Source organism: Geomonas oryzae (genome assembly GCF_004117875.1).
Taxonomy (GTDB): domain Bacteria; phylum Desulfobacterota; class Desulfuromonadia; order Geobacterales; family Geobacteraceae; genus Geomonas; species Geomonas oryzae.
The window spans coordinates 341,533-518,906 of record NZ_RAHW01000004.1 but is presented as its reverse complement, the minus strand read 5'-3'; the positions used below and the strand labels follow the sequence as shown (position 1 = coordinate 518,906).

Here is a 177,374-nt window from a genome sequence, read left to right as displayed (position 1 = left end):
TAAGATCGGGTTGCGACAACGGCGGCCTCCTGAGTATTTGTTGGTTGGGGAACCTCAAAATAACCCAGTGCTGTCGTTGTCGCATTTATTTTTTGTGCCCCGTTCCCGGAATTTCCTGAAGAACCTTTGCGAAGGGGGAGCCTGCCCCCCGTAGCCTTGGCGAAGGGGGGACAGGGGGGATTTGCCTTTTATCTATCCCAGTCTCAATCGGGCAGCTCAAAAGTTCCCTTCTCATCGATGATGACTCGTTTGACATCCTCCCAATCCCTGTTTATATTGCCGGGCGTCAAGAAGTAAAAAGGTGGAGGGAATCCAAGCGATGGCGGCAGCAGGCGAGAAGATCGACCAGCTCCTAGAGCAGGTCAAACAGCAGCAGATGTTCCTGGAGATGTTGGTGCGTTCCTGGGTCGACGACTACCGCGCGGGCGGCGGCTCGATTCACTGCGGCAAGGGATGCCGCAACTGCTGCAGCCTCGCCGTCCATACCGGGTTCGCCGAGGCGCTTGCCGTAGCGCGCCGCCTGGACGAGGCGCAGGCCGAGAAAGTGGAGAACTACGCGGTGCGATTGCGGGATCTCGTGAAAAACGTCCGCGAACTACCTCAATACCTGCGCCTGCACCGCCAGATGGGATTTTGCCCCCTGCTCGATGACGAAGGAACCTGCAGCGTCTACCCGGTACGTCCCCTCACCTGCCGTGCCCTCATCTCCACGCGCGAAAGCGTCTGGTGCGGCGCCGACTTCTCCACGCTTGCGCCGGAAGAACGCGAGGCGTTTCTGGCCGGGCTCGACCGCAAGGTCGTCGCCTTTCCCAGCCACTACGTCGCGACCCTGCAGGAAAGCGGCAAGGAACTCGAGGAAGCCGCGGCGCAGCACATGCGCCTTCACTTCGGCTTCGCCCTCTACGGCAACTTAGGCGTCCTAGTGCACCTGATCCGCAAAGGCCTTGCCGAGGCCTGCCAGGAAGGGCCCGATGCAGCCGCACGTTTCGTAGCCGAGGCGGGCTTCGACAATCCGCTTCTACTTACCGGCGTCCCCGGATAGCCGTCCCCTCTCCCCTGCGCAGCGTCCCTGATCCCGTTCCCGCTTGCAGAGTTCGCATCCGCCGGACTCCGAACAGGGGCGGCGCACCACGTTGTACAAGACGAAAAGAACCGTCCCCATGAAAACCGCGGCGATGAGGTTCATCCCCCCCAGCACGTCTTCCGCCTGAAGCTGCCATCCCGCCAGCGCCACCCCGCGCACGTCCGAAGCCGCGGCGGCGAGCTTTTGCAGCCCGAAGTAGAGACTCGTCCCGAGGGCGATCGCGGCTACCGCGTTGGTGGCTTTCGTCGCCATGTAGTGGCAGGAGAAGACGCGGCTTTCAGCAAGGCAGATGATCGCGCCGGTAACGACACTGAAGGCGATGCTCGGCAGGAGCATGTAGCAGACCAGTTCAATGGTCGCCTGGTTCAGTAACGCAAGCTCGATTTTCTTGGAGGAAATGTTGTAGATATGCAGCAGGTACAAAAGAGAGGCGCCGCTTGCGGCGACAACTGCGGAGGAAAGCATGTGGGCCTGTTTGAGGGCCCCTTGCATCGCGTCGTACATCGGTAGAGAGCGCATCATGGCATCCTGAATGCCGTCAACCCCACTGCAGTCGGCGGCCGCTGAACCGCAGGCCCGTACGGGCCGATGAAATAACATCGCTTCCTTGCGGGGGAACGGCCATCGGGCGGATCAGCAGGAGCACTTCCCTCACGCTATGCCGATTGCGTATACACTATTTCGATTAATAAGTAAACGAATAAGATCCACTCACCCTCGCTCCGATAGATCATGACCTTCGCCTAACTCCCACATCCCCTCTCCCTCCGGGAGAGGGACAGGGTGAGGGCGTCGGCAGCTGCAAAAAAAGGCTCCATTTCGCACCTGGATGAGAAACGGAGCCTTTCATCCTCACATCCCCCATCTCCTATTTCAGCGGCAGATAAACATCCGTCACCAACTCATGCGCGGCGACGTCCGGCATCAGGTTCAGGTAATTGAAGAAGAGCGGGAAATCCCTAAGCTCCTCGCCGCTTTTGGGGAGCCATTCCCGGTACAGCGGATAGACGGTGTTGCCGATATCATCATGCGAGCCCAGGTGGCGCACCACGGCGCAGCGGCCGCCGGGGATGACCCCGTTCACCACCCCCTGCGGGTTCTCCGGCACGGTTTGCGTCACCTCGCCGCAGATGTCGAAGCGGAAACGCTCCGGCTCGGTGACCTCCGGGTCGTCGTAAGCGACGCCGAAGGTAAGCGACTGTTTCACCGGCGACAGCCCGCTTTGCTTGCGCCACTCGATGAACCTGAGCGCAGACTCGTCCAGCTTTTCCGGTGCCCCACGGTGGGCCAGTACCGCGACCCGCGTCTCGGGGAACTCCACGATTTTCACATCCATCTCATTTCTCCTTTCGTTTTGCGGCAGCCGGAAGCGCTCCTTCCAGGGCCGCCACTTGGGTGATTTTCTGAATTGAGAAGGAGACTGTCCGAACATCTGTCTGAAGGCACGGGCAAAGGCCTCGGGGCTCTCGAATCCGGCGTCCAGCGCGATGTCGATGACCCGCTCCTCCCGGCGGTACAAGAGCCGGTAGGAAGCGTGTTTCAACCGCAGGAGCCGGATGTAGGCGAAGACCCCGATTCCCGCGTAGAGCGAGAACTGCCTGTGGAAGTGGAATTTTGAGAAGTGCGCCACCCCGCTCAACCTCTCCACCGTCAACGGTTCATCCAGGTGCCGCTCGATGTAGCGGAAGACCCTTTCGAAACGCTGCTCGTATGTCCGTGCCTTATCCATCCGTTCACCGTCCCGTCTCAATTCGAAAGCCATCCTATCCGGGAGCGAGAGATAAATCCTGACCGAAATTGCTCAATCGAAGCCTCGACAGCAACCCCGACCACTTTGACATCTTCAAAATAACGGGGTACCTTTGGCCCGTCAATCTGATATCTAAAAGGACTCGAGTAATGAGAACCATAAACACCATACGTGCGAATGACGATTGGACACTAGACGTAAGTTTCGCCAACGGTGAGGAACGCAGGTACGATGTGAGGCCTCTGCTGCAAAAGGAAGCGTTCAGGGACCTCGAGGATCTGACCATCTTCAAAACTGCTCGTAACGGAGGCTACTTCGTCGAGTGGGACAACGAGGCGGATCTCAGCGCTGACACCCTTTATCTAGAGGGTAGTCCAATCACAAAAGGGTAGTCACCCGCCACCGGCCTACGGAAAGAGCGCGACAAGTTTCGTCCTGTTTTTCCCCCTGTCCTTTTGACGGCTAATCTGGTAGGATGACTCGCTATGGGTGAGAAGCTGATTTGCAACAACAAGAAGGCGTTCCATGATTACTTCATCGAAGAGCGTTATGAGGCCGGCATGGTGTTGCAGGGGACCGAGGTAAAGTCTCTGCGCAACGGCAAAGCCAACCTGAACGACTCCTTTGCGATGGTGAAGAACGGCGAAGCCTTCCTGCACAACTTCCACATCAACCCGTACGATTTCGGCAACCGTGAGAACCACGATCCGGACCGTATGAGGAAGCTTTTGCTGCACAAGAAAGAGATAGTGAAGCTCTTTTCCAAGATCAGGGAGCAAGGCTACACGCTGATCCCGCTCAGGGTTTATTTCAAGGACGGCAAGGTGAAGACCGAACTTGGACTGGCCAAGGGCAAGAAGAACTACGACAAGCGAGAAGTCATGAAGCAAAAAGACATGAAGCGAGACGTCGTAATAGCCCTGAAAGAAAGGAACCGCGGGGCAAGAGACAGAGACTAGAGACAGGTTCTACGTTCTACGTTCTATGTTCTACGTTGTGAACGGAGGACGTAGCATAAGTCACAAAGATTGCAGCAGCTCTTGCAGTTCGGTAAGGTCAGAGGACCAAGTTTTTTACGTAGAACGTAGAACATAGAACGTAGAACATTTTTCAAGGTTTTAAGGGGGTGTAAAGGTTTCGACGGGGGTAAGAAGCTAAGGTTGCATGCCGAGGTCCGGGTGGCTCGTTAAACAATCCGGGACGCATTTAAGCGCCGACAATTACGATTACGCTTTAGCAGCTTAATAACCTGCTAACGTTCTACCTACCATCTCCCACGTGGAAGGATAGAACGTCATTCAGTGGGATAGTTTCAGGGAGCGTCCGTGGCCCTGCGGCGAAATCAAGCGGAATCGCGACTCAAGTATCCCGCCCTGTGGAGACTTGAAGGGCTAAACTCAAAAACAGGTACAAGCATGTAGACGCCTTATGTGTACGATTCTCGGACGCGGGTTCGATTCCCGCCACCTCCACCATTAGAGGATCTTAAAAGATCCTAACAAGCAAAAAGCCCTGAGAAATCAGGGCTTTTTCTTTTTCATGCGTCCAGTGTAGTATGGTGGTAACCATTGACAGCGGGGGTATTTGGGGGTACAAAATCCGGACGATACCCCCAAAACAAATCCGATACCCCCATGGAGGTTACCGTGGCACTAACGGACGTAAAGATACGGAATACAAAGCCGGGAGACAAGCCGATCAAGATTTCCGACAGCGAGGGCATGTACCTGCTGATCAATCCCGGCGGCGGGAAATGCTGGCGACTCAAATACCGCTTCGAAGGCAAGGAAAAGGTGCTGGCTCTCGGGACCTACCCGCAGGTATCGCTCGCCGAGGCGCGCGACCTGATGCGGGCGGCGCGCAAGGAGTTGAGAAATGGCGTTGATCCCGGAGCGGCCCGCCGGGCGCAGAAACTTGCCCGTGTACTGCGGGCGGCGAACAGCTTCGAGATCGTGGCCCGGGAGTGGTGGGAACGCTTCAAGCCGACCTGGACCGAGGGGCACGCGCAGACCATCCTGGCCCGACTGGAACAGAACGTATTCCCCTGGCTGGGTGGAACCCCCATCGGGGACATCGAGGCACCGGAACTCCTGGCGGTGCTGCGCCGGATCGAGGCGCGGGGTGCCCTGGAAACGACGCACAGAGTCAAGACGATCTGCGGTCAGGTGTTCAGGTACGCCATAGCCACGGGGAGGGCGAAGCGCGATGTCGCCGCCGACCTCAAAGGGGCGATCCCCCCGGCCAAGGGGCGCAACCACGCCGCGATCACCGAGCCCAAGGAAGTGGCACCATTGCTGCGCGATATCGATGCCTACCAGGGCGGTTTCGTGGTGAGGTGCGCCCTGCGACTCGCGCCGCTCGTCTTCGTGCGCCCCGGGGAACTGAGGCAGGCGGAATGGTCCGAGATCGACTTCGAAGCCGAACAGTGGAACATCCCCGCCCAGCGCATGAAGACGAAGGCCCCTCACATCGTCCCGCTCTCGACCCAGGCGCTGGACATCCTGAAGGAACTGCAGCCTTATACCGGCACCAGCCGCTATCTGTTCCCTTCCGGGAGATCCTTCGACCGCTGCATGTCCGAAAACGCCGTCAACGCGGCCCTGAGGAGAATGGGGTACGACGGTGACGTGATGACCGGCCACGGCTTCAGGGCCATGGCCCGGACAATCCTGGACGAGGTGCTGCAGATCCGGCCGGACTACATCGAGCAGCAACTGGCCCACGCGCTGCGCGACCCGAACGGCCGTGCCTACAACCGCACGGCCCACCTGGCCGAGCGGCGCAAAATGATGCAGACCTGGGCGGATTACCTGGACGGGCTCAAGGCCGGAGCCAAGGTCCTCCCCTTCAGGAGAGATGGCGCTCCTGCCTAACGGCACCGAAACCGGAAACGCGGGCACTCCGCAGTCTCTCCGTTTCCGGCGCATATCCCTCTTCTGTACAAATATACTTGCTACTTTTGCCATTGTTGTGTAGTTTTATTTGCACATTATTCGCCTGCGCACCTCGCGGGGCGAACTGAGGGGGAAGTCGTGGCCAAACAATCTAGGGCTGTCGCGGCGCTCGGGATAGACGCCCAGATCGAGCTTGAACGGCTCGGCAGGCGAATCCGTGAGGCAAGAAAAAGCAGAAAAATCTCCCTGCGGTCCATGGCGGAACGGATGATGGTGTCCACGCCAACCGTGGTGGAACTGGAGCGGGGCAACCCGGGAACGAGCATCGGGGTTCTGCTGAGAGCCCTTGCGATACTTGGCGGCAACTGGAAGCTCGCTTCGCTGGTGGAAGAAGCCCCAGGGCGAGTTCAGGAGCGGGTGACCGCAGTCCAGCTGACCGATCTCGATTTTTAGAACATGAAATGAGGTGTCTTGGTGGCAATCAGGAAAGAAGCCATTGTCTTTGTCTATTTCGGAGTCAAGCCGGTCCCTGCGGGCAGGCTCATCACCACCATCGATGGCAGGGACATCAGGAGCGAATTCGCCTACGGCACGAAGTATCTCGAACGGGAAGACGCCATCCCGGTAGACCCGGTGATGCTTCCGCTTCCGGTCCGGGGCGGGCGTAACGTCTTCACGACTCCTCCTGACTTCGGGGTGTTTAACGGCATCAGGGACGCCGGCCCGGATCGATGGGGCCGCTTCCTGATGGACAAGCGGTTCCCAGCGGTGACGCTGGACGACTTCGACTACATCATGGCTGCGGGAGCCGACCGGTCGGGAGGCCTGGGGTTCGGTTCGTCTCCGGAATCCGGCCCGGGCGTCTGGGACTTGCGGGAATTCCGGTCACACCCGGAGCGGATCCTCGACCTGGACGAAGTGATCCGGGGCATCGAGGCGCAAGAGGACAGCACCGACCCGAACTTCCTCGCCCTTTTGGAGTACGGCTCTTCCATGGGCGGTGCCCGGCCCAAGGGAACCGTCACCTGGGGAGAGGAGATCTGCCTGGCCAAGTTCACCGTGAAGGGCGACGCTTACGACATCGCCCGGGTGGAATACGCCACCATGCTCATGGCCCGCGACTGCGGCATCGATATCCCGGAAGTGGACGTTGCGGACGTAGGGGGAAAGAGCGTCTACCTCATCCGCAGGTTCGACCGGAAACGGACCCCCGACGGGGTGGAACGTTACCATTTCTGTTCGGCGCTGACCGCAACGGGGATGCATGAGGCAGACTACGGCTCCTATTCCTACGACGAAATCGCCATGGCCATCGCCCGTTTTTCCGACGAACCGGATCGCGACCGGGAGGAGCTTTTCCGGCGCCTGGCCTTCAACGTTTTCGTCACCAACTCCGACGACCATATGCGCAACCACGGCTTTCTTTATACCGGAAAAGGACGCTGGAGGCTTTCCCCCGCCTACGACATCGTACCCGTTCCCCAGACCGGGGAGACGTACAGCCAGGCATTGAAGTTCGGCCGGTTCGGCAAAGAATCCAGCCTAGCGAACCTGGAGGAAGCGGCTAGGATGTTCGGCGTCCGCAAGGGTACTTCCTCGGAGATTCTGGACCGGGTGCGCGAGGTTGTGCGGGAGTGGCAGAGCCGTTTTTCTGCAGCCGGCGTGAGCGACAGCGACATCGCTAAGCTGTCCGGGTGCTTCAGGGACGAGCTGCTCCGGCGCTAGCACCGGAGCGCTCGCCTTCACGGCCGGTCGTCTTCCCGCGGGTGCCGGTCGAGCAATGCCCTTATGGACCCGACAGTCCAGGCAGAAATCCGATACGAGAGTTTGACCGGCGGCGGATAAATCCCCTTCTTGATCCCCGCGTACCAAGCCGCCCGGCTCACTGGAATAAGCGGCGTAATGGCAGGCCTCGGCGTCTTTAGTCCCCTGCCGGATTTCCTGTTCGCCGCCGCCTGTTCGCTGGTAACTTCCTTTTGCCCGATGATCTGGGGCAGCCTCACGTACCCGTCGCCGGGCAGCACGTTCGTGTCGTTCATGTGCAACCTCCCTGTCGCTTTTCTGTACGTTAGGTCCTACCGGTCAACCCATGTTGGTGCCGCTCGGCCACTCTGCGCAGCGCGAGATTTCCACCCCATCACCGTGGGGCGGTCGGCCTTGGCAAGCCGCTCCCCTCAGTCGAAAATGTGCGGGCCATGGATGCGTCGAAGGCGCGCAGCTTCGGCTTCGTCATGTGCCACCAACTGCTTTTCCAGGATCTGAAAATAGCTCCTGATCTTGTCGATGCTAGGCATCTTTTCGTGAAGAAGTTCCAGATTTTCCGTCACCAGGGCGAGTTCTTCATCGAGGTTATCGGTACGTTCCAGCGCATCCAGCGCGACCGAAATGAGGTCGGGTATCTCCATGTAGCGGGAGGCTGCCACCCTTTCCAGCCGGTCCAAAAGAGCCGGCTCCAGTCGCACTGTCAGATGCGTTTTTTTCTGCACACCCTCCTCCTTTTCACGTGGTACCGCTGGTACCACAATGATATCGGTAAGTTACGACTGAGTTACCGGGCCTGTGGTACCATGCAAAGCCCTGTTAAAACGGACTTTTTCCTGAAGCGGCCCGCAAGGGCTGCGTCAGGTGTGAAAGGAAAATCAGCCGAGCGAAGCGAGGCCCGCCTGACCACTGCCAGCCCGAAGGGAAAGTGCGCCGCAACCGCACCTGAACGTTCCACCGCTCAGTCCCTAAAGCCCATGCCAGGAAGCTTCGGGAGGGTGAGCTCCAGCTGCCGGTCCACCACCTTCTGCACGGCCCGGACCTGCAGCGCCTGCTCCGGAATTCTCAGCCCCGGAGCACGGAGCAGCGGGACCACATGTTCGAGCGAGGGAGCCCTGCGCACCCCGTCCCCACGCTTCAGCATTGCCCGCTCCAATTCTCCGATGCTCCTTTGCAGATCGTGCGGCGCCTCGGTGATGTCCCTTTGCTGCGTGCGCGTGATCTCCCGCACCGGTTCCCTCGCTATGTCGAGCGTCGAACTCTTGCCGTCGACGAACTGCACCGACCGCTCGAGATCCTCGATGGAGTTGGTGAAGACGCGGGTCGTGAAGCGGGCACGGGTGACGGCGACGTTCAACGCGTTGTAGCTCATCCGCCCGTAGGATTCTCCGAGCTCCTTTCCCGGTTCCAGCTCCACCCCTTGTCTTGGTCGCACCGGCGCGTAGAGGATGGAGTGCTCCACGGTCGCCCCCTGGCTCTTGTGGATGGTGAGGGCGTAGGCGTGATCGAGGTGCCGGTACTTCTTGATATCGAGCGTCACCTCGCGCCCCTCCAGGTCGACCCGCATCCGCCCCGCGTCGTCGATCTCACGCACCACCCCGAGCGAGCCGTTTTGCACCCCGAGCCCCCGGTCGTTTTTCAATGTGACGATTCGGTCGCCAACGGAAAAGCTCCGCTCCTCCTCCCGTAACAGCGTGGTCCGTCCCGGCAGCTCGGCAGCGGGGAAATCCTTGGTCACCTCCCGGACCACCTTGCGCCGTTGCCGGTCCAGGGTCTCGAACGATAAATCGACCCGCACCTGGTTACGCTCCCGGTCGAGCCCGACCACCGTTCCCTCGGCGTGCAGCCGCGCTCCCCAGGCGACCGTCCGGCCGTCCTCGGTTCGCTCGCCGGAAAAGTGCAGCGTGTCCCCGAGCTGGTACCCCTCGACGGTGATCCCCTGGCGCACCGGGGCGAGCACCGGAAAGCTCCTCCCTGCCTCGATCTCGCGACCCGTAACGCGTGCCCGGCGAATCTCGCGGTTCAGCCCCCTGGCGATCTCCAGGAGCCCGGGGTCGCGCTGCCTGAGGATCTCGGTAAGGTGCGCGTAGTCGACCTCCTCTTTGAGACCGAGCTCCCGCACCTGCCGCAAGAGGTCCCCCGCCTGGATCCCCTGCATCTGCTTCGAGTCCCCAAGGAGGTGCAGCTTCACCCGGAGGCCACTTTGCCGCAGCTCATCGGCCACGTCGAGAAGGCGCTCCGCCTGCCTCGCTCCAAGAAAACCCGCCTCGTCCACCCGGAGCACCACCTGCGTCTCCCGCCCCTTCGGGATGAGGATTTTTTCACCCGCGACCACTAGCATGGGCGGCTCGCCGTTCGCCCTCTGTAGGGCAAATTTGGAAGCCGGATTCCCGTTTTCGAAACTGTCGAGGGTAAGGGCGGGCCTCCCGGTGGCAAGGGACAACTCCCGGGCCGCCTTCCCGGTATAGGAGAGGTTGACGGAGAGGTGCTCTCTCCCCTCGGGGCGCAATACCTCCTCGTTGAACCTCTCGACGATCTCCAGGGTGGAGGTCTTGGCGGTCCCCGGGTCCCCGATGGTGAGGGCGACGCCCCGGCTCCCGGTCAGTTCCAGAAGGACCTCGGCTTTCTGTCCGGCTGTCAGCCGGACGCCCTCTCTCTCCTGCCAAAGCTCCAGGTAGGCCTCGACCTCGGGGACGCGCGCGACACTCTCGAAGGGAGGAAATTCCCTGATCCTCTCCAGGTTCCGGGACTCCAGCTCCAGCATCTCCCGCGTGGTGTAGAACTCCCGTCCCCTGGCGTCACGCCCGAGGCGCCGCAGGTCGAGAGTCCCGCCGTCGATGGCGAGGTTCAGCGCGGCAACGGAATGCTCCCCCCCTGAGACGAGCACCGCCTGGTCCAGAAGACGCGCCCGGTCCAGCACGGCCTCGCGCTCGGTGAGATCCCGAGCAGCCAACTCCACCACACGTGAGGCATCGGGAATGGTGTGGGAGATCGAGAGTTCTCGGCCCCGTTCCACCTCACGCTTCACTTGGGCGAAGGAGGTGCCGCACTCCTCGAAGCCGCGCTCGAAGATGCGGGTCACCTCCTCGTTGGTGATGCTCCGCTTCGGGTCCCGGCCCTCCAGCGCCGCCATCTCGTAGAGTCGGGCGTGGGGCACCTCGGCAAACCTCCCCTCGTCCCTCCCCTCGTCCCTCCAGAGTTCCACCTGCTCCTCGATGGCTTGACGCCTGGAGGAGAAGTGCCCGATGAGAAGCGGGTCGATCCCCTTCAACTCGATGAACATCTGCGAGCGGTCCCGAACCTCCACCTCGAAGCCACGCTCCGAAAGTTCTCGCGCGAGCGCCTGCCGGTACAACAGCCCCAGGGACTTCTGGTCCTGGAAAATGGCCCTGGGTTCGTTTGCCCTCCAGCTTCCGTCCCCGGTGTGCACCGCGTTCACCACGAAGACATGGGAGTGCAACTGCGGATCGACGTTGCGGGAGGTGGCGCGGTCGAACTTGGCCGCCACCATGCCGCCGCACCTGATACCCTCGGGGCTGCGGTAATGGCAGTAATGCTCCTCCATGTGCGAGATGACCGAGGTCACCGCCGCGTCGTGCGCCTCTCGGATCTGGTCCACCCCTGCGGCGTAGGCGATGGAGACCGACTTGGGGGCTGAGAAGGTGCAGTCGTTCCCGGCACGGTGCGTCTCGGTAAGCCCACCGCTCTCCCGGTCCCGTGTCAGCTTGGGTGCGACGATCCGGTTCCTCTCCGGGTTCTCCCCCCGGCACAACGCGCGGAACTCCTCCTCCGCAACCGGGCCGTCGAGCCCCAACGCCTTTGCTCCACGGCCGTACCAGTGGCTGCTCCCTTCCTCGAGCCCGCCTAGGTAGTAGTCTTCCCTGGAGAAGTACCCGCCAGCCTGCCCTGCGGCCATCCCCGGTGATACCGACATCATCGCTAGATCTCCAGCCCTCACTCCAAAAGAAGATAGCATCTGCTCCAAAGCCTTATGCGGAATTGGCAAACTTTAACAAAGATCGAGCGCTTTCCAATGGGCACCACAGGAGCAGATTCCTATTGTTCTTCATTAACCTTGCATGCTATCCTGCGCCCACCAAGGGGAAGGTATAAAGGCGCGCCTGAACCTCAAGCCTGGCCAGAAAAGGGAAGAGCAACAGTTAGCTTTGTTGCACTCAGCTGTTGGTACTGAAAGGAGATAGCATGAATTTGAAGGAGTTTGTTGCGGAGTCTCTTGTTGAAATTGTGAAGGGGGTCTCAGATGCTCAATCACGCCTAGTTGAATCTGGAGCGCAGATTAGCCCTAAGGTTCGAAGCTTGTTCACAAACAGCCAAACCGGAGGCACTAATATGGCGCTTGGTTGGGACTATAATGGAGGGGTTATACAATCTGTTGATTTTGATGTTGCAGTCACAGCTATCGAAGGTGCCGATGCAAAAGGCGGTATCAACGTCGTTTCTGGAATATACAGCTCGGGTGCTCATGGCAAATCTAGCGAGCTGAACCAGTCTATTTCGCGAATAAAATTCAAAGTTCCCATCTCTTTGCCGAAGCATTCTTCTTCTGATAAAGGCCGCGAGGACTTAAATGGCTAAAGATCTTAAAAGTCAGGCATGTAATACCGTACAAAGACAGCGTGATGCCCTTCTTAACATCAAGGATCAGTTAGATGCTAGACTGCCACAATGGAGGGACCGTACACTTCGATTTCTGAGCGATACAATTGTTGACGATGAACTAAGAATACTATCAAGTATAAACTCAAAAACATGGGAGCAAGAAAAACAGGAATACCTAGTTTTTTTAAATGATCTTGAACAAGGGATAAATGATCTACCACGTCAATTTCTCCGTATTGACCCGCTCCCACTTAATTCTAAAATCAGTAATGATTCCACATCTAGCGAAAATGCTGACAAAACTAATCGAGTATTTGTAGTACATGGACATGACAGCCTTGCTAAAACTGATGTTGCAAGGACTTTGGAGAAGGTAGGACTCGAGGCTATAATTCTCCATGAGCAACCAAATGAAGGTAAAACAATAATTGAAAAGTTTGAGCGAGATGCAAAACAAGTTAGTTTTGCGGTCGTGCTCTTAACACCGGATGATATTGGGTATCCGATAAACAAACCAGATGTACAAAAGCCACGTGCTCGACAAAACGTCGTACTCGAATTGGGCTATTTTTCAGGTGTCCTAGGAAGATCTAACGTATGCGTGCTGTATAAAGGTGAGGTTGAAATTCCGACCGACTACCTTGGCGTAGTTTACATAAATATGGACGAAGGGGGGGCGTGGCGGTTCAATCTGGCAAAGGAACTAAGACAAGCAGGCCTTAAAGCAGATCTGAACAGACTTGTTTAAGGGGCATGCTGGAGGCGGGCGTGGCGGGGGGCGGTACGTCCAGTCGATCCACTAGTTACGTTGCAGTACAGGAGGCAAAATGCGCCAAATAAGCCCGATTGCCGGAAATGTTAAAAACCATGAAAACCTGTTCCTTTCTGTGCTGTTTCGAGCACTGCTAATAAACGACTATAGAGAAGCATTTTGATTATTACAAAACTTTCTATCTAATCTAAGAGAAACTAAAACGAAAAATTCACGGAATTAAAAGTGAGGCCATCTTAGATGGAGTAGCTAGTTTGCCCGGAGGTGAATTTGAAACTTGAGAAACTAAAAATAGTCAACTTTAAGAGGATCGAGCGAGTTGAATTTGAACTTGCTGATATTAACATTCTTGTTGGCACAAATGGTTGCGGTAAGTCGTCCATTATTCAAGCTATCCATTTAGGTTGCTGTGTGTTACGACAAGCCGACCGAGTAGAGAGAGGGTCAACCAGTACGGTTGGAATTGAAGAGCTTGACTACCTTCCTACAGATAGTTATAAAAGACTAGGACATAACACTGAGTGGGGTAATAAAGTAGGAACACCATCTTCTTCAATAGAACTAGGATTCAAAAGAACTGCGGATAATGTGAATTTTTCCGCTTTATGCGAACTTAGGTCGGCTCGAAACGCAGGAATTTCAATCACTGGCAGTGTCCCACTTGAATTAGTAGACATCCTCAGAAGAAAGAGGAAATTCTTTTCAGCATATATTCCTGGTATATCAGGTATACCAAACAAAGAAGAAAAAAAAGCAAAGAAAGTTATTCTGAAGGCATGTTCTTATGGTGATTCCAATATCATTCTTAGGAATGTCTTGTTGTTATTAAAAGATAGGTTAGATTTATTGGAAAGATGGATAAGTAATATAATAGGCCCAATAAGAATCATAGTGGAGTATGACGAAGAACGTCACCTTATTGTAGCCTGTAAAATTGAGATAAATGGGTCTGCTAGGCCGATTGAATTAATAGGCACAGGTTATCTGCAGCTTATACAGATATTCTCATATATCTTGTTGTTTGATCCAGGTATTTTATTAATTGACGAACCAGATATTCATCTTCATCCGACGATGCAAGAAAAGTTGGTTCAGGTGTTGGCAGTAGTTGCTAGTGAAAGAAACACCAAAATTCTTCTCACCACTCATTCGCCTTTTATAGTAAGAGGAGCCCCAGTAGATTCTAAGGTGTATTGGGTCAAAGATGGCAGAATTGAGTCAGATAACAGAACCGAAGTAGAACTTGCACTTGGTTGGGGCTGTTTTGGCAAAAAAATCTTAATCATTTCTGAGGACACCAAACTAGGTCTACTTAAGAAGATCATCTCACAATGGCCAGAGATTGATAAGTTCGTAACCTTTTATCCCGGTACGGGGTACAAACATATAGCGACTCCTACTCAAGCTGCCGAGATATCAGCTGCACTAGGCAACAAATTCAAAGTAGTTGTTCATAGGGACCGTGATTCATTGACCGACGTAGAAGTTGATAATTTGTCAGTTTCCTATAACGAGAAGGGAGTGACCCTCTGGTTTCCAGACCTGTCGGATGTTGAAAGTTATTTCTGCCAGGCTGAGTTCATACAGTCGTTTTTAGGTTGTTCTGCGGCTGATGCTAATGAGAAGATAACCAATATACTTACACGGCATGCTCAACCTATTCGTGAACAATTCAACAAGCAGAGAAGTGCTCATAATGAAGAACTTTACAAGGCTGGCGGAAGCCCGACTAACGAAGATGTTTGGGAAACTTTTCAGAACCGTCACTTGAAAGGAGCAAAAGGAAAGTATGTTTTCAACCAACTCAAGAACGAAATCCCAGGCAATGTATTCAAAGAAGACGCCATACTCAGAAGCACGTTAGATGGAAATATTGCTGTAGGACTGAAGGCTAAACTTGAGCACTTACTGAATTAAAGCATCTAATTGAGAATTGAGCACATGTATTCAAGCTGGTCAGCCTCGTCCCAATTGCCACGCAATGCCCGGTCGTCGCGATAATCCGCGCCGCCGGAAGCGCAGCAGACAGCGGACGGCTATTCTGCAGCCGCTGCGCTCCCAGCGTTAATGGAGCTGAAGCACCTTAGCCGCCCCCTCCTTCATGAGCCTTTCGAGTTCGCTGGCGATCGTCTGGAGCGGCTTGCGCAGATCCTCAACGTCCGTCGCATCGTAATGTCGCCCAGAAATCGTGCTGTCCACGTGGTTGGTAAGCCGGTCGGCGTCCTCGAAGATCTTTCAACCGCCGCGCCGTGGTAATGAAGGTCCGGCGCAGGTCGTGCACGGTGATGTCCAATCCCTCTTTTCTTTTAAATTCGCACCAGCGGTAAACTACAATATATGGCCCATGAGAGCGAGTAAAATGGAAATATATACTTTCGATGCACGAAATATTATTGTTTGGAACGTAATAAAAAGTTCATTTGAAATGAATCCTGTCGAAATGCATAAAGAAATAATCGATGCCTTCGAACAAACCAAAGAACAGCTAAAAAAAACTGGCGTTTCATACGACAAATTCAAAAATGTATTAGTGCCAAATAAAGATAAACACGAAGCTTGTTTTATTTTTGATTCACAAAGGACTGTCAATTCTGTGAGTTATGGCACGGAGATTTTTAATCATATCCTCCCTGAGATAATGAAAATACAAAATGCGGCGGTATTTTACGGGGACATACTTTGTGGGCATTCACGTGATGTCCAAATTCGTATGTGCACTGAATTTTATAATAAAATTAATCGTACTGACAGGATTAATTTTCAACATTCTAGACAATACTTCGCGGTTTACGTCAATAACCTTTCAGCACGAAATATACAGATCATCGACAAAAGCCTTGAGAACTGCGTTTCCTATGTCGGGTTTGCTGACCTCACCTTTAGTTGCTTCTTGAAGGATGTGGTAGCAAGCTGCATTGGGCAAGGTTTCATCAAAATCGGAAACAAAATTTTTGTTTCAACTCCGTTCGATGACATTGATAATGGACACGGTTACATACCTTTCGATTGTGATCAATATCCAGTAGATATATTCGGTGTTGAGGATATTTACTTTGGAAGTTTTCTTTCATATAAAATACAACGTCGCTATGTTGATTCTGACAATGAAGATCAGTTTTGGGGATTGAATGCAGTCACTACAACGCCAACCATATTAGCTGGATATGATATTGAAATAGAAGATAATAAATACGATTATTTAATGCAGAAAAAAGGAGGTTCACTTAGCATTACCGGTCTCAATGCAATGACAAAGAATGAATTAATAAAGGTGCTTAAAAGCCAAATCAATACAAATTATATCTTTAATATAAGCTTTTCCAAGGAATTCGATTGCTTAAAGTTTGCAACTTTGGTTGAGATCTATTGCGGAAAAATTCGCAGAAAATACTTAGCAGCTTTTCAAGTCAAAAAGGAAAAAAAGACTCTTCGGTTGATTTCTATGTACTAGTAAAGTTATGAGGGGGAACGTAGTTTAGTTTGCCAAGTTATTAAGGTGAACTGGACTTCGAAGGCCGCGGGGTTGGGTATTGATAAATGGATAACTCGAAGAGGTGGTCAACTAGCCGGTTAGGCGCCGCCGAAGGCGGGTCAACGGGGCGCCTCGTTCACTGAAGTCGTAATATCTTTGCTCTCATTCCTTCCACCATCAACCGTTCCAACTCGTTCGCTATGGTCTGGAGCGGTTGACGCAGGTCCTCCACGTCCGTCGCATCGTAGTGCCTTCCCGAAATGGTACTGTCCACATGGTTGGTGAGCCTGTCAGCATCCTCGAAGATCTTCAGCCGCCGCGCCGTCGTTATGAACGTTCGGCGCAAGCCGTGCACCGTAATATTTAGCCCGGTGTTGAGCTTAAGCGCTGCAGCCATGAGCCTTACGTGCCCGGTCTTGTTGGTGCTGTAGCGAACCGTCTTCACCGCCGGGAATACCCAGAGTGGACCATCTCTGATCCGTCCCTTTGGTCGGAAGGCACCATTGTGCCAACCCGAGTGGCAACGCTCGTTTCCGAGTACCTTCATTGGGTGGAATCTCTTCGACCGCCGAACCTGGCGTGAAAAAAAGTGGGAATATGACCTCCGGATCAGAATGGGGTTCCCAGATTCCAGCGGATTGCAGCGACGAAAATTGGGGGTATCTGGGGGTATAAATTTTGGCATTTTTTTGCGTTTTACTGAATGATTTCAACTTAATCATGTATAGTGAGATTCCCGCCACCTCCACCAACCTCCGCCAAGGGTCCGGTTGGCTCTTCGAGCCATCCGGACCCTTTGTTTTTGGCGGAGGTTGCCCCCCGTAGTTGCCTGGCTGCGCCAGGCGTTTAACGAAGGGGGGCCTAAGCTAGTTTGAAGATGTCTTACCCAAAAAAAAGACCGGGCGTGTCGTTACGCCCGGTGCCTTGGTTTGTAGATGTCCCCCCGTAGTTGCCTGGCAACGCCAGGCGTTTAACGAAGGGGGGCCTCAAGCTAGTTTGAAGGTGTCTTACCCCCCAAAAAACAAACCGGGCGTGGTTTTACGCCCGAGTCTAACTTTTGCTAACATCAACCATCGGGGCGTGCCTTTACGCCCCAGCCGCTGTTTCCTGACTCACCGCCCTACGCCCTTGCGGGCGTGACTTTACGCCCGCCCCCTTGCCCCTTGCGCAAAACAAAGTAAACTCCCCACAAACCGCGCCAAGGAGCCCCCCATGAAATACGTCTACTACCTCCAAAGCATCCCCCACCCCGACCAACACTACATCGGCCTCACCTCCGACGTAGCCAAACGACTCGCCTCCCACAACTCCGGCCAATCCCCGCACACCGCAAAGCACCGCCCCTGGAAGATCCTCACCTACCATGCCTTCGCCGACGAAGCAAAAGCCGCCGCCTTCGAGAAATACCTGAAAACCTGCTCCGGCCACGCCTTCAGGAAGAAGCATTTCTAGCACAAGTCCCGCCCCCTCCCCTCCTCGCCCCGCAGTTACCCCGAGAACGCCTACCCACATAGCAAATCAACATCCCCCGTTTAAGACCCAAAACACAGCCAGTTAGCATATTTCCTACAAAAATTACTTGAACAGAAGATTCCTTTAATTTAAATTGCCAAAGCATCCCCAGTAAATGACTCAGCAGGGCTAGGGAAATTAGTCGAAGAAAGTTGAAAACCCACCGGCTGCGGCACAAGGTATTCCCTGAGCTCGCCGTTGTGCCTTGAGACGGAAAGATATGATCATAAAAAGGAAAGAGTCTTTCACAAAAGACTTCAAGAAAAGGCATTCCCTGCGATTTCACATGAGTGCAATCCTTGTTGCCACAGCCCTATCAGGAGTCTTGGCCTCAAAGCTCTTCCTCTTTCTTAAAGTCGACAACCTGGTAATCAGGTACCCCCTAGCAGTCCTTTTCGCTTACCTAATCTTCTTCCTCTGCATCAAATTGTGGCTCTGGTACGTTACTCCCAGAAAAGAGACAAGGTCCAACTGCACCGACTGGCTCGACATTCCGACCCCATCATCGAGCGGTTCCGGAGGTGGAGATGTCCCGTCATTTGAAGGTGGCGGCGGTGAGTTCTCAGGAGCAGGAGCCTCAGCATCATTTGACGCCCACACCACCATCCTTTCAGAAACCCCGATAGCCACTATTTCAGAAGGATCCTCAGGGATTGCAGACGGAGTGGGCGACGCTGTCGGAGAGGCGGCAGGGGCACTGGGAGAAGAAGGCGGCCTAATAGGCATCGTCGTCCTAGCAGTCCTTGCAGCCGTTGTAGCCACTATCCTGGGCAGTGCCATCTACGTGGTTTCAGAAGCTCCGCTTATCCTTTCCGAAGCTGCATTTGAAGGTCTACTGGCCGCATCACTTGTCAAGAAAGCCAGAGTAATTGATGACGAGGACTGGATCGGCAGCATTTTCAAAACGACGTGGAAGCCTTTTGCGACGACATTGACAGTGGCCCTCATCGCCGCGTTCATTTTGCATGTGTATTTTCCTGAAGCTAAAAAGCTTTCCGAGATCCTATCCCTTTAGTGGGACAGGGGGCACAGGTTGACCGTGAGGTCGATCGCATGGATATCACCGACATGGAGGCAACGCTCAGTGCGGTGCCCCCTGACGCGCCGAGCACTATGGAAGGAGTTCCGACATGACGCACGAACGCCAGTTTCGAGCAAGAAGCTTCACAAAAACTTCGCTGCTGGGCACGGCATTGCTGATGCTGCTCTTGTCGCCGATGCTTAGCGGCTGCAGCAAGCGCACCGTCTATAATTCCATCATCGAGCACGAGCGCAGCAATGCAAAGCTCGTCGCCAAGACGGAAATCCTGAGCTACGGAAAAGTAAGCTACCTCACGAACACGACCACCGGGAACCGAACGCCGATCGTCATGCTGCACGGTTTCGGCGGCGAAAAGGACAATTGGGACAGATTCTCCAAGAAGTTGACCGATGACTACCGGCTCATCATCCCCGATCTTCCCGGGCACGGCGACAGCTTGCAGGACATGTCGCTGAATTACGGAGTCGAGGAGCAGGCAAAGCGGTTGAAACAACTCCTCGATGCGCTGGGAGTGAGGAAGGCGCACCTGGTCGGGAACTCCATGGGGGGCGCCATCGCGCTTCGCTTCACATCACTTTATCCGCAATCGGTTCTCTCGCTCTCCCTGATGGACAGTGCGGGTGCCGTGAAGACGCCGAGTGATTTCGACGCCCTCGTGAAGGCCACGGGCAAGAACCCCTTCATGGACGTACGGACTTCTCAGGATTACGAGAGCATGATGAAATATCTGTTTGTGAAACCGCCCTACCTGCCTGGGTTCATCGTGGACGTCCTCGTGGAGGAAAAGGTGAAACGGAAGGCCCTGGAACAGAAGATGTTTCGCGACATCATGGCCGATATGGACCAAACCGCGATGCTGTCGTCCGTGCATGTGCCTACACTCGTCATCTGGGGCGCCCAAGACAGGGTCACCCACGTGGACGACGCCGAATTTCTCCGCCAGAAGATATCCGGTAGCCGAAAGGAAGTGCTCGAAGGCGTCGGCCACTGTCCGATGATCGAGAAGCCGGATGTCACCTCGGAACTTTATCGTCAGTTCCTGCAGCAAAGCCGCAGCTTATGAAACACTGGCAAGCAGAACGGAGCGAACAGGCAGAGGAGATGCAGGTAAGATAGGAGGGACAGGGGACGTTGTCGTAGAAGAAGGAGTGGATGGAGAGTATCTACACATACCGGAGGTTGTTTAATGGACCAATATAGTGAAGAAGTCGCTAGGGCTTACAAAATCGCGGGGGGCAGCGGGGGACGTTGTTGAGATTTTGACTTTCCGTACATTACTGTGTGGTCCCTACTGACCAAATCTCAAAATCTCAACAACGTCCCCTCATAACACAAGCGCTCCGCTACCACTAGCGCTTGTAGCGTGCAAGCCTTGCACTGAATTATCAAATGTGGACTCCACTCGACTCTTAACCAACAGACTTATCAAGCAGCTACCTCAGCCTTGCTGCCAGTGTCCAGTCCATTTAGTTCCTTCTAAAAACCAGCAGTGTCAGAAGCTCTGCAAACCAGCCACTAGGACGCCAGCACTTGTCGACATGATGGTCGAATTAATCGAAAGAACTTACCAAACAGCACACTAGGGCACCGCCTCAATGAAATTCTGCCGCTGGGTCTTACCATTGGCTCGAGTCTCGAGCGGAACTAAAGCAGATTCCTTTCTGCCCGCTGAAGAAAAGTGTACGCCCCCTCACCAAAGCCTCGGCCCACATCCCCTATTCAATCCCCACAGGCACAGGTTACCTGCATGTGTCCTGTAGCATAGATTCCTCAAGATTCTGCTGCTCAAACCGATAAACAACTAAATGCAAAGATCCGCACAGGGGGGCGAGGCTCCGGCACTAGCAAGGCATCGCTCCCCCTCTCCCGTAAGGACATTCTTCAGGCCACCGGGCAAAGCAAATCATGCTAGCCGGCAGCCAAAGAGAGAGCGCCAGCATCATAGTCGACTTTGCCCCCCAACCGGGACCGGCATAGCCATCGGACAATTACCATGCGCATAGCGCGTGGGTTTCTACGTCACACTAAATTGTGAGGAGTGCACTGATGAACCAAAAACATTCACTACGCATCAACCACCGCATCCTTGTATGGGCAGTTGCTCTAACTGTTGTTCCAGCCACGTCATTTGCAGCTCATGTCAAATTTGACCTCCCCGCAACGCCGCCAGCGTGTTCTGCATCAACGGTAAATCAACTCAGCGGGGCCGCTAGGCTGATGGCGGTTGTTGATAAGGGGTTCTGGAACAGATATGGACTATTTTATGATATTGAACACAAATGCACAGTGAAAATATATGTGGTTCCCGGGACCCAGTTTAAAGGTGAGTACCATACGCCTTTTGTTCAACGGCAAAAAGAGTTCCTCGTTAGAAGTGATCAGCCCGGTGCCATCTACAAGGTGGCTTCAAGGCAAATCCAAGGACAGCAGTGCTTCACAGACCTGGAGCAGCTGATTTCAAAAGAATCAAAATATGAAGACTACATTAAAGTCGTCGCCGCACGAGCCGAAGAAGCAAGACTCAACACCATTAAAATCATAAATCCAAAGTACGAAAAGGAAGACACCGTTCTCCGGTTGTCATATGACGGGATAGGTTTAAAGATAACCAACAAGAGCGGTGAGTTCGTAACCGTTTCGTCTGTATCGACCTACTACCAGGATAAAATCAACACACTTAGTAATCTAAATCTCGAGCTCCCGCCAGAAAGCACAGACACAAGTACAGTAACCTATTTTAAAATGTTTACTGATGAAATGCGGCGCTTAAGCTCTGTAAAAGTGAGAGATATTCCCACAACTAGTGGCACGTTAAGATTCGGCTTTGCCGTCAAATACCTTATTAATGGCACGCTTAAGAATTTTTACTCTGTGCAGGAGTACGACAAACAAGACCTTCTCGCAGGTATGAAATGACCCTTTAAGTTTACCTTCGGCAATCAGTACAGTGCTTTGAATGAAATCATAGTCGCCCATGAAGCAACTTTTCATGGGCGGACCTCAACAGCAGAAACGCGATCTGCGAGCAGCAGCAGTTGGAGACTTTAACTCTTCTCGATGACCAGCACCTTACTCTCGAAGATGTCAGCTGAGAGACAGGGGGGACGTTGTTGATATTTTGACGTTCCTTATGTTGCTGTGTGGTACTTGCTAGTTAAATATCAAATTCTCAACAACGTCCCCTCATGGCCAGGCGCCTCCCCCACAAAAGTCAAACTTCATCGTCCCGAGACGGCCCTAAAATGAAGTTGAGTAGCGACAGGACGCCGGGGCAAATCTCTGCCCTCTTACAATTAACTTTCCAACACTGCAAGCCTGACCCCAGCAATCCACAAGCCTGCCCCCAGCAATCCCTAAACAACAGCCGCACTCGATGATTCGGGCGCGGCTGTTGTCGTTATGCAGCGGCAAGCATAATAATCTAGAAATTATATCTAACGCATGATAATAACCTTGGCGGTGGTGCAAAAGAGGGAGGAAAGATGAAATCATTGACCGTTGCTGTCGTAATGTTGGCTTTGACTGGATGTGCTATGCCTTATGCGGTTGATGATCGAATAAGTCACAAGACAGCCTCTATCGTCAGAAACGATATAGGAGTACAAAAAAGGGTGCAACTAGCTGTGGATGATAGTCTTAGAAAGTTTATTTTAGTACAACGCCCTAGCAGTTTTACAGGAGGCGGGGTAGATACTATTATAAATGTAGGAGAGACATTGAGTGCCTATATCGACCAACTTTACGATAAGGTCTATGTCTTAGATCCGCCACAGGACATCAGAATCCTGATCAAGATGAAGGAAAGCAAGGCTGACTTCAAAGGAAGCGGCTACGCCTCATTTGCCTTCAAAGGGTACATGCTGGATTACTTCTTACTTGACACAGCCATTGACGTTGACTATCAAACTAGCAATAAAAAATTCACTAGGTCTTATAAATATAAGTCGGATAGGGAGCTGTCAACGCTGGAAATTGATACATTGAGCAAAGATGCCGCCATCAAGATAGTCCTAGAAGACATCGCACGGCAATTGGTCAAGGACATTGCGCAGGAGACAAAGTCACTGCAATAAAGGAGATCGGCACGAAACAGGCACGTGCAAAATTATCAGCATTTTGATAGAGAGAGGGACGCACACGAAATCATGCGTTACTTGTTGCTATAGACTCGGAAGGAGCGCATAAAACCATGGGCGTCCCCCTTTTCCTCAGACTCCCTCTGACAATTATTGGAGACAGCAGTGAGCATCTATAATCGAGAGGGGGCTTGGGGGTCAGGTCTTTACTCTTGCTCAAAAAGGCCGATTAAAAAGAGGATCTTACAAAAATATTGACGAAAGCTGTCCGGTCGCACCTGAATACTCAATGCACATGGGCGCACCAATGCCATCCACCTAGGGGTAGGGCGGGACGTTGGTAAGTTATGTAAGTTTTTAGGCGTGGAGGAGATGCCGAGACAGCAGAGTCCGACGTGAGTTTTATTTATCTGCTCACGAAAGGGCAGGAGCCACACTAGCTGTTTTGGCCAAGATAACCGACCGTTCTCACGTTGCCGTGATGCTCGCGATTGAAGAGGCAAAGAAGAACAGGCACGGGCGAGAATAAAATAACTTGCATAACTTACATAACTTACCAACGTCCCCCGGTGCTTTAGGACGCTGGCTGTATCTTGTTCAGAATCGGACTGGATACCTGACATTGGCTGTGCGCCACAAAGTGATCAGTGGGCCTACGAGACTTCGAGCAGGGTGGACTTGGCTGTGATGAAGTTATGAAACCCACAATGGCAAAAGGGGTGCCAATACCAGGGTAAGATTAAGGTGAATATGGAGATGGAATTTAATACTGCAAATCTTATTATCACAGGCCTTGTCGGTGTACTTGGTTGGCTGGTCGGTGCACGAAATGCTAGAACTGTTGAACATCAGTACCGATTGGATGCTACAACTTTCGCAGCTGACTGGCTGCGCGACTTGCGTTCATGGGCTACACAATCTATTGATGTTCTCAGTGAAGCAGTATATTGCATGCCATCAACTGTGGACACCCCACCCGATTCCGAAAAATTCCTTGTCTGTCGTTATAAACTTTCAGCGTTAATTGATAGCGGCCGTCTTCTCCTTCCAAACACTCAACATGAAGAGCATGGTGTCACTAAGCCAGTGGCATACAGGGGGGTGCGCCACATTGCACTTGATTGCCTCGTGGCTGCGGAGAATGTACTTGGTGGCGATCTGGACCCAAAAGATTTTGGGCTTAAATCCGCGAAAGATGCTTTGGTCGGTATCAAACGTGAATTTGTATCAATAATCCAAGAAATTCTTGACCCGCGTGAACAAAACCGTATCGTCGCTGATTTACTGGAGATTGCTAAAGGGCGTCACGCAAAATTAGAGTCTAGCTTGGGGCGAATGCTTACAACATTAAGCCCATCAAGGGATATAAAGTAGCATATACCAGATTGGGCTTGGGGGGCAGGTCTTTACTCTTGCTCAAGAGGATCTTACAAAGATATTGACGAAAGCTGTTCGGTCGCACCTGAACAGTGGGGCACAGAAATGTCAAGTAGTAAGCCCCGCCACCAGGCGCCCAGGCGCGAGCATGCCCGTCGAATCCGAACATTCGTAGGAGGTTAGATGAATAGGATATTGAAAGAGATGTCGCGCCACCTGGTTGTTTGTTTGATGATCACAGTTGTACCGATGGCCGCACATGCAAACGAAGTGGAGGTGAAGGTCAAGAACTTTCCGGATACGCAGCGTATCAAAGGAAGCGTCTCCATAGAAGGAACAGTGCGTCATGCGAAGAGTTTCAAAGTCGAAGGTGTGCTGGTCTCGCCGTCAAGGCGGAACGAAATCACCGAACTGATACCTGCCGGCATAGTTGAAACAGACGGGTTTACGTCGATATCCATTTCGCTGCAAGGTGAAATCAAAAGCAGCAATTTCATTCCAGGAGCCATTGGAGTGCTTCTCATTCCAGATGAGGAACCGATACTGCGCGCTCTTCGGGAGGCAAAACAGGTCCAATTCCCGATCGAGACCGTTTGCAACATCAAAAGCGGAGACTCGGAGTACTTCAGTTCCCCCCAAAGCAGTAATCGTGTAGCCTTCCCGAGGTACCGAGTTTACCTCTACGATACCCTGAACAGACCAGCAGAGGCGAATGTGTACCTTTACCTGACGAATTAGGAAGGCTAGGACTGGAGGGGACGGGGCTGGGGAAAGTTGGAGTCAGGCCTGCAATATTGTAAACTCGGTAGGAATGAGGTTTGACATTGCAACATCACAAGGCTGACACCATATCCGCAAATCTTACCCAGAATACAACAGTGCAGCCCCTTTGAGGTGGCAATGACCGGAGTGAACGAAAGACTGGGGAGTGCGGCTAAGGCGGTGACGTCGCGCTGGCCTTCGCTGTTCGCGCTGCTTGCGCTTGGCGGCCTTTATGCGGCATTGCCGTCCTCCTTGCTTCTTGGCGGTCCGCGCTGGCTTCTCCTCGCCATCGTCTCCGTGCTCGCCGTGCCGCTTGTCGTCACGCATTACAAAGGCGCTCACGAGTCCAACCAAGTGATCGGTTTCATCCTGAACGGCGTGGTGACGACAACCATGATCATCTCGCTTGCCTTGCTGATAAGAGCCCTCCCCCTCCACCTCGAAAAACCGCGGGAACTGCTGCAGTCCGCCGCGGCGCTTTGGGTATCCAACATCCTCGTTTTCGCCTCCTGGTACTGGAGGCTTGACGCCGGCGGCCCGCACAAACGGGCGAAGCGCCCCGATCACTCCAAGGGGGCGTTTCTCTTTCCGCAAATGACATTGCCTCCCGAGAGAAAACACGCTGCCGGGCTCAGCGAGTGGATGCCCAATTTTGTGGATTACCTCTTCCTCGCCTTCAACACCTCCACTGCCTTCTCTCCAACCGATGTTCCGGTCCTGTCACGTTGGGCAAAGGTCCTGATGATGCTGCAGTCGATGATCTCCCTGCTGGTGATCGCCCTACTTGCGGCGCGAGCCGTCAACATCCTCTGATCCCGGACGTATCCCTTCTGAATGCAGCGATGTGATATGCTGGACAGGAACGTGAGAACCACGTGGTGGCGCTGGAGGGAGGACACCATGAAAATAGAAACCGTTCCGGTTACCGGCAGGGAAAACAAGGAAGAGATTTCACCGATGCTGCGGGCGCTATCCCGGTTTTACGAGGCCCTAAACAGCAGGAACATGGTAATGATGGCGGAGAATTGGGCGCAAAACGACGAAGCCGCCATGGACAACCCGCTCGGCGGGATCAAGCGAGGGTGGGAGGAGATCAGGTCCGTCTACGAGCGGCTCTTCGGGAGCGCTTCCGAATATCACTTCGAGTTTTACGATTACACGCTCCACGCTTCGGGCGAGTTCTTTTACGTAGTCGGCAGAGAGCGCGGGGAATTGAAGACGGCCGACACTGTCCTCGAAATGCGGATCAGGACCAGCAGAATCTTCAGGCTGATCGACGGGCAGTGGCGACAGGTGCACCACCACGGTTCCATCGACGACCCCGAACTACTGGCCCGCTACCAGCAGGCTGTGCTCAGCGGGCCGCGGTGAATTAAGTTCCGACGAGCCAGGTACACGCGTCCCCTGGCGAACCCAGGCAACTAGGCACCCTTCACCCCTCCTCCCGCAATTTCGCCTTCCCAAAACCAGACGCTCCGTAACCTCAACTGACTGAAGTGACATGCGAAAAAGACGGAGATCCTTTCGTGATTTGACAGCTTCGCGGATCGTGCTATTCCTTATTGGCGGTTACTAATAATTCAGGAGAGGAGGTCGCCATGCCCGAACGGTACGATGTAGTGGAAACGAATTTCCGCAAGCTGAATTACCCCGAGTACTATATGGTCGTAAACGGTTTCGCCGATGCCCTTGATGCGCTCGAGCTGTATAACCTCAACCGGCCGGACCACATCGTTGCAGGCCAACGCTACAGAGAACACATCGTCACCATGAAGCAGCTGAGCATCGGCGCGGACCGGGGAGATTCCCTCTTACAGGTGCAGCGTCAGGAGGCAAGGGACCTCACCGATCTCGACATGTACTCCTCCATCAGCTACGTAAAGACGATCGCCATACACAAGAAGGACCCGACCATAATGCACCAGCTGAACCTGCCGCTCAAGGAAACGCACCACAAGATTCTTCGCAAACTCACCCCTAATAAGGCAGCGGAGATCCTGGTCGAGTTGCGACACCTGAGGAACGAGTCAGGGGCCATCGTCATCCTGGGAACCCACGTAAGGGGCGGCGGGCCGTACCTGATCAATATCTGCAAAGGGGAACCGGTCTCCGAGGAGAGCTGGTACAACCCGGGCGGCCATCACAAGACCTGCACCAAGATCATCCTCAGGAATCTTGACCCGGCGAACAGGTATTACGTCCGGCTGAGGACCGACGGTCCCGAAGGTCCGGGCAAGTGGTCGCAGCCGGTATCGATCATCGTCCTTTAACCCCCTCCCCTATCCCCACGCTTGGGCCTGCCGGCGAACCGGCAGGTCCAAGCCGCACATCCCTCCTCATCTCAGCGACCAGCAACTTCATCAATGCCCCCGCTCCGCCGTGAACACCGCAGTTCCAGCCGCTTATGAAGGAAAAGATCGCCGGTACGCGTTGAAACGCCCGGCCACAAAAACGAAGCCGCACAACTGCGCGACAAACACCGAAAGCGCGTGTTTAAATTCCGAAAAACAATTTCAAACACAGCGAAGAGGAGTTCAAACGACGGAAGAGACGTTTGAATTTCAAAAACAAAAATTGAACCGCAGAGAAATGAAAACAAACGCGCCGACCGGAGTTTAAATTTCGGGAAGGCGCGTTTAAATCACACTAAGATGAATTCAAAACGCGGAAGGGCGATTTGAAATTCGAAAAGAAAAAATCTCGCGCGACAAAATGAAATCAAACGCGGGAAGTCGCGCGAAATTTTCGCAAAGACGATTTCAAATCACGCGTAGGCGATTTGAAACTCGTGAAGCGACGTTTGAAATCCAAAAAGAAAATTTGAACCGCGGGAAGATGAAAACAAACGCACCGACCCGCGTTTGAAATTCGAAAATCAAATTTCAACTCGTGCAAGACAGGTTTCAAAACTCGGAAGCGCCGATTGAAATCCAGAAACGGAAAATTAACCGACGCCGCCTGACGAAAACAAAGCCTGCCCGCACCGCACGGGCGACACATGACCTGGATGCCCCAAGGTCTTCAAGCCGCCGCCGATGGTCGTGGCGTCGGGTTAGTGGTTGCTCGCGGATTAGCAATCTGATAGTTTTGAGCAAGGAGCGCCACAATGACGAGCATATATGACATACCGGTGCTGACATCCGGCGGAGAGACCAAGACTCTGGTCGAATACGAAGGAGAGGTCATGCTCATCGTCAACACGGCCAGCAAATGCGGCTTTACGCCCCAGTACAAGGGGCTTGAGGCTCTGTACCGGAAATACGCCTCACAAGGGTTCGTCGTGCTCGGGTTCCCCTGCAACCAATTCGGCGCACAGGAGCCGGGCGATGCTACGGAGATACAAAACTTCTGCTCGCTGACCTATGACGTCACCTTCCCCCTTTTCGCCAAGATCGATGTCAACGGCCCTGACGCTGCTCCGCTTTTTCAGTACCTGAAGACAGCTGCAAAAGGGGTGCTCGGGAGCGAGGGCATAAAGTGGAATTTCACCAAGTTCCTTGTCGACCGACAAGGCAGGGTTTTGGAGCGCTACGCACCCACGACCACACCGGAAAGCCTGGAAAAGGACGTCGAAGCAGCCTTGCAGCTGTAGAGCGTCTTCCTTTTGCGATGACGGAGAGACGCTATAGATGAAAGCCTCACATACTTTCTGGAACGACGCGAGCGTGCCGATCGTCGAGGTGAGGTACACCAGCCGGAGCGCGGAAAGCTACAAGGCGCACTGTCACCGCGAGTTCTGCGTAGGCGCCGTCACGGAGGGAAAGGCCGTGATGACGGTGAGGAACTCGACCTGCGTCTTGTCCCCCGGCCTTCTGGCGGTCATCCCTCCCGAAACGGTGCACAGTTGCAACCCTTCGGAAGGAAGCGCCCGTTCCTACCTCATGGCCTTTTTCGATGCGACGTGGTGCCGCTCGATCCAGGAGGCGCTCTTCGGCAGGCAGGAGCACTTCATCCCACCCGCCGATTTTCTCGTTGACAGCCGCACCCTCTACGACTCCTTCCTCGAACTCACGGAAATCCTGGCAGGCGACGCCCTACCCTTGGAAAAGACGGAGAGTGCTGCGCAATTTGCGAGCGAACTCTTTGCCGGCACCTGCGACCTGAAACTCCCGGCTCAGGTTAAGGTGCGGGACGGGATCGTTCGTGAGGTAAAGGAGTACCTGGAGCAGCGGGCGGATCTGAATATCACGCTGCAGGAGCTTGCGGTCGTCTTTCGCTGCAACCCGTATCACCTGCTGCGCACCTTCAAACAGGCGGTCGGACTCCCGCCTCATGCCTTCATGCTGAACGCCCGCATCGAAAGGGCGAAGCGGCTGCTGCTCGAGGGGATGGCGCCCGCCGGCGTCGCGGCGGAGACGGGATTCGCCGATCAAAGCCACTTCCACAAGACCTTCCGGCGCATCGTCGCCGCTACACCCCGCCAATACCGGCTCAGATCCGGCAAATAAGTCAATTTCGCACAATATTTCTCCGCCCGAAACGCGCTAACCTCCCCTGAAAAGCTCGGGAGGCCGCATGTCCAAATACCTTGTCGAATTCGCAGCGCTCGCTACGGCGCACTTCCTGGCCCTGATCAGTCCGGGGCCCGACTTCTTCCTCATCGTGGGAACTTCCGTCCGGGAGGGGGCTTCGCGGGCTGCGGGGCTTTGTGCCGGGATAGCAGCGGCAAACGGCGCCTACATCCTCCTTGCCCTTACCGGGTTCGCGTTCATCAAAGAAACCCCGCTGCTCTTCACGGCCATAAGAACGGCCGGAGCCCTGTATCTGGTTTATCTTGGAGTGATGCTGCTGAAGGCGCCGCGGCGCCCGGTCCGCTCACCGCTTGAAGCTGAGGCGGAATCGCGCGGCACCTGCGGGCGCAGGCAATTCGCAGCCGGCTTTCTCTCGGCCATCCTCAACCCGAAAAATGCCGTCTTCTATCTCAGCCTCTTCACCGTGATCGTAAGCCGCGACACGCCGCAGCCGATCCAGGCCTGCTACGGCTTATGGATGGTTCTCGCCGTCTTCTTTTGGGATCTGTCGATAGCACGACTGGCGGGAAGCGAAAAGGTGAGATGTCGTCTCGACCGACATACGCACTGGATCGAGAAGTGCTCGGGAGGGGCGCTGCTTCTTCTGGGGGCGGTTCTGCTGTTGCGGTAGTTAACGCTGACTGCAGACCAGCCGTACTGATGCCCGGCGTTACAGTCATCCTGTCATAATTACTTGACGGATTTGAATTAGGGCAATATAACCCACATCGGTATCCAACAAAAGTTTTTTGTTTGTTGTTAATGTTGAGGTCAGTCGATCGGCTGACTCGATGCTCCACCTTATCCTTTTTGCCAAAGAGCAGCATAAGGATACAATCAATGGAGTCGGGGGACGTTCCTTAGATTTGAGACCATGCGGCGGAGGTGATCTATGGGCGACGGCATGCTTCGAAAGAGTATCGGAGCCATGTTTTTGGCGATCTTCCTTTTCACCTGCACTGGTTGTTCCGCTCTGATGAAATGGGGGTACCTCGCTCCGAGTGATGGGGACAAATGGACAAAGAGCAACAGCAGCGCTTCCCGAAACACACCTCCCGCTTATGCCTACAAATGCGAGGCAGTAACCGTCGAAGCCTTGTCCGAAATCATTTATGACTACACCTATTCCGTCGGACCGCTTTTCCTGCCCATCTTCCCCATTTTCAACCTCGGCGGCAACGACAAGCTGCACGAAGGGTTTTCCATTTGGCTGTGGCTTTACCCTAAAGAAACGGCAAAAGCAAAGGTTCTCGGTGCAAAGGACATAAGCCTCAACATCAGGACGAATACCGGCACCTTCAAACCGATAGATGTCACGACTGATGAGAAGGGCTCCAAATATCTCTTTGTAAGAGCCAGGTTCAGGTTCGACCTGAATAACATCGACGGTTTTACCCTCAATTTCGACAGCCTTTTGGACGGATGCAGGATTGCGCCGCTGCAATACCGAAAGATATTCAAGACGACCTGGGAAGCATTCCCATGATCGATGTAAAAGGTGAACGTATGAACGACCTACCCTATCGTTATGCGCAGTTCGACATGAACCTTGCCTGGGCAATCAAGCATGAGGCCGGTGCATCGGCCGTGGAGGGGGTGGGGAAGAACATCCGCTACGCTTTCATGGAGGGGATCGAGATCTGGATCACGGTGGTCGACGCGGCGGGGAAGGCCGGGACACGCAAGGCGTGCTTCGTCATCCCGCGCCAGGTCAAACAGGATGAAACCTTTCCTTTTTCCGTGAAGCTTCCGCTCCCCCTGGAACAAGGCACGAAGCTCAAGTTCACCTACAAGTACAACGGGTCCGACGGCGGTGACGGAGGGATGAACTGGATGCAGAGTTTCGAGTGGACCGTCCCTTGAAGTCACCCCGCCCTATTGACTTGAGAGTGAAATGGGTATACCTCAATAACATCACGATGTGCCCGCCACAGGTAAACTTCCTCAAGTATCTTCTTCGCGCCAAGGCTGATCCCACTCTCTGACAGAAGATGCGTTCCGGCCCGGCATTGTGATGTCATCCCAAAAAATCCGGAGGTATTACACATGAAGAAAGTTCTGTCCGCATTGGTTGCCGGCCTGGCTGCCATCTCCTTTGCCGCTGTCGTGTTTGCTGCTGACGCTGCCACCCCGTCTTATGTCCCCGCCGCGGTAACCACCGCCGCCGGCGACGTTCAAAAAGGTGCGGATGCCGCCGCGGCGAAAGTAAATGACGCAAAGGCAGCCAAGGCGCAGGCAAAGGCCGATGCTGCCGCCAAGGCCAAGGAAGCAAAAGAGGCCAAGGCAAAAGCGAAGGCCGATGCGGCCGCCAAGGCCAAGGAGGCCAAAGAGGCCAAGGCGAAAGCAAAGGCCGATGCGGCGGCAAAAGCCAAGGAAACCAAGGAAGCCAAGGCTAAGGAAGCAAAAGAGGCAAAAGCCAAAGCGAAAGCTGATGCAAAGGCCGTCAAGGAAAAGGCCAAGGCTGATGTCGATGCCATCAAAACCTCTACGGTGCCTGCAGCCAAGTAACAAAAGTTGAATAGAGTGGGATCACCAAGGCTCCGGTTGGCGCGTCATGCGTCGGTCGGAGCCTTTCGCGTTTCAAGGTCGTCCAGCTGAACCAGCCTTACCTCCTGCACTCATTGAAGAACTACCATTCCTATCTCCCGGATTTCCCACAAGACATTGATCCCGTTTAATTATTTGCTGGCAAATTTTTATAAATTAAGATATATGTATTCACGTTCTCTGAGACTGATTTCGTTCCAGTTCACACAGTGCGGAAGCTAAAAGGTACTGCCTTATGGAAACGCTGAGACTTCTGATAGCTCTGGTGCTGTTACTTGCCGTGGCGAGCCCTTCCCTTTCAGCGGAGAACTACTACTCGTGGGAAGACAAGGACGGCATACACTACACGAACGATAAAAAGACGATCCCCAAGGGAGCAAAGCGCGTGAGGGTCGTCGAAACCAAGGATCTGACGCCCGTCCAGGACAAGGACAAACAGGATCCGGCAGAAAACCCTCTGAAGAACAGATACAACGTCAACATAAAAGGGAAGGCAAGGTACACCGAGCTGGACCAGTGCGTTGCGTACAAAAGGGCGGAATATCGACTGAAAGGGTATGCGTCCAACGTTGCCTACCGGTACGCGGTGGTGGACTGCAGCGAGGAACTCGGCATCGACAGCGCTGCCGCATACGGCGAGACCTACGAAGAACTGAACAACGCTTTGAGATATAGATAAGAAGGGTGTTAAATGAAAAGACTCCTGCTATTAGTCCTGCTTTTTGTGAGCCTCTTTACCGCTGCCGACAGTTTTGCCGACTCAAAAGATGACGATCTGTTGGTCCCCACCGATGCAGCCCAGCCCATCATAATAAAGCTGGACCAGGACACCGGGGCGATCATCCACGAGAAGTTTCCGGTGGACATCTTCGACAGATTCGCAGACGACGTCCTTTTTCTGCTTCCACCGGAAATGGTGGATGTGATCTCGCCGCACTACGATGACTTCATCTCCAAAAGCAGGTTCGTCCTGCGCCACGACTACTGGAAACTGATGATCCAGCCGGGTTATTTCTCCGAGAAGAACATCAACAATAGATGTTCCAGAGCGGTGACGGCGATCAAGGCCAAGGACCACGACAGGATGGTCTCCGAGCTCGCGGACATGGTGCAGAGCCTCTTCGAAGTGGCCAACCTGGATCAGCGGGACAAGACCGGCAAAAACATGGAGAAGAGGCTTCAGAAATTCATCAAGCAGGAGAACAGCGAATACGTCATCGAGTTTTACGGCTACAAGGAGCAGAAGCGGTCGGATATCGTGAGCCAGATCTACACGATCAACAAGTACAGCAAGGACTCGATCAGGTATAAACAGCTGGTGACCAAGACGGCGGAGCTGTGGACTTCCATATGGGAGGCCGCGAACGGGAACAAGACCAACACCCCGCCCAGGCAGCAGTTCCTGGTCAAATCGCTCAGTCTTTCCATGAAGCCCACCCTCGACCTCGAGGCGAGGATAAAGGACTATGACGAGTGGCAAATCGTCATGAACAGGAACGCGTTGAGGCCGGGAGAATGGCGCTCACAGCTGGTGGAGAAGCGCATCGATGACTATGTGAAAGAAACGGTGAACTACGAGATGGCGGAAAGGGAGTCGGCCCTTCTTAAGATGATGAAGGGAACCAGGGAACCCAAGCTTTTGTACCGCAACCCAGATAGGCCCAGGGCGGTAAGATACCAGCAGAAGTACTTCGCCTCGCTGAACAAGCGTTTGTAGGAGAGAGGCATACCGGTAAATCGAGCCCCCTGCCTGTAACAGGATACGAAGTGGTACGAGTTGAGTCACCAAGGCTCCGGCCCGCGCGTCATGCGTAGGTCGGGGCCTTTTGCATTCAACAACATTTGGCACTCGTCACGGAAAAACTTTCGCAAAGGGAATCGCGGCACTCACTCGCCGGTCTTGAAACTCCAGACGTAGTCGAAGGGCATCGAGTTCCCGGCGTTGTCTCTTATGGCGGTGGTGAGGGTGGCGGTATAGGTGGTGTTCGCCTGCAGCGGGACGCTGTCGGTTACGGACCCGCCTGAGCCGAACACCGAGTAATAGTACCCCCACCGCTCACCGCTCGCGTTGTTAAGGTAAAAGGACGCAGGGCCGAAGGTCGAGTAGTCGAGCGTGGCGTTGAAGTCGGCGGAAACGCTTGTGTACCTGGAAACTCCGGTCGCTCCGGCCGCGGGAGAGGTGGAGACCACGCGGAAAAGTGGGAAGTCCATCGTGGTGAAGGACCAGGTATATTCGGAGATCAAGGAGGAGCCGGAAACGGCGCGCAGCGTGGTCGGGATGGTGACGGTGTAGGTGGTGTTATAGGCAAGATTGGCATCGGGGGTAAAGGTCACGGTCGAACCGCTCACGCTCTTCGTGCCGGCAACCGCCCCACCTGGGCCGTTGACCGCGATGTAATACGTGGTGGAAGGGTTGATCTCGTCGCTAAACCGCGCGGATATGCTCGCGTTCAAGAGCACTCCCGTAGCGGCCGACGCAGGGGCCGTCGACTGCACCGTCAAGGGCTGCGGGGCCACGACCTGAACCGTGATGGTGGTCCCTTTGCCACCGGGGTCGTAGGCGGAGATCACGATGTTGTTGGTTCCGGGGACTACCGGCACTCCGGCGAACCACTTGTGCGTCCAGTCGGTGCCCGGCCCGTAGTAACTAGTCGCGTTGCCGCTTGCACCGGTGGTCTGATTGATATAGGTGACGTCGACGCCGGGATAGTCGTCGGTGCGCGTGTCATCGGTGAGGCAGGAAAAGCCGACGCAATGGCTCGCGTAATAGGAATCGGAAATCCAGGCGGTACCGCTGATGCCGGCTACGGTCGAGGAGCTGGAAACGGAGCTTACCTGGGCCCACTCCCTGGGAGGGACATCGGCGCCCCCGGAAGAGCCTCCGCCACAACCTGAGATGAGTAGGCTCGCGAGGACGACCAAGCCGCCGAAATACCGTCCTGCCAAGCGTTGCGCTCTCACCATCCGCCGCATGAACGCCCCCTCCCCTCACCCCGACTACAGGAACAAAAGCCAAAAGGCTACTGCGAATAAGAAGTACCCGCCAGATACACCTGCTTCACTTCCCCGCGTTCGACCAGCGCCGCTTCGAGTGAGGAGAGGTCGCAGCCGGAGCCGCAGCTCAATACCTGGAAATCGGCGCGTTTGCCAGGCTCAAGCGAGCCGACACTTTCTTCTATCTGCAGCGCCCGCGCACCGTTCAACGTCGCCATGGTTAAAAGGTCCCTCGCCTCGAAGACGCCCGGAGCCGCCTGCTGGAGGTAACGCATCTCGTCCCACATGGAGAGGGAGTCGTTGCTGGCGAGGGAGTCGGTGCCGAGGGCCAAGGTGAGCCCGGACTGTTTCAGGAGCTTGTGCGGAGCGCAGCCGACGAAGAGGCGGTCGTTGCTGCGCGGGCAGAGGACGACGCTCACGCCGCGCTCCTTGAGAAGCGCCACGTCGTTTGGTGTCACGTGCACGGCGTGAACGGCGATGGTCGAAGCGTCGAGGACGCCGAGGCCGTCCAGATAGCGGGTCGATGTGGTGCGCATCGGGTGCGGCAGGTACTGCTCCCAGTGCGCCATCGGGTAGAGGATTTCGGCGAAGGCTCCTGTGGTGTCGTGCATGAACGCCACTTCCTCGGTGGTCTCCGAGAGGTGCACCGCCTTCGGGATGCCGAGTTTTTCGCTTAGGGCATTGAGGCACGCGAAGAGATGACCGGACACGGTGTGGGGCGTGTGCGGGGAAACGCCGGGGAGCAACGCGCCCTCGAGCCCCTGCAGCGCCGTTTCCAACCGGGCGACGAGCGTGTCGCAAAGGATCGGGTCGTGCCCGATCGCCTCGAGGAAGAGCCTGCCGGCAAGCGGCGTGTCGCGGTAGAGGGGAACCAACGAGAAATCGGAAAGGATGTCTCCGACCGCGGTGGTGCCGGACTCGAGGCAAAGGCGCATCCCTTCCTGCGTGGAATGCTCGATTTCGCCCGGTTCGAGGGCGCGCTTTATTTTCACCACCTGCTGGATCCATTCGACGTAGCGCTTCGGGAGGTAGTCGAGGTCCTTGCGCACCTTCCAGGCGGGGAAGTGGGTGAGCTCAAGATGGGTGTGCGCGTTCACGAGGCCGGGCATGATAACCGATTCGTGCAGGTCGGTTACCGGCGCTGAAAACTGCGCGCGGAGTTCGTTCAGGGTGCCGACCGCGACGATGCGGCCGTTCTCCACGGCGAGGGCGCCGCCTGCAATGGGCGGGGAGGAAATGGGGAGCAGGTGTGCGGCGGCGTAGATTCTCATGCTTCAACCTCTAAGGGAGTAGATACTTGTCACAGAGGACTCGGAGGTGCTCTCAAAGCACTGACAGATGATTAACTAACTCAACGGGAATAAGTTTAGCAGGTTATCGGAATCAAAGCCATCTTCACTAGAGTTTGCATGATCAAAGGGTGGATGAGATTGTTTGGTTAGGTGACAAAGAGCAAAATCCCCCCTGTCCCCCCTTCGCCAAGGCTACGGGGGGCAGGCTCCCCCTTCGCAAAGGGGGGGACGTTTGGGCCCGTTCCGCGCTTCGGGTCATTATTTCTCCAAGGCACCGGATATTTCCCAGTCAAACAAAAAAACGCTGACAGAATTTTCTTCTGTCAGCGTCCGGGATACTGCTGCTTGCTTTTAAACTAGTTCTTCCAGTGCACGCTCTTGAGCGTCGCCTGGCCGGCGGCTTCCTTGCGGGTCGGAAGCATCTTGTTCTTGTCGTCGACAAAAACAAGCTTCGGCTCGTGGGCGATCGCTTCGGCGTTGGGCATGTTCACAAAGCTCGCGATGATCACCAGGTCCTGCGGCGCCACGAGCCTTGCGGCCGCGCCGTTGATGCAGATGACGCCGGAACCGCGCTCGCCTTCGATGGCGTAGGTCTCGAAACGGCTGCCGTTGGTGACGTCCCAGATGCAGACGGCCTCGTACGGGATGATGTCGGCCGCTTCCATGAGGTCGAGGTCGATGGTGATGCTACCTTCGTAGTGCAGGTCTGCACCGGTTACCGTTGCCCTGTGGATCTTGCTCTTAAGCATCTTCCTGTCCATATTCTCTATTCCTCCCCTAATACGCAGTTGTCGATCAACCGTACCGAGCCGACCCGCACCGCAAGTGCGAGCAGCGTTCTCTCATTCGCTTGTTCCTGCGGGAGCAGGGTGTCCTGATCCCTAAATTCCAGATAATCCACTTCGGCGCCCTTCTCCGCGTCGATCACGGCAAAGGCCTTTTCCTTGAGAGCAGCCACGCTCCGCTCGCCTTTACCGAAAGCGTCGCGGGCCGCCGCGATGGCGCGGGAGAGGCAGAGGGCCTCTTGGCGCTGCTCGGGCGTGAGGCGCGCGTTTCTGGAGCTGAGCGCCAGTCCGTCGGCTTCGCGCACGATGGGCATCCCGACGATCTCTACGTCGAAGTTGAAATCCTTCACCATGCGCCTGATCACGGCGAGCTGCTGGAAGTCCTTCTTGCCGAAGACGGCAAGGGTCGGCATCACGATGTTGAAGAGCTTCGCGACCACGGTGGTGACACCGCGGAAGTGGCCGGGGCGGCTCGCGCCGCACAGATGCGTGGTGAGTTCCTCGACGTTCAGGTAGCTCTGGTACCCCTCGGGGTACATGTCGGCGGCCTTCGGCGCGAAGATGACGTCGACGCCTGCCGCTGCGGCGACTTTCTTGTCGCGCTCCAAGTCGCGGGGGTAGCTGTCCAGATCCTCGTTGACGCCGAACTGGGTGGGGTTCACGAAGATGCTGACCACGACGGTCTTGGCGCGACGGCGCGCCTCGGTCATGAGGGAAGCGTGCCCCTCGTGCAGGTAACCCATGGTGGGAACCAGGGCGATCTCGCCCCGCCTTTCGCGCGCGAACTGCTGCATCTGCGCGACTGACTCGATTACTATCATTTGAAACAGTGCCTTTCTTCCGGGAATGTGCCGCCCTTTACGTCGGCGATGTAGTTGGCGCAGGCCTCGGCGATGATGGGGGCGAGTTCCGCGTAACGTTTCACGAATTTCGGGGAGTATTTGCTGCAAAGCCCCAGGATGTCGTGGATCACCAGCACCTGGCCGTCGCAGTGCGGACCGGCCCCGATGCCGATGGTCGGGATGGTGAGTTCCTCGGTGATGCGGGCGGCGAGCCCCATCGGAATCCCTTCGAGGACCACGGCGAAGGCGCCGGCGCGCTCCACGGCGCGGGCATCCTCGATGAGTTTCTCGGCCTGGGCGTCACCTTTGCCCTGCACCTTGTAACCGCCCATGCGGTGCAGCGACTGGGGCGTGAGGCCGATGTGCCCCATGACCGGGATGTCCATCTCGGTTATGGCGGCGATGGCCGCGGCGGCGTTGACGCCCCCCTCGATCTTGACCGCGGCGGCGCCGCCGTCCTTTATGAGGAGTCCGGCGTTCAGACGCGCGCTCGTCAGATCGGTCTGGTAGGAGAGAAAAGGCATGTCGGCGACGACGAAGGCGTTCGGGCGCGCACGCATCACGGCCTTCGTGTGGTAGATCATCTCCTCCATAGTGACGGGAAGCGTGTTGTCGTGCCCAGCCACCACGACGCCGAGCGAATCTCCGACGAGGATCATGTCGATCCCGGCGCCGTCGATGAGGCCGGTCATGGGGAAGTCGTAGCTCGTCAGTACCGCTATCTTCTCCCCTTCCGCTTTCATCTTCTGAAAGTCGAGAACGGTCTTCTTTTTGTGCATCTATGCTGCTCCTGTGAGATGGACGGAATTTTCGTATACAGGGAAACAGAACAAAGTACCGCGACATTTCGCTTGGGGCACCGCCCTCACCCGGCCTTCGGCCACCCTCTCCCGGAGGGCGAGGGGAAAGGGCCCAAGGCGATTTTGGGCAAAAAAAAACGCCTTCGGTGGGAAGACGCTGTAAAAAAGAGCTAATTAGCACCCTTTCGGGCGCAGCTCCGGCCAGCTTATCGCTTCCCGTACCGGTTCCGTGAGGAATCCAGGCGGTATGTCTCTACTCTTTGGTGTCCTTTCCGGCTCCACTCAAACATAGCGGGCCAAACACCGTTACGAAAGCTAACACAACAGTTGCGGCAAAGTCCAGCCTTTTCTTCCCTACTCCGCGCTGGCCTTGATCTGCTCCAGCTCCTTGACCACCTGCCCGCTCTCCTGCTGGCGCTCTTCGATGCCGTCGAAGATGGCGTCGGCCATGCGGGTGACGTAGTCGATGCTCCCCTTGATCTCGCCGGTGTCGACGCTCTGGCGCCCGGCGGCATTCACCATCTCGTGGCTCATGTCCTTCACGTCCTCGAGCGAACGAGCGACGCTCTTGGTCGCCACACCCTGCTCCTTGGACGCCTTGAAGATCTGCATGGTCATGGAGCTTACGTCCTCGATGGAGCGGGTCACCAGCTGAACGCTTGCCGCCTGCTCCTCCGTGGCGAGCTTGATCTGCTCGGTCATGTCCAGAGCCTTCTGCGAGCTCTCCAGGATGCTCGAAAGCGACACGCCGGTCTGCTGCCCGAGTTTCACCCCCTTCTTGACCAGGTCCTTGGTGGCGGTGACGCTGTCCGCGGCGATGCGGGATTCCGACATGATCTCTTCGATGATCCCGGTGATCTCGCCGGTGGAAAGCCCGGTCTGCAGGGAGAGGTTTCTGATCTCGTCGGCGACCACGCCGAAGCTCTTGCCGTACTCGCCCGCCTGGGCCGCGATGATCGATGCGTTGAGTGCCAGGAGGTTGGTCCTCTTGGTGATGTCGTTGATCACGCTCACGAACCCTTCGATCCTGCCGCTGTTGGCGCTCAGGCGCTTGATCCCCTCGTAGGAGAGGTCGACGGAGCGCTGGATCTCGGCGAGCGCGTCCACCGTCTCGCGCACGATGCCGGCACCCTGCTCGGCGTGCTCTTTCACGCGGCTGGAGAGGTTGTGGGAGTGGCCGGTGTTCTTTTCCACCTGGCGCAGCGTGCTGGTGATCTGTTCCATGGCCGAGACGGACTTGTAGACCGAATCGGAGAGGGAGTCCATGTTGTGCGTGATCTGGTCGGTGGCGACGGAGATCTCGGCGGCGGCGGCACTGGCGCTGTCCACCGATTCCATCACCCCGTGGGCGGCGGCGTCAACCTTGATGGCGCTGCCGGAAAGAGACTCGGCGGCGCTTCTCAGGCGGTAGAGGTTGGCGGAGAAGTTCTCGCGCTGGGTGGAGAGGTCGGAGAAGGTCCTGCCGAGCTCGTGGGTGAGCCGGTCGATGGACTGCAAGAGGCTGATGCGCATGAAGGCTGCGGCGGCCTGGTCGGCGAATAGACGGATGGTGTCGACGTCGGTGTCGTTCAGGGCGCGGTGGCTCTTCTTGTTGTCGAGTCCGAAGACGCCGATGGTCTCCCCCTTCAGCACGATCGGACAGAGGATGAAGGTGGAGGAACGCAGCGGCTCGATGGCATCGAAGGGGGCCTGCAGCAGGTAGTCGGAGGGGTACTTGGAGATACCCTCGATGAAATAGACCTGACGTTCGACGAAGGACTTGTAGATGACGCCGGAGCGGGCGTCGAGCGGGATGGTGACCTCCGGCCCCACTTCGCTCTCGTTGCCGGCGCTCGCCGCGAAGAAGAGGTTTTTCCTGCCGGCATCGACCATGAGCACGTTGACGCGCTCGTATCCCAGCACCTCGTGCAGCCCTTCGACGCAGAGGGCGAGGACGTCGTCGCGGCGCACCGCCTTCTGGATGCGGGAGTTGATCTTGTGGAAGTTCTTTATGTTGTTGTCGAGCACCTTGTAGCGGTTCTCGAAGAGCTTCTTCTGGCCGTCCACTTCCTGTACCAGTTGATCGAGCCGCTCTCCGCGCTGATGCAGCTCGTCTATGGCGCGCCCGATGAAGAAGCCGAAGATCGCCATAACCAGGGCCGTCCCCACTCCCATGTAGACGTAGAGCGCCATTCCCTGGGCGCTGTGGGTCATCTCCGAGAAGAACTGCGAGGCAAGGGGGAGGTTGGGGTCTGAGAAGAGCAGCAGGCGGAGGACCATCCAGCCGAGCGGGGCGGTGATACCGAGGAAAAAGCCGGCAAGCGCGTAGAGTTGGCTCCTGCTGGCTCCGGCGATCGGGTTATTCATGTTTAAGCCACCTCGTTGCATTGGGTGTAGGCAGGTGCGGGCGGAAAAAATCACCCGCAGTCTAGTTCAGAGATTAATTAAAGTCAAGATATCCTTGCCTATCTCCCGAGCATGATCCCGAGCGCCTCGGCGTGACGCACCATCTCGCCGGAGGGGTCGATGAGGTTCAGGGTCCGCACCGCGTCCTCGATGGGTACCGAGGTGATGTGACGCCCTTTGAGGCAGACCATCTGGCCGAAGGACTGCGACTCGATCAGTTCGACCGCCTTGACGCCGAACCTGCTCCCGATGCAGCGGTCGAAGGTCGAGGGGGAGCCGCCGCGCTGCAGGTGTCCGAGCACGGTGACCCTGATGTCCATCTCGAGGACGCCGCCCAGTTCGCGCGAGAGCGCCTCGCCCACGCCCCCCAGGCGTTCGACGACCGATTTCCCGCCGGCGGCCTCCTGGACGACGCGGTTTCCCCCTTTCGGGAAGGCGCCTTCCGCGACGACCACGACGCTGAAGCGTCTGCCGCGTTTGCAGCGCGCGATGATCGATTCGCGCACCTTGTCGATGTCGTAGGGGATCTCGGGGATGAGGATGACGTCGGCGCCGCCTGCGATGCCGGACTCGAGGGCGATCCACCCTGCGTAGCGCCCCATCACCTCGAGGACCATGACGCGGTGGTGGCTTTCCGCGGTGGAGTGGAGTTTGTCGAGGGCGTCGGTCGCGGTTTCGAGCGCCGTGTTGTAGCCGAAGGTGACGTCGGTCTCGAGGAGGTCGTTGTCGATGGTTTTCGGGACGCCGACGATGGGGACGCCGCGGCGCATCATCTCCTGGGCGATCTTCAAGGAGCCGTCGCCGCCGACGACGACGAGGGCGGAGAGGCCAAGCTGGTCGATGCGGGAGCGGACCTCCTCGGAGACGTCGACGAGTTCGACTTTTCCTTCGCGCATGATCGGGAAGGAAAAGGGGTTGCCGCGGTTGGAGGTGCCGAGGATGGTGCCGCCGCGCGGGAGGATGCCGCGCACCTCCTCGAGGCCGAGCGGGCGGCATTTGTGGTGGTGCAGAAAGCCGTCGAAGCCGTCCTCGATGCCGATCACTTCCCAGCCGCGTCCGACCGCCGCCTTCACCACACCGCGGATTACCGCGTTAAGTCCCGGGCAGTCGCCGCCGCCGGTAAGGATTCCTATTCTCGTCGTCATGCAAAACCCTCCTAAAAAACAGCCTCACGCAGAGGCGCAAAGATAAACTTCAAAACCATGTCACGCAAAGGCGCAAAGGCGCAAAGATAGAACCTACAACCATTTAACAGGGATGAAGGGGATGAAGGGGATAAAACCTAAAGACGAAAAGATTTTGGTGTAACCCCAAAGTCTTGTCTTTCTTTGCGTCTTTGCGTCTTTGCGTGAAAAAGGTTTTACGCCTTATCCCTTTTATCCCATTTATCCCTGTTAGTTTAAGTCTTTTGTTTGTGTCTTTGTTTCTTTAAGTCTTTGCGTGAGCCGGTTTTACCGTAACGCATCGAGTATCGCCTGCGGCTCGAGACGGTTTCTCGGATCGCTGTCGGCGTAACTGGTGACGATTTTGCCGTCCTCCCCGATCACGAAGGTCCCGGCCATCGGGAGCTCCCACGACTCGTCGGCGTTGTACTGGGGAAGATTCACCCCGAGGGATATGTACAGCTCGCGCACCCAATCGGGGAACCGGTAGACGAGCCCGTAACGCCGCGCCACCACGTTCCCAAGATCGCTCAGCACCTCGTACTGCAAAAAGTTCTTCAAAAGGGTCGCCTGCGACTTGTCCGGACTCTGCGGCGAAATCGCCATGAGCGAGGCGCCGCGCGCCAGTATCTCGGGAAGGATCTTCTGGTAGGCCCTCAACTGAAGGCTGCAGTAAGGTCACCAGATCCCCCGGTAGAAGGTGACCACGGCGGGGCCGTGCATAAGCGCATCGGCAAGCGCCACCGGAATCCCGACCGCGTTGGGGAGCGTGAAGTCGGGCGCCTGACCTCCCGCCTTCGGAACTGCCTCGCTGATTACCGACTGCCCGATCTCCTGGTAGGCACGCTCGAACTGCGCCTTAAGCTCGGGGGAAAGCTTGTCCGACTGCTCCAACCGCTCGATTTGTGATCTGAGGTCCAGCTCCATGGGGCACCTCCGAGGCTCGTCCGGCCAGGCCCAATTTTAATCAGAAAGAGGAAAAGGTCAATATTTCCCTGCAATTCTGCCATTTTTCCCACAGATGCGGAGAAACGCATATTTTTGACCCATGTCATAAACAAATATGCTCCGAAGCGCTATTGTCACATCATCAAGAGCGCACGAAAGGAGGATAAACAGATGGAATTCAAAAACGGCCTTGGAGACACGGCGATCCAGAACGTGATTGCAACCTACCCGGAGATAGGCGACATCCTGAACCGCTACGAGATCGGCTGCGTTACCTGCAAGGTCGGCATCTGCCTCCTGAAGGACGTGGTCTCCATACACGGTCTCACGCCGGAACAGGAAACGGCGGTAGAGAAGGAAATAAACGAGTACCTGGCAACGAAGGATGACGACCTCAAGGTCGCTTAAACGATAAACGGCACACGCCACAACCAACGAACCGACACATATATCAAGGAGAGAAAACAATGGCACATGCAGGATGCGGCTGCCCGGGCAGCATGGCAAGGGTTATCGAGAGGAACGACAACGAGCAGGCAACCACCGTGAAGCAGGCAAGCGAATTGAGGCAGTGGCCGGTGCAGCTGCACCTGGTCCCCCCCACCGCCCCCTGGTTCCAGGACAGCGACATACTGATCGCCGCGGACTGCGTGGCGTTCGCCCTCGGGAGCTTCCACAGCGACCTCCTGAAGGGGAAAGCGCTCGCCATCGCCTGCCCGAAGCTTGACGACAGCACCCCGTACGTCGAGAAGCTGGCGCGGATCTTCGCCGAGAACGACGTGAAAAGCATCACCGTAGCGATCATGGAAGTTCCCTGCTGCCGCGGGCTTGATATGATGGTACGTCAGGCGCTGGCTCAGTCCGGCAAGGAGATCCCGCTGGAGACCGCGGTGATCGGCATCAACGGCGAAAGGAGAAACTAGCGATGAAACAGGACATCACCCAGAGGCTCAAGGACGAGCACCAGCTGATCCTGCGTATGCTCGCCCTTTTGGAGAAAAACGCGCGGCTCACCGAGGAAGGTACCTTCAAGGATTACCGGTTCTACCTGGACGGTGTGGATTTCATCAGGAACTACGCCGACCGTTTTCACCACGCCAAGGAGGAGGATGTCCTGTTCGAGGCGCTGGTGGCGAACGGGATGCCGAGGGCGAACAGCCCGGTGGCGGCCATGCTCATGGAGCACGATTTGGGTCGGGCCTTCGTGAAGGGTATGGAAGAGGCGGCGACGAAAGCGCTTAGCGGCGAGGCCGGGCAGGAAGAGGCGATCGTCGCGAACGCGAGGGGTTACCTGGAGTTGTTGCGCGAGCACATCGGCAAGGAGGACGACATCCTCTACCCGCTCGCGGAAAGGATTCTCCCGGAAGGGGTGCGCCCGGAGATCGTCGCGAAGTACCAGGCGGCGGAAGAGAAGGCCGCCAAGGGGCTCGAGGAGCACTACCGCAGCGTGGTGGAAAAGTACGAAGGCTGAAAGAGGTTCTACGTTCTAGGTTCTACGTTCTACGTAAAAACCTGAAGCGGACACCGAGGCAAGACGAAAGGTTTCGCTTTCCCCCCGGCAGAAACCTTTCCTCTTGTCTTCTGCGGACCTCCGGGTCCTGTGTGCCGGCTTCGGGTTTATAAAAAAGGGCGGGGTCAAGTGACTCCCGCCCTTTTTGCGTTCTGTTTGCACCTTTTTACTCGAGGTTGTCCTCGATCCTGATGAAGGTGCTTCTGGCGCGGATCACCTCGAAGGTGTCGATCTCGGCCAGGGCCTTTCTCATGTCGTCCTCGCGGGCCTCGTGGGTCATGATGACGATGGGTACTTCGTCCGCTGCACTTCTCGCGCTCTGCAGCATGGAGGCGATGCTGATGCCGCGCGCGCCGAGCGCTCCGGCGATGCGGGCCAGTACGCCGGGACGGTCAAGCGCCTGGAAACGGATGTAGTACTTGCTGACGATCTCGCCCATCGGCTTGATGGGGAGCGTGGTGACGCTGCCGTCCAGGTACCCGAGCGGGGCGCAACGACGGGTGACCCCGGCGCACATGCTGCGGGAGAGATCGACGATGTCGCCTACGACGGCGCTCGCCGTCGCTTCCATGCCGGCGCCGCGGCCGTAGAACATGACCGGGCCCACGAAGTCGCCGGTGAGACGAACCGCGTTGAAGACGCCGTGCACGTCGGCAAGCGGATAGTCGATCGGGATCATGGTCGGGTGCACGCGCGCCTCGATCTTGCCGCCGTCCATCTTGCCGATGGCAAGAAGCTTGATGCGGTAGCCGAAGGTCTCGGCGAAGTCGACGTCCTCGGAGGTGATCGAGGTGATCCCCTCGGAATAGACGTCCTTCAGGTCGATCCTGGTGCCGAAGCAGAGGGAGAGGAGCAGGCAGAGCTTGTGCGCGGTGTCGACCCCTTCGATGTCGAAGGTGGGATCGGCTTCGGCGTAACCCATTTCCTGGGCGCTCTTCAGCACCTCGGCGAAATCGGCCCCTTCCTGGGTCATGCGGGTGAGGATGTAGTTGCAGGTACCGTTCACGATGCCGAGCACGGTGGAGAAGCGGTTACCCGCCATGTTCCCCTTGATCGCGGAGAGAACCGGGATACCCCCGCCTACCGCGGCCTCGAAGAGGACCTCGACGCCGTTTTCCTTGGCGGCGGCGTAGATCTCTTCGCCGTGCACCGCGAGAAGCGCCTTGTTGGCGGTGACCAGGTGCTTGCCGTGGGCGATCGCCTTGAGCGCGAAGCTGCGCGCCGGCTCGTAGCCGCCGATCAGCTCGATGACGACGGAGATCTCCGGGTCGGTGAGCACGTCGTCGGCGTTCCTGGTGAGGGTGATCCCCTCGGTGTCCACGCCGCGGTCGGTGGTGATGTCGAGGTCGACGATGGCCTTCAGGGAGATCCGGGTGCCGGTCTTCTCCGTGAGGAGGGCGGAGTTCTGTTTGAGCAGCTTCACGACGCCGGCACCGATGGTGCCGAAACCAAGTAGGCCTACTTTTATCTCTTCCATACTCCCTCTTTGATCATTTCATTATTTGCAAAACAAGCTACTTACCTGTTCAGGAACGGCCACAACATTCCTTCCACCTCCTCTCCCTCCGGGAGAGGGCAGGGTGAGGGCGATGGCGGATGCGGATGCCCCACTTCGTGGCGGCGCCCTCACCCGCCCTTTGGGCACCCTCTCCCGGAGGGAGAGGGGCCGGCGGCAGAGCATCGCAAATCGGGAAGGACCTTATTCCTTGTCGGTCACCGTGGAGGCGATCTCGTCGAGGATGCCGTTCACGAAGGAGGCGGAGTCGTCGGAACCGAACTTCTTGGCAACTTCGATCGCTTCGTTCATGGTGACGTTCTTCGGGATGTCGGGACGGTACACAAGCTCGAACACGGCAAGACGCAGGATGTTCAGGTCGACGCGCGCCATGCGGGACATGCTCCAGTGCTTGGACTTCTCCGCGATGCGGGCGTCGATCTCGGAAAGATGCGCCGCGACACCGCTCACGAGCTCGGTGGCGAAGGCATACGCCTTGGAGTTGGCCGAAAGGGTCGGCTCCTCACCCTCGCCGAAGCTCTCGATGATCCTCTTCAGCGTGTTGTTCGGGTCCTGGGACACCAGGTCCTTGGAATAAAGCGCCTGCAGGGCGAGTTCCCTGCCTTCTCTACGCGTGGTCAATTATTTCATCTCCCTGTACAGGTTGGCGGTCTCGATGACCGTCATGGCGGCGTCGAAGCCCTTGTTGCCGGCCTTGGTCCCGGCGCGCTCGATCGCCTGCTCGATGGTGTCGGTGGTCAGCACGCCGAAGGCGACGGGGATGCCGGCGTCAAGGGAGACGTGGGCAACGCCCTTGGAAACCTCGGCGCAGACGTAGTCGAAGTGGGGGGTGGAGCCGCGGATCACTGCGCCCAGGCAGATGAGGGCGTCGTACTTGCCGGTCTCGGCCATCTTCTTCGCGGTGAGCGGGATCTCGAAGGCACCCGGCACGCGCGCCACGGTGATCTGCTGGTCGTCGGCGCCGTGACGCACCAAGGCGTCCAGGGCCCCCTCGAGCAGTCGCTCGCCGATGAAGCTGTTGAAGCGGCCGACGACGATGCCGAACTTGAGCCCTTCCGCGGTCAGTTTTCCCTCTAAATATTTAGGCATGATATGAACTCCTTAGAAACAGGTTGAGGTTGCGGTCAAAGTCGAAAACATCCGACCGGACCGCAACCCGTATTTTTCTGCCGACAACCGAAGCTAACTTCAAGGACGCTAGATGTTTTCCAGCAGGTGCCCCATCTTCTCGCGCTTGGTCTTCAGGTATTTCTCGTTGCTCTTGCTCGGCTTTATCTCTATGGGCACCCGCTCCACGATGTCGATGCCGTACCCCTGCAGACCGACCAGCTTCTTCGGGTTGTTGGTCATCAGGCGGATCTTCTTGACGCCCAGGTTAACGAGGATCTGTGCGCCGATGCCGTAGTCGCGCAGGTCGGCCTTGAAGCCGAGCGCCAGGTTCGCCTCGACGGTGTCTTTCCCCTGGTCCTGCAGGGCGTAGGCCTTCAGCTTGTTGGTGAGCCCGATGCCGCGTCCTTCCTGGCGCATGTAGAGGATGATCCCCTTCCCTTCCTTCTCGATGCGCTCCATGGCGGCGTGCAGCTGCTCGGCGCAGTCGCAGCGCACGGAGCCGAAGACGTCGCCGGTCAGGCACTCGGAGTGCACACGGACGAGGACCGGCTCGTCACCCTTGATGTCCCCTTTCACGAGGGCCAGGTGCTCGAGCTTGTCGATGTCGTTTTCGAAGGCGACGGCACGGAAGTCGCCGAAGGAACTCGGGAGCGCCACGTCAACGGAACGGCGCACGAGAGACTCGTGCTTCAGGCGGTAGGCGACCAGGTCGGCGATGGTGCAGACCTTGATGCCGTGCTCCTTGGCGAACTTCTTCAGTTCCGGCATGCGCGCCATGGTGCCGTCCTCGTTCATGATCTCGCAGATCACGCCGGAAGGCTCGAGCCCGGCAAGCCGCGCGAGGTCGACGGAACCTTCCGTCTGGCCGCTTCTGACCAGCACGCCGCCGTTTTTGGCGCGCAGCGGGAAGATGTGGCCGGGACGGGCAAGGTCGGAGGCCTGCGCGCCGGGCGCCACCGCGGTCAGGATGGTGTGGGCGCGGTCGGCCGCGGAGATGCCGGTGGTGACACCCTTCTTCGCCTCGATGGAGACGGTGAAGGCGGTGCCGAAAGAAGAGGTGTTGTCCTGCACCATGGGGGGCAGGTCGAGGCGGTCGCAACGCTCCGCGGTCATGGTGAGGCAGATCAGGCCGCGTCCGAAACGGGCCATGAAGTTGATCGCCTCGGGAGTCACGCACTGGGCCGCCATGGTGAGGTCGCCTTCGTTCTCGCGGTCCTCGTCGTCCACCAGGATTACCATCCTGCCGGCCCTGATCTCCTCAATGGCTTCCTCGATGCTTGAAACAGACATTTCTATAACCTCTCCTTGATTCAGTGTCGGCCGGGAATCCATGACGGCTGTCATCTCCCGGACCGATTGGTTGGACAACAAACCTTGCAGGTCGTTGACCATAACAAAAAAACGGTGAAAGTGGAAGCGAAAGCGGCTACATAAAGCCGTTTTTCGCCAACAGGTCCAGGGTGACGCCGCCCTCCCTCGCCTCCCTACCCGCGAGCAGGCGCTCCAGGTAGCGGCACAGAAGGTCGGTTTCTATGTTCACCTCGTCCCCCGCGCGCTTTTGCAGGAGCGTGGTTTTCGAGGCGGTGTGCGGGATGATGTTGACGCTGAAGCTGTCCGGGCCGACGCTGTTCACGGTGAGGCTGATGCCGTCGATGGCCACCGATCCCTTGGCGGCGATGTATTTGGCGAACTCGGCCGGGAAGCGGAAGCCGAAGACGATGTTGCCGGCGACCTCGCGGCGCTCGACGACGGTGGCGACGCAGTCGACGTGCCCGGAAACGAGGTGGCCGTCCAGGCGGTCGGACAGGCGCATGGCGCGCTCCATGTTCACCGGCGAGCCGCTTTTGAGGTTCTTGAAGGCGGTGCGGTCGATGGTCTCCGGGGAGACGTCGAAGGTGACCGCTCCGCCACCCTTGCGGACCACGGTGAGGCAGGCGCCGTTGATGGCGATGGAGTCGCCGATCCTGATCTCGTCGAGCGGAAGCGCGGTCTTGACGGTGAGGCTCCCCGAAGCGCCGCGGCGCTCGATGGAAACCAGCTCGCCTACTGTTTCTATTAGACCTGTGAACATAGAACCTCTGAGGACGTTCTACGTTCTGCGTTCTACGTTCTACGTTAAAACCAGAACCGTGCTCTCCCCGAGGGAGTTTTTAACGTAGAACTTAGAACGTAGAACCTAGAACCTGTTTAAGAACCTAAAACTTGTTTATCGGTTTGCCTTCCACCAGCAGGTCGGCTCCTACTCGCTTTACGGTCATCCCTTCCAGCTTTATGGCGTCGGACATCAGGGGCGCACCTTCGCCGGCGAAAAGGCCGGTACCGGCGCCGCCGACTAGCTTCGGGGCCAAAAAGAACTTGCAATGGTCGATGAGCCCCGCCCTCAGCGCGCCTCCGGCCAGATGATGGCCGCCTTCGAGCAGCACGGACTGCACGCCGCGCTCTCCCAGACGCTCGAAAAGATGCTCCAGATCGACTCGACCTTCCTTCTGCCGACACACTAGCACTTCGGCGCCGCGCGCCCGCACCGCGTCGATCCGTACGAGGTTGCCGCTGCAGGTGGCGATCACGGTCTTCGCCTCGGACTTCAGACTGAAAAGGGCGGCGTGCAGCGGCACCCTGAGCGTCGAATCGACGATGACCCGCAAAGGGTCCTTCCCGCCGGGGACGCGGCAGTTGAGGAGCGGATCGTCCTTGATGACGGTGCCGACACCGACCATGATGGCGTCGAGCTTCCCGCGCAGACGGTGCACTTCGCGCCGGGCCGCGTCGCCGGTGACCCACTTGGAGTCGCCTCCGGCGGTGGCGGTCTTCCCGTCGAGGGTCATGGCGCTCTTAAGCACCACGTACGGGCGCCTGGTCTGCATCCACTTGATGAAGCCAAGGTTCAACGCGCGGCTCTCGGCCTCCAAAAGCCCGACCTCGACTGCGATCCCCGCCTCTTGAAGCATGCGGATGCCGTTGCCGGATACGACCGGGTTCGGGTCGACCATGGCGACGAAAACGCGCGCCACGCGGGCCTCGATGAGCGCCTTGGCGCAGGGAGGGGTCTTGCCGAAATGGGAGCAGGGCTCGAGGGTCACGTAGACGTCGGAACCGGCGGCCTTTTCGCCCGCGGCACGCAGGGCGTGCACCTCGGCGTGCGGCGTGCCCGCCTTTTTGTGCCACCCCTTGCCGACGACGGCGCCGTCCTTCACGATGACGCACCCGACCGCCGGGTTTGGAGCGGTTTTCCCCACCCCTTTCCTCGCTTCGGCGAGCGCCATGCGCATCATTTTTTTGTGGGTTGCCGACATAAGAACTCCCTGCCCCATCCATCACTGCTTGTTGCTGCCGTCCCCTCTCCCTCTCCCTCCGGGAGAGGGGCGGGGTGAGGGCGTTGCTATCAGCAACATGCGGCCTTACGGCGAGGCCCTCACCCGGCCTTCGGCCACCCTCTCCCGGAGGGAGAGGGGATAACGCGCTTACTTCTTAAGCAGGTCCTGCAGCTCGACCATGAACTCGTTGATGTCCTTGAAGGAGCGGTACACGGAGGCGAAGCGGACATAGGCGACCTGGTCGACCGCGTGCAGCTCGTTCATGATCCACTCCCCCAGCGTGGTGGTCGGGATCTCGCGCTCGCCGGACTCCTGCATCTTCGTTTCGAGGCGATCGACCAGCTTCTCGATGGTATCGACCGAGACTGGGCGCTTCTCGCACGCCTTCTGGATGCCGGCGACGAGCTTCATCCGGTCGAAGGGCTCGCGCCTGCCGTCACGCTTGGTAACGAGCGGCAGCACTTCCTCAACGCGCTCATGGGTGGTGAAACGCTTGGCGCATGACTCGCACTCGCGACGGCGGCGTATCGCGGCGCCACCCTTGTCGGGGCGGGAGTCGATCACCTTGCTGTCGCTGAATCCGCAAAAGGGGCATTTCATGGCTACGCCTCCTCGTACTTCTCGACGAGGATGCCGGACTCGCGGATCATATCCTCCGCCAGCTGGTCCGGGTACCCGGTGAGATAGACCACCCGCTTGATCCCCGCGTTGATCACCATCTTCGAGCAGATGATGCAGGGCATGGTGTTGCAGTACAGGGTGGCCCCTTCGATGGAGGTGCCGTGCTTCGCCGCCTGGATGATGGCGTTCTGCTCGGCATGCAGGCCGCGGCAGAGTTCGTGGCGCTCGCCGGACGGGATGCCCATCTGTTCTCTCAGGCAGCCGATGTCCAGGCAGTGGGCAGTCCCGGATGGCGCACCGTTGTAGCCGGTGGCGAGGATGTTCTTGTCCTTCACCAGTACCGCGCCGACCTGCCTTCTCAGACAGGTGGAACGCTTGGCGACCAGGCGTGTGATCTCGATGAAATATTCATCCCAGCTGGGACGTGCCATAAGTAGCCCCTCTCATGTGAAATTTGGCCAGAATAGCGGTTTTCTGAAGCCCGGTCAAGCGGCGTGAGAGAATGGCGGAGCGCTTTCACATGAGACGCCGGCGCGCGTCGCAACGACGGTAACTTCTTCGTGCTCAGGCGGTGCCGCGGCGCAGAGAGGCACGCCCCCCCAGAGCTCGGCGGCGAAGAGCGCCACGGCCGCAAGTCCCACCGCCGCTGCCGCGTGAAAGACGGCGGTAAGCCCGAGCGTTCCCTGCAGGAGGGCGCCCAGAAGCGGCCCCGCCACGAACCCCGCGTTCAGGACGGCGTTGAAGGTCCCGACGGTCGCCCCCATGCCGTACCGGGTCCCCTCCTCCACGAGGAGCGCGCTGCTCGCCGGCTGGGAAACGACGCTGAAAACCCCGATGGCGACCGCCAGTAGCAGCATGGAGCCGAAACCCGTGGCGGCGGGAACGAGCAGGTACAAAAGGGAAACCGCGCCGCCGCCCAGAAGCACCAGCAAGGGCCGGGGCGCCCGGTCGGACAGGATTCCCATCGGGCGCAGCAAAAGGGTCATCGCGGCGGTACCCGAGGCGAGCACGAGCCCCGAGCGCAGTCCGGAAAGCCCCAGCTTGCTGCTGAGCAGGATGGGGAGGAAGGAACCGGAAAGCGAGATGCCGCAGGCACGCCCGAAGATGAAGGCAAGGAGGCCGCGGTAGCTGCCGCGCTCAAGTCCCCACAGCGAAACGACGCCCCAAGGCGCCGAGGAGCGTTCCGCGCGGACGGCCGCGTGCGGCAGGCGCCGTAACGCGAAAAGGAAGGCGGCGAGGCTTAAAAGCGTCACGGCGGCGAAGATGCCGGGATAGCCCCAGGCGTCTTTCAAGGCTCCGCCGATCAGCGGCCCGAGGCCGAGCGGCGCGTAGAAGGAGATGTCGAAGGTCGCCATCACCCTCCCCCGCTCCTCTTTTCCGGTGGCGCTCCCGACCATGGCGAGCATGACCGGACGGAACATCGCGCAGCTCACCCCCTGGACGAGGCGCAGCAGGATGAGTTGAAGGACGTCGTGGGTGCAGAGGTAGCCGACGGAGACCGCGAGGTAGAGAAAGAGGCTCGCAAGGACGATCCTGCGGTAGCCGATCCGGTCGGCGCAGGCTCCGAGCACCGGGCTGAAGATTATCTTGGAAAGCGAATACAGGACCAGCGGCAGCCCGAGCATGATGCCGCGGGCGCCGAGGCCGAAAAGGTAGGTCGGGAAAAAGGCGTCGGCGATGCCGAAGCCGAGCGTCACGGCGAAGTTGACCAGGAAAAGGGTCTTAAGCGGCGCGCGGTCTCCCATGGTTTACCCCCGAGAGGTGAGAAACAGCTCGAAAGCCCGGTCGTGCACCTCGATGTGCTCGAGCCACATGAGGCGGATCCGGTCCAGCGCGTCGGGCAGGGCGTCCTCCCTCTTTTGCAGCTGGTAACGGAGTTTCGCGGTATCGATGCTGATGGAGCGGTGACGGATGCTGTGCTCGCGTGCCATGGGAAAGGCGACCAGTTCCATGAAGCTCTCCTCCGGCCCGATATGCCTCAGGGTCTCGTTCACCAGTTGGTCCAGTTCGCAGCTCAGATCGCAGCCGGGCTGCCTGCGCGCCTTTTCCGCGATCCGGTTCAGGCGGGCGATGATGCTGCGGTGGCGGCTGTCCCACTCGTCGAGGGCGCCGAGGCAACCGTTTTGCCGGGAGAACTTGGTGCTGTTCCGTTCCATGCGTGTCCTCAAGGTGCGGGGGGAGAGACTCCCCCCGCTGTCGTAGCTTTTCTAGAAGCTCATCTGCCACTTGGCGCCGGCGATCAGGGAACGCGGCTCCTTCTGCCCCAGGGAGTTCTTGAAGTCGTTTATGTAGTCGACCTCCGGGACGATGTTGAAGTGTTTGCCGACGGCGTAGTTCACGTTGACGAACGAGGCCATGCGGGCGTCGGCGTGGGCGATCGAGTTGTCGTCGACCACGTAGGAGGCGCCGGTGTAGAGCGTCGCACGGTCGGTGACGCGGTAGCCCAACTGCCCGAAGCCGCCGTAGGTGTGCGAGTTCTTGCCGTGCAGCACGTCGTAGTAGGCGCCGTTGGCCTGGCCGGGGTTGGCGAGGGTGTTGCCGGTGCCGTTGCCGGTCGCAGTGCTCATGAGGTCGCCGGTGTTCTGGCCGGCGAAGACGTTGTAGCTGAACTCGAGCGGCGCGAAATCGACCTTGCCGTGGAAGAAGGCCAAGTAGGAGTAGATGTCGTGCTTGATCGGGGTCGAGTCGTTGACCGAGCTCGTCACCTTGTACATGTTGCCGGCGACGCCGCCGCCGTAGCTCCAGTTGTCGAGCTTCCCTTCGTAGCCGACCACCATCTTCGGGAGCATGGTGTCGTAGTCGGTGTAGGTCGCCTGGTAGCTGTTCCCGGTCTGGCTGTATGCAGCGGTCACGTCGGCGTTGGGCGAGACGTTGGTGGTGTTGTTGGCCTGGTTGCCGACGCGCGGCTGCATGGCGGCGACGTAGAGGCCGTTGTTCATGGTCACCTTGATGTTCGCGTAGCGGCCGTCCCAAAGCGAGCCGTAGCCGTTGAAGCCGCCGTCGCTGTCCCAGACCTGCTGCGAGCGGAACACGTACGGGCTCGGCGTCTTACCGATGCGCAGTTTCCCCTGGCCGAAATCCCACTCGGCGAAGAGCAGGCGGACTTCCACCCCCTTGGAGTACGCTTTCGGGTTGTAGAGACCGAGTTCGGCCACGCCGGAATACTCCCCCTCTTTCACCTTGACGCCGACGAAGCTGTCGCCGAAGTTGTCGAGGCTGAAGTCGCTGTCGTGCCTCTTGTCGCCTGCGGCGTTGTAGAAGTTGTTCTGGGTCCAGAAGGTCCCTAGCTTGATGTTGCCGTAGGCGTTGAGGTCGACGGCCAGTGCCGGTGCGGAGCATGTCAGTACGCCGGCCAGTGCCAAGGCGCCTAAATTCATCTTCTTCATGTACAGATCCCCTTACGATTGGTAGTCGTTGATCGTTTTGCACTGCCTGCCGCGGCGGCATGCGCCACGGCAGGCTCTCCTCGTTACTTCTTCATCCCTGCGTATTTGAGTGCGTTCTCAGCCGCGATGCGGCCCGAGTTGATGGCGTAGCCTGCGGTGCCCCCGCCGAGGAGGAGGTCGTAGCTGTCGCCGTACATCCCGCCGGAGTCGGTGCCGACCGCGTAGAGACCCGGGATCGGCTCACCCTTCGCGTTAAGCGCCTCGGTGTTGCCGCTGATCTTCACGCCGCCCAGGGTGCCCAGGTGACGCGGCAGCAGTTTGACTGCGTAGAACGGCCCGGTCGCGATGGGGCGGAGGTACTTGGACTTCTTGTTGAACTGGCTGTCCTCCTTGACCGCCGCGGACTGGTTCATCTTCTCTACGCTTGCCTTGAGGATCTTGGGATCCATGTTGAGCTGCTTCGCGAGCTCCTCGATGGTGTTCGCCTTGAAGGCGAAGCCGCGCTTTCTGGCGAGCTCCTTGTTGAAGGAGTCGTCGAACTTCACGAGCTTGGTACCCTGGAGCACCCACTCGCCCAGCGGCATCTCGATCCCCTTCTCGACGGCCTGCTTCCTGGTCGCCTCGTCGAAGATGGAGTAGGCGGTGCCGCCGATCCTGGTGATGGCGTTGCCGGCGTAGGGCCAGAACTCGACGCTCGACTCGTCTACGTAGCGCTCGCCGCGCGGGGTGACCCAGAAGTAGGGCTGCACCGCGAGGGCGATCATCTGGTCGGCCGGGTGGAAGCCCGGAAGACCCGGACGATACGCCTCGACGGTCCCCATCCCTTCGAGCTGCGCGCCGACCTTCTCGGCCATCCTGATGCCGTCGCCGTCCTTGCCGATGTTGCCGACCGGGATCACTTCCGGGTACTCGACGTACTTCTTCATCATCTCCTTGTTGTTGGCGAAGCCGCCGGTCGCGACGATGACTGCCTTGGACCTGATCTTCAGCGTTTCACCCGACTTCTCCTTGGCAACGATGCCGACCACCTTGCCGTTGTCGGTGATGAGCTCGGTGCCCGGGGTTTCGAGGAGGATCTTCCCGCCGTGGTCGATCACGTACTTCTCGAACACGTTGATCATCCTCTGGCAGTGGAAGTCCCTCGGGTTTTTCTCCGGGTAGTCCGGGCCGGGGGCGATCACGTGCCAGGTGAGCGGGCCGCCGAAGCCGCCGACGCCGACGTACTCGATCTTCACGCCGAGGTCGTCAAGCCAGTCGATGGTCTCGGCGGACTTGTCCACGAAGTTCTTGGCGAGCGCGCCGTTGGCCTTCCAGTGGCTGTAGTTCATGATCAGCTTGAAGGCGAAGTCCTTGCTGACGTCGATGCCGATGCGCTTTTGCATCTTGCTCTCCGCGGCGAAGACCCCCTCGCAGAAGCTGCCGGTGCCGCCGACCTTGGCCTGCTTCTCGAGAACGACCACCTTGGCGCCCAGCTGCAGCGCCTCGACCGCGGCCGCCAGGCCGGAAGTGCCGGCGCCCACCACAACTACGTCGGTGTTCATCTCTTTCTCAGCCAAGGCCGGTGCGGCGAAGGCGAGAACGGCGACGAACACCATCGCGATACCACGAACTCTTCTCATCGATTCCTCCATTAGATGCCCCGCTAGCGGGGTTGGTGAGACGCGGCGTTGCCGCGTACTTTAGGGTCCGGGCTACTTGTCCTTGAATTCGAAGTCGCTGTGGCACTCGAGGCAGAGGTACTCCGACGGGGCGTGGACCTTGTGGCACCTAAGGCACGCCATCCTTCCCAGGTGGGAGTCGTGCGGGTTGTTGTGCATCGCCTTGGTACGCTCGGCCATCTTGTCGTAGCCGCCATGGCACTCGAGGCATGCGGCCACTTCCGCGGCTGCCGTCGGCTTCTCCGTCTTGTGGCAGTCGGCGCAGCCGAGCCCTTCCGAGGCGTGCTTACCCTTGATGGTCGCCCCCTGCGCCGGCATGAGATTTCCCCACGCGCCGAGTGCCGCGACCAGCGACAGCGATACGAGAACCTTCTTCTTCACTTGAACCTCCTATTGTGTTTTTTACGGAGCTATCTCCACAAAAAGTTGCTGCCTTTATCCGCTATGCGAAGGTTCATCCGGTAAGTCCGGTACGGCTGATAAATGCCCGCGGTAAATGCCCACGGAGCGCCGAACGTGACCTCGCGCTCCCCCCTTTGCGAAGGGGGGCCGGGGGGGATTTGTTTTGTTCCTCATCTTCCCGAGGTTGAACGGCGGTCCTGGAGTTGCTTTTCTCCTGGGCGATTCCACCGTCCGGTATCAGTCATTTCTTGTGTTGCGTGTGATCGCTGTCCGACCAAGGCAAATCCCCCCTGTCCCCCCTTCGCCAAGGCTACGGGGGGCAGGCTCCCCCTTCGCAAAGGGGGGGACGCTAGGGCTCGTGCAACGCTTCGTTGACAGCGGTACATCTACGCTCCAGGAATCCTCCGATGAACCTTTGGGGGCGATTAAGCCGACAGAAGCCTGCGGATCATCATTTCCGGCGTTGCTGAACTTGAACCCGCCGGATCTGGCAGAAAACGTGCTTGTAGTGTGGGAATAGCAGCGAACGTGCCACGGATTAAGGTGCGTGTTTCCGGGGAGTTGGCAGAAAGCAACGTATACAACGAGGAAATTGCCTATCATTATGATAAGGTCTTTTATTATTGTGATAGGCGTTCGAGGAGGCGGGGATGCAATCGACGGATCTGGATTTACGCGAGCTACTTTCCTTTCGTCCCGACGGGGGGACGATGTTCTTCATGGGGCGCAGGGCGCTCCTCTTCGACGCGGTCGCGCTCGGGCTTTTGCGCAAGGAGCTGATCGACTCGCTCGGGACGGCGGCGGCGAGAAGCATCCTGACCCGTTTCGGCTACACGCACGGCATGAGGACGGCGGAGAGTCTCAAGATGGAATTTCCTGATCTCTTCGCCGACAGCTGGACCGGGCCTAAGCTGCACATGCTGCAGGGGATGGTCCGCGTCGAGGAAAACCAGCGCAGCGACGGCGCGGACGGTGAGCCGAAGGTCCAGTCCTTCTGGTACGACTCCTACGAGGTGGAGCAGCACCTGTTGCATCTCGGGCTCTCGGAGGAGCCGGTCTGCTGGACCTTGACCGGTTTCGCCAGCGGCTACGTGTCGTACTGGGCGGGGGAGAAGGTCTATTTCATCGAGGACCGCTGCTGCGGCAAGGGGGACGCGGTCTGTCACGTGGAGGGGCGTACCAGGGAACAGTGGGGCGAGGCGCTCGAGCCGCACCTTCCCTACTTCGAGTCGGAGAGCGGCGACGAGGTTTTCCAGAACCTGGCAAAGGCCCTGCGGGAAACGGAGGAGCGCCTGAAAAAGCAGCGGCGCCAGATGTCCTGCCTGAGTGCGCCGTCCGAGGAGGTCGGTTGCATCACGGCGCGCTCGAACGCCATGAGGCGCGTGGTCGAACTGACGCGGCGCATCGCAAGGGTCGACTCCTCGGTCATCGTGACCGGCGAGAGCGGCGCGGGCAAAGAGCGCATCGCGCGCCTCATCCACGAGGAGTCGGCACGCACCGGGCGCCCCTTTGTGGCGGTGAACTGCGGCGCCCTCACCGAAACGCTCCTTGAGAGCGAGCTTTTCGGGCACGTGAAAGGCGCCTTCACCGGTGCGGATCGCGACAAGATGGGGCTCATCGAGGCGGCCCACGGCGGGACGCTCTTCCTGGACGAGATCGGGGAGGTCTCCCCGGCGATGCAGGTGAAGCTCTTACGCGTGTTGCAGGAACGCGAGGTGCGGCGGGTGGGAGAAAACGTCTCGCGGCCGGTGGACATCCGGGTCGTCGCCGCCACGAACCGAAACCTCGCGGACGAAGTGAGCAAGGGGAGCTTCAGGCGCGACCTCTACTACCGCCTGCGCGTGATCGAGGTGCGCGTCCCTCCGCTTCGCGAGCGCAACGAGGACATCCTCCCGCTTGCGCGCATCTTCCTGGAGCAGGCATCGAGGCGCGCGGGGCGCAAGGTGACCGGCTTCACCCCGAAGGCGGCGGACCAGCTGTTGCGCTACACGTGGCCAGGAAACGTGCGGGAACTGCAGAACGCCGTGGAACATGCCGTGGCGCTTTGCGAGGACAGCAGGGCGGACCTGGAGGACCTTCCCGAGGAGCTGAGGTCGGCGCTGCCGCGCGCGGGAATCGTCGAATCGGTGCGCCCGCTGGAAGAGGTGGAGCGGGAATACATCCTCGCGGCGCTGAGGGCCACCGGCAACAACAAGGCGCGCACCGCATCGGAGCTCAACATCGGCGTCGCCACCTTGTACCGCAAACTCGCCGACTACGAAAAGCAGGGCTTTCTCCCCTAGCGCGCGGCGGGAAAGTTCTTGCCCCCGGGCTTCAAAGAGTGTAAGAAGTACCTCTTTTTTCGGGAGGGTTACTTTTGACCATGCACGCGACAGACACACAGGAACTCTTTGAAATCGTTGTAGAAGAAAGCGGGCTGCCGCGCAAGGGCGTGCTCGCCACGGTGGCTCTTTTGAACGAGGGGGGCACCGTCCCCTTCATCGCGCGTTACCGCAAGGAGCAGACCGGCGAACTGGACGAGGTGCAGATCCGCGAGATCGAGGACCTGCTCGCCTACCACCGCGAACTGGCCGAGCGCAAGGCGACGGTGCTGAAGAGCATCGAGGAGCAGGGAAAGCTCACCCCCGAGCTCTCCGCACGCATCGCCACCTGCCGTAAGAAGACCGAACTCGAGGACCTCTATCTTCCCTACAAGCCGAAGCGCCGCACCAAGGCGACCATCGCGCGCGAGCGCGGCCTGGAGCCGCTCGCCCAACTGATTCTCGCCCAGGAACTGACCGCCGGGTCGGCCGCCGAGGCCGCGGCACCTTTCGTCAACGTCGAGCTTGGTGTTGCCGACGAGAGTGCCGCACTGGAAGGCGCTTCGCACATCATCGCGGAGCAGCTCTCCGAGGACGCCGACCGGCGCGCCATGGTGCGCGACCTCACCCGCGAGGAAGGGATCTTCTCTTCACAGCTTCTGGGCGAGGGGGCGGACCGCGAAGGTAAGTTCAAGATGTATTACGAGTACCAGGAGCCTCTAAAAACGATCCCCTCGCACCGCATGCTGGCGATGCGGCGCGGCGAGAAGGAGGAGGTCCTGCGTCTCAACCTCCTGGCGCCCGAAGAGGAGATCGTGTCGCGCCTGAAGGGGGGGCTCGTCAAACGCGAGAGCGTCTTCAAGGGCGTGCTGGAAGGGGTGGCCCTCGATGCCTACAAGAGGCTCATCGCCCCCTCCATCGAGGTGGAGCTGAGGCTCGAGGCGAAGACGAAGGCGGACGAGGCGGCCATCGCCGTTTTCGCGCAGAACCTCAGGAACCTCCTTCTGCTTCCCCCCGCCGGAGGCAGGCGCGTCCTCGGGGTCGACCCGGGGCTTAGAACCGGCTGCAAGCTCGCCGCCATCGGCGAGACCGGGACCTTCCTCGAACATTCGACCATTTACCCGCACACCGGCGGCCCGAAGGCGGAGAGCGCGGGGGCTGAGATGCTGCGCCTCATCGAGCGTCACGACCTGCGCCTCATCGCCATCGGCAACGGCACCGGCGGGCGCGAGACCGAGGTGTTCGTGCGCGAGACGCTGCGTGCGGCCGGGGTGAAGGCCGAAACGGTGATGGTGAACGAGGCGGGCGCCTCGGTCTACTCGGCATCCGAGATCGCGCGTGAGGAGTTCCCGGAGTTGGACCTCACCGTCCGCGGCGCCATCTCCATCGGGCGCAGGCTCCAGGACCCGCTGGCGGAGCTGGTGAAGATCGACCCGAAGAGCATCGGGGTCGGGCAGTACCAGCACGACGTTAACCAGTCGCTTTTGAAGAAGGCGCTCGACGCGGTTGTTGAGTCCTGCGTCAACTACGTCGGCGTCGACCTGAACAGCGCGTCATGGGCCCTTTTATCCTACGTGGCGGGCCTCTCCGAGAGCCAGGGGCGCGCCATCGTGAAGTACCGCGACGAAAACGGCGCCTTCCCGACCAGGCAGGCGCTTCTAAAGGTGCCGCGTTTCGGACCGAAGGCGTTCGAACAGGCCGCGGGCTTTCTGCGCATCCGCGGCGGCGGCAACCCGCTCGACAACACCGCTGTGCACCCGGAAAACTACGCGGTCGTGGAGAAGATGGCGGAGGACATGGGGGTCACCGTGGCGCAGCTCGCCTCCGATGCCGGGCTTTGCGCCGGGATCAAGCTCGAGCGCTACGTGACCGAGGTCATCGGCCTCCCCACCCTGCGCGATATACTGGCCGAGCTGAAAAAGCCGGGGCGCGACCCGCGCGAGCAGTTCCAGACTGCGACCTTCCGGGAAGACGTCGTCACAATCGCCGACCTGAAGGAGGGGATGATTCTGCAGGGGGTGGTGACCAACGTGGCAGCCTTCGGCGCCTTCGTCGACATCGGGGTGCACCAGGATGGCCTCGTGCACGTAAGCCAGCTCTCGCACCGCTACTGCAAGGACCCGAACGAGGCGGTGAAGGTCGGCGAGATCGTGAAGGTGAAGGTGCTCTCCGCCGACCCGCAAACAAAGCGCATCTCGCTTTCGATCAAGCAGGCCGAGCCGGAGAAGGCGCAAAAGGGTGCGGCGCCGAAGGGGCAGCAGCCGAAGGCAAGGGAGCAGAAACCGGCGAACGATGCTTCGGCGTGGGAGCGGGCCGGGTTCAGGGTCAAGAAGTAGTGAATCAGTGGTGAGGGGGGAGCTGTGCCAACGAAAGGCAAATCCCCCCTGCCCCCCCTTCGCAAAGGGGGGAACTTAAGGCCTCGATCTATGCCGAGAAGTGGGACTATTGCTATTTGGGGAACCCCGAGGGAATAAAAAGGGGCTGCCGGATTTATTCCGACAGCCCCTTTCTCATTTTGATAAACCGCGTGCGGTGCGGATCAGCAGGCGCTTCTCAGGAGCTTGCGCCCGCTCTTGAAGACCACCTCGACCTTGCCGGACTGGCAGGCGGCGACGACGCCGGTGCCGAAGACGGGATGGGCGATCAGCGTGTTCGGCTTGAACTTGCCGTCCATGCTGTACGGTACGGCCAGATCCGGATCGAGCGGCTCGATCATCGCTTCCCAAATTGCCTCGTCCGAGACGGCCGGGGCCTTTGCCGCCCTGGTGCGCGGCGTCTTCGCCTCTTTTACAGCCTTTGCTCCCTTCACGGTGGCGGCCTTTGGTTCTTTCGCGGGACGATGGTTGTGCTCGCTGCCACAGGTGTTGCATTTCACCCGCACGACCTGAGTCCCCACCATCGCCACGATGGTGTGGTTCAAGAGCGCCTTGCAACGCGTGCACTGCGAGTCAACCATATCTCCTGCCGTTAAAGCTCTTCTTTCCATTGGGCCTCCCTGACCTTTTTATGCTCAAACAAAAAGGGCTTAACCGAGGCGGCTAAACCCTTTCCATGCGTTATCTGAGTGCGGTGTCCCTGCACCGCCATCTGCTACGTATCGTTGGTTTAAGCGTTAACTATTTACGTTGATGTGCCGTTGAAATATAAGGGATTTCGGCTTCGGATGCAAGGGAAAAAGCTGGCGCCGAAGCCGCACCTGAAGCGGCGCTGCGGGCGAAGTGGCCGTATACGAAGGCTAATTTATGATATGGCGCCGCCGGGGTCCTGCTTCCTGAAGAGCAAGCGGAAAAGAACGATCTCCAGCAGTAAGCCGAGGTAGGCGCCGGCCAGGACGTCGCTAAGGAAATGGTAGTTCGTGGCGATCAGGGCAAGACCGAGCAGTACCGAGGTGACGGTAACCCAAATGCGGCTCCCGGGATAGAAGCGCCACAAAGCGGCGAGGAGCGCGGTGATCACGAGCATGTGCCCCGAAGGGAACCCCTCGCAGTGCTCCTTCATCTGGAACCAGTGAAAACCGTAAATGCTTGGGTCGCGCAACCAGCAGCGCGTGTTGCTGCGTCCGAAGACGATTTTCAGCAGTGCCTTCGCCAGAAATGAGGATGGGGCCAGCCAAAGCACCTCCCTTGCGAAGAGGGTGAGCCGGTCGTAGACGGCATCCCGGGAGTGACGGAGGTAGATCGCGAAAGACCCCGCCATGGATACGAGCACCACGAGCGAGAGCAGATCGGGAAGGTCGGAGGTGGTCCTGGACCAGTGGGCGTTGGCGTAGAGGTAGTCCCTGACGAAGTGCGCAAGGGGTACGTCGAGGTAGAGGATGCAGAGGACGACGACCGGGGCAAGGAGCACTCCGGTCGTCATCATCCTTCTGATTGTCGAGTTGCTGGCATCGGGCATGCGGATCCTGTACGGCGGAAGTGTCAAACAAGGCTACACGTAGCGCAGGTCCGGTGCAACATGAAATACGTCATGCCGACGGCTAGTGTCTCTGCTTCAGACACTCCAGGCAGTTCCTGAAGGTGCAGATGCCACAGGCGTGATGCATGAATACCGGTATGTCCTTCGCCTTTGCCACCTGCATCGCTTCGATCTTCACACGATGCGACACCTTGTTGGTGAAGATGACCATGGCGTCGGCCTTTTTGAGTTTCGATGCTATGTTTGTTTCCGAGGTGCTGAAGAACTGCAGCGTCATTCCCGCCCGTTCCGCCTCTTCCTGGTAGTGCTTACCCAAGCGATCCATCCCTCCGATCAGAGCTATGCACATAACGCCCTCCCGCCTGATTTCCAGGCTTTGACATTCATTTTCACGATACCGATAAAAAAACGGTCGGCACTGCGTCGTAGGAATCGGCGACTCCTGCGGCGACGCTTCTTAAGCACTGCAAGGGACTGCAGCCGGCGGCGAGCTTTTCGGACATCCTGCCGCGGCACTCGCGGTGGCACTCGGCAAGGCGCAGGCTCTGCTCCGGATTGCCGAAGATCTTCCAAGGTCCCTGGCAGGTGAAGGCCAGCGGCGCCCACCCCATGAAGCCGACCACGTCCTTCAGCGGGTAGCCAAGGAAGACGCCGATCTCGTGCGGGAACCCCTCCCCCGTCACCCGTTTTTCCAGTTCATCGAGGGTGGCGTCGAGATCATCCGGGTTGCCGTAACCGGACTTGCGCAGGATGATGGAGGCGCTTTTTTGCGACAGGAGCTCGCTAAGCGCTTGCTGCGAGTAGAGCAGGAGAAGGATCGACGAGCCGCGGTCGTCGAGCACCCGCACCTTCAGGCCGCTTTCCGCGAGAAGGGCCTCGCCGTGTTCTTTCCAGAGGAGGTAAAGATTTCTGCCGCAGGAGCGGTGCTTGTTGGTGAGACAGACGAGGTTGGCCGGTTTGGCGCCCTGCAGCACCTCGGCAAGCTCGAGGGCCAGGAAGGAGGCGAGACATTCCTCTTCCGTCGGGTAGAGCCCGGCGAAATCCTGCCAGGAAGCCCGCGATCCGCGTATCGAACCCGCCGCATCGACACCTTGTACCGCTGACAGATCCTCTTTCACAGCGACAGCAACTTTCATCTCCCCTCCGCAGCTCCTCACAGAGAATTCCAATAATCTCTCAACACCTTACCGCACAGGCAAGCGGCTTTTCGGGACAACACTCTTTGCGATAATGAAAACTGTTATCAGTTTTATAAAGAAGAAGTGGTCTGATGTCAACTGCTAAATTTTGGGTGAGTTGATCTGCGGGATACTACCGAGGAAGCGATGGTCAAAAGTGATGAGGGGACGGTGACAGTCGCCCCCGCTTCTGTTGGCGTCAGAGGCCGGGGCGTATGCCGTTATGTCAGTTGCCCCAGGGCTCTGTGAGGTGCAGCGCCTTCTTCAATGCCTCGTCCGCAGCCGCGATGTTGTCCGGCTCTCCCAAAAGAGCCTCCACCCATTGATTCATGGCATGGACGCGACGCACCTCGGGCAGAGGCGACAAGAGCAACGACGCCAGTTCGTCGCTCTTCTCCTCAAAGTCGATGTCCAGGTACCAAAGGGCCAGGACGTAGGAGGCTATCCCCTGCTCCGAGCTGAACCCCTTGTTTTCTGCCAGTTCGACAGCGGCGGCGAGAAACTGGAGCCGCTGTCCACGTTCGATCCTGTGGTAATCGGCGAGGTCCCTATCGAAGACAGCATCGAGGTGTTCCAAAAAGGCAGCGCGTACCGCACTGTTGATCGGCATCGTTTTGATTTCCATAGCTCCTCCGGAAAAACCCTGGGCGACCGCCCGGTTCATGATGGTCACTTCTCGCAAAGCGGTTCGTGCTGCTCTGCCGCGTCCTGCAGCGACCGCGCCTGGGTCCCCGGCTCGGCAAAATCGCAAGCCGCTGCCTCACGTCCCGCTGCAGGTGAAACGCCCGCCTCTTTAGGATGTTTCGGCAGGTCCGGCGCAGCCTGGCCGCAAGAGGCGGGGGAACCGCCGCGGTTGATCGCTACGTCGCCGCCGACTATGGTCACCCCGGCGGAATCTATGTTGATGAAGCTTCCCGCCACCTTCAGCGATACCCGCGCGACGGACTCGATCACTATGTTCCTTGCCGCCTTTATGTGGATGTCTTCTCCCCCCTGCACGGCACAGGTCGCCCCGATCCTGATCTGCAAATCGGCGCCCAGTGAAAGTGAAAGGGTCCCACCGATCTTCTCATTGCGATCCCCCAGCACCTCAAGGTGCTGGTCGCGCGACACCTTCTCCAACCGGTCCCGATTCACGACCAGGTGACGGTCCTGCCCTACCCATTCCAGCGAGTCCTCCTCCACCCGGTTCGCCTGCTCCCGCTGCGCGTGGATGTACAACTGCTCCTCGCCCTTTTTGTCCTCGAAGCGCAATTCGTTGTGCCCTTGTGCTTCCGGAGTCGAACACGACTTGATGCAGCTCTTCGTTTTCTCGAGCGGCAGTTGGTACGGTGGCAGGTTCTGACCGTTGTGCAACTGGCCGATGATGATGGGGCGGTCGGGGTCGCCTTCCAGGAAGTCCACGACGACCTCCTGCCCCACCCGCGGCAGATAAAAGGCGCCCCAGCCGTTGCCCGCCCAAGGCTGGCTCACCCTGATCCAGCAGGAACTCTTGTCGTCTCGCTTCCCCTCGCGGTCCCAGTGGAACTGAACTTTCACCCGGCCGTATTGGTCGGTGTGTATTTCCTCGCCCGGCGGCCCCACGACTGTCGCAGTCTGGGCGCCCTGTAGTATCGGCTTTGGCGTGAGGCGGGGCGGACGGTATGGGGTACGATACGGGATGCAGGTGAAACTGTTCCGATAGCTCGAAGGCGCATCGGTCCCGTACGCTTCCACGGCATCGTGGCGGACCGACACGAGAAGCAGGTCCTTGCCATCGAGATTCGCGTTGCCGTGCCCCGCCAAGGTGAAACGGTAGCCGCTGACAAAGGCACGGCAGTCACTCTCCCCTGTGACGGCAACCGAACGTGCCTCTTCTTCCTCCATCCGTATCCTCGCCAACCGTTCCCCATCAGCCAGCTTCCCATAACCGCCCGGGACGTCGTAAACCTCGCGAACCGGGCCTGAGTGGGCGGGAGTGTCGCTTTGCACTTTGAGACCGGTACGAGGAACCATGAAGTTGTAATCGTTGAGAGAATACCTGGTAGAACGAAGCTGCCGGGATATCTCGAGAGAGGTGATGACATCTTCTTCACGGGTGCCGCTGGCATTGATCAGACAGGAGGCTTTCTGCTGGAAGGGACAAGGAAGATGCGCTTCCGGGGAGTCGGCGAGGATCATGGTGTGTCGCCCCTTTTCATGCTTGAAGAAATAGAAGATGCCTTCCTCTTCGAGCAGGCGCGACACGAAGTTGAAGTCGGTTTCTCTGTACTGCACGCAGAACTCTCTTTTCTCATAGCTCCCCCGCAATTGGAGTTGGAACCACGAAAAGCCATGATCCGCGAAGATGCGTTCCACTATCTCGGGGACGGACAGGCTTTGGAAGGCCCTTATGTTGGCGCTTTCGCTAAGGCTCCAGAACCAGGGAACCATCGTGCAGCGAAATGAAGAGAATCTCGCATCCGCCCCCTCTTCGTCGCCTGTCCGTCCCTGCGAGAAAGTTGAGATGATGCCGTCCAGGTATCGTCTGTTACCGTCGGCAAGAGCAATCGAGACAGTAACGTTGCTTCCCAGCAATGAATCGGACGAGATATCGTGCTGTTCCGACAGCAACGACAGCTCGAACCTGAAGCTGCACGAGATCCCTTCTTCCCCGCTCAGTTCGGTCAAAAGCAGGGCATCTTCGCCGAACACGGTAGTTATGGAGATCAATCTGTCCTCTTGCGTGAACGCCATTGGCTACCTCAGTCTTTTGGGTGGGAAGAGAGATTTTCGTGCTCAAGTGTCCGAAAACATGTTCCCCTACCTAGGGTGCTGCCGGCTTTAACAGTTATTCCGGGCCGATCGTAATGTACGGGTCCGCATCAAGGGGCAGTTCCGGCGCCTTAAGCCAGGTGGAACAGCCGAGTCTCGGTGCATCTGGGGATGTGCAACCAAGCCTGCACCCCGGAACTTCATCTCTCTTCAGAACGAGCCGTATCTCGATCTCATATTCAAGCCCCGCAAGGAAACGCACCAGTGAGACCAGATGTCTCAGTTTCCGTACTCCCGACAGATCGACCAGTTCCTGATATTGCATGGGTCCCAGGCAAACCCGGAAGGTCGATTGGACATCGCAGGTTTCAGAGCCGCAGACGGCATCCACACCGAGCCTGCAGTTCGCCTGGCCCAGCGTTGCCTGATCCGACTTTTCCAGGACAACGACGCGCGCCACAAACGGCTCCACATCCGCCTTCACCCTCAAAACCGCTGTGACGATGCGTGCAATCGTTCCGGCCGACGCTCCCTGCCGGCTCGCTTCACCGCAGAAGTGCAGCAGCGCCGCCTCCGATGTGGCGAGCTTTTCCCGCAGCCCGTCCGTACCGAGTCCAAGAAAGCTGAAGAGGTGGCAGGAGAAGACATCGCTGTGGTCGCTTCTTTTCTGCGGCAACAGCGCGCTGCGCTTCCAGGCGCGGTAAAAGAGGGAAACAAGGCGGTGATGGAAAATGTCGTAGAAGTCGCCCATGGCGTGATCGTTAGCCGTCTCCCGCGCGAGGACCAGTTCGTGATACCAATGCGGCAGCATCCCTGACGGACCGATGAGGCCCATGTGGGCTACCTCGACCTGCACGACGCCGTCGTCACCGTAGCTCATACCGGTGACATCGCTTGCGGGGAAGGCGAAGCCTTTCCGTGCCTTGAAGCGGATCAGCTCCGTGCCGGGTGAAATCGCCTCACCGACACCCGCGGAGCCCGGATGCATCCGCTCCAGCATTTGGACGACCTGGAAAAATGGAAACGCGGCGCTCTTCAGCGCGTCCCCTTTCACAGCAACACCCTGTCGCCGCTTCGGGGAGGCCATACCTTGATGACGGTGTCGTTGCTTGCGCTCCTGGCGACCATCTGCACGAAGGAATTCACCGACACGTACTGGCCGAAAAACCGCTCCAAAATCGAGGCAAAGAGGTAAACGCCGCTGCCGACGTACTTCTCCTGGTCGAAAACCACGGCCACCTCCGTCCCCCGGCAGAAGCCACCTCCCACCCTCCTGGTTATGGGGCGCGAGCTTACCGAGACGATGCCGCCGATCTGCTGCCGGGTGGCGGGCGACGCCGCAAAATCGTACAGCGACAGTAGTTCCCTCAGTGCTCCCGCCCCGCCATCGACGAGAGAAAGGTAGTTAAGCGAGAGATGGGAGATGAGACGCCGCTGCCGGGCGCCGTCCAGCATGGGGCGCAAGGACATGGTCGGCTTTATGAGACAGGTGACCGCCGTTAAGGGGGCGGCGGACTCGGTTTCGAATGCACAGGCGGGAGCACCGATGGATAGCTTGGCAGGAAGGTCCCGGTTGGAGCAGGTGGCGCGGACCAGTACCGTTTCGTCGGTCGGCGCCACCCCGTCTTCGGTAATGTTGCGAAAGGAAAGGAAGACCTCGGTGCCGCCGTCGTGCGGGCGCAATGCGGGGCGTCGCTGCAACTGCCACAGGCCGGCCCCTTCACCATCTTCTCCGTTGTAGTCCGGAAAGACCGGGCGGTAGCGCTTCACCTCACCGGGCGAGGAGGCCGCGGTGGATGTAACCTCATCCACGGTGAGCACCTCCATCGCCCCCTCCCGTCTCAGGTCCGGAACCACGCGGTAATCACTCTTGCTGTGATCGAACCTGATCGGCTCGGCTATCCTTTGAAACGCGTTCACGACAGGGGTCGCGTAGAGGCAGAAGGTTTCGGGTCCGACGGCGAGAGGTTCCGGCGCAGCGGTATCGAGGTAGCAAAGCAGATCCAGATCGCGGCCGAACGCGCCGTTTCTCAGTGCGGCCATGCCGGCAACTTCGAAGAACAGGAACTTCTGCGGAAAAGCGAAGTACTCAAGGAGCAGCCGATAGCCCGGAAAGGAGCGCTCCGGGTACGGGAAAAGCCCTTCGTCCGCGGCAAAGCCGATCGGACGCAGGCAGCCGGGCGAGAGTTGCAGCGATGCCGCGGACCGGGTATCCGCAGACGCATATTCCACCGCGCAGACGTGGTTCATGAGCAACTGGTACAGCGGGAAGACGACCTGTGGCGGACCGTTCAGATGAAAGCGCAGGGTGTCTCCCTGGAAGCTGGAAAAGTCGAGGCCGTTGTGAAAGGACAACCTTATCCTCACCATCTGCTGCGCGCCCTTGATCAATTTTCCCGGCGCCTCCAGGCGCGCGTCGGTCACCTCGATGGGCCAGAGGGTGACGGGATAGGCAGTCCTGAACCGGCAGGATGTGCCGTCAATCGGCCTGGAGAAGAGCTCCGTTCCCCTCGCGAGGTGGTAACCCGCCACGGGGACGTTACTGAAGAGCGGAGCAAAGCGCACCACGGAGAGCGAAGGGATCGGGGCGGTCAGTTGCGGATAGAGAACCTCCAAAAGCGACTGGGTGATCTCCGGCAGGCCGTCGTCGATCTTGCGCTGAATGCGGGCGCACAAAAAGGCGCATGCCTCGACGAGGCGCTCGGTGTGTGGGTCCTCGCACTTGCCCGGCTCGAGCAGGAGCCGCCCCGCGATCTTTGGATATTTCCCGGCGAAGTCGCTCCCCATGTCGCGCAGGAAGCTCAACTCTCTTTCGAAGTAGTCGAGGATGTCATCGGGCATGGCAGGTCACGAGAGGATGGTGTAGGAGCCGCTGTTGATGTCGAAGCGGGTATCGAAGGCCGTGGGGAGCGTCACCGGTTCGATGTGCAGCACGGCCTCGATTCGGAAACTCAAGGTGCGCTCTTCCCGGGTCGGAGCGAAGCGGACCGTCACGTCCTTAAGTCGCGGCTCGAAGGAAGAAAGAAGCCTTATGATCTCCAGGCGTATCGCCTGTCGCACCGTCTGCGAGCGCGGGTTTTCCAGACTGAAATCGCGGCTGCCGTAGGCGATGATCGAGCTCATGGTATGCGGGGCGAGCCCGCGGTTCGAGGTGAGGCCCGCGCATGACCTTGTGTTGAAGAGGTTCTCCAAGTCGCGCAGCAACGACGAGACCTGCGCGTTGATGTCGGCTCTTGAAAACTGGACAGGCTCATCAGGGCTCTCCGAATGCTGGTCCATGAGCCTGTCCAGTAACGACCTTGCCGGTTCCGGCTGGTATCGCATGAATCCCTCCCCGCTCAGGATGCCTCTCCGCTACACCTTCTTGTTCGTTTCGAGGTTCCACCCCGCCGCCACCTGTCCGCCGCCGGAGCCGTCGGCTCGCATCTGCTGGGTGTAAGCGATCTCGATCTTGCCGAAGTTGAAGGCGATCTCCTCGACCGGGATCGCCTCGCCCGCGTGGGCGCTGCCGCCGGGCCGGTCCAGGCTGATGATGACGTTGGAGAGCTTGTACTCCATGTATTTCAGCTTGTCCCCACCGGCGCGGCAGATCTCCAGGGTGACGTTTGGGATGTGTTTGCCGGTGGCGCAGGCCTCGAAGAGCTTGGGGCTCGACTTGTCCAGCACCTTCACGACGCTGAAGTCGGAAAAGCTCGCCCGCTCGGCCGACGCACCTCCGGCACTGCTCGCGGTACCTGAGGTTGGCTGGGTGACGGAAAAATTGTAGGAGAGCACCTCGATCCAGTCCCTGTGCTTGTCGTCGCTGCTCTCTCCGGGAATCCCTTCTATCTTCAGGAAGGCATCAAAGGCCATGGTGCGTCCTCCTTTCCGATTTCATCCTTCAGCCTTTTTGTGGCGAAGGTAGGTTGGCGACGAGCCTGAGCGATATGGTGAGCTCGTCGAGCTGGTAGTGGGGCTTCAGGAAGGCGACGGCGCGGTAGCATCCCGGCCGCCCCGGCTGGTCATACACCTCGACGCGGGCCTCACGGAGCGGAAAGCGCGACTTCATCTCCTGCCCGGCATCGTCGTCTAAAAGCACATACCGGGAGATCCAGCGGTTCAGGTAATCCTCGACGTTCTTCCTGGTCTCGAAGCTCCCGACCTTGTCGCGCATCATCGCCTTCAGGTAGTGAGCAAAGCGCGACACCGCGAGGATGTATGGTAATTGCCCGGAAAGTCTCGCGTTCGCATTGGCGAGGTCGGTGTCGTAGAGCTTCGGTTTGTGCGCGCTCTGTACGCTGAAGAAGGCGGCCGTGTCGGTTCCCTTGCAGTGCACCAGCGGGACGAAGCCCAGATCGGCAAGCTCCTTTTCGCGCCGGTCCGTGATGGCGGTCTCGGTCGGGCACTTGGCGGCCAGTTCACCCTCGCCGGTGTCGAAGGTATGGATGGGAAGGTCGGCAACCGCCCCGCCCCCCTCGACGCCGCGTATGGCTGCGGTCCAGCCGTAACGGGAAAAGGCGTCGGTGACGCGCCCGGCGAGGCAGTAAGCGGGGTTGCCCCAGAGATAACTGCCGTGATCGGATGCCTTCTCCTCGAACTGGAACGATTCCGCCGCGTCGCTTTCCGGGGTGTAGGGAAGCCGCATCAGCACGTGCGGCAGGCAAAGCGCAACGTACTTCGCGTCCTCCGACATCCGGAAGGAGCGCCACCTGGTGTACTCGGCTCCCTGGAAGATCTTCGCCAGGTCGCGCGGGGCGTCCATTTCGGTGTAGCTATCGAGCCCGAACATGGTGGAAGAGGCGGAGGTGAGAAGCGGTGCGTGTGCCGCTGCCGCCACCTCGGACATGCGCGTCAGAAGGGTCAGGTCCTGCGGCGAGTTGCCGAACTCGTAGTCACCCACGAGGCAGCCGTAGGACGCACCGCCGAAGCTGCCGAATTCCTCCTCGTACACCTTTTTGAAAAGTGCTGACTGGTCGAACTCCGCCGCTTTCTCCATGTCACCGGCCAACTCGCGCTTGGAAGCGTTCAGGACGCGAACCTTGAGGTTGCTCCCCGTCTCGGCCCTGCTCACGAGGGACCAGAGCCCGCGCCACGAAGCCTCCAGTTTCCGGAATTCCTGATGGTGCATTATCTCGTTCACCTGGTCGCTGATCAGCCGGTCGATCTGGGCGATCCTCGCGTGGATCATCCGGGAGGTGTCACCGGTGACCGTGATCTCTCCATCGACGACCTGCCGCACCAGCTCGGTAAGCATCTCGTGCGCGTATTCCTTCTGCTCCTCGCAGCGCGCTAGACGCCCCTCGCTCACGATAAGATCGAAGAGCGTTCCGCCAGGCCTCGGTACGGCGCACTGCACCATTTCTCTATCCTGTTCTTCCATACCATCCTCCTTTGTCAGGCGCCCTCCACGTTCCCGGTTTCGCCCTCCGCCGGGCGGTGACTGATCGCCTTCAAGGCATCGCCGCTCTCCAGCAACTCCCGCAGCAGTTCCTCCAGCCGGTCGTTGCCGTCCAAACGGTGCAAGAGGTCGGCGAGCCTGCGCCTTGCTTCCACCAGCTTCCGCAGGGGCTCAACCTGCTGCGCCACGCGTTCTGGGCGGAAGTCTTCCAGCGCCCCGAAGCGAAGCTGCACGCCGAACTCCGAAGCGTCGCCGCAGAGCGTGTTGGCGACCCGGAAGGCAAGCCGCGGTTTCATCCCTTCCATCACCTGGTTGAAATTGTCCCTGTCGATTTCCACGAATCTCCTCTCCTTCAGCCTCGGCAACGGCGCGGACGGCGCTCCCGAGAGATCGGCGAGGACTCCGACGACGAACGGGATTTCCTTCACCTCGACCCCGTCCCCCACCTCTACGTCATAGGTGATGCGGACCCGCGGTGCCCTCACCCGCTCCAGCTTGTGCTGCAGACTTTCCGAAGTGACCATGGTTCCTCCCTTTTCCGTTGCGATCAGATGCGGTACGGCATTGCCTTCGTCACGTCGAACGAGCAGATGCGTCGCAAAAGCAGTTGCGCGAGGTCCAGGTCGCTCTCGCGCGGCCCTCCGGCCAAGAGACAGCGGTAGTAGGTTTCCAGCACCTCGGCGATCCAAAGCGGCGACTCCCAGCGCTCCAGGTGCAACTCCTCGATGATGCCGTGCAGTTCCTCGACGATCGGCCGCGCAATGTCCGGGCGACCGGCTTCAAGGCAGAGCCGCCCTATCATGAGCCGCACGCGGTTTCTGTCACGCACCGAGCAGGCAGTGTTACCCGCGTAAAGAAGCATGGAGAGCGCCTCCTGAAACCGGCCCGCCAACAGCATGGCAAGCGCCTCGTCCCAGAGCGCATCGGCGGCGGGCGCGGCAGTTACCATCTCGGATACGGCAGCCACCGGCGCGTCCGCTGCGCTTCCGGCCGCATCCTGTCCCCGGCGCACTACTGAATCAAGCAGAGGGGGGACCGGCTCCGCATGAGCGGCGGGAGCCCCGCCGTACACGCGGTCAAGGAGCGCGCTGCAGGCGTCGATCACCCCGATCAGATCGGAGAGGCTGGGCGCCGCGCCGCCGAACTTCTCCTCGAGAAGGAGCACGAGTCGCTCCAGGCTTTCGCGGCACCCGGAGAGCTGTGCGCGGGTCTCCCTGGCAAAGCGTCCTTTGGACTGCTCGGCGGCGGCGTCGAAGGCCTCGGCGCTAACGGCATCCTCGGCAAGAAGCGCCTCACGCCTGCTCTTTTTCTCCTCGTCGGTCTCGCCGTAGCGGTTCTTCGTCTCCGCCTCGCTGCCGACCTGGCGGGACTGCTGCCACTTGAGCCAGGAGTACCCGTGCGTCACCTCGGGATCGGTGAGAGGGATCTGCCTTACGTGCAGGGTTACCTTTTCGTTCAGGAACTGGAAGGGCGCGGCACGGTACTCCAGGTCGCCGTCTTCCGCCTGGGGGTAGATCCCTTCCCAGTACCGCTCCACGAGACCGGCAACCAGCCGCACCCCCTGCTCGAGGCCGCGGAAGCCGTGCAGCACGGTGAGGGCCTCGGCAAGCCATACGGCGATCTGCAGGTCTTTGCTCCGCGTGCTTAAGGCCGATACGGTGAGGGCGACCGCCCTCTCCCAGTTCGCCGTCTTTACGGAATGCCGCCAGTCCCCCATGGCGATGGCATCTTCGCAGCGCCTCGCCTCCATGATCTCCTCGTAGCAGGTCGTGTAGCGCAGATCCGTTCCTGCCGGGTCTGTCCCGGGTATGGGCAAAAGCAGCTCGTCGATGACTATTCCTTGCGTCATGGCGCCTCCTCTAATCCCAGCATTCCGCGATCCTTGCCGGAACCCTGGCCGGCAACGAGTCCACCCTCGGCGGAGCGATGCCGTCGGCCCCGAACAAACGGTAGTTCACCCGGATGAACCGTATCCCCATCCGTTCCAGCGCCGCTTTCTCGTGCGGGAAATCACCCGGACGGAACGTGTGCCTCCCCCCGGGGAAATCCCGAAGAAATGCGGCGAACCCGTCGCTTCCCGGATACCTCCTGGTGAGAACAGTGTCTCCCACCTCGATCTGGAAAACGACATCGCCGCAGGCTTCCGGTGTCCAGATGAACGGCTTGCTCACCGGATAATTCATATTGGAGATGACCTGGGAGCCGGTGGCGCAGTTAAGCTCCAGCCGGGTCCCCTGCGGTTTTACGCGCGCCTCGGCGTTCGCGTCGGTGGGGAGCCCTTTGATGGTGACCTGGTAGACCGCTTTCGGCGGGGGGGCGACGGAGGCGAGCCTCACCTTCCCTCCTCTCGCCAGGAAGGAATAGAACTCGGGCCGGAACGGGATCGACCCGCCGAGGGCCGACTTGGGGTAGTAGCCGCGCGCCGGACTCCAGCCGATGAAAGGGTTCGCGTAATCGCCGACATACTTCCACACCGGCCCGTTCTTTCCGAGCAGGTACTGCAGGGTCTCTGCGCCCGCGCTCCCCTGCACTTCCTTCAACACCGTCTGCTCCCATTGCGACTGCAGCACGCAGGCGGTCTCCATCCTTATATAGGTGCCGTAGAAGGTGATCGGGCCGAAAAGAAGCCGGTAGAAGGTGTCGTCGTCGCCTCCCTGCATCAGCAGCCGGTTCAACTTCTGCGCCGCATCGGCGGCCTGAAACAAAGGTGATCTTCCCGCTTCCGAAGCGTCGGTGAAGGCCTGCAGCGCCATCTTGTGGGCAAGCGCGCGCGATTTGGCCACCGGTGCGACCTGCGCCACCGCGTTCAGGTACTCCTTCGCGAGATTCACCCCTTCGTTGTTGCCGGAGAAGCCACCCGTCTTGTCTCCGGAGCGCCCCATGACACCGGCCACCCGGCTCACCTGCCCGGTGAAGGAAGCGACCCCGGCCGGGCCGGCCGAACGAAGCGCCTGGAATCGGTACAACTCAGAGACCCACGGCGGCAACGCTTCGGTGCCGAGCGGTTCTATTTCGCTAAGCGCCCTGCGCATGAAGCTGAAATACGGTCCCTGCTCCCCCGCCATCACCGCCGCGGCACTCTGCCACTCCCCCGGGGCGAGCAGGCGCTGTTCTCCCAGCGGAAGTGAGACGGCGAAGTCCTGCCAGGCCTGGAAGGAAGCCAGGCGGTGACGGCGCAGGAAATCGGTGCGCATCGCGTCGAGCGCCCCGGCATCCGGATACGCGGTGCAGATCTCGTCCAGGAGGAGGCGAAGCGTTTCCCTGCCGCGACGGGTGAAGACGGGCATGATCCCGGGCTCCCCTGCCGCGGTCCGCGACCCGCGCCAGAACTCCTTGAGCGAAAGCGCCGCACCCGCCTCCTCCCGGTTCACGTAGTCCAAGAGCCAGGAGAAGTCGTTGTTCCTCGCCCCAGTCGCCTGCTTCAACAGCTGCTGCAGCCACTGCCGTTCATTGGTGATGCCGGCCTGGTCGGTGCGCCATGCTACGTAGGCGAGGTAGAGCTTCTCGGTGTCCGGCGGCGCAAAGCCCTGCGGCCATGCCAGGGGCGGACGCCGCGACGTGACATCCGCGGTTTCCGCCTCCTCGCTCTCGAGACGCTCCTTCAAGAGGTTGCAACGCCGGCACAGGTGAATGATGCAGGTCCCGGCGACCTCCTCCGGGGTGATTGGGGAGAGGCTCGCGACCGCGGCGACCAGCCCCGCATCGGCGCCGTTCATAATGCGTTCGCGGAAGCTGCGGCAATAAATGCTTTTGAGGGTTCGTTCCGCGTCGAGGCTGCGGGTGAGACCGAAGCGGGGTACCCACCACCCGCGGTTCTCCCGCTCCACTTCGATGATGGCGCGGCGCATTCTATCCAAGGCGGCGCCGTCGGCAGCGGGCTCGCCCCGCAATTGCGGCGCGGTGACGGCAAGGGGCGCGGCGTGGCGCAGCACGGTCAGGTTTTTCATGAAGGAGCCGGTCAGCAGCAGGCAGAGGGAAACGCCGAAAAACAGGCAGCAGGCAAGAACGAGGCGGTCCGAGGCGTGGTGCCACTGCACGCTCCGAGCACTTGGCGCCCAAAGGCCGCGATCCCGCGGCAGCACCTTTTCGAAAAAGTCGTGCAGGAAGAACCCTCGCCGCCCCCCGGGTTCGCCCGTCCGCGCGTCGCTTGCGGCAGCCGGCAAGGGACCGTCCGCGCCATGCCGCGAGCTGCACAGGTAGATGCCCCGCAAGCGGGGCGTCTCCTGGTAATGGTTGCTCGCAAAGGCAGCGCGCATGAAGATGTCCAGCCCGGAACGAAGAGTGCGCAGCCGGTCCGGGAACAGGAGCCGCCGTCCGGTCCAGCCTGACGCGCTGCCGCCCTGCAAAAGCAGCAGGCGCAACGCACGCAGGCGCTCATCCAGCGTCGCCATGAGCCGGTCCGCGAAAGCCGAAGGTTCTTCTCCCGCATCGAGTTTCGCAAGCCCCATCGGCTGGAGCAGGCTTGCTTCGGGGAGCTCTCCGCAGAACTCGCTCATGCCGTCGATCAAGTCGCACCTGGTGATGAGGAGGTAGACGGGGAAGGTGATGCCGAGCAGGCGGATCATCTCGTCCAGGCGGCAACGCAGCTCGCGCCCCTGGTCCTCCAGGTCGTCGCCGGCTCCCGCCGCAAGCTTGTCAGCCGCCAAGGTGATGATGACGCCGTTCACCGCCTCGGCACGACGGTACTTTTTCAAGAGGGCGAGAAACGCCAGCCACTCCTCGCGGTCCGCCGTATCGAGCGGCACCGCATAGCGCCCCGCCGTATCGACGACGATACCCTGGTCGTAGAAGTGCCATGTGCAGTTCGCCGTCGCGGCGTCTTCCCCTTGGGCTTTTTCAAAAGGTGAGAAGAGATGCGCGGCACGCACGGCGCTCGTCTTTCCGCAACCGCTCTCGCCGAGGACAAGATACCAGGGGAGAACGTGCAGCGGGTCCCCCTCCTGCTTGAGGTTCGAGCTTTTGAGCACGCCGATGGCGCTACGCCAGTTCTGCTGCAGATCCCAAAGGCGGTCCCTCCCCGCCTGGGTCAGTTCGCCCGGCAGGGTGTGCGGCGGCTCCTTTGGCGCCTCTTCCGATTTCTTTTGCAGCCCCCTCCTTACCAGTTCGAGCACCCCCCACAGGAAAAGGGCGATGAACGGCATGAGGATGCCGATGCGCCAGGGCCAGGTGAGCACCGGGAACATCACGAGGACGATCACCGTCATCGGCAGCAGAGCCGCTATGAAAAGCACGTACTTGCAGCAGTTGAGCATGGTGTACACCTTCACGATGCACCTCCCAGGCTAGGGGTCCGGAAGGACAAGCCCGCTTAGCACGTAGCGATAGACGAGGTACAAAACTGCAAACAGGAAGAACGGGGATGTGATCAGCATCGCGGGGAGCGGTCGCAGCGGAAACCAGGTCCCCTTTGCCGCGGAGCGAGGCCCGCAGTCCGGCACGAGTGCGCCGGGGAATAACTCCATCCCATCGGTAGCGGGAACTCCTTGAGGGGCTTCGAAGAGGAGCTTCAGTTGCGCGCTTCTGACCTGCTCCAGTTGAAGTTCTCCCTCCGGGCCGAGGTAGCGCCCCTTGAAACCGAGGGCGAGGCAAAGGCAGAAGGCCTCGCGCGCCTGCTGTTTCTGCCCCAGCGCCTGCAACCGCGCGAAGGCCTCCACCCCCGCGTCGGTGGTCTGGTAGAAGTGACGCTGCAACTGCTCATGCTGCCAACGGTGCGTGTCGCGCCACTGCGAACCGAGCAGGGTCTCGTCCACCCAGGCGCACACGATGAAGCGGGCGGCGTCGTACTGTTCCGGGTCGAAGGCGCCCCCCTTGCTCATCGTCTCCGATTGTGCCAGGAGCTGCCGGATCTCACCTTTTACCTGTTCATACGGGGGACACTCCGGCAAGGCGTCGCGAAAATCGACGATCCAGGCGATAACAGGCATGAAGCAGTCGATCACTCTCATGGTCTGCTCACTATCATGATTTCGGCCGCGAGGTCCGCAGGGGCCTGGTCCCAAAAGAGCGCGAGGTTGTTCCACTTCTGCACCTGCTCCCATTGCTCGCTGCGGCTGTCGATGGCGAAGTAGATGGAACGGGCGCGCCGCGGCAGTTCCTGGGGAGGAGTCGGGAGGTGGTGCAGCGGGATGCCGGGCAGCGCCTGGGAGATCAGAAGCGGAAGCCGTTCGCGGGCACTCAACTTCGCGACGCCGGCCAGGGAAACGAGCACGGACTCGGCATCTTCATCCGTGGAAAGAACCAGGAAGAAGCGGCCACGCCCCTGGAAGTGGGAGGGCGCGAGCTCGGAGCTGAGATAGCTGCCGTCATATGTCATGGAGAGGGAATAATCGGGGCCTGCGGTGATCTGCTGCAGGAGCGTGAGGATGAGGTCGTGAGCCTGAGAGAAGCATCGTGCCAGGTCGAGATGGCGGTATTCCGGCAGAAGGCGCTCTTCCCCATATGAGACGGTTGCGGAAAACGAGGAAAGTTCGGCGGCCAGCTGCGTCAGCGCCCCGTAGAAGAGCCAAGGGTGAACCTCCCCCGCCAACAGGTGATCGAGCTGTGCCAGGTGGCGGTTCATCGTTCTCAGGGCTAGGAGATAGACGAGATCTTTGGAGCCGAACTCGGCGTCCTGCACGCCCCGCTGCTTCTTGCACGCCTCGAGACCGCGGCAACGCGTGGAGACGAGATCCCGTATTTCACGCACCAGCGCGAAGAGGGTCGGCGACGAGACGATGCTGACCGAAGGTGGGATGAAATCACGGGAGAGTTCGACCGCTTCGTTGCGCAGTTCGAGCCTTGCAAAGGGGATGAGCAGGTAGTCGCCCAGGAGGTCGAGCTCGTCTTCCCAGAAGATCCGCGCAAGGTGGCTCAACAGGCGGACCTCCGCTGCGGGACCTGCACCGTGGAGATCCTGGCGGATAGTCCCCTCCTCGCCCGTCACGAAACGACTCGCCACCCGTCCAAGCTGCTCCCCTTGCGCGACAACCGTTACGTTCTCGCCCTGCTCCTGCCACTTCCTCAGCCCGAGATAGGCGGTCAGCGCACCGCCTGTTGCCTCCATGGTTCCCGGAAGAAGCCGTGGTTCGATCACGACGTTGCCCGGAAACTTGAGGAAGGTTCCGTCGGGGAAGAGGAATTCTCCGGCTGTGACGGAAAGCGAACGGATGCCTGACGCGGTTAGCTCGACGTCGGCCCGGCAGACACCCCAGAGATGCGGCGTGGTCCATTGACGGTAAGGAGTGAAGCGGAGGTCCGCGCTCCGTTCGGCGAGCTGGAAATGCTGCGGCTGCAGGAACATCCCCTGGTGCCAGAAGACAGGTCCGTGTGGCATGGTCATTCCACCCTCGCGCCTGCGATCTCCTGCGCGCCCAGATCGACGCGGAGTCGCCCGCCCCTTGACTCGGTCGGCAGGGGCACCAGCTCCGTCGCCTTTTTCCCCTGCTGGTAATAACCGGTGGCAATCCCAATGTAGCGGGCGCCCTCCGCCTTTTCGCAATTCTGGGACACCGTCTGTCCGGGTTGCACTACGATCTTGCGCACGCTCACCACGGATGCATCGAAACGACCGCACTCGAGGAGCCTCGGCAAGCCGTCCCGTGCCTCGCTGAGCAGCCTGAACCCCTCCGGCTCCCTTAGTTGGTAGAGGCACAGCATCAGGGCGTGACTGGTCTTTTCGTAGCGGTTCAACTGCGGGTCCGTCTGCACCCTGAGGAGGATCACCTCTCCCTGCCCCCCACGCACCTGTGGTGAACATGCAGCGGTAAGACATCCCGCCATTACACCGATGACCAGTTTGTACTTGTGCATAGGCCACCCCGACCAGTGATACGGGCAAGGAACGCTTCGGGTCCCCTGCCCCAGCGACAAGGCAAAAGATTAACATAAATTTATTTTTAGCAAGTAGCGGAACGGAATTTAATTTGTGGTCGAGCCGGAGGGGACTTATGGTATAAACGGATGTGCTTTGGTATTGATCGACGAGAACGATAAGGAATGCAGGGGACGGGCGATGCCGGAAACCGCGGCTTTGGACATTACGGGTGCGATCCTCGTCGGCGGAAAGAGCCGCCGCATGGGACGCGACAAGGCGCTCCTGGAGTTTCGCGGCAGGCCGCTCTTCGAGCGCGTTCTGGATCTCTTCCGGGAGTCGTTTCCGCAGGTCGTGCTTGTAGGGAACCAGGGGGAGCGCTTTGAAGGCTACGGGGTTACCGTCGTTCCCGACCTAGTCCCCGGCAGCTCGCTGGGCGGAATCTATACGGCGCTTGCCTCGGTGCAGACCGAGTGGGTTTTCGTGGCGTCGTGCGACCTCCCCTTCCCGAGCCGCGCGGTGCTGCACCATCTCTGCTCGCTGACGGAAGGATGCGACGCCGTCGTCCCCAGAACCGAACATGGCTATGAACCGCTCTTCGCGCTTTACTCGCGCCGCTGCCTGCAGCCGATCGACGAGCTGTTGCAAAGCGGCGATTGCTGCGCCTACGCCTGGTATCCCAGGGTGAGGGTCAGGGAAGTGGGACCCGAAGATATCGTCGCACTAGATCCAGCCAGGATCGCCTTCATCAATCTGAACACGCCGGAAGACATAGAAAAGACAGGAGAGACCCAATGACGGTAAAGGCAGTATCCTTCGTGGCAAAATCGAACACCGGAAAGACCACCCTGCTTGAAAAGGTCATCGCCCACCTGAAAGAGCGCGGTTACAAGGTTGGCGTCATCAAGCACGACGCGCACCGCTTCGACATCGACCATCCCGGCAAGGACAGTTACCGCCTCACCGCGGCCGGCGCCGACACCATGCTGATCTCGTCGCCGGAGAAGCTCGCCATCGTGAAGAAACACACCCAGTCCCCTCCCATCGAGGAGCTGATCGAGACCTACTTCTCGGACCTGGATATCGTCCTGACCGAAGGGTTCAAAAAGAGCGGCATGCCGAAGATCGAGGTGAACCGCCAGGAGAGAAGTACGGAACTCCTCTGCCGCGGGGAAAACAACGACCCCACACTGGTGGCAGTCGCGAGCGACGCCGACCTGGTGCTCGACGTACCGGTGCTGGACCTGAACGACCCCAGCGCCGTCGCCGACTTCATAGAGGAGACGTTTCTGCACTAGCCAGCCATCCATCTCGAAAAGGTTGCAAAACGAAACGCGCCCTGTACACTGCCCATGCTTGGTTAGCAAACACCAATAAAGCTTATCAGGAGGTGGGGCATGGACGATTTAGCGATCTTCGAAGGGTATCCAGCCTGGACCAATTACAGCGTGGGACTCGGATTAGCTGCTATTTTTGCGCTTGGTTCCTTCAGCTCCCCAACTCTGCTGTTCTTTGCCGGCTGCATGGTGGCGGTCATCGCCTGGAAAAGGTTTGGCATCCACGGCCGGGTAACAAGCACAAGGATCATAACCAAGTTCGGGATTTTCAATACAAGGACCTATGAGATCGAAATAAAAGACATTCGCAGCATCAACGTCTCCCAAAACTTGCTGCAGAAGATTTTCGATCTTGGGACGCTGGAATTTGCCACCTCGTCTGGTCCCATGAAAGAGGCGGCATTAGTTGGGATAAAAAAGCCGGACGCCTTGAAAGAACAGATAAGGGCTCTGAGTCTCAGTGGAGCTTAGCACCAGGTTCACCTCCCCCGAACGCGCCGTTTCAACCAACGAACAAACTGGGTCCGTTCCTGATCAGGTGGAGCGGTCCCAGCCTTCTCTCTTAGCGCCGCCTATCCATCAAGCTTCCTCAAGAAGCTGCCACGCCGCATAGCCGGACTTCCGTTCGGTGAGCTTGCGCCCTGAAAGCTGCATCGACTTCCTCACCGGATCAGTCTTGATCGCTACGTAAGCACGAACGATGGCGGCGACGGTCGCCTCCTGCAACGTGATGGAGGATCCGTCGGCTAGTTGCAACGTCGTGCGCAGATGGCGATGGTTCTTCGGAATCTCGGCAACGACCTGTACCACGTCTTCCGTCCCCAGTACGAGTTCCCCCTTGCAGTTTTTCATCTGTCCCTCCTTTGCAGCAGTAAGACGAGCTCAAACATGCCAGCTCTACTATTGCCTGCGAGACGGATGAAGGATTGCCTGACTGGAACAGATGTTTCAAAGCCAAAGCAGTCGGCGTACGCAGGCTTTTACTGGTTCTACGTATTACGGATTGACCCTTTTCCCCAAAATCGAGAGGCTATACTCCTCCCCATCCATTTCAGCGATACTTGGTAGTTTACCCCACTCCTCGAAGCCAACTGACTTGAACAGCCGGATGCTTGGTTCGTTGTGCGAAAATATGAAACCGACCACGGTCTTGATCTGAAGGTCTCGCGTCATTTCCAATGCCTCTGCGAGCACCTGACGTCCGAGCCCTTGGCCTCTCTGCTCAGGCGAAATATAGATACTTATTTCGGCAGTGTGGTCATACGCAGGTCGGCCGTAGAAGGACTGGAAACTCACCCACGCAACTATTTTGCCGTCTCTTTCACAGACCAACAAGGGACGCTTGTGGGGCTCATGCTGCCGAAACCATTCCATTTTGGAGGCGACACTGACCTCTGCCGTGTCGGCGGTGGATTGTCGCGTCGGTACCGTCGAGTTATAGATCGCGACGATCGCCTCGAGGTCATGTCCGGTTGCGATTCTCATGTGCTGTGCTCTCCCTGACGCTCTGTCACCGAGCCCCAAAACCGGGCCAACGCTGCCCGACTTCGGCATCGCGGAACCAAAGCATGAGCTCCTTCTGCGTATCATCCTCGGCAGAAGGCGACCAGGAGGCGAAGTCTTCCTCTTTGAAAGGAGCATAAGGGCCGTGTTTGACTTCAAAGATGACACCGTCGGTATCAAGAGAGAGGACCGCATGCCATGTTGCGACCGGAGTTTCAACAACGGAAACGCCGTCACCAAGGACTGCACGGCCGACGACCACGCCCTCGTCATCAAAGGTCAAGACCACAAAACGGCCACGCAGCGGGGTCAAAAGCTCCCATGTCTGCTGATGGCGATGGGGGCGAATATAAGTGTCAGGTTCCATCGCTATGGCTAAGCGCTGGATGGGGTCGGACAGTTCGGAATGAAGGTTGCGATTCATCCGCTTGCGTGGGGATTGTTTTGCCTGACTGCTAAGGCTGGAGAGATCGTCGACAGAAAGTGTTTTCATAAAGGCTCCCGCAATGAGTGATTGCGGGGAGCGTAGACTGAATCGGTTAACTTTGCAATTGGGATTTTCATCACCGCTGCATCAGTGCAAAGACGCCCCAACCCAGGTATTCGCGAGTGTAAGCGGCGTGGCGTTCCGGTTCCGAAGTCAATCGGGCGCGGACCTCGTTTGCTAACTCATCATCGGGATTGGCTTCGAGCCATCGGCGCATGGTGAGCCATTTGGCCGCCTCGTATCTGTCCCAGCCGTCCTGATCGGCCAGCACCATTTCAACGACGTCATAGCCCAGGCGGCCAAAAGACGCGATAAGTTCTGGAAGCATGAGAAACTCGGAGATCGAGCCGGCGAGACACCCCTTGGCAACGTCTTCCGTCGGCGGCAACTGCCTCCAGTATGGCTCGCCGATGAGGATGATCCCTCCAGCGCTAAGGCTCTGCGCCAGGAGCTCGATGGTGCCGGCCACTCCCCCGCCGATCCAGGTGGCACCGACACAAGCTGCCACACCGACTTTCTCGTCCGAGACATAGCCGGCGGCATCGCCATGGATGAACGTGACTTGATCGGTGACACCCAGTTCTTCTGCGCGGAGCTTTGCTTGCTCGCTGAATAACCGGCTCATGTCGATGCCGGTTCCGATGATGCCGTAATCGCGAGCCCAAGTACACAGCATCTCCCCCGAACCGCTGCCCAGATCGAGCACCCGGGTCCCCGCTTCCAGACGCAGTGCCGCACCGAGAGTGGCGAGCTTTTCGGGAGTGAAGGGGTTATGAATGCGGTGAGCACTTTCGGTGATGTTGAAGATCCGTGGGATGTCCATTTGGGAATTCCTTTATGGGTTATGGGTAGGTTCGGTCATTCCATAAAATAGGGGCAAGAGTACTTTCTATTGTATCAGTCGTAGCAATATATAAAAGCCTCTCATACATGTCATAGACGAAGCAAGGAATACTCACAGTGGACTAAAAGGCCGTGGCTGGTTGTTGGCGGGAACTTCAAGGTTGGTGTTGTCTTCAGCCAATTCCTCGACGACGCCCGCGGTATCGGCTACCGCGCGAATGTAGTAGGCGGCAAGGCCGTAGGCTATCGGGGAGGAGGTAGGTCCCCGCCGCGACAACCGCAGCCTGGTAGTGCCCATTCCGATCGCGTAAACTTGTTGATAAATATATTGCTTAAAGTATAAGATCCACTTATGACTCAAATTGCTTTTTAAAAACTTTATATACAATGCAATATGCTCAACCAGATGGAGGGCACCTGCTATCATGCCAGAATTTGCTTGTGGCAGTGAGATAATCTATGCGCCTCTTGATCGTGGAAGACGAGTTAAAGACAGCAACATTCCTCAAAAAAGGACTTACCGAAAACGGTTTTGTCGTCGACACTGCTCAAAACGGTGAGGACGGCCTGCACCTGGTCCTCACAGGAGCCTACGACCTAGTCATCCTGGACGTCGGGCTCCCGGAGCGCTCCGGCTGGTCCGTGGTGACGGAGATACGTCAGCAGGGCAAGGGACTGCCGGTGCTCTTTCTCACCGCAAGGGATACCGTCAGCGACCGGATCAAAGGGCTGGAGCTTGGGGCCGACGACTACCTGGTGAAGCCGTTTTCCTTTGCCGAACTGCTGGTCAGGGTGCGCACCATACTGCGTCGCGGCCCCCTGCGTCACGAGGAGACCCTCCAGATTGCCGACCTGACCCTCGACCTGAACCGGCACCGGGCCTTCCGTGCCGGGACCCGCCTCGACCTGGCCCCCAAAGAATTTTCCCTGCTATCGCTTTTGGCCCGTCGAGCGGGAGAGGTGCTGACCCGCACCGTCATTGCCGACCAACTCTGGGACATGAACTTCGACAGCGGTACCAACGTGGTGGATGTGGCAATCCGGCGCTTGCGCACCAAGGTGGACGATCCATTCCCGCGAAAGTTGATTCACACCATCCGTGGAGTCGGTTATGTTCTGGAAGAGCAGTAGCGGCTCCTACAGCTTCTTCAGAAAGCCATCGATCACCGGCAGGCTCGCCCTTCTCTACATCCTGTCCGCAGTGATTTCCCTCCTGTGCGGTATCGTCTACATCACCTGGTCCATGTACCAGGTGATGGAACAGGCCGATAGGGACTTCGTCCAGGGGCGACTGCAGACCTACCGTGCCCTCTTTTCCGACAGCCCCGGCGACCTGGAGATCATCCGCAAGGACATCGAGTGGGAAGGAACCAACGTCGCCACCCCGGAGTACTATATCCGCATCGAGGACAGCTCCGGGCGGCTCCTGATCGAGACGCCGGGGATGTCGCAGGTGCTCCCGTCGAGTCTCTTTCACTGCGACCTGCCCCATCCCCGGCAGGTAACCACCCGCTACGTGAAGGGGGCCAACGGGCGGGAATACCTGATCAGCTGCGACTTGGAGCCCGTCGGGCGCCCGTCGGGCGGGATGATCCAGATAGGTCTGGACGCCACCGCCGAGATAAAGGCCATCCGCAAGAAGCAGATCCAGCTGGCGTTTATCTTCATAAGCGGGATAGTGGCGGCAACCGGCGTCGGAGTCCTCGTTGCCCGCAAGGCGCTGACTCCCCTGCGTGACATCACCGGAGTTGCCGAGCAGATAACGGTGGAACGGATCAACGAGCGCCTCGACCCCCTGCAGTGGCCGGTTGAGCTGCGGCGGTTCGCATCGGCCTTCAACGGGATGCTGGGGCGGCTCGAGGACTCGTTCACCAAGCTCTCGCAGAGTTCCTCGAACCTTGCCCACGAACTGCGCACCCCCATAAACAACCTGCTCGGGGTGACCGAGGTCGCTCTCACCCGGGAGCGCCCCCCGGAGGAATACCGAAAGACCCTCGAGTCCAACGCCGAGGAGTATCATCGCCTGTCGCGCCTGATCGACGACATGCTGTTCCTGGCCCGCGCGGAACATCCCGCCCAGCGCGTCGAGTTCGTCCTCTTCGACCCGGCCCAGGAGATCGAGAAGGTCTGCGCCTTTTACGAACCGGTCGCCGAAGACAAGGGGATCACCATCAGCTACAGCGGCAGCGGCCGCATGTATGGTGCCCCGCAGATGCTGGAACGCGCCGTCAGCAACTTGGTCGGCAACGCGCTGCAGTATTCCCCGTCCGGCTGCACCGTCGAGGTCCGGACCCTGACCGCGGCGGACGGTTCCCAGGAGGTCGTGGTCAGCGACTCCGGCCACGGCATGAAACCGGAGGAGGTGCACCGGATCTTCGACCGGTTCTACCGCGGGGATCGGCACCGGACCCTGCATCCCGACGGCTCCGGACTCGGCCTGTCCATCGTGAAATCGATCGTGGAGCTGCACCACGGCGCCATCTCCGTGGAAAGCTCCCCGGACCTCGGCACGACCATACTGCTTCGCTTCCCCCCTCCCCCGCCCAACGCGTAATCCGCCCCGACCTGCGGGCTCAAGCTCGAGACTTGCCCCCTACCCGCCCATCCCCTCCGGGGCTGGAGCGAGCCGCGACTCCATCTCCAACCGCCAACCATCCGCACCGCTTCTCTCCTGCCGGAACCGCCTCTCTCCTGCCGTCGCGCTCTCCTGAAGTAACGCGTCATTTCCTGCAGTAACGCGTCATCTCCTGCTGCAACACACCTCTTCTGCCCCACGGGGCCTCCTCCGTCGGGGCCTTGCCCTCCGCCAACCTTACCAAATGGTAATGTCCGCAACAGATTCCGGTAACGATACTTCAGCTATGCTCCCCATCAACCCTACTCTTTAAGTAAAGAACGTCACATTACCAAATGGAAACGTTGCGGCAACGCTCCGGAAAGGGCGCGTGTCGTATGCTGCAAACACCTGTGGCGCTGCGCCACATGGGTCGAGCCCAGGACAACCATCGGTTCCACATGGACAAGATTTACCGCGGCATGCTGCTCTCTCTCATCCTGATCACCGCCCTCGCGGCACCGGCCCCGGCGGCCGTTTTCAGAGCGGCCTATCTCTACACGCTGTCGGACTTCAACGGGGCGATTCCATACAACTGGGTCAACCTCGCGGTCGACCGGCGCGGCGAGGAGACCTACGTCGCGGACCCAAGCAGCCGGACGGTGCGGGTCTTCAACGACAGCGGCATGGAAGTGTACCGCTTCGGCGACAACGGCGATTTCGGCAACATCACGGCGGTGGCGGTGGCGGACAGCGGCGAGATATTCGTCCTCTCACGGTCCAACGCAAGCTACAAGGTGACCCGGTGCGACTACCGTGGGGAACCTAAGGCAAGGCTCGAGATGAAGGGACTCCCTACAGAGTACGGAACCGAATTCGTACCGGACACCATCAGCTGGCACGGGGATCACCTCTACCTCGTCGACAGGAACACGATGAAGGTGGCGCTTACCGACCGGGAGGGGACCTTCAGCTCCGGGTACGACCTGGGAACCATCCTTGGGTTCAGCAAGAAGCAAAGAAGCGAATCGGGGATGGTCGGCTTCAGCGTGGACCGGGAAGGCAATCTCCTCTTCACGGTGCCGGTCTTCTTCTCCGCCTACCTGGTCACCCCCGGCCACCAAGTACGTTCCTTCGGCATGCGTGGCAGCACGCCGGGGAAGTTCAACATAGTAAGCGGCATCGCCTCCGATGAGCGGGGGAACATCTACGTGGCGGACACCCTGCGCTGCGTGGTGATGATCTTCGACAGGGATTTCAATTTCCAGGCCGAGTTCGGCTTCCGGGGACTGGAACCGGGCAACCTCATCGCTCCCATGGAACTCGTCGTCAACCATGACCGGGTTTACGTGGCCCAGAGCCGGGCCAGGGGCGTCAGCGTGTACCGGGTGTTCCAGACCGAGCCGTCCACGACCGGCATCAAAGGGGGGTGAGAAGAAGCGAACAGTACTCAAAACGGCGCAGTTGGTAATGAAGAACTTTTATTTTACTGATTGGTTTGACAAGGAGACACAATGAAAGCAGCAAAGTCTTTGACAGCGGCAGCGGTCCTCACCCTCCTGGCCTCCGGCAGCGCCTTCGCCTACCATGACGGCGGCGTGGCGTACTGTGACGGGTGCCACACCATGCACAACTCCTCCGGCAACAAGGCGATGGGCACAGGCAGCAACGCCACCCAGCTCAAAGGGGTCACCTACCTGCTCCAGGGCAGCGACCAGAGCTCGACCTGCCTCAACTGCCACGCCACCACCTCCGCTAAGGCGGGGAGCTACCACATCATGACCACCGACGCCGCCGCGGGCGGCACGGTCCCCTCCAACTACACCCCCGGCGGCGACTTCGCCTGGGTGAAGGAGACCTTCAACTACAACAGCCACGGCACCCCGACCACCAGCCTTGGCGAGCGCCACGGCCACAACGTGGTCGCCGCCGACTTCGGCATCACCCCCGACAGCACCCTGACCACCGCCCCGGGCGGCAACTACCCCGCGGCGAACCTCGCCTGCTCGAGCTGCCACGACCCCCACGGCAAGTACCGCATCGTCGACGCGGCGGGCACCGTGCAGCGTCCCGTCGTCGCGGGGACCGGCTACAACGGCGCCAACGACGTGGCGGTATCGCTGCCGATCAACGGTTCCGGCTCCTACGGCGCGGCTCCGACCACCACCGAGGCGGTCGGCGTCTACCGCCTCCTGGGCGGCCCGGGATACCTCCCGGATTCCGTGTCGGGCGTAGCCGGCATCCAGCCCTTTGCGGCACTCCCCCCGTATGCCGTCGCACCGGCCGCCTACAACCGCTCCGAGGCGAGCACCGACACCCGCGTGGCCTACGGTACCGGCATGTCCGAGTGGTGCGCCAACTGCCATACCAACATCCACAACTCCACTGCCAACTATGACGGCGGCACCAGCCTGATCCACCCGGCCAGCAGCGACTCCACCCTGGGCGCGAACATCCTCGCCAACTACAACGCCTACGTAAGCTCCGGCAACTTCGGCGGCACCGTGGCGAACGCCTACACCTCGATGGTTCCGTTCGAAGAGGGGTCCAACAACCGCGCCAACCTGGCCCTGCACGCCGTCAACGACGGGTCCCAGAAAGGGGGCGCCGACAGCAACTCCAACGTCATGTGCCTCTCCTGCCACAGGGCCCACGCCTCCGGCTGGGACAGCATGACCCGCTGGACCAACAAGACCGAGTTCCTCACCGTGGCGGGCGCCTACCCGGGCACCGACTCCACCAACAGCTCGGCTCAGTCCTACGGCCTCGGCCGTACCATGAACGAGGTCCAGGCAACCTTCTACCAGAGGCCGGCCACCGTCTACGCCACCTACCAGCGGTCCCTGTGCAACAAGTGCCACGCCAAGGATTAACGAAGCAACCTTGTATTGAGAGGCCTTAGCGCCTCGCCATGCCGCAACTGGGCTGGCCTTCGGGCCAGCCCGATTTCACGGTAACCGCATGATCTGGTCCGGGGCCCCTCACCCCGCAGCGTGGCACCTCTATGAAGATACGTTTCATCGCAATCGTCCTGGCCGCCCTCTTGGCCGGATGCCAGACCCAGCTCGTCTCTCTGCGGCCGCCGCTCGTGGAAGAGGGAGAGCTTTTTCTCTACACCCGTCCCTTCCCCCCCGCTGCCGAGCGTCTTAGCTTCACCCTCGAAGGGGTCAGCGCGGTGCGGGAGGACGGCGCGGAGTTTCCCGTCTCCCTGGCAGTTAAAGAGGTGAGGCCCGCGGAACTCACCCGCCAGCGTTTTCTGGGTTCCTCCACCCTCCCCCCGGGAAGCTACAGCGGCCTTGCCCTGCGCATCTCGCACCCGCTTTTGCGCCGCGAGGAGGGGAGCGCGGCCCTGCAGGCGCCGGAACGGGTGACGGTCAACGCCCCCTTCACGGTCCAAAAGCAGAAAGCGCTCCTGCTGTCTCTTTCCTTTGATTTCGACAACTCCATCGGGGCCGGTTTCCGATTCACCCCGGTGTTCACCGTCCGGGAGCCGCCAAGGCCCGTTGTCGGGCTTACCGGCTACGTGACCATCCCCGAGTCCAACACCATCGCCGTCTTCGACAAGCAGTCGGCCGAGGTCGCCGGCTTCATCGCCACCGGCCAAGCGCCCCGCGGCGTCATATTCGACCAGCAGCGCAGGCGCGCCTACGTCGCCCTTTCCGGGGAAGACGCCGTCCAGGTGATCGACATGGTCACCGGCGAAGAGGTGCGCAGGATCAGGCTCACCCCCGGCGACTCCCCGGAGGACCTCGCCCTGTCCCCCGACGGCAGGACGCTGCTGTCCGTCAACAGGGGCTCCAACACGGTGAGCTTCGTGGACCCGCAGGGGTATTTCGAGACGGGGCGCCTGGCGGTGGGGGATGCCCCCTCTTCCGTACTCATCGACCCCGCCGGGCAGAGAGGGTACGTGTTCAACGGGCTTGCCGGCACCATGACCGTCATCGACCTCGCGCGCAGGACGGTGAGCGCCACGGTGGGGAGCGTGCCCGGAGACGGACGCGGCGCCTTCAGCCGCAGCGGCGATCAACTCTACGCGGTGCACGCGCTCAGCTCGTACCTGGACGTCCTCGATCCCTTCACCCTGGCACAGCAGCGGAGGTACTACGTGGGGATGGGGGTGTGCGCCCTGAAGGTGGACCAGCGCTCCGGCATCGTCTACACCGGGCGCAAGTCCGACGCCTGGGCGCAGGCGCTCGACCCCTTCACCTTCAACACCATCGCCACCGTGCCGCTGGGGGGGAGCCCGGCCTACCTCGCCATCGACGCGGACGAGAACAGGCTCTACGCCGTCAACCCCGCGCGCAAGCGGGTGCAGCTGGTCAACCTGGTGAGCTACCGGCTCGAGCACGAGTTGGAGCTCCCCGCGTCCCCGTACCGGCTGGCGCTGATGGGCGAAAGGTGACCATCCGGTGCACGGCACGAGGTTCACAGCTGCGGCGCGGACCGTCCACGCCTGCCTTATCTGCCTCTTCGGCGTCTTGCTGCAGCCGCAACGCGCCGCGGCGGACCTTCTCAACGGCTACCTGGAGTGGGACTACAGCCACCTCCAGTCACAGACCCGGGACGCGACCGGTACGAGCGGCGACCAGAAGGGGGACGGTTTGACCCAGAAGTACAACCTGCTTTTGAACAAGACTTTTCTCCCGCTTTTGTCCCTGCGCGCCGGGTACCTGTGGGAGAGCGACCGCAACTGGCTCACCACCAACGGCACGGGGGCACGCTCCTCGATCACGACCTCGCTGCCGAGCGTGGACCTGCTCATGGGAAGCCCCATGCTGAACGCGAGCCTTGGCTACAGCAAGAGAAAGGAGGCCGACTCCAGCGCGGGGACGTCCCTTCCCGACCGCTACAACGAGGACTACCACGCCTCCATCGGGTGGCGTCCGGAGGGGCTCCCGGCGGTGAGCCTGCTCCTGAACAGGATCAACACCTTCGACGGCCGGCGCCAGGTGGAGGACAGCGGCAGCGACCGGGCCACGCTGGGGATCACCTACAACGTGAAGAATCTCGACCTCAAATACCTCTTCAACTACAACGACCAGAAGGACAAGCTCGTCGGGCTCGACGTGTCCCAGGCGTCCCACACCGGCATGGCAAGCTACAGCGGGCAGTTCTTCGATGAGCGCGTCTCGCTCTATTCGACCTACAACGTGACCGGGCAGGGAACCGACACCTCTTCCAGCGGCCGGGGGATGGTGGACCAGCAGCTCACCTTGGTTTCGGGGCTCTTCGCCCTCACGGGCCCGGGGCAGCAGTACGTGGTCCCCGAGACCGCAACCCTCGGGAGCTATCCGCTGCTCGTCGACGGCAACGTGGGGACGAGCGCCGGTGTCGATCTCGGCCCCCAGCCGGGGCTGCAAGCGAAGAGGAACTTCGGCTTCGACTTTCAAAACCCGCAGACCACGGTGAACCGGGTGCTGGTCTGGGTCGCCACCTCCAACGGGCAAAGGCTCCCCGACGCCATCGCCCGGCAGTACGCCTTTACCGTCTACCAAAGCCAGGACAACCTCACCTGGACCCGCGTCAGCACCGTCTCCGGGCTGACCCTCGATCCGTTCCAGAACCGCTTCGAGATCAAGTTCGCCCCGGCCACCACCCGGTACCTGAAGGTGGTCGCGGCGCCGCTTGACCCGACGCAGGTCCCCCCCGGGATCATCGGGTTTCCCTCCACCTTCAACCTCTTCGTCACCGAGATCCAGGCCTTCGACGAGGTCCCGGCGGCATCGGTGCAGAAAAGGAGTTCCGTTCTTTCACAGATGCTGAACACGGACGTGAAAGTCCGGCTGACCGACTCACCGGCGCTCTATTACGACGGCTCCCTCTTCCTGACGAGCTCTCAGCCCGACGGCTTCACCAAGTGGACCGTGAGCAACGCCCTCATGGCGGACCACCGCTTCAACGACTGGATCTCGGGAAGCGCCCGGGGAGCACGGGAGGACGACGAGGAACCCAAAGGGCATCGCGGCGCTTTCGTCTACAGCGCGCTGCTGCGCATGACCCCCCTTTCGACCCTCTCCGACACCATCACCTATTCCGGACGCAGGGAGTCCTTCCAGGGGAAGAACAGCGGTGCCGACTCCCTGTTCTTGAGCAACACCGCCGAGCTCTACCAGGGGGTGAACGTGAACGCAAGCGGCGGCCTGAGCCTGTCCAGCACCGACAGCGGCGCGCGGATCAGGGCCTACAACGCCCTTTTGGGGGTGAACCTGAAGCCCCGCGGCGACCTGAGCCTAAACGCGAACTACAGCTGGAACAGTTCCGCGGCCACCGGCGCGGGGACCAGCGAGACCTCCGTCAGCACCCAGCGCGAGGACATCGGCGTGACCTACCGCCCGTTCACCACGCTCTACCTGACCGGCTCGTTTTCGCTTTTGCAGCAAAGCGGCCAGACCGGCACCACCTTCCAGAATTACGGGATCAACTGGTCCCCGTTCCCCGACGGCACCCTGCAGTTCAACTTCGCCTACTCGGAGAACCTGGCGTCGCTGAACCAGCAAAAGAGCAAGATGCTGACCCCGGGGCTTACCTGGAAGATAACCCCGCGCACCACCCTGGACGCGTCCTATCAGAGACTCAACACCTCTTCCTCCTCCGGCACCGAGAGCGCGCGGACCGTGAGCGCGGTGCTCAGGAGCTCGTTCTAGGATGGAGTGCACACTGGAGCTCGCTATGCCCAAACGATGGATACCGCCACTCATGACCCTCGTTGTTCTTGCCCTGGCCGGCTGTGCCGGTCCGGCGGAGGTGTTCCGCGACCCCAACATGGACTTCGGGGCCCTGCACACCGTCGCCATCATGCCTCTTGCCAACCTGACCCGCGAGAGTTCGGCAGCGGAACGGGTCAGGGACGTCTTCACCACCAAGCTCCTGGCGAGCGGCGCCCTCTACGTCATCCCCCCGGGGGAGGTCGCCCGCGGCATCAGCAGGGTCGGCATCAGCAACCCCGTCGCCCCCAGCACCGAGGAGCTCACCAAGGTGGCGGGGGTCATCAAGGCGGACGCCGTCATCACCGGCACCGTGAAGGAGTACGGCGAGGTCCGCTCCGGGAGCTCGGCGGCCAACAGCATCTCGCTCAGCTTCCAGCTTCTGGAGACCCAGACAGGCAGGGTGGTCTGGTCCGCCTCCACCACCATGGGGGGGATCGGCATCACGGACCGGCTCTTCGGCGGCGGCGGAGAGCCCATGAACGACATCACCGAGCGGGCGGTAAACGATGCCATCAAAAAGCTCTTTCAGTAGCCTCGTCGCCGGGCTGCTCGTGCTGCTCGTTGCCGGCTGTGCGCCGTGGCACCGTGCCGCATGGACCGGGGACAAGGCGGGCAACGCAGAGGGGGTGGTCGCGATACTCCCCCTGCAGAACCTGAGCGGCGGCAGCGCGCCGCTCGCCGAGCTCAAGCAGGAATTCGCCAGGCGGCTCGCCCTGCGGGGCATGGCGATCCTGCCGGAAGCGCAGCTGGAGCAGTTCATGACGCGGCACCGGCTGCGCTACGTGGGAGGGATCGACGCGACCACCGCGCAGGCGCTGCGCCGCGAGACCGGCGCGCAGGGCGTGCTCGTCACCCAGCTGGAGCTCTACCGCACCCCCTTCCCTCCCCGGATCGCCCTCACCTCGCGCCTGGTGACCACGGAGGATACCCCGAGGATCGTGCGCATGGAGAGCGTGGCGCTCTCGGGGGACGACGCCCCGGGGCTCCTCGGCGTGGGGCTCGTCGACAAGCCGCGGGAGGTGACCGACCGGGCGCTGCGGCTTTTGGCCGAGGCGCTGACCGGAGGGGAGCCGCAGCCCCCCCCCAGGGTCTCCCTGGGATCCGACTCCGTCTACCTGGCCCGCCCCCTGGACCCGGGGCGGAGCTACCGGGTGACCGTGCTCCCCTTCTACGACAAGGGAAGCCACGGCTACGCCGGGGAGATCCTGGCGCTGCACTTCATCGGGGAGCTGGTCAGGCAGGGGAGGTTCCAGGTCGTCGAGCCCGGCACGGTCCGCGAAGACCTCCTGCGCTACCGGATCATCATGGAGGACGGGGTCTCGCTGGCGGACGCGGAGCTCCTCTTCGGGATGCTCAGCACGGACCTCATCCTTTCCGGCGAGGTCAACGACTACCAGGACCTCCAGGGGGCCCAGGCGTCGCCCAAGGTCGACTTTTCCGCGCTGCTCCTCGAGCGGAGCAGCCGCCGGGCGGTCTGGTCCATGGGTGACCACCGGACCGGGATGGACCGGGTCCGCTTTTTCGATATCGGCAGGATCGCCACGGCAAGCGCCCTGGCCACCGGGATGGTGCACCAGGCGATTGCGGAAAGCCTCGGCCGCTAGCCCTGAAGGGGAGAGGCGGCAGCGGCAGGGCAGAGAGAAGGACAGACGGCATTTCACCGCACAACACACATGAAGGAAGGGAACCATGAACATGAACGCGATGCAGATATTTTTGATCACGGCACTTTGCGCCGGGACCCCGGCCTGGGCCGGCGAAGCGGCCACCACCGCGGGGAAGGCGCAGAGCGCGCCGGCCGCCCCGTCCCGGGAAACCGCGCCGGAGAGGGTAAGCGGTGAGAAAGGGAAGGCGGAAACCCAGAAGGAGGGGATCACGGTCCTGCTCCAGGCCCCGGCCTTCTCGCCGCGCTTCGCCCAGACCCCGGTCGCGCTGGTGAACGATGACCCCATTCTCATGCAGGAGTTCACCGACGCGCTCGGCAGCATCCACGAGGGGACGGGCTCCGGCGGTGACGCCAAGGCGGGGAAGAAAGATTACCAGTCGGTGCTCGATCGCCTGGTGAGCGCGCGGCTCATCATCGCGGAGGGGTTCAACATGGGGCTGGACGAGTTGCCCGAGGCGAAAAAAGGGGTCAGCGACTTCTCGGCAAGCAGCCTCGGCGAAATCCTGAAGAGGCGCCGGCTGGAAGGGCTCAAACCGGACCAGAAGGTCGTGGACCGGATCTATCAGGACCTGGTGACAGAGTGGAAGATCAGGTCGGTCAAGTTCGACAAAAAGGATGACGCGGCCAAGCTCGCGGAGCAGTTAAAGGCAGGCGGGAAGTTCGATGCACTGGCCGATCAGTTGATCGACGCCGGCAAGGTCCAGGGGGGCAAGGAGGGGGAATGGGTGCAGCCCAAGGGACTGCTGCCCCAGATTGCCCAGGCCCTGTCGGGCCTGAAGGGGGGCGAGGTGACCGCGGTGCTCCCGGTCGGCCCGGCGTTCACCCTGGTGGAGCTCCAGGAGATCCGCTTCCCGAAAGGGAACAACCAGGCGCTCGAGGAGGCAAGCCAGCGCGCCCTCGAGCTTAAGGGCAACGAGGTCCTGGCGCAGTACTGGAAGGACCTGGAGAAAAAGTACGTCACCCTGCACAAGAAGGTGCTGGACAAGCTCGACTTCGAGGCGCCCCGCCCCGGCTTCGACAAGCTTTTGAAAGACCGCCGGGTGGTGGCGGAGATCCGCGGCGAAAAGCCGATCACGGTCGGCGACCTCGCCGCCGCCATCAGGGGGAAATTCTTCCACGGCATCGGCGAGGCGATCAAGATCAAGAAGGTGAACGAAGGGAAAGTCCCCGCGCTGGAAGACATGCTCCTGGCAAGGGTTTTCCGGATGGAAGCCATGAAGCAGGGGATCGACCGGAGCGATGAGTACAAAAACGCCAACAAGAAGTACCGCGATTCCATCGTCTTCGGCATGTTCATCGACAAGGTCGTGGTGCCGGAGATCAAGGTGACCAACGGCGAGGTGGAGGACTACTACAGGGCGCACGTGGCCGACTACTCCTCGCCGGAGATGATCAAGCTGAAGGAGCTCGTTTTCGCCAAGAGCGAGGACGCCGAGAGCGCGGCCGAAAAACTGAGGAAGGGGGCGGAATTCCAGTGGCTCTCCGCGAACGCCGCCGGGCAGGTGCCGGCGGGAAGCGACGGTCGCCTCGAGTTCGGCGATACCCCCTGGATCACGAAGAAGCTGGCCCCGGAGGTGCAGCTCGCCCTGGCCGGAGCGAAAGGCGGCGATTTCAGGCTCTACACGAGCCCCGAGGGGTACTGCTACGTGCTCGCGGTACAGGACGTGATACCGGCCAAGCCCGCCCCGCTGGACAGCGCGCGCAAGGAGATCGCCAAGAAGCTCTACGGCGAGAAGGTGAACAAGTCCATCGAGGTGTGGGGAGAGAAGCTCCGCAAGGCGTACCAGGTGAAGCTCTACCTGGCGGAACAGGCGAAGTAGAGCGAGCGAGGAGAAACCATGTCGGGAAAGAAGAGTACATACGGTATTCCGGTCGGCGTCGTCGCTGCCCTGCTCTATGCGGCCATCGTGCTGTGCACCAGCCCGAGCCACGCCGCGATGAGTTTCGCCAAGAAGGGGTGCCTTGACTGCCACAAGAAGTTCGCGGCCAAGTACCTCGAGATGAAGGACGTTCACCCGGTGGTGAAGGAACAAAAGTGCGAGGAGTGCCACCTGCGCCACGGCATCGTGCCCAAGCTCCTGTTGAAGGAGACGGGAAACGCCCTCTGCCTCAAGTGCCATCCCAAGGAGAAGATCGGGATGAACAGGGCGAACGTACACAGCGCCCTTAAAAACGGCAACTGTACCGTGTGCCACGCCCCCCACGCGTCCCAGGCCGGCCGGCTTTTGAAGAACGAAGGAAACCAGGTCTGCTACCAGTGCCACAAGAAGGAACTCTTCGAGAAGAAGGTGGTGCACCAGGTCCTTACCCGCGACGGCTGCAAGGCCTGCCACGTCGCCCACAGCTCGGACCAGAAGAACCTCCTGGCCCAGGCGGAGCCCAAGCTCTGCCTCGCGTGCCACGACAGCAAGGGCGCCGGCTTCAAAAAAGCCCACGGCGGCTACCCCGTGGAAAAGGCGCGCTGCACGGTGTGCCACAACCCGCACTCTTCCGAGCAGCCCAAGCTCCTGAAGGGGAGCGTCCACGACCCGGTGCGGAGCGCGTCGTGCGACGGCTGCCACAACGCCCCCGCCGCGGACAACCCCTTCGGCGTCACCCAGAAGGGGAGCGAGCTCTGCTACCAGTGCCACGAGGCCGGCAAGCTCAAGATGGGGGGCAGCGTCGAGCACGCCCCGTTCAGCGGGGGGGACTGCCTCTCCTGCCACAACCCGCACACCTCGGAGTTCTCCAAGCTCACCGTCCGCGACGGCAACGCGCTCTGCATCGGCTGCCACAAGGAAAAGGGGGCCGGGATGACCGCCCCGCACGCCGCCGTCACCAAGGGGAAGGGGTGCCTCTCCTGCCACAAGCCGCACGCGGCGGGGAAGAAGCTCCTGGTCGCCCAGGGCGCGGATCTCTGCTACGGGTGCCACGCCAAGGTGAAGGAGAGCCAGGCCATGAGCGACGTGCACTTCCCCTTCGCCGAGGGTGACTGCACATCCTGTCACAACCCGCACGGCTCCAACATCCACGGCATGGTCAAGGCTCGCATCGACACGGTGTGCTACGGCTGCCACAGCGACAAGGAGAGCGCCTTCAAGAAAAACCACACGCACGCCCCGGTGTTAAACGGAAACTGCGTCGCCTGCCACGCCCCCCATGCCTCTCCCCAGGGGGCGCTGCTCAGGGCTCCCGCGGACGACCTCTGCGCGAAATGCCATGCGAAGCTCATGGAGCAGGAAACCGGCGGATCCAACCACGCCCCCTTCAAGCGCAAGAACTGCCTCGGCTGCCACGACTCGCACGCGTCGAACTACCCGGGGATGCTGGCCAAGAAACAGGAGACGCTCTGCCTTTCCTGCCACCTGGACATCGAGAAGGGTCTCAACGGCAAGGGGAGCAAGCACGCCCCGCTCATGAACGGAGGGGAGTGCACCAAGTGCCACAACCCGCACAAGTCCAAGCTGAACCGCCTTTTGCTCGCGCCGAGCCCGGACCTCTGCCTCACCTGCCACAAGCAGATAAAGGAGAAGATGGGGAAGGAAACGCCGCACCAGCCCGCGCAGAAGGACTGCACCACCTGCCACCGCCCGCACTTCGCCGCGGAGCGCTCGCTTTTGGCCGAGCCGGTCAGGACGACCTGCGCCGAGTGCCACGACCTGAAGGCGGAGCAGTTCGCCAAGGACCACCTGAACATCAACCCGGACGGGATCAACTGCGTGAGCTGCCACAACCCGCACGCGTCCAAGGACTCCAAGTTCTTCAAGGACACGCTCCATCCCCCCTTTGCGGCACGCACCTGCGACGACTGCCACATCGTCGAGAAGCGCTGAGAGGAGTAAGCAATGAAGCAACGCACCGAGATACTCATCATGATCCTGCTCGCCCTGCTCTACGTCGCCTCCGCCGCGGCACAGGAGAACGCCCTTTTGCTCTACAAGCTCAAGCCCGGCGCGACAGGGAAGGTCTGCATGGACTGCCACGTCAACATCCAGGAGACGGTGAAAAAGCCGTTCGTGCACACCCCGGTCAAGTCCGGCGACTGCACCGGGTGCCACAACCCGCACACCTCGTCCCACGGCAAGCTCCTGGCCGCCGACTCGAAGGAAATCTGCGCGCAGTGCCACGCGACGGTCATCCCGCCGGACGCGCGCAGCAGCCACAAGCCGGTCGCCGAAGGCAACTGCATGAAGTGCCACAGCCCGCACGCCTCGGACAACAGGTTCAACATGCTCCGGGCCGGCAACGCGCTCTGTCTCGACTGCCACAAGGCGATGGGGGAAACCATCGCCAAGGTCAAGCACAAGCACAGCCCCGTGACCACCGGGTGCCTCACCTGCCACCTCCCCCATGCCTCCAGCAAGGCGGGCTTTTTGCTCAAGGACGAGGTGCCGGCCCTGTGCACCGGCTGCCACAAGGTGGACAAGCCGATCTTCATCAAGCAGCACATGAACTACCCCGTCGCCAAGGCACGCTGCACCTCCTGCCACGACCCGCACGGTTCCGACATGCCGGGCATCCTCTACAACGACGTGCACCGGCCGGTAGCCAGCAAGATGTGCAGCCAGTGCCACGAAGACGCCACCTCAGGCTCGCCGCTCAAGACCAAGCGCAGCGGCTCGGAACTCTGCAAGGAGTGCCACAGCGACATGGTGAATTCGACCTTCGCGAAGAACAAGGTGCACTGGCCCCTTTTGGGCAAGCAGGGGTGCCTCACCTGCCACAATCCCCACGCGGCCAGGGAGAAGGGACTGCTCAAGGCTGACCTGATCACCGTCTGCGGCAGCTGCCACAAGGACACCATCCAGAGGCAGGAAAAGTCGCTCACCAAGCACGACCCGATCCAGAAGGGGAACTGCATGGCCTGCCACGACCCCCACGGATCGAACAGCCAGTTCCTGACCAACAAGGCGTCCATCATAGACGTCTGCGGCAAGTGCCACGACTGGCAGAAACACTCGACCCACCCCATCGGGGACAAGGTGAAGGACAAGCGGAACAAGAACCTGACCATGCAGTGCCTGAGCTGCCACCGCGCGCACGGTACGGAATACAAGCACTTCATCCCGTTCCCGACCACGAGCGATCTGTGCACCCAGTGCCATGACCAGTACAAGAGGTGAAAGCCATGTCTTCAATCTTCATGAAATACGCCGTGTTCGCGTTCGTGCTCCTCGCCGCCACCGGCGCGTCAGCCGCGGAGCGGCTCAAGCAGGTGACCGCGGTCTACCTGGACGACAAGGGGGGGGCGCTCGCCACCCCGGAGGGGATCGCCTGCGATGCCAAGGGGGGGATAGTGGTCGCCGATACGGGGAACGGCCGCCTGCTTAAATACAGCTTCAAGGAAGCCGGCATCTCCGGCGGAAGCGAAGTGAAAGTCCAGCAACTCCCCGAACCGACCCGGCTGCAACTCGACTCCAAGGGGGACATCTACGCACTGGACGGCAAGCTGCGGCGCATCGTCCACCTGAAGGGGGACGGGAGCTTTGCGGGGTACCTTGACCTGCATGGCGTCCCCGCCCCCGACCCGCAGATACGCAGTTTCAAGATCGCGGCGGACGACGAGGTCTACCTGCTTGACGTCCTCGGGCAGAGGGTCCTGGAGCTCGACCCGAGCGGCAACTTCCGGCGCCAGCTCCCCTTCCCTGCCCAAGCCGGTTTCTGCTCCGACCTCGCCCTGACCCGGGGGGGCGACCTGCTGCTCCTGGACAGCCTCGCCTCGACGGTCTACGCGGCATCCAAGGGGGGAACCGAATTCAAGCCCCTGTCCAAGGACCTGAAGGAGTACCTGAGCTTCGCCACCTACCTGACCACCGACAGCCGCGGCACCATCTTCGTCATGGATCAAAACGGCAGCTCCCTGGTGACCCTCGGGCCGGACGGCGCCTATACCGGCCGGCTGCTCGCCCTGGGGTGGAAGGAGGGGCAGCTCTACTACCCCTCGCAGATCTGCGTGAGCGACAGCGGTCTTCTCGGCATAGCGGACCGGAACAACTCCCGCGCCCAGTTCTTCGAGCTCATCAAGTAAGGGACATGCGGGGGGGGACTCGCCCCCTCCGGGATGCGGACAACGCACAAAGGATCGGTTATGAAGACACGTACTCTTGGCAATGGATGGCCCACGCTCCTCATGCTGGCCTGGGCCGCCACCTCTTGGGCCACCCCCCCCCAACCCGGCTTCAACGCGGCCTTTCAGGCCTACCAGCGGCACGACTACCCCACCGCACTGCGGCTTTTCAAGGCCGACCACGGCGGGGACTCGTGCTACCTCCTCGGCATCATGTACTACAGGGGTGAAGGAGTCCCCGTCGACAAGAAGGAAGCGATCCACTGGCTCACGCAGGCCGCGGAAAAGAACCACCTCCGGGCCCAGTACAACCTCGGCATGATCTACGACAAGGGAGACGGAGTCCCGCAGGATCTGAAGGAGGCGGCGAAGTGGTACCGCAAGGGGGCGGAAAAGGGACACGCCCCGTCGCAGTTCAACCTGGGGCTCATGTACACCAACGGGGAAGGTGTCCCAAAGGATCACGGCGAGGCGGTCAAATGGCTGCGCCTGGCCGCGAGGAAAGGACACGTGAACGCGCGCAAGCTGCTAAACGTCATGGGTGAGAAGTACTGACGCGGCATGAAACGGCAGTGATCACTGCAAGGAGGAACAAGATGAAATATTTTCCCGTGGCCGCAACCGTACTCATGCTGCTGGTCGCCTTGGGGTGCAACAGGGCCGAAGGGGTCGTCGGCACCTGGGCCAACCCGCAGCTCCCGGAGACCGTCCAGTTCAAGGCCGACCACACCGGGGTGTTCGTGGTGAAGGATCTCCCGTCGCTCCAGTTCACCTGGCAGGACGACAAGAACGGGACGGTGCGGCTCGACGTGGCGATCCGGGGAACGGTGAAATCGTTGTACGGCAAGCTGGACAACGGTGCCTTCGTCATCGCGGGGAACGGGCAGAGGGCGGTCTATCGCAGGCAGGATGACAGGAAGGGTTAATCCCAGAAATCCATGAACGTGCCCAAGACAGTTTTGACCGCACTCCTGCTGGCGACGGCCGGAGCAGGCAACGCCCTCGCCTTTCACAGCGGCGGGGTCGCCGTCTGCGACGGTTGCCACACGGTGCACAACTCCTCCGGCGGGATGGCGACGAGCTCGAAGGGGTCGGCGAACCAGTACCTGCTACAGGGCTCGGATCCAAGTTCCACCTGCCTCATCTGCCACTCCGGCGCCACCCCGACCGACAGCTACCGGGTGGCGACAAACCCGCCGTCCCCCTCCGGGCTGCCCCCGGTCCAGCTGACGCCGGGGGGGGATTTCGCCTGGCTGCAGAAGAACTATTCCTGGGTCGACCCTGCGACCGGCCTCCCCGTTTCCAGCAGCGGAGACGCCCACGGGCATAACATCATCGCCTACGATTTCCTGTATTTCCAGGACGCCCGCAACGCGCTGGCTCCCGGCGGCACGTATCCATCCGCGAGCCTAAGCTGCATCAGCTGCCACGACCCGCACGGCGGGTACCGCATCCTCGACAGCAGCGGTACCGTGGCGAAGGGGGGCAAGCCGATCGCCGGTTCCGGCTCCTACGGCGCGCTCCCCACGGCAACCGAGGCGGTAGGGAGTTACCGGATGCTGGCGGGAGCCGGATACGCGCCCGCCTCGTATCCCCTCGCCCCCTTCGTCAACGACCCGCCGTCCGCCGTGTCCCCCGCAACCTACAACAGGGCGGAGAACACCTCGGACACCCGGGTAGCTTACGGCCGGGGCATGTCGGAGTGGTGCGGCAACTGCCACGCCGGCCTGACCCACTCCTCCACCCCCGGCGACACGGTGGGCAACCACCCCTCCGGCAACAGCGCGAAACTCCCGGCCGACGTCGTCGCCACCTACAACGCCTACATCTCCACGGGGAATCTCGGGGGGACCATCGCCGGCGCCTACACTTCCATGGTCCCCTTCGAGGAAGGAACCTCCGATGCGACACAGCTCGCCATCGCCACCTCCTCGACCGCCGGGCCATCGAGCGATGACAACGTGAACTGCCTTACCTGCCACCGGGCCCACGCCTCCGCCTGGGACAGCGCAACCCGCTGGAACTGCGCCAAGGGGGCCTACCTCACCGTGGCGGGATCCTGGCCCGGAATCGACGCCCCCACGCTGCAGGGACAGTCGGGGCCCAACTCCACCGGCAAGACCATGGCCGAGTACCAGCAAGGGATGTATGGGAGACCGGCCGGCATGTACGCGCCCAACCAATGGTCCTTGTGCAACAAGTGCCACGAGAACGACGCCTACAAACAGTAGTTCGCGCCCGTACCCTCCGTTCTTTGACAAACAAAGCGCCCCTTGACGGGGCGTTTTCCGTCTCAAGCCGGTAGCCGCGCCCTCTTTTCCCCAAGGCCTCAAGTTACAGCCACTTTCCCCGATGAGTCCATCATCGGGCCAAGAGAGTACCTTCCTCTTGTTGCCGCGGGAAAGGGGACGGGCCATGCGAGGTACGAGTGCTGTCATGACTTTGTTGCTGGTGCTGACGATGAACGCCGCCAACGGAAACGCGGCGTTCCATAACGGCGGGACCGGGGCCTGCGACGGCTGCCACGGTGCGCCTGCGGGCAGCGGTCTGTCCGCTTTGCAGCCGGGGACCTCGACGAGCGAGATATGCCTGCGGTGCCATGCGGCTGCGCGACCTGAAGACTGCCAGGTCGCCACCAGTCCGGCCCCTCCCCGCGGGGTCCCCCCCGCCTCGCTCACCCCCGGCGGAGATTTCGCCTACCTGACCAAGCAGTACTACTGGTCCGAAGTCAACGGAGAGCGCGCGGTTAGCCCGGGAGAGCGGCACGGACACAACATCGTCGCGCCGGCTTACGGGTACTTCCCCGACACGACACTCACTTCATCCCCCGGCGGGACCTATCCCTCGTATGCCCTTTCCTGCGTCAGTTGCCATGACCCGCACGGCAACTACCGCGTCATCGACGGCTCGGGCACCATAACGGATTCGGGCAATCCCGTCACCGACTCCGGCTCCTACGGCGCCACCCCAAGCGCCACCGATGCCGTCGGGAGCTATCGCATGCTGGCCGGCTCGGGATACGGGACCAAAGGAACGAGCCACAACTTCGTCTACGACCCGCCCATCGCCGTCGCCCCGCGCGACTACAACCGCGGCGAAAACAGCGCCGACACCCGGGTCGCCTACGGCAAGGGGAGCAGCGAGTGGTGCCTGAACTGCCACGGCGGGATGTCCAGCGGGAAAGGGGGCGCCCATCTGCACCCATCCGGGGTCGCCCTTGGTGACGCAATGGCACGGACCTACAACCGATATGTGAAAAGCGGCGACCTAAGCGGCAACGAGAGCACCGCCTTCACCTCCCTGGTCCCCTTCCAAAGCGGTGACCTGACCGACGTGCGGCAACTGGCCGCCATCACCACGTCACATTCCGGTCCCAAGGCGGATGACAAGGTGATGTGCCTTACCTGCCACCGTGCGCACGCCTCGGCCTTCGACGCCATAACCAGGTGGAACACGAAAGGAACCGTCCTCACCGTGAATGGCGGCTACCCCGGCACCGATGCGGTCAACCAGGGGAGCGACCCTGGCGCCGCCGGCGGAAAGACCAGGGCCGAGTACCGGGTCGCCATGTACGACCGCGATCCCTCGCATTTCGCCCGCTTCCAGCGCAGCCTGTGCAACAAGTGCCACGCCAAGGACTGACCCCAGGGAGGCCGGGCCGCAGTTAATGGCGGCATTGCGGGGCGGCCGTGCTATAATGAGCGCCATGACTACCCTCCCTCCCATGAGACGGACGATGTATGTCGTATTGCGACTGGTTCTATTGATCTGCGTTTCGCTCTGGCTCGCGTTCATTATCAACCACAAAAACTACGATTACGTCCTCAACAAGACCCTGCTCAGCATCCACACCAATCTCAAGACGTCCAAGCTCACAAGCGTCCTTCCGGAAGCCGTCGAGTCGCTGCTGATCCACAACCAGAGAGGACCGCTCCAGGAGCTTCTGGACCGCAATTACAGCATCTTCGCCCTGGTGATCACCGACTGCCGCACCGACTCCCTTTATTGCCCGGACCAGAAGGTGTTGATGACCACCTCCCCAAACCTCCTCGTCAGAAAACTTCCCGCTCCGGTGAACCTGGTCAACTACCCCTTCGTCATGCTGCGCCTTCCCGTTCCCTCCGCCGCCGGGCCCGGCTCACAGTCCCGGCCCGTCATCGGTAGGCTCTACACGATCAGCACCATGCCGGCGAGCTTCGCGGAGGATTACCGTGAATGGCTTAAGGATCCCTTCGGTGACTACAGCCTCTGGCAGACCTACCTGACCACCACGGTGAACAGCCTGATAGCCGCCCTGCTGGTGTGGGTGATTCTGGAACTCTTCCTGAAGATAAAGCTGATCCAGGGGAGAGCCGCCCTGGAAAGGGAGCGGATCCTAATTGCCAACGCGGACAAGTATCTGCGCCAGATGGAAGACAAAGAGACCCAGATCGCCGAGCAGGAAAAGACCTCCGATGCCCAGTTCGAGGTGCTTATCGGCCGGATCAGGGAGTTGGAGGCCACGCTGCGCCATGACAGGGAGCAGCAGCGCGCCGCCGAGGCGATCATCCAGTCGATCGAACAGGAACGGCAGGCGCAGGTGGCGCAGTTCAGGGAACAGCTGGAACAGACGGCCCGGGAAAAAGCCGCCTTGCTGAGCGAGGTAACAAGATACCGAAGCGCCTCCGGAAAAGAGAAGGAGGAGGCGTCGCGCACCCTCACCAACGCCATCTCAACCCCGTTTGAGAACGCGCTGGAACGCGAGATCAGGGAAACGCTCGCCGCCAGCGCCAAGGGAAGGTCCGGCGCGTGGAGGGTACTGCACCAGGTTGACGTCGCGGTGGGGAAAGAGGTGAGCCGTTTCATCGACAGCGTGGTGATCAGCAAGGACTGCATCACGGTAATCGAGGCGAAGAACTACTCCGGCAGGATATTCGCTGATGGGGACGCGGAGAACACCGGCTGGCACTGCCAGCCGGGAAACCGCGCGGCAGTGGCGATCAAGGCAAGCTGGGGGGTGAACCCGTACCACCAAGTACGAGAGTACGTGATGACCCTGATGACCGTCGTCAATACCCGTGGCAGCTGGCGGCTTCCCGTGTACGGAGTGATCGTCTTCCCCGGCGGAGCTGACCTCTCCGGGATAGGTGAGCGGCTCGGGAAATTCTACCGGGTGACCAGCAGCGACCGGCTCATCGCCACCTTGGACAACATCGAAGCCGAGGCCCGGCGCGAAAACGCCCACACCATAAGGCCTCAGCCACTGCAGGTCGAGGCGTTGGTACTTGGGCGGAAAATGGTGAAATAGTCGGGAGCGTGAGGGTTTTCACCTGCAAGTAGCCGCACCCTTGCCCGGTCCGTACTGGGATCCTGGCTTTCTTTGGTGAGGACTTCGCTGGGTAGCAAACGAAAACCCCGACATCAAAAAGCGAAAGCTTTAGCGAAAGTCGGGGCAAAAAAAAGGAATCCCGAAGGATTCCTTGTTGTCAGTATGGAGCGGGGAACGGGGTTCGAAAACTGTGTACCCGCGCACATCGCAAATTTAATGCGCTGTTTTTCCACACATTACACAACACATCTCGCCGTTGATCACTCCTCAATAATGACTTAGGCATGGCAAAGGAGAAAACATGAATCTACACCCAAATACATACACAGGAGTTGCCCTGTGTATATCGTTAATGTTTGCATCTGTGTCTAGAGCTCAGGAACCGGAACTAGGTGCCATGCGACTTAACCAATTGCAAAGAGCGCTTCGTCCGTCCTGCGAACGCCTCGTTAATCAAATTATATTGCAACCAGAAATGGCGCTTTCTCTGTCTAATCAGCCAATAAATCCTGCAGATGTTTGCGACTGCGCAGAGATTAAATTCGCCTCCGATCTGCGTGTGCAGAGGTTCGCGTCACTAACAGAGAATGATATGCAAACACCGATTCAGTCGGAGCAAGTCAAGTCATACTTAACAGCGAGGATGATTACGTCAATCCTAGCATGCCTGACTCACGAACTTGAGGGGGCACTGAAAAGAGCGCCCACCCCGCAGTAACGCGAGCTGCTCAATAATAAGTTTTCAATCGTCACTGGCTTCCTGGACACACGCTGATTTCACCAAGCTTTCGGCAACAGCTTTATCGTAACAGTTGCCACGCCGGCTCCCCTCTCCTGTCCTAACCTTACCAACAGCAATAAACGAAAGCCCCGACTCTCTCTGAAAACCTTCTTAGTGAAAGGTTTGGTGAAAGTCGGGGCAAAAAAAAAGGAATCCCGAAGGATTCCTTGTTGTTAGTATGGAGCGGGAAACGGGGTTCGAACCCAGCAAGCTCCTAAAACAACCACCCCGGCACTATGGCTAAAACAATAATAAAATCAACTAAATCATTCTAAACTTCCTTGTGATTTCCGTCCAACGAAATATAGGGAGTTGCATCAGAATCCAAGTACACCTGCGAAAGTATCGCGAAAGTGTCTTCACGAACTCGAGGCTAGCTTAACCAACGGGCCAGCGCGTGGCCGGCCGAACACCGAACCCTTATTGGCTTGTTCTCGCTCTCCTCTAACCCTGGGAAGCCGATACTGGGTCAAAATTCGAAGCCGATTCACAATACTGCTCATGTCTATCCTGAACTGGGTGCAATTGTGCATCATGGTCGTCTATGGCACTGCCCATTGGAGTAATCGCGGGAAGCAACCTTTTTTTGAAATCGAAATCCCCGGTGCGTCTTTGCTATCGTTAGGAGAACCTTTCGCCCAATTTTCCTTGGTTACTTGTTGACACTCGTCGGCCGATCTCATCTACCTCAGGCACTTCACAAATCAGCCAGAAAGCGGCAATTGCCTTTAGTAGTTCAACCAACTGGTTGGGTTCCTGCGGTTTGACAATATAGGCGCTGGCTCCAAGCATGTAAGCTCTTTTTATGTCATCCGAGTCATTTGACGATGAAAGTACGATGGTGGGAATGATTGCAGAGTCTGGCGTACTTTGCAGAAAGGCGAGAATCGAAAACCCGTCACCGGGAAACATTTTCAAGTCAGTGAGAAGGAATGATGGGTACTGATAATTTGAACGGTCGGCGAACACTCCTTCACCTTTAAGGTATGCAATTGCTTCTTCTCCGCATGCCACTAGTCGAAGCTCTGCCTTTACAAGGCTGGCCTTAAAAGCTCGTTCCATCAGCAGCCGACCGTTTGGGTCGTCATCAGCCACGAGAATAGTGTACTTTTTGTGCAACATAGGCCGGGATTTCCACTCAAAATGGGCACGTAACGCGGACCAGCGACCGGGGCAAGTTTGCAGGTGCATTCATCGGCTCACCCCGATCAATATGGATTGCCCGCACACAAGAGTTGTTGAACGTAAAGTCTGTGTCAGTCGGGCAGTGCGTGAGCTTGAGTTACGGTCAGATTATAACAGCCAAAGTGCATTTTGTACAAAACTAGCTTAGCTATGCGGCGGAGGGGAAAGGAAGCTCGAAGGGGCAGAGGAAACGGATCATCAATTTCGGTTATCAGCCTTGTAGTCGAACTTATCTCGGTACATCCTCATGTCGCTGAGACGTAACGTTTCTGCAAGTTGCTCTCCGCTTTCGGCGGTAGCGATTCCAAAAGCGATGCTCACGGTACCATCGATGATTTCAGCGCAGCCCATGATCCTCTTGACTGCGCCCTCGGCGACATCTTTGTCGGCTTGCGGAAGCAGGACAGCAAATTCGTCCCCCCCGAGACGGGCAACGATGTCCTCGGCCCGGAATGCTCCCTGGATGATTCGGGCGGCCAATCGGATCAGAAGGTCACCCGCCTCGTGTCCCAGTTTGTCGTTGACAGATTTCAGACCATTGATATCCGCCATCACGATACTCAGAGGGAACATCCTGCTGTGGGCAAGCCGTTCCATTTCCTCGCCGAAGAACGCTCGGTTATAAAGGCCCGTCAAGAAATCGTGGGTGCTGGAGTGCTGCAGCGTTATCTCTGCTTCCTTTCGGCGGGTAATGTCCTGGACGATCCCGATGATCCCAATGGCCACTCCCATATCGTTGAAAATAGGTGTCTCCGTCTTTTCCAGGTACTGAACCCTCCCCCCCCGATCAACGGTGGAGCACTCGGAAAGGACACGCTTGCCGGTCGTAATGACCTCCCTTGAGTCCTTCTCGTATTTCGCAGCCAGTTCCGGTGGAAAGATATCGTAATCATTCTTCCCAGTCAGATCGTCAGGTGCCACTCCGAATATTTGGTTAAAAGGGACGTTTGCTGTGACATACTTACCGTTGCTATCCTTAAGCCAGGCGGCGTAGGGGATGTGATTCAAAATGGCTTGGTGCTGTCTTATGACTTCATTGACCCGCTCCTGCGCCAACTTGCGTTCGGTAATGTCTTCCATTGCCAACAGGATTATTCGCGAGCCGATGTTGCTACTGGAGATCTCCCTGGCGTTGAGCAGCATGGTCTTCGGGCCGATGTCAGGGAAATCGTACTCAACTTCATACCCGTTGAAAACAGCACAATTGGCGAGCACCTCCTTGATCAGTGTCCGCAGTTCGGGAATGTCCCACTGCCCGTTGCCCAGATCGTAGATGAATTTCCCGATCGTTGCCTCGGGCGTTACCTTGAAGGTGTCGTAGAAACTCCGATTTACGGTGAGAATCACCAAGTCGGAATTGAGCACCACAAGCGACTCCCGCACTGTTTCCACGATTTTCTCGGCATAGCTTCGGGAAGCCTGGATCTCCGATTCCAGCTCTTTGTATTCTTGTGCCGATGATTCCATCCGGGCCACCTTCTTGCGAAGTTCGGCGATCTCACGAACCATTTGTGCCCTTGTTGTGTGCGGATCTTTCATACAACACCTTGTGCTGAAGCGAACCGAGGTAGCCTGTTGCCTGGAGTGACCCTCGGCCTGTCAGGTTGTCTTTTGTTCGTTCCTCGGATGTGTCCAACGCGTGGGTTGGGCTTGTTGATCGAGGCCACGCTTACCTCTCTGCTTCTTTGCCCCAGAAAAGTACCAGCTGAGGCGTGGCTGGACTATGCTCATTGATGAGTCGTTCGGTGCTTACCATCTCCCATCCGAGCTTTGCCATTTCATCCAGGTGATCCTGCAAATCAAGGGCAAGGAGATCATTTGCCGGGTAATGTTTGGTGGTGAACGTATAGGTCTTTGCCATTTTTGAAAATCCTCGACCGGCGGGATAATTGCAGCCCTCGAAGGTGTCGAAACCTCGGCCCGAAGAACCGACCTGTAGGTGGTTTCATCTTTTCGTTTTGACAAGAGATTTTGGTGAGAATGGTCACTTCCCCTTTCCTTCAGTGGCTCATGCCCCTGGGGAAGGTTGCGCTGGCTTCGATTTTCGGGGCAGCGAGCAATGCTTTTCTATCCGCTTACCGCTCTTGTTCCGTATTTGTTAATTGTAACACGTTTCATGGCAGTTATAATGATGACAACACGAGTCGGTAAAACAGCGGGTTGTATCTCCGAATGAAGGCCAGGAATCGATCACCTTACCGACTCTCTGTCAGAGAACCTGAAAGCTGGAGAAGCGGCTTCGATATAAAAAGGGAGGCTAGTGATATGACCAGGATTGAGTTGACTGAAAAAGAGGCGGGCATTCTGATCGAAATACTCGAGTCATCCCTCTCCAACCTAAAAACTGAGAGAGTAGGCACCGACAACCGGGCATGGCACTTAGGACTTTTGGAACGTGAAGAATTCGTGAGTAATCTCCTGTCCCGGCTGAGAAGCAAGCCCTGAGCGATTGCTCCAGTGGCAACGTCTTGCCGGCAGCAGAGAGCCATGGTCAAGAGCTTTGCAAGAAAGGAAACAGGACGCATTGAGGCGTTCAGCGACGGGGTTTTCGCCATCGCCATAACACTGCTGGTCTTGACCATCAAAGTGCCAAATGCTTCGGAACTCGGTGCCGATCAGAGCCTGAGTTCTGCCTTGCTGGCGCTGTGGCCCCACTACCTTGCCTTCGTGACGAGCTTTGTCACGGTCCTCGCCAAGTGGGTGAACCATCACCGGATTTTCACCTTCGTCCAGAGAAGCGATCACACGTTCCTGTACTTGAACGGTTTGGTGCTGTTGCTGGTCACCTTCCTGCCGTTTCCGACCGCCTTGGTGGCGGAATACCTTCTTCACCCTGAAGCGAAGGTTGCCGGTGCGGTCTTTTCCGGCACCTTCTTCGGGATAGCAATAGCATTCAAGGGGTTGTGGCACTACGCCTCAAAAAATGGAAGGTTGCTCGGGGGGGGGCGAAGCGTGGACCCTCAGCACATTGATCAGATCACCAGACAATTCAGCTTCGGGCCGTTCATGTATCTTGCCGCGTTCGCTGTTTCTTTCGTGTCGGCAGGGTTGAGCGTTGTTTTCTGCCTCTCCCTGGCGGTAATCGTCGGTTTCAAAGGCTGGCCACGGAAGTAGCAAGCCTACACCCGCCTGGTGTTCCAGCCTCCAATCGATGACCATGCAAGATAAGCAGCGAGCGGTTTCCCACTCTCATTGCAGCTGAGTTCCAGCTTGAGGTGGTTAGGGAACGGCATAATATCGAGTTCCGATTCGGAGCTGAAAGCCAAGGCGTTTTGTGCGCAAAGAACGATCTCACCGAGGATCGAAACTTAATCCAAGGAAAGCGAAACGTCTCGGCTCCGTCACGCGCGATCATGAGGTGCGCCATGTGGCTCGAACTGCATCAGCCGACGCGTCCCCGCGTGCTCCCAGGATCCTTGCCTTAGCGGCACTCATCGGTGGGTGGGGAGCAGATCTGGTCGGAAACGGTACGGAAATGAAAACCATAGATTGCCAGCGTTATGGTCAACGGGAGTAGTCGTGGTTTCCTGAGGAGCGTCCAGAAAAAAACCTTCCAATAGTGCAGCCGCTCCTTACCCAGAATCCCCAGAAAAAGCACGGATCGGAAAAATGCCCTGACATCACGCCACTGTAGCGTGGAAAACAGGGATGGTCCCGAAAGCCGGTACTCTTTCAGAAAAGTCATCATGCGATCGTAGAAATAATCCGGCGAATAAATGGTCCTCACCAGTCGCTGATAACCTGCTATCAGCACCTGTGGGCTCATCTTCGGGGTAAAAGTGAGGGCGGTATCGGTGTTGTTGCCATTGGCAGTACTGATGATCCTTCCCTCGCTGGCGAGCCGGCTATGCAACTTGGTACCACGCAGGACCATCAGTATTCCCACCATGGCCGTAACGATGCCGCTTTTCTGTATGAAGTGGAGCTGTTTGTCGAAGATTTCAGGTGAGTCACTGTCGAAACCCACGATGAAGCCTCCCTGCACCTGAAGCCCCGCCTGTTGGATATAGCGCACCGAGGCTAGGAGATCGCGGTTGTGGTTCTGCAGTTTGCCCGTTTCCCTCAGAGAATCCGGTTCCGGGCTTTCGATGCCGATGAAGACCTCCTGAAAACCGGCGGTGACCATCAATTCGAGGAGACGCGGGTCGTCCGCAAGATTGATGGAAGCCTCGGTATAGAAGAAGAACGGGTATCCATGCGCCTTCATCCAGGAAATCATCGCCGGAAGAACTTCATTTATCAGCTTTCGTTTATCGCCAATGAAGTTGTCGTCAACGAAGAAAACCCCTCCGCGCCACCCCCTGGAGTAGAGCGCATCGAGCTCGGCTATGACCTGTTCCGGAGTTTTGGTTCTCGGGTTGTGACCGAACAGTGCAGTGATGTCGCAAAACTCGCAATCGAAAGGACATCCCCGGGAATACTGTACATTCATGGAGGCGTACTTGTGCATGTCGATCAGCGCCCATCGCGGGATCGGCGTGCGAGCAATGTCGGGGCGGTTGCCGGGGAGGTAAATCCGCTGCTGGCTTTTTTTTTCGAGGTCTTCCAGAAAACGCGGCAATGTGACCTCGGCCTCACCGAGCACCAAATGGTCCACCTCGGGAAACTCATCATGGCATGTCGAGAAAAGCGGGCCTCCCCCGACGGTCTTGATCCTTAGAGAGCTGCATCGGCTCAAGACTTCCCTTACGGACTCCCTCTGGACCGTCATGGCACCGAGAAATACGTAATCGGCCCACTGCAGGTCATTATCAGAAAGCCGCTCGACGTTAAGATCGATCAGCCTCACTTCCCAGCTGTCAGGGGTAAGCGCCGCAACAGTAAGAAGACCCAGGGGAGGAAACGCGGCTTTTTTCCCGATAAACGGCATTGCATAGCTGAAACTCCAATAGGTATCTGGGTACTTAGGGTAGACGAGCAGAACCTTCATTTTCCCCTCCGAGAGCCTGCCATATTTCAGCCAGTGCTTATCAAACCCAGAACTCAGAGCAACCAGTGTTGCCGTCCAGTCGGTTCCGCAGTCCCGGTGGACGTGGGCAACAAAAGAGGTGTAAATGTGTCTAGATCATGTCTCAAATTCTGGTGGTACTTCTCCGGCCGATGCGTCGGATTTGCGTTCAAGTTCGGCAATAACCTGGGCTCCCAACAGCAGAATCAGCGCAACAGCCTCCATACTGAGAAGGGCCACCACCGTTAGGGCTATGGAGCCGTATATGATGTTTACCATGGATATAGAGGCGTAATACCAGACCAACACCCGTCGAGTGATCTCCCATAAAATGGCCGTGATTAGCCCGCCGATTATCGCGTGACGAAACCTGACCCGCACCATGGGCATGACCAGATAGAGGGCGGTGAGTAAAAGCACCTCGCCAACGATCCCCAGGATGTACAAAACCACAACGGCGGTTCCTCCAAGGTTAAAATTCCTGCCAAGTATCTCAAGATGCCTGCTTTCCAGGGTCTCGATGGCGCCAACAATATACGACACGAGCACGATACCCAGTCCCATCAGGAAAATGAACAGGTAGGGAATAATAACGGAAATGATGACGTTACGACGCTTAATCCTGACACTTTGGGAAAAAATCACCGACATGGCGTTTCTAAACATGGAAAAGGCAAGGGAGCTGAAAAACAACATGACGGTGAAACCGACCATGCCGATTACCTTGCGGTCCTTAAGGAAAATCCGCACCTGTTCGGTCAAAGTCGCCGCGTAACCGGGGATTACCATTTCAAGGTACGTTGCCATGGTGTGAATCAACCGCTGCTCTTCGATAAAATGCGTCAGCACAACGAGGGCGAGTATAGACATGGGGACAATCGACAACAACGTATAGTAGGCGACGGCGCCGGATAACAGGAGCCCCTGGTTACGTTGGAAACTGCGCAGTACCTGCAGCAGGAACACGAAGGCAAGGTTGAGGAATACACATAAATGCTGTCGTTTGTTCATAGTAGGGATAAGATCAAGTGCCTGAACGCGATCTTCCTAAACGCTCTCTTTCCACCTCAACTATCTTATCATTGACCAAAGTGATCAGTTCCTCGATGTTTATCGGTTTGCCAATTATGTAAGAGTTTTCTATACCGGACATCCTGTCTAACTCATCCTTTTGGCCGGAGCTAGTCATTATAATAATCTTAATCGGGTTGTTCTCGATTCTTCTGATACTGTCAAGCATGTCATTGCTGCTGGTAGGTTGCATCGATGTTGCGGTAATGACTATATCTATTCTGAGTGTTTTACATAATTCAAGCGCAGATTCGAATTTAGAGGTAGCATGTATGACTGCATTTGGTATACGAAAGGAAATGAGACGACAAATCAGATCCCTTGTTATTTCATCATTATCGACGATCAGTATTGATGTTATCATTTGTCGGCACCTTCCACTGGTACTACATGCGATATAAAATTAACTATCAATATTTATGTGAAAGTATAGGCTAATATAATTTTACACGGAATCGTCTCATCGCTCATGTTCCCTACCAAGAGATTGTTTCTCTAGATTGGTTAAAATTGCTGCAAACATCTGAGTCACTAAATCTTTTGAATCGCCGGATTCGCTAGATTGAGGGTCGCCTTTAGCCGTAATGGCCGCATCTCTGATCGTTGCAGCTACGGTTAAGTTTGAAGCTATTATCATCTTTGCTTCTTGTGAAAGTTCAAACATTGAGAATCTCCTTTGACAATGTTAGCAGAATGATACGTGTAGTTACTTTCTTAGAATCACTCTCAGGCGCTGCCGCACGTGGCGCCCCGGAACTTGTGATGGGCAGTACGCCCAGAATTGCCATGGTCGCAGCACCGTTCCCGGGAAACAGGTATGGCTCATCAGGTGAACCTTTCCCCAAGTTTGCCGCGGCTGTGCGAATATACGTTTGCCGGCGGTGTCCACATCCACTTCGCAAACCAACCGGTTGGCATAATGCCCCCCTTGCGGTATGCGGTAACTTCATCTCTGCAAGTCACCATCAGGAACTCGGCTTTCAAATCACTGCCGATGTAGCCTGTTTAAACTAAGATTCCCCAAAGTGCTACCGCTACACAATAGTAACTGACGCTCAGATTATAGCTACCAGAGGCTTATTATCAATTCGCCGGCGGAAACCACTGTGGAGCGGTTTCGAATTTTGATGATCATCCGAAATCCGTCTCCCCGTTTTTTGGGGGCAATGGAGGGCACGTTGAAAAACCTTTAAGCCGCCGACGGCACTCATTTCTATCAGATTATTTCACGTCCCGAATCCCGGTGAGTATTCTCCTCCGGTCGTCGGGGAGTTCGTACCGTTGCGAGGTCTCATTTACGGGCAGCGTCTAGCGTCTCCTCTTCCTACAGGGCCGTTGCCAAGGTATCTAGGCTCAGGGTTCATTGGCCGCGAGAATACGCCCACCGCCGACATCCCCTGGTCACATGGGCAGAGAATGTCGATACGGCAAGGAACGAGATAGTATCTCGTGACCGTCCACGGTCGCATCGAAAGCAATCAGGTTTTTTTGTTGATCTCTAAAGTTCTCCGAATATCCAGCACAGCGGTTTTCCCCGACTCGTCGCTTGGTGCGGGGGGGGGCGCGACAGGCTCCGACAGTGCATCAACGAGGCTTCCCATCTCTTCCTGGCTGAAGTTCCGAACCTCCCTGCAGAAGGCGCAGGTAACCGTCCCCCCGCCCTCGCGATCAGCCATCGCCCGAAGGGCGTCCTTTCCCTGAGTCAAAAGCGCCTGCTCACATTTTTCCCTGCTACAGGTGCACTGGAAGGAGATCACGCGTTTTTCAAAGGTCTCGAAAGGGATCCCGACGAAGAGGACGTCCAGCAGCTGTTCTGGGGTGCCGCCGCGACAAAAGTGGTCTGAGAGCGAGGAGAGGTTACCGATTCGTTCCCAGAGAAGATGGATGGCCGTCTCGTCCTGGGGGGGGAGCGACTGTATCAGAAATCCGCCCGCCGCGCCGACCGTGCCGTCCTGTTCCACGAAGACGTCGAGCCTGACTGCAGAGGGGACCTGTTCCGATTCGGTGAGGTACATCGCCAGATCTTCGCCAATTTCACTGGAGGTGAGCCGTACCGTCCCCTGGTAAGGCTGCTTCAACCGCAGGTCCTTGGTGACGGTAAGCAGCCCGGTACGGCCAAGAGCGCCGGCCACGTCTGGCCTTCCATCGAGTAGAGGAAGGTCCACGGCCGGGTTGCCGACGGTACCTGCCACGGCTCCGGTGCTCAGGGCCTCGATGAGAATCTTGCCGAGGGGGCCGTTCCCTTCGAACTTCAGTGCCACCCGCTGGTCGGTCTTAAGGAGCGCCCCCATGAGCGCCCCTCCGGTTAGCGCCCGTCCCAGGGCCGCCGTGGCCGTGGGGAGCGTGCCGTGCCTCCTTGCAGCCTCAGCCACTACCCCTGTCGAGACGCAGGCCAGTCCCCGGAAGGTTCCCGCTTTAGTAAGAATGCGTACTAGATAGTCATCCATGTATCACTTCCTCCGGAAAGCTGTGTCCCCCCCACTCATCGTTGCCACAGAATATGAGCGGCTTCTAGAGGTACCGCGGTGCCTGCGCGGTACGGTATCACACGCGCCGTGTAGTCCATGGCTGGTCTTGACGCAGCGACCTGTACACCATAGAGATAACCGTTTTCCGCGCCAACCAGTCTAGGGCCGCGCGTCATCTCCTTGCAAACAGGGTCGCCGCCATTGACTCCGTCAGCATACAGCTCAACCTTTACCGCATTAGGGTCGAGCCCGTTGAGATAGAGCTGAACCTCGAACGTATGCAGGTTCCCTTTCGTCACAACCTTGTCAACGCCGAAACGCAGATTACCCCACTCCCGTTTTACTGCCTTCAGCCAGTTCACTATTGCTACGCCCGCTTCTCCATTATCCGCGGCGCGCTCGCGGTAGGCCGCAGCGGCTGGAATATAGTAGCTCTCGGCATACTGTCGTACAGTACGGTTACTGGAGAATCGGGTCGTCAGGCGGGCCATACTCTCGCGTATGCGCGCTACCCATGCGGGAGGAATGCCGTTTCGGTCCCGGCTGTAAAACTCTGGGATCACATCCTGTTCGAGAAGTGTGTAGAGCGCCTCGGCCTCAGTTGCATCCCAGTCGGGGTCACAGCCGTGTTCTGCGCCGTCGCCCAGCGCCCACCCCATTTCAGGAGTGTAGGCTTCAGCCCACCAGCCGTCGAGTTCCGAAAGGTTTAGTCCACCATTGACCAGCACCTTCATGCCGCTCGTTCCGCACGCCTCCCAAGGTCGTCGAGGTGTGTTGATCCAGACATCCACCCCCTGTACAAGGTGTTCGGTCAGCAGCATGTCGTAATCACTGAGGAAGATGACGTGCCGGCTCGCATCGGGGCGCCGGATGAAACGTGTCCATTGCTCAATCATGGCCTGTCCCGCCTGGTCGGCTGGATCTGCCTTGCCGGCGATGATGAGCTGCACCGGGCGTCTCGGGTCGGTGAGGATGCGCAGGAGCCTTTCAGGGTCGTGCAGCAGCAGGTTCGGTCGTTTGTAGGTTGCAAAGCGGTGCGCGGACCCCAGCGTCAATGCGTTGGTATCGAAAATATGCTGCGCGCTCATGATCTCCTCCGGTGCTGCGGCTGAAGCGGCCAGCTGCTTGGACAGCCGTTCGCGGATGTAGCCGACGAGGGCCTTGCGGGCGTCGGCACGGAACTGCCAGAGCTTGTCGTCGGGAGCACAGCGGATCTTCCCCTCCAGGGGCTCCGTCATCCCCAGCCAGCGCTCCTTCCCACAGTATTCGGTCCAGATGACGTCGGCCTCTGCCGAATCCCAGCTTGGCATATGGACGCCGTTGGTCACATGGCCCACCGGTACTTCCACCTCGGGCCAGTGCGGGAAGAGAGACTTAAAGATGCCCCGACTCACGTTCCCGTGTAGACGGCTCACCCCGTTTACCGCTCCACTCCCTCGAACAGCCAGGTAGGCCATGTTGAAACGTTCTGAGGCATCGTCGGGGTTGAACCGGCCGAGGCACAGCAGATGGCTGGCGGGGATGCCGAGACTGTTCCTGGCATAATCGCCGAGGTAATGCTCGATGAGCTGTGGGGCAAATCGGTCAAATCCATCAGCTACCGGCGTATGAGTAGTGAAGAGGTTGCCTGCCCGGGTAACGGCTAGGGCGACTTCGAACGTTTGCCCTGTCGCTGACATGAAGCTGCGTGCCCGCTCCAGCACCGCCAAGGCCGCATGCCCTTCGTTCAGGTGGCAGACCTCGGGATTGACGCCCAGTGTCTGGAGCAGACGCCAGCCGCCGATTCCAAGAACCATTTCCTGCCTCAGACGCTGTTCTGGCCCGCCGCCGTAAAGCTCGCTGGTTACCCCCCGGTAGGCTGGGAAATTCGCGGCATCATTACTGTCGAGGAGGTAAAGCTTCACTCTCCCAACCTGGACCTGCCAGGCACGCACCCAAAGCGAGTACCCTGGCAACACGATCTCAAGCCGCAACCACTCCCCACTGGGTTCACGCACGGGCATGACCGGCAACTGTCCGGGGTCGTTGTACGGAAAGAGGGCCTGCTGCGAGCCGTGCCGGTCGATCACTTGCCGGAAATAACCTTGTTGGTAGAGGAGCCCCACGCCGACCACCGGTACGCCCAGATCGCTAGCCGCTTTGAGTTGGTCGCCGGCCACGTTGCCGAGCCCCCCGCAATAAATGGGAAGCGCTTCGCTCAGCATGAACTCCATGCTGAAATAGGCGACCAAGGTCAAGGGACTACGCGGGTGCCTCTGCTGGAACCAGGCTGGCACCTCCGCCTCGTGACGCTTGGTTTCCACCAGGTCGGCAACCTTCCCGCGAAAGGCCGGATCGTCCAAGGCTTGCTTGAGCCGGTCCCGCGAAACGGTTTGCAGAACGACCCAAGGGTTGTGGGTGAGGTCCCAGAGTCCCGGGTCGAGTTGCGCCCATACTTCGTCGGCCGCGTGGTTCCAAGACCAGCGCATATTGAGCGCCAGTTCTCCCAGGGAATCGAACCCCTCTATCTCTGTTGGGAATAGAGTGTAAATGGGGCTGCTGACTCTTTTGTGTTTGCTCATCGGTGCCGTCCCTCGGACATTATTTTCGGGTCCTGGTTTTCGCGTAATTCGGGGCCACAAGGGTTTTCGGCCCAAACAGGGTGAAATATTGCCGGGATATAAGCCCTTTCACAGCATCCCTAAAGAGCGTCGAATCTCCTATCTCGCGATCAGTGCGGCGTGCTGCAGGACTTCAGCTTGCCATTTTCCTGGAGAAAAATTGGTTCGTATTGCGCGCAGGTCTTGCCGTCGATCTGTATCGTCTGGGAAAGATCGCAGGTTTTCAATTTGCCCGATGGGTAGAAGCTGACTTGTGAGTACTGGTTGCAAATGATGGATCCATAGATGAAAAAGTCGCTGGCTACGCAGCTTTCGAGCTTCCCGGTTTCATAAAAACTGATTGGTGCATATTGTTTGCATTTAATCCCATTGCTAGCGAAATCGTCCTTCAGTGTGCATGCCTTCAATTGACCGTTCGCATGATAGGTTGTGCCACCGGTATCGCAAATTAATTGATCGACACCCAGACAGGTTCCGATATCGGTTATGAATATGATGCTCAGCATGATAATGGCGAACTTCATGATTTCCTCCTTCCATGAACTCTGTGCCCAGCCCTACTCTCTGCTCTATGCCTTTGTATCAGCGGGAAGACTAACGTGTTTTACTCCGCAGCAAAGCGGCGGAAGAACCACCTCTTCATCCCTTCCACAGCCACGAGATAGGCCAGCAGCAAGGCTGTCAGCATCAGGAAAAAGAACGCCGGCGGCGCCACAAAACCGAGATGCCTGCCGATAGGGGCAAATGGCAGCAGCGCGGCCCCTGCCACGACGGTCAGCGAACAGGCGATCAGCCACGGGTTAGGGCAGCTCTTGAAGGGGCTTTGACGGGTGCGGATGATGAAGATGACCAGCACCTGCGTGGCCATGGACTCGATGAACCAACCGGTATGGAAGAGCGCCTCTCCGGCATGGAAGAACGTCAGCATCACATAGAAGGTGAGAAAGTCGAAAACCGAGCTGACCGGGCCGATAACCAGCATGAAGTTGCGAATGAAGTTCATGTCCCAGTGCCGTGGATGGCTCAGGTAATCGTCATCTACGCGGTCCAGCGGAATGGGAAGTTCAGACACGTCGTAAAGGAGGTTATTGAGCAGGATTTGCACCGGCAGCATGGGAAGAAAGGGGAGAACGAGCGAGGCCCCGGCCATCGAGAACATGTTGCCGAAATTGGAACTGGTGCCCATCATGATGTACTTCATTATGTTGCCGAAGGTGCGCCTTCCTTCCAGGACCCCGGCGTGGAGGACCCCCAGGTCCTGCTCCAGAAGGATCATGTCTGCTGCGGCTTTCGCCACGTCCACAGCGCTGTCCACTGAAATGCCCACATCGGCGGAATGCAGCGATGGGGCGTCGTTGATGCCGTCACCAAGATACCCCACCACATGACCGCGCCTCTTGAGCGCGAGGATGACCCGGTTTTTCTGGGCTGGTGCCACGCGGCAGAAAAGATTCACCTGCTCCGCCCGTGCCGCGAGTGCCGGATCATCCAATTGCTGGATATCAGCCCCGGTCAGCACCCCCGTCACGGGGAGCCCTAGTTCCTCGAAGATATGCTGGGTAACCAGTTCATTGTCACCGGTGATGATCTTGACCTCGACCCGATCCGCGGCAAGGCCCGCCAGGGCTAGTTTGGCGCTGGCCTTTGGCGGGTCGAGAAATGCTGCGAATCCGGCGAAGACCAGTTCCGATTCATCGCCCACCACGGCATGAGGATGGTCCTTCCCCACCTTTCGCGAGGCAATGCCCAGCACCCGGAAGCCCTCCCGGCTCAGGGCCTCGAATTGCCCGTTAATGGCAAGCCGCGCCGCCTCGCCGAGTGGCTGCGCCTGCGCCTCCCCGTCAGCTGCAAAGCTCACCGACAACCGAAGGATATCCTCTGGGGCGCCCTTGACGACCAGGAGCCTCTCCGTGCCGTTGTCGAGGAGAACCGAAATCCGGCGACGCTCGAAGTCGAAAGGTACCTCGTCTATCTTCTTCCAACCGCTCGCGTCGATCTCGGTGTGCTCCAGGATGGCGTCATCCAGGGTGCTCTTCAGGCCGGTCTCGTAATAGCTGTTGTAATAGGCCAGCTCCAGGACCCGCAGGCTGTCCTGCCCCAGTGGATTCAGGTGGCGTTCCAGATGGATTCGGGCCTCGGTGAGGGTGCCGGTCTTGTCGGTGCAGAAGACGTCCATGCTCCCCAGGTTGTGGATAGAGGCCAACCGTTTGACGATGACCTTCTTTGTCGCCATGCGCAGCGCTCCCCGCGAAAGGGTAACGGAGACCACCATGGGGAGCAGTTCAGGGGTAAGTCCCACAGCCAGGGCCACGGCGAAGAGGAACGATTCCAGCCAGGGGCGGTGAAAGAAGGCGTTGACCAGCAGGACGAACAGGACGAGGAGCACCGTCATGCGCATGATGAGCAGACCGAAGCGGTGGGTCCCCTCTTCAAAGGCGGTGGGGGGCGCCTTGGCCAAAAGCGTGTCGGCGATCTCGCCCAGTTCCGTGCGCTGTCCGGTACGGCAGACCAGCACCTGGGCCGTACCGCTCACCACTGATGTCCCCAGAAGAACGGTGTTGCCCGCTGCAAGAACCTGAGTCTCCTCCGGTAATTCCGCTGGTGATTTCTCCACAGGGAAAGCTTCTCCGGTCAAAAGAGCCTGGTTTACGAAGAAGTCCTTTGCCTCCAGTACCCGGCCGTCGCAGGGAACCAGGTCGCCGGCAGCAAGAAGCGCCACGTCTCCTGGTACCATCTCCGCGAGCGGAATCTCCAGGAACTTGCCATCCCTAAGCACCTGCCCGCGCACTGCCACCGACTGGCGCAGTCGTTCTGCAGCCTGGCCAGCCTGGTATTCCTGGACGAAATCCAGAGTCACACTGATGAGGACAATGGTGCCGATGATGAAGAAGCTCGTAGTGTCACCGGTGAAGGCGGAGAGCGCGCTGGCCGTAAGGAGGATGATGACCAGGGGGTTCTTGAATTTGGTGATGAATTGCAGGACCAGTGCCTTTTTACGCTCACCGTGGATAAGGTTGGGGCCGAATTGGGGCAGGCGTGAAGCCGCCTCCGTGCTGGTCAACCCCTGCGGGCTTGCGGCCAACTGTTCCAAAAGCACTGGGATGGGACATTGCCAGAAGGCGGAATCCGTTTTGTCGTCAGGTGTGAGCATGTTGAATTCTCCCCTGAGTCCGGGGTGATTAGCGGACCAAATGTCAGAATAAGGTGATCCGGTTCACGCGTTGAATCTACCGAGGGCCTACAATTGGTGGCCTCGCAATCAATGGTCATTCATTGCCTCGACAAGCTTAGCACAAAGGGATTTTCAATCTCGTTCAACCCAAGACCCGCTCGCCCTGAGCCTTGTCGAAGGGGGCAACTGACCTCCCTGCAACAGCATCACTATTGGCGCCTATGGGCAAACCGTGGGCCTTGGACAGATTATAACTCTTCTAGTTTGCTCTACATGCTGCCGGGCGAAGATTTGGAAGAAATAGTGAGAGGGCGTAGCAGGATTGTAGATCTGGCTAGCGGATAGCGTGTATGGAGATTGTATTGTTATTCAAGATGGTTGTACGGTTTGGAGCTCGGGGCTGCATTTGACAAGGCCGCAGAGCACTATACATTAGCAGTGCATCGTAACCCATGCTACAGAGTCGGCAGCCCCTGTGCGGTCCTGTACTGCAATTTCATCATACGACCAAAGCTTTGACGAGTCAGTTGGCGATACGGGTCATACCCGCAGGAATCTGTCTCGTAGACAAAGCGCGACTCGCCACAGGGAGAGGCCAGTCGCCTTATGAGCTTGTCCACAGAGTGATGGGGTGTTTGTGAACGTTAAGCCTGACATACGTGATACAATTTCCAAAAACCTGACTCCTTGGCTGTGGCTGTGTGTGGTGACTTCGCGTTTTCTCTACCAGAATGAAGAGACAGTGGCTCTACCAACTGGCAATCTGACTGCTTAAATTCGACGGAGGGAAAAATGGTGATTGAGAAACATGTCGGCAAAACCGTTTTGCTTAATATCCGGGAAGAATTTGCTTCCAGTAACGGCAGTCTTATTCAGTCTGCAGTGAATACGAAACTTTTCTATGCAAAAGTTGTGGACTTCGACAGTTACGGGTTGTGGGTTGAAAACCCTAATTGGACAGTTTTTCCTAAAGACGGCGGCCCTTCAAGAAACTATAAGATTAATTTTGTCATCCCTTGGCCGCAGATTATTTCGGTGGCCACCTTCCCGGAAAGAGTTTTTAAATCGGGGGAAATTTCTGACGAAAAGGGAATATCATTTATTGGCTTCGAGTCGTGAAATGGCACCCGCATACCGACATGAAAATGCACATGTACCATCAAGTACTCTGGAGCTAGACACGCTCAGGTCGTTGGTGGTACGGCAGGAATAGTCGGTCCTTTGGCGGGAGGAGGTAAAAAACAGGGAGGGAATCGCCATGAGAGAGGGGGCCCGCTACATTCGCTGGTTCGATGAGATCACGATCAAGGATGTTCCCTTGGTCGGCGGAAAGAATGCCTCGCTGGGTGAGCTGTATCGCGAACTTGCCCCCAAAGGAGTGAGGGTCCCCAACGGCTTTGCCATCACGGCCGATGCCTACCGCTACCTGCTGAAATCCGGCGCAATCCTGCAGGAGATGGAACAAGTCGTCGCCGGCATCGACAAGATCGACCTCGAGGATTTTGCCCGCCGGGGACACCGGCTGCGTGAGCTGATCTATCAGGTGCCGCTCCCCCATGACTTGGCCGAGCAGATAACCAGTGCCTACCACGCTATCTGTCAGCAGTATGGAGAGAACACAGATGTGGCGGTTCGTAGCAGTGCTACAGCCGAAGACCTTCCGACCGCCTCGTTCGCTGGGCAGCAGGAGACCTACCTCAACATAAGGGGCACGGCCCAACTCATGGATGCCTGTCGTCGCTGCTTCGCTTCTCTTTATACCGACCGGGCCATCTCCTATCGGATCGACCAAGGGTTCGACCACTTCAAGGTCGCCCTCTCCGTCGGGGTGATGAAGATGGTCCGCTCGGATATGGCGGCAAGCGGAGTCATCTTCACCCTCGACACGGAAACCGGCTTCCGCGAGGTGGTACTCATCAGCGGTGCCTACGGCCTTGGAGAGAACGTTGTTCAGGGTGCGGTGAACCCGGACGACTTCTACGTGTTTAAGCCGACCCTGCGGACGGGGCACCGACCGGTAATCCGCAAAAAGCTCGGCGAGAAAAGCATCAAAATGATCTATGGCACGGGCACCTCCAAGGTCCTCACCCGCAACGTCGAGGTGTCGGAGGCCGAGCGGCGGCTCTTCTGTCTCAGCGATGATGAGATCCTCGAACTGGCCCGCCATGCTGTGGAAATCGAGGCGCATTACTCGCAGCGGGCGGGGCAGGAACAGCCGATGGATTTGGAGTGGGCCAAGGACGGCATCACTGGCGAGCTCTTCATCGTCCAGGCTCGCCCGGAAACGGTCCAGTCGCAAAAAACGCTGGATTCCATGGAAATTTATCATCTGGAGGGGGAAGGTCCGGTTCTGGTCTCCGGGACCAGTGTCGGCGAAAAAATCGCCGCCGGTCAAGCCCATGTCATCAAGGACGTGCACCTGATCGCCGACTTCAAGCCGGGGGAAGTACTGGTCACCGATACCACCACCCCGGATTGGGAGCCGGTGATGAAGACGGCGGGGGCCATCGTCACCAACCGTGGAGGTCGCACCTGCCATGCGGCCATCGTCAGCCGCGAGCTGGGGATACCGTCCATCGTCGGGGCCGGTGATGCTACCGAACGGATCGCCACCGGCAGGAAGGTCACCGTCTGTTGTGCGGGAGGCGAAATGGGCCAAGTCTACGATGGGATCCTCCCGTTCCGTGTAGAGCAGGTCGCCTTGAGGGAACTGCAACGGCCGCGGACTAAGGTCATGATGAACCTGGGGAACCCCGAGGAAGCGTTTTCCCTTAGCAAGTTACCTAACGACGGGGTGGGGCTTGCCAGGATGGAGTTCATCATCAACAACTATATCAAGGTCCATCCCATGGCGCTGGTGCATCCCGAGCAGGTGGCGGACGAGGCAGAGCGGCGAGAGATCGAACGCGTGACCTTCGGGTATCCGGACAAGGAAAGCTATTTCGTGACCCAGCTGTCCGAAGGGATTGCCACCATCGCCGCAGCCTTCTATCCCAAGCCGGTGGTGGTGCGTCTCAGTGACTTCAAGACCAACGAATATGCCAAGCTGATTGGCGGCAGGGCCTTCGAGCCGCAGGAAGAAAACCCGATGATCGGGTTTCGCGGTGCCTCACGCTATTATGACGAGCGGTACCGGGAGGGATTCGCCCTCGAATGCCGGGCCGTGAAGCGGGTAAGGGAGGAGATGGGGCTGGACAACGTCATCCCCATGGTGCCGTTTTGTCGGACCGTGGGCGAAGGGGAACGGGTCCTCGCCGAGATGGCACGAAACGGGCTGAACCGGGGCGAAAGCGGCCTTGAAGTCTACGTTATGTGCGAGATACCCAACAATGTCATCCTGATCGACGAGTTCAGCAAACTCTTCGACGGCTTTTCAATCGGCTCCAACGACCTCACTCAACTCACACTTGGCATAGACCGGGATTCCGCGCTGGTGGCCCATATCTTCGACGAGCGCGACCCCGGCGTCATGAGGCTCATATCCCAGGTGATCGACGGGGCACGAAGAAATACCCGTCACAGCGGCATCTGTGGTCAGGCTCCGAGCGATTACCCTGAATTCGCCGCGTTTCTGGTCCGGGAAGGGATCGACTCCATCTCGCTTACCCCCGATTCGCTTCTGAAGATCACCCTGCGAGTGCTGGAGATGGAAAAACAGTTGTGAGCTTAAGGGATTCTCAATGCATTTGGTCCCCCTTGAAGAATATTGCCGGCGGCTGCGCAGTGACCCGCAGCGGGGCTTATCCTCGGCGGAAGCACTGCTGAGATTGGGCCGTGAAGGGCCTAATCTCCTCGTACAGCGTAGGCAAGTACCGGAACTGCTCAAGTTCCTGCGCCAGTTGACCAATCTGTTTGCCATTCTCCTTTGGATCGGAGCCGGGCTATGCCTGCTGGCGGAGTTTCTGACCCCCGGCCAGGGAAACATGGCTATCGCCATCGTCCTGGTGGGAGTTGTGCTTTTGAACGGCAGCTTCAGCTACTGGCAGGGGCGGCGTGCTGAAGAGATCATGTCTAGCTTCCGTGACATGCTCCCACGACTTGCCAGGGTTGTGCGGGACGGCGTGGTGCATGAGATCCAAGCGTCGGTGCTGGTTCGGGGGGATCTAATTCTGTTGGCGGAGGGGGATCGGGTGCCAGCCGACGTCCGTCTCGTGTATGTTGCTGGGCTCAAGGTGGACAACTCGTCTCTAACCGGAGAGTCGGAACCGCAATTGCGGACCATCGTCCCTACGGAAAAAAGACTTTTGGAAACCCGCAATGTCGCATTTTCCGGAACACAGGTATTGGCAGGAGAAGGGCGCGGGATCATTTTCGCCACAGGCATGTCGACTCAGATAGGCCGCACAGCCGAGCTTACTGAGACCCTGAAGGGGCGCGAGATTCCGATCCGTCTGGAAATAACCCGCTTCACCAGAATCATTTCGCTGATAGCCGTAGTGATGGGAGGAGCGGTTTTTCTCGGGAGCCTTTTATTCCGCGATGCTCCGGTGCTTGCCAACCTCATCTTTGCTGTCGGTATCATCGTGGCCAACGTCCCAGAGGGGCTGCTCCCTACCGTCACCCTCTGTCTCTCCATCGCTGCCCGGCGCATGGGCGAAAACAAGGCGCTGGTAAGGAACCTGGATTCCGTCGAAACCCTCGGCTGCACCACCGTGGTCTGCACCGACAAGACAGGCACATTGACCACCAACAGGGTTTCTCTACAGCGTCTTTTCCTGAACGAGTGCAACCACATCGAGTCAGACGCCACCCTCGGAAAGGAGGAGCTGGAAAAATTTCTGATGGTGGCGATGCTCTGCAATAACGCCCGTGTCACGGAGAACGGGGCCTTTGTTGGTGACCCGACCGAAACTGCATTACTGGAATTTTCATCCCGGTTTCACCCGGTCGCCGCTTTTCAAGCGGCCTCGCCACGGCTGCTCGAGGAGCCCTTCACCTCGGCCACCAAGATGATGGTGACGGTAAATCTGGTTGGCGGGGAAGCCGTGGCCTGTCTCAAAGGGGCGCCGGACGTGGCCATAGGTTTGTGCGACAAGATTCTGCTCAACGGTGTTCCCGTGCCTTTTGGTGAGGACCATCGCAAGGCATACCTTGCAGCTTACGAGGAGATGTCAAAGCGCGGTGAGCGAGTCCTTTTGTTCGCCTGGCACCAGTTGCCGCAGCGCTCAGTATGGGAAACGGAGTCCATTCCGGCGCATGGCTATACCTTCATCGGTCTTGCTGGGCTCTTCGATCCGCCGCGTCCCGAGGTGCCTGACGCAGTAGCCGCTTTGAGGGCGGCAGGAGTGAAGGTCGTCATGGTGACCGGAGATTACCAGACCACGGCTGTCGCAATCGGCAGGATGGTAGGGATCGTCACGGCAGATGTGCCGGCTGTTATTACCGGGGAACAACTGAGAACTATAACAGAGGCTCATCTTGACTGGGAACTGGAACAGCCGGAGGTGATTTTCGCCCGGACCTCTCCGGAACAAAAACTCCGCATAGTGCAGGCGCTGCAACGCCGGGGTGAGGTGGTTGCCGTGACCGGTGACGGGGTGAACGACGCCCCGGCCCTCAAACAGGCAGATATCGGAGTCGCCATGGGGCTTTCCGGCACCGACGTGGCCCGCGAGGCCGCCGACATGGTACTGCTGGACGACAATTTTGCCACACTGCTGCCTGCAGTCCGGGAAGGGCGGACCATTTTCGACAATCTGAAAAAGTCGATAGGTTTTACGGTGACCCATGCGGTGCCGGAGGTGATGCCTTACTTAGCGTTCCTCATTTTCGCAGTCCCCTTGCCGTTGACCGTAACTCTGATCCTCTCCATCGACCTGGCAACAGATATGCTCCCCGCCATTGCCCTTGGTCGGGAGCGAGCTGAACGGGATATCATGCATCTCCCCCCGCGCTCGAGGAACGAGAGGCTCGTAGGTCCACAGCTCCTTGTTCGCTCGTACTTGGTCAGCGGGGTGATCGAGGCTGCCGCTGGTTTTTACGCCTACTTTACCGTTCTTCATGACGGTGGCTGGTCTTGGGGGATGCCCCTTCCCGCCGGAGACCAGTTACACGGCAGGTCAGTGGCGGCCTTCTTTGCCGCAGTCGTCCTATGCCAGGCGGTCAATGCCATGGCGGCCCGCACCCAACGTCAATCGCTTCTTCAGCAGGGTCTCTTCAGCAACAAGTGGCACCTCGTAGGGGTGGTTTCGGCGATTCTCATTGCCCTCACCATCATCGAACTCCCTCCCTTGCAATCAGCCTTCGGCACGGCCTACCTGAGCCCCCGGGATCTTCTCCTTGCCTGGCCATTTGCCGTGGGGCTTCTGCTTCAGGATGAACTGCGGCGCTGGCTGATCCGTCATAATGGGTACGGGAGAATTGCCCACACGGGGGCGTAAGCAAACCATCTTGAACCTATGCGGTCTGGTGGTCTTAATACTGTAAAGGGGAACGTTGGATGGTGCACTGGTTGACGTGTTAACCATCTTGATCGTTACGACAGCCCTCGGACTGGCGCTAACCGGAGTAATGCTCATGGAGGAGCTCCTGAAGGCAGACCAGCGGGTAGCACTGAAGTCCGAATGGAATGGCACCTACTGAAAGGTTCTCATCAAGGCCGCGAGCACTGGGTGCGTGCCGGTAAAATTGGCAACCCGCCGACCGTGGACCTTTCTCAGCGAAATCGCAGGGTCGATGTAAGCAGGTTGCGCCGAGACAATACTGGCGTGGTCGCACTTTTCCGTTCACAAAATACTATCCATCCCTTACCTCTTTTGCCTGTTTGGTGGTATTAACACCAGCCTTTCGACTGGAATCCACCAACCTAGAACTGCTTATCGTCAGAGGCCATGCCTTGGTACATTTCCGAGACATGAACCTCAGCAGTTACATCGGTCACTCTGCACCAAGCTCCACACACATAATCGCCATCGGGGTCATTCCCAGATCTGCCAGTCAGCACGCACACTCTTCCAGACCTAGTCACGTATTTTCTCGTCTCAGGGGCATAAGAAACAATTGCGGCGCTCACCTGCCCTTCAAAATCATACAGGTTGTAGCCAAGTTCGCCCGCACATGGTCCTTCAAGCACCACGGCGCTGTAGCGCTCAAGAAGGTCCGTTGGGGCGACCGACCTTTTCAGCGATCAATGACGGCTTTGCTTTCCCGCAAGGTGACCGTCTTTCGATGCGTGGCGTTGGGATGTTTCTCGTATGATCATCAAAAAACGCCAAGCGATATACGTGGTGGGCCGTTGCTTCGGCTTCCTGCTGAGGGCACTGGGCAGTTTCAGGCGCAACCAGAGGCTCCTGATATCCGGTTCCGCCGTCTATTACACGCTGCTATCGATTGTACCCAAGTCAGCCCTTGCTTCCAGCTTGCTGCCCCACTTTATCGAAGAGCACCAATAAATTCACCCACTGTCATCATCCCTGGAAATGTTGAGCTCAGGCTAAGCGGGCACTCTGACCGAGCAGGCGCGTGATTTCCTTGGGCACCGCAAGGTAATCGCCACCATCGGCTTAATCGTCATGCTCCTTTTTTAGTTCCCTAGCCTCTTCCATGCTCGAAAACGCCTTGCCGGTGATCTTTTATCAAAAGGTCAGGATAAAGCGTCGCAACGTTCTCTTTTCGACTGGATAGTTGGCGAGGCGCTCATGATCACTTCAATTTATCTGGTGATGCCAGTGGTGCGGGCCTGGTTTCGCCACGCACTCATAGGCTGGATAACTGCAACCGCATTATGAAAGATCACCAACCGGTTCCTGATCTGGTACTACGCGAGGGATCCATGCAAACGTCATCTAAGGGTCCATCGCCATCAAGGTGGTGGCTCTTTTAAGGATAGAGTTTGTCTTGTTGATGCTGCTGTTGGCAGCCCAGGTTATCGCGGAACTTGAACGCACGCCCGACGCCTCGGCAGAAGAGGAACCTTAGGGATTTGAGCCCTGTTCAGACGGGGTGAAGGACCTCCTCCACCCGGGCTCCATCCAGGGTCTCCTCTTCCTGAAGGGCCGCCGCCAAGGCATCCAGACCGGCTCGGTGCTCCGCCAGCAGCCGATCGGCAACCTTTTCACTTTGCCGGATCAGCGCGATGATCTCCTGGTCGATCCTCCAGGCCATCGCCTCCGAAAATCCCTTTTCCTCGGCCAGCTTGAGCCCCAGAAAGGGATGCTCCTCGCCGCGGGTAAATGCAACCGGCCCGATCTTTTCGCTCATCCCCCACTGGCAGACCATCTTCTCGGCTAGATCGGTAACCATTTTCAGGTCGCTCTTGGCGCCGGTGGAGACTTCTCCAAAGACCAGCCGCTCGGCGGCCCTCCCCCCCAAGGCTACACTGATGCGGTTTTCCAGATAGCTTCGGGGGTAATAGTAGCGATCATCATCGGGGAGTTGCTGGGTGATTCCCAGCGCCATCCCGTGGGGGATGATTGTTACTTTGTGGATCGGATCCGTACCGGGGAGCAGCTTGGCAATCAGGGTATGCCCTGCCTCATGGTAAGCGGTGATCCGCTTCTCGTTGTCAGAAATGACCATTTTGCGCTCGCCACCCATCAGGAGCTTGTCCTTGGACTGCTCCAGGTGGGTCATCGTGACTGCTGCGGCCCCCTCCCGCGAAGCAAGAATGGCCGCCTCGTTGACCAGGTTCTCCAGGTCGGCACCGGTCATCCCTGGAGTCCCCTTGGCGATAATTACTAAATCGATACTTTCGGCCAGCGCAATCTTGCGGGTATGAACCCTGAGTATTTTTTCTCGGTCCCGCCAATCTGGCCGTTCAATCACTACATGTCGATCGAAGCGGCCAGGGCGCAGCAACGCCGGATCGAGCACGTCGGGACGGTTGGTTGCAGCCAGCACGATCACCTCCTCGTGCGGGTCAAAACCGTCCATTTCGGAAAGAAGCTGATTCAGCGTCTGCTCCCGTTCGTCATGCCCGCCACCTAAACCGGTGCCGCGGCTGCGCCCAACGGCGTCAATCTCGTCGATGAAGATGATACTCGGCGCACCCTTCTTGGCACTGGTGAAAAGGTCCCGCACTCGGCTGGCGCCGACCCCTACAAACATCTCGATGAACTGGGATGCGGAGATGGTAAAGAAGTTGACACCCGCCTCTCCCGCCACCGCCCGCGCCAGCAGGGTCTTACCGGTGCCGGGAGGCCCCACCAGCAGTACCCCCTTCGGCACCTTCCCCCCTACGATTCGATACTTCTCCGGCTCTTTCAAGTAGTCGACGATTTCCTTCAACTCCCGTTTGCTGTTCTCCATGCCTGCCACATCGCCAAAGGTGACATTTACCTTCTCCCCGGTGCCGTACATCTTTGCCCCGGATTTGGCGAAGCCACCGAACATCCCCCCGGCCCCCATCTGGTTGCGGGCATTGCGGGAGATGTACCACCAGACGCCGATAATCAGCAACCAGGGGAGGATCGACAGAAGAAAGGACATTAGGGGCGATGCCTCGGTGGAAGCGGCAATTATCTCCACCTTGTGAGCGGCCAGCTCCGCGAGGAGCGCCGGATCGGCCGGTGCCGGCAGGGTGGTGGAGAAGGCACTTACTTCCCGCGTGACCTCTTTTCCCTGTACCGTGTTGGACACCGGAATCTTTTTCAGGAATTCACCGCTTACGGCGGTCCCCTTGAACCGGACCTTTTTCAGATTGTTGCCGGCAAGTTCGCTGCGAAAGCGGCTGTAACTTATCTCGACACTCTGCTCCGCATCGCGCAGCAGGTAGCTGTACCCAATATTGAACAGGATCGCCGCCAACATGATAAAAAGAATCGTACGCCAGGCTTGTTGGTTCATGACACTCTTAGACCTCTCCCTCTTTGCACCAGAAAACTACCAGTTGCGGGGTGGCGTGTGCGGGGTGGCGGGACTATGTTCATTAATTAATATCTGTCGTTCGGTGCTTACTATTTCCCATTCGAGCTTTGCCGTTTCATCCAGATGATCCTGTAAATTAAGGCTAAGGAATTCATTCCATTTTGACATTCTCCACTGGAGGAACATTGAAAACCGGAATGGTTTTTAAGATATAGTTATCTTTTTCATCAAGCACAAACTGTTACATACGGTCACGATGTTTTTTCCATGTTTCACAATCTTCTTTCGACTCGAAGGCCATATATCCACCATCAACTCTAATAGCTATTGTTGCCCATGGAGCATCATGCCTCACTATTTCAGGGACTCGACCATAACCACCCTCATGCTCATCAGTATCACGTCCATGGTTTTCCGAATAGTCGGTATCAGACCCCTCTCCTTCAACGAATTGCTGTCTCACGGCCCCCCCTTCTAATTATACTTAGATTACTGGCGGTATTTATAAGTGCTGCCGTCAACACTTATCACAGCTGAAATCTTAATATTGCAATGACTCTCAATTTCTTGAATTTGTTCAATAGCATAGTCACCAATTGCATCCTGTACATCTTCAATTTTGAAGAACATGCTTAATCCATCATCAAATTCTTCATTACTTACGCCATTGGACCATTCTAGGAACTTTGTACACTCGGGAGGGGGTAGCTTAGTTGCCAAGATGCTAGTAATGATTGATTTGCTACCGGCCATATCGTCCCCCGTTTTATTTATTGTCTCACCTGTACATCGCTAATTGTACCACTTTTTTCACTCATTCCCCCCTGAATCGCCACTGGTTTCCTAGCAGGCCGGTGAAAAAATTCGACCTTTATCGGCAACCGCCATCCGTGAAAAGCGCTTCGGCCGGGATCGTCTGGAGGCCGCCTGCGAGAGGGCTCTGCGGCACCTCCGTTACAGCCTGGTTTCCCCGACAGTTTCGTGCCGTGACCTTACTACTATCTGCAGTTGTCCCCGGCCCCTCTCAGAACCGTGCTTGCGCTATTTACGCACACGGCTCCTCACATGGTCATTCACAGGCTACCTCACTATGAGGTGTACGGGAATTACGTGGAAGGACTGGAAGAGGACGGGGAGAGAATCTTCGACTACCTGGGGCGCGACTTCGTGATACCCCAGAAAAGCAAATCCCCGATTCCGTTTGGGGACAGAACCGGGGACAGTTTCGAAAGGTTCGCTCTAACTACCTGAACCTAAGACGTCACAGAGCTCAGAGAGGAAGAGCTGGTAGTTTGCCCGCTCGGCGGCACCTGACGCCTCCCAGCGAAGGAGGAAGTCGGTGACGGCGGACGGGGTAGTAGCTTCGGGCATGATTCCCCCCAACGGTCATGGCATGGCAAAAAAGTCAGTCGGGGGTGCAGCTTAACCTATCGCGGCTCTGTTGTCGAGAGGGAGTGTCAGTGCCACTGTAGGTTTCACTGTTGCTTGACGGCAGACTGTGATCTTGCCCAGCAATAACGGACACGAACTTAAGCGGCTTGTCTGGCCTCAAACGCTGCTGGGCTGATGTTGCCGTTGGCGCTATGACGGCGGTTACGGTTGTAGTCGACCTCAATATATTCAAAAAGGACACTGCGCATCTCCTCCCGAGTGGCGATGCGCTCGCCGTGGATGACCTCAATCTTCATCGTGTGGAAGAAGCTTTCAGCACAGGCATTGTCATAGCAGTTGCCCTTGCCGCTCATGCTGCCGATCAGGTCATGCCGGATCAAAAGAGCCTGGTATTTTACAGAGCAGTACTGGCTGCCGCGGTCAGAGTGAACGATTACCTTCTTCGGCATATGTCGGCGCCACAGCGCCATTTGCAGCGCCTCACAGGCCAGTTCAGTGCCCATGCGATCTGACATCGCCCAGCCGATGACCATGCGCGAAAAGAGGTCGATGACCACGGCCAGGTAGAGCCAGCCCTCATCGGTCCAAAGATACGTGATGTCTCCAACCCATTTCTGGTTGGGGGCAACGGCCTCGAAATCCTGCTGGAGAAGATTGGGAGCCACCGGCAGGTTGTGGTTTGAGTTCGTGGTTGCTTTAAACTTTTTCGCAGCCTTGGCGCGGAGACCTTGGCGTTTCATGCTTTCGGCAACGGTTTTCCGATCGTAAGACTGCCCTTGATCCTTTAGGTCGAGTGTCGATCGGCTTCCAATTTTGACCCACCATCGGCATCATGAAACCCACCCCTCAATCTGTAAGGGCTCAATATTTAGTGATGGATGAGTCACCCTTGGACGCCGATACTGGGTCAAAATTCGAAGCCGATTCACAGTCAGCACACGGCAAAGCCGGGGGCTGACTGTGTGATCCGCTCAAAGCGGTCGTTTAAACCTGGGGCCGCCCCTGAAGGCGGCTAGATCGGTAATCGCAACTGGTTAACCTCCGCTCCTCTGCATCCTGGCATCGGATGCCCTCTTTCCCGTCCAGCCGACCTCTAACGAACTTGAAGGAACCAAGCCGGGTAACACCATCGCTGACGGACGGACCACTATCAACGTAAAGTGCAAGTTGGCTTGCCCCTGCCGGGGTGGCCAAGGTCGTGGTTCCAGACCATCCCCCAGCATCCACCGCAATATTAGCAGCCTCAACTCCTTCAGTAGCAGCAGATGTTGTCCCTCCTCCACCGCCACAGCCTGTTATCGCAGCCAAGGAAACACATAAAAAGAAAACAGCCTTACTGTCGCATCCTTGTACCCCTTCTTTAAATTGTCAAAACTTCACTCGACGTCACCACAAGAAGCAGCGGTTACCTGCTCCGTCAGTCCTTGGGCCTCCCACCAAGAGGTACGAAATCAATATCCTCCAGCCCTCTGTCCAAGGCAATGTAGCTCTTGGGTTTGCCTTTACCCTCGTGCTTCATGGTAGCAACCATCTTGACCGGTCCGTTCAGGGAGACAAACCATTTTTTCCGATCTTGATTGGCGAAGACGTAGGCCATGGCCTTGGGTGTATCTACTTCCTCAAAATGATCCTGCCATCCAAGCTGTTGAGTGTATATTGGCTGATTGATTACAAACCGTTGTGCTGCCCCCGTCTTCTTCGCCAAGGCTGCTAGGTACTGAAAAAGGTCTATGTCATCAAAGTACACCTCCTTGCTCCCGAAGAGACTTGCCAAACCGTCCACCGCAGCCACAATTCCCCTGCCGATTGAGCTTTCAATGGGGGTATCCTTTAGAAAGGTGACCGGTCCCTCTTCGGGCACAATTATCTTGCTCGGCTCAGGGAGTGCTACCGTCTTATACACAGGCGGCTGTGGCCTTTCATGCTGAATGATGAAGGACTTCACAAAGAATGCTGACATCGTCTGACTGCTGCGGGTCTCACCGAAGACGAGCGGGACGCTGAACTCGCCTTTGCAGGACAGTCCCTCCGTGATCTCCTTTCCGTCGAACGGCACTATTCCCATTCGCTCAACCATCTTCCCGGTGATAGGGTCCTGCACTTTACTGTGTTTATTTACTTGCAAGGGGGTCGGGCAGAGTGCTTGCAGTTCTTTCACAAACTCCGGCGTTATCTCTCCCTGCACGTTGGTGTGGTTTGGAATTACGAGGGTGCTGCGGTCGTCGGCGGCGTACACCTGCCTAACATTACTTGATGCGGCCAGGGTCTCTCTGAGACTCTTTTCCCCGGCTGCATCTGCGACTGCCGTTAACGTCACAGAGAAAGTTCCCAACAAAACCAGCGTCCTCAAAAGCATTGCACTACCTCCTATTTCGTTAGAATGGCATATCATGTCCAACTGTCAGCACCTTCATTTCTCAGCCCCCAGGAATCCGTCCATGATACGGTCCCTGGCAATCTCGCAGTGCAGGTACCATCCATCGCTGTCGTGCTCGACACGACAATGCACCAACAAGTCCCGGACCAAAGGGAATGGGACCAGAACCTCCAGGTCTCCTCCCGTTTCAGTGTGCGTCTCATGAATACGACGCAACAACTCGGTCCACCATCCCCTCTCCCATGGTCTGCCGAAGGATTGCACCAGTCGGTACAACTCCTCTTCCACCGCCACGGACATCCCAAGAATGTCGCGGCCACAATCCAGCTCATACAGCTCAGTCACAGCTCTTCGGGCCATTTACACCTCCTGCAGAGAATTTATCTGACCCGATTTCTGCTATTCATTCGACCACAGCCGCTACCCATGGCCTAATGCAGGTTGAAGAGCCAACATTATACCAAATATAGGTTGTATTTACCAGTATATTCTAATTTCTATCGGTGGCAGTGGTTGCCCCTCGGCTGTATTCTGCGCGCCGGGGAGTCACTTATGAACGTGCAATCGAGCAGGGAAATAGGGAAGAAGGTCAAGTTTTACCGGCTGAGGGCCGGACTTACCCAAGAGAGGCTTGCTGAGGTGGTTGGAGTCACTTTTCAGCAGATTCAGAAGTACGAAAACGGGTCAACAAAGCTAAATACCGACAAACTCCAGCAGATATGCGGTGCGCTCGACATTTCAGTAGCTGATCTATTTCCGGCAAGAGAGCGATCTCCGGACAGGTTAACCCATGACGAGGAAAGGCTTGTCGAAGCTTTCCGGAAAATCCCATCGGACCACCATAGACAATCTCTTGTTGCAGTAGCAGAAGCCATCGCGAACGGGTAGCCCCAGAATCAAGGTCCACGACTCAGGCTCTTACAGCGGCCACAAGCGATTTTCATTTTCACAACACCCTGGCCGTCACAACACCCTGGCCGTCACAACACCCTGGCCGTCACAACACCCTGGCCGTCACAACACCCTGGCCGTCACAACACCCTGGCCGTCACAACACCCTGGCCGTCACAACACCCTGGCCGTCACAACACCCTGGCCGTCACAACACCCTGGCCGTCACAACACCCTGGCCGTCACAACACCCTGGCCGTCACAGCACCCTGGCTTTTCACACCGGCCTGGCCCTCCCACCAGCATGGCCTTTCATAACGGCCTGCTTCTCTCGCCCACGCAGTCTTTCTCCTACACCACCTTGGTCGGCGGCGGGTTCAGATAGTCAGTCCTCACCCGCCGCCTGTTATAGCAATTTCTGGAACATCGAGGCATTTGCACCTTCAACATTGACAGGCACCGCTCGCATGATTCCGGCACTACAGCACAAAGACCCAGCTTTTACAAACAGTCACACACACTTCGCATAGCCAGACAGCTACTACTTACAGGTGCTTACGTCCTTCGCCCCGGAGCTTTTATTCACTCCGCGCCCAGACTTCGCTTACCCCTTGGCTGCCAACCGCAGGTGCCTTCCGCTATTAACGGAAGGTCGAATGGACGTTGCCCTCTCAGGAGGTTACTACGACGCCTCCGTGCCCTGCCGAGAAACCCGACAGGTTGCATCCCTGATTCATCAGTGCAGCTCTTGCAATTTCCGCAGACCGCTGCCGTGGGCTTTTACCCCACTTTGGCTTTAATCGAGCATGACTTAGGTGCCTTCTGTGCCCTGCGTAAGGCAGTGGTCGCAATGCTTACCACTCTTGCGGATTTCCCGGTACGGGGTGTCATGGCTCCCGGTACTTTCTACCCGACGCAAGGTTTTATGACGAAGGTTCGTTGCCTCACCATATCTGCCTGACGGTCGCGGGTCTCCCCGCTTTAACGCATCTGCTCTAACCCCAGCGGCTTATCCCAATCTGCCAGGATTGGATTATCCCGCTGGAGCCGACGCGTCCGTCAAAGGTATTCTGTCTCTACAGACATAGCCCCTCTCCTACCCGTGGTAGGTTGCCAAACTGACTATCCAGGCGCACCACTCCTTTTTACAAAATATCCTGTGGACTCAAAACACTTGACGCCGCACCCTAGGGTGCATTGCTTACATGTCCTGGTCCCCAAACCCATCGTGCGTCTTTCAATCGCAATGGGCTCTCCGCACCTCACCGCTCCACGAGCTTCCTGCAAGGAATGCTGGCGGCATTCCTTGACCCCTCTGGCAAGGGGTCATGACTCGCTTCTGCGGCGTACTGCCTGCGCTTGTCCGGCATGGGGGACAGGCGACAATATGTGAACGGCCACGACGGCCGGAATAAGGGAATTGTCGCCCCGACATCCATCTGCGTACAAGTCTTTGGCGAAGCCAGGCTTCAATTCGAGACCAGCGGCTCTAGGGCCAAATACGTCGCATGATGACACCAGGGTCAAAGGTAAACTGGGGGCGCTAGGGCCAAATACGTTGCAACTACGTTGGGAATCGTAACCAATATTTGCGGCGACTTCCACAAGGAAGTCGCCGACTAAACCCCACCCCAATATTGTTCAAGCAAGTACTCGAAAATCCATCAGAAAACCTTTTTCACAAGGCTGTCACCTTGACCGCCGCACGCGGCGGCGTGAATGCAGCTTGTAATGCCACTCTTACCACCCTGGCCAACAACTTTGCCAGCCCCTTCACAACCCCCTTGCCGACAACCATGAGCGGCATTATGCCACTGCAGCGAAAGGCTCCTGAGAGCGACAACACTGCCCCCAACACCGCCCGAGCGCTCCCACCGCCCCACGGTCAAAATAGTCACTATTTTTGAGGTGTGATTTTGCCGCCCACAGTACGTCCTTCGCCACCCGATGAACTGTAGAATTGGCGGCGGTTCAAGAGCGAAAACGGCTGTCAGAAATGGTGCCAGATTTACACCTAAAGGTATAAAATGCTGTTAATTCGGCAGGTTATGTTATTTTTTCGATTGCATCAGACTTGAACTTGTGCTAGAACGCAGACCGTAACACTTTCTCCGCCGGACGGGCGGCCTGGCGTCGGCTATTGGCCGAACTGCCTATGATTGCCACTTTATGAGCGCCCACCTATAGAAACCATAGGGGGGCACTGCGTCATTCGGGAAGCAGTATTTTTCCGAATGTAAGAGGCCGTCGTCTGTCCGGGATAATCTGCTGGAATTCCTTTCCATCCCCCCTACAAGACACCTCTTCGCAGTGTCCAATAGCAACAGCGCTCATAACGTGGCCCGAGATAGTCTGTATCTCGGGCTTTTCCATTTCCGAAGAGCCCGGTTATCCCAAAGGCACAAAGGAGGCATCTGCATGCGCATTATCAAGCCTGGGAGCCGCAAAAGGCCCCGCATCCAGTTTTACCTTACCGAGGAACTTGACGAGATGATGCAGAAAAACCGTGCAGTCGCCAAAAAACTCGGGCTCCGCTTGGATTTCCAAGAAGCATTCCGTGCATGGTTTCTGAAAGAAAACGAAGAAGCGCGTAGACAACTGGATGGAATCCGTGCCACGAGGGGAAATAATGGCGAAACTCATACCAGCTAAGAGCGTGCCCCTGACGGAAGCGTCGGCTTATTACCAGTATCGTCGCCTCGCCGCCAAGCTTGTACGAATTGGACATTACCAAGGGCGCGAATTGTATCATGCAATGCAACGTCCATCCGTGCGTCTCCTCGCTGAAGTTGCGGTACAGAAATACTTCCACCGTGATGACGGCATGAAGGTCCAGCGGGATATGAGGTTGCTGCTCCAGGCGCTTCTGGTAATGCTCCCGTTGCTTGCCCGCGTTCCCGGCTCAATGCACCCGGACCAGCATCGGGGACACGTCCTGTCATGGCTGCGCATCTACGTCGGAGGGAACGCCAGGCGGCGTTTCATCAGTTGCAAGGAGGTCCCCCGCACACACAACCCGGCTCTTCTGGAAAAGCGGCTGGAGGCTTTCGGCATCCACGACCGGACCTTTACTAAGGTCCTTGTTGCTTTGTTCCGTGCTTACTATTGGCGGGAGACCGCCTCGGGGCGGCTTGCCAGGACTTTATTCGACCCGATCATGATCGAGACTGAGAGGGACCGGCACTCCCTCCGCATCGGTAACTGCCTCTACAGTCTGCACAAGCATTCCAGTAACAAGGGCATTGACCTCAACCGGTCCCCCGTCACTATCTTCGACTACAACGTCCGGTACGATGCCTCTCCCTCAAAGATCAAGGTAACCATTACCCTGTCATCAGCCGCCCTTGCCTCCTTCAAAGCGGAAATTCGCAGAGTGATCCGGTTGGATGTGGCTGTCGATTACAAGATAAAGCTGATTCGCGCAGAGATAAAAAGCTTCGCCGTGCGTGCGAAATGGGCCAAGGACTCACGCGAAGAAATCATGAAGCTACGAAAGTGGCTGTGGCGCGCAATGCAGCCGCTAATGATGACGATGGCGGAAAACGAGGCAAAACAATTGGATATCAGGCATGTTCCTAACATCCTGGTCAACGAGTGGCTGAGAAAACGGAAGACAGGTCTTGTAAGAGCCAAGCACAACGTCTTCTATGACCTCCGCACAATCGAGCTACGTGTTTTTCTGAACTTTTTGTCCCCCTACAGGGAAGAGGTCTAGCTATGAGCTACGGATTCGTCGATGAGTTGCTGAACGGTGCCAAGGCGCACAGGAGAATCGACCACCGCGACACGACGTTGCATCGCAGGGACATCGGACCTGACGATTTTTTTGTCGTTGCCCGCTTCGCCCACGCCCTGGTGAAAGTGAAAATGGCGGTCCAAGGAGTTAAAGACAAAATTCCGCAGGTGCTCGACATGGGCGAAACGGAACTCACGCTGCCGGTCTGGGCTAAGAACGAGGAGGGATGGCACCAGGCGGGGTTTAAACAGGTCAAACGTGATGCGCTGTGCATCACCACGCCGATGATGCGCGCAATAGTCCGGTATCTCGGAATTCGCGAGGGTGCATTCGTACAGACTCTTTTCAGGCTTTCGATGCTCTCTAGCGGCCAGGGAAACGGTGACAAGCGCATATTCAGACACACCTGTACCGGCATGCTTTTTGACCCCGCCACCCGGCAGAAATTGGGATTCTCAGAGGTGACAAAAGAGGGCTTCATTGTGGACCGGAAACGGATTGACGAGTGGATAGCGAAAGTTCCCAAAAAGAAAGGATCAAACCGCGACTGATATGGGACAGGAACTGTTGACCATAGAGCAGTTCGCACAACGGATGCAGATATCCCGCTCCACCGCCTACATGTGGGTGGCCGAAGGACGTTTAGCTGCGGGAACCCACGTTGTGCGGATTGGAAGAGTCGTGCGAATTCTCTGGAATGAAGAGCTAATCGCGCACCTCCTTACCCTCTCTCTGTGCGCTTACGGCGAACAGAAGCGACCGACACTCTGTCGCAGGGGCAAGGGAGGACGAAATCGTATCGCCTTGGACAACAGCTTCATTGATGTCATGTAAAACCTCTTCGGTATCAGCAAGTTATGTGATATAATGCCGCCCCGGACGGAAACCACAGGGAAGGAGGTGGATAGAGGAAAGGAGCATTAAATGGCAGGTAGCAATTGTGCACTTGCAGTAGAGGTTTTTGAAAAGCCGAAGAAGTACGAGGGGCGTATCGCCCGAAAAAACGGGTCGAGGAAGTTGTACCTGGACTTCTTCTACCACAGTGTCCGCGTGGAGAAGAGCACGGGGCTCGATGACACGCCTGCCAATCGGAGGAAGGCTGAAAAGCTTCTTGAAATCCTCCTTGAGCAGAAAAAGATGGGGACGCTTGAGTTCGCCAAGGTGTTCCCCGGAGCCTCCGACGAGGAGAAGGAGTTTCACACCCGCCTGGAGGGGGGAGAGTACGCGCCCGATGCCCGAGGCGTAACGTTCGGCTCCTACGTGCAGCGCTGGTACGATGCGGTATGGCAGAATTTCCCCTCTCACACCAAGCGGGAGGACTACCGCAGCGTCATAGACTACTGGCTGGTGCCCTACTTCGGGACCAAGAGCTTTTTCCACATCACCGGCGTTGAGATGCAGAAGTTCCTCGCCTCCCTGAAGCACAGGGGAGGCGCGAAAGACGGACAGCCTCTCTCCCGAAACAGGATGCTCAACGTCCTGCAGGTCTTCAAAACCATCTGGCATGACGCGATGGAGGAGCACCGCTGGAATCTCCCTGACCCGTGCAGGTTGTTGAAGAGGCACCTCCCGAAGAAAAAGAAGAAAGTCGTGGAGGTGTTCCGCTTCGCCGAGTGGTCGGCGATCATAGAGGCGATGGAGCCTCACTACCGCCCGGTGGCGAAGCTGATGGTCCTCACCGGCATGATTGCCTCCGAAATCGCCGCCCTCAAAAAATCCCATATCCGGGAAGGCTACCTATACGTGGAGCAATCCATCGTGCGGGGTGAAGAGTCCGACGAGCTGAAGACGATGTACCGGGAGCGCCGGATTCCGCTAACGAAAGCAATAGCGGAGATTCTGGAAGATGCTGCATCCAAGGCCTCCGGGGAATACCTCTTCACGATGCAAAACGGGATGACCTTCACCGCCGAGAGGTTTCAGCGGCGGGTATGGGTCAAGGCGCTGAAGCAGGCGGGAGTCAAGTACCGCAAGCCCTACACCACCCGGCATACCTTCGCGGCGTGGGCTTTGGCGATCAGGACCGACCAGAACCGGCTGGTGAACCTGATGGGGCACGCGAGCAAGCAGATGATCTACGAGGTCTACGGGCGCTACGTTGAGGGGCTGGAACAGGACCGGCTGAGGATTCTTTCCTACTTCGGAAGGGACTTCAAAAAGGGCAGATAAGCGAAAGCCCCGGCTGCATGCGAAAGTTCATGCGAAAGCCGGGGCTCAAAGAGAAGAATCCGTAAGGATTCCTTATAGATAAATGGAGCGGGAAACGGGGTTCGAACCCGCGACTTCAACCTTGGCAAGGTTGCACTCTACCACTGAGTTATTCCCGCTCAGGAGAGATCCTGTTTATAGCAAACCGAGCGACCCCAGTCAACCCCTTTTTTTAATGACAGGAAAAAATCCGATACCCCCTCCTCCGCAAATGTCGTATCATATCGCGCGTCATCCGCTATACTCTCATCATGAGAAAGGACGACAAGATACGCGGCTTGATCGCCCGCGAGGCGGCGCGGCTCATGTACGAGGACGGCGTCCGCGAGTACCGCGACGCGAAACGCAAGGCCGCGAAACGGTTCGGGCCGGAAAAGGCACTGTCGCTCGGCTCCCACCTCCCCACCAACGCGGAGATCCACGACGAGCTCGCCCGTTTGATCGCTGCCAGGGAGGAAAAGGTGCTTCCGGAACGGCTTTTGCGCCTGAGGCTCACCGCCCTCTCCTACCTGGAGTTCTTCGCCCCCTTTTCGCCTTACCTGGTCGGCTCGGTCCTCTCCGGTGCGGTCACCGAGCGCAGCGACATCGACATCCATCTTTTCGCCGACTCGGTCGAGGAGGTGGAAAAGATGCTCGCGGAGCAGGGGATGGCCTTCCAGACCGAGACGGTCCCCATCAGAAAGGGGGGCATGATCAGGGACTACACCCACATCTACCTCGAGGAAGACGGCGTCGAGATCGAATGCTCCGTCTATCCGACCGAGGAGAGACGCAACCGCACCATAAGCAGCATCACGGGGAAAGCGATGGAGCGGGCCAATGCGGCACAACTTAAAAGACTCATCGCGGCCGGTATCGGGACGCAATGAAAAGGAGCTTTCATGGATAACAGGAAGGCGGAACTGATCGAGACCCTCCTCCCGAAGGACACCAACTCCTACGGCAACATCTTCGGCGGGGTCATCATGAGCATCATGGACAAGACCGCGGGGGTGGTCTGCTGGCGGTATGCGCGCAAACGCGTCGTGACTGCTTGCGCACAGCGCATCTCCTTCCACACCCCCATAAACGTTGGCGAGGTGATCTACTCGCGGGCCACCATCGTTCACGTCGGGAGGTCCTCGATGGAGGTCGAGGTGGAGGTCGAGGCGGAGAACGTCACCGACGGCGAAAGGCGTCTCGCGGCGAGCGGCATCTTCACCATGGTGGCGGTGGACGAGAACTGGCACCCCTCCCCCGTGCCTCAATGGCAGCCGGTCACCGAGGCGGAAATCGAGAAGTGGCGTGCGGCGGAGAAAAGGAGAAAGGAAGCGTGAGGCCTTCAAGTTTCCTGCTGCTAGGTTTTCTCTTCCTTTCCGGATGCGAGACGCTGAACGAGGCGATGGTGCGGCACATGATGAAGGAGCCGGGATTGAGCGGGGAGGTGCTGGACCAGATCCGGGACGGTCTGCAGAGGCGGGAGCGGGTTGCTCCGGAGAAGAGGGAGTCAGTGCCGGCTTCGCCGTTTCTGGATCAGGGGTAGGTAAAAGGCAAATCCCCCCTGCCCCCCCTTCGCCAAGGCTACGGGGGGCAGGCTCCCCCTTCGCAAAGGGGGGAACCTTGGGGCATCCTCTTATATTTCAAGGGAGCACGCCTTACTTCGCCGGAAGGCACCGAAGCAGCTAAATGAATGGGGCGGGAGTGCGGGGGATGGCGGACAAGTCGAGATGGGCTACGCCCCAGGCTAGGACTTCGGCGGGTTGGGCTTCCTGAAGGTCGGTCGGGGGGGCCTGCCCCAGGAAGCGCAGCGCGGAGTGAAGGAGTTTTCCGCCATCGCGGTCGAGATCGCGACCGGCAGCTAGGGAAACGGCGTTGTCGCGCTTGCTGAGCTTCGCGCCGTCGGGACCGGTTACCAGGGGAAGATGGTAGTAATCCGGGGTCGGGAAGCCGAAAATGCGCTGCAGATAGATCTGGCGCGGCGTGGAGGCGAGCAGATCGGAGCCGCGCACTACCTGATTCACCCCGGAGGCGGCATCGTCGACTACCACGGCCAGATGGTAGGCGTAGGGACCGTCGGCACGATGGATGACGAAATCACCGCAGGACGCGGTGAGATGCTGGCTGTAGCGCCCCATGATGCCGTCTTCGAAAGAGATCACCTCATCGTAGACCTTCACCCGCAGCGCCCTCTCCACCTTTTCAGGCGGCAGCCCTTCCCTGCACACCCCAGGATAGACCAGTTCCCCTTCATGCGGTGCGGAGGCGATTTCGGCGATCTCTTTTCTGGTGCAGCCGCAGGCGTAGGCGAGTCCCTTTTTCTGCAGCTCATTCGCTGCGGCGCGGTACTGCTCGGTGCGCCGGCTCTGATAGAGCACCTCGCCGTCCCACTGAAAGCCCAGCTTCTCCAAGGTCGCCATCATGTCGTCTGAGATACCAGGGACCACGCGCGGCAGATCCAGATCCTCCATGCGCAAAAGCCAGAGGCCTCCGGCGCGTTTAGCGATCAGGTAACTACCCAAGGCCGCCACCAGGGAACCGACGTGCAAGGGTCCGGTAGGGGAAGGGGCGAAACGGCCGACGATGCGTTTTGTCTCGGATGGTTGGGAAATCAAGGTCACGCTCGTGCCCCTTGCCGGAGGAAATGCTCCGGCAAGGGGCGTCATGTGTTAGAGGTAGGAGCAGCAGTAGTCGGTGACGGCGGTTACCTTGAGCTCGAAGCTTGCGTTCTCGGGGACCTCGAATGCCTCGCCGCCCTTGATGGCGACCCAGTCAGGGGAGCCCGGGAGCAGCACGGTGAGCTCGCCGGCCATGATCTCCATCACCTCGGCGGAGCCGGTGTTGAAGCTGTACTCGCCCGGCATCATGATGCCCAGGGTCTTGCGGGACCCGTCGGGGAAGAAAACGGTACGGCTGGTGACCGCCCCGTTGAAATAGACGTTGGCCTCTTTGACGACGGTTACGTTGTTGAATTCGGACACGAAAACCTCCAGTTTAGTTATGTGTTGATTACATTTGGTGACGGCGGTCCATCGGGACCAGCCGGAGCTATTTCTCCCAGTCGCCGTTTTCCCAGCGCTCAAGAGCTGCCTGAGCCCTGAAACCGATCAACCCGGGCAGCGCGGCGATGGCGGTAAGGGTCACCACGCAGCGCCCTGGTGCCTCGCGCATGGCATAGACGGCCACCATCCCCGCGACGGCCGGTTCGGGATGGCCGAGTCGAAGCAGGAGCTCGTCCACTCCTCCCTCGCGCTTCAGTGCCGCATAGTAGCGGTTCAGGTCCGCGACTTCGGCGGCAGCCGCCTCGTCGTCCATGGCCTCCATGGCCTCGGCATGCCGCAGCGCCCCCCGCACGAACCACTCGACCAGCTTTTTCACCTTCTCTTGCTGCTGCAAACTTCCCCCTCGCGCCGCGGCGCTCTGCCGCTTCAGCGGCAAATCGGCAGTGGGTGAAGTTAGCAGTTTTTCCCAACCGCATCAAGGAGAAAGACCTCCTCCCATGACGCGAAAAAGGCGGGGTTTCCCCCGCCTTTTTTGCTGCCCGTATGAGCAGATCTGCCTAGATGTCGAAGTACAGAGCGAACTCGAGCGGTACCGGACGCATACGGACCGGGTTGACTTCGGCTTCGGTTTTGTACTCGATCCACTTCTCGATGACGTCCGGGGTGAAAACGTCGCCCCTGAACAGGAACTCGTGGTCTTCTTTGAGGGCGTTGAGCGCCTCCTCCAGGCTGCCCGGAGCGGACGGGATGGTGGAGAGCTCTTCCGGGGAAAGACCGTAGATGTCCTTGTCCAGCGGCTGGCCCGGATCGATCTTGTTCTCTACGCCGTCGAGGCCCGCCATCAGCATGGCGGCGAAGGCGAGGTAGCCGTTGCAGGACGGGTCCGGAGTACGGTACTCGATCCTCTTCGCTTTCGGGTTGGAGGAGAACATCGGGATGCGCAGCGAAGCGGAACGGTTACGGCTGGAGTAAGCCATGTTCACCGGAGCTTCGAAGCCCGGCACCAGACGCTTGTAGGAGTTGGTGGTCGGGTTGGTGAAGGCGCAGAGGGCACGGGCGTGCTTGATGATGCCGCCGATGTAGTACAGAGCCATCTGGGAAAGCCCGCCGTATTTGTCGCCGGCGAAGAGGTTGGTGCCGTCTTTCCACAGCGACATGTGGCAGTGCATACCGGAACCGTTGTCGCCGTAAAGCGGCTTCGGCATGAAGGTAACGGTCTTGCCGTTGCGGTTCGCGACGTTCTTGATGACGTACTTGAACCACTGGAGCTGGTCGGCCATGTCGACCAGCGAGGAGAAGCGCATGTCGATCTCGGCCTGGCCGCCGGTGGCGACCTCGTGGTGCTGGCACTCGACGCGGATGCCGACTTTCTGGAGCTCCATCACCATCTCGTTACGGAGGTCGTTCTGGGAGTCGGTCGGAGCTACCGGGAAGTAGCCTTCCTTGTGGCGCGGCTTGTAGCCGAGGTTCGGGAACTCTTCACGACCGGTGTTCCATGCGCCTTCGACGGAGTCGACGGCGTAGAAGGAGGAGTTGGAGGTGGAGTCGTAACGGACGTCGTCGAAGATGAAGAATTCGGCTTCCGGTCCGAAGTAAGCGGTGTCGGCGAGGCCGGTGGACTTCAGGTAGCTCTCTGCCTTCTTCGCGATGTTGCGCGGGTCGCGGGTGTAGCTCTCTTTGGTGATCGGATCGAAGATGTCACAGATCAGGGAGAGGGTCGGCACAGCGGTGAACGGGTCCATTTTTGCGGTGGTCGGATCCGGGAGGATGATCATATCGGAAGCGTGAATCGGCTGCCAGCCACGGATGGAAGAACCGTCGAAGCCCTGACCTTCCTCGAAGGTGTCCTCGCCGAACTCGCTCATCGGCACGGTGAAGTGCTGCCAGATGCCGACGAAGTCCATGAATTTGAAATCGACCATCAGCACGCCGTTTTCTTTGGCAAACTCCACTACTTGTTTTGGTGTCATCTACTGTCTCCTTTCAAATTAAGTAAAGAATCAGCCGATTAGAGAGCGTCCTCGCCCCTCTCACCGGTCCTGATCCGGACTACTTCTTCTACGGGGGTGACAAAGATCTTGCCGTCGCCGATACGACCTGTTTTCGCTGCCTGCTCGATGGCGTCTACGACCTTGCTTACCACTTCGTCAGACACGATGATTTCCATCTTGATCTTGGGGATGAAATCAACCACGTACTCGGCGCCGCGGTAAAGCTCGGTGTGCCCTTTCTGACGACCGAAACCCTTGACCTCACCGATGGTGATACCCTGGATGCCGATCTCATTGAGTGCTTCTTTCACTTCATCAAGCTTAAAAGGTTTTATGATTGCTTCGACTTTTTTCAAGGCAGTTATCCTCCGCTTGTTGTTCAGTGCGCCGCGAATTATAGATACCTTGCCATTGAATTGCAAGGTTTAATAAACCGCCGGCTGATGCTTGGTGACCATGCTGCAAGACTTCGGCCAATGGCCAAGGGGGCTAGTATCCCCTACTGATTTAGATAACTTAGCCGGGGCAGTTCGTTTCCGACATTTGAGAGAGCAGGGGCCGTTGCCCAAAATCCAGGCAGGCTGTTGCCTCCAATATAGCCGGTGAAACCCCGGGCCTGATTAACCAGTTATTTATTAACAGGTCCTACCGACCGGGACCGACTGTGGCAAAGCTAAAATAGGAGCCCCGTCAAGAGGCTCCTATTGTCAGGCATGTAAAGATTCAGGGATTACAGAACGAAAAGCATTTCCCTGTAGGTCGGCAGCGGCCAGTACTTGGCAGCGATGATTTTCTCCAGCGCATCACCGGTGGCGCGCAGCTCGAGCATCTTGGTGAAGACGTTCGCCCTGAATGCGGCGGCCTGCTTATCGGCATCGGCGATGCCGTTCGCCTCTTCAAGCGCCTTCTCAAGAGCCTTGGTGTTGGCGCTCATCGCGGCAAGCTTGTCGCTGAGCTCTTCCAGCAGTTCCTTCTGGGTGGAGACGTCCAGTTTGCTGGAGACCGCGGTAACCGCACTGACGGACGCTGCCACCGTGGTCGCATACTCGATGGCGGTGGGGATGATGCTGTGGTTGGCCATGTCGATCATGGTCAGCGCTTCGATGTTCAGGGTCTTCACGTACTGCTCGACCATGATCTCGTAACGGGCATGCAGCTCCTTGTCGCTGAAGACGTTATGAGCGGCGAACACCTCCTGCGCTTCCTTGGAGATCAGCTCCTTGAGTGCGTCGGGAGTGCTCGGGATGTTCGGCAGGCCGCGCTTGGCTGCTTCCTGGACCCACTCGTCAGAGTAGTTGTTGCCGTTGAAGATCACGCGCTGATGTTTCTTGGCGGTATCCTGCAGCAGTTTGTCGAGGTCGGCGTCGAAGTTGGTGGATTTCTCCAGCACGTCGGCGAATTCCTTCAGGGCCTGGGCGATGATGGTGTTGATGATGATGTTCGGGCCCGAGATGGAGAAGGAGGAACCGAGCATCCTGAATTCGAACTTGTTGCCGGTGAAGGCGAACGGCGAGGTCCTGTTCCTGTCGGTGGCGTCCTTGGGGAGCGAAGGAAGGGTGCTGACGCCGATGTCCATGTGACCGCTCATCTCGGAGGATTTCGCTTTGCCGGCTACGATCTGGTCGATGATGTCGGCAAGCTGCTCGCCGAGGAAGACCGAAATGATCGCCGGAGGTGCTTCGTTGGCGCCCAGGCGATACTCGTTGCCGGCGTTGGCGCAGGAGCAGCGCAGGAGCCCGGCGTAGGTGTCCACAGCCTTGATGGTTGCCATGAGGAAGGTAAGGAACTGGGCATTTTCATGGGGGGTGCGGCCCGGCTCGAGCAGGTTCTGTCCGTCGTTGGAGCTCATGGACCAGTTGTTGTGCTTGCCGGAACCGTTCACGCCGGCAAACGGTTTTTCGTGCAGCAGACAGACCATGTCATGCCTGAGGGCAACACGTTTGAGAACCTCCATGACCATCTGGTTGTGGTCGGTGGCAATGTTGGTGTTCTCGAAAATCGGGGCGATTTCGAACTGTCCCGGCGCCACCTCGTTGTGCTGGGTTTTGGCGGAAACACCGAGCTTCCACAGTTCTTCATTCACTTCCTTCATGTACGCCAGCACTCTTTCCTTGATGCTGCCGAAGTAGTGGTCTTCCATCTCCTGCCCTTTAGAGGACATGGCGCCGAAGAGGGTTCTCCCGGCCATCATCAGGTCGGGTCTTTGCAGGTAGAAGGACTTGTCAACCAGGAAGTATTCCTGCTCTGCTCCGACGGTCGAGGTAACCCTGGTGACGCTGGTGTTTCCGAACAGCTTGAGGACACGCACGGCCTGCGTGGAAAGCGCTTCCATGGAACGAAGCAGAGGAACCTTCTTGTCCAAGGCCTCACCGGTGTAGGAGCAGAAGGCGGTGGGGATGCAGAGGGTGACGACGTCGGCCTCTTCCCTTAGGAAGGCAGGCGAGGTGCAGTCCCAGGCGGTATAACCCCTCGCTTCGAAGGTCGCCCTAAGGCCGCCGCTCGGGAAAGAGGAGGCATCCGGTTCGCCCTTGACCAGTTCCTTGCCGGAGAACTCAAGCAAAGCGCCGCCATCCGCCGGCGAAATGAAAGAGTCATGCTTCTCCGCGGTGATGCCGGTCATCGGCTGGAACCAATGGGTAAAATGTGTTGCGCCTCTTTCAACTGCCCACTCTTTCATTGCCGAAGCGACAACATCTGCGATGGAGGGATCCAGCGGCAGACCTTCGTCTATGGTTTTCTTGAGGTTCTTGAAAACACTTTTCGGCAGCCTATCTCTCATTACGGACTGGTTAAACACATTTTGCCCAAACATCTCCACGGTACAGCCTCCTTTTTGTGCAGCGGTGTCTAAAAAATAAGCAGAATGCTTATCGAAGAATTCAGAGTTCCAGGCATTTACAGCCGATCACGCCGGAGTCACCGATATTAAGCAAGAGAAATGCCCAATCCGGCACTCATATGATTAATGCACACACACTCCCCGACACCGTCACTGGCACATCCGCCGCATGGTCCGTGAATATAAGTAGCTGCCACTTGCAAAGTGCCGACAATACTAATATAGTACGACTGCCTCAAAGCAGGATGCGACGCTCCACGAAGTTCGGACCAAGGATCAAGAGTGAAGAAACAGGCAATCACACGACGGTGGAACCGAACTTCACGGCTGGCGCTTGCACTGCTGCCTGCCTTATTCTGCCTAATATCGAAGCAGAGTGCCTACGCTGACTTCTACCGGTACACCGACGAAAACGGCGTCGAGGTCTTCACCAACACCCCTTCAAATAAAAGCGCGGTCCGCATCATCCGTGAAGCGCGGAAGCCGAGACAGACGAACCTCCCGGCCAGGACCACCGCCAAGACTCCCTCCGAGCCTTCCGGTACGGAAGGACCCCTCCCGGTCCAGGGGGTGATCACTTCCGGCTACGGCATGCGCCATGACCCGATCGACGGAGGGTTGCGGCATCACAACGGTGTGGACATAGCTGTGCCGACCGGCACGAAGGTAAAGGCGATTGCGGCGGGAACGGTCGTCGAAAGCGGCATGCATGGGGGGTACGGCAATCTGGTGACCATCCGGCATGCCGACGGCATGGTCTCGATGTACGGGCACAACGCACAGTTGGAGGTGAAGGTCGGGGATCAGGTGGCGGCGGGGCAGACCGTGGCGCTGTCAGGCTCGACCGGGAGATCGACCGGACCGCATGTGCACTTCGAACTCTGGAAGGGCGGCGTGAACGTGACGCGGAACTACCTGGAGACAGGCGCAGGGATCCCGGAAGTTGCCGACAGCATCAGGAGCTACGTACACAAGGACGGGTCGCTGGTCTTCACCAACATCAATTGAGGCGCAATTCAGCGTCCTCTTCGTCCCCTCTCCCCTATATACTCACTTCGTGGCAACGCCCTCACCCGCCCTTCGGGCACCCTCTCCCGGGGGGAGAGGGGATCCAACGGGGAGCATCTCAGTAATTACATCCTCTTCTTCACATGCCTGGTCGCCTGCGCGTTCCACGGGTCGTCAGGCCAGGGATGCTTGGGGTAGCGCCCTTTCAATTCCTTGCACACCTCGCGGTAGGCACCGTTCCAGAAGCTCTTCAGGTCGGCAGTCACCTGGATGGGACGCCGTGCAGGCGACAACAGGTGGATCAGCACCGGCACCCTCCCCCGCGCGAGCCTTGGCGTCTCGGCCAAGCCGAACATCTCCTGAAGCTTCACCGCCAGAAACGGCTCCCCTTCCGCCGGATACTCAAGCGAAACGCGGGACCCGCTGGGGACCTGCAGGTGCGTGGGTGCCTCCCGCTCCACCAACTGCTGCTGCCGATAGTCGAGAAGGGCCTTCAAAGGCTGCAGCAGATCCACCTTGGCCAACTGGGCCAGGCTCCGCACCCCCTGCAGATAAGGGAGAAGCCACGGTCCGACGCTCTCGGTGAGCGCCCGGTCGGATAGATCGGGGAGCTCCTCATCGGGGAGCGCCCGTGCCAGGAAGCGCACCCGGTTCCGGTACTGCGCGGCCTGCTCGCTCCAGTTGAGCCCGCCGATCCCCACCCCCGACAGTATCCCCTGCAAAAGCGCCCCCCCCACCTCTTCCTTCTCGGGGACCGCGGCCCGCTCGGAAAGCACCACCGCGCCGAGCCGCTCCTCGTCACGGGCCACCACCCTCCCCTCGCGCTCGTCCCAGAACACCCTGCGCTCGCGCGTGATGGCGCCTGCGCATCCTGAGCGGACCGCATCCAGGGAAACCGCGCTCGCCATGTGGATGTCCGCCTCGCCCGCCCCCCCTTCGACCTCGACGGCCACGATGAACGGCTGCGCCCTCAGGTTGCTGCGCGGGGAGAGTTTGGCCCCGGTGCCGTTGGCCATCAGGTAGCGCCCGGAGCCGGGACTCCTCTCACGCGCAACGCGGTCCGGATAGGCCATCAGGAGCAGCCGCCCCACGGCAGCGGCATCGGCATGCGTCGGAGCGTCCGGCACCCCGAGGGCGCCGCGGAAATAGGCGGCGAGTCGTTCGACGGTGCGCGCCCCCTGCGGGTCGCGGCGTTCGCTGAGCGCGTCCAGGCGATCCAGCAGGTCGCTCTCGGAGATGCTGCCGCTGCCGCGCGGCATGAGATCACGCTCCGAGAGGATGGCGGCAAGCTTGCAGGCGAGCGGCGCATGTCCCGCGGCAAGCGAGCCCACCAGCATGGCGGCAAGGCGCGGGTGCATGGGGAGCGCCGCCATCCGCGCGCCCAGATCGGTGAGGGTGCCGCGCGCGTCGAGCGCGCCCAAGGCGCGCAGCAGCGCCCGCCCTTCGGCGAGATGGGCGGCCGGAGGCGCATCGAGAAAGCTCAGCGAAGCGGGATCGGCCACCCCCCACTGCGCGAGGTCCAGCGCGAGCGGAGCGAGGTCGGAAACCTTGATCTCGGGGGGAGTGAAGGGAAGCAGCGCGCTCTGGGTGTGCTCGGTCCAGAGGCGGTAGCAGACGCCGGGGGCGACACGACCGGCGCGGCCGGCGCGCTGCTGGGCGGAGGCGGCCGAAATGCGCATGGTGTCGAGGCGGTTCAGGCCGGTTGAGGGGTCGTAACGGAGCTGGCGGGAATACCCGGTATCCACCACCACCCGCACCCCCTCGATGGTGAGGCTCGTTTCGGCGATGTTGGTGGCGAGCACCACCTTGCGGCGCTCGCCCGGGAGGATGGCCCGCTCCTGCGCCGCAAAGGGAAGGTCCCCGTAAAGGACCGCGATCATCACCCGGGAGCCGACCTGCCCCTGCAGGATGTTCTCGCAGCGCCTGATGTCGCCCGCGCCCGGCAGGAAGACGAGGATGTCCCCTTCGGTCTCGGCAAGTGCCTTCATCACCCCGGCGCAGGCGGTCTCGGCGAGCCTCGTCGCAGGCTCGCTCGTGAGATAACGGACGTCGACCGGGAACTGGCGCCCTTCGCTGGTGACAAGGGGCGCGCCGCCAAGGAGTTTCGCTACCGGCTCCGCGTCGAGCGTCGCCGACATGACCAGCAGGCGCAGGTCCTCGCGCAGCCCGAGCTGCACGTCGCGGCACAGGGCAAGGGAGAGGTCGCAGGTGAGGCTCCGCTCGTGGAACTCGTCGAAGATCACCGCCGACACCCCTTCGAGGAGCGGGTCGCTCTGCAGACGGCGCGCGAGGATCCCCTCGGTGACCACCTCGATGCGGGTCGCGCGGGAGACCTTGCGTTCGAACCGGATGGCGTAGCCTACCCGCTGCCCCACCTCCTCGCCGAGGCACTGCGCCATGTAACGCGCGGCATTGACCGCGGCAAGGCGGCGCGGCTCGAGCATGATGATTTTCCCGTCGCCCAGGAAAGGGGCATCGAGGAGGGCAAGAGGGACGCGGGTGGTCTTGCCGGCGCCGGGGGGCGCCTGCAGCACGGCGACGTTTCTTTGCGTGAGGGCCGCGATCAGCTCGGGGAGGACCCCGTCGATGGTGGTGGCTTTCCGGTTGGGCATCGCGCTATACGAGGAGGCTCAGCCCCTCGATATCGACCCCGACCAAGGAGTTGACCACGCGGCTTGCGCCGGAGAGTTTCTCCCGCGGATAGCTGTTGGTGACGGCGAGGACCTTGAGCCCCGCACCGGTGGCGGAGGTGATCCCCGCCGGGGTGTCCTCGACGGCGATGGATGCCGCCGCGTCGACCTTGCCGGGGAAGCGATCCTGCAGACGCTTAACCGCGAGACGGTAGCTTTCGGGATCGGGCTTGGAGGCGGCGACCTCGTCCGCGGTCACCTTGACGTCGAAGGCGTCGGTGAGACCCAGCTGCTTGAGGATCGGCTCGATGTCGCTTTTGAGGGCACCGCTACAAAGGGCAAGAGGGAGTGTGCCGGAGATGGAACGGATCAGCTCCACGACGCCGGGGTAAGCCGCCACGCCGCCGGAAACGACGTCATGAAAGGCCGCCGCCTTGCCCCGGATCAGCTCCTTCAGCTCATCTTCCGAGAGCGCGCGCCCGTGCACGCGGAAGGCCTCGCGGAAGGCGTCGCGGTCGTCGAAACCGATGTAGAGCTCCATGTACTCTTCCCAGGAATAGCCAAGCCCCAGGGGGACCAGTATTTCCTGGAACGCCTTGTAGTGCAGCGGCTCGGTGTCCACGATGATGCCATCGAAATCGAAGATGACTGCGTTCAGCATTGGGAAGCTCCTTATATATAAGTTCACGTTGGAAATTTACTGACGAAGCGTGATCTTCAGTGCCGAGCCATCCCCGCCCCCGAAGGGGGAGGGCCAGGGAGGGGGCGCGCAGCGGCTTCGTGCGGCTTCCCCCCTCCCAGCCTCCCCCCTCCGGGGGGAGGTGTGCCGGGACGTTAAGTGAATCTCTAGAATTTGCCTACGACGGCGACGGCCGGCGCCCCCTCTATGGTGAGCGGGGCGATGGTGACGCCGCCGGGAGCGAGGGAGCGGTATCTGCCGACGGTGGCACCGGCCAACTCACCGATGGCGGCGGCAAGGACCACGTCGCTGGCCCAGTGCTTGGTCTGGTACACGCGGGAGAAGGCGACGAGCCCCGCCCCGCCGTACCAGGCGAGTTTGCCGGCAACGCTGTCGGTTCTGGAAGAGAGGACGTGGGCAAGCGCGAAGGAGCTCGCCGTGTGCATGGACGGGAGCGAGTCGTAGCCCCCCTTGTACTGCAACGGGCGGTAGCTCGTGCTGCTCTCCACCTGGTACGGGCGCCCGCGCCCGATGACTCCCTTGAGCACGAAGACGGTACCGTCGGCCAGTAAAAGCGCCTCCCCCATCTCCTCACCCAAGCCCATCACCTTGGTATTATCGGTCGCAGCCCCGGCGCCGTAGAATACGGCAGCAACGCCTAGGTGCAGAAGCGGATCGCTTACCGCGTTCCCCACGTTGGTGATCCCCTTCATCACGCCGTGGTGTGGTCCGGCGAACTCGTCGCGGATCTTTTCATCGAAGACGTAGGCAACTCCGAAGAGGGTGGCGGCCACCGCCGTTTCGGTGAGATAGGGATCAACCGGTCCCTTGAGGAAGAGCTTCGTCTCGCCTGCGAGGCGCCCGGCCTCTTCGGAAATGGCCTTGCCGCTGGTGAAGACGTTCTCCGCGGCGTGGAGCGGCGCGGTGAGGAATAGCAGGAAAGTCAGGGCCAGGGCCGAGAAAAGGGACGGATGTAGGGAAAGCCGGGGTCGGCGGCACGGGGCGGGATTAACGGCAAAGAGCAAATCCCCCCTGTCCCCCCTTCGCAAAGGGGGGGACGCGATGGCCGAGCGTATCATTTGAAAGAAAGGGAGCCGGTTCCGCGACGCTATGGACTGTTGCCTCAAGCGGTCAGGCAGGTCAGGAAGGTTCCCCCCTTTGCGAAGGGGGGACGCGATGGCCGAGCGTATCATTTGAAAGAAAGGGAGCCGGTTCCGCAACGCTATGGACTGTTGCCTCAAGCGGTCAGGCAGGTCAGGAAGGTTCCCCCCTTTGCGAAGGGGGGACAGGGGGGATTTTTGGAGGACGCAATAGTCTCGCACGGTTCTTCGAGAGAACATAAACCTGGCTCCCAGCACCTGATGGACAAAAAAAAACAGCGCCCTGCTTCTGGCGCTGTTTTTAAGGTGGTGATCCCAAGGGGACTTGAACCCCTGTTACCGACGTGAAAGGCCGGTGTCCTAACCACTAGACGATGGGACCTAACTATGTAGCAGCTTGCAATGAAGCTGGATTAGCTATGGCTGGGGTACAAGGATTCGAACCTTGGATGACGGAGTCAGAGTCCGTTGCCTTACCGCTTGGCGATACCCCATCGTTGAGAGACCAGATTAATACCAGAATCGTGGAAGCAAAGTCAAGCTTCTTTTTTCGATTTTGCCACCTGCGCCCCGGTTTCTATCGCCTTCACGTTGGCGGGGATGAACTTGTGGTTGCGCTCCGGCAGCGCCTGGGTCAGGGCGCCGGAGAGCGACTCCATCTTCACCGCTTCGGTGAGCGCTACGTAAGCCCCTACCGCAACCATGTTCACCATCCTCAGGTCGCCGAGATCCGAAGCGATGTCGTTCATGGGGACCGGGATGATGGTGATGTCGCTGCGGTTCAGCTCGGTGGTGTCGACGAGCGACGAGTTGACGATCAATAGTCCGCCGGGACGGACCTTGGCGCCGAAACGCTCGAGCGAGGCCTGGTTCAGGACCACGAGCACCGCCGGGTGCCCGAGCACGGGGGAGCCGACCGCGCCGTCGGCGATCACCACGGTGCAGGTGGCGGAACCGCCACGCTTCTCCACACCGTAGGCGGGGAAGTAGCTCACGTTCTTGCCTTCATCTATTGCCGCATAGGAAAGCAGGTTTCCGGCCAGGAGCACGCCCTGCCCGCCGAACCCGGCTATCAAAACTTCTGTACGCATCGTCCCTCCTCAAACTGCAGAACACGTTCTACGTTCTACGTTCTACGTTCTAGGTTCTACGTTAAAAGGGCCCTGCTAGGCCTCTTCCTTCTTGAAGATGCCAAGCGGGAAATACGGAATCATCTCCTCGCCTACCCTCGCGTTCGCCTTGAGGGGGTTCATCCCCCAGTTGGTCGGACAGGAGGAGAGCACCTCAACGAAGGAGAACCCTTTCCCCTCTGCCTGGTACCCGAACGCCTCGCGCATCACCTTCTTGGCCTCGAGAACATGCTTGGGCGAGTCGACGGCGACACGCGCCGAGTAGGCGACGCCGCCCAACTGCGCCATCAGCTCCGCCATCCGGATCGGGGAACCGTCCTTAGACTTGTCCCTGCCGTACGGCGAGGTGGAGGTCTTCTGCCCCACCAGGGTGGTTGGGGCCATCTGGCCGCCGGTCATGCCGTAGGTGGTGTTGTTCACGAAGACGACGGTGATGTCCTCGCCGCGGTTGGCGGCGTGGATGATCTCCGCGGTGCCGATGGCGGCAAGGTCGCCGTCACCCTGGTAGGTGAAGACGAAGTTGTCGGGCTTCGCACGCTTCACGCCGGTGGCGACCGCGGGCGCCCTGCCGTGCGGTGCCTCCACTACGTCGATGTCGAAATAGCCGTAAAGGAACACGGAGCAACCGACCGAAGCGACACCGATGGTTTTATCCTGAACGCCGTACAGGTCCATCGCGTCGGCCACCAGACGGTGGATGGTGCCGTGATGGCAGCCGGGACAGAAATGGGTCTGAACGTCCTTCAAACTTTCCGGTCTTTTGAAAACCTGCTGCATATCTTCCCTCCCCCGCCTAGCGTGCCGTGTCGTCGTAGTGCTTCCTGATCACCTCGAGAAGTTCCTCGGGGGACGGCAGCGAACCGGCTCCCGGCGGCCTGCCGTAGAAGGAAACCTGCGCGGCGGCGCCGACGGAGAGGCGGACGTCCTCGACCATCTGTCCGGTGTTCAGTTCCACGACCAGCACCTTGCCGGCACGGCCGGCAGCCTCGGCGATGGCCTTCTCCGGGAACGGGAACAGGGTGACCGGACGGAAGAGACTGACCTTCATCCCCTCTTCACGGGCCATGGTGACGGCGGTGTGGGCGATCCTTGCGACGGAGCCGAACCCGGTCACGATTAGGCGTGCATCGGCGGTCTCGTACTCCTCACTGATGCACTCCTTCTCCTTCATCACCTGGTACTTCGCGTGCAGCCGCCAGTTGTGCGCCTCGAGCTCGCCGTCGCCAAGGAAGAGCGATTTCACCACGCGCTGCTCGGCGCCGCTTTTGCCGCGCACCGCCCACTCCTTGCCCGGGAGCTCGCGCGCCGGGCGCGCGTTAGGGATGAGCGCTTCCTTCATCTGGCCGATCACCGAGTCCCCCAGGAGCATGACGGGGGTGCGGTACAGGTCGGCGAGATCGAAGGCGTGCATGGTGAGGTCGTACATCTCCTGCACCGAGTTAGGTGCAAGAACGGGGATGTGGTAGCCGCCGTGCCCGCCGCCTTTCACCGACTGGAAATAATCGGACTGGGAGGCGTCGATCCCCCCGAGGCCCGGTCCGGAACGGGAGATGTTGATGATCACGCCGGGGAGTTCCGCGCCCGCCATGTAGGAGATCCCTTCCTGCTTGAGCGAGATGCCCGGGCTCGAGGAGGAGGTCATGGCGCGCACGCCGCATGCGGAGGCGCCGAGGAGCATGTTGATCGCACCGATCTCGCTCTCCGCCTGGATGAACTCGCCGTTCAGCTTCGGAAGCTCACGCGAGAGATATTCCGGAATGTCGCTTTGCGGGGTGATCGGATAGCCGAAGTAGTAGCGACAGCCGGCTTCGACAGCACCCATGGCCGCGGCTTCATTTCCTTTAACAAACAGCCGTTTAGACAATTGACCCTCCCACGGTTCCTGCTCGTTTAGATGCACTTCGAGACACCGATATCGATACGGACCGGTCGATCCGCTGCGACATCTCTCAGTGCTGAACGAAAGGATTTACTTGAAGACGGTTATGGCAACGTCAGGACAGATTTCGGCGCAGAGAGCGCACCCGGTACACTGCTCCAGATTGGGAGCTTCGGCAGGTGCGTAACCCTGGATATTGACCTTCTCGCAGAGCCTGATCAGCTTCTTCGGGCAAGCAATCGTGCAGATACCGCAACCCTTGCAGCGCAACTCGTCTATTACAATTCTTCCCATACTAAGTATCCCTCATTGTCTTGCTGCCGTCGCCCGGCATGCAATCAGCGCAAAAACCTAGCAGAAATCTGTCAGGGCCGTCAACTTTTTTGTTTACACGAGTGATTTATCGCTTGCTTTTAAACAGGCATGTAGTTTAATAATAGCCGACTCATGTAACATAACTAAGAATCTAAAAGGAGGAGCGAAACGATGGCATCATCACTGCTCGAGTTGACGGCCAGTATTGTCTCTTCACATGCCTCGGTTACAGAGATGTCAGGGGAAGATCTGCTTCTTGAACTGCAGAAGGTGCATGGCGCTCTGCAGAAACTGGAAGTGGAAACAGGCGAGGGAATTGAGTTGGGCGGCGAAAGGGGACCGGCGCTTACCTTGAAGAAAGCGTTCCAGCCGGACCAGATAAGCTGCATGTTGTGCGGCAAGACGGGCATGAAGACGCTCGCGCGCCACCTCGCCCAGGTGCATGGTGTAAAACCCGGAGAGTACAGAAAACAGTTCGGCATTCCGAGCAACCAGGCACTGACCGCGAAGAACTTTTCGGAAGCGCGCAGACGGATGGCCCAGGAGAAGGGGCTCGCCGACAACCTGGCCAAAGCGCGCGCCGTCCGCGCAGCAAAGCTCGCCGCCAAGGGGGGCGCCGAAAAAAAGCCGGTCAAACAGCCCCGCGGCTCGAAACAAAAGCAGCAGATGAGCGCCTAAAGCCCTGTGATCCTCTTTGCAGCCTTTCAATATAAATGAAAAAGCCGCCCTTCACGGGGCGGCTTTTATTGTTTCACGAAGGACCGGCTTCGGCCGCATCACTTCCTGCGGCGCGACAAACTAGCGGCGCACGATCTTTCTTCGCGCCACCACGCCTGTCTTTTTCGGCCCCCGGCCGGTACCGACCGCAACGATCTTCCTTTTGAGCTTGGTCACCTCTTCAGCGGTAAGCTCCCTGAACTCGCCCGGTTTCATCTCGCCGATTTCCAGGAAGTCGTAACGCGAACGCTTCAGACGTACGACGTTCAACCCCACCGCCTCGCACATGCGCCGCACCTGGCGGTAGCGCCCCTCGTGGATGGTGATGGAGATCCAGGAGTTGTTCTCGCTCTCGCTCACCTGCGCGACCTTCGCCGGAGCGGTCATGCCGTCCTCCAGCTTCACCCCCTCGGAGAGCTTCTTGACCTGCACTGCTGTGACGTGCCCGCTCACGCGAACCAGGTATCCCTTGTCCACCTCGTGGCTCGGGTGCATCAGCATGTTGGCGAAAGCGCCGTCGTTGGTGAGGAGCAGAAGCCCTTCCGTGTTGTAGTCGAGACGGCCGACGGGATATACCCGCTCCTTCACCCCTTTAAGGAGATCGGAGACGATGGGGCGCCCCTCGGGGTCCTTCATGGTGGTCATGTACCCTACCGGCTTGTACAGGAGCAGGTAGACCCGCTTTTCCTCAACGGCGATCGGCTTGCCGTCCACGGTGATGGTATCGGTTTCCGGGTCCGCCTTGGTGCCGAGCTCGGTGACCACCGTGCCGTTCACGGCCACACGCCCCGAGGTGATGATGTTTTCCGACTCTCGACGCGAGGCGATGCCCGCCTGTGACAAAATCTTCTGCAAACGTTCCTGCATTCTCTCTCCTTACCTGGGCTCTCGCCGGTTAATTTACGAGGTTCAAGTCATACCACAGCAGCGGCAAAAGTAGCAACCGGTTATCGGAACGGCGCCGACCTCCCCCTCCCTTGACGGGAGGGGGCTGGGGGGGTGGGTGAAGCGGGCATACTGAGGAAATGATGGCATCTTCCCCCACCCCCTCCCCCCTCCCGCAAGGGGAGGGGGATGAAATAGCTCCAGGCCTGGGTGCTAAGATAAGTCGGCAAGCTCATGAGAGCTGTTGCCTTGATGTACGGAACCTGCTAAAAAGACAGGCTGCGCTGCAGCCGCAGCAAAGAGATATGTTTGCAAGGAGTAGATGTACATGCAGATGACCGATGTAAGAACCGCAGCTTTGAAAAAGAACAAGACCGTAGCCGGTGCGCTGCTCGTCGGGGCCGCCCTGCTCTTTATCGTCGCACGCCTGCAGCACGGCAGCGGGGCCTGGGGGTGGGTTGCCGCCTTCGCCGAGGCCGCCATGGTCGGCGCTCTCGCGGACTGGTTTGCCGTAGTCGCCCTCTTCAGGCACCCGATGGGGCTTCCCATCCCTCATACGGCCATCGTCGCGGAAAAGAAGGAGACCATCGCCGACAACCTCGGGCAGTTCATCCAGGAGAAGTTTCTCGCCACCGAGGTGCTGGTCGAGAGGATGCGCGCCTTCGACCCGGCCCGGCGCCTTTGCGACTACCTCGTCTCGCGGCAGAACGCCGAGGGGCTCGCCATCGGGATCACCCGTGTCATCTCCGAGTCGATCGACTTCCTTGAGGACGAGCGGGTCAGCAAGGTGGTGAGTGCGGCGCTCAGCGACCGCGTGGAGAAGTTCGATGCCGCCTCTTCGGCGGGCGCGCTGCTGGAAAGCCTCAGGAGTGAGAGCAGGCACCAGGTCGTGCTGGACGAGTTGTTGCGTCGCCTGGGGGGATGGCTCGCGAGGCCGGAAGCGCAGGAGAAGGTGGCCATCGCCCTCGACAACTGGGTGGACGCCGAGTATCCGCTGCTCAGCAAGTTCATCCCGAACCGTCCGCAGTTCGCCCGTAACGCGGGCGAAAAGATCGTGAGGAAGGTGAGCGGCTTCCTCGACGCGGTGAACGCCGATCCGAGCCACGAGCTGCGCCACGAGTTCGACCGCGCCGTAGGCGACTTCATCGTGAAGCTGAAGCACGACACCGCGATGAGGGCCAGGGTCGAGGAGTTGAAGCAGGAACTGGTGGGGAACGAGCAGTTGGGGCACTACGCCCGGGGGCTGGTCGACGATCTGAAGAGCTGGGTGGTAAAGGACCTGGAGCGGGAGCATTCCGCGATCAGGCACAAGATGGCGGACGCGGCGGTCGCCCTCGGCAACACGCTCTCTAAGAGCGGCGAGTTGTCCGAGTCCATCAACGAGCACCTGGAAGGGGTGGTGCGCAGGTACGCCGACGGGCTTAGGACCGGGTTCGCGAAGCACATCTCCGGAACGGTGAAGGAGTGGGACAACGAGGAGTTCATCAAGGAGATCGAGCTCAGCATCGGGTCGGATCTGCAGTTCATCAGGATGAACGGGACGCTCGTGGGCGGCATGATCGGCATCCTGCTGCACGCGGCGTCGCTCGTCATTGGGTAGCGTCCTCCGAATAGCAATGGCTAGAGTTGTTTGTGTAAACTGACAAGCTAAATCCCCCCTGTCCCCCCTTCGCAAAGGGGGGAACGTGAGGGCTCGTGCAGTGCTTCACATCGTTCCTACGCTCCAGCGTGGGAACGCAAAGCCTCGGACGCTCCGGCGTCTGCTTAGGGACGCTGGAGCGTCCCTAACGTGCGTTCCCACGGAGGACCGTAGGAACGATCTCAAGATCTCAAATGTGTCACCCATGTCCCCGGTCTATACAGGGAGGTCGGGAGGGGGGACGCTGGTTGAATGAAGACGCTACGCTCCCCCTCCCTGCCCCTCCCACTCCGGGGGAGGGAATAGTCCCAGTGCTGCCAAAAGGAAAAGGGGGCATGGCTTTGCGGCCATGCCCCCTTCTTTTATTGCTGTTGAATCCGCCGCGGATTACTCGGCGAAGCGGCTCATCTTGCGGAACTTCTGGTAGCGCTGCTCGATCAGCTCGTCAGCCGGAATCCCTTTCAGCGCCTTCAGGTTCCTGGAGAGCGCCTCGTGCAGGTTCTTCGCCATGGCCTCGTGGTCGCGGTGTGCGCCGCCGGCCGGCTCGGGGACGATCTCGTCGATGACGTCGAGCTCCTTGATGTCTTTTGCGGTGAGCTTGAGCGCCTCGGCAGCCTGGGCCCCCTTGGTGCCGTCGGACCAGAGGATCGCGGCGCAACCCTCGGGGGAGATGACCGCGTAGACGGAGTGCTGCAGCATCAGGACGCGGTCACCGACGGCGATGGCAAGCGCTCCGCCGGAGCCACCCTCGCCGGTGATGACGACGATGATGGGAACGGTGAGACGGCTCATCTCGCGCAGGTTCCTCGCGATCGCCTCGGCCTGACCGCGCTCCTCGGCGCCGATGCCGGGGAATGCACCCGGGGTGTCTACGAAGGTGATGATGGGGAGCTTGAAGCGCTCGGCCATCTCCATCAGGCGCAGCGCCTTCCGGTACCCTTCCGGGTTCGGCATGCCGAAGTTACGGAACACCTTCTCCTTGGTGTCGCGCCCCTTCTGGTGACCGATCACCATGACCGGCTCGCCGTCGAGACGGGCGAGGCCGCCGACGATGGCGTGGTCGTCGCCGAAGTTGCGGTCACCGTGCAGTTCCACGAACTCGGTGAAGATCAGGCTCAGGTAATCGAGGGTGAAAGGACGATTGATATGGCGGGCAACCTGGGCCGTCTGCCAGCGGGAAAGATTTGCAAACATGTCTTCGCGCATCTTCTCTGCCTTCTCCTCAAGTTTGGTGACCTCCGCGGAGAGATCGACCCCCTCAGTGGAAAATGCCAGCAGTTCCTGGATCTTCTTGTCCAGTTCCGCCAGCGGCTTCTCAAAATCCAGATAGCTCTGCTGCAATGCCATATATCTCTATCTCCTTGCTTTCAAATAAAATAACCACATGCATCCTGAGTCTACTCGAAGGACACGGCATTATAGCCGAAGAGGTTACTCACTTCCACTGTTAATTCTTCACTAGCCGCCACTTTGTATACGTCGGAAAGCTTGATGGTTACACGCGAGCTGTTCTCTATGTCAAGGTGCAGGAAGCTGCGACAGATCCCCTGGTAGCGGGAGATGATGTCTTTGAGCTTGTCGAGCTTGCCTGGATCGGCTTCCGCCGCATCTATGGTGAAGTTCACCCTGCGCGTGTCGCGCTCGACCAGGTCGCGCAACAGCATGATGTCGCTCGCCATGATCTTGGCCCCCTTCTCGCCGTGCTCGACCGTACCGGTGATGTGAATGGGGTCGTCCCCCTTGAGCAACTCGGAGCAGCGGGCGTAGACGTCGGAGAAGACGACGACCTCCAGGGAGCCGACCAGGTCCTCGAGGGTGATGAAGCCCATCCGGTCCCCCTTCTTGGTCATGATCTCCTTGAGGCTCGCAGGGACGCCGCAGATCTTCACCTCGCTCTTGTCTTTCGCCTCGTTGATCGAGGAGCAGTCGACGTTGGAGAAGCGGCGCATGTCGGCCACGTAGCGGTCGAGCGGGTGCCCGGTGATGAAGAAGCCGATGGCCTCCTTCTCGCACCCGAGGCGGTATTTCTCGTCCCATTCCGGGATGTCCGGCAGGCGGTTCCCCGAGCCGTTCGCGCTGCGCTGGATCTCGGCGATGCCGAAGAGGGAGACCTGCGCGCTCTCGCGCTCCTGCTGCACGCGCTGCCCCTGCGCTGCGGCGTCATCGAGCCCGGCCATGAGCTGCGCGCGCTTCGCGCCGGTGCAGTCGAAGGCGCCGCTTTTTATGAGCGCCTCGATGACCCTCTTGTTGCAGCGGCGCAGGTCGACGCGTTCGCAGAAGTCGAAGATGTCCTTGAACGGCTCGTCGCCGCGCGCCTCGAGGATCGCCTCGATGGCCCCCTCCCCCACGTTCTTCACGGCACCCAAACCGAAGCGCATGGCGTTTTCGAGCACGCGGAAGGAGCGCAGCGACTCGTTGATGTCCGGCGGGAGCACCTCGATCCCCATCTCGCGACAGTCGCCGATGCTCTTGATCACCTTGTCGGTGTTGCTCATGTCCTCGGTGAGGAGGGCGGCCATGAACTCGACCGGGTAGTGGGCCTTCAGGTACGCGGTCTGGTAGGCGACGAGCGCGTAGGCAGCGGAGTGCGACTTGTTGAAGCCGTACTCGGCGAACTTCGCCATGAGGTCGAAGATGGCGGCGCATTTCTTGGAATCGAGTCCGAGCTTCTCGGACCCCTCCATGAACTTCAGGCGTTCCTTCGCCATCTGTTCGGCGTCCTTCTTACCCATGGCGCGCCGCAAAAGGTCCGCGCCGCCGAGCGAGTAGCCGGCCAGGGAACGGGAGATCTGCATGACCTGTTCCTGGTAGACGATGACGCCGTAGGTGTCCTTGAGGACCGGCTCCAACTGCGGCAGGTCGTAGACGGTCTGCTTGCGGCCGTGCTTTCGCTCGATGAAGTCGTCCACCATGCCGGAGCCTAACGGACCCGGACGGTAGAGGGCGCAGACCGCGATGATGTCCTCGAAGCAGGAAGGCTTCAGCTTGACGAGGAGTTCCTTCATGCCGCTCGACTCGAGCTGGAAGACGCCGGTCGTGTTGCCGGCCTGCAGAAGCTTATAGGTTTCGGGATCGTCGTCGGTCAGGAGCGTGATGTCGAAGTTCGGGTCCTTGCCGTTACGGATGTGCTTGCAGGCGTTGTCGATGACGGTGAGGTTCTTGAGGCCCAGGAAGTCGAACTTCACGAGGCCCACCTTCTCGACGTACTTCATCGAGTACTGCGTGGTCAGCGAGCCGGTCTTCTGGTCCTTGTAGACCGGGCAGAACTCCTCCATCTGCTTCGGCGCGACGACGAGGCCGGCGGCGTGGGTCGAGATGTGGCGCGCAAGTCCCTCGAGGCGCAGGGCGACGGTCATGACCTCGTTCACCTTCGGGTCGGCGGCCATCAGCTCCTTGAGTTTGGGCTCCTGCTCGATCGCCTTGTCGAGCGTGATCCCCAGTACCTCTGGGACGAGCTTGGCGATCTTGTCCACGTCGGCAAAGGTGAGGTCAAGCGCCCGTCCGACGTCGCGGATGACGCCGCGGGCGGCCATGGTACCGAAGGCGGCGATCTGGCACACCTTCTCCCTGCCGTAACGGTCGACCATGTACTGGATCACCTCTTCGCGGCGGTCCTGGCAGAAGTCGACGTCGATATCCGGCATGGAGATACGTTCCGGGTTGAGGAATCGCTCGAACAGCAGGTTGTACGGCATAGGATCGATGTCGGTGATCCTGATGCAGAAGGCGACGAGGCTACCCGCCGCCGAGCCCCTGCCCGGCCCGACGGGGATGCCGTGGTCTTTCGCCCAGTTGATGAAGTCCGCAACGATGAGGAAGTAGCCCGGGAACCCCATTTGCCTGATGCAGTCGAGCTCGATGCGCAGGCGGTCGTGGTAGGACTGCTCCTGCTCCGGGGTGAGGTTCGGGTACTTGATCTTGATCTTCTGCAGGCGCAGCTTGAGGCCTTCGATGGACTCGCGCTCCAGCTGGTCGTCGAGGGTCTCGCCCGGCGGCGCCTCGTAGGCCGGGAAGTGGTAGGTCTTGAAGTCGAACTCGTAATTGCAGCGCTCGGCGATCTTGACCGTGTTTTCCAGGGCCTCGGGGCAGTAATGGAAGTCCTTCGCCATCTCCTCCGGGCTCTTCACGTAGAAGGCCTCGGTGGTGAAACGCATCCTGGTCGGGTCGCTCATGGTCTTCCCGGTCTGGATGCACAAAAGGATCTCGTGCGCCTTCGCGTCCTCTTTGTTCAGGTAATGGCAGTCGTTGGTCGCGACGAGCGGGAGATTCATCTCGCGCGCGATTTCCATCACCCTCTGGTTCGCGATGGTCTGTTCGGGGAGCCCGTTCTCCTGGATCTCCAGGTAGTAGGAATCCGGGAACATCTCCGCGTACCATTTCGCCGCGGCTCTCGCCTCATCCATCTTGTTCCTGCCGGCGAGGTATGCGATCTCGCCCTGCAGACAGGCGGAGAGGCAGATGAGTCCTTCCCTGTGCTTTTCGAGGAGTTCCTTGTCGACGCGGGGGCGACGGTAGAAGCCCTCCTTGTAGCCTGCTGAGGTGAGGTAGCAGAGGTTCTTGAAGCCCACCATGTTCTCGGCGAGCAGGATGAGGTGGTAGCTCGTCACCGGGTCGGAGGCGGTAGGCGCTTTCTTTTCCAGGCGTGAGCCGGGGGCGATGTACACCTCACACCCGAGGATCGGCTTGATCCCCTTGTCCTTGGCTTTGAGGAAGAACTCGAGGGAGCCGAACATGTTGCCGTGGTCGGTAACCGCCACCGCAGGCATGTGGTAGTCCTTCGCCTTCTTGACGAGGTCGCCGATGCGGATGGCGCCGTCCAGCAGGGAGTACTGGGAGTGGAGATGGAGATGTACGAAGTTCGCTGAATCCATAACAGGAAAGCCCTAACAAAAAAACAGACAACAGACTGAATTAAAACAATAAAAGGAGCCCTTGGCTTTGCTGGCTCCAGTCACTGTTTCGGGTGAAAAAATAGACGCCACATTCTGCACTAACCGGGAGTCTGTGTCAATGCGCAGAAGCCCTCGCGCTCACATAATTTGGTTGGAGCGGCGACGGAAGCCGGGTTGCATGGGGACGCGAATAAATCGTTGACAGCATCGCCAGAATAGTTCAACATCAAATCATATGAAATCAAACTGGTTCACGTTTGAGAGGAGAAAGACCATGATCACCATAAGAAGATCGGAAGACAGGGGGCACGCCGACCACGGCTGGCTCGACACCCATCACACCTTTTCCTTCGCCGACTACTACGATCCGCGCCACATGGGATTCAGGAACCTGCGGGTCATCAACGAGGATCGGGTCAGGCCGGGCATCGGCTTTCCCACGCACCCGCACCGGGAGATGGAGATCATCTCCTACGTGCTCGAAGGGGAGCTGGCGCACCGCGACAGCATGGGAAACGGATCGGTGATCCGTCCCGGAGAGGTGCAGCGCATGAGCGCGGGTACCGGCATCACCCACAGCGAGTTCAACAACAGCAAGACCGACCCGCTGCACTTCTTCCAGATCTGGATCCTGCCGCAGCGGGAAGGGATAACGCCGAGCTATGAGCAGAAGTTCTTTCCGGACGAGGAGAAACGGGGGAGCCTGCGCCTGATCGCCTCGCGGGACGGGGATAACGGCTCGGTCACCATCAACCAGGATGCGAAGCTGTACGCGACGTTGCTGGAAGCAGACGAAGAAATCGTGCACCATCTTCCGGCGGGACATCATGCGTGGGTGCAGGTGGCGCGAGGCAAGGTGCTCGTGAACGGCCATGTCCTGGAGGCAGGCGACGGGGCGGCGGTCAGCAGCGAGGATGTGCTGCGTCTGACTGGGAAGGAAGCAAGCGAGTTGCTGCTTTTCGAACTGCCGTAAGCGGTAGTAGTACTGACACAACAAACGCAGCAAGAAAAAAGGGGACAGGCTACTTTACCTGAATAAGTAGTCTGTCCCCTTTTCTGCTGTGTGTTTTTCGACCGGAAGGGCTAGGCCCCGGCGTTCATGGCGGCATGGATGCTTGCCGCGTCGAGCGCCACCTCGGCCTGGTTGCCGACGTCCATGTTCTTGAGTGGCGCGGTGCCGCGGGTGAGTTCGTCGCCGCCGATGATCAGCGTGAAGCGTGAGCTGAACTTGTCGGCGCGCCGCATCTGGCTCTTCAGACTCTTACCTTCGTAGTCGATCTCGACGGCAAGCCCCAGGCGCTGCAGGGCGCTCATAAGGCGGAAGGCCTCGGCATGCGCCTCGTCACCAAGGGCCGCGATGAAGAGGTCGGGACGGCGCGAGAAGTCCTTCTCGGCGAGCAAAAGCGCCACGCGCTCTACGCCCATGGCGAAGCCGATGCCGGGGATCTGCGGCCCGCCGATCTCGGAGATGAGACCGTCGTAGCGGCCGCCCGCGGCGACGGCACTCTGGGCGCCCAGCATGGTGGTGACCATCTCGAAGGTGGTCCTGGTGTAGTAGTCGAGGCCGCGCACCATCCTCTGGTTGATGCTGTACGGGGTGCCGACCAGTTCCAGGTACTTCCTGGTCTTGTCGAAGTGGTCGCCGCACTCGGGGCAGAGGTGGTCGAGCATGGAGGGTGCGCCCTGGGTCGCTTCCTGGCAACCGGCGGACTTGCAGTCGAGCGCGCGCAAGGGGTTCGTGTCGTAGCGGCGCTTGCAGTCGTCGCACAGCTTGTCGATGCGATCCAGCAGGAACTTCTTGAGTGCCTCGCGGTAGGCCGGACGGCAGCAGGGGCAGCCGAGCGAGTTGATCTGCAGGCTCGGCTCCGTGAGCCCCAGTTCCTGGAAGAAGTGGGTCAGCATGGTGAGCACCTGGGCGTCGACCGTCGGGGCCGCAACGCCGGTGATCTCGGCGCCGATCTGGTGGAACTGGCGGTAGCGCCCCTTCTGCGGGCGCTCGTAGCGGAACATCGGCCCCATGTAGTAAAGGCGCGCGACCGGGTCGAGGGCGTGCATCTTGTGCTCGACGTAGGCGCGCATGACCGACGCGGTCCCTTCCGGACGCAGGGTCACCTTGTTGCCGCCTTTATCCTCGAAGGAGTACATCTCCTTCTCCACGATGTCGGTGGCGTCGCCGATGGAGCGGCAAAACAACTCGGTCTTCTCCATGATCGGGATCCTGATCTCGGAAAGACCGTAGAGTTCGAAAACCCGGCGCGCGGTTGCCTCGATGTGCTGCCACTTCTCGACCTCGCCCGGGAGGATGTCGTTGAAACCCTTGATGCCGGTGATTGCCACGGTGATGCTCTCCTTGCTTACAAATATAAAAATAAAAAAACCGGCATAGACTGCTGTCCGGTCCGTTGCACGTCCATGTGCCCCACCGCCTTCGTCAGGGAGGGGTCGTCAGCCTTTCCGCGTGGAAGGCCCTGTTCTTCCCGGCGCTCTTGCCGCGGTACATAGCCTGGTCCGCCATCTCCAGAAGCTCCGCCTTGGTGCTCGCGTCGTCGGGAGCGCACGCGTAACCAAGGCTCACGGTGAGCTTGATGGCGAGCCCATCGGCTTTGGAGAAGATGTGGGACTCGATGGTCTTCCTGATACGTTCGGCAACGATGGCCGCGCCCTCCATACCGGTCTCGACCAAGACGATAGTGTACTCGTCGCCGCCGTAACGGATCACCGCATCGACATCACGCACGCTCTTTCGCACCAGGGCGCCGACCTCGCGCAGAACGCGGCTCCCGATCAGGTGGCCGAAGTTGTCGTTCACCGACTTGAAGAGGTCGATATCGAGGAAGAGTACGCCGAGGTTGGAGCCGTAACGCTCGCAGCGCTTCAGCTCACGCTCCAGTACGACGTCGAGGTAGCGGTAGTTGTACAGGCCGGTCAGCTCGTCGATGTAGAGGAGGTCTTTCGCGATGTTGTAGCGGACGGCGTTGTCGAGGGCAAGCAGCCCCTGATCGAGCAGGAAGGAGATGTGCTTGCGGTTTATGTCCCTCGGGAGCATGGCGCCCGGATCGTTGAACAGGATGACCACGCCCTGGAGGTCCGACTTGTAGCGCAGGTAGAGGCACATCGCCTCGGTCACCTCGTTCGCGTATTCGGCGCCGTCCGGCAGGAAGTTCCGCAGGTAGATCAGGTGCGAGGTGCCGTCGTCCCGAAGGTCGCTTTCACTGATCACCGCCTGGCCCAGGAGATGCGCATTCAGCTCGTCGATCCCCTTCAACTCGCACAGCTTCAGCTGCCCGTTCTCGGCAAAATAGCCAAGGGCTCGCCCCACCCCGACTTCCTTCATCAGGGCATCGGTGAGCATCTGGTAGAGGCGCTCCAGTTCCAGACAGTTGGAGATGTTTTGACTCACCTGGAAAAGGTTCACCAGCCCTTTAAGCTCGAGGTTCTCGTCGAGCAGCCTGCGCTGTTCCATGCAGTGACTGACGATGTGACGGAATTCGTCCTGGTTGATGGGCTTTATGAGGTAATCGGTGGCGCCGTTTTTCAGGGCGTAGATGGCGGTCTCGACGTTGGCGTGGCCGGTGACCATGATCACGGCGGTTGCGGGGTCGAGCCTTTTCACTTCGGAGAGGATGTCGAGGCCGCTCACATCTCGCATCACCAAGTCGGTGACGACCAGGTGATAGCCGCCTCTCCCGATCATTTCCAGCGCCTCTTCACCTGAGGCAGCCACCTCGACGTTATAGCCGTCCTCCTTGAGAAGGTCGGTATAGACCTCTCGGAAAAAGCTATCGTCTTCGACTAAAAGAATCCTTTGCATGCTACGGATCTCCTGGATCTGTCGGGGTATACGTGAGAATGCCCGCCTAAACTAGCAGATAGGGCTCGTGAGTGTCAATTAAAATGCCCCAAAGGGGTCTTAATTGTAAGTGTGCCGTCGGCCATGCAGATCGCGATTATCGTACCGTCCTGGTCGGTGCGGTAAACGCGGATACCCTGCCGTTGCAGCCTGAGAAGGGTCGCCGGCGCCGGGAGTCTGAAGGTGTTCCGGTATCCGGCGGAGATGACCGCAGCGGCCGGTCTTGCTGCGGCGAGAAAGGAATCGGTCGAAGAATACCTGCTGCCGTGGTGCGCCACCTTGAGCAGGGAACAGGGCTCCACCGCATGGCGCGCCAGGAGTTCGCGCTCCGCGTCGGCACCGATGTCCCCGGTGAAAAGGACGGAACTTAGGCCATAAGAGAGGCGAAAGACGAGGGATGCTTCGTTCGCGTCGGTGTGACTCTCGCCGCCATCGGCTAAGGGCCAAAGGGGCTGTAACGAGGCGCCGCCGAGCTGAAGCGGCGCTTTTTCCGCTTCCAGGGGCCTGACCGGCACGCCGCGCGCGGTCAGGATCCATTTCAATTGCTGCGCGTCCGGTGACCTGAAGAGCAGCGGGCTTGCAAGGAATTGACCGACCTCGAAGTACGCCGCAAGATGCGCCACGCCCTGCAGGTGGTCGGGATGCTCGTGGGAAAGCACCAGGTAGTCGATGCGCCGAACGGAAAGCGCCCTCAGGGCCGGCACGAGTACCCGCGGGCCGACACGCGCCTCGGTGTCGGTCGCGTTGCCGCCGCCGTCAACGAGCATCCACTGCCCCGCGGGAAGATGCACGAGGGCGGCGTCCCCTTGCCCGACGCTCAGGAAGTAGATGCGCATGGCGCTTTCCGGGGCGCTCGACGCGGGTACTGCGCGCAGGATCAGGGCGAAGAGCAATAGAGTTGCGGCGGCCGTCCGCTGCGGACGGGCGTGGACAAAGGTGATCACGAAGAGCGCGAGGCACGCAAGGAGCAGGTCGAGCCGTCCGGGGGCATATCCCTCGAAGACCGGTGCCCGGGAAAGACAGACAACGATCCGGTCCGCCCAGCGCACAAGCAGCGCGGCAAGGTGCAGCAACAGACGAGCCGGCGCATCACCCACCCCGCTCGCGGCAAGGCCCAACAGACCGAAGACCACGGCACCGTACCCCATGAGCGGCACCACGAGAAGGTTCGCCACAAGTCCGATGAGTGACACGCGCCGGAAGTAGTACGCGACGTGAACGAAGGTGGCGAGGATGGCAGCCGCGGATGCGGCAAAAAGGAGCAGCGTCCAGCGCAACGCCCTTCCCTTCGCGGCAACCAGTCCGGAGAGTGGCGGAGCGAGGACGGCCAAGCCCCAGATAGCGAGAAAAGAGAGCTGAAAGGAGACGTCGAAGAGGGTCTCGGGAGCGGTGAAAAGGATGGCGCAGGCAGCGAGCATGATGGTGTTCACCGGATCAAGTTCCCGCTTCAGGTGCAGTGCGGCAACCGCGGCGAAGATCATCAGCACGCTGCGCTGCGTGGCGGGCGCGGCGCCGGAGAGAAAAAGATAAAAGAGCACGACGGGGAGCGACGTGAACAAAACGGTCTGGCGCAACCTCACATGGAGAGCGAGCCACTCCGAACGACGCGCAAGAAAGTAGAGTCCGTTGAACAGGGTCAGGAACAGGACCCCGACATGGAAGCCGGATATGGAGAGGATGTGGTTCACGCCGCTACGCGAAAACGATTCCTGCAACGGCTCGGACAGGTCCCCCCTGTCGCCCAGCAGCAACGCCTTCAGGACGCCCCCCTCGGGTCCCGGTTCCGCGGACATGATGAAGTCACCGAGCCGGTCGGCAAGGAGGTCGATGCCGTGCCGCCACCCGGTTCCCGCGCGCAGGAGCACCATGTCATCGGCTTCCCTCACGAAACCGGTTTCGAAGACCCCCAGGTAGGCGAGCCGCCGCGCGTAGTCGATCTCGCCGGGCACCCCGAGGCTGCGCGGCTTTCTGAGGCGGGTGGAAAGGCGGACCCGGTCTCCGGTGAAAAATTTCGGTCGTCCCGATTTCACGTAAACCAGCAGACGCCCACTCGCGGCGTACTCGCGGTCGTCGTCCCCGATCCTGTCCACGCTTAAGTAGATCCTGCTTCCACCCGAAGTCGCTCCTTCGACACGCGCATCTACGCACCCGTCCACCACTACCGGACGATCCCGGATGAAGGCGGCAAGCTCGTCGGCCGGTCGCAGAAAGGGTTTCATGGAAAGGACGCCCCAGACCATGAAGAAGGCGGCAATGGATAGAGCGAAAGGGAAACGGGATCTGACGAAGCAGGCGGCGAAGGTTACGGCGAGCAGGGCCACGGCAGGCCAGGACGGGATGGCGATATCGAGAAGGTCCGCCAGAACGAGCCCGGCGACCAATGAGCTAAGAGGCACCAGCAGCGGTCTCTCCAGGTGACACCTCCTTGGGAACATCTACGCTGCGCCCAATAATAATTAAATTCAACAAATGTTATAACATCCCCCCTCCCCTGCACAACGGCATCTGCTCAGCAAGTTCACTCTGTTCACAGTTCGACACTCCGCGCAAGCAGCTGAAATCACGAGCCTTAACCTGATCACAGGCAAAACCTTGTGCAGCTTTGGTACAGCGGGCCTGATTCTGTCAGCAGGGCAGACGCACCAAGACTTACAATATTTCGTCACCATATCAAACACTTACACAACCAGTTGAGAGCTGTGCGATTTTGGTACGCCAGTTGAAAAGTAAGTAGAAAAACGGCAACAAGGGGGGACATCATGGCATACAGAGATCGCAGCACGAGCGACAGGTCCGGCTCCTACGCATATACCATCATGGAAGTTCGTTTGAGGAAGAAGGGTGCTCCGGAAGGAACCGAGGACGATATCCGCCTCATGACCGTGGACAGCCACTGGGACACGCTGCGCTTCGTGCAGGACAACATGGATCAGTGTGTAGGCAACGTGGTGCGCCTCAAGCGGACCGAAACGAAGCGCGAACAGGGCATGAATGAAAGCGCAGCACTGTTCCAGAAGAACCTCGAGCCGCTCGTCTCCACCCTGACGGCGAACCAGGGACAAGGGGTGATGGACAAGCTCTCCATCTCGCTGAAGAAGGCCCTCTTGCTCATGGTAATGGAGCGTTACCGGAGCGACCGCGACAAGGCATGCAGGGTGCTCGGCATCTCACAGGAGAAGCTGGAGAGCGAGCTGAAACTCTGCGGCGTCGCCGCTAGATAGACAATCTCCTAGTAGTACTCCTCCTGATACGAAGGGATCTCCGCACACCAGCGGGGGTCCCTTTTTGCTTCTGCGAGGGCGGCGTCGACGGTGTCGATGAGGCGCAGCCGGTCTTTCGGATAGCTCCCGGCAAGCTCGAGGAAGTTGGAGACATGGTTCGAGCGGAGGATGGTTCCCTGCGGCTCCAGCCGTTCGAGAAGAACCCGGGTTTCGAGCAGAATCTCGCCGTGACTCAAGGGCTCGATGAGTTTCAGGAAGTCGTCGTTGTGACGCTGGAACATGGTGAGGAGCGAGAAGTACTCGGGTGAAAGAGCGGTGATCCATTGTGCCGTCGCCGCCGCGTGTTCCGCGCTGCGCTTCTTACCGGCAAGACCCAGGATGGCGGTCACCGACAGTTTCATCCCGGCGGCCATCGCCTTGCGGCACTGCTCCAGCATCGCTTCCGGGGTGAAACCCTTGTCGACCAGGCGCAGCGTTTCGGCGTCGCCGCTTTCCAGGCCGAAGTAGAGGATGCGGAGCTTCTTCGCCCGCAGCACCTGCAACTGTTCCTGAATCTTGCCGTTCAGGCTGTTCGGTGAAGCGTAGGCGCCGACACGGGTGAGGGACGGGAAGATTTCGTTCAGCTCGTCCAGGATCCGCTCAAGACCTTCCTGCGGGTAGATCAGCGCATCCCCGTCGGCGAGGAATACGCGCCGGACGGCGCCACGGTAACGGGGCGGGATGGAGCGGATCTCCGCGACGATCTCGTCGAGAGGACGCACCTGGAAGCGTTTCATCTTGTACATGCCGCAGAACTTGCAGCGGTTCTGGGAACAGCCGATGGTGATCTGGAAGATGAGGCTCCGAGCCTCGGAGGGCGGCCGAAAGAGGGGCTCGTCGTAATGGAAGAAGTACATGGCTGCTCCGCCTGAAGGATGAGGTACCCGGCACCGACCGGCCGCGTGACACTTTAACGGATAACGGCTGGGGGATTCCAGCAAAAAAGGGTCGTCTGCATCATTCAGATCTCGCACAGTCCCTCTCCCTCCGGGAGAGGGTGCCCGAAGGGCGGGTGAGGGCCTTGCCGCGCAGTGAGGGGATTGCCGCGGCCGACGCCCTCACCCTGGCCCTCTCCCGGGGGGAGAGGGAAGTGGACTTGAGGGCGGAAAGTCATCCAGCAGGAATAAAAAAGGGGGGCGACTTGCGTCGCCCCCCTTCCCTTTTTCCAATATGAAACCGAACGTGATCTAGGCGAGACGGTCGGCGTACATCGGGAAGCGCTTCATCAGCGCGTTCACCTGGGTCTTCACCGCGGCGAGCTTCGCCTCGTCACCCACGTTGCCAAGGACCTCGGCGATGAAACCTGCCACCTGCTCCATCTCGGCTTCTTTCAGGCCGTGGCTCGTGGCCGCCGGGGTGCCGATACGGATGCCGGAGGTGATGAACGGCGAACGGGTGTCGAAGGGGATGCCGTTCTTGTTCACGGTGATGCCGGCGCGGTCGAGCGCCTCCTCGGCAACCTTGCCGGTCAGCTCGGTCTGGGAGAGATCGACCAGCATGAGGTGGTTGTCGGTACCGCCGGAGGTGAGCTTGAAGCCGCGGCTCATGAGGCCTGCGGCGAGCGCCTGGGCGTTCTTCACGATCTGCTGCTGGTACTGCTTGAACTCGGGGGTGAGCGCCTCTTTGAAGGCGACCGCCTTGGCGGCGATCACGTGCATGAGCGGGCCGCCCTGGATCCCCGGGAAGATGTTGGAGTTCAGGGTCTTCGCCCAGTCCTCGCGGCACATGATCATGCCGCCGCGCGGTCCCCTGAGGGTCTTGTGGGTGGTGGTGGTCACGAACTCGGCGTAGGGAACCGGGCTCGGGTGGAGACCCGCGGCGACCAGACCCGCGATGTGGGCCATGTCGACCATGACCACGGCGCCCACCTTGTCGGCGATGCGGCGGAAGGCCTCGAAGTCGATGATGCGCGGGTAGGCGGAGGCGCCCACGACGATCATCTTCGGCTTGTGCTCGATGGCCAAGCGCTCGCACTCTTCATAGTCGATGGTCTGGGTCTCCTGGGAGACGCCGTAGGGGACGATGTTGAAGAGCTTGCCGGAGAAGTTGACCGGGGAGCCGTGGGTCAAGTGCCCGCCGTGCGCCAGGTTCATGCCGAGCACGGTGTCGCCCGGCTTCAGCACGGAGAAGTAGACCGCCATGTTGGCCTGGGAACCGGAGTGCGGCTGGACGTTGACGTGGTCCGCTCCGAAGAGCTCCTTGGCGCGCTCGATGGCGAGGTTCTCGACCTTGTCCACTTCGTGGCAGCCGCCGTAGTAACGCTTGCCGGGATACCCTTCGGCGTACTTGTTGGTGAGGAC

General features: G+C 59.1%; 157 protein-coding genes, 3 tRNA genes, 1 other RNA gene and 4 pseudogenes (1 of these 165 running past the window's edge). 73 read left to right on the top strand and 92 right to left on the bottom strand.

Features of this window, described 5'->3' with window-relative positions; translation table 11 throughout:
- Positions 1-319: 319 nt before the first annotated feature.
- Positions 320-1,042 carry a YkgJ family cysteine cluster protein gene (locus D6Z24_RS13100; RefSeq protein ID WP_129127036.1) on the top strand — a complete coding sequence of 241 codons (723 nt, stop codon included), beginning with the start codon at positions 320-322 and terminating at the stop codon, positions 1,040-1,042.
- On the opposite strand, the gene D6Z24_RS13095 is transcribed toward D6Z24_RS13100, so the two are convergent.
- Positions 1,019-1,603 carry a hypothetical protein gene (locus D6Z24_RS13095; protein WP_129127035.1) on the bottom strand — a complete coding sequence of 195 codons (585 nt, stop codon included), beginning with the start codon at positions 1,601-1,603 and terminating at the stop codon, positions 1,019-1,021. The genes D6Z24_RS13100 and D6Z24_RS13095 overlap by 24 nt on opposite strands.
- Before the next feature lie 349 nt (positions 1,604-1,952).
- Positions 1,953-2,813: an AraC family transcriptional regulator gene (locus D6Z24_RS13090; RefSeq protein ID WP_129127034.1), complete on the bottom strand. Its 861-nt coding sequence runs from the start codon at positions 2,811-2,813 to the stop codon at positions 1,953-1,955.
- Between the two features lie 170 nt (positions 2,814-2,983).
- On the opposite strand from D6Z24_RS13090, the gene D6Z24_RS13085 reads away from it, so the two are divergent.
- From D6Z24_RS13085 to D6Z24_RS13060, 6 genes are all read left to right on the top strand, one after another.
- The gene (locus tag D6Z24_RS13085; protein WP_129127033.1) at positions 2,984-3,226 is read left to right on the top strand and encodes a DUF2442 domain-containing protein; all 243 of its coding nucleotides are present in this window, start codon (positions 2,984-2,986) and stop codon (positions 3,224-3,226) included.
- A gap of 93 nt (positions 3,227-3,319) precedes the next feature.
- Positions 3,320-3,793, top strand: a complete 474-nt coding sequence (gene smpB / locus D6Z24_RS13080) for an SsrA-binding protein SmpB (RefSeq protein ID WP_129127032.1) — start codon at positions 3,320-3,322, stop codon at positions 3,791-3,793.
- Positions 3,794-3,956: 163 nt separating this feature from the next.
- Positions 3,957-4,309, top strand: a transfer-messenger RNA (tmRNA) gene (ssrA, locus tag D6Z24_RS13075).
- A 171-nt stretch (positions 4,310-4,480) separates the two neighbouring features.
- Positions 4,481-5,707 carry a tyrosine-type recombinase/integrase gene (locus D6Z24_RS13070; protein WP_129127031.1) on the top strand — a complete coding sequence of 409 codons (1,227 nt, stop codon included), beginning with the start codon at positions 4,481-4,483 and terminating at the stop codon, positions 5,705-5,707.
- Positions 5,708-5,866: 159 nt separating this feature from the next.
- Positions 5,867-6,181: a helix-turn-helix domain-containing protein gene (locus D6Z24_RS13065; RefSeq protein ID WP_129127030.1), complete on the top strand. Its 315-nt coding sequence runs from the start codon at positions 5,867-5,869 to the stop codon at positions 6,179-6,181.
- Positions 6,182-6,202: 21 nt separating this feature from the next.
- Entirely contained in the window at positions 6,203-7,453 is a 1,251-nt protein-coding gene (locus D6Z24_RS13060) for a type II toxin-antitoxin system HipA family toxin (RefSeq protein ID WP_162605132.1), read from the top strand.
- 17 nt (positions 7,454-7,470) lie between these two features.
- On the opposite strand, the gene D6Z24_RS13055 is transcribed toward D6Z24_RS13060, so the two are convergent.
- The 3 genes from D6Z24_RS13055 to mobF form a co-directional block, all read right to left on the bottom strand.
- A complete protein-coding gene (locus tag D6Z24_RS13055; RefSeq protein WP_129127028.1) occupies positions 7,471-7,767 on the bottom strand; it encodes a helix-turn-helix transcriptional regulator in 297 nt (98 codons plus the stop codon).
- 135 nt (positions 7,768-7,902) lie between these two features.
- Positions 7,903-8,214 (bottom strand): hypothetical protein, encoded by a 312-nt coding sequence (locus D6Z24_RS13050; RefSeq protein ID WP_129127027.1) that lies wholly within the window; start codon positions 8,212-8,214, stop codon positions 7,903-7,905.
- A gap of 236 nt (positions 8,215-8,450) precedes the next feature.
- Complete coding sequence (gene mobF / locus D6Z24_RS13045) at positions 8,451-11,426, bottom strand: MobF family relaxase (RefSeq protein WP_162605131.1); 2,976 nt, start codon at positions 11,424-11,426, stop codon at positions 8,451-8,453.
- Positions 11,427-11,692: 266 nt separating this feature from the next.
- Between mobF and D6Z24_RS13040 the strand changes: the two genes are divergently transcribed.
- The 4 genes from D6Z24_RS13040 (at position 11,693) to D6Z24_RS13025 (ending at position 16,332) form a co-directional block, all read left to right on the top strand.
- Positions 11,693-12,085: a hypothetical protein gene (locus tag D6Z24_RS13040; protein WP_129127025.1), complete on the top strand. Its 393-nt coding sequence runs from the start codon at positions 11,693-11,695 to the stop codon at positions 12,083-12,085.
- Complete coding sequence (locus D6Z24_RS13035; protein ID WP_129127024.1) at positions 12,078-12,857, top strand: TIR domain-containing protein; 780 nt, start codon at positions 12,078-12,080, stop codon at positions 12,855-12,857. The genes D6Z24_RS13040 and D6Z24_RS13035 overlap by 8 nt, the downstream gene beginning before the upstream one ends.
- Before the next feature lie 294 nt (positions 12,858-13,151).
- Positions 13,152-14,798 (top strand): ATP-dependent nuclease, encoded by a 1,647-nt coding sequence (locus D6Z24_RS13030; RefSeq protein ID WP_129127023.1) that lies wholly within the window; start codon positions 13,152-13,154, stop codon positions 14,796-14,798.
- A 442-nt stretch (positions 14,799-15,240) separates the two neighbouring features.
- Positions 15,241-16,332 (top strand): hypothetical protein, encoded by a 1,092-nt coding sequence (locus D6Z24_RS13025; protein WP_129127022.1) that lies wholly within the window; start codon positions 15,241-15,243, stop codon positions 16,330-16,332.
- A 157-nt stretch (positions 16,333-16,489) separates the two neighbouring features.
- Here the strand turns inward: D6Z24_RS13025 and D6Z24_RS13020 are convergent, their stop codons facing one another.
- Entirely contained in the window at positions 16,490-16,798 is a 309-nt protein-coding gene (locus tag D6Z24_RS13020) for a site-specific integrase (RefSeq protein ID WP_129127021.1), read from the bottom strand.
- A 767-nt stretch (positions 16,799-17,565) separates the two neighbouring features.
- Between D6Z24_RS13020 and D6Z24_RS13015 the strand changes: the two genes are divergently transcribed.
- The 18 genes from D6Z24_RS13015 to D6Z24_RS12930 all read left to right on the top strand — a co-directional run bounded on the left by D6Z24_RS13015 (position 17,566) and on the right by D6Z24_RS12930 (position 33,897).
- Entirely contained in the window at positions 17,566-17,805 is a 240-nt protein-coding gene (locus tag D6Z24_RS13015; RefSeq protein ID WP_129127020.1) for a GIY-YIG nuclease family protein, read from the top strand.
- Positions 17,806-18,085: 280 nt separating this feature from the next.
- Positions 18,086-18,880, top strand: a complete 795-nt coding sequence (locus D6Z24_RS13010; RefSeq protein WP_129127019.1) for a hypothetical protein — start codon at positions 18,086-18,088, stop codon at positions 18,878-18,880.
- Positions 18,881-18,995: 115 nt separating this feature from the next.
- Positions 18,996-19,970 carry an alpha/beta fold hydrolase gene (locus D6Z24_RS13005; protein WP_129127018.1) on the top strand — a complete coding sequence of 325 codons (975 nt, stop codon included), beginning with the start codon at positions 18,996-18,998 and terminating at the stop codon, positions 19,968-19,970.
- A gap of 983 nt (positions 19,971-20,953) precedes the next feature.
- Positions 20,954-21,823 (top strand): hypothetical protein, encoded by an 870-nt coding sequence (locus tag D6Z24_RS13000; protein ID WP_129127017.1) that lies wholly within the window; start codon positions 20,954-20,956, stop codon positions 21,821-21,823.
- A 566-nt stretch (positions 21,824-22,389) separates the two neighbouring features.
- Positions 22,390-22,980, top strand: a complete 591-nt coding sequence (locus tag D6Z24_RS12995; RefSeq protein ID WP_129127016.1) for a hypothetical protein — start codon at positions 22,390-22,392, stop codon at positions 22,978-22,980.
- 759 nt (positions 22,981-23,739) lie between these two features.
- Complete coding sequence (locus D6Z24_RS12990; protein WP_129127015.1) at positions 23,740-24,357, top strand: hypothetical protein; 618 nt, start codon at positions 23,740-23,742, stop codon at positions 24,355-24,357.
- 186 nt (positions 24,358-24,543) lie between these two features.
- Positions 24,544-25,098 carry a hypothetical protein gene (locus tag D6Z24_RS12985; protein WP_129127014.1) on the top strand — a complete coding sequence of 185 codons (555 nt, stop codon included), beginning with the start codon at positions 24,544-24,546 and terminating at the stop codon, positions 25,096-25,098.
- A 162-nt stretch (positions 25,099-25,260) separates the two neighbouring features.
- Positions 25,261-25,935, top strand: coding sequence for a hypothetical protein (locus tag D6Z24_RS12980; RefSeq protein ID WP_129127013.1), 675 nt, complete (start codon positions 25,261-25,263; stop codon positions 25,933-25,935).
- A gap of 87 nt (positions 25,936-26,022) precedes the next feature.
- A complete protein-coding gene (locus tag D6Z24_RS12975; protein ID WP_129127012.1) occupies positions 26,023-26,493 on the top strand; it encodes a YybH family protein in 471 nt (156 codons plus the stop codon).
- A gap of 227 nt (positions 26,494-26,720) precedes the next feature.
- The gene (locus D6Z24_RS12970; protein ID WP_129127011.1) at positions 26,721-27,392 is read left to right on the top strand and encodes a hypothetical protein; all 672 of its coding nucleotides are present in this window, start codon (positions 26,721-26,723) and stop codon (positions 27,390-27,392) included.
- Positions 27,393-28,228: 836 nt separating this feature from the next.
- Entirely contained in the window at positions 28,229-28,714 is a 486-nt protein-coding gene (locus tag D6Z24_RS12965) for a glutathione peroxidase (RefSeq protein ID WP_129127010.1), read from the top strand.
- A 37-nt stretch (positions 28,715-28,751) separates the two neighbouring features.
- The gene (locus tag D6Z24_RS12960) at positions 28,752-29,570 is read left to right on the top strand and encodes a helix-turn-helix domain-containing protein (RefSeq protein ID WP_129127009.1); all 819 of its coding nucleotides are present in this window, start codon (positions 28,752-28,754) and stop codon (positions 29,568-29,570) included.
- Between the two features lie 67 nt (positions 29,571-29,637).
- Positions 29,638-30,264 (top strand): LysE family translocator, encoded by a 627-nt coding sequence (locus D6Z24_RS12955; protein WP_129127008.1) that lies wholly within the window; start codon positions 29,638-29,640, stop codon positions 30,262-30,264.
- Positions 30,265-30,525: 261 nt separating this feature from the next.
- Positions 30,526-31,119 carry a hypothetical protein gene (locus D6Z24_RS12950; RefSeq protein ID WP_129127007.1) on the top strand — a complete coding sequence of 198 codons (594 nt, stop codon included), beginning with the start codon at positions 30,526-30,528 and terminating at the stop codon, positions 31,117-31,119.
- A 20-nt stretch (positions 31,120-31,139) separates the two neighbouring features.
- A complete protein-coding gene (locus D6Z24_RS12945; protein WP_246014662.1) occupies positions 31,140-31,496 on the top strand; it encodes a hypothetical protein in 357 nt (118 codons plus the stop codon).
- Between the two features lie 183 nt (positions 31,497-31,679).
- Positions 31,680-32,141 (top strand): hypothetical protein, encoded by a 462-nt coding sequence (locus D6Z24_RS21650; protein WP_198419552.1) that lies wholly within the window; start codon positions 31,680-31,682, stop codon positions 32,139-32,141.
- A gap of 274 nt (positions 32,142-32,415) precedes the next feature.
- Entirely contained in the window at positions 32,416-32,859 is a 444-nt protein-coding gene (locus tag D6Z24_RS12935) for a DUF4124 domain-containing protein (protein WP_129127005.1), read from the top strand.
- A 12-nt stretch (positions 32,860-32,871) separates the two neighbouring features.
- Complete coding sequence (locus tag D6Z24_RS12930; protein ID WP_129127004.1) at positions 32,872-33,897, top strand: hypothetical protein; 1,026 nt, start codon at positions 32,872-32,874, stop codon at positions 33,895-33,897.
- 170 nt (positions 33,898-34,067) lie between these two features.
- Here the strand turns inward: D6Z24_RS12930 and D6Z24_RS12925 are convergent, their stop codons facing one another.
- The 8 genes from D6Z24_RS12925 to D6Z24_RS12890 form a co-directional block, all read right to left on the bottom strand.
- The gene (locus D6Z24_RS12925) at positions 34,068-35,153 is read right to left on the bottom strand and encodes an Ig-like domain-containing protein (protein WP_129127003.1); all 1,086 of its coding nucleotides are present in this window, start codon (positions 35,151-35,153) and stop codon (positions 34,068-34,070) included.
- 47 nt (positions 35,154-35,200) lie between these two features.
- A complete protein-coding gene (locus D6Z24_RS12920) occupies positions 35,201-36,445 on the bottom strand; it encodes an amidohydrolase family protein (RefSeq protein WP_129127002.1) in 1,245 nt (414 codons plus the stop codon).
- A 377-nt stretch (positions 36,446-36,822) separates the two neighbouring features.
- Positions 36,823-37,227, bottom strand: coding sequence for an aspartate 1-decarboxylase (gene panD / locus D6Z24_RS12915; RefSeq protein ID WP_129127001.1), 405 nt, complete (start codon positions 37,225-37,227; stop codon positions 36,823-36,825).
- A 5-nt stretch (positions 37,228-37,232) separates the two neighbouring features.
- Entirely contained in the window at positions 37,233-38,072 is an 840-nt protein-coding gene (panC, locus tag D6Z24_RS12910) for a pantoate--beta-alanine ligase (RefSeq protein WP_129127000.1), read from the bottom strand.
- The gene (gene panB, locus D6Z24_RS12905) at positions 38,069-38,872 is read right to left on the bottom strand and encodes a 3-methyl-2-oxobutanoate hydroxymethyltransferase (protein WP_129126999.1); all 804 of its coding nucleotides are present in this window, start codon (positions 38,870-38,872) and stop codon (positions 38,069-38,071) included. Before panB ends, panC begins: the two co-directional genes overlap by 4 nt.
- A gap of 375 nt (positions 38,873-39,247) precedes the next feature.
- A complete protein-coding gene (locus D6Z24_RS12900) occupies positions 39,248-41,239 on the bottom strand; it encodes a methyl-accepting chemotaxis protein (protein WP_129126998.1) in 1,992 nt (663 codons plus the stop codon).
- A 98-nt stretch (positions 41,240-41,337) separates the two neighbouring features.
- Positions 41,338-42,423: a 6-phosphofructokinase gene (locus D6Z24_RS12895; protein WP_129126997.1), complete on the bottom strand. Its 1,086-nt coding sequence runs from the start codon at positions 42,421-42,423 to the stop codon at positions 41,338-41,340.
- Between the two features lie 306 nt (positions 42,424-42,729).
- Positions 42,730-43,368, bottom strand: coding sequence for a peroxiredoxin-like family protein (locus tag D6Z24_RS12890; protein ID WP_129126996.1), 639 nt, complete (start codon positions 43,366-43,368; stop codon positions 42,730-42,732).
- Between the two features lie 192 nt (positions 43,369-43,560).
- On the opposite strand from D6Z24_RS12890, the gene D6Z24_RS12885 reads away from it, so the two are divergent.
- The 3 genes from D6Z24_RS12885 to D6Z24_RS12875 are packed head-to-tail and all read left to right on the top strand — an operon-like array spanning position 43,561 to position 44,860.
- Positions 43,561-43,797 carry a hypothetical protein gene (locus tag D6Z24_RS12885; protein ID WP_129126995.1) on the top strand — a complete coding sequence of 79 codons (237 nt, stop codon included), beginning with the start codon at positions 43,561-43,563 and terminating at the stop codon, positions 43,795-43,797.
- A gap of 59 nt (positions 43,798-43,856) precedes the next feature.
- Positions 43,857-44,312, top strand: a complete 456-nt coding sequence (locus tag D6Z24_RS12880; RefSeq protein WP_129126994.1) for an iron-sulfur cluster-binding oxidoreductase — start codon at positions 43,857-43,859, stop codon at positions 44,310-44,312.
- 2 nt (positions 44,313-44,314) lie between these two features.
- Positions 44,315-44,860, top strand: coding sequence for a hemerythrin domain-containing protein (locus tag D6Z24_RS12875; RefSeq protein ID WP_129126993.1), 546 nt, complete (start codon positions 44,315-44,317; stop codon positions 44,858-44,860).
- A gap of 205 nt (positions 44,861-45,065) precedes the next feature.
- Here the strand turns inward: D6Z24_RS12875 and D6Z24_RS12870 are convergent, their stop codons facing one another.
- The 13 genes from D6Z24_RS12870 to D6Z24_RS12810 form a co-directional block, all read right to left on the bottom strand.
- A complete protein-coding gene (locus tag D6Z24_RS12870) occupies positions 45,066-46,376 on the bottom strand; it encodes a homoserine dehydrogenase (RefSeq protein WP_129126992.1) in 1,311 nt (436 codons plus the stop codon).
- Positions 46,377-46,598: 222 nt separating this feature from the next.
- Positions 46,599-47,036: a transcription antitermination factor NusB gene (nusB, locus tag D6Z24_RS12865; RefSeq protein WP_129126991.1), complete on the bottom strand. Its 438-nt coding sequence runs from the start codon at positions 47,034-47,036 to the stop codon at positions 46,599-46,601.
- Positions 47,037-47,504, bottom strand: a complete 468-nt coding sequence (ribH, locus tag D6Z24_RS12860; protein WP_129126990.1) for a 6,7-dimethyl-8-ribityllumazine synthase — start codon at positions 47,502-47,504, stop codon at positions 47,037-47,039. It abuts the gene before it with no gap.
- A 108-nt stretch (positions 47,505-47,612) separates the two neighbouring features.
- Positions 47,613-48,815 (bottom strand): bifunctional 3,4-dihydroxy-2-butanone-4-phosphate synthase/GTP cyclohydrolase II, encoded by a 1,203-nt coding sequence (locus D6Z24_RS12855; protein ID WP_129126989.1) that lies wholly within the window; start codon positions 48,813-48,815, stop codon positions 47,613-47,615.
- Between the two features lie 136 nt (positions 48,816-48,951).
- Entirely contained in the window at positions 48,952-49,596 is a 645-nt protein-coding gene (locus D6Z24_RS12850) for a riboflavin synthase (RefSeq protein WP_129126988.1), read from the bottom strand.
- Between the two features lie 124 nt (positions 49,597-49,720).
- Positions 49,721-50,818, bottom strand: coding sequence for a bifunctional diaminohydroxyphosphoribosylaminopyrimidine deaminase/5-amino-6-(5-phosphoribosylamino)uracil reductase RibD (gene ribD / locus D6Z24_RS12845; RefSeq protein WP_129126987.1), 1,098 nt, complete (start codon positions 50,816-50,818; stop codon positions 49,721-49,723).
- Between the two features lie 168 nt (positions 50,819-50,986).
- Positions 50,987-51,439 (bottom strand): transcriptional regulator NrdR, encoded by a 453-nt coding sequence (gene nrdR / locus D6Z24_RS12840; RefSeq protein WP_129126986.1) that lies wholly within the window; start codon positions 51,437-51,439, stop codon positions 50,987-50,989.
- A 2-nt stretch (positions 51,440-51,441) separates the two neighbouring features.
- Complete coding sequence (locus D6Z24_RS12835; RefSeq protein WP_129126985.1) at positions 51,442-51,891, bottom strand: deoxycytidylate deaminase; 450 nt, start codon at positions 51,889-51,891, stop codon at positions 51,442-51,444.
- A gap of 54 nt (positions 51,892-51,945) precedes the next feature.
- Positions 51,946-53,205 (bottom strand): MFS transporter, encoded by a 1,260-nt coding sequence (locus D6Z24_RS12830; RefSeq protein ID WP_129126984.1) that lies wholly within the window; start codon positions 53,203-53,205, stop codon positions 51,946-51,948.
- A gap of 3 nt (positions 53,206-53,208) precedes the next feature.
- Positions 53,209-53,616: a hemerythrin domain-containing protein gene (locus tag D6Z24_RS12825; protein WP_129126983.1), complete on the bottom strand. Its 408-nt coding sequence runs from the start codon at positions 53,614-53,616 to the stop codon at positions 53,209-53,211.
- 51 nt (positions 53,617-53,667) lie between these two features.
- Positions 53,668-54,846, bottom strand: a complete 1,179-nt coding sequence (locus tag D6Z24_RS12820) for a hypothetical protein (RefSeq protein ID WP_129126982.1) — start codon at positions 54,844-54,846, stop codon at positions 53,668-53,670.
- An 83-nt stretch (positions 54,847-54,929) separates the two neighbouring features.
- Entirely contained in the window at positions 54,930-56,465 is a 1,536-nt protein-coding gene (locus D6Z24_RS12815) for an FAD-dependent oxidoreductase (RefSeq protein ID WP_246014661.1), read from the bottom strand.
- Between the two features lie 72 nt (positions 56,466-56,537).
- Positions 56,538-56,885: a cytochrome c3 family protein gene (locus D6Z24_RS12810; protein ID WP_129126981.1), complete on the bottom strand. Its 348-nt coding sequence runs from the start codon at positions 56,883-56,885 to the stop codon at positions 56,538-56,540.
- Positions 56,886-57,556: 671 nt separating this feature from the next.
- Between D6Z24_RS12810 and D6Z24_RS12805 the strand changes: the two genes are divergently transcribed.
- Positions 57,557-59,188, top strand: coding sequence for a sigma-54-dependent Fis family transcriptional regulator (locus D6Z24_RS12805; protein WP_129126980.1), 1,632 nt, complete (start codon positions 57,557-57,559; stop codon positions 59,186-59,188).
- 80 nt (positions 59,189-59,268) lie between these two features.
- Positions 59,269-61,542 (top strand): Tex family protein, encoded by a 2,274-nt coding sequence (locus D6Z24_RS12800; protein WP_129126979.1) that lies wholly within the window; start codon positions 59,269-59,271, stop codon positions 61,540-61,542.
- Between the two features lie 203 nt (positions 61,543-61,745).
- Here the strand turns inward: D6Z24_RS12800 and D6Z24_RS12795 are convergent, their stop codons facing one another.
- The 17 genes from D6Z24_RS12795 to tssJ form a co-directional block, all read right to left on the bottom strand.
- Positions 61,746-62,192 (bottom strand): hypothetical protein, encoded by a 447-nt coding sequence (locus tag D6Z24_RS12795; protein ID WP_129126978.1) that lies wholly within the window; start codon positions 62,190-62,192, stop codon positions 61,746-61,748.
- A gap of 254 nt (positions 62,193-62,446) precedes the next feature.
- The gene (locus D6Z24_RS12790; RefSeq protein ID WP_129126977.1) at positions 62,447-63,100 is read right to left on the bottom strand and encodes a phosphatase PAP2 family protein; all 654 of its coding nucleotides are present in this window, start codon (positions 63,098-63,100) and stop codon (positions 62,447-62,449) included.
- Positions 63,101-63,182: 82 nt separating this feature from the next.
- Positions 63,183-63,470: a DUF2325 domain-containing protein gene (locus tag D6Z24_RS12785; RefSeq protein ID WP_129126976.1), complete on the bottom strand. Its 288-nt coding sequence runs from the start codon at positions 63,468-63,470 to the stop codon at positions 63,183-63,185.
- A gap of 40 nt (positions 63,471-63,510) precedes the next feature.
- Complete coding sequence (locus D6Z24_RS12780; RefSeq protein ID WP_129126975.1) at positions 63,511-64,257, bottom strand: DUF3793 family protein; 747 nt, start codon at positions 64,255-64,257, stop codon at positions 63,511-63,513.
- Between the two features lie 268 nt (positions 64,258-64,525).
- The gene (locus tag D6Z24_RS12775; protein WP_129126974.1) at positions 64,526-64,924 is read right to left on the bottom strand and encodes a hypothetical protein; all 399 of its coding nucleotides are present in this window, start codon (positions 64,922-64,924) and stop codon (positions 64,526-64,528) included.
- Between the two features lie 44 nt (positions 64,925-64,968).
- Positions 64,969-66,990: a type VI secretion system Vgr family protein gene (locus D6Z24_RS12770; protein WP_246014660.1), complete on the bottom strand. Its 2,022-nt coding sequence runs from the start codon at positions 66,988-66,990 to the stop codon at positions 64,969-64,971.
- Positions 66,991-67,108: 118 nt separating this feature from the next.
- Complete coding sequence (gene tssG, locus D6Z24_RS12765; RefSeq protein ID WP_162605130.1) at positions 67,109-68,086, bottom strand: type VI secretion system baseplate subunit TssG; 978 nt, start codon at positions 68,084-68,086, stop codon at positions 67,109-67,111.
- Positions 68,083-69,873 carry a type VI secretion system baseplate subunit TssF gene (gene tssF, locus D6Z24_RS12760; protein WP_129126971.1) on the bottom strand — a complete coding sequence of 597 codons (1,791 nt, stop codon included), beginning with the start codon at positions 69,871-69,873 and terminating at the stop codon, positions 68,083-68,085. Before tssF ends, tssG begins: the two co-directional genes overlap by 4 nt.
- A 6-nt stretch (positions 69,874-69,879) precedes the next feature.
- Entirely contained in the window at positions 69,880-70,356 is a 477-nt protein-coding gene (gene tssE / locus D6Z24_RS12755) for a type VI secretion system baseplate subunit TssE (RefSeq protein WP_129126970.1), read from the bottom strand.
- A gap of 30 nt (positions 70,357-70,386) precedes the next feature.
- Positions 70,387-70,884 (bottom strand): Hcp family type VI secretion system effector, encoded by a 498-nt coding sequence (locus tag D6Z24_RS12750; RefSeq protein ID WP_129126969.1) that lies wholly within the window; start codon positions 70,882-70,884, stop codon positions 70,387-70,389.
- 28 nt (positions 70,885-70,912) lie between these two features.
- Entirely contained in the window at positions 70,913-72,391 is a 1,479-nt protein-coding gene (gene tssC / locus D6Z24_RS12745) for a type VI secretion system contractile sheath large subunit (protein ID WP_129126968.1), read from the bottom strand.
- Positions 72,392-72,405: 14 nt separating this feature from the next.
- Positions 72,406-72,933, bottom strand: coding sequence for a type VI secretion system contractile sheath small subunit (gene tssB / locus D6Z24_RS12740; RefSeq protein WP_129126967.1), 528 nt, complete (start codon positions 72,931-72,933; stop codon positions 72,406-72,408).
- Positions 72,934-72,956: 23 nt separating this feature from the next.
- The gene (tssA, locus tag D6Z24_RS12735) at positions 72,957-74,258 is read right to left on the bottom strand and encodes a type VI secretion system protein TssA (protein WP_129126966.1); all 1,302 of its coding nucleotides are present in this window, start codon (positions 74,256-74,258) and stop codon (positions 72,957-72,959) included.
- Positions 74,259-74,268: 10 nt separating this feature from the next.
- Positions 74,269-77,676, bottom strand: coding sequence for a type VI secretion protein IcmF/TssM N-terminal domain-containing protein (locus D6Z24_RS12730; protein WP_198419551.1), 3,408 nt, complete (start codon positions 77,674-77,676; stop codon positions 74,269-74,271).
- A gap of 15 nt (positions 77,677-77,691) precedes the next feature.
- Positions 77,692-78,354 (bottom strand): DotU family type IV/VI secretion system protein, encoded by a 663-nt coding sequence (locus D6Z24_RS12725; RefSeq protein WP_129126965.1) that lies wholly within the window; start codon positions 78,352-78,354, stop codon positions 77,692-77,694.
- The gene (gene tssK / locus D6Z24_RS12720; protein WP_246014659.1) at positions 78,351-79,721 is read right to left on the bottom strand and encodes a type VI secretion system baseplate subunit TssK; all 1,371 of its coding nucleotides are present in this window, start codon (positions 79,719-79,721) and stop codon (positions 78,351-78,353) included. Before tssK ends, D6Z24_RS12725 begins: the two co-directional genes overlap by 4 nt.
- A gap of 2 nt (positions 79,722-79,723) precedes the next feature.
- A complete protein-coding gene (gene tssJ, locus D6Z24_RS12715) occupies positions 79,724-80,197 on the bottom strand; it encodes a type VI secretion system lipoprotein TssJ (protein ID WP_129126963.1) in 474 nt (157 codons plus the stop codon).
- 202 nt (positions 80,198-80,399) lie between these two features.
- Between tssJ and mobA the strand changes: the two genes are divergently transcribed.
- The 3 genes from mobA to D6Z24_RS12700 all read left to right on the top strand — a co-directional run bounded on the left by mobA (position 80,400) and on the right by D6Z24_RS12700 (position 82,006).
- On the top strand, positions 80,400-80,996 hold the full coding sequence (gene mobA / locus D6Z24_RS12710) for a molybdenum cofactor guanylyltransferase (protein ID WP_129126962.1): 597 nt from the start codon (positions 80,400-80,402) through the stop codon (positions 80,994-80,996).
- Positions 80,993-81,496, top strand: coding sequence for a molybdopterin-guanine dinucleotide biosynthesis protein B (mobB, locus tag D6Z24_RS12705; RefSeq protein ID WP_129126961.1), 504 nt, complete (start codon positions 80,993-80,995; stop codon positions 81,494-81,496). Before mobA ends, mobB begins: the two co-directional genes overlap by 4 nt.
- Positions 81,497-81,595: 99 nt before the next feature.
- Positions 81,596-82,006 carry a PH domain-containing protein gene (locus tag D6Z24_RS12700; RefSeq protein ID WP_129126960.1) on the top strand — a complete coding sequence of 137 codons (411 nt, stop codon included), beginning with the start codon at positions 81,596-81,598 and terminating at the stop codon, positions 82,004-82,006.
- Between the two features lie 108 nt (positions 82,007-82,114).
- Here D6Z24_RS12700 and D6Z24_RS12695 read toward each other — a convergent pair whose 3' ends face one another.
- The 5 genes from D6Z24_RS12695 to D6Z24_RS12675 all read right to left on the bottom strand — a co-directional run bounded on the left by D6Z24_RS12695 (position 82,115) and on the right by D6Z24_RS12675 (position 84,795).
- Positions 82,115-82,387, bottom strand: a complete 273-nt coding sequence (locus D6Z24_RS12695; protein WP_129126959.1) for a hypothetical protein — start codon at positions 82,385-82,387, stop codon at positions 82,115-82,117.
- A gap of 144 nt (positions 82,388-82,531) precedes the next feature.
- Entirely contained in the window at positions 82,532-83,020 is a 489-nt protein-coding gene (locus D6Z24_RS12690) for a GNAT family N-acetyltransferase (RefSeq protein WP_129126958.1), read from the bottom strand.
- A gap of 25 nt (positions 83,021-83,045) precedes the next feature.
- Positions 83,046-83,531, bottom strand: a complete 486-nt coding sequence (locus D6Z24_RS12685; protein ID WP_129126957.1) for a WbuC family cupin fold metalloprotein — start codon at positions 83,529-83,531, stop codon at positions 83,046-83,048.
- Positions 83,532-83,601: 70 nt separating this feature from the next.
- Positions 83,602-84,348, bottom strand: coding sequence for an SAM-dependent methyltransferase (locus D6Z24_RS12680; RefSeq protein WP_129126956.1), 747 nt, complete (start codon positions 84,346-84,348; stop codon positions 83,602-83,604).
- A gap of 132 nt (positions 84,349-84,480) precedes the next feature.
- On the bottom strand, positions 84,481-84,795 hold the full coding sequence (locus D6Z24_RS12675; RefSeq protein ID WP_129126955.1) for a hypothetical protein: 315 nt from the start codon (positions 84,793-84,795) through the stop codon (positions 84,481-84,483).
- Between the two features lie 32 nt (positions 84,796-84,827).
- Between D6Z24_RS12675 and D6Z24_RS12670 the strand changes: the two genes are divergently transcribed.
- From D6Z24_RS12670 to D6Z24_RS12590, 17 genes are all read left to right on the top strand, one after another.
- Entirely contained in the window at positions 84,828-85,499 is a 672-nt protein-coding gene (locus D6Z24_RS12670; protein WP_129126954.1) for a heavy metal response regulator transcription factor, read from the top strand.
- A complete protein-coding gene (locus D6Z24_RS12665) occupies positions 85,480-86,922 on the top strand; it encodes a heavy metal sensor histidine kinase (RefSeq protein WP_129126953.1) in 1,443 nt (480 codons plus the stop codon). Before D6Z24_RS12670 ends, D6Z24_RS12665 begins: the two co-directional genes overlap by 20 nt.
- A 398-nt stretch (positions 86,923-87,320) precedes the next feature.
- Entirely contained in the window at positions 87,321-88,355 is a 1,035-nt protein-coding gene (locus D6Z24_RS12660) for an NHL repeat-containing protein (protein WP_129126952.1), read from the top strand.
- An 81-nt stretch (positions 88,356-88,436) separates the two neighbouring features.
- Positions 88,437-89,795, top strand: a complete 1,359-nt coding sequence (locus D6Z24_RS12655) for a cytochrome C (RefSeq protein ID WP_129126951.1) — start codon at positions 88,437-88,439, stop codon at positions 89,793-89,795.
- A 131-nt stretch (positions 89,796-89,926) separates the two neighbouring features.
- Positions 89,927-91,324 (top strand): YncE family protein, encoded by a 1,398-nt coding sequence (locus D6Z24_RS12650; RefSeq protein ID WP_129126950.1) that lies wholly within the window; start codon positions 89,927-89,929, stop codon positions 91,322-91,324.
- A gap of 7 nt (positions 91,325-91,331) precedes the next feature.
- The gene (locus D6Z24_RS12645; RefSeq protein WP_129126949.1) at positions 91,332-93,566 is read left to right on the top strand and encodes a hypothetical protein; all 2,235 of its coding nucleotides are present in this window, start codon (positions 91,332-91,334) and stop codon (positions 93,564-93,566) included.
- 25 nt (positions 93,567-93,591) lie between these two features.
- Positions 93,592-94,161, top strand: a complete 570-nt coding sequence (locus tag D6Z24_RS12640; RefSeq protein WP_246014658.1) for a GNA1162 family protein — start codon at positions 93,592-93,594, stop codon at positions 94,159-94,161.
- Complete coding sequence (locus tag D6Z24_RS12635) at positions 94,136-95,233, top strand: hypothetical protein (RefSeq protein ID WP_129126947.1); 1,098 nt, start codon at positions 94,136-94,138, stop codon at positions 95,231-95,233. The genes D6Z24_RS12640 and D6Z24_RS12635 overlap by 26 nt, the downstream gene beginning before the upstream one ends.
- Positions 95,234-95,318: 85 nt before the next feature.
- Entirely contained in the window at positions 95,319-97,115 is a 1,797-nt protein-coding gene (locus tag D6Z24_RS12630) for a peptidyl-prolyl cis-trans isomerase (RefSeq protein ID WP_129126946.1), read from the top strand.
- An 18-nt stretch (positions 97,116-97,133) separates the two neighbouring features.
- Positions 97,134-99,107 carry a cytochrome c3 family protein gene (locus D6Z24_RS12625; RefSeq protein WP_129126945.1) on the top strand — a complete coding sequence of 658 codons (1,974 nt, stop codon included), beginning with the start codon at positions 97,134-97,136 and terminating at the stop codon, positions 99,105-99,107.
- A 12-nt stretch (positions 99,108-99,119) separates the two neighbouring features.
- Complete coding sequence (locus D6Z24_RS12620; protein WP_129126944.1) at positions 99,120-100,397, top strand: cytochrome c3 family protein; 1,278 nt, start codon at positions 99,120-99,122, stop codon at positions 100,395-100,397.
- Between the two features lie 5 nt (positions 100,398-100,402).
- Positions 100,403-101,302 (top strand): NHL repeat-containing protein, encoded by a 900-nt coding sequence (locus D6Z24_RS12615; protein ID WP_129126943.1) that lies wholly within the window; start codon positions 100,403-100,405, stop codon positions 101,300-101,302.
- Between the two features lie 60 nt (positions 101,303-101,362).
- A complete protein-coding gene (locus D6Z24_RS12610; protein WP_246014657.1) occupies positions 101,363-101,896 on the top strand; it encodes a tetratricopeptide repeat protein in 534 nt (177 codons plus the stop codon).
- Positions 101,897-101,937: 41 nt separating this feature from the next.
- On the top strand, positions 101,938-102,267 hold the full coding sequence (locus D6Z24_RS12605; protein WP_129126942.1) for a hypothetical protein: 330 nt from the start codon (positions 101,938-101,940) through the stop codon (positions 102,265-102,267).
- A gap of 12 nt (positions 102,268-102,279) precedes the next feature.
- On the top strand, positions 102,280-103,572 hold the full coding sequence (locus tag D6Z24_RS12600; protein WP_129126941.1) for a cytochrome C: 1,293 nt from the start codon (positions 102,280-102,282) through the stop codon (positions 103,570-103,572).
- Positions 103,573-103,777: 205 nt separating this feature from the next.
- Entirely contained in the window at positions 103,778-104,983 is a 1,206-nt protein-coding gene (locus D6Z24_RS12595) for a hypothetical protein (protein WP_246014656.1), read from the top strand.
- Positions 104,984-105,077: 94 nt separating this feature from the next.
- Positions 105,078-106,628 carry a nuclease-related domain-containing protein gene (locus tag D6Z24_RS12590; protein WP_162605129.1) on the top strand — a complete coding sequence of 517 codons (1,551 nt, stop codon included), beginning with the start codon at positions 105,078-105,080 and terminating at the stop codon, positions 106,626-106,628.
- 1,423 nt (positions 106,629-108,051) lie between these two features.
- On the opposite strand, the gene D6Z24_RS12585 is transcribed toward D6Z24_RS12590, so the two are convergent.
- The 3 genes from D6Z24_RS12585 to D6Z24_RS12575 all read right to left on the bottom strand — a co-directional run bounded on the left by D6Z24_RS12585 (position 108,052) and on the right by D6Z24_RS12575 (position 110,476).
- Positions 108,052-108,552 carry a response regulator gene (locus D6Z24_RS12585; RefSeq protein WP_162605128.1) on the bottom strand — a complete coding sequence of 167 codons (501 nt, stop codon included), beginning with the start codon at positions 108,550-108,552 and terminating at the stop codon, positions 108,052-108,054.
- 261 nt (positions 108,553-108,813) lie between these two features.
- Positions 108,814-110,154, bottom strand: a complete 1,341-nt coding sequence (locus D6Z24_RS12580; protein WP_129126937.1) for a diguanylate cyclase domain-containing protein — start codon at positions 110,152-110,154, stop codon at positions 108,814-108,816.
- 130 nt (positions 110,155-110,284) lie between these two features.
- Positions 110,285-110,476 (bottom strand): hypothetical protein, encoded by a 192-nt coding sequence (locus D6Z24_RS12575; protein WP_129126936.1) that lies wholly within the window; start codon positions 110,474-110,476, stop codon positions 110,285-110,287.
- Positions 110,477-110,880: 404 nt separating this feature from the next.
- Here D6Z24_RS12575 and D6Z24_RS12570 point away from each other — a divergent pair, with 404 nt between their 5' ends.
- The gene (locus tag D6Z24_RS12570) at positions 110,881-111,060 is read left to right on the top strand and encodes a hypothetical protein (protein ID WP_129126935.1); all 180 of its coding nucleotides are present in this window, start codon (positions 110,881-110,883) and stop codon (positions 111,058-111,060) included.
- 42 nt (positions 111,061-111,102) lie between these two features.
- Complete coding sequence (locus D6Z24_RS12565) at positions 111,103-111,729, top strand: TMEM175 family protein (protein ID WP_129126934.1); 627 nt, start codon at positions 111,103-111,105, stop codon at positions 111,727-111,729.
- A 307-nt stretch (positions 111,730-112,036) separates the two neighbouring features.
- Here the strand turns inward: D6Z24_RS12565 and D6Z24_RS12560 are convergent, their stop codons facing one another.
- From D6Z24_RS12560 to mgtA, 8 genes and pseudogenes are all read right to left on the bottom strand, one after another.
- Complete coding sequence (locus tag D6Z24_RS12560) at positions 112,037-113,545, bottom strand: B12-binding domain-containing radical SAM protein (RefSeq protein ID WP_129126933.1); 1,509 nt, start codon at positions 113,543-113,545, stop codon at positions 112,037-112,039.
- 135 nt (positions 113,546-113,680) lie between these two features.
- Positions 113,681-114,574 (bottom strand): YihY/virulence factor BrkB family protein, encoded by an 894-nt coding sequence (locus tag D6Z24_RS12555; protein ID WP_129126932.1) that lies wholly within the window; start codon positions 114,572-114,574, stop codon positions 113,681-113,683.
- Between the two features lie 13 nt (positions 114,575-114,587).
- Positions 114,588-114,998: a response regulator gene (locus D6Z24_RS22095; RefSeq protein ID WP_129126931.1), complete on the bottom strand. Its 411-nt coding sequence runs from the start codon at positions 114,996-114,998 to the stop codon at positions 114,588-114,590.
- Between the two features lie 96 nt (positions 114,999-115,094).
- Positions 115,095-115,298, bottom strand: a complete 204-nt coding sequence (locus D6Z24_RS12545; protein ID WP_129126930.1) for a hypothetical protein — start codon at positions 115,296-115,298, stop codon at positions 115,095-115,097.
- 910 nt (positions 115,299-116,208) lie between these two features.
- Positions 116,209-117,081: pseudogene (hslO, locus tag D6Z24_RS12540) on the bottom strand (Hsp33 family molecular chaperone HslO); the annotation flags it as partial.
- A gap of 35 nt (positions 117,082-117,116) precedes the next feature.
- Positions 117,117-119,663, bottom strand: coding sequence for an alpha-glucan family phosphorylase (glgP, locus tag D6Z24_RS12535; RefSeq protein WP_129126928.1), 2,547 nt, complete (start codon positions 119,661-119,663; stop codon positions 117,117-117,119).
- Positions 119,664-119,812: 149 nt separating this feature from the next.
- Entirely contained in the window at positions 119,813-120,226 is a 414-nt protein-coding gene (locus D6Z24_RS12530) for a hypothetical protein (RefSeq protein WP_129126927.1), read from the bottom strand.
- 80 nt (positions 120,227-120,306) lie between these two features.
- Positions 120,307-122,853, bottom strand: coding sequence for a magnesium-translocating P-type ATPase (gene mgtA / locus D6Z24_RS12525; protein WP_129126926.1), 2,547 nt, complete (start codon positions 122,851-122,853; stop codon positions 120,307-120,309).
- An 813-nt stretch (positions 122,854-123,666) separates the two neighbouring features.
- Between mgtA and D6Z24_RS12520 the strand changes: the two genes are divergently transcribed.
- The 3 genes from D6Z24_RS12520 to D6Z24_RS12510 all read left to right on the top strand — a co-directional run bounded on the left by D6Z24_RS12520 (position 123,667) and on the right by D6Z24_RS12510 (position 129,254).
- Positions 123,667-123,993, top strand: a complete 327-nt coding sequence (locus tag D6Z24_RS12520; protein ID WP_129126925.1) for a hypothetical protein — start codon at positions 123,667-123,669, stop codon at positions 123,991-123,993.
- 139 nt (positions 123,994-124,132) lie between these two features.
- Positions 124,133-126,538 (top strand): phosphoenolpyruvate synthase, encoded by a 2,406-nt coding sequence (gene ppsA / locus D6Z24_RS12515; RefSeq protein WP_129126924.1) that lies wholly within the window; start codon positions 124,133-124,135, stop codon positions 126,536-126,538.
- Between the two features lie 16 nt (positions 126,539-126,554).
- Entirely contained in the window at positions 126,555-129,254 is a 2,700-nt protein-coding gene (locus D6Z24_RS12510) for a cation-translocating P-type ATPase (RefSeq protein ID WP_129126923.1), read from the top strand.
- 1,552 nt (positions 129,255-130,806) lie between these two features.
- Here D6Z24_RS12510 and ftsH read toward each other — a convergent pair.
- The 7 genes and pseudogenes from ftsH to D6Z24_RS12475 all read right to left on the bottom strand — a co-directional run bounded on the left by ftsH (position 130,807) and on the right by D6Z24_RS12475 (position 136,807).
- On the bottom strand, positions 130,807-132,657 hold the full coding sequence (gene ftsH / locus D6Z24_RS12505) for an ATP-dependent zinc metalloprotease FtsH (protein ID WP_129126922.1): 1,851 nt from the start codon (positions 132,655-132,657) through the stop codon (positions 130,807-130,809).
- A gap of 262 nt (positions 132,658-132,919) precedes the next feature.
- Complete coding sequence (locus tag D6Z24_RS12500) at positions 132,920-133,141, bottom strand: hypothetical protein (protein WP_129126921.1); 222 nt, start codon at positions 133,139-133,141, stop codon at positions 132,920-132,922.
- Positions 133,142-133,167: 26 nt separating this feature from the next.
- Positions 133,168-133,431, bottom strand: a complete 264-nt coding sequence (locus D6Z24_RS12495) for a hypothetical protein (RefSeq protein WP_129126920.1) — start codon at positions 133,429-133,431, stop codon at positions 133,168-133,170.
- 486 nt (positions 133,432-133,917) lie between these two features.
- Complete coding sequence (locus D6Z24_RS21950) at positions 133,918-134,049, bottom strand: hypothetical protein (protein WP_281275030.1); 132 nt, start codon at positions 134,047-134,049, stop codon at positions 133,918-133,920.
- 158 nt (positions 134,050-134,207) lie between these two features.
- Positions 134,208-134,861 (bottom strand): annotated as a pseudogene (locus D6Z24_RS12485) (IS3 family transposase); the annotation flags it as partial.
- A gap of 626 nt (positions 134,862-135,487) precedes the next feature.
- Positions 135,488-136,426 carry a hypothetical protein gene (locus tag D6Z24_RS12480; protein ID WP_129126919.1) on the bottom strand — a complete coding sequence of 313 codons (939 nt, stop codon included), beginning with the start codon at positions 136,424-136,426 and terminating at the stop codon, positions 135,488-135,490.
- Positions 136,427-136,480: 54 nt separating this feature from the next.
- Positions 136,481-136,807: a hypothetical protein gene (locus D6Z24_RS12475; protein ID WP_129126918.1), complete on the bottom strand. Its 327-nt coding sequence runs from the start codon at positions 136,805-136,807 to the stop codon at positions 136,481-136,483.
- Between the two features lie 192 nt (positions 136,808-136,999).
- On the opposite strand from D6Z24_RS12475, the gene D6Z24_RS12470 reads away from it, so the two are divergent.
- The 5 genes and pseudogenes from D6Z24_RS12470 to D6Z24_RS22090 all read left to right on the top strand — a co-directional run.
- Positions 137,000-137,335: a helix-turn-helix domain-containing protein gene (locus D6Z24_RS12470; RefSeq protein WP_129126917.1), complete on the top strand. Its 336-nt coding sequence runs from the start codon at positions 137,000-137,002 to the stop codon at positions 137,333-137,335.
- 2,421 nt (positions 137,336-139,756) lie between these two features.
- Positions 139,757-139,990, top strand: a complete 234-nt coding sequence (locus tag D6Z24_RS12465; RefSeq protein WP_129126916.1) for a hypothetical protein — start codon at positions 139,757-139,759, stop codon at positions 139,988-139,990.
- Complete coding sequence (locus D6Z24_RS12460; RefSeq protein ID WP_129126915.1) at positions 139,968-141,053, top strand: hypothetical protein; 1,086 nt, start codon at positions 139,968-139,970, stop codon at positions 141,051-141,053. The genes D6Z24_RS12465 and D6Z24_RS12460 overlap by 23 nt, the downstream gene beginning before the upstream one ends.
- Before the next feature lie 2 nt (positions 141,054-141,055).
- Positions 141,056-141,625 carry a hypothetical protein gene (locus D6Z24_RS12455; RefSeq protein WP_129126914.1) on the top strand — a complete coding sequence of 190 codons (570 nt, stop codon included), beginning with the start codon at positions 141,056-141,058 and terminating at the stop codon, positions 141,623-141,625.
- A gap of 1 nt (position 141,626) precedes the next feature.
- A pseudogene (locus D6Z24_RS22090) lies at positions 141,627-141,752 on the top strand (helix-turn-helix domain-containing protein); the annotation flags it as partial.
- Here the strand turns inward: D6Z24_RS22090 and D6Z24_RS22085 are convergent.
- Positions 141,731-141,799, bottom strand: a pseudogene (locus D6Z24_RS22085) (hypothetical protein); the annotation flags it as partial. The pseudogenes D6Z24_RS22090 and D6Z24_RS22085 overlap by 22 nt on opposite strands.
- Positions 141,800-141,998: 199 nt before the next feature.
- On the opposite strand from D6Z24_RS22085, the gene D6Z24_RS12445 reads away from it, so the two are divergent.
- Positions 141,999-143,243: a site-specific integrase gene (locus D6Z24_RS12445; protein ID WP_129126912.1), complete on the top strand. Its 1,245-nt coding sequence runs from the start codon at positions 141,999-142,001 to the stop codon at positions 143,241-143,243.
- A gap of 83 nt (positions 143,244-143,326) precedes the next feature.
- Here D6Z24_RS12445 and D6Z24_RS12440 read toward each other — a convergent pair.
- Positions 143,327-143,401, bottom strand: a tRNA-Gly gene (locus D6Z24_RS12440).
- Positions 143,402-143,533: 132 nt separating this feature from the next.
- On the opposite strand from D6Z24_RS12440, the gene D6Z24_RS12435 reads away from it, so the two are divergent.
- Genes D6Z24_RS12435 through D6Z24_RS12425 form a run of 3 tightly spaced genes read left to right on the top strand, consistent with a single transcriptional unit; the run spans position 143,534 to position 144,804 of the window.
- Positions 143,534-144,151, top strand: coding sequence for a hypothetical protein (locus D6Z24_RS12435; RefSeq protein WP_129126911.1), 618 nt, complete (start codon positions 143,534-143,536; stop codon positions 144,149-144,151).
- A 12-nt stretch (positions 144,152-144,163) separates the two neighbouring features.
- Entirely contained in the window at positions 144,164-144,598 is a 435-nt protein-coding gene (locus D6Z24_RS12430; RefSeq protein ID WP_129126910.1) for an acyl-CoA thioesterase, read from the top strand.
- The gene (locus D6Z24_RS12425; protein WP_129126909.1) at positions 144,595-144,804 is read left to right on the top strand and encodes a hypothetical protein; all 210 of its coding nucleotides are present in this window, start codon (positions 144,595-144,597) and stop codon (positions 144,802-144,804) included. Before D6Z24_RS12430 ends, D6Z24_RS12425 begins: the two co-directional genes overlap by 4 nt.
- Before the next feature lie 139 nt (positions 144,805-144,943).
- Here D6Z24_RS12425 and gluQRS read toward each other — a convergent pair whose 3' ends face one another.
- From gluQRS to D6Z24_RS12395, 6 genes are all read right to left on the bottom strand, one after another.
- The gene (gene gluQRS / locus D6Z24_RS12420; RefSeq protein ID WP_246014665.1) at positions 144,944-145,873 is read right to left on the bottom strand and encodes a tRNA glutamyl-Q(34) synthetase GluQRS; all 930 of its coding nucleotides are present in this window, start codon (positions 145,871-145,873) and stop codon (positions 144,944-144,946) included.
- A 54-nt stretch (positions 145,874-145,927) separates the two neighbouring features.
- Positions 145,928-146,239, bottom strand: coding sequence for a pyrimidine/purine nucleoside phosphorylase (gene ppnP, locus D6Z24_RS12415; protein ID WP_129126907.1), 312 nt, complete (start codon positions 146,237-146,239; stop codon positions 145,928-145,930).
- A gap of 67 nt (positions 146,240-146,306) precedes the next feature.
- Entirely contained in the window at positions 146,307-146,654 is a 348-nt protein-coding gene (locus D6Z24_RS12410; RefSeq protein WP_129126906.1) for a hypothetical protein, read from the bottom strand.
- 163 nt (positions 146,655-146,817) lie between these two features.
- A complete protein-coding gene (gene glnA, locus D6Z24_RS12405; protein WP_129126905.1) occupies positions 146,818-148,230 on the bottom strand; it encodes a type I glutamate--ammonia ligase in 1,413 nt (470 codons plus the stop codon).
- 38 nt (positions 148,231-148,268) lie between these two features.
- Entirely contained in the window at positions 148,269-148,607 is a 339-nt protein-coding gene (locus D6Z24_RS12400) for a P-II family nitrogen regulator (protein ID WP_129126904.1), read from the bottom strand.
- Positions 148,608-148,981: 374 nt separating this feature from the next.
- Positions 148,982-151,063: a glutamine synthetase III family protein gene (locus tag D6Z24_RS12395; RefSeq protein WP_281275031.1), complete on the bottom strand. Its 2,082-nt coding sequence runs from the start codon at positions 151,061-151,063 to the stop codon at positions 148,982-148,984.
- A gap of 309 nt (positions 151,064-151,372) precedes the next feature.
- On the opposite strand from D6Z24_RS12395, the gene D6Z24_RS12390 reads away from it, so the two are divergent.
- Entirely contained in the window at positions 151,373-152,098 is a 726-nt protein-coding gene (locus D6Z24_RS12390) for a M23 family metallopeptidase (protein ID WP_129126902.1), read from the top strand.
- A gap of 125 nt (positions 152,099-152,223) precedes the next feature.
- Here D6Z24_RS12390 and hrpB read toward each other — a convergent pair whose 3' ends face one another.
- The 9 genes from hrpB to D6Z24_RS12345 all read right to left on the bottom strand — a co-directional run bounded on the left by hrpB (position 152,224) and on the right by D6Z24_RS12345 (position 159,810).
- Positions 152,224-154,710: an ATP-dependent helicase HrpB gene (hrpB, locus tag D6Z24_RS12385; protein WP_129126901.1), complete on the bottom strand. Its 2,487-nt coding sequence runs from the start codon at positions 154,708-154,710 to the stop codon at positions 152,224-152,226.
- A gap of 4 nt (positions 154,711-154,714) precedes the next feature.
- Positions 154,715-155,389 carry an HAD family hydrolase gene (locus D6Z24_RS12380; protein ID WP_129126900.1) on the bottom strand — a complete coding sequence of 225 codons (675 nt, stop codon included), beginning with the start codon at positions 155,387-155,389 and terminating at the stop codon, positions 154,715-154,717.
- Positions 155,390-155,574: 185 nt separating this feature from the next.
- Entirely contained in the window at positions 155,575-156,432 is an 858-nt protein-coding gene (locus tag D6Z24_RS12375) for a phosphatase PAP2 family protein (RefSeq protein ID WP_246014654.1), read from the bottom strand.
- 382 nt (positions 156,433-156,814) lie between these two features.
- A tRNA-Glu gene (locus D6Z24_RS12370) sits at positions 156,815-156,889 on the bottom strand.
- A 38-nt stretch (positions 156,890-156,927) separates the two neighbouring features.
- A tRNA-Gln gene (locus tag D6Z24_RS12365) sits at positions 156,928-157,001 on the bottom strand.
- 42 nt (positions 157,002-157,043) lie between these two features.
- Entirely contained in the window at positions 157,044-157,598 is a 555-nt protein-coding gene (locus D6Z24_RS12360; protein ID WP_129126898.1) for a 2-oxoacid:acceptor oxidoreductase family protein, read from the bottom strand.
- A gap of 75 nt (positions 157,599-157,673) precedes the next feature.
- A complete protein-coding gene (locus tag D6Z24_RS12355) occupies positions 157,674-158,414 on the bottom strand; it encodes a thiamine pyrophosphate-dependent enzyme (protein ID WP_129126897.1) in 741 nt (246 codons plus the stop codon).
- Positions 158,415-158,430: 16 nt separating this feature from the next.
- Positions 158,431-159,501: a 3-methyl-2-oxobutanoate dehydrogenase subunit VorB gene (locus D6Z24_RS12350; protein ID WP_129126896.1), complete on the bottom strand. Its 1,071-nt coding sequence runs from the start codon at positions 159,499-159,501 to the stop codon at positions 158,431-158,433.
- 105 nt (positions 159,502-159,606) lie between these two features.
- On the bottom strand, positions 159,607-159,810 hold the full coding sequence (locus D6Z24_RS12345) for a 4Fe-4S binding protein (protein WP_129126895.1): 204 nt from the start codon (positions 159,808-159,810) through the stop codon (positions 159,607-159,609).
- A gap of 192 nt (positions 159,811-160,002) precedes the next feature.
- Here D6Z24_RS12345 and D6Z24_RS12340 point away from each other — a divergent pair, with 192 nt between their 5' ends.
- The gene (locus D6Z24_RS12340) at positions 160,003-160,509 is read left to right on the top strand and encodes a MucR family transcriptional regulator (protein WP_129126894.1); all 507 of its coding nucleotides are present in this window, start codon (positions 160,003-160,005) and stop codon (positions 160,507-160,509) included.
- A 120-nt stretch (positions 160,510-160,629) separates the two neighbouring features.
- Here D6Z24_RS12340 and D6Z24_RS12335 read toward each other — a convergent pair whose 3' ends face one another.
- A complete protein-coding gene (locus D6Z24_RS12335; protein ID WP_129126893.1) occupies positions 160,630-161,415 on the bottom strand; it encodes a pseudouridine synthase in 786 nt (261 codons plus the stop codon).
- Positions 161,416-161,761: 346 nt separating this feature from the next.
- On the opposite strand from D6Z24_RS12335, the gene D6Z24_RS12330 reads away from it, so the two are divergent.
- A complete protein-coding gene (locus tag D6Z24_RS12330; RefSeq protein WP_129126892.1) occupies positions 161,762-163,033 on the top strand; it encodes a DUF445 domain-containing protein in 1,272 nt (423 codons plus the stop codon).
- 426 nt (positions 163,034-163,459) lie between these two features.
- Here D6Z24_RS12330 and D6Z24_RS12325 read toward each other — a convergent pair whose 3' ends face one another.
- Together D6Z24_RS12325 and dnaE are read right to left on the bottom strand one after the other, a co-directional pair.
- The gene (locus D6Z24_RS12325; RefSeq protein WP_129126891.1) at positions 163,460-164,419 is read right to left on the bottom strand and encodes an acetyl-CoA carboxylase carboxyltransferase subunit alpha; all 960 of its coding nucleotides are present in this window, start codon (positions 164,417-164,419) and stop codon (positions 163,460-163,462) included.
- 50 nt (positions 164,420-164,469) lie between these two features.
- On the bottom strand, positions 164,470-167,943 hold the full coding sequence (gene dnaE / locus D6Z24_RS12320) for a DNA polymerase III subunit alpha (protein WP_129126890.1): 3,474 nt from the start codon (positions 167,941-167,943) through the stop codon (positions 164,470-164,472).
- A 295-nt stretch (positions 167,944-168,238) separates the two neighbouring features.
- Here dnaE and D6Z24_RS12315 point away from each other — a divergent pair, with 295 nt between their 5' ends.
- Positions 168,239-168,937, top strand: a complete 699-nt coding sequence (locus D6Z24_RS12315; protein ID WP_129126889.1) for a pirin family protein — start codon at positions 168,239-168,241, stop codon at positions 168,935-168,937.
- Positions 168,938-169,047: 110 nt separating this feature from the next.
- Here D6Z24_RS12315 and hisS read toward each other — a convergent pair whose 3' ends face one another.
- The 3 genes from hisS to D6Z24_RS12300 form a co-directional block, all read right to left on the bottom strand.
- The gene (gene hisS, locus D6Z24_RS12310) at positions 169,048-170,301 is read right to left on the bottom strand and encodes a histidine--tRNA ligase (RefSeq protein ID WP_129126888.1); all 1,254 of its coding nucleotides are present in this window, start codon (positions 170,299-170,301) and stop codon (positions 169,048-169,050) included.
- A 94-nt stretch (positions 170,302-170,395) separates the two neighbouring features.
- On the bottom strand, positions 170,396-171,775 hold the full coding sequence (locus D6Z24_RS12305) for a GGDEF domain-containing response regulator (protein WP_129126887.1): 1,380 nt from the start codon (positions 171,773-171,775) through the stop codon (positions 170,396-170,398).
- Between the two features lie 74 nt (positions 171,776-171,849).
- Complete coding sequence (locus D6Z24_RS12300) at positions 171,850-174,210, bottom strand: DNA internalization-related competence protein ComEC/Rec2 (protein WP_129126886.1); 2,361 nt, start codon at positions 174,208-174,210, stop codon at positions 171,850-171,852.
- Between the two features lie 363 nt (positions 174,211-174,573).
- Here D6Z24_RS12300 and D6Z24_RS12295 point away from each other — a divergent pair, with 363 nt between their 5' ends.
- Entirely contained in the window at positions 174,574-175,035 is a 462-nt protein-coding gene (locus D6Z24_RS12295; protein ID WP_129126885.1) for a hypothetical protein, read from the top strand.
- 8 nt (positions 175,036-175,043) lie between these two features.
- Here D6Z24_RS12295 and D6Z24_RS12290 read toward each other — a convergent pair whose 3' ends face one another.
- Together D6Z24_RS12290 and glyA are read right to left on the bottom strand one after the other, a co-directional pair.
- Positions 175,044-175,931, bottom strand: a complete 888-nt coding sequence (locus tag D6Z24_RS12290) for a radical SAM protein (RefSeq protein WP_129126884.1) — start codon at positions 175,929-175,931, stop codon at positions 175,044-175,046.
- A gap of 330 nt (positions 175,932-176,261) precedes the next feature.
- Positions 176,262-177,374: the 3' portion of a serine hydroxymethyltransferase gene (gene glyA, locus D6Z24_RS12285; protein ID WP_129126883.1), read on the bottom strand. It continues 135 nt past the right edge of the window; only the last 1,113 of its 1,248 coding nucleotides appear in the window; its start codon lies off the right edge, out of view; its stop codon occupies positions 176,262-176,264.

Excerpts from the sequence above, each read along its gene's own strand:
- D6Z24_RS12635 (WP_129126947.1), top strand. The coding sequence starts at position 94,136 with ATGCCATCAAAAAGCTCTTTCAGTAGCCTCGTCGCCGGGCTGCTCGTG.
- D6Z24_RS12785 (WP_129126976.1), bottom strand. The coding sequence starts at position 63,470 with ATGTGCATAGCTCTGATCGGAGGGATGGATCGCTTGGGTAAGCACTAC.
- glgP (WP_129126928.1), bottom strand. The coding sequence starts at position 119,663 with ATGAGCAAACACAAAAGAGTCAGCAGCCCCATTTACACTCTATTCCCA.
- D6Z24_RS12570 (WP_129126935.1), top strand. The coding sequence starts at position 110,881 with ATGACCAGGATTGAGTTGACTGAAAAAGAGGCGGGCATTCTGATCGAA.
- D6Z24_RS13000 (WP_129127017.1), top strand. The coding sequence starts at position 20,954 with ATGAACCAAAAACATTCACTACGCATCAACCACCGCATCCTTGTATGG.
- D6Z24_RS12700 (WP_129126960.1), top strand. The coding sequence starts at position 81,596 with ATGGACGATTTAGCGATCTTCGAAGGGTATCCAGCCTGGACCAATTAC.
- D6Z24_RS12380 (WP_129126900.1), bottom strand. The coding sequence starts at position 155,389 with ATGCTGAACGCAGTCATCTTCGATTTCGATGGCATCATCGTGGACACC.
- D6Z24_RS13095 (WP_129127035.1), bottom strand. The coding sequence starts at position 1,603 with ATGCGCTCTCTACCGATGTACGACGCGATGCAAGGGGCCCTCAAACAG.
- D6Z24_RS12590 (WP_162605129.1), top strand. The coding sequence starts at position 105,078 with ATGTATGTCGTATTGCGACTGGTTCTATTGATCTGCGTTTCGCTCTGG.
- D6Z24_RS12990 (WP_129127015.1), top strand. The coding sequence starts at position 23,740 with ATGGAATTTAATACTGCAAATCTTATTATCACAGGCCTTGTCGGTGTA.
- D6Z24_RS12680 (WP_129126956.1), bottom strand. The coding sequence starts at position 84,348 with ATGGACATCCCACGGATCTTCAACATCACCGAAAGTGCTCACCGCATT.
- D6Z24_RS13005 (WP_129127018.1), top strand. The coding sequence starts at position 18,996 with ATGACGCACGAACGCCAGTTTCGAGCAAGAAGCTTCACAAAAACTTCG.
- D6Z24_RS12615 (WP_129126943.1), top strand. The coding sequence starts at position 100,403 with ATGTCTTCAATCTTCATGAAATACGCCGTGTTCGCGTTCGTGCTCCTC.
- D6Z24_RS12625 (WP_129126945.1), top strand. The coding sequence starts at position 97,134 with ATGTCGGGAAAGAAGAGTACATACGGTATTCCGGTCGGCGTCGTCGCT.
- D6Z24_RS12670 (WP_129126954.1), top strand. The coding sequence starts at position 84,828 with ATGCGCCTCTTGATCGTGGAAGACGAGTTAAAGACAGCAACATTCCTC.
- tssB (WP_129126967.1), bottom strand. The coding sequence starts at position 72,933 with ATGGTCACTTCGGAAAGTCTGCAGCACAAGCTGGAGCGGGTGAGGGCA.
- D6Z24_RS12575 (WP_129126936.1), bottom strand. The coding sequence starts at position 110,476 with ATGGCAAAGACCTATACGTTCACCACCAAACATTACCCGGCAAATGAT.
- ribH (WP_129126990.1), bottom strand. The coding sequence starts at position 47,504 with ATGCCTAAATATTTAGAGGGAAAACTGACCGCGGAAGGGCTCAAGTTC.
- D6Z24_RS12800 (WP_129126979.1), top strand. The coding sequence starts at position 59,269 with ATGCACGCGACAGACACACAGGAACTCTTTGAAATCGTTGTAGAAGAA.
- D6Z24_RS12610 (WP_246014657.1), top strand. The coding sequence starts at position 101,363 with ATGAAGACACGTACTCTTGGCAATGGATGGCCCACGCTCCTCATGCTG.
- panC (WP_129127000.1), bottom strand. The coding sequence starts at position 38,072 with ATGATAGTAATCGAGTCAGTCGCGCAGATGCAGCAGTTCGCGCGCGAA.
- D6Z24_RS12895 (WP_129126997.1), bottom strand. The coding sequence starts at position 42,423 with ATGACGACGAGAATAGGAATCCTTACCGGCGGCGGCGACTGCCCGGGA.
- mgtA (WP_129126926.1), bottom strand. The coding sequence starts at position 122,853 with ATGCTCACACCTGACGACAAAACGGATTCCGCCTTCTGGCAATGTCCC.
- tssJ (WP_129126963.1), bottom strand. The coding sequence starts at position 80,197 with ATGCACAAGTACAAACTGGTCATCGGTGTAATGGCGGGATGTCTTACC.
- D6Z24_RS12870 (WP_129126992.1), bottom strand. The coding sequence starts at position 46,376 with ATGGAAGAGATAAAAGTAGGCCTACTTGGTTTCGGCACCATCGGTGCC.
- D6Z24_RS12750 (WP_129126969.1), bottom strand. The coding sequence starts at position 70,884 with ATGGCCTTTGATGCCTTCCTGAAGATAGAAGGGATTCCCGGAGAGAGC.
- D6Z24_RS12660 (WP_129126952.1), top strand. The coding sequence starts at position 87,321 with ATGCTGCAAACACCTGTGGCGCTGCGCCACATGGGTCGAGCCCAGGAC.
- D6Z24_RS12980 (WP_129127013.1), top strand. The coding sequence starts at position 25,261 with ATGACCGGAGTGAACGAAAGACTGGGGAGTGCGGCTAAGGCGGTGACG.
- D6Z24_RS12520 (WP_129126925.1), top strand. The coding sequence starts at position 123,667 with ATGGTGATTGAGAAACATGTCGGCAAAACCGTTTTGCTTAATATCCGG.
- tssF (WP_129126971.1), bottom strand. The coding sequence starts at position 69,873 with ATGCCCGATGACATCCTCGACTACTTCGAAAGAGAGTTGAGCTTCCTG.
- D6Z24_RS12555 (WP_129126932.1), bottom strand. The coding sequence starts at position 114,574 with ATGAACAAACGACAGCATTTATGTGTATTCCTCAACCTTGCCTTCGTG.
- mobA (WP_129126962.1), top strand. The coding sequence starts at position 80,400 with ATGCCGGAAACCGCGGCTTTGGACATTACGGGTGCGATCCTCGTCGGC.
- D6Z24_RS12600 (WP_129126941.1), top strand. The coding sequence starts at position 102,280 with ATGAACGTGCCCAAGACAGTTTTGACCGCACTCCTGCTGGCGACGGCC.
- smpB (WP_129127032.1), top strand. The coding sequence starts at position 3,320 with ATGGGTGAGAAGCTGATTTGCAACAACAAGAAGGCGTTCCATGATTAC.
- D6Z24_RS12690 (WP_129126958.1), bottom strand. The coding sequence starts at position 83,020 with ATGAGAATCGCAACCGGACATGACCTCGAGGCGATCGTCGCGATCTAT.
- D6Z24_RS12395 (WP_281275031.1), bottom strand. The coding sequence starts at position 151,063 with ATGTTTGGGCAAAATGTGTTTAACCAGTCCGTAATGAGAGATAGGCTG.
- nrdR (WP_129126986.1), bottom strand. The coding sequence starts at position 51,439 with ATGAAATGCCCCTTTTGCGGATTCAGCGACAGCAAGGTGATCGACTCC.
- D6Z24_RS13035 (WP_129127024.1), top strand. The coding sequence starts at position 12,078 with ATGGCTAAAGATCTTAAAAGTCAGGCATGTAATACCGTACAAAGACAG.
- D6Z24_RS12985 (WP_129127014.1), top strand. The coding sequence starts at position 24,544 with ATGAATAGGATATTGAAAGAGATGTCGCGCCACCTGGTTGTTTGTTTG.
- D6Z24_RS12465 (WP_129126916.1), top strand. The coding sequence starts at position 139,757 with ATGCGCATTATCAAGCCTGGGAGCCGCAAAAGGCCCCGCATCCAGTTT.
- D6Z24_RS12830 (WP_129126984.1), bottom strand. The coding sequence starts at position 53,205 with ATGGGAGACCGCGCGCCGCTTAAGACCCTTTTCCTGGTCAACTTCGCC.
- D6Z24_RS12965 (WP_129127010.1), top strand. The coding sequence starts at position 28,229 with ATGACGAGCATATATGACATACCGGTGCTGACATCCGGCGGAGAGACC.
- D6Z24_RS12605 (WP_129126942.1), top strand. The coding sequence starts at position 101,938 with ATGAAATATTTTCCCGTGGCCGCAACCGTACTCATGCTGCTGGTCGCC.
- D6Z24_RS12850 (WP_129126988.1), bottom strand. The coding sequence starts at position 49,596 with ATGTTCACAGGTCTAATAGAAACAGTAGGCGAGCTGGTTTCCATCGAG.
- D6Z24_RS12545 (WP_129126930.1), bottom strand. The coding sequence starts at position 115,298 with ATGTTTGAACTTTCACAAGAAGCAAAGATGATAATAGCTTCAAACTTA.
- D6Z24_RS12665 (WP_129126953.1), top strand. The coding sequence starts at position 85,480 with ATGTTCTGGAAGAGCAGTAGCGGCTCCTACAGCTTCTTCAGAAAGCCA.
- D6Z24_RS12815 (WP_246014661.1), bottom strand. The coding sequence starts at position 56,465 with ATGAGAAGAGTTCGTGGTATCGCGATGGTGTTCGTCGCCGTTCTCGCC.
- D6Z24_RS12695 (WP_129126959.1), bottom strand. The coding sequence starts at position 82,387 with ATGAAAAACTGCAAGGGGGAACTCGTACTGGGGACGGAAGACGTGGTA.
- D6Z24_RS13025 (WP_129127022.1), top strand. The coding sequence starts at position 15,241 with ATGGAAATATATACTTTCGATGCACGAAATATTATTGTTTGGAACGTA.
- D6Z24_RS13100 (WP_129127036.1), top strand. The coding sequence starts at position 320 with ATGGCGGCAGCAGGCGAGAAGATCGACCAGCTCCTAGAGCAGGTCAAA.
- D6Z24_RS12480 (WP_129126919.1), bottom strand. The coding sequence starts at position 136,426 with ATGCTTTTGAGGACGCTGGTTTTGTTGGGAACTTTCTCTGTGACGTTA.
- D6Z24_RS12825 (WP_129126983.1), bottom strand. The coding sequence starts at position 53,616 with ATGGAACGGAACAGCACCAAGTTCTCCCGGCAAAACGGTTGCCTCGGC.
- D6Z24_RS12315 (WP_129126889.1), top strand. The coding sequence starts at position 168,239 with ATGATCACCATAAGAAGATCGGAAGACAGGGGGCACGCCGACCACGGC.
- glnA (WP_129126905.1), bottom strand. The coding sequence starts at position 148,230 with ATGACACCAAAACAAGTAGTGGAGTTTGCCAAAGAAAACGGCGTGCTG.
- D6Z24_RS12650 (WP_129126950.1), top strand. The coding sequence starts at position 89,927 with ATGAAGATACGTTTCATCGCAATCGTCCTGGCCGCCCTCTTGGCCGGA.
- D6Z24_RS12885 (WP_129126995.1), top strand. The coding sequence starts at position 43,561 with ATGGAATTCAAAAACGGCCTTGGAGACACGGCGATCCAGAACGTGATT.
- D6Z24_RS12995 (WP_129127016.1), top strand. The coding sequence starts at position 22,390 with ATGAAATCATTGACCGTTGCTGTCGTAATGTTGGCTTTGACTGGATGT.
- D6Z24_RS12955 (WP_129127008.1), top strand. The coding sequence starts at position 29,638 with ATGTCCAAATACCTTGTCGAATTCGCAGCGCTCGCTACGGCGCACTTC.
- D6Z24_RS12925 (WP_129127003.1), bottom strand. The coding sequence starts at position 35,153 with ATGCGGCGGATGGTGAGAGCGCAACGCTTGGCAGGACGGTATTTCGGC.
- D6Z24_RS12900 (WP_129126998.1), bottom strand. The coding sequence starts at position 41,239 with ATGAATAACCCGATCGCCGGAGCCAGCAGGAGCCAACTCTACGCGCTT.
- D6Z24_RS12595 (WP_246014656.1), top strand. The coding sequence starts at position 103,778 with ATGACTTTGTTGCTGGTGCTGACGATGAACGCCGCCAACGGAAACGCG.
- D6Z24_RS12935 (WP_129127005.1), top strand. The coding sequence starts at position 32,416 with ATGGAAACGCTGAGACTTCTGATAGCTCTGGTGCTGTTACTTGCCGTG.
- D6Z24_RS12780 (WP_129126975.1), bottom strand. The coding sequence starts at position 64,257 with ATGAAAGTTGCTGTCGCTGTGAAAGAGGATCTGTCAGCGGTACAAGGT.
- ppsA (WP_129126924.1), top strand. The coding sequence starts at position 124,133 with ATGAGAGAGGGGGCCCGCTACATTCGCTGGTTCGATGAGATCACGATC.
- D6Z24_RS12340 (WP_129126894.1), top strand. The coding sequence starts at position 160,003 with ATGGCATCATCACTGCTCGAGTTGACGGCCAGTATTGTCTCTTCACAT.
- D6Z24_RS12630 (WP_129126946.1), top strand. The coding sequence starts at position 95,319 with ATGAACATGAACGCGATGCAGATATTTTTGATCACGGCACTTTGCGCC.
- D6Z24_RS13015 (WP_129127020.1), top strand. The coding sequence starts at position 17,566 with ATGAAATACGTCTACTACCTCCAAAGCATCCCCCACCCCGACCAACAC.
- D6Z24_RS12975 (WP_129127012.1), top strand. The coding sequence starts at position 26,023 with ATGAAAATAGAAACCGTTCCGGTTACCGGCAGGGAAAACAAGGAAGAG.
- D6Z24_RS13055 (WP_129127028.1), bottom strand. The coding sequence starts at position 7,767 with ATGAACGACACGAACGTGCTGCCCGGCGACGGGTACGTGAGGCTGCCC.
- D6Z24_RS21650 (WP_198419552.1), top strand. The coding sequence starts at position 31,680 with ATGAAGAAAGTTCTGTCCGCATTGGTTGCCGGCCTGGCTGCCATCTCC.
- D6Z24_RS13090 (WP_129127034.1), bottom strand. The coding sequence starts at position 2,813 with ATGGATAAGGCACGGACATACGAGCAGCGTTTCGAAAGGGTCTTCCGC.
- D6Z24_RS12945 (WP_246014662.1), top strand. The coding sequence starts at position 31,140 with ATGAACGACCTACCCTATCGTTATGCGCAGTTCGACATGAACCTTGCC.
- D6Z24_RS12565 (WP_129126934.1), top strand. The coding sequence starts at position 111,103 with ATGGTCAAGAGCTTTGCAAGAAAGGAAACAGGACGCATTGAGGCGTTC.
- D6Z24_RS12455 (WP_129126914.1), top strand. The coding sequence starts at position 141,056 with ATGAGCTACGGATTCGTCGATGAGTTGCTGAACGGTGCCAAGGCGCAC.
- D6Z24_RS12655 (WP_129126951.1), top strand. The coding sequence starts at position 88,437 with ATGAAAGCAGCAAAGTCTTTGACAGCGGCAGCGGTCCTCACCCTCCTG.
- D6Z24_RS22095 (WP_129126931.1), bottom strand. The coding sequence starts at position 114,998 with ATGATAACATCAATACTGATCGTCGATAATGATGAAATAACAAGGGAT.
- D6Z24_RS12460 (WP_129126915.1), top strand. The coding sequence starts at position 139,968 with ATGGCGAAACTCATACCAGCTAAGAGCGTGCCCCTGACGGAAGCGTCG.
- dnaE (WP_129126890.1), bottom strand. The coding sequence starts at position 167,943 with ATGGATTCAGCGAACTTCGTACATCTCCATCTCCACTCCCAGTACTCC.
- tssC (WP_129126968.1), bottom strand. The coding sequence starts at position 72,391 with ATGGAAGAACAGGATAGAGAAATGGTGCAGTGCGCCGTACCGAGGCCT.
- D6Z24_RS12360 (WP_129126898.1), bottom strand. The coding sequence starts at position 157,598 with ATGCGTACAGAAGTTTTGATAGCCGGGTTCGGCGGGCAGGGCGTGCTC.
- D6Z24_RS12970 (WP_129127011.1), top strand. The coding sequence starts at position 26,721 with ATGCCCGAACGGTACGATGTAGTGGAAACGAATTTCCGCAAGCTGAAT.
- D6Z24_RS12880 (WP_129126994.1), top strand. The coding sequence starts at position 43,857 with ATGGCACATGCAGGATGCGGCTGCCCGGGCAGCATGGCAAGGGTTATC.
- D6Z24_RS12675 (WP_129126955.1), bottom strand. The coding sequence starts at position 84,795 with ATGATAGCAGGTGCCCTCCATCTGGTTGAGCATATTGCATTGTATATA.
- D6Z24_RS12805 (WP_129126980.1), top strand. The coding sequence starts at position 57,557 with ATGCAATCGACGGATCTGGATTTACGCGAGCTACTTTCCTTTCGTCCC.
- D6Z24_RS12790 (WP_129126977.1), bottom strand. The coding sequence starts at position 63,100 with ATGCCCGATGCCAGCAACTCGACAATCAGAAGGATGATGACGACCGGA.
- D6Z24_RS12640 (WP_246014658.1), top strand. The coding sequence starts at position 93,592 with ATGCCCAAACGATGGATACCGCCACTCATGACCCTCGTTGTTCTTGCC.
- D6Z24_RS12445 (WP_129126912.1), top strand. The coding sequence starts at position 141,999 with ATGGCAGGTAGCAATTGTGCACTTGCAGTAGAGGTTTTTGAAAAGCCG.
- D6Z24_RS12930 (WP_129127004.1), top strand. The coding sequence starts at position 32,872 with ATGAAAAGACTCCTGCTATTAGTCCTGCTTTTTGTGAGCCTCTTTACC.
- mobB (WP_129126961.1), top strand. The coding sequence starts at position 80,993 with ATGACGGTAAAGGCAGTATCCTTCGTGGCAAAATCGAACACCGGAAAG.
- D6Z24_RS12685 (WP_129126957.1), bottom strand. The coding sequence starts at position 83,531 with ATGAAAACACTTTCTGTCGACGATCTCTCCAGCCTTAGCAGTCAGGCA.
- D6Z24_RS12325 (WP_129126891.1), bottom strand. The coding sequence starts at position 164,419 with ATGGCATTGCAGCAGAGCTATCTGGATTTTGAGAAGCCGCTGGCGGAA.
- D6Z24_RS12620 (WP_129126944.1), top strand. The coding sequence starts at position 99,120 with ATGAAGCAACGCACCGAGATACTCATCATGATCCTGCTCGCCCTGCTC.
- D6Z24_RS12335 (WP_129126893.1), bottom strand. The coding sequence starts at position 161,415 with ATGCAGGAACGTTTGCAGAAGATTTTGTCACAGGCGGGCATCGCCTCG.
- D6Z24_RS13085 (WP_129127033.1), top strand. The coding sequence starts at position 2,984 with ATGAGAACCATAAACACCATACGTGCGAATGACGATTGGACACTAGAC.
- ftsH (WP_129126922.1), bottom strand. The coding sequence starts at position 132,657 with ATGAACCAACAAGCCTGGCGTACGATTCTTTTTATCATGTTGGCGGCG.
- D6Z24_RS13010 (WP_129127019.1), top strand. The coding sequence starts at position 18,086 with ATGATCATAAAAAGGAAAGAGTCTTTCACAAAAGACTTCAAGAAAAGG.
- D6Z24_RS12435 (WP_129126911.1), top strand. The coding sequence starts at position 143,534 with ATGAGAAAGGACGACAAGATACGCGGCTTGATCGCCCGCGAGGCGGCG.
- D6Z24_RS12305 (WP_129126887.1), bottom strand. The coding sequence starts at position 171,775 with ATGCAAAGGATTCTTTTAGTCGAAGACGATAGCTTTTTCCGAGAGGTC.
- D6Z24_RS12795 (WP_129126978.1), bottom strand. The coding sequence starts at position 62,192 with ATGGAAAGAAGAGCTTTAACGGCAGGAGATATGGTTGACTCGCAGTGC.
- D6Z24_RS12855 (WP_129126989.1), bottom strand. The coding sequence starts at position 48,815 with ATGTCTGTTTCAAGCATCGAGGAAGCCATTGAGGAGATCAGGGCCGGC.
- D6Z24_RS12775 (WP_129126974.1), bottom strand. The coding sequence starts at position 64,924 with ATGGAAATCAAAACGATGCCGATCAACAGTGCGGTACGCGCTGCCTTT.
- D6Z24_RS12580 (WP_129126937.1), bottom strand. The coding sequence starts at position 110,154 with ATGAAAGATCCGCACACAACAAGGGCACAAATGGTTCGTGAGATCGCC.
- D6Z24_RS12585 (WP_162605128.1), bottom strand. The coding sequence starts at position 108,552 with ATGTTGCACAAAAAGTACACTATTCTCGTGGCTGATGACGACCCAAAC.
- D6Z24_RS12470 (WP_129126917.1), top strand. The coding sequence starts at position 137,000 with ATGAACGTGCAATCGAGCAGGGAAATAGGGAAGAAGGTCAAGTTTTAC.
- D6Z24_RS12950 (WP_129127007.1), top strand. The coding sequence starts at position 30,526 with ATGGGCGACGGCATGCTTCGAAAGAGTATCGGAGCCATGTTTTTGGCG.
- D6Z24_RS12430 (WP_129126910.1), top strand. The coding sequence starts at position 144,164 with ATGGATAACAGGAAGGCGGAACTGATCGAGACCCTCCTCCCGAAGGAC.
- D6Z24_RS12475 (WP_129126918.1), bottom strand. The coding sequence starts at position 136,807 with ATGGCCCGAAGAGCTGTGACTGAGCTGTATGAGCTGGATTGTGGCCGC.
- tssA (WP_129126966.1), bottom strand. The coding sequence starts at position 74,258 with ATGACGCAAGGAATAGTCATCGACGAGCTGCTTTTGCCCATACCCGGG.
- D6Z24_RS12560 (WP_129126933.1), bottom strand. The coding sequence starts at position 113,545 with ATGAAGGTTCTGCTCGTCTACCCTAAGTACCCAGATACCTATTGGAGT.
- hrpB (WP_129126901.1), bottom strand. The coding sequence starts at position 154,710 with ATGCCCAACCGGAAAGCCACCACCATCGACGGGGTCCTCCCCGAGCTG.
- D6Z24_RS12510 (WP_129126923.1), top strand. The coding sequence starts at position 126,555 with ATGCATTTGGTCCCCCTTGAAGAATATTGCCGGCGGCTGCGCAGTGAC.
- D6Z24_RS12530 (WP_129126927.1), bottom strand. The coding sequence starts at position 120,226 with ATGAAGTTCGCCATTATCATGCTGAGCATCATATTCATAACCGATATC.
- D6Z24_RS12820 (WP_129126982.1), bottom strand. The coding sequence starts at position 54,846 with ATGAAGAAGATGAATTTAGGCGCCTTGGCACTGGCCGGCGTACTGACA.
- panB (WP_129126999.1), bottom strand. The coding sequence starts at position 38,872 with ATGCACAAAAAGAAGACCGTTCTCGACTTTCAGAAGATGAAAGCGGAA.
- D6Z24_RS12920 (WP_129127002.1), bottom strand. The coding sequence starts at position 36,445 with ATGAGAATCTACGCCGCCGCACACCTGCTCCCCATTTCCTCCCCGCCC.
- D6Z24_RS12355 (WP_129126897.1), bottom strand. The coding sequence starts at position 158,414 with ATGCAGCAGGTTTTCAAAAGACCGGAAAGTTTGAAGGACGTTCAGACC.
- panD (WP_129127001.1), bottom strand. The coding sequence starts at position 37,227 with ATGGACAGGAAGATGCTTAAGAGCAAGATCCACAGGGCAACGGTAACC.
- tssE (WP_129126970.1), bottom strand. The coding sequence starts at position 70,356 with ATGCGATACCAGCCGGAACCGGCAAGGTCGTTACTGGACAGGCTCATG.
- D6Z24_RS12295 (WP_129126885.1), top strand. The coding sequence starts at position 174,574 with ATGGCATACAGAGATCGCAGCACGAGCGACAGGTCCGGCTCCTACGCA.
- D6Z24_RS12960 (WP_129127009.1), top strand. The coding sequence starts at position 28,752 with ATGAAAGCCTCACATACTTTCTGGAACGACGCGAGCGTGCCGATCGTC.
- D6Z24_RS12835 (WP_129126985.1), bottom strand. The coding sequence starts at position 51,891 with ATGGCACGTCCCAGCTGGGATGAATATTTCATCGAGATCACACGCCTG.
- D6Z24_RS13040 (WP_129127025.1), top strand. The coding sequence starts at position 11,693 with ATGAATTTGAAGGAGTTTGTTGCGGAGTCTCTTGTTGAAATTGTGAAG.
- D6Z24_RS21950 (WP_281275030.1), bottom strand. The coding sequence starts at position 134,049 with ATGCCCGAAGCTACTACCCCGTCCGCCGTCACCGACTTCCTCCTTCGC.
- D6Z24_RS12290 (WP_129126884.1), bottom strand. The coding sequence starts at position 175,931 with ATGTACTTCTTCCATTACGACGAGCCCCTCTTTCGGCCGCCCTCCGAG.
- D6Z24_RS12345 (WP_129126895.1), bottom strand. The coding sequence starts at position 159,810 with ATGGGAAGAATTGTAATAGACGAGTTGCGCTGCAAGGGTTGCGGTATC.
- tssK (WP_246014659.1), bottom strand. The coding sequence starts at position 79,721 with ATGCCACACGGACCTGTCTTCTGGCACCAGGGGATGTTCCTGCAGCCG.
- mobF (WP_162605131.1), bottom strand. The coding sequence starts at position 11,426 with ATGATGTCGGTATCACCGGGGATGGCCGCAGGGCAGGCTGGCGGGTAC.
- D6Z24_RS12495 (WP_129126920.1), bottom strand. The coding sequence starts at position 133,431 with ATGGCCGGTAGCAAATCAATCATTACTAGCATCTTGGCAACTAAGCTA.
- D6Z24_RS12725 (WP_129126965.1), bottom strand. The coding sequence starts at position 78,354 with ATGAGAGTGATCGACTGCTTCATGCCTGTTATCGCCTGGATCGTCGAT.
- D6Z24_RS12875 (WP_129126993.1), top strand. The coding sequence starts at position 44,315 with ATGAAACAGGACATCACCCAGAGGCTCAAGGACGAGCACCAGCTGATC.
- ribD (WP_129126987.1), bottom strand. The coding sequence starts at position 50,818 with ATGTCGGCAACCCACAAAAAAATGATGCGCATGGCGCTCGCCGAAGCG.
- D6Z24_RS12330 (WP_129126892.1), top strand. The coding sequence starts at position 161,762 with ATGCAGATGACCGATGTAAGAACCGCAGCTTTGAAAAAGAACAAGACC.